Origin of the sequence: Rossellomorea sp. NPDC077527, assembly GCF_044542955.1 — a bacterium.
In the GTDB taxonomy this organism is placed as follows: Bacteria; Bacillota; Bacilli; order Bacillales; family Bacillaceae_B; genus Rossellomorea; species Rossellomorea aquimaris_E.
In genome coordinates this window covers 632952-863637 of sequence record NZ_JBITVL010000002.1, presented here as the reverse complement: position 1 = coordinate 863637, position 230686 = coordinate 632952, and the positions used below count along the sequence as shown (strand labels likewise).

Annotated in this window: 225 protein-coding genes, 2 pseudogenes, 1 riboswitch and 2 other annotated features (2 of these 230 only partly in view); of the genes and pseudogenes, 167 read left to right on the top strand and 60 right to left on the bottom strand. The window is 42.0% G+C overall.

The window, feature by feature from the left end; all coding sequences use genetic code 11:
• On the bottom strand, positions 1 to 330 hold the beginning of the coding sequence (gene cysK, locus ACIGG7_RS09575; RefSeq protein ID WP_224939531.1) for a cysteine synthase A. The gene continues 600 nt to the left of window position 1, outside the view; 330 of the gene's 930 nt are visible here — the first part of the coding sequence; its start codon is at positions 328 to 330; its stop codon lies beyond the left edge, outside the window.
• A gap of 341 nt (positions 331 to 671) precedes the next feature.
• Here cysK and thpR point away from each other — a divergent pair, with 341 nt between their 5' ends.
• The 4 genes from thpR (at position 672) to ACIGG7_RS09555 (ending at position 5549) form a co-directional block, all read left to right on the top strand.
• Positions 672 to 1223: an RNA 2',3'-cyclic phosphodiesterase gene (gene thpR, locus ACIGG7_RS09570; RefSeq protein WP_397549609.1), complete on the top strand. Its 552-nt coding sequence runs from the start codon at positions 672 to 674 to the stop codon at positions 1221 to 1223.
• Between the two features lie 24 nt (positions 1224 to 1247).
• Positions 1248 to 2201, top strand: a complete 954-nt coding sequence (locus tag ACIGG7_RS09565) for a nuclease-related domain-containing protein (protein ID WP_397549608.1) — start codon at positions 1248 to 1250, stop codon at positions 2199 to 2201.
• A 251-nt stretch (positions 2202 to 2452) separates the two neighbouring features.
• Positions 2453 to 4600 (top strand): type I pullulanase, encoded by a 2148-nt coding sequence (gene pulA / locus ACIGG7_RS09560; protein ID WP_397549607.1) that lies wholly within the window; start codon positions 2453 to 2455, stop codon positions 4598 to 4600.
• Positions 4601 to 4775: 175 nt separating this feature from the next.
• The gene (locus ACIGG7_RS09555; RefSeq protein ID WP_224939535.1) at positions 4776 to 5549 is read left to right on the top strand and encodes a phosphotransferase family protein; all 774 of its coding nucleotides are present in this window, start codon (positions 4776 to 4778) and stop codon (positions 5547 to 5549) included.
• A gap of 1 nt (position 5550) precedes the next feature.
• Here ACIGG7_RS09555 and ACIGG7_RS09550 read toward each other — a convergent pair whose 3' ends face one another.
• The gene (locus ACIGG7_RS09550; RefSeq protein ID WP_224939536.1) at positions 5551 to 5829 is read right to left on the bottom strand and encodes a YtzH-like family protein; all 279 of its coding nucleotides are present in this window, start codon (positions 5827 to 5829) and stop codon (positions 5551 to 5553) included.
• Positions 5830 to 6059: 230 nt separating this feature from the next.
• On the opposite strand from ACIGG7_RS09550, the gene trmB reads away from it, so the two are divergent.
• Together trmB and ACIGG7_RS09540 are read left to right on the top strand one after the other, a co-directional pair.
• Positions 6060 to 6704: a tRNA (guanosine(46)-N7)-methyltransferase TrmB gene (trmB, locus tag ACIGG7_RS09545; protein WP_397549606.1), complete on the top strand. Its 645-nt coding sequence runs from the start codon at positions 6060 to 6062 to the stop codon at positions 6702 to 6704.
• Between the two features lie 412 nt (positions 6705 to 7116).
• A complete protein-coding gene (locus tag ACIGG7_RS09540) occupies positions 7117 to 7959 on the top strand; it encodes a YtnP family quorum-quenching lactonase (RefSeq protein WP_397549605.1) in 843 nt (280 codons plus the stop codon).
• A gap of 38 nt (positions 7960 to 7997) precedes the next feature.
• On the opposite strand, the gene ACIGG7_RS09535 is transcribed toward ACIGG7_RS09540, so the two are convergent.
• On the bottom strand, positions 7998 to 8312 hold the full coding sequence (locus ACIGG7_RS09535; RefSeq protein ID WP_224939539.1) for a PepSY domain-containing protein: 315 nt from the start codon (positions 8310 to 8312) through the stop codon (positions 7998 to 8000).
• Positions 8313 to 8541: 229 nt separating this feature from the next.
• Between ACIGG7_RS09535 and ACIGG7_RS09530 the strand changes: the two genes are divergently transcribed.
• The 3 genes from ACIGG7_RS09530 (at position 8542) to ACIGG7_RS09520 (ending at position 10649) form a co-directional block, all read left to right on the top strand.
• Positions 8542 to 9615, top strand: coding sequence for a M42 family metallopeptidase (locus ACIGG7_RS09530; protein WP_224939540.1), 1074 nt, complete (start codon positions 8542 to 8544; stop codon positions 9613 to 9615).
• A 96-nt stretch (positions 9616 to 9711) separates the two neighbouring features.
• The gene (locus ACIGG7_RS09525) at positions 9712 to 10254 is read left to right on the top strand and encodes a DUF84 family protein (protein ID WP_397549604.1); all 543 of its coding nucleotides are present in this window, start codon (positions 9712 to 9714) and stop codon (positions 10252 to 10254) included.
• 98 nt (positions 10255 to 10352) lie between these two features.
• A complete protein-coding gene (locus tag ACIGG7_RS09520; protein WP_224939541.1) occupies positions 10353 to 10649 on the top strand; it encodes a hypothetical protein in 297 nt (98 codons plus the stop codon).
• A gap of 474 nt (positions 10650 to 11123) precedes the next feature.
• Here the strand turns inward: ACIGG7_RS09520 and ACIGG7_RS09515 are convergent, their stop codons facing one another.
• Positions 11124 to 12617: a peptide MFS transporter gene (locus tag ACIGG7_RS09515; RefSeq protein WP_224939542.1), complete on the bottom strand. Its 1494-nt coding sequence runs from the start codon at positions 12615 to 12617 to the stop codon at positions 11124 to 11126.
• Positions 12618 to 12832: 215 nt separating this feature from the next.
• Positions 12833 to 13279 (bottom strand): YtoQ family protein, encoded by a 447-nt coding sequence (locus ACIGG7_RS09510; protein ID WP_397549603.1) that lies wholly within the window; start codon positions 13277 to 13279, stop codon positions 12833 to 12835.
• Positions 13280 to 13449: 170 nt separating this feature from the next.
• Between ACIGG7_RS09510 and ACIGG7_RS09505 the strand changes: the two genes are divergently transcribed.
• From ACIGG7_RS09505 to murC, 9 genes are all read left to right on the top strand, one after another.
• A complete protein-coding gene (locus ACIGG7_RS09505) occupies positions 13450 to 13953 on the top strand; it encodes a hypothetical protein (RefSeq protein ID WP_224939544.1) in 504 nt (167 codons plus the stop codon).
• A 464-nt stretch (positions 13954 to 14417) separates the two neighbouring features.
• Positions 14418 to 15449, top strand: a complete 1032-nt coding sequence (locus tag ACIGG7_RS09500) for a PTS sugar transporter subunit IIC (RefSeq protein ID WP_224939545.1) — start codon at positions 14418 to 14420, stop codon at positions 15447 to 15449.
• 1 nt (position 15450) lies between these two features.
• The gene (locus ACIGG7_RS09495; RefSeq protein WP_224939546.1) at positions 15451 to 15768 is read left to right on the top strand and encodes a thioredoxin family protein; all 318 of its coding nucleotides are present in this window, start codon (positions 15451 to 15453) and stop codon (positions 15766 to 15768) included.
• A 225-nt stretch (positions 15769 to 15993) separates the two neighbouring features.
• The gene (locus ACIGG7_RS09490; protein WP_397549602.1) at positions 15994 to 16803 is read left to right on the top strand and encodes a DUF1444 domain-containing protein; all 810 of its coding nucleotides are present in this window, start codon (positions 15994 to 15996) and stop codon (positions 16801 to 16803) included.
• On the top strand, positions 16804 to 17409 hold the full coding sequence (gene ytpR, locus ACIGG7_RS09485; RefSeq protein ID WP_397549601.1) for a YtpR family tRNA-binding protein: 606 nt from the start codon (positions 16804 to 16806) through the stop codon (positions 17407 to 17409).
• Between the two features lie 257 nt (positions 17410 to 17666).
• Positions 17667 to 20504, top strand: coding sequence for a DNA translocase FtsK (locus ACIGG7_RS09480; protein ID WP_397549600.1), 2838 nt, complete (start codon positions 17667 to 17669; stop codon positions 20502 to 20504).
• 106 nt (positions 20505 to 20610) lie between these two features.
• Complete coding sequence (locus tag ACIGG7_RS09475) at positions 20611 to 21714, top strand: nicotinate phosphoribosyltransferase (protein WP_224939550.1); 1104 nt, start codon at positions 20611 to 20613, stop codon at positions 21712 to 21714.
• Between the two features lie 8 nt (positions 21715 to 21722).
• Positions 21723 to 22373, top strand: a complete 651-nt coding sequence (locus tag ACIGG7_RS09470; protein ID WP_397549599.1) for a hypothetical protein — start codon at positions 21723 to 21725, stop codon at positions 22371 to 22373.
• 160 nt (positions 22374 to 22533) lie between these two features.
• Positions 22534 to 23853 carry a UDP-N-acetylmuramate--L-alanine ligase gene (murC, locus tag ACIGG7_RS09465; protein WP_224939552.1) on the top strand — a complete coding sequence of 440 codons (1320 nt, stop codon included), beginning with the start codon at positions 22534 to 22536 and terminating at the stop codon, positions 23851 to 23853.
• Positions 23854 to 24140: 287 nt separating this feature from the next.
• Here the strand turns inward: murC and ACIGG7_RS09460 are convergent, their stop codons facing one another.
• Positions 24141 to 25256: an aminopeptidase gene (locus ACIGG7_RS09460; protein WP_397549598.1), complete on the bottom strand. Its 1116-nt coding sequence runs from the start codon at positions 25254 to 25256 to the stop codon at positions 24141 to 24143.
• A 202-nt stretch (positions 25257 to 25458) separates the two neighbouring features.
• On the opposite strand from ACIGG7_RS09460, the gene ACIGG7_RS09455 reads away from it, so the two are divergent.
• The 4 genes from ACIGG7_RS09455 (at position 25459) to ACIGG7_RS09440 (ending at position 27714) form a co-directional block, all read left to right on the top strand.
• On the top strand, positions 25459 to 25980 hold the full coding sequence (locus ACIGG7_RS09455; RefSeq protein ID WP_224939554.1) for a DUF948 domain-containing protein: 522 nt from the start codon (positions 25459 to 25461) through the stop codon (positions 25978 to 25980).
• A gap of 16 nt (positions 25981 to 25996) precedes the next feature.
• Entirely contained in the window at positions 25997 to 26479 is a 483-nt protein-coding gene (locus ACIGG7_RS09450) for a YtxH domain-containing protein (RefSeq protein ID WP_224939555.1), read from the top strand.
• 94 nt (positions 26480 to 26573) lie between these two features.
• Positions 26574 to 26888, top strand: coding sequence for a bacillithiol system redox-active protein YtxJ (gene ytxJ, locus ACIGG7_RS09445; protein ID WP_397549597.1), 315 nt, complete (start codon positions 26574 to 26576; stop codon positions 26886 to 26888).
• Positions 26889 to 27168: 280 nt separating this feature from the next.
• Positions 27169 to 27714: a YtxH domain-containing protein gene (locus ACIGG7_RS09440; protein WP_397549596.1), complete on the top strand. Its 546-nt coding sequence runs from the start codon at positions 27169 to 27171 to the stop codon at positions 27712 to 27714.
• Between the two features lie 39 nt (positions 27715 to 27753).
• Here the strand turns inward: ACIGG7_RS09440 and ACIGG7_RS09435 are convergent, their stop codons facing one another.
• A complete protein-coding gene (locus ACIGG7_RS09435; protein ID WP_397549595.1) occupies positions 27754 to 29910 on the bottom strand; it encodes a cell division FtsA domain-containing protein in 2157 nt (718 codons plus the stop codon).
• 204 nt (positions 29911 to 30114) lie between these two features.
• On the opposite strand from ACIGG7_RS09435, the gene ACIGG7_RS09430 reads away from it, so the two are divergent.
• The 4 genes from ACIGG7_RS09430 to motS all read left to right on the top strand — a co-directional run bounded on the left by ACIGG7_RS09430 (position 30115) and on the right by motS (position 34385).
• Positions 30115 to 31191: a bifunctional 3-deoxy-7-phosphoheptulonate synthase/chorismate mutase gene (locus tag ACIGG7_RS09430; protein WP_224939559.1), complete on the top strand. Its 1077-nt coding sequence runs from the start codon at positions 30115 to 30117 to the stop codon at positions 31189 to 31191.
• Between the two features lie 595 nt (positions 31192 to 31786).
• Positions 31787 to 32785: a catabolite control protein A gene (gene ccpA, locus ACIGG7_RS09425; protein WP_224939569.1), complete on the top strand. Its 999-nt coding sequence runs from the start codon at positions 31787 to 31789 to the stop codon at positions 32783 to 32785.
• 60 nt (positions 32786 to 32845) lie between these two features.
• Positions 32846 to 33661, top strand: coding sequence for a flagellar motor protein MotP (gene motP, locus ACIGG7_RS09420; protein ID WP_397549594.1), 816 nt, complete (start codon positions 32846 to 32848; stop codon positions 33659 to 33661).
• The gene (gene motS, locus ACIGG7_RS09415; protein ID WP_397549593.1) at positions 33651 to 34385 is read left to right on the top strand and encodes a flagellar motor protein MotS; all 735 of its coding nucleotides are present in this window, start codon (positions 33651 to 33653) and stop codon (positions 34383 to 34385) included. The genes motP and motS overlap by 11 nt, the downstream gene beginning before the upstream one ends.
• A gap of 43 nt (positions 34386 to 34428) precedes the next feature.
• Here motS and ACIGG7_RS09410 read toward each other — a convergent pair whose 3' ends face one another.
• From ACIGG7_RS09410 to ACIGG7_RS09395, 4 genes are all read right to left on the bottom strand, one after another.
• A complete protein-coding gene (locus ACIGG7_RS09410) occupies positions 34429 to 35535 on the bottom strand; it encodes a hypothetical protein (protein ID WP_397549592.1) in 1107 nt (368 codons plus the stop codon).
• A 404-nt stretch (positions 35536 to 35939) separates the two neighbouring features.
• Entirely contained in the window at positions 35940 to 37115 is a 1176-nt protein-coding gene (locus ACIGG7_RS09405; RefSeq protein ID WP_397549686.1) for an acetoin utilization protein AcuC, read from the bottom strand.
• Positions 37112 to 37759 (bottom strand): acetoin utilization AcuB family protein, encoded by a 648-nt coding sequence (locus ACIGG7_RS09400; protein ID WP_224939573.1) that lies wholly within the window; start codon positions 37757 to 37759, stop codon positions 37112 to 37114. The genes ACIGG7_RS09405 and ACIGG7_RS09400 overlap by 4 nt, the downstream gene beginning before the upstream one ends.
• A 30-nt stretch (positions 37760 to 37789) precedes the next feature.
• Positions 37790 to 38422 carry a GNAT family N-acetyltransferase gene (locus ACIGG7_RS09395; protein WP_224939574.1) on the bottom strand — a complete coding sequence of 211 codons (633 nt, stop codon included), beginning with the start codon at positions 38420 to 38422 and terminating at the stop codon, positions 37790 to 37792.
• A gap of 253 nt (positions 38423 to 38675) precedes the next feature.
• Between ACIGG7_RS09395 and acsA the strand changes: the two genes are divergently transcribed.
• Positions 38676 to 40394 carry an acetate--CoA ligase gene (gene acsA / locus ACIGG7_RS09390; RefSeq protein WP_397549591.1) on the top strand — a complete coding sequence of 573 codons (1719 nt, stop codon included), beginning with the start codon at positions 38676 to 38678 and terminating at the stop codon, positions 40392 to 40394.
• 271 nt (positions 40395 to 40665) lie between these two features.
• Here acsA and ACIGG7_RS09385 read toward each other — a convergent pair whose 3' ends face one another.
• Positions 40666 to 43611 (bottom strand): transglycosylase domain-containing protein, encoded by a 2946-nt coding sequence (locus tag ACIGG7_RS09385; RefSeq protein WP_397549590.1) that lies wholly within the window; start codon positions 43609 to 43611, stop codon positions 40666 to 40668.
• A gap of 178 nt (positions 43612 to 43789) precedes the next feature.
• Positions 43790 to 44000 (top strand) — a binding site (T-box leader).
• A gap of 54 nt (positions 44001 to 44054) precedes the next feature.
• On the opposite strand from ACIGG7_RS09385, the gene tyrS reads away from it, so the two are divergent.
• Positions 44055 to 45317 carry a tyrosine--tRNA ligase gene (tyrS, locus tag ACIGG7_RS09380; protein WP_397549589.1) on the top strand — a complete coding sequence of 421 codons (1263 nt, stop codon included), beginning with the start codon at positions 44055 to 44057 and terminating at the stop codon, positions 45315 to 45317.
• Positions 45318 to 45749: 432 nt separating this feature from the next.
• On the opposite strand, the gene rpsD is transcribed toward tyrS, so the two are convergent.
• Positions 45750 to 46352 carry a 30S ribosomal protein S4 gene (gene rpsD / locus ACIGG7_RS09375; RefSeq protein WP_397549588.1) on the bottom strand — a complete coding sequence of 201 codons (603 nt, stop codon included), beginning with the start codon at positions 46350 to 46352 and terminating at the stop codon, positions 45750 to 45752.
• 322 nt (positions 46353 to 46674) lie between these two features.
• On the opposite strand from rpsD, the gene ACIGG7_RS09370 reads away from it, so the two are divergent.
• From ACIGG7_RS09370 to megL, 3 genes are all read left to right on the top strand, one after another.
• The gene (locus tag ACIGG7_RS09370) at positions 46675 to 47277 is read left to right on the top strand and encodes a hypothetical protein (protein ID WP_224939578.1); all 603 of its coding nucleotides are present in this window, start codon (positions 46675 to 46677) and stop codon (positions 47275 to 47277) included.
• A 41-nt stretch (positions 47278 to 47318) separates the two neighbouring features.
• Positions 47319 to 49133: a sensor domain-containing diguanylate cyclase gene (locus tag ACIGG7_RS09365; RefSeq protein ID WP_397549587.1), complete on the top strand. Its 1815-nt coding sequence runs from the start codon at positions 47319 to 47321 to the stop codon at positions 49131 to 49133.
• Positions 49134 to 49462: 329 nt separating this feature from the next.
• Positions 49463 to 50644 (top strand): methionine gamma-lyase, encoded by a 1182-nt coding sequence (megL, locus tag ACIGG7_RS09360; RefSeq protein ID WP_224939580.1) that lies wholly within the window; start codon positions 49463 to 49465, stop codon positions 50642 to 50644.
• 79 nt (positions 50645 to 50723) lie between these two features.
• Here the strand turns inward: megL and ACIGG7_RS09355 are convergent, their stop codons facing one another.
• Positions 50724 to 51758, bottom strand: a complete 1035-nt coding sequence (locus ACIGG7_RS09355; RefSeq protein ID WP_397549586.1) for a metal ABC transporter substrate-binding protein — start codon at positions 51756 to 51758, stop codon at positions 50724 to 50726.
• 352 nt (positions 51759 to 52110) lie between these two features.
• On the opposite strand from ACIGG7_RS09355, the gene ACIGG7_RS09350 reads away from it, so the two are divergent.
• The 3 genes from ACIGG7_RS09350 to ACIGG7_RS09340 all read left to right on the top strand — a co-directional run bounded on the left by ACIGG7_RS09350 (position 52111) and on the right by ACIGG7_RS09340 (position 55390).
• Positions 52111 to 53292 (top strand): GTP-binding protein, encoded by a 1182-nt coding sequence (locus ACIGG7_RS09350; RefSeq protein ID WP_397549585.1) that lies wholly within the window; start codon positions 52111 to 52113, stop codon positions 53290 to 53292.
• Positions 53293 to 53463: 171 nt separating this feature from the next.
• Entirely contained in the window at positions 53464 to 54477 is a 1014-nt protein-coding gene (locus ACIGG7_RS09345) for a permease (protein ID WP_224939583.1), read from the top strand.
• Between the two features lie 13 nt (positions 54478 to 54490).
• Positions 54491 to 55390 carry a TIGR03943 family putative permease subunit gene (locus ACIGG7_RS09340; RefSeq protein WP_397549584.1) on the top strand — a complete coding sequence of 300 codons (900 nt, stop codon included), beginning with the start codon at positions 54491 to 54493 and terminating at the stop codon, positions 55388 to 55390.
• A 55-nt stretch (positions 55391 to 55445) separates the two neighbouring features.
• Here the strand turns inward: ACIGG7_RS09340 and ACIGG7_RS09335 are convergent, their stop codons facing one another.
• Positions 55446 to 56087, bottom strand: a complete 642-nt coding sequence (locus ACIGG7_RS09335; RefSeq protein WP_397549583.1) for a phosphatase PAP2 family protein — start codon at positions 56085 to 56087, stop codon at positions 55446 to 55448.
• Positions 56088 to 56290: 203 nt separating this feature from the next.
• Entirely contained in the window at positions 56291 to 56776 is a 486-nt protein-coding gene (locus ACIGG7_RS09330) for a GAF domain-containing protein (protein WP_224939586.1), read from the bottom strand.
• A gap of 284 nt (positions 56777 to 57060) precedes the next feature.
• Here ACIGG7_RS09330 and refZ point away from each other — a divergent pair, with 284 nt between their 5' ends.
• Complete coding sequence (gene refZ / locus ACIGG7_RS09325; RefSeq protein WP_224939587.1) at positions 57061 to 57714, top strand: forespore capture DNA-binding protein RefZ; 654 nt, start codon at positions 57061 to 57063, stop codon at positions 57712 to 57714.
• Positions 57715 to 57756: 42 nt separating this feature from the next.
• Here refZ and hisJ read toward each other — a convergent pair whose 3' ends face one another.
• A complete protein-coding gene (gene hisJ, locus ACIGG7_RS09320) occupies positions 57757 to 58551 on the bottom strand; it encodes a histidinol-phosphatase HisJ (protein WP_397549582.1) in 795 nt (264 codons plus the stop codon).
• Positions 58552 to 59138: 587 nt separating this feature from the next.
• Between hisJ and ezrA the strand changes: the two genes are divergently transcribed.
• Positions 59139 to 60833, top strand: coding sequence for a septation ring formation regulator EzrA (ezrA, locus tag ACIGG7_RS09315; protein WP_224939589.1), 1695 nt, complete (start codon positions 59139 to 59141; stop codon positions 60831 to 60833).
• A gap of 62 nt (positions 60834 to 60895) precedes the next feature.
• On the opposite strand, the gene brnQ is transcribed toward ezrA, so the two are convergent.
• Positions 60896 to 62236: a branched-chain amino acid transport system II carrier protein gene (gene brnQ / locus ACIGG7_RS09310; protein WP_397549581.1), complete on the bottom strand. Its 1341-nt coding sequence runs from the start codon at positions 62234 to 62236 to the stop codon at positions 60896 to 60898.
• 330 nt (positions 62237 to 62566) lie between these two features.
• Between brnQ and ACIGG7_RS09305 the strand changes: the two genes are divergently transcribed.
• From ACIGG7_RS09305 to rarD, 6 genes are all read left to right on the top strand, one after another.
• Positions 62567 to 63718 (top strand): cysteine desulfurase family protein, encoded by a 1152-nt coding sequence (locus tag ACIGG7_RS09305; RefSeq protein WP_397549580.1) that lies wholly within the window; start codon positions 62567 to 62569, stop codon positions 63716 to 63718.
• Positions 63715 to 64926, top strand: a complete 1212-nt coding sequence (gene thiI, locus ACIGG7_RS09300; protein WP_397549579.1) for a tRNA uracil 4-sulfurtransferase ThiI — start codon at positions 63715 to 63717, stop codon at positions 64924 to 64926. Before ACIGG7_RS09305 ends, thiI begins: the two co-directional genes overlap by 4 nt.
• An 86-nt stretch (positions 64927 to 65012) precedes the next feature.
• Positions 65013 to 65216 (top strand): alpha/beta-type small acid-soluble spore protein, encoded by a 204-nt coding sequence (locus ACIGG7_RS09295; protein WP_034765764.1) that lies wholly within the window; start codon positions 65013 to 65015, stop codon positions 65214 to 65216.
• A 423-nt stretch (positions 65217 to 65639) separates the two neighbouring features.
• Positions 65640 to 67223 carry an acyl-CoA synthetase MbcS gene (gene mbcS, locus ACIGG7_RS09290; protein WP_397549578.1) on the top strand — a complete coding sequence of 528 codons (1584 nt, stop codon included), beginning with the start codon at positions 65640 to 65642 and terminating at the stop codon, positions 67221 to 67223.
• A 114-nt stretch (positions 67224 to 67337) separates the two neighbouring features.
• Entirely contained in the window at positions 67338 to 68927 is a 1590-nt protein-coding gene (locus ACIGG7_RS09285; RefSeq protein WP_397549577.1) for an amidohydrolase, read from the top strand.
• 75 nt (positions 68928 to 69002) lie between these two features.
• Positions 69003 to 69917: an EamA family transporter RarD gene (gene rarD / locus ACIGG7_RS09280; protein WP_397549576.1), complete on the top strand. Its 915-nt coding sequence runs from the start codon at positions 69003 to 69005 to the stop codon at positions 69915 to 69917.
• A 237-nt stretch (positions 69918 to 70154) separates the two neighbouring features.
• Here the strand turns inward: rarD and ACIGG7_RS09275 are convergent, their stop codons facing one another.
• A complete protein-coding gene (locus tag ACIGG7_RS09275) occupies positions 70155 to 70955 on the bottom strand; it encodes an NAD kinase (protein ID WP_397549575.1) in 801 nt (266 codons plus the stop codon).
• 153 nt (positions 70956 to 71108) lie between these two features.
• Here ACIGG7_RS09275 and sppA point away from each other — a divergent pair, with 153 nt between their 5' ends.
• From sppA to ACIGG7_RS09235, 8 genes are all read left to right on the top strand, one after another.
• Positions 71109 to 72119, top strand: a complete 1011-nt coding sequence (gene sppA, locus ACIGG7_RS09270) for a signal peptide peptidase SppA (RefSeq protein ID WP_397549574.1) — start codon at positions 71109 to 71111, stop codon at positions 72117 to 72119.
• Between the two features lie 5 nt (positions 72120 to 72124).
• Positions 72125 to 72664 carry an RDD family protein gene (locus ACIGG7_RS09265; RefSeq protein ID WP_397549573.1) on the top strand — a complete coding sequence of 180 codons (540 nt, stop codon included), beginning with the start codon at positions 72125 to 72127 and terminating at the stop codon, positions 72662 to 72664.
• Positions 72665 to 72941: 277 nt separating this feature from the next.
• Positions 72942 to 73652, top strand: a complete 711-nt coding sequence (locus ACIGG7_RS09260) for a DUF2953 domain-containing protein (protein WP_224939598.1) — start codon at positions 72942 to 72944, stop codon at positions 73650 to 73652.
• Between the two features lie 15 nt (positions 73653 to 73667).
• Positions 73668 to 74153 (top strand): GerW family sporulation protein, encoded by a 486-nt coding sequence (gene ytfJ, locus ACIGG7_RS09255; RefSeq protein WP_397549572.1) that lies wholly within the window; start codon positions 73668 to 73670, stop codon positions 74151 to 74153.
• Between the two features lie 130 nt (positions 74154 to 74283).
• On the top strand, positions 74284 to 74784 hold the full coding sequence (tpx, locus tag ACIGG7_RS09250; RefSeq protein WP_148996118.1) for a thiol peroxidase: 501 nt from the start codon (positions 74284 to 74286) through the stop codon (positions 74782 to 74784).
• A gap of 132 nt (positions 74785 to 74916) precedes the next feature.
• Positions 74917 to 75900, top strand: coding sequence for a class I SAM-dependent methyltransferase (locus tag ACIGG7_RS09245; RefSeq protein ID WP_397549685.1), 984 nt, complete (start codon positions 74917 to 74919; stop codon positions 75898 to 75900).
• A 653-nt stretch (positions 75901 to 76553) separates the two neighbouring features.
• Positions 76554 to 77747: an acetate kinase gene (locus ACIGG7_RS09240; protein ID WP_224939600.1), complete on the top strand. Its 1194-nt coding sequence runs from the start codon at positions 76554 to 76556 to the stop codon at positions 77745 to 77747.
• A 434-nt stretch (positions 77748 to 78181) separates the two neighbouring features.
• Positions 78182 to 79021, top strand: coding sequence for an EcsC family protein (locus tag ACIGG7_RS09235; protein WP_224939601.1), 840 nt, complete (start codon positions 78182 to 78184; stop codon positions 79019 to 79021).
• Positions 79022 to 79048: 27 nt separating this feature from the next.
• On the opposite strand, the gene ACIGG7_RS09230 is transcribed toward ACIGG7_RS09235, so the two are convergent.
• Complete coding sequence (locus ACIGG7_RS09230) at positions 79049 to 79360, bottom strand: hypothetical protein (protein ID WP_397549571.1); 312 nt, start codon at positions 79358 to 79360, stop codon at positions 79049 to 79051.
• A 211-nt stretch (positions 79361 to 79571) separates the two neighbouring features.
• Here ACIGG7_RS09230 and ACIGG7_RS09225 point away from each other — a divergent pair, with 211 nt between their 5' ends.
• Positions 79572 to 80783, top strand: a complete 1212-nt coding sequence (locus tag ACIGG7_RS09225; protein WP_397549570.1) for an argininosuccinate synthase — start codon at positions 79572 to 79574, stop codon at positions 80781 to 80783.
• Complete coding sequence (argH, locus tag ACIGG7_RS09220; RefSeq protein WP_397549569.1) at positions 80780 to 82174, top strand: argininosuccinate lyase; 1395 nt, start codon at positions 80780 to 80782, stop codon at positions 82172 to 82174. The genes ACIGG7_RS09225 and argH overlap by 4 nt, the downstream gene beginning before the upstream one ends.
• A 201-nt stretch (positions 82175 to 82375) precedes the next feature.
• Here the strand turns inward: argH and ACIGG7_RS09215 are convergent, their stop codons facing one another.
• Positions 82376 to 82828 (bottom strand): universal stress protein, encoded by a 453-nt coding sequence (locus ACIGG7_RS09215; protein WP_219166502.1) that lies wholly within the window; start codon positions 82826 to 82828, stop codon positions 82376 to 82378.
• 109 nt (positions 82829 to 82937) lie between these two features.
• Here ACIGG7_RS09215 and ACIGG7_RS09210 point away from each other — a divergent pair, with 109 nt between their 5' ends.
• Positions 82938 to 83090, top strand: a complete 153-nt coding sequence (locus ACIGG7_RS09210) for a hypothetical protein (protein WP_224939605.1) — start codon at positions 82938 to 82940, stop codon at positions 83088 to 83090.
• Positions 83091 to 83154: 64 nt separating this feature from the next.
• On the opposite strand, the gene ACIGG7_RS09205 is transcribed toward ACIGG7_RS09210, so the two are convergent.
• Together ACIGG7_RS09205 and ACIGG7_RS09200 are read right to left on the bottom strand one after the other, a co-directional pair.
• Entirely contained in the window at positions 83155 to 83808 is a 654-nt protein-coding gene (locus ACIGG7_RS09205) for an SDR family NAD(P)-dependent oxidoreductase (RefSeq protein WP_397549568.1), read from the bottom strand.
• A 70-nt stretch (positions 83809 to 83878) separates the two neighbouring features.
• On the bottom strand, positions 83879 to 84310 hold the full coding sequence (locus tag ACIGG7_RS09200) for a MarR family winged helix-turn-helix transcriptional regulator (RefSeq protein WP_224939607.1): 432 nt from the start codon (positions 84308 to 84310) through the stop codon (positions 83879 to 83881).
• Positions 84311 to 84470: 160 nt separating this feature from the next.
• On the opposite strand from ACIGG7_RS09200, the gene ACIGG7_RS09195 reads away from it, so the two are divergent.
• The gene (locus ACIGG7_RS09195; RefSeq protein WP_397549567.1) at positions 84471 to 85436 is read left to right on the top strand and encodes a quinone oxidoreductase family protein; all 966 of its coding nucleotides are present in this window, start codon (positions 84471 to 84473) and stop codon (positions 85434 to 85436) included.
• A gap of 30 nt (positions 85437 to 85466) precedes the next feature.
• Here the strand turns inward: ACIGG7_RS09195 and ACIGG7_RS09190 are convergent, their stop codons facing one another.
• Positions 85467 to 86033 (bottom strand): TetR/AcrR family transcriptional regulator, encoded by a 567-nt coding sequence (locus ACIGG7_RS09190; protein ID WP_397549566.1) that lies wholly within the window; start codon positions 86031 to 86033, stop codon positions 85467 to 85469.
• A 158-nt stretch (positions 86034 to 86191) separates the two neighbouring features.
• Between ACIGG7_RS09190 and ACIGG7_RS09185 the strand changes: the two genes are divergently transcribed.
• The 6 genes from ACIGG7_RS09185 to ACIGG7_RS09160 all read left to right on the top strand — a co-directional run bounded on the left by ACIGG7_RS09185 (position 86192) and on the right by ACIGG7_RS09160 (position 93147).
• Positions 86192 to 88249: an efflux RND transporter permease subunit gene (locus tag ACIGG7_RS09185; RefSeq protein WP_397549565.1), complete on the top strand. Its 2058-nt coding sequence runs from the start codon at positions 86192 to 86194 to the stop codon at positions 88247 to 88249.
• 2 nt (positions 88250 to 88251) lie between these two features.
• The gene (locus ACIGG7_RS09180; protein WP_397549564.1) at positions 88252 to 90042 is read left to right on the top strand and encodes a YhgE/Pip domain-containing protein; all 1791 of its coding nucleotides are present in this window, start codon (positions 88252 to 88254) and stop codon (positions 90040 to 90042) included.
• 444 nt (positions 90043 to 90486) lie between these two features.
• Positions 90487 to 90813, top strand: coding sequence for a MazG nucleotide pyrophosphohydrolase domain-containing protein (locus ACIGG7_RS09175; RefSeq protein ID WP_397549563.1), 327 nt, complete (start codon positions 90487 to 90489; stop codon positions 90811 to 90813).
• A 217-nt stretch (positions 90814 to 91030) separates the two neighbouring features.
• The gene (locus ACIGG7_RS09170) at positions 91031 to 91528 is read left to right on the top strand and encodes a DinB family protein (protein ID WP_397549562.1); all 498 of its coding nucleotides are present in this window, start codon (positions 91031 to 91033) and stop codon (positions 91526 to 91528) included.
• 337 nt (positions 91529 to 91865) lie between these two features.
• A complete protein-coding gene (locus ACIGG7_RS09165) occupies positions 91866 to 92447 on the top strand; it encodes a DUF1062 domain-containing protein (protein ID WP_397549561.1) in 582 nt (193 codons plus the stop codon).
• A gap of 100 nt (positions 92448 to 92547) precedes the next feature.
• Positions 92548 to 93147 (top strand): GNAT family N-acetyltransferase, encoded by a 600-nt coding sequence (locus ACIGG7_RS09160; RefSeq protein ID WP_397549560.1) that lies wholly within the window; start codon positions 92548 to 92550, stop codon positions 93145 to 93147.
• Between the two features lie 111 nt (positions 93148 to 93258).
• Here ACIGG7_RS09160 and ACIGG7_RS09155 read toward each other — a convergent pair whose 3' ends face one another.
• A complete protein-coding gene (locus tag ACIGG7_RS09155) occupies positions 93259 to 93633 on the bottom strand; it encodes a MerR family transcriptional regulator (RefSeq protein ID WP_397549559.1) in 375 nt (124 codons plus the stop codon).
• A gap of 93 nt (positions 93634 to 93726) precedes the next feature.
• On the opposite strand from ACIGG7_RS09155, the gene ACIGG7_RS09150 reads away from it, so the two are divergent.
• Positions 93727 to 94488, top strand: coding sequence for an SDR family NAD(P)-dependent oxidoreductase (locus ACIGG7_RS09150; protein ID WP_397549558.1), 762 nt, complete (start codon positions 93727 to 93729; stop codon positions 94486 to 94488).
• A gap of 394 nt (positions 94489 to 94882) precedes the next feature.
• Here ACIGG7_RS09150 and ACIGG7_RS09145 read toward each other — a convergent pair whose 3' ends face one another.
• From ACIGG7_RS09145 to ACIGG7_RS09135, 3 genes are all read right to left on the bottom strand, one after another.
• On the bottom strand, positions 94883 to 95266 hold the full coding sequence (locus ACIGG7_RS09145) for a DUF1878 family protein (RefSeq protein WP_397549557.1): 384 nt from the start codon (positions 95264 to 95266) through the stop codon (positions 94883 to 94885).
• A 238-nt stretch (positions 95267 to 95504) separates the two neighbouring features.
• On the bottom strand, positions 95505 to 95801 hold the full coding sequence (locus tag ACIGG7_RS09140) for a hypothetical protein (protein ID WP_397549556.1): 297 nt from the start codon (positions 95799 to 95801) through the stop codon (positions 95505 to 95507).
• 201 nt (positions 95802 to 96002) lie between these two features.
• Positions 96003 to 96962, bottom strand: a complete 960-nt coding sequence (locus ACIGG7_RS09135) for an AraC family transcriptional regulator (RefSeq protein ID WP_397549555.1) — start codon at positions 96960 to 96962, stop codon at positions 96003 to 96005.
• Between the two features lie 233 nt (positions 96963 to 97195).
• On the opposite strand from ACIGG7_RS09135, the gene ACIGG7_RS09130 reads away from it, so the two are divergent.
• Both ACIGG7_RS09130 and ACIGG7_RS09125 read left to right on the top strand, forming a co-directional pair.
• The gene (locus ACIGG7_RS09130) at positions 97196 to 97594 is read left to right on the top strand and encodes a hypothetical protein (RefSeq protein WP_397549554.1); all 399 of its coding nucleotides are present in this window, start codon (positions 97196 to 97198) and stop codon (positions 97592 to 97594) included.
• A gap of 77 nt (positions 97595 to 97671) precedes the next feature.
• Positions 97672 to 98622 carry an SDR family oxidoreductase gene (locus tag ACIGG7_RS09125; RefSeq protein ID WP_397549553.1) on the top strand — a complete coding sequence of 317 codons (951 nt, stop codon included), beginning with the start codon at positions 97672 to 97674 and terminating at the stop codon, positions 98620 to 98622.
• A 432-nt stretch (positions 98623 to 99054) separates the two neighbouring features.
• Here ACIGG7_RS09125 and ACIGG7_RS09120 read toward each other — a convergent pair whose 3' ends face one another.
• Positions 99055 to 100353 (bottom strand): purine/pyrimidine permease, encoded by a 1299-nt coding sequence (locus tag ACIGG7_RS09120; RefSeq protein WP_397549552.1) that lies wholly within the window; start codon positions 100351 to 100353, stop codon positions 99055 to 99057.
• A gap of 431 nt (positions 100354 to 100784) precedes the next feature.
• Between ACIGG7_RS09120 and bioW the strand changes: the two genes are divergently transcribed.
• The 16 genes from bioW to ACIGG7_RS09040 all read left to right on the top strand — a co-directional run bounded on the left by bioW (position 100785) and on the right by ACIGG7_RS09040 (position 112489).
• Positions 100785 to 101555, top strand: a complete 771-nt coding sequence (gene bioW / locus ACIGG7_RS09115) for a 6-carboxyhexanoate--CoA ligase (protein WP_397549551.1) — start codon at positions 100785 to 100787, stop codon at positions 101553 to 101555.
• Positions 101556 to 101650: 95 nt separating this feature from the next.
• Positions 101651 to 102820: an 8-amino-7-oxononanoate synthase gene (gene bioF / locus ACIGG7_RS09110; protein ID WP_224939619.1), complete on the top strand. Its 1170-nt coding sequence runs from the start codon at positions 101651 to 101653 to the stop codon at positions 102818 to 102820.
• Between the two features lie 141 nt (positions 102821 to 102961).
• A complete protein-coding gene (locus ACIGG7_RS09105; protein ID WP_397549550.1) occupies positions 102962 to 104152 on the top strand; it encodes a cytochrome P450 in 1191 nt (396 codons plus the stop codon).
• Positions 104153 to 104346: 194 nt separating this feature from the next.
• Positions 104347 to 104757 (top strand): GNAT family N-acetyltransferase, encoded by a 411-nt coding sequence (locus ACIGG7_RS09100; RefSeq protein WP_397549549.1) that lies wholly within the window; start codon positions 104347 to 104349, stop codon positions 104755 to 104757.
• 165 nt (positions 104758 to 104922) lie between these two features.
• The gene (locus ACIGG7_RS09095; protein WP_397549548.1) at positions 104923 to 105591 is read left to right on the top strand and encodes a Type 1 glutamine amidotransferase-like domain-containing protein; all 669 of its coding nucleotides are present in this window, start codon (positions 104923 to 104925) and stop codon (positions 105589 to 105591) included.
• 225 nt (positions 105592 to 105816) lie between these two features.
• Positions 105817 to 106176, top strand: coding sequence for a YciI family protein (locus ACIGG7_RS09090; RefSeq protein ID WP_397549547.1), 360 nt, complete (start codon positions 105817 to 105819; stop codon positions 106174 to 106176).
• 148 nt (positions 106177 to 106324) lie between these two features.
• The gene (locus ACIGG7_RS09085; protein WP_397549546.1) at positions 106325 to 106663 is read left to right on the top strand and encodes a PadR family transcriptional regulator; all 339 of its coding nucleotides are present in this window, start codon (positions 106325 to 106327) and stop codon (positions 106661 to 106663) included.
• A gap of 1 nt (position 106664) precedes the next feature.
• Entirely contained in the window at positions 106665 to 107009 is a 345-nt protein-coding gene (locus ACIGG7_RS09080; RefSeq protein WP_397549545.1) for a DUF1048 domain-containing protein, read from the top strand.
• Between the two features lie 139 nt (positions 107010 to 107148).
• Positions 107149 to 107922: an ABC transporter ATP-binding protein gene (locus ACIGG7_RS09075; protein ID WP_397549544.1), complete on the top strand. Its 774-nt coding sequence runs from the start codon at positions 107149 to 107151 to the stop codon at positions 107920 to 107922.
• Positions 107912 to 108661 (top strand): ABC transporter permease, encoded by a 750-nt coding sequence (locus ACIGG7_RS09070; RefSeq protein ID WP_397549543.1) that lies wholly within the window; start codon positions 107912 to 107914, stop codon positions 108659 to 108661. The genes ACIGG7_RS09075 and ACIGG7_RS09070 overlap by 11 nt, the downstream gene beginning before the upstream one ends.
• Before the next feature lie 188 nt (positions 108662 to 108849).
• Positions 108850 to 109386: a DinB family protein gene (locus ACIGG7_RS09065; RefSeq protein ID WP_397549542.1), complete on the top strand. Its 537-nt coding sequence runs from the start codon at positions 108850 to 108852 to the stop codon at positions 109384 to 109386.
• A 53-nt stretch (positions 109387 to 109439) separates the two neighbouring features.
• A complete protein-coding gene (locus tag ACIGG7_RS09060) occupies positions 109440 to 109964 on the top strand; it encodes an RDD family protein (protein WP_397549541.1) in 525 nt (174 codons plus the stop codon).
• A gap of 173 nt (positions 109965 to 110137) precedes the next feature.
• On the top strand, positions 110138 to 110602 hold the full coding sequence (locus tag ACIGG7_RS09055) for a DUF3291 domain-containing protein (protein ID WP_397549540.1): 465 nt from the start codon (positions 110138 to 110140) through the stop codon (positions 110600 to 110602).
• 37 nt (positions 110603 to 110639) lie between these two features.
• On the top strand, positions 110640 to 110987 hold the full coding sequence (locus ACIGG7_RS09050) for a YciI family protein (protein WP_397549539.1): 348 nt from the start codon (positions 110640 to 110642) through the stop codon (positions 110985 to 110987).
• 35 nt (positions 110988 to 111022) lie between these two features.
• Positions 111023 to 111370, top strand: coding sequence for a VOC family protein (locus ACIGG7_RS09045; protein ID WP_224939632.1), 348 nt, complete (start codon positions 111023 to 111025; stop codon positions 111368 to 111370).
• 24 nt (positions 111371 to 111394) lie between these two features.
• Positions 111395 to 112489, top strand: a complete 1095-nt coding sequence (locus ACIGG7_RS09040) for a DUF3626 domain-containing protein (protein ID WP_397549538.1) — start codon at positions 111395 to 111397, stop codon at positions 112487 to 112489.
• Between the two features lie 655 nt (positions 112490 to 113144).
• Here the strand turns inward: ACIGG7_RS09040 and ACIGG7_RS09035 are convergent.
• The gene (locus tag ACIGG7_RS09035) at positions 113145 to 113297 is read right to left on the bottom strand and encodes a hypothetical protein (RefSeq protein ID WP_224939634.1); all 153 of its coding nucleotides are present in this window, start codon (positions 113295 to 113297) and stop codon (positions 113145 to 113147) included.
• Positions 113298 to 113615: 318 nt separating this feature from the next.
• Here ACIGG7_RS09035 and ACIGG7_RS09030 point away from each other — a divergent pair, with 318 nt between their 5' ends.
• The 6 genes from ACIGG7_RS09030 (at position 113616) to ACIGG7_RS09005 (ending at position 119874) form a co-directional block, all read left to right on the top strand.
• Positions 113616 to 113705, top strand: coding sequence for a putative holin-like toxin (locus ACIGG7_RS09030; protein WP_219927342.1), 90 nt, complete (start codon positions 113616 to 113618; stop codon positions 113703 to 113705).
• A gap of 279 nt (positions 113706 to 113984) precedes the next feature.
• Positions 113985 to 114240: a binding site (T-box leader), on the top strand.
• Between the two features lie 48 nt (positions 114241 to 114288).
• On the top strand, positions 114289 to 117381 hold the full coding sequence (ileS, locus tag ACIGG7_RS09025) for an isoleucine--tRNA ligase (protein WP_397549537.1): 3093 nt from the start codon (positions 114289 to 114291) through the stop codon (positions 117379 to 117381).
• 158 nt (positions 117382 to 117539) lie between these two features.
• A complete protein-coding gene (locus ACIGG7_RS09020; RefSeq protein ID WP_397549684.1) occupies positions 117540 to 118211 on the top strand; it encodes an HAD family hydrolase in 672 nt (223 codons plus the stop codon).
• 16 nt (positions 118212 to 118227) lie between these two features.
• Entirely contained in the window at positions 118228 to 118668 is a 441-nt protein-coding gene (locus tag ACIGG7_RS09015) for a GNAT family N-acetyltransferase (RefSeq protein ID WP_397549536.1), read from the top strand.
• A 19-nt stretch (positions 118669 to 118687) separates the two neighbouring features.
• Positions 118688 to 119365, top strand: coding sequence for a CPBP family intramembrane glutamic endopeptidase (locus tag ACIGG7_RS09010; RefSeq protein WP_397549535.1), 678 nt, complete (start codon positions 118688 to 118690; stop codon positions 119363 to 119365).
• A 44-nt stretch (positions 119366 to 119409) separates the two neighbouring features.
• Positions 119410 to 119874: a hypothetical protein gene (locus ACIGG7_RS09005; protein WP_397549534.1), complete on the top strand. Its 465-nt coding sequence runs from the start codon at positions 119410 to 119412 to the stop codon at positions 119872 to 119874.
• Between the two features lie 85 nt (positions 119875 to 119959).
• On the opposite strand, the gene ACIGG7_RS09000 is transcribed toward ACIGG7_RS09005, so the two are convergent.
• From ACIGG7_RS09000 to ACIGG7_RS08985, 4 genes are all read right to left on the bottom strand, one after another.
• Positions 119960 to 120400 (bottom strand): hypothetical protein, encoded by a 441-nt coding sequence (locus tag ACIGG7_RS09000; protein WP_397549533.1) that lies wholly within the window; start codon positions 120398 to 120400, stop codon positions 119960 to 119962.
• Position 120401: 1 nt separating this feature from the next.
• The gene (locus tag ACIGG7_RS08995) at positions 120402 to 120614 is read right to left on the bottom strand and encodes a helix-turn-helix transcriptional regulator (RefSeq protein WP_397549532.1); all 213 of its coding nucleotides are present in this window, start codon (positions 120612 to 120614) and stop codon (positions 120402 to 120404) included.
• A gap of 175 nt (positions 120615 to 120789) precedes the next feature.
• A complete protein-coding gene (locus ACIGG7_RS08990) occupies positions 120790 to 121143 on the bottom strand; it encodes a GIY-YIG nuclease family protein (RefSeq protein WP_397549531.1) in 354 nt (117 codons plus the stop codon).
• 23 nt (positions 121144 to 121166) lie between these two features.
• Entirely contained in the window at positions 121167 to 121913 is a 747-nt protein-coding gene (locus ACIGG7_RS08985; protein ID WP_397549530.1) for a DUF2087 domain-containing protein, read from the bottom strand.
• A gap of 256 nt (positions 121914 to 122169) precedes the next feature.
• Between ACIGG7_RS08985 and ACIGG7_RS08980 the strand changes: the two genes are divergently transcribed.
• The 11 genes from ACIGG7_RS08980 to ACIGG7_RS08930 all read left to right on the top strand — a co-directional run bounded on the left by ACIGG7_RS08980 (position 122170) and on the right by ACIGG7_RS08930 (position 133301).
• Positions 122170 to 123174: an ATP-binding cassette domain-containing protein gene (locus tag ACIGG7_RS08980; protein WP_397549529.1), complete on the top strand. Its 1005-nt coding sequence runs from the start codon at positions 122170 to 122172 to the stop codon at positions 123172 to 123174.
• Positions 123171 to 123977, top strand: a complete 807-nt coding sequence (locus tag ACIGG7_RS08975; protein WP_397549528.1) for an ABC transporter permease — start codon at positions 123171 to 123173, stop codon at positions 123975 to 123977. Before ACIGG7_RS08980 ends, ACIGG7_RS08975 begins: the two co-directional genes overlap by 4 nt.
• 112 nt (positions 123978 to 124089) lie before the next feature.
• Positions 124090 to 124770, top strand: coding sequence for a response regulator transcription factor (locus ACIGG7_RS08970; RefSeq protein ID WP_397549527.1), 681 nt, complete (start codon positions 124090 to 124092; stop codon positions 124768 to 124770).
• Positions 124767 to 125885, top strand: coding sequence for a sensor histidine kinase (locus ACIGG7_RS08965; RefSeq protein ID WP_397549526.1), 1119 nt, complete (start codon positions 124767 to 124769; stop codon positions 125883 to 125885). The genes ACIGG7_RS08970 and ACIGG7_RS08965 overlap by 4 nt, the downstream gene beginning before the upstream one ends.
• Positions 125872 to 126453: a GNAT family N-acetyltransferase gene (locus ACIGG7_RS08960; protein WP_397549525.1), complete on the top strand. Its 582-nt coding sequence runs from the start codon at positions 125872 to 125874 to the stop codon at positions 126451 to 126453. Before ACIGG7_RS08965 ends, ACIGG7_RS08960 begins: the two co-directional genes overlap by 14 nt.
• A 100-nt stretch (positions 126454 to 126553) precedes the next feature.
• Complete coding sequence (locus tag ACIGG7_RS08955) at positions 126554 to 127294, top strand: nucleotidyltransferase domain-containing protein (RefSeq protein ID WP_397549524.1); 741 nt, start codon at positions 126554 to 126556, stop codon at positions 127292 to 127294.
• Between the two features lie 673 nt (positions 127295 to 127967).
• A complete protein-coding gene (locus ACIGG7_RS08950) occupies positions 127968 to 129164 on the top strand; it encodes a sensor histidine kinase (RefSeq protein WP_397549523.1) in 1197 nt (398 codons plus the stop codon).
• Entirely contained in the window at positions 129165 to 129821 is a 657-nt protein-coding gene (locus ACIGG7_RS08945; protein WP_397549522.1) for a response regulator, read from the top strand.
• Between the two features lie 146 nt (positions 129822 to 129967).
• Positions 129968 to 130903, top strand: a complete 936-nt coding sequence (locus ACIGG7_RS08940; protein WP_397549521.1) for an ABC transporter ATP-binding protein — start codon at positions 129968 to 129970, stop codon at positions 130901 to 130903.
• A 12-nt stretch (positions 130904 to 130915) separates the two neighbouring features.
• Positions 130916 to 132130 (top strand): ABC transporter permease, encoded by a 1215-nt coding sequence (locus ACIGG7_RS08935; RefSeq protein WP_397549520.1) that lies wholly within the window; start codon positions 130916 to 130918, stop codon positions 132128 to 132130.
• A 13-nt stretch (positions 132131 to 132143) separates the two neighbouring features.
• Positions 132144 to 133301 carry an ABC transporter permease gene (locus ACIGG7_RS08930; RefSeq protein WP_397549519.1) on the top strand — a complete coding sequence of 386 codons (1158 nt, stop codon included), beginning with the start codon at positions 132144 to 132146 and terminating at the stop codon, positions 133299 to 133301.
• Between the two features lie 123 nt (positions 133302 to 133424).
• Here the strand turns inward: ACIGG7_RS08930 and ACIGG7_RS08925 are convergent, their stop codons facing one another.
• On the bottom strand, positions 133425 to 133661 hold the full coding sequence (locus ACIGG7_RS08925) for a hypothetical protein (protein WP_224939651.1): 237 nt from the start codon (positions 133659 to 133661) through the stop codon (positions 133425 to 133427).
• Positions 133662 to 133908: 247 nt separating this feature from the next.
• On the opposite strand from ACIGG7_RS08925, the gene ACIGG7_RS08920 reads away from it, so the two are divergent.
• On the top strand, positions 133909 to 134451 hold the full coding sequence (locus tag ACIGG7_RS08920; protein WP_397549518.1) for a hypothetical protein: 543 nt from the start codon (positions 133909 to 133911) through the stop codon (positions 134449 to 134451).
• A 98-nt stretch (positions 134452 to 134549) separates the two neighbouring features.
• Here the strand turns inward: ACIGG7_RS08920 and ACIGG7_RS08915 are convergent, their stop codons facing one another.
• Both ACIGG7_RS08915 and ACIGG7_RS08910 read right to left on the bottom strand, forming a co-directional pair.
• Positions 134550 to 134906, bottom strand: coding sequence for an SH3 domain-containing protein (locus ACIGG7_RS08915; protein WP_224939653.1), 357 nt, complete (start codon positions 134904 to 134906; stop codon positions 134550 to 134552).
• A gap of 35 nt (positions 134907 to 134941) precedes the next feature.
• Positions 134942 to 135721 carry a peptidoglycan DD-metalloendopeptidase family protein gene (locus tag ACIGG7_RS08910; RefSeq protein WP_397549517.1) on the bottom strand — a complete coding sequence of 260 codons (780 nt, stop codon included), beginning with the start codon at positions 135719 to 135721 and terminating at the stop codon, positions 134942 to 134944.
• 325 nt (positions 135722 to 136046) lie between these two features.
• On the opposite strand from ACIGG7_RS08910, the gene ACIGG7_RS08905 reads away from it, so the two are divergent.
• The 7 genes from ACIGG7_RS08905 (at position 136047) to ACIGG7_RS08875 (ending at position 141867) form a co-directional block, all read left to right on the top strand.
• Positions 136047 to 136658 (top strand): CPBP family intramembrane glutamic endopeptidase, encoded by a 612-nt coding sequence (locus ACIGG7_RS08905; RefSeq protein WP_397549516.1) that lies wholly within the window; start codon positions 136047 to 136049, stop codon positions 136656 to 136658.
• Positions 136659 to 136678: 20 nt separating this feature from the next.
• A complete protein-coding gene (locus ACIGG7_RS08900; protein ID WP_397549515.1) occupies positions 136679 to 137584 on the top strand; it encodes an alpha/beta hydrolase in 906 nt (301 codons plus the stop codon).
• An 18-nt stretch (positions 137585 to 137602) separates the two neighbouring features.
• A complete protein-coding gene (locus tag ACIGG7_RS08895) occupies positions 137603 to 137881 on the top strand; it encodes a hypothetical protein (protein ID WP_397549514.1) in 279 nt (92 codons plus the stop codon).
• A 140-nt stretch (positions 137882 to 138021) separates the two neighbouring features.
• Positions 138022 to 139950: a S9 family peptidase gene (locus ACIGG7_RS08890; protein WP_397549513.1), complete on the top strand. Its 1929-nt coding sequence runs from the start codon at positions 138022 to 138024 to the stop codon at positions 139948 to 139950.
• On the top strand, positions 139947 to 140771 hold the full coding sequence (locus ACIGG7_RS08885; protein WP_397549512.1) for a sugar nucleotide-binding protein: 825 nt from the start codon (positions 139947 to 139949) through the stop codon (positions 140769 to 140771). Before ACIGG7_RS08890 ends, ACIGG7_RS08885 begins: the two co-directional genes overlap by 4 nt.
• Before the next feature lie 25 nt (positions 140772 to 140796).
• Positions 140797 to 141591, top strand: a complete 795-nt coding sequence (locus tag ACIGG7_RS08880; RefSeq protein WP_397549511.1) for a GNAT family N-acetyltransferase — start codon at positions 140797 to 140799, stop codon at positions 141589 to 141591.
• A 72-nt stretch (positions 141592 to 141663) separates the two neighbouring features.
• Positions 141664 to 141867, top strand: a complete 204-nt coding sequence (locus tag ACIGG7_RS08875; protein WP_397549510.1) for a hypothetical protein — start codon at positions 141664 to 141666, stop codon at positions 141865 to 141867.
• Between the two features lie 208 nt (positions 141868 to 142075).
• Here ACIGG7_RS08875 and ACIGG7_RS08870 read toward each other — a convergent pair whose 3' ends face one another.
• Positions 142076 to 143002 (bottom strand): DMT family transporter, encoded by a 927-nt coding sequence (locus tag ACIGG7_RS08870; protein ID WP_397549509.1) that lies wholly within the window; start codon positions 143000 to 143002, stop codon positions 142076 to 142078.
• 211 nt (positions 143003 to 143213) lie between these two features.
• On the opposite strand from ACIGG7_RS08870, the gene ACIGG7_RS08865 reads away from it, so the two are divergent.
• Entirely contained in the window at positions 143214 to 143690 is a 477-nt protein-coding gene (locus ACIGG7_RS08865) for an Lrp/AsnC family transcriptional regulator (protein ID WP_397549508.1), read from the top strand.
• Between the two features lie 63 nt (positions 143691 to 143753).
• Entirely contained in the window at positions 143754 to 144044 is a 291-nt protein-coding gene (locus tag ACIGG7_RS08860) for a DUF3784 domain-containing protein (RefSeq protein ID WP_397549507.1), read from the top strand.
• 77 nt (positions 144045 to 144121) lie between these two features.
• Here ACIGG7_RS08860 and ACIGG7_RS08855 read toward each other — a convergent pair whose 3' ends face one another.
• Together ACIGG7_RS08855 and ACIGG7_RS08850 are read right to left on the bottom strand one after the other, a co-directional pair.
• Entirely contained in the window at positions 144122 to 144586 is a 465-nt protein-coding gene (locus ACIGG7_RS08855) for a phage tail protein (protein ID WP_397549506.1), read from the bottom strand.
• 22 nt (positions 144587 to 144608) lie between these two features.
• Positions 144609 to 145091: a GyrI-like domain-containing protein gene (locus tag ACIGG7_RS08850; RefSeq protein ID WP_397549505.1), complete on the bottom strand. Its 483-nt coding sequence runs from the start codon at positions 145089 to 145091 to the stop codon at positions 144609 to 144611.
• A 101-nt stretch (positions 145092 to 145192) separates the two neighbouring features.
• Here ACIGG7_RS08850 and ACIGG7_RS08845 point away from each other — a divergent pair, with 101 nt between their 5' ends.
• The 22 genes and pseudogenes from ACIGG7_RS08845 (at position 145193) to ACIGG7_RS08740 (ending at position 166803) form a co-directional block, all read left to right on the top strand.
• On the top strand, positions 145193 to 146155 hold the full coding sequence (locus tag ACIGG7_RS08845) for a helix-turn-helix transcriptional regulator (protein WP_397549504.1): 963 nt from the start codon (positions 145193 to 145195) through the stop codon (positions 146153 to 146155).
• Between the two features lie 410 nt (positions 146156 to 146565).
• Positions 146566 to 147483: a proline dehydrogenase family protein gene (locus ACIGG7_RS08840; RefSeq protein ID WP_224939676.1), complete on the top strand. Its 918-nt coding sequence runs from the start codon at positions 146566 to 146568 to the stop codon at positions 147481 to 147483.
• Between the two features lie 39 nt (positions 147484 to 147522).
• A complete protein-coding gene (gene pruA / locus ACIGG7_RS08835; RefSeq protein ID WP_397549503.1) occupies positions 147523 to 149154 on the top strand; it encodes an L-glutamate gamma-semialdehyde dehydrogenase in 1632 nt (543 codons plus the stop codon).
• 106 nt (positions 149155 to 149260) lie between these two features.
• Positions 149261 to 150532, top strand: coding sequence for a PucR family transcriptional regulator (locus ACIGG7_RS08830; protein ID WP_397549502.1), 1272 nt, complete (start codon positions 149261 to 149263; stop codon positions 150530 to 150532).
• Positions 150533 to 151167: 635 nt separating this feature from the next.
• Complete coding sequence (locus ACIGG7_RS08825) at positions 151168 to 151419, top strand: hypothetical protein (RefSeq protein WP_397549501.1); 252 nt, start codon at positions 151168 to 151170, stop codon at positions 151417 to 151419.
• Positions 151420 to 151684: 265 nt separating this feature from the next.
• Positions 151685 to 152197: an MgtC/SapB family protein gene (locus tag ACIGG7_RS08820; protein ID WP_397549683.1), complete on the top strand. Its 513-nt coding sequence runs from the start codon at positions 151685 to 151687 to the stop codon at positions 152195 to 152197.
• Between the two features lie 1012 nt (positions 152198 to 153209).
• The gene (locus ACIGG7_RS08815) at positions 153210 to 153431 is read left to right on the top strand and encodes a hypothetical protein (protein WP_397549500.1); all 222 of its coding nucleotides are present in this window, start codon (positions 153210 to 153212) and stop codon (positions 153429 to 153431) included.
• Positions 153432 to 153615: 184 nt separating this feature from the next.
• Entirely contained in the window at positions 153616 to 154203 is a 588-nt protein-coding gene (locus ACIGG7_RS08810) for a YdcF family protein (RefSeq protein ID WP_397549499.1), read from the top strand.
• A 321-nt stretch (positions 154204 to 154524) separates the two neighbouring features.
• The gene (locus tag ACIGG7_RS08805; RefSeq protein WP_397549682.1) at positions 154525 to 155241 is read left to right on the top strand and encodes an alpha/beta fold hydrolase; all 717 of its coding nucleotides are present in this window, start codon (positions 154525 to 154527) and stop codon (positions 155239 to 155241) included.
• A 205-nt stretch (positions 155242 to 155446) separates the two neighbouring features.
• Complete coding sequence (locus ACIGG7_RS08800; RefSeq protein WP_397549498.1) at positions 155447 to 156013, top strand: AAA family ATPase; 567 nt, start codon at positions 155447 to 155449, stop codon at positions 156011 to 156013.
• 262 nt (positions 156014 to 156275) lie between these two features.
• Positions 156276 to 156839, top strand: a complete 564-nt coding sequence (locus ACIGG7_RS08795) for a GNAT family N-acetyltransferase (protein WP_397549497.1) — start codon at positions 156276 to 156278, stop codon at positions 156837 to 156839.
• 126 nt (positions 156840 to 156965) lie between these two features.
• A riboswitch (SAM riboswitch) is annotated at positions 156966 to 157071 on the top strand.
• Positions 157072 to 157182: 111 nt separating this feature from the next.
• Positions 157183 to 158208 carry a methionine ABC transporter ATP-binding protein gene (locus tag ACIGG7_RS08790; RefSeq protein ID WP_397549496.1) on the top strand — a complete coding sequence of 342 codons (1026 nt, stop codon included), beginning with the start codon at positions 157183 to 157185 and terminating at the stop codon, positions 158206 to 158208.
• The gene (locus tag ACIGG7_RS08785) at positions 158198 to 158860 is read left to right on the top strand and encodes a methionine ABC transporter permease (RefSeq protein ID WP_397549495.1); all 663 of its coding nucleotides are present in this window, start codon (positions 158198 to 158200) and stop codon (positions 158858 to 158860) included. The genes ACIGG7_RS08790 and ACIGG7_RS08785 overlap by 11 nt, the downstream gene beginning before the upstream one ends.
• 11 nt (positions 158861 to 158871) lie before the next feature.
• Entirely contained in the window at positions 158872 to 159708 is an 837-nt protein-coding gene (locus ACIGG7_RS08780) for a MetQ/NlpA family ABC transporter substrate-binding protein (RefSeq protein WP_397549494.1), read from the top strand.
• Between the two features lie 12 nt (positions 159709 to 159720).
• A complete protein-coding gene (locus ACIGG7_RS08775) occupies positions 159721 to 160917 on the top strand; it encodes a M20 family metallopeptidase (RefSeq protein ID WP_397549493.1) in 1197 nt (398 codons plus the stop codon).
• A gap of 132 nt (positions 160918 to 161049) precedes the next feature.
• Positions 161050 to 161496 carry a hypothetical protein gene (locus ACIGG7_RS08770; protein WP_397549492.1) on the top strand — a complete coding sequence of 149 codons (447 nt, stop codon included), beginning with the start codon at positions 161050 to 161052 and terminating at the stop codon, positions 161494 to 161496.
• A 376-nt stretch (positions 161497 to 161872) separates the two neighbouring features.
• Positions 161873 to 162271: an Rrf2 family transcriptional regulator gene (locus tag ACIGG7_RS08765; protein ID WP_397549491.1), complete on the top strand. Its 399-nt coding sequence runs from the start codon at positions 161873 to 161875 to the stop codon at positions 162269 to 162271.
• Positions 162272 to 162439: 168 nt separating this feature from the next.
• Positions 162440 to 163340: pseudogene (locus tag ACIGG7_RS08760) on the top strand (NAD(P)/FAD-dependent oxidoreductase).
• 180 nt (positions 163341 to 163520) lie between these two features.
• Positions 163521 to 163715 (top strand): annotated as a pseudogene (locus tag ACIGG7_RS08755) (MFS transporter); the annotation flags it as partial.
• A gap of 443 nt (positions 163716 to 164158) precedes the next feature.
• Positions 164159 to 164752 (top strand): DJ-1/PfpI family protein, encoded by a 594-nt coding sequence (locus ACIGG7_RS08750; RefSeq protein WP_397549490.1) that lies wholly within the window; start codon positions 164159 to 164161, stop codon positions 164750 to 164752.
• A 381-nt stretch (positions 164753 to 165133) separates the two neighbouring features.
• On the top strand, positions 165134 to 166096 hold the full coding sequence (locus tag ACIGG7_RS08745; protein WP_397549489.1) for a helix-turn-helix transcriptional regulator: 963 nt from the start codon (positions 165134 to 165136) through the stop codon (positions 166094 to 166096).
• A 74-nt stretch (positions 166097 to 166170) separates the two neighbouring features.
• Positions 166171 to 166803 (top strand): type 1 glutamine amidotransferase family protein, encoded by a 633-nt coding sequence (locus ACIGG7_RS08740; RefSeq protein ID WP_397549488.1) that lies wholly within the window; start codon positions 166171 to 166173, stop codon positions 166801 to 166803.
• 374 nt (positions 166804 to 167177) lie between these two features.
• On the opposite strand, the gene ACIGG7_RS08735 is transcribed toward ACIGG7_RS08740, so the two are convergent.
• Positions 167178 to 167690 carry a DUF6143 family protein gene (locus ACIGG7_RS08735; protein ID WP_397549487.1) on the bottom strand — a complete coding sequence of 171 codons (513 nt, stop codon included), beginning with the start codon at positions 167688 to 167690 and terminating at the stop codon, positions 167178 to 167180.
• Between the two features lie 547 nt (positions 167691 to 168237).
• Here ACIGG7_RS08735 and ACIGG7_RS08730 point away from each other — a divergent pair.
• The 9 genes from ACIGG7_RS08730 (at position 168238) to ACIGG7_RS08690 (ending at position 176793) form a co-directional block, all read left to right on the top strand.
• Positions 168238 to 168822 (top strand): glycerol-3-phosphate responsive antiterminator, encoded by a 585-nt coding sequence (locus ACIGG7_RS08730; RefSeq protein WP_397549486.1) that lies wholly within the window; start codon positions 168238 to 168240, stop codon positions 168820 to 168822.
• Positions 168823 to 168836: 14 nt separating this feature from the next.
• The gene (locus ACIGG7_RS08725) at positions 168837 to 169958 is read left to right on the top strand and encodes an ABC transporter ATP-binding protein (RefSeq protein WP_397549681.1); all 1122 of its coding nucleotides are present in this window, start codon (positions 168837 to 168839) and stop codon (positions 169956 to 169958) included.
• Positions 169955 to 170881 (top strand): carbohydrate ABC transporter permease, encoded by a 927-nt coding sequence (locus ACIGG7_RS08720; RefSeq protein ID WP_397549485.1) that lies wholly within the window; start codon positions 169955 to 169957, stop codon positions 170879 to 170881. Before ACIGG7_RS08725 ends, ACIGG7_RS08720 begins: the two co-directional genes overlap by 4 nt.
• Positions 170878 to 171690: a carbohydrate ABC transporter permease gene (locus ACIGG7_RS08715; protein ID WP_397549484.1), complete on the top strand. Its 813-nt coding sequence runs from the start codon at positions 170878 to 170880 to the stop codon at positions 171688 to 171690. Before ACIGG7_RS08720 ends, ACIGG7_RS08715 begins: the two co-directional genes overlap by 4 nt.
• A 39-nt stretch (positions 171691 to 171729) precedes the next feature.
• Positions 171730 to 173079, top strand: a complete 1350-nt coding sequence (locus tag ACIGG7_RS08710) for an ABC transporter substrate-binding protein (protein WP_397549483.1) — start codon at positions 171730 to 171732, stop codon at positions 173077 to 173079.
• 109 nt (positions 173080 to 173188) lie between these two features.
• Positions 173189 to 173908 (top strand): glycerophosphodiester phosphodiesterase, encoded by a 720-nt coding sequence (locus ACIGG7_RS08705; RefSeq protein ID WP_397549482.1) that lies wholly within the window; start codon positions 173189 to 173191, stop codon positions 173906 to 173908.
• A gap of 168 nt (positions 173909 to 174076) precedes the next feature.
• Positions 174077 to 174643 (top strand): TetR/AcrR family transcriptional regulator, encoded by a 567-nt coding sequence (locus tag ACIGG7_RS08700; RefSeq protein WP_397549481.1) that lies wholly within the window; start codon positions 174077 to 174079, stop codon positions 174641 to 174643.
• 232 nt (positions 174644 to 174875) lie between these two features.
• The gene (locus tag ACIGG7_RS08695; protein ID WP_397549480.1) at positions 174876 to 176009 is read left to right on the top strand and encodes an NADH-dependent flavin oxidoreductase; all 1134 of its coding nucleotides are present in this window, start codon (positions 174876 to 174878) and stop codon (positions 176007 to 176009) included.
• A 46-nt stretch (positions 176010 to 176055) separates the two neighbouring features.
• The gene (locus ACIGG7_RS08690; RefSeq protein WP_397549479.1) at positions 176056 to 176793 is read left to right on the top strand and encodes an SDR family NAD(P)-dependent oxidoreductase; all 738 of its coding nucleotides are present in this window, start codon (positions 176056 to 176058) and stop codon (positions 176791 to 176793) included.
• An 813-nt stretch (positions 176794 to 177606) separates the two neighbouring features.
• On the opposite strand, the gene ACIGG7_RS08685 is transcribed toward ACIGG7_RS08690, so the two are convergent.
• The 4 genes from ACIGG7_RS08685 to ACIGG7_RS08670 all read right to left on the bottom strand — a co-directional run bounded on the left by ACIGG7_RS08685 (position 177607) and on the right by ACIGG7_RS08670 (position 180010).
• A complete protein-coding gene (locus ACIGG7_RS08685; RefSeq protein WP_397549478.1) occupies positions 177607 to 177927 on the bottom strand; it encodes a hypothetical protein in 321 nt (106 codons plus the stop codon).
• A 64-nt stretch (positions 177928 to 177991) separates the two neighbouring features.
• Positions 177992 to 178357, bottom strand: a complete 366-nt coding sequence (locus ACIGG7_RS08680; RefSeq protein ID WP_397549477.1) for a hypothetical protein — start codon at positions 178355 to 178357, stop codon at positions 177992 to 177994.
• A gap of 188 nt (positions 178358 to 178545) precedes the next feature.
• On the bottom strand, positions 178546 to 179055 hold the full coding sequence (locus ACIGG7_RS08675; RefSeq protein ID WP_397549476.1) for a GNAT family N-acetyltransferase: 510 nt from the start codon (positions 179053 to 179055) through the stop codon (positions 178546 to 178548).
• Positions 179056 to 179116: 61 nt separating this feature from the next.
• On the bottom strand, positions 179117 to 180010 hold the full coding sequence (locus ACIGG7_RS08670; RefSeq protein WP_397549475.1) for a hypothetical protein: 894 nt from the start codon (positions 180008 to 180010) through the stop codon (positions 179117 to 179119).
• 669 nt (positions 180011 to 180679) lie between these two features.
• Between ACIGG7_RS08670 and ACIGG7_RS08665 the strand changes: the two genes are divergently transcribed.
• The 13 genes from ACIGG7_RS08665 (at position 180680) to ACIGG7_RS08605 (ending at position 197067) form a co-directional block, all read left to right on the top strand.
• Positions 180680 to 181660: a LacI family DNA-binding transcriptional regulator gene (locus tag ACIGG7_RS08665; protein WP_397549680.1), complete on the top strand. Its 981-nt coding sequence runs from the start codon at positions 180680 to 180682 to the stop codon at positions 181658 to 181660.
• Between the two features lie 6 nt (positions 181661 to 181666).
• Positions 181667 to 182557, top strand: a complete 891-nt coding sequence (gene rbsK, locus ACIGG7_RS08660; RefSeq protein WP_397549474.1) for a ribokinase — start codon at positions 181667 to 181669, stop codon at positions 182555 to 182557.
• On the top strand, positions 182554 to 182940 hold the full coding sequence (rbsD, locus tag ACIGG7_RS08655) for a D-ribose pyranase (RefSeq protein WP_224939702.1): 387 nt from the start codon (positions 182554 to 182556) through the stop codon (positions 182938 to 182940). The genes rbsK and rbsD overlap by 4 nt, the downstream gene beginning before the upstream one ends.
• A gap of 18 nt (positions 182941 to 182958) precedes the next feature.
• Complete coding sequence (locus ACIGG7_RS08650; RefSeq protein ID WP_397549473.1) at positions 182959 to 184449, top strand: sugar ABC transporter ATP-binding protein; 1491 nt, start codon at positions 182959 to 182961, stop codon at positions 184447 to 184449.
• On the top strand, positions 184442 to 185395 hold the full coding sequence (rbsC, locus tag ACIGG7_RS08645; protein WP_034756545.1) for a ribose ABC transporter permease RbsC: 954 nt from the start codon (positions 184442 to 184444) through the stop codon (positions 185393 to 185395). The genes ACIGG7_RS08650 and rbsC overlap by 8 nt, the downstream gene beginning before the upstream one ends.
• Positions 185396 to 185405: 10 nt before the next feature.
• Positions 185406 to 186344: a ribose ABC transporter substrate-binding protein RbsB gene (rbsB, locus tag ACIGG7_RS08640; protein WP_397549472.1), complete on the top strand. Its 939-nt coding sequence runs from the start codon at positions 185406 to 185408 to the stop codon at positions 186342 to 186344.
• Positions 186345 to 186663: 319 nt separating this feature from the next.
• Positions 186664 to 187017 (top strand): hypothetical protein, encoded by a 354-nt coding sequence (locus tag ACIGG7_RS08635; RefSeq protein WP_397549471.1) that lies wholly within the window; start codon positions 186664 to 186666, stop codon positions 187015 to 187017.
• Positions 187018 to 187618: 601 nt separating this feature from the next.
• Positions 187619 to 188473: a malate synthase gene (locus tag ACIGG7_RS08630; RefSeq protein ID WP_397549470.1), complete on the top strand. Its 855-nt coding sequence runs from the start codon at positions 187619 to 187621 to the stop codon at positions 188471 to 188473.
• A 343-nt stretch (positions 188474 to 188816) separates the two neighbouring features.
• The gene (locus ACIGG7_RS08625; RefSeq protein WP_397549469.1) at positions 188817 to 189980 is read left to right on the top strand and encodes a hypothetical protein; all 1164 of its coding nucleotides are present in this window, start codon (positions 188817 to 188819) and stop codon (positions 189978 to 189980) included.
• Between the two features lie 5 nt (positions 189981 to 189985).
• Entirely contained in the window at positions 189986 to 192274 is a 2289-nt protein-coding gene (locus ACIGG7_RS08620) for an nSTAND3 domain-containing NTPase (RefSeq protein WP_397549468.1), read from the top strand.
• 217 nt (positions 192275 to 192491) lie between these two features.
• Positions 192492 to 194309 carry an ATP-dependent nuclease gene (locus tag ACIGG7_RS08615; protein ID WP_397549467.1) on the top strand — a complete coding sequence of 606 codons (1818 nt, stop codon included), beginning with the start codon at positions 192492 to 192494 and terminating at the stop codon, positions 194307 to 194309.
• 366 nt (positions 194310 to 194675) lie between these two features.
• A complete protein-coding gene (locus tag ACIGG7_RS08610; protein WP_397549466.1) occupies positions 194676 to 195638 on the top strand; it encodes a hypothetical protein in 963 nt (320 codons plus the stop codon).
• Between the two features lie 280 nt (positions 195639 to 195918).
• The gene (locus ACIGG7_RS08605) at positions 195919 to 197067 is read left to right on the top strand and encodes a hypothetical protein (protein ID WP_397549465.1); all 1149 of its coding nucleotides are present in this window, start codon (positions 195919 to 195921) and stop codon (positions 197065 to 197067) included.
• Positions 197068 to 197339: 272 nt separating this feature from the next.
• Here the strand turns inward: ACIGG7_RS08605 and ACIGG7_RS08600 are convergent, their stop codons facing one another.
• The gene (locus ACIGG7_RS08600; protein WP_397549464.1) at positions 197340 to 198668 is read right to left on the bottom strand and encodes a purine-cytosine permease family protein; all 1329 of its coding nucleotides are present in this window, start codon (positions 198666 to 198668) and stop codon (positions 197340 to 197342) included.
• Positions 198669 to 198909: 241 nt separating this feature from the next.
• Here ACIGG7_RS08600 and ald point away from each other — a divergent pair, with 241 nt between their 5' ends.
• The gene (gene ald, locus ACIGG7_RS08595) at positions 198910 to 200028 is read left to right on the top strand and encodes an alanine dehydrogenase (RefSeq protein ID WP_113969681.1); all 1119 of its coding nucleotides are present in this window, start codon (positions 198910 to 198912) and stop codon (positions 200026 to 200028) included.
• Between the two features lie 167 nt (positions 200029 to 200195).
• Complete coding sequence (locus ACIGG7_RS08590; RefSeq protein WP_397549463.1) at positions 200196 to 200876, top strand: metal-dependent hydrolase; 681 nt, start codon at positions 200196 to 200198, stop codon at positions 200874 to 200876.
• A 377-nt stretch (positions 200877 to 201253) separates the two neighbouring features.
• On the opposite strand, the gene ACIGG7_RS08585 is transcribed toward ACIGG7_RS08590, so the two are convergent.
• Positions 201254 to 202027, bottom strand: coding sequence for a nucleotidyltransferase domain-containing protein (locus ACIGG7_RS08585; protein ID WP_397549679.1), 774 nt, complete (start codon positions 202025 to 202027; stop codon positions 201254 to 201256).
• A gap of 355 nt (positions 202028 to 202382) precedes the next feature.
• Here ACIGG7_RS08585 and ACIGG7_RS08580 point away from each other — a divergent pair, with 355 nt between their 5' ends.
• Both ACIGG7_RS08580 and ACIGG7_RS08575 read left to right on the top strand, forming a co-directional pair.
• Entirely contained in the window at positions 202383 to 202631 is a 249-nt protein-coding gene (locus ACIGG7_RS08580; protein ID WP_397549462.1) for a hypothetical protein, read from the top strand.
• Positions 202632 to 202916: 285 nt separating this feature from the next.
• A complete protein-coding gene (locus ACIGG7_RS08575) occupies positions 202917 to 204224 on the top strand; it encodes a DRTGG domain-containing protein (RefSeq protein ID WP_397549461.1) in 1308 nt (435 codons plus the stop codon).
• 315 nt (positions 204225 to 204539) lie between these two features.
• Here the strand turns inward: ACIGG7_RS08575 and ACIGG7_RS08570 are convergent, their stop codons facing one another.
• The gene (locus ACIGG7_RS08570; protein WP_224939720.1) at positions 204540 to 204845 is read right to left on the bottom strand and encodes a YtpI family protein; all 306 of its coding nucleotides are present in this window, start codon (positions 204843 to 204845) and stop codon (positions 204540 to 204542) included.
• Positions 204846 to 204938: 93 nt separating this feature from the next.
• On the opposite strand from ACIGG7_RS08570, the gene ACIGG7_RS08565 reads away from it, so the two are divergent.
• The 11 genes from ACIGG7_RS08565 (at position 204939) to ACIGG7_RS08515 (ending at position 217608) form a co-directional block, all read left to right on the top strand.
• The gene (locus ACIGG7_RS08565; protein WP_397549460.1) at positions 204939 to 205886 is read left to right on the top strand and encodes a DHH family phosphoesterase; all 948 of its coding nucleotides are present in this window, start codon (positions 204939 to 204941) and stop codon (positions 205884 to 205886) included.
• A gap of 247 nt (positions 205887 to 206133) precedes the next feature.
• Positions 206134 to 206403 carry a heterocycloanthracin/sonorensin family bacteriocin gene (locus ACIGG7_RS08560; RefSeq protein ID WP_224939722.1) on the top strand — a complete coding sequence of 90 codons (270 nt, stop codon included), beginning with the start codon at positions 206134 to 206136 and terminating at the stop codon, positions 206401 to 206403.
• A 147-nt stretch (positions 206404 to 206550) separates the two neighbouring features.
• Positions 206551 to 208461, top strand: a complete 1911-nt coding sequence (locus ACIGG7_RS08555; RefSeq protein ID WP_397549459.1) for a putative thiazole-containing bacteriocin maturation protein — start codon at positions 206551 to 206553, stop codon at positions 208459 to 208461.
• Positions 208458 to 210401: a TOMM precursor leader peptide-binding protein gene (locus tag ACIGG7_RS08550; RefSeq protein WP_397549458.1), complete on the top strand. Its 1944-nt coding sequence runs from the start codon at positions 208458 to 208460 to the stop codon at positions 210399 to 210401. Before ACIGG7_RS08555 ends, ACIGG7_RS08550 begins: the two co-directional genes overlap by 4 nt.
• Positions 210402 to 210421: 20 nt before the next feature.
• Positions 210422 to 211999: a SagB family peptide dehydrogenase gene (locus ACIGG7_RS08545; RefSeq protein ID WP_397549457.1), complete on the top strand. Its 1578-nt coding sequence runs from the start codon at positions 210422 to 210424 to the stop codon at positions 211997 to 211999.
• Between the two features lie 199 nt (positions 212000 to 212198).
• A complete protein-coding gene (locus tag ACIGG7_RS08540; RefSeq protein ID WP_397549456.1) occupies positions 212199 to 213734 on the top strand; it encodes a multicopper oxidase family protein in 1536 nt (511 codons plus the stop codon).
• An 81-nt stretch (positions 213735 to 213815) separates the two neighbouring features.
• Positions 213816 to 214412 (top strand): class I SAM-dependent methyltransferase, encoded by a 597-nt coding sequence (locus ACIGG7_RS08535; RefSeq protein ID WP_397549455.1) that lies wholly within the window; start codon positions 213816 to 213818, stop codon positions 214410 to 214412.
• Positions 214413 to 214823: 411 nt separating this feature from the next.
• Entirely contained in the window at positions 214824 to 215033 is a 210-nt protein-coding gene (locus ACIGG7_RS08530) for a hypothetical protein (protein ID WP_224939728.1), read from the top strand.
• A gap of 421 nt (positions 215034 to 215454) precedes the next feature.
• Entirely contained in the window at positions 215455 to 216090 is a 636-nt protein-coding gene (locus ACIGG7_RS08525; RefSeq protein WP_397549454.1) for a hypothetical protein, read from the top strand.
• 290 nt (positions 216091 to 216380) lie between these two features.
• Positions 216381 to 216716: a darcynin family protein gene (locus ACIGG7_RS08520; protein ID WP_397549453.1), complete on the top strand. Its 336-nt coding sequence runs from the start codon at positions 216381 to 216383 to the stop codon at positions 216714 to 216716.
• A 406-nt stretch (positions 216717 to 217122) separates the two neighbouring features.
• Complete coding sequence (locus ACIGG7_RS08515) at positions 217123 to 217608, top strand: GyrI-like domain-containing protein (protein WP_397549452.1); 486 nt, start codon at positions 217123 to 217125, stop codon at positions 217606 to 217608.
• A 248-nt stretch (positions 217609 to 217856) separates the two neighbouring features.
• On the opposite strand, the gene ACIGG7_RS08510 is transcribed toward ACIGG7_RS08515, so the two are convergent.
• The 8 genes from ACIGG7_RS08510 to ACIGG7_RS08475 form a co-directional block, all read right to left on the bottom strand.
• Complete coding sequence (locus ACIGG7_RS08510) at positions 217857 to 218399, bottom strand: hypothetical protein (protein WP_397549451.1); 543 nt, start codon at positions 218397 to 218399, stop codon at positions 217857 to 217859.
• Positions 218400 to 218730: 331 nt separating this feature from the next.
• Positions 218731 to 219702 (bottom strand): sphingomyelin phosphodiesterase, encoded by a 972-nt coding sequence (gene sph / locus ACIGG7_RS08505; RefSeq protein WP_397549450.1) that lies wholly within the window; start codon positions 219700 to 219702, stop codon positions 218731 to 218733.
• A gap of 150 nt (positions 219703 to 219852) precedes the next feature.
• On the bottom strand, positions 219853 to 220344 hold the full coding sequence (locus ACIGG7_RS08500) for a DinB family protein (protein WP_397549449.1): 492 nt from the start codon (positions 220342 to 220344) through the stop codon (positions 219853 to 219855).
• Between the two features lie 82 nt (positions 220345 to 220426).
• Positions 220427 to 221299, bottom strand: coding sequence for an acetoacetate decarboxylase family protein (locus tag ACIGG7_RS08495; RefSeq protein ID WP_397549448.1), 873 nt, complete (start codon positions 221297 to 221299; stop codon positions 220427 to 220429).
• Positions 221300 to 221338: 39 nt separating this feature from the next.
• Positions 221339 to 222112, bottom strand: a complete 774-nt coding sequence (locus ACIGG7_RS08490) for an SDR family NAD(P)-dependent oxidoreductase (RefSeq protein ID WP_397549447.1) — start codon at positions 222110 to 222112, stop codon at positions 221339 to 221341.
• 367 nt (positions 222113 to 222479) lie between these two features.
• Entirely contained in the window at positions 222480 to 223553 is a 1074-nt protein-coding gene (locus ACIGG7_RS08485; protein ID WP_397549446.1) for a DUF418 domain-containing protein, read from the bottom strand.
• A 10-nt stretch (positions 223554 to 223563) separates the two neighbouring features.
• Complete coding sequence (locus ACIGG7_RS08480; RefSeq protein ID WP_397549445.1) at positions 223564 to 224130, bottom strand: TetR/AcrR family transcriptional regulator; 567 nt, start codon at positions 224128 to 224130, stop codon at positions 223564 to 223566.
• A gap of 196 nt (positions 224131 to 224326) precedes the next feature.
• The gene (locus ACIGG7_RS08475) at positions 224327 to 225181 is read right to left on the bottom strand and encodes an SDR family oxidoreductase (protein WP_397549444.1); all 855 of its coding nucleotides are present in this window, start codon (positions 225179 to 225181) and stop codon (positions 224327 to 224329) included.
• Between the two features lie 247 nt (positions 225182 to 225428).
• On the opposite strand from ACIGG7_RS08475, the gene ACIGG7_RS08470 reads away from it, so the two are divergent.
• Positions 225429 to 225806, top strand: a complete 378-nt coding sequence (locus tag ACIGG7_RS08470) for a MerR family transcriptional regulator (protein WP_397549443.1) — start codon at positions 225429 to 225431, stop codon at positions 225804 to 225806.
• Between the two features lie 112 nt (positions 225807 to 225918).
• On the opposite strand, the gene ACIGG7_RS08465 is transcribed toward ACIGG7_RS08470, so the two are convergent.
• Together ACIGG7_RS08465 and ACIGG7_RS08460 are read right to left on the bottom strand one after the other, a co-directional pair.
• Positions 225919 to 226779: an SDR family oxidoreductase gene (locus tag ACIGG7_RS08465; protein WP_397549442.1), complete on the bottom strand. Its 861-nt coding sequence runs from the start codon at positions 226777 to 226779 to the stop codon at positions 225919 to 225921.
• Positions 226780 to 226793: 14 nt separating this feature from the next.
• Positions 226794 to 227234, bottom strand: coding sequence for an Rrf2 family transcriptional regulator (locus ACIGG7_RS08460; protein WP_397549441.1), 441 nt, complete (start codon positions 227232 to 227234; stop codon positions 226794 to 226796).
• A 216-nt stretch (positions 227235 to 227450) separates the two neighbouring features.
• Between ACIGG7_RS08460 and ACIGG7_RS08455 the strand changes: the two genes are divergently transcribed.
• Positions 227451 to 228092: an NAD(P)-dependent oxidoreductase gene (locus ACIGG7_RS08455; RefSeq protein ID WP_397549440.1), complete on the top strand. Its 642-nt coding sequence runs from the start codon at positions 227451 to 227453 to the stop codon at positions 228090 to 228092.
• Between the two features lie 160 nt (positions 228093 to 228252).
• On the opposite strand, the gene ACIGG7_RS08450 is transcribed toward ACIGG7_RS08455, so the two are convergent.
• The gene (locus ACIGG7_RS08450; RefSeq protein ID WP_397549439.1) at positions 228253 to 229422 is read right to left on the bottom strand and encodes an MFS transporter; all 1170 of its coding nucleotides are present in this window, start codon (positions 229420 to 229422) and stop codon (positions 228253 to 228255) included.
• Between the two features lie 287 nt (positions 229423 to 229709).
• Positions 229710 to 230686, bottom strand: the 3' portion of a protein-coding gene (locus ACIGG7_RS08445; RefSeq protein ID WP_397549438.1) for a zinc-binding alcohol dehydrogenase family protein. It continues 52 nt past the right edge of the window; only the last 977 of its 1029 coding nucleotides appear in the window; its start codon lies beyond the right edge, outside the window — the gene reads right to left on this strand; its stop codon occupies positions 229710 to 229712.

Genomic DNA, 230686 nt, shown 5'->3' with positions numbered 1-230686 from the left:
TCCATACGCTTTCAAGAGGTTGATGCGTTCTTGTGTCATCGTATCAGGCATGACGAGGATGGCGCGATAGCCCCTTGCTGCCGCATTCATGGCAAGGCCAATCCCCGTGTTTCCACTTGTGGGTTCGATGATGGTTGAGCCTTCCTTCAGTAAGCCCTCTTTTTCAGCTTCCACAATCATCTGATAGGCCGCTCTGTCCTTTACACTTTTACTCGGATTGTAGAATTCCAATTTCACATATACATCCGCCCCATCAGCAGGGTTCAATCGATTTAATTTTACAAGGGGGGTGTCCCCGATGAGATCTGCGATATTTTGTACCACTTTCATGTTCATCTTCCTTTCAGAAAACATTCTCTTTCTATCGTACTAATTCAGATAAATCTTATCAAATAAATTAGCTTTGTATTTCATTTTTGTTGCAATTCTCTCTATTCATTCTCTCTCATGACACATTTTGCTAAAATGAAAGTAATATTAGTAGACTTTTGCATTCGTGGCTTTTGAAAAAGTGAGTAGTGGTTGATTTCCGCTTCAATCAACTTTCTGGGAATCGACTTATTACTATAGCAAAATTCGACTGTCTAAACGTTTGAAACCTAACATTTTCGCCAATCATGTGACAAACCAATTTATTTCTGGAGAAGCCTAGCAGAAAGGACTAATGTAGTATGTTAAAAAACCATTATTTCTTTGCACTTTCCCTGCCCCGGGAAACAAAACGGTATTTGGACAATTGCATGCAGCCTTTAAGGGATAGTGGTTCATTCAAAAAATGGGTCCATCCCGAGGATTATCATCTTACCCTTGCTTTTTTAGGGAGTGCAGAGAAGCTTCATCACGTCATCGAAAAAGTGGAGAGTTTGTCCTATTCTTCTTTTTCCCTGACCTTCGAAGGGTTTGGCACTTTTGGGAAGAGTGATTCCCCTAGAATTTTATGGATGGGTGTCAAGCATTCCGACATACTGCACGGGCTCCGGAACACTGTGTATGGTGCCTGTGAAAAGGCAGGCTTTCAATTGGATAAAAGGCCGTTTTCCCCGCACATCACAGTGGGGAGAAAATGGAATGAAGAATTCTCCTTTACAGAAGAGTGGCTGAATGGATTTCAGCCTGTTGACAGCCATACATTGATGGCTGCAGAAATCGTATTATACCGGACGCATATGGACCGGACACCTAAGTACGAAGCGATTCATACCATCCCCTTACAGACAAATTGACCGTCACGAAAGGACCGATTCAATATGGCACAGCTCATTAAGCTTCAAGATTACGTTTCACGATATGAAACGGATTTATATAGATATCCTTCCCAATTTGTCCGATTAAAAAAGCAGCAATGGGAAAAAATGAAACAACATTGGGAAAATGGGGAGATCCCCCCAGTACCACCAGTAAAGGAAGAGAGTGACGAAGAGAAGAATTCCATGAAGGAAAAACTCTTTTCACTGTTTAAGAAGAAAGATGCTGAAGAAGAGGAAGATCCCGTTCCTCAGCAGAGTGATGAAGAAATCCAGTTTGAGGTAGATGCAAATCAGGATATTCACTCGGAAGAAGAATTGAAGCTTTCCTTTTTGGATCTTGTATTTGATTTTCAACTGAGGTGGGCAAGCTCTACCATCACGGAAAAATCCTATGTGGACAACAGTTATCATTATGACGAACGTTTACGCTACCTTCTGCAACGCTTCCCGGATAATATTTTCGTGATGTACAACCCTGTCCTGAAAATAAAAAATGCACCTGTCGAATTAGAGACCATCTTAATCACGCCGACCGGCATTTGGTGTTTAACCTTCCTGGAGTTCGAGGAGGGGACGGCCTATATCGGATCGGGAGAGCGTTTCTGGGTGAAAAAATGGGGAGATATGGAATCGAAGGTGTTGAATCCTCTCATCGGCTTGAAGAGGATGGAGCGGATCGTCCATCAAATCATCAAATTTGCCGGAGTTGAACTGCCTATTTATCAAGCTGTCATCAGCAGGAACGGTTACATAGATTACCCGCAGTCCCCAGTAGGGATCCAGTTCTTGGATAAGAGGATCCATCAGGAATGGTTCCAGCAGCAGCGATCCAGTTCTTCCCCGATTAAGAGTGTCCAGCTGAAAGCGGCTCAGGCTATCATGGAGTATTGCCAAACGACTTCCTTCAAGAGGCTTCAGTGGGAAGAAACGGTATCGGATGAAAACCATGGGTAATCGACGGTTTTGATCAAACGGTTATGGGGTATAATCCATCAGAAACCCGTCTTGATTGGCCTAATATAAAAATACAAGCATATCTTAATGATAAAACACTTGATTTGATGAGAGACACAGAATCATGAAACGGCGGACCAAATGGGTATTTTTTGAATAATATAGGGTAAGTATAATGCTCCCGATATAAGAGCTGAAGTCCGGTTCTTTCCATCGAGTCGGAAAATGTTAAACAGAAGTGGGTGGCAGAAGTGTTAGTCATTAGCAGACAGTATGATGCATTTTTGGATACGTTCAATTCAATCACCATGATTCTCCCATATGATTATCATGAAGGGCATTCGAGTCACTTCACCCTGATCAAGGGGGACGAGAGGATTGCGCTTCATATTGAAGAGAAAATCCCCTTGAATGATGCCATGAAATATGTGACGACCATTCAAAGTGAGAAAATCATTTTAGGAAAATGCTATGAAATAGTTGATGAACATGATACAAGGACAGACCTTCAGATCGGGGCTGTAATACGGACAGAAGAGTTTGATCAACGGTACTATTACGATGGACATGACCTGGGCGTTACATACCAGGATGGGTGCACTGTTTTTAAGGTATGGTCACCGACGGCGACGGAGGTTAGATTAAAGCTTAAGTCCCCTGACGATGAAGAAATTCAGTATCCGTTTGAAAGAATGGAAAACGGTGTATGGGAATGTCGGGTAAATACGGATGTGGAAGGATATTTTTATAGTATCCTCCCGTGTATCAATCTGATATGGGATGAGCTGATTGATCCTTATGCAAAAGCGGTCTCATTGAATAGTGAATGGGGCGTCGTCATCAACCTTGATAATGCGCATGAAAAGAACAAGCCACTCCCCGCATTAACCTCTCCGACGGATGCTGTGATCTATGAATTGAATATCAGGGATTTTTCTGCCCAACAGGAAAGTGGTATGAAGTTCAGGGGCAAGTACCGCGCCTTTACGGAAAAGGGAACGACCACGCCGAATGGATTCTCAAGCGGAATTCAGTACTTGAAGGAACTGGGGGTCACCCATGTTGAGCTGCTTCCTGTCAATGACTTCGATGGTGTGACGGATAACCCCTCAGACACCAGTTATAATTGGGGATACAACCCGTTATTCTTCAATGCACCTGAAGGGAGTTACAGCTTAAAACCTGAAGACCCAAATGAACGGATCAGGGAATTAAAGACCGTGATTCAATGTCTTCACGATGAAAATATCAGAGTCATTCAGGATGTGGTTTACAACCACGTATTTATAAGAGAGGATTCCTCTTTTGAGAAGCTTGTGCCCGGCTATTTTTTCCGTCACGATGAAAATGGCTTACCGTCTAACGGGACGGGGGTAGGGAATGACTTTGCCTCTGAACGCCTTATGGCAAGGAAGTTTATCGTAGATTCGATTTTATATTGGATGAATGAATACGGTGTGGACGGCTTTCGATTTGATTTGATGGGAATCCTGGACGTCAAGACTATGACCGCGATCCGTGAAGAAGTGGATAAAGTGTTACCGGGTGCAATATTGATTGGAGAAGGGTGGGATTTGAATACGCCGCTGCCTCCACATCAAAAAGCCAATCTGCGCAATGCCCATCAGCTTCAAGGGATCGGTCAATTTAATGATTGGTTTAGGGACACCATCAAAGGAAGTACATTTAATCTATATGATAAAGGATTCGCACTCGGTCACGGGCATCTGGAACAGAAGGTGGAGCTCGTCCTTACGGGAAGCGTCGGAATGAGCAGTGGTGAACGGGGACTCTTTAAGGAGCCTGTTCAATCTGTCAACTATGTGGAGTCCCATGATAACCATACGCTGTGGGATAAAATGAAGGCATGTTTAAATGAAGATGAAGAAATCCTAAAAGCTCGGCACTCATTAGCGACCACGATGGTGCTGTTATCTCAAGGGATCCCGTTTCTTCATGCAGGGCAGGAATTTTTTAGAACGAAAAAGGGGATCGAGAACAGCTATAATTCCCCGGTAGAAATCAATCAGTTAGACTGGATCCGAAGAGAAAAATACGATAACGTGGTTCAATATGTCAAAGCCTTAATCCAGATCAGAAAAAGTCACGGGGCCTTCCGCTTCCAGAAGAGTGAGTTGATCCGGGAGCATGTAAAGGTGTCTCACAGCCAGGCAAACCTGATCGATGTTTTGTATCAAAATGTTCATCCATACGGCCCGTGGGATGAAATTCTGATGGTCTTTCATTCGGATACAAAGGCATGTGAGTATACCCTGCCGGAAGGAAATGACTGGATTTGCCTATCGGATGGCAATCGGGCGAGCGTCAGCGGTCTGTATGATTTAAATGAAGCTTCCATCACCCTTGAACCGGTCTCTTCCTATGTGTTTGTAAGATAACAGTTCATTCCAGTGCTTGACGAAAACGCAAGATGACGATAAAATCGTAACAGATGGCTATTGATTTGTATTGCCCAATAGCTGTCTTTTTTATTTTATATGACTCTTAAAATTTAGTGAAATGTAATGATACACATATACAAACATGACAAAGGACCAATAGAAGGTGAATATATTGGAACACTTATTTGACCAAGATTGGGAAATCGTCCCCGCAGGCGGTGCAACCGGAGAAGCGTTCTTTGCTCAGTATCAGGAGCAGAGGTTATTTCTGAAGCGCAATTCTTCCCCTTTTGTAGCTGTATTATCCGCAGAAGGAATTGTACCCAAGCTTGTTTGGACAAAGCGAATGGAAAACGGGGACGTCATCACAGCACAACACTGGTTAAATGGGAGAGAATTAAAGCCCGAAGAGATGAAGGATGAACGGGTGGCGAGGCTGTTGAACAAGATCCACTCCTCGAAACCTCTTTCCACGATGTTGGAACGGTTGGGGAAAGAACCGTTCCAACCGGAGCATATGCTGACGGAAGTGGAGACAGGACTTGAGTTCGATCTTCTTTCATTGCCTGTCATCAGGGAGGCGCTTTTGTTTCTTCAGAAGGAGCTTATGGAAGTTCAACAAGAAGAATATGTAGTCTGTCACGGGGACGTCAACCATAACAACTGGCTGCTGTCTGATTACAACCAGTTGTATTTGATCGACTGGGATGGAGCGATGATCGCAGATCCTGCCTTTGATGTAGGGTTATTGTTATACTGGTATATCCCCGAGGATCAATGGGAAAGCTGGCTGACTCAATACGGAGTCGAGCTGACCGATAACCTGAAGCTACGGATGAAATGGTACGTCGTGGCACAAACAATTTTATCCATCCAGTGGCATAAAGGGAAAGCCCGTTTCCACGAGATGAACCATTGGATTCAATATTTGCACAAGGTAATTTGAATCAAGAGTAGCTGTTCATATCATTGACCCATTGGGACAGATTATCTTTATTCGTCGTAATATGGTTCGTCAAGTCAGGCGATGAAATCCCGCTTTGACTGTACTGGTAGATTTCCTGTAAAACGGGTTTGACGTTTTCGTGGATATCGACATTGACCATCAACGACTTTACTAAGCGCTCAACCTGCTCACATTCAGAAACCGAACCACAGCAATCCGTCGAATGATTGCTTAATATATCAGATAATAACTGCATTTGATTCTGTGAATTTAAAGGCATGGAGTACACCCTTTCATTTTCAATTAATTTAATGGAACCACGTACTTTCAAACAGCCCGATCAAGATCAGAACCGAAAAAAGGAATTCACTACTAGTGTGTGAATTCCTTTTTCAATTATGCGCCCTTTTTGAGGGACGGACCTTAAGGAGCGCTTTGCTTTAATTGGCTCTTGCATAGGACCGAGAGTCATGGTATGTTTTTTTCGATAATAAAAAATGAGGTGTCTACATGCGTTTACGTCATAAACCATGGGCTTCTGAGAAAATCAGTGATCATCCACAGTACGTTGTGGCAGAACCCCAGGAGAAAAAAGGTCAATGGAATAAAGAGTTTGGCAACGATCACCCCCTTCATATCGAAGTTGGGACAGGAAAAGGTCAATTCGTCACGGAAATGGCAAGAGCCAACCCGGACGTTAATTATATTGGAATCGAGCTTTATGAAAGTGTCATCGTCACAGCACTTGATCGCCTGATCGAAGCTGAACTTCCGAACGTGAAGCTATTGAACGTTGATGCAAGAAAACTGACAGAGTACTTCGAATCAGGAGAAGTGGACAGAGTATATTTGAACTTCTCTGATCCATGGCCGAAAAACCGCCATGAAAAGCGCCGCCTGACCTATAAGGACTTCTTGTCCATGTATGAAGAGATTCTGATCAAAAACGGGGAAATCCACTTTAAGACAGATAATCAAGGGTTATTCGAGTACTCATTAAAGAGCTTCTCATGGTACGGCTTGCACTTGAACTTCTTAAGCCTAGATCTGCATAACACCGACTTCGAAGGCAATATCATGACCGAATATGAAGAGAAATTCTCAGCCAAAGGGCAGAGAATCTACAGAGTCGAAGCACAATATCAAAGTGAATAATTGATGGACCCGCAGCCCTGATGTATTTGGGGCTGTTTTTATTTATTTGAAATTGCCGATATGATGTCATGAGAGGAAATGCTTCACGTCCTGTAAAGCCTATTCAGAACAGTTCATTTTTTTGGATTTCGGAACGCCCCTTTTTAGGACACATTTATAACTTAAGCTTAGTCAGTTGATTGGAGCGGAAGGTGCTCGACTCCTGCGGGAAACGCTGGACAGTTGAGACCCCACAGGGCGAAGCCCGAGGAGGCTCACCGCCAGCCCCGCGGAAAGCGAGCACCTGGAGCGGAAATCAACCACCACTCGCTCCGTCATAACAAAACAGCCTTTATTATGGAGAAGACCTCTGCCTACAAGTTATCCATCTATTCTGATAAAATGAAGAGGTATGAACAAAGGAGGAATCAGGATGGAAACGTTAAACGTTGGAGATCTAACGATACACTGGCTGAATGGCGGTGTGACCCATATGGATGGGGGAGCTATGTTTGGAGTGGTTCCAAAACCCCTTTGGTCCAAAAAATATGCTGTGAACGAACTGAATCAGATTGAATTACGTACCGATCCCCTGTTCTTTCAGTGGGAAGGGAAGAATGTGCTGATTGAGTCTGGCATCGGCAAAGGCAAACTGAATGACAAACAAAAACGCAATTATGGTGTGCATGAAGAATCTGAAATTGAAGCATCGCTTGCTACTCTGGGCCTTTCGCCAAACGATATTGATGTGATTTTGATGACCCATATGCACTTCGATCATGCATGCGGGTTAACGAAATATGAGGGAGATGAACTGGTTTCGGCCTTTCCGAATGCCACCATCTATACCTCTCAGGTGGAGTGGGATGAAATGAGGAATCCCAATGTGCGCTCCCGTAATACATACTGGAAGGAAAACTGGGAAAGCATTCAATCGCAAGTGACTACGTATGAAGAAGAGATGGAGGTCCTTCCGGGGATCAAGATGGTCCACACTGGCGGTCATAGTGACGGTCATTCCATCATCCTTCTAGAGAACAATGGAGAGAAGTTCATCCATATGGCGGACATCATGCCGACTCATGCGCATAAAAACCCCCTTTGGGTACTCGCTTATGATGACTATCCGATGACATCCATCGGGGCAAAGGAAAAATGGATCACAGAAGCCATCGAAGGGGAGTATTGGTTCCTCTTCTATCATGATGCGGAGTATAGAGGGATCAAGTGGAATAGAGATGGGGAAATCGTGGATAAAGTAGTAAGGGAAAAATAAGAAAAGGATGGTCCCGTAGATCGGGATCATCCTTTTTATTAAGCTAAAGGGTACACATCTACGACTGTTCCGGTATAAGCATCGGCAATGAATTCATACTGCTCGAGCTCTCCGTCTTTTCGTCTTGAGATACCGCCTTTATATACTTTGGTATTCACGGAGTGCTTCTGATAGTCTTCAGGTTTCATCCCGATCCATGATCCATCGATGTTGCCTTCTTTTTTGAACGAGAGTTTGACGTCTTTTAATACTTTTTCCGCAGAAACGAGGCGTGAGTCATCCAGCTTTTCTTTAAGTAAGTATCCACCCGCTGCTCCGATTCCGAGTCCTAATATGAAAGATTTCCAGTTCATCTGTTATTCCCTCCACAGGCAATTTTTGCGTGAAAGCCGTCAGGATCCGTTCATCCGGTCCTGAAAACTTTCCGGCACTGATCGATAATTTATCATCCATAGGTACATTCTATCAAAGAAAACATCAAAAAGAGAACTGCTTTTATTCTCAATTGGTGGTAAGAGGTGCGAAAGTTCTGTAAAATAAGATTATACATAAAGTAGATTCTTTATAAAAGGGGCATTAGACATGAAACAAGATACGTTGGAATTATTTAAGACATTGACGGAATTGCCGGGGGCGCCCGGTAATGAACATGCCGTTCGTGCATTCATGAAAGAACAATTATCCCAATACTCGGATGAGATCGTACAGGATCGATTAGGCGGAGTATTCGGACTGAGAAAAGGCAGCGAACAGGATCCTGTTGTCATGGTTGCGGGGCACATGGACGAGGTAGGCTTCATGGTTACATCGATTACGGATAATGGAATGATCCGATTCCAGACACTTGGAGGCTGGTGGAGCCAGGTGCTGCTCGCTCAGCGGGTTCAGATCATCACGGATAACGGTCCGATAACAGGCGTGATCGGCAGTATCCCTCCTCACTTGCTAGGGGAAGAACAGCGAAGAAAACCGATGGATATGAAGAATATGCTCATCGATATCGGTGCGGATGACCGGGAAAATGCACGTGAGATCGGAATTAAACCGGGTCAGCAGATTGTGCCGATCTGCCCGTTCACTCCGATGGCCAATGAGAAGAAGATCCTTGCCAAAGCATGGGATAACCGTTACGGATGCGGATTGTCCATTGAATTATTAAAAGAGCTTCAGGGAGTGACCCTTCCGAATACCCTTTATTCCGGTGCGACGGTCCAGGAGGAAGTGGGATTAAGAGGTGCCCAGACGGCCGCCAACATGATTAATCCAGATATATTCTTTGCTTTGGATGCAAGTCCTGCAAATGATATGTCAGGTGATAAGAATGAATTTGGTCAGCTTGGAAAAGGGGCTCTCCTTCGCATTCTCGATCGTTCGATGGTGACCCACAGGGGCATAAGGGAATTTGTGTTGGATACAGCGGAAACAAACGATATTCCTTATCAGTACTTCGTATCGCAAGGAGGAACGGATGCCGGAAGAGTTCACATGTCCAATGAGGGGGTTCCGAGTGCAGTAGTGGGGATTTGTTCGAGATACATCCATACTCATGCCTCCATGATACATGTGGATGATTATGCTGCTGCCAAAGAGCTGATCGTCAAACTGGTGAAACAATGTGACCGCTCTACCATCGAGACCATCAAATCGAATAGCTGATCACATAAAAAAATAGAGAAAGGCTGTCTCATTCCAGTTCTGAGACAGCCTTTTTATAGACAGAAAAGGGAATCTCCCTGTGAGAAATGAGGGTGGATGATGTTGAAAATAGCAATAGGAACAACGAACCCGGCAAAGGTACAAGCCGTTCAAAAGGCCTTTCAGGAACAATACGGTGACGTTCAATTCGAGTGTCTCAAAACCGAGTCCTATGTAAGTGAACAGCCAAGGTCCGACCAGGAGACGATTGAAGGGGCCTTAAACCGTGCCAAAAATGTTCTTAAGGCCACGAATAGTGATGTGGGTATAGGACTTGAAGGAGGAGTAAGTGAATCCCTCTACGGGATGTTCGTCTGTAACTGGGGGGCACTTGTAGATCGGAATGGGACCGAAATCATCGGAGGAGGCGCCAGAATTTCTCTACCGAAAGAAATCAGCTTGGAGCTTAAGGCAGGAAAAGAACTTGGTCCACTGATGGATGAGTATACCCAAAGAACGGGAATCAGAAAGAAAGAAGGGGCCATCGGTGTGTTTACCAATGGTCTCTTGACGAGAGAGGAAATGTTTCATCACGTGGTCGATCTTCTGATAGGCCAGTGGCAATATAAACAAAATAATCATAGGAACAGTCGTCCCTAAGGGTACTTGGCCCATACCAAATCAACCGGTCCTTCATAGGATGAAGTATATCAGACTTTATATTATCTGATAAATTCTTTCGAAGGAGGTTAGAATTTATGGGATGCAATTATTGTAACGACCGAGTTGGCGGCCGTCGTGATGATCGCCGTGACGATCGTCGTGATCACCGATACTGTTGCGATTGGGATAAATTCCTGTTTGGTGACAGAAGAAGAGACAATGTCAGAGGGGCTGAAGACCGAAACAGAGGTTGCAGAGGCAGAAGAGATAACGTAATGGGTGCAGAAGACAACCGTAGACGATGCGGTTGCAATAGAAGAGATAATGTCGCTGGAGCGGAAGATAACCGCAGAAGAAGACATCGAAACTGCTTCTGTCATTTATTCTGGTAATTTGAGTAGAACTCCGTTTAAGCGGGGTTCTTTTTTTTGGCTGTTTTTGCATAAATTGTTGTTACTAATAACAGTTTGTGATTTGCCACCGCTCTATAGGAAATTGTAAGGTGATAGGAGTTGTTTTGCTTGCTGACAGCAATAGACTTATTTTTCTCAACAACTTCACTCTCAGTTACAATCGAGTACTTCATACTATAGAAATTGATTATTAAATGTCAGTGAATTTTTTTGCGGGTATTAAAAAATTATACTTAGACAGTTGATTGGAGCTCGACTCCTGCGGGAAACGCGTGAAAGTTGAGACCCCACAGGGCTTTAGCCCGAGGAGGCTCAACTCACGCCCCGCGGAAAGCGAGCACCTGGAGTGGAAATCAACCATTACTCGCTACATGAAGAATAATATTGTATACGGATAACCAATTATATTAAATAAAAAATCCCTCTGAAAAATTCAGAGGGATCGAACAATGATTATTTTACACCTTTCATCGCTCTTTGGATCATAGGTGAAATCAAGAATAGAATAACGGCTAATGCAATCGCCATTCCACCGATAGAACCAAAGTAAATTGTTTCATTTTCTGGCGTATAGAAGCGGACAAGCTGCGCGTTAAGAGCTTGTGCACCGGCAGATGCCAAGAACCAAAGACTCATGGTTTGAGCAGAGAATGCTTCTGGTGCAAGCTTCGTTGTTGCTGAAAGACCTACTGGTGATAAGCAAAGCTCACCAAGAACGACGATAAAGTAGCTTAGCACGAGCCATAAAGGATTTACCAGTGAACCTTCGCCACCAAGCTGAGCTGGTAACAAGATCACTAGGAAAGATAAACCGGCAAACAATAGACCGAATGAGAATTTCTTCGGAACGGATGGCTGACGGTCACCCAGTTTAACCCACATCCATGCAAACACTGGAGCTAAAATAATGATGAATAGCGGATTCAGTGATTGGAACCAAGCAGGAGAGATGGACATCCCCATGAAGTCAAGCTGTGTACGCTTGTCTGCATATGCTGCAAGGATAGTTGAACCTTGTTCTTGAATAGACCAGAACATGACGGCTGAAATAAATAATGGAATATAAGCAATGACTCTTGAACGTTCAGTTGCCGTTGTTTTTGGACTAAAGTACATCACAATAAAGTAGATGGTTGGAACGACGATACCGAAGATTCCGACGATATTGATGAATACGTCTAATGTAAAGATACCTGCTGGAATTGTAGTTCCTAAGATAATGGCTAAAGCTACTACGACTGCACCTACGATTAATCCATATTTCTTCTTCTCACGTGCTGAAAGCGGGTTTGGTACATACGTACCTGCAAGACCCAAATTGTTCTTCTTCGTTAGCATGAATACAACAAGACCTAAGAACATTCCGATTGCAGCTGCCGCGAATCCCCAGTGGAAACCTTTCGATTCCATAAGACTACCGACAATCAGTGGTGCAATAAAAGCACCTAAGTTGATACCCATATAGAAGATACTGAATGCAGCATCACGGCGGGTATCATTTTCACTGTACATTTCACCTACAACTGTAGAAACATTCGGTTTTAATAAACCTGTTCCGACAACAATCAATACCATTGAAACAAAGAACAGAGATAAGCTCCCTGGAAATGATAAAGCAATGTGACCAAACATGATGAATATTCCACCGTAGAAAACGGCTTTCGAAGTACCGAATACTCTATCAGCTAACCAACCCCCGATAACCCCGGACATATACACAAGTGAACCATAAATGGACATGATCGCTAAAGCTGTATTTTGCTCTAGACCCAGTCCACCTTTAGAAACCTCATAATACATGTAGAATACGAGGATGGCACGCATTCCATAGTAAGAAAAGCGCTCCCAAAACTCTGTGAAGAATAAAGTGAATAATCCCTTCGGATGTCCAAAGAATCCTTTTTGAGGGACACTATCCACAATTTTCTGTTTATTCATTGATGACATGTTACTACCTCCCTTATTCTTTTACTATAATATTTTAATATTTTCTTAAAGTCAAAAAAAGTTTGCAAATGGTTAATAATAACATAAAATGACTATACATTGCCAATATTATGTTATTTTTAAATAATGAAAATTCTTGGGTCTTTGGAGGTTGTACATTTACCCGTAAAAAAACCCCCTCAGCATTGATGCTGCAGGGGGTTTAGAGAATATGGTCATTCTGTTTCGAAAACGTAAGAAAGGGTCCTTAGTGCCTGGTCAATCGACGAAACTGTGACATTCGCCTTATTTGAAAGCTCTTTCAAAGGATGATGAAGTTTTTCGGGACGAATGAGGACCAGGGGCTTTTGTAATGCAAGAGCTGCGCTGGCATCCATTGCCGTATTCCATTGCTTGTATTCTTCTCCGAATAAAGCGACTACCACATCCGATTTTTTCATCAGCAGTTCTGTCCGGAAATTATTAATCTGTGAAGCAGCTTCATCACGGAATATCTTATTAGGCTGTTCACCATGAATTTCTTCCCCAATTGAATCGGAACGGTCATGATTTTCCATTGGACCGACAAAATTTAGAGGAAGTCTCAGTGCCTTCGCTTTTTCTTTTAATTCGTTTCTCCATGTGCTATGTATCTCTCCAGCTAAGTACACGGTAAATTCCATCCTGATCACCTTCCTGTTTTTAGTCATCTTATCATAAATACCCACTCGAAGATAATGTAACCACCTTTCCCATGAAAAAGGCATAATTTCTTATTGGAAGGGTTGTCAACTGGGACTTTGTGAGGGTATCATAATCATAGGTCCTAGGCATGAAGGGAGGAAACGTGAGGATGAAGACGAAAACATCGATCCTTTTCTTTATTCTTATGCTTATTTTAGCAGGATGCAGTACCACGATTGATCAAGAAAAAGAGGAGACAGCAAGCGCAGTGAAGGGTGCTTTGGATTCCAATGAATCAGCCGGTGAAGATGCTGGGAACATTAGCTTTTACCTGCCATTCGGTGCTGAAATAGAAAAAGAATCTCCTAATAATATCATTATTTCAAAAAGCTCTGATACGTTCATACTATTCACTAACCCTCAAGAGGATAAAGATAGTGAACTTCTATATAAAATGGCCATTAATGACAAAGAAACTCTCGTTAAACATGGGACTTTCAAAGAAGACGACCGCTTAGGATACTATGTCATTAAGGAATTACCTGATACAGAAGAATACGAACTTACTGTTGGAGTGGGCGGAACGAAAGTAACGACTCAGTCACAAGTAAAAGACTTGGCGGATAACGCAGAAATGATGATGAAAATGGCAGCTTCAGTTAAACACAAATAGATGATATTCAGACCGAATCTTCTCTGTTAAGGGAATCGGTCTTTTTTTATGCTCTTTTTTGGGGAAGAATGGTGGTAGGAGAGAAAACGTAGGGGGATCTTCCTGCCTAAAGAAAATTCGACATAGAGGATTAATTATTGGAAATCAGGTTGAATAAAATGAAAAAGCTGTAGAATAATTCTGAATCAAGTTGAATAATCTGGAATCCGGTTTAAAAATAGTTGAAATTGGATTAATTCCTATAGAAGAAACAAGCTCATCACAGTTTATCCTTCAAGTCAGACCCTCTTCAGGTAGACTGAATCGCGTGATGGAACCATTCGGACATCATACCCTGCCTAATCGGCCTCTACTATGATTTTTCATAATAAAGAATCAATTTCATCTAAAAGCAAAAATGATAGACAAAATAAACATGTGTCTTTACACTAGTAAAAGGAAAGCTGCATAGAGGAGTGAAGGACATGAAAGCTTATTTACAGAAGAAAGGCATTACGTTTTCTGCTAAAACGTATTTTATAGATGCATTAAGTTATATGGCATTGGGATTGTTCAGTTCGTTGATCATCGGATTGATCATCAAGACAATCGGAGAACAGATCCCTCTTCCCGCTGGGGTCAGTGAATTTTTCATTGAGATGGGGAGTCTCGCAATCAGCCTGATGGGGCCGGCGATCGGTGTAGCGATTGCCTTTGGTCTCGGAGCACCGCCGCTTGTCTTATTCGCTGCTGTCGTGACGGGAGCTGCAGGGGCAAGTCTTGGAGGACCCGCGGGTGCATACGTGGCAGCGGTTCTATCTACAGAAATTGGGAAGCTTGTTAGTAAGACAACGAAATTGGATATTATCGTGACACCATTTGTGACCATTCTAGCAGGATTTACGACAGCTAAATTGATTGGCCCGGGAATTGCTGACTTTATGAGCATGTTTGGTAGCTGGATCAGTTGGTCAACGGAGCAGAGACCGATCATCATGGGCATACTCGTTGCTGCCCTCATGGGTCTAGCGTTGACAGCGCCGATTTCGAGTGCGGCCATCGCCCTCATGCTTGATTTAAGCGGAGTTGCCGCCGGGGCTGCTACGATCGGTTGTGCGGCACAAATGGTGGGCTTCGCCGTCATCAGTTACCGGGAAAACAGGGTTGGCGGGCTGTTTGCCCAGGGAATCGGGACATCCATGCTGCAAGTTCCGAATATCGTCCGCAATCCTCTTATTCTCATTCCTCCTACCGTAGCAGGAATGATACTCGCTCCCATCGGTACAACCATCTGGCTGATGGAAAACAATGCAGCCGGAGCCGGAATGGGTACCAGCGGATTCGTCGGTCAGATCATGACATTCAAGACAATGGGATTCAGTTGGGATGTTGCCATGAAAATCCTTTTGTTGCATTTTGTTGGACCTGCATTCATTAGCCTGTTACTATCTGAATATATGCGTAAACTAGGTTGGATCAAACCAAACCAAATGACGATCGAAACAGGGGGCAAATAACATGCGTAAACTGGAATCAGTGGAAGAATTCCATCAATTGAAAGAAAGCGGAAAACATGTATTCATGTTTTCAGCAGACTGGTGTCCGGATTGCCGGATCATTGAACCGATCCTGCCGGAAATCGAAAATGAGTATTCAGAGTATACATTCCTATATGTAGATCGAGATCAATTCATCGACCTGTGCATCGAGCTGGATATCTTCGGGATCCCAAGCTTCCTCGCATACGGAGACGGCCGTGAACTCGGACGCTTCGTTAGCAAAGACCGGAAAACGAAAGAACAGATCGAGGAATTTATGAACACACTAGCTTCATAAAAAAAGCAAAAGGGATCACTTCATTTGAAGGTCCCTTTTCTTTTTACCCGAAAAAAACAGGTTCCTTTTGTAATCTCGCCATTTTGATGTAAAATGTTATAAGTGAATAATCAAATTTAGAAGCAATGAAGTCGGTTGCTTTCTATTATAAAGGGTACTTAATTTACAAAAAATGTTCTTTGTGAGAACAAGCAAAGAAAAAGAATGAACAAAGGAGGATCAAGTTTGGACATAAAAAAGCTAAAAGGCATACTCCAGGAACGATTAGAGAAACCGAATCGTACGTTTACATATGACCGTGATAAAGACTCATTAAGAATCGAAAACACGGAGACAAAAAAAGGCATCACCATTGCCCTTCCGCCGATTGTATCCAAATGGAAGGAAAACAACAAATCCATCATCGATGAAGTGGTGTATTACGTAGAAGAGGCGCTAAACGTCATGGGAACGGAATCCGATCTTGGCAGCAAACAGAAAAACGTGTTCCCTGTCATCCGTTCCACCTCGTTTGCCACTGAATCCAATGATGGCGTTGCACTCGTGACGGATGATCATACCGCGGAAACGCGCATTTACTATGCCGTGGATCTAGGGAAAACCTATCGTCTATTGGATGAAAACATGTTGAAGGCTGAAGGATGGACTCATGAGCAAATGAAAGAGACCGCCCTTTTCAATGTAAGAAGCCTGCCGACGACAATGAAAAAGGATGAAGTTGCAGGAAATATATTTTATTTTCTTAACAATAATGATGGATACGACGCAAGCCGCATCTTGAATGACTCCTTCTTGAAACAGATAAGGAAGGATGTTCAAGGAGAAATGACGGTATCCGTGCCCCATCAGGATGTACTGGTCATCGGTGATATCCGCAATGAAACGGGCTATGATGTACTTGCCCAGCTGACCATGAGCTTCTTTACGACAGGAAATGTTCCAATTACGGCACTATCCTTCGTATATGAAGAAGGGGAGCTTGAACCGATCTTCATACTGGCAAAAAATCGTAAAAAGGAAAGGGAGAACAAGTAAATGAACGTATTTTATAACTTAGAAGGCATTGGTGATACCCTGATCGTAACTCTGGATCCAGGGTTTGAAGGAGAAGTTCAACACGAAAGAAAAGAAGACGCAGTGCGTTTATTCGATGAAAAATCGGGGAAAACACTAGGCTATAACCTATTCCATGCATCAAAGTATATGAGTGTAAGCGAAGTGGGTCCTGTCGACATGAACGATGAGAAGCTTCAATTGATCAATGAAGCCATCAAGAAGAACGGTTTTGATGAGGTGCTGGAGGCAGATTTCACACCGAAATTCGTGGTAGGCTATGTGTCTGAAAAAGAAAAGCATCCAAATGCAGACAAATTGAACATTTGTACCGTCGATGTTGGCGGTGAAACCCTGCAAATCGTGTGTGGTGCCCCTAATGTTGACAAAGGACAAAAAGTAGTTGTCGCAAAGGTTGGCGCTGTTATGCCGAGCGGGATGGTCATCAAGGATGCAGAGCTTCGTGGAGTGGCATCTTCAGGTATGATCTGCTCAGCCAAAGAACTTGCTCTTCCCGATGCTCCTCAAGAAAAAGGCATCTTGGTTCTTGAAGATAAGTATCAAGTAGGACAACCATTTACTGCTTAAATATGTATACCTGGGTCCGGAGTGGGCCCGGGTATTTTTGTTTTGTATAGGAATTGAACATAACCTGGCCAAGGGAAATACCGGTCTTATTTAGCTCACCTCTCCCAAGGGGCCTGCGCTTTTCGTATTACAGTCTCTTTACACCTATGTTTGTTTCGACACAATCCCTTAACAATTCTCTTAATCTATCGAAATGACTCGAATTTTTCTCTTTAACTGATAAAATAAAAGTAAGTATGAAAGAAAGAGTGATGTTTGTGAGTTGGATTAAAAAAATATTTGGTAAATTATCAGATAATGACGAACAATTAGAAGAGTATTATGATGAAAATGACGACGATGTTCAGAGAATCGAACCGACGAAGCCTGAACGTAAACATATAGCTGGACCAAGCCATTCACGTGATGTAGAAGCAAGAATGACCTATCAATATCCTAAAGGGAATTTCCGGTTCCCGCTCATTTCCGATGGAGAGACCAGGGAACGTCCGCGAAGGGCAAGAAGAAATCAAGAAAAAGAAGAGAAACAGAATGAGCAGGAGCCGAAGCCGAAGAGTCAAAACCATTCTGTAGCTAAACGAAAGTGGAAAGAAGAAAGCCCTACTACTTCTGTAAAACCGAAGAAATCGCCGAAAGTGGAAAAAGGAAACAGCCGTCCGTTTACACCAACAGAAATTCCGTCACCCATCTATGGTTTTAAAAATAGACCAATCAAAAAAGAAGAAAATGTCGAATACGAGCTGAAGAAATTTTTACATAATGAAGAAGAAAGAAAAGAAGCAGTCATCGATCATAAAGCTCAAAGAATCGTGGAAAACTCCCTTTTGTCGGGAGAGGAAACCTCTTCACCTGTAGGAAAGAAAGAGGAGCCGACTTCGAATGGATTAAGAGGAGGTACATCAGACATTCCACCGGTTAAGTTTGAAAAAATACCAAAAAGCGTTGTAAAGGAAACAGACCATCACGATGAGGAGATAACGAACAGTGAAGTAACTTCTCCTATAACATCAGAGCGCATTTCACTCATAACGGAAGCGGCGGATGAAGAGCCTAATATATCTATTATCCATGATCAGTCCACTCCAGTTGGATCAGATGCTAATCTGGAAACAACAAATCCAGTCAAGGAAGAACCTGTCAGCGAAGAAAGTCCTTCTTTTGAGGAGGAAATCCCAGCTGAAGAATCCGTTGTAGAAGAAAATTCTACAGAAGAAGAGACGGAAGCGGTCGTACCTCCAGAACCAATTAAGGAAGAGGTGGAAGAGGTCGTACCTCCAGAACCAATTAAGGAAGAGACGGAAGAGGTCATACCTCCAGAACCGATTAAGGAAGAGGTGGAAGCGACCACACCTCTAGAACCAATTAAGGAAGAAGCGGAAGCAACCACTCCTAAAGAACCGATCAAGGAAGAACCACAAAGGCGTAAAAGGTCACATCTTCCTTTTAACGTATTAATGCTAAAGCAAGATAAGCGTCAGATGGATACTCGTAAGACACCCGGATCTCCTTCAATGGAGAAAAGGAAGACAATAAAAACGGAACAGAAACCTTCTGTTCAGGAACATACAGAAAAACCATCAGAGGCTCCGCGTCCACAAGAAGAGCAGCCTACTCAACAAAGTCAGGTTCAAGGGGAAGAAGCAGTCAAGAGCTATAGTGAGTTAAGTTCATCTACGAAAAGAGCCCGAGATTATGTTTTTCCAGAAATGGATTATTTGATGCCCCCTGTTTCGAAGGAAATGAGTGAAGAGTGGCTGGATTCTCAAAGACTATTACTTGACGAGACCCTTCATAACTTCAACGTCAGGGCCAAAGTGGTCAATGTGACGCAGGGTCCGTCTGTCACTAGATTCGAAGTTCAACCGGAACCAGGTGTGAAGGTCAATAAAATTACGAATCTGACAGATGACATCAAGTTGAGCCTCGCTGCAAAGGATATCCGCATGGAAGCTCCAATCCCGGGTAAGCATACGATCGGGATTGAGGTGCCGAACAGGGAGAGCCGCCCGGTCTGCATCAGTGAAGTCATTGCAAGTCCTCAGTTCCAGGAGCCGTCATCTCCATTGACAGCCGCCCTTGGACTGGATATTTCCGGCCAGCCTATCGTGACGGACTTGAGTAAAATGCCTCATGGTCTTATTGCAGGTGCTACCGGTTCCGGAAAAAGTGTATGTATCAACTCGATCCTTGTCAGTCTCTTGTACAAAGCATCACCGGATGAACTGAAGCTACTCCTCATCGATCCGAAGATGGTGGAGCTTGCACCGTATAATCGGATCCCTCACCTGGTGAGCCCAGTGATTACAGATGTGAAAGCTGCGACTGCAGCCCTTAAATGGGCAGTGGAGGAAATGGAAAGACGGTACGAACTATTCGCCCACACCGGTGTAAGGGATATTAAGCGTTTCAATGAGCTGGCCAAGCGGAATGGACAGTATAGCGATATGCTTCCATACCTGGTGATTGTCATCGATGAGCTGGCAGACTTAATGATGATGTCCCCAGCTGACGTGGAGGAAGCGATATGCCGGATCGCCCAGAAGGCACGTGCCTGCGGGATCCACTTGATCATTGCCACACAGCGTCCGTCCGTCGATGTCATTACAGGCTTGATCAAGGCGAATGTGCCGACAAGGGTCGCATTTTCCGTTTCTTCAAGCGTGGATTCTAGAACGATCATAGATGGCAGCGGTGCGGAAAGGCTGCTTGGGAAGGGAGACATGCTATTCCTTGAAAATGGATCATCCAAGCCGGTCCGCCTGCAGGGAACGTTCGTTTCCGATGATGAAATCGATGAGATCATCCGTCATGTAAGAGAGCAGAGAGAGCCGGATTATATCTTCCAACAGGATGAATTGATTAAGCAGGCACAGGTGACCGAGGAAGAGGACGAACTGTTTTTAGAAGCGTGTGAGTTTGTCGTCGACCAGGGTGGTGCTTCGGCTTCCAGTCTGCAGCGCCGTTTCCGAATCGGATATAACCGCGCGGCAAGATTGATGGAAATGATGGAGAGTAATGGAATTATTTCTGAGTCCAGAGGCAGTAAACCAAGGGATGTCCTCATTTCTGAAAGTGAATTGGAGACATTGGCATAGACTAGTACAAATATTTAATACATGGTATTCTGTTTATATCTGTCCTTGTTAGGACGAATAAGCAGAATACCTATTTTTGTAGGAAGAGCCATAAGGAGCTTTAAGAATGAAAGAAATAGAATTGAAACTTCAAGGAAAACTCAACAGGTTGACCAATCATACATTCAAGTTTGACGAAAGAATCAAGGATGGCTGGTTTTCAGCTGTCTATTTTTTGAAAACGAAGGAAATCGCCAAGAAGAAAAAGCCGGATGCATATGTCACTATGCAATTTTTTCAAAAGACTCACGCCGTGATATGCGGAACCGATGAAGTCATCGCCCTTCTGCATACATTCGCTGATAACCCGGAGAATCTTGAAATCCATTCCTTAAAGGATGGAGACCAGATCTCTCCGTTTGAAACGGTACTGACCATCAAGGGGCGATACCAGGACTTTGGTTATTTAGAAGGCATCATCGACGGCATCCTTGCCAGAAGAACATCCGTGGCGACGAGTGTTTACAATGTCATGAAAGCCGCTTCCCTTTCCGGGAAACAAAAGCCCGTCATCTTTATGGGTGACCGAGATGATCACTTCACGCAGCAGGCGGGAGACGGTTATGCAGCCTTCATCGGGGGATCCACAGCCCAGGCGACTCACGCCATGAACGAATGGTGGGGAAAGAAAGGGATGGGGACCATGCCACATGCCCTCATCCAATTATTCAACGGTGACATTGTCGAGGCAACGAAAGCGTACAAGGAAACATTTCCTGAAGACGAGCTTATCGCCCTTGTCGACTACAATAATGACGTCATTACTGACTCATTAAAGGTCGCGAGAGAGTTTGGATCGGAATTAAAAGGGGTAAGGGTAGATACATCAAGAATGATGATCGATAAATATTTCCTCAGGAATCAGCACGTGCTTGGAACCTTTGATCCACGCGGGGTCAATATGCAGTTGATCAATGCATTGAGAGACGCTTTGGACGAAGAAGGATACCATCACGTTAAGATTGTGGTATCAGGTGGTTTTAACGAAGACCGCATCCGTCAGTTTGAGGAAAATCAAGTTCCTGTCGATATGTACGGAGTGGGAAGCAGCCTTCTCAAGATCCACGTCGGGTTTACAGGTGACAATGTCGTCATTGATGGTTCTCCTGAAGCGAAGGCAGGAAGAAAGCTTCGTCCGAACCCCCGTCTGGAAAAAGTAGAATTCGAATAGGTGAGAACATGCAGGAAAGCACGTTAGATCTTGAGCGATTCAGACAAAAAAAACAGAAGATCGCAGAAGAACAGGTACAAGATCTCTACCGGAAAGCGTTTGAATACGCGCTCAAGGAAACAAATATAAGGGAAAAGGTGCGGGCGAAGATGATCTTCTCCAATCGTTTCCTTCACCAAGATCAGACTCGTTTAGCCGGAAGAGTGGAGAAATTATTTCAAGAATGGTTTTTGTTCGACTATAAGACCATCAAGGGACAAACTCTATTCTTTCAATTTCTTCAGTCATATCCGCTTCATGAATCAGCGAAACTACTCGGTGCCGTTGTATTGACGGCAGCCTGGGAACCCGTCACAGTGAAGGAAAAGGATGGAGTGATCCTCCGCTGTCAGCATCTCATCCATGGAGATGAGGTCTCTGTTAAAATCAACCCTGATTGTCTGGAAAAGGAAATCCATGAAGGACAGTCCTTTTTCGTGAGGAAAGTCCCTCTCGTCGTACATGAGTGGATCTTAGGTCCTGTTTTTCCTGTGCATTCCGAGGACATACGGGAAAAACTTAAAGATCACTACGGTCAAATGAATCAAGAAACTGGGGTATTATGGAGAACATTTTTGAAAGAAGAAGCCCCAAACTTTATTCTACCCAGTCTTTCATAGCTTGTGCATGGTCAGGCATTTTAAAAAATGATATAATGTTTCAAGTTGAAGAAAGTTCGCTTTCTTCTATACTCAGAATATCGAAAGCGAAAGACCGATGGCAAAATAAATATTGATTTCATATAATGCTTTTAGATAGACGATTGTTGGAGGTTCTATTATGACGATATATCATTTCGTAGGAATTAAGGGGTCGGGCATGAGTGCGTTAGCCCAAATACTCCACGATATGGACTACGAGGTCCAAGGATCTGACGTAGATAAGTATTTCTTTACACAGAAAGCCCTGGATGAATCAAATATAAAAATTCTCCCTTTCCAAAAAGAAAACATTGGAGGGGATATGCACGTGATCGCAGGGAATGCATTCCCTGATACCCATGAAGAAATCCAAGAAGCTGTGGAACAAGGACTGCCTGTGACCAGATATCATAAATTCCTTGGTGACTTCATGCAGAAATTCACAAGCGTAGCCGTGACGGGCGCACATGGAAAAACGTCCACGACCGGACTGTTGGCACATGTCATCAGTGGGGCAAAGCCCACTTCCTTCCTGATCGGGGATGGAACGGGTAAAGGAGAAGTCGATGCTCAATATTTTGTATTCGAAGCATGCGAATACCGCCGTCACTTCCTATCCTACTTCCCGGATTACGCCATCATGACGAACATCGATTTCGATCATCCCGACTATTTTGCCAACGTGGATGACGTCTTCTCTGCGTTCCAGGAGATGGCCATGCAGGTGAAAAAAGGAATCATTGCATGCGGAGATGACGAGCAGCTGCAAAAGATCCAGGCTCAGGTCCCAGTAGTATTCTACGGCTTCGCCGAGGAAAATGACTTCCAGGCGAGAAACGTATCAAGGGACAGTTCAGGTACTTCATTCGATGTGTTTGTCCGTAATGAGTTTTATGCTGCATTCAAAATCCCTACATTCGGCGACCATAACATCATGAATGCTCTGTCCGTCATTGCGATCTGTCACTATGAGGAACTCGATACAGCTGTCGTACAGGAACGTTTAAGCACATTTAAAGGAGTCAAACGCCGTTTCTCCGAAAAAGAAGTGGGCACGCAGATCCTGATTGATGACTACGCTCATCATCCGACTGAAATCAAGGCAACCGTTGACTCGGCCAGACAGAAATATCCTGAAAAAGAAATCATCGCGGTCTTCCAGCCGCACACATTTACACGTACGCAAACCTTCCTTTCTGAGTTTGCTGAAACATTGAGTCTTTCAGACAAAGTGTACCTTTGTGAAATCTTTGGTTCTGCCCGTGAAAACCATGGGAAACTTTCCATCCATGATCTAGAGAGCAAGATTGAAGGATGCGAAATCATCGATGAACAAGACACGACTGCCTTGCTCAAGCATGAAAATGCCGTCCTTATTTTCATGGGGGCAGGAGACATTCAGAAATTCCAGCAGGCGTATGAAGAGACGCTTGGGGCACAAGTGAAGGAAGAAAAATAAATGGAGAAACCGGTTCTTATGGGAACCGGTTTTTTTGTTTTTGTCTGATAGTGGGGAATTAACAGGAGAAGAAGGGTCGGGATTTAACAGGTAAAATTGGGTGAAAGTTCAGCAGGAGAACATGCGTCGAAATTCAGCAGGTGAAAATGCGTCGAAAATCAACAGTTGAAATCAGACAAAAATTCAACAGGAGAATTCCCAACAAAAATCACCTGTCAAAACCAAGAGATACAGAAACAAAACCACAAAAAAACCACCATCATTCATCATGACGGTGGCTCTCATTCTTACTTCAAATTCTCCGGATTCAACACTTCAAGTTCTTCCACGACAAATCTTCCGTCTTTACGGATCAGGACATCGTCGAAATAAATTTCGCCTCCACCGTACTCAGGACGCTGGATCATCACCATGTCCCAGTGGATGTTGGAGTGATTTCCATTATAGGCTTCTTCGTAACATTCACCAGGTGTGAAGTGGAAGCTGCCGTCGATCTTTTCGTCAAAAAGGATGTCCTGCATCGGGTGCTGAATGAACGGATTCACACCAATGGCGAATTCCCCTACATATCTTGCCCCTTCATCTGTATCAAAGATTTTGTTGATTCGATCGGTATCGTTTGCCGTAGCTTCCACAATCTTACCTTCTTTGAATGTCAACTTCACATTTTCGAAAGTGAATCCATTGTAAGGAGATGGTGTATTGTAGGAAATGACGCCATTTACGGAATCTTTCACTGGTGCGCTGTACACTTCGCCATCAGGAATGTTCAGACGTCCTGCACATTTCACGGCTGGGATGTCCTTGATGGAGAATGAAAGGTCCGTCCCTTCTCCTACAAGGCGGACTTTGTCTGTTTTATTCATGAGTTCAACGAGGTTATCCATGGCTTTGTCCATTTTGCTGTAGTCCAGGTTGCATACGTCGAAGTAGAAGTCTTCGAACCCTTCTGTGCTCATGTTTGCAAGCTGTGCCATAGATGTAGTCGGATAGCGGAGTACAACCCATTTTTTCTTAGGAACTCGAATTTCTCTATGTACTTTCTTCCCGATTGTATTGCCGTGGATCTTCATCTTTTCGTCAGGGACATCGGATTGTTCGCTGATGTTGTCACCTGCACGCAAACCGATGTATGCATCCATCTGCTCCATGACGTTCGCTTCGAAGCTTGCGATCATATCGTATTGCTCTTCCTGTGCTCCCATTAATAATGCACGGTCTACTGCGTGGTCTTTGATGGATACGAATGGATATCCCCCGACCTTATAAGCTTCTTTCACAAGTGCCGTCACTAGTTCGCGCTGCAAGCCGAAGTTTTCAATCAATACTTTTTCTCCCGGCTGTAATTGAACAGAATATTGAATTAAATTTTTAGCCAGTTTTTCAATGCGTGGATCTTTCATTCGATCTTCCCCCTTGTTTGTGGTCAGTATTATTGTACCCTAAAATGTTGTGGGATGAGAGAGCCGAAATGAGAAATGCTCCTCCAAGTGAATATTTTTTTATTTTTCATGCAGGAAAATTCCTAACGAAGGAGAAATACTAGTATAATGTTTAATTGTTCATCATAAGGGTAAAGAATTTTTATACATGGAGGTGTGGCATATGGAAATAATTCTTTATCTGAGCGTTGCTGTAATAGCCGTTGCATTTTTTATTTTAGTTTTGAGTGTCATGAAGACTTTGAAGTCACTCGGCTCAACCTTGGACAGTGTTTCTACGACATTGACCGGCCTTGAGAGCCAGCTTCAAGGAGTAACAAAGGAATCTACAGAACTACTACATAAAACAAATTTATTGGCTGAGGATATCCAGAAGAAATCCGAGGATCTAAACACGGTTGTTTATGCGGTAAGGGATGTAGGGCATTCCATCCAGAACCTTAATAACTCAGTGAAGAAGGTAAGCACATCCATTTCAACCGAACTGGAGCGTAACCAGGGTAAGATTTCACAAGTGGTTCAATGGGGTAATGCATTTATTGAGTTAAAGGACAAATGGAAACAAAAACAGGAAAAACAGCCAACACAACCTGATGTTGCTGAGGTAGCTGTTCCAAACCAAGCATCCAAGGAAGTTCGATCTCGAGAAAAATTAGTTAAAAGAGCAAGATCTTATAACAATTAGAGAGGGGAATTTTTACATGACTCAACAGTACAATCAAAACCAGAACCAAAATCAGGCAAACGACAGCAACAACATCAACTCAAAGGATTTCATGATCGGAACATTGATCGGGGGAATCGTAGGAGCTGCAACGGCCCTATTACTCGCTCCTAAATCCGGTAAAGACCTTCGCCACGATATCAATGAGCAGGCTGGCGTCCTGAAAGAAAAGACAGGTCAGTGGAAGGACACGGCTGTTGAGAAGAGCAATGAGTTTGCCGCAGTCGCGAAAGAAAAATCTTCTGCCCTTACAAAATCAGTACAAGAGCAATCCAATAATGTGGTTGGGAAGCTAAAAACATACCGTTCCAACAATAAAGAGCTGGAGGAAACAACAGATGAGCTGCAAGCTGTTCCTGTAGGTGAAACTTCACCTGTCGAAGAAACAGAAGACGTGAATCAAAAGCTCGAGGAAACGAAAAAGGCATTCGATGAAACTGAAAAATCATACAATCAGTAATGATTGATTCCAGGGACGGTGAAGTGATATGATTACTTCACCGTTTTTTTGTTGGGTAAAAATCAACTACAGTTTCAAGGAAAGGAAGATATAGATGAAAAAGATTGAAACCGTTCAGGAGTTTGAACAACTATCCGAAACCAATTCACGATTCTTCTTCATGAAACACAGCTTGACTTGTCCGGTAAGCTCCAGTGCTTTTAAAGAATACCAGTCATTTCTGAACAAGCATGAAGAGGAAGAAGGATATTATCTAGCCGTTCAAGAGTCGAGAGAATTGTCCCATCATATTGCTGAGAAATACGGCATCAGGCACGAATCTCCCCAAGCCTTCCTGTTTATCGATGGAAAACCAGGTTGGAACGCTTCCCATTGGAAGATTACCGAAAGTGAATTGGATAAGCTATAAGGAAATGGACTCTGATTTCATCAGGGTCTTTTTTTATTGTAAACAGAGTTGAGAAAGGGGAAGTGGTTAATTGTAGCAAGCGCTTTTTCACCCTGTCATCCAAAATTTGTTGAGAGGATGGGGAGGACTGCCTCGACTCTGTGAGAGGACATTTGTAAATCAAGGCATGTAAAACAACTGGATTTGATAATTTTTGGTAATTTCGTCCTCTACGTTTATTCCTCTTCCTACAGGGAAAGTAACTTGTAAGAATAAAAAACGATAAATGGAGGATCGATTCATGACACAACCTGTACCTTATGAAACCGGGACAAGAAATACGACGAAAGTGAAAAGTCAAAGAAATGGAAAGCTTGTGAAGGGGATGGTCGTGGGAGCCGTCGTTGGTGGAGCCATTGCCATGCTGGATAAAACCACGAGAAAGAACGTCACTTCCAGAACATCAGACATGAAGGATTCCACAATGGATATGATAGAGAAAGTGAAAGAGAATCCTTCAGGAGTCGTGAATGACTGGCAGGACCGCTTGAAATCAGCGACGGGTGTGTTGAAGGAAGCGATTAGCGACGCTCAGAGCCTGTATGAAAAGGTGAATGATGATGTGATAGATCAAGTGAATCAAATAAAGGATGATTCATCGGAAATGATTGCCACTACGAAAGAAGCGGCAGAAGAATTGAAGGACATTGGCGGCAAAGTGAAAGAGGCTGGGGAAGAAGTGACGGGGGAATCAGAGAACATGACAAGTTCTACCTCCACTGAAGAAGACAACACCATTCATCCGACGAACCGTACGAGCTCCATACCTGGACAAGTTGGATCATAATAAAAAAACTGGCGTAATCGCCAGTTTTTTTGGTTTCTATCATCGTGATCCTTGAGGCCAGAGGATTTCCAGTTGATCTCCCTGTTGAATGTCTTCATAAAAAGTCGTTTCCACGCCATTTTTCAAAAGAATGAAGTTTCCGTTCGAGTGAGAGGGCATGTTGATTTCCACTGCATTAAATAGATCCTGAAAAATAAATGAGCCCGTTTGCTGTTCTTCTATTTCAATTGAATCACCGGAGTATAAACGATCGTCCATTCCGAGCTTAGTGCCGTTCCGTGTGATTCGGCTGCTCTCTTTCGTAAGGAATACTTCTTCCCCGTTAAACGTGATCCTGATTGCCGTTTCCGTGGTGAGCTGCTTTTTGACGAGAAGATCCTTTACGGTAGGGGTGATAGCTGATTTGAATGATATGACGTCACCATCCTTGATCTTTGCCGAAAGTTTAGTCTCCATACCGTGTATGAACACCTTCCCGCTATAAACAGGGAAGAACGTCTCTACACCATTGATGGAAATGCGAAAAGGTTTGATACCCTCCAGCCAATCATGATAGCCGACATGGGTCAGCAGATCCATTAAGGTATCGATCCATTCGATTCGAATCACATCACGATCCTGGATGATCTCGTCCATTGATCCAGTCTGATTGTCTCTGAACACGAGGGGAGTAAACAGATGCGGTTTCCCGTCTAGGACAATATGTTTGGATGAAGAGGTATCAACCAGCTCGCCAATCGTAACCTTCGGCGAAGAACCGTCCACCCCTTTATGGACTGTGATCCGGTCATGGTTCTGGATCGTTTCATCTAGTTCACTCGGCATGCCGTTTTTCTCAATGAGTGGAGGCTGACCGTGACCGCCGGGCAATGTGATGTCCTGACCATTGACGGTTACAAAGAACGCCTTCCCCGGTGTTCCATGGTATTTGGTTAATTTTAGACCAGCTGCCAGGATGCAGTCGCCAACGGTCAGATCCTTTACTTCGAATAACCTTACAGGCTGGTCGTTCACATACGCTGTCACATATTGAACAGGTGCCTGCTTCGCTGCAATGGCGATTCCGATCGGTGTGACAAGCTCCGGACCTTTTTTTACGTCATCCGATAAGGTGACATTTTGAATCGCCTCCACGCCTCTGACAGCTGCACGATTGTGAGGCAGTTCAAGGAATGAAGCCAGTCGGCCGGGCAGTTCGGGCGTCAAGCTTCCTCCTCCTACGAGCATAACGGCCTGTGGGGGTTTTCCGTTGTTCAAACGAAGGATTTCCTTTGAAATCTCTCCGGAGAGCCGGTCCACAGCCGGTGAGATTTTCGCTATCACTTCTTGTGAAGGGAGGTTCGTTTCAAAGCCGAGAATATCGGTGACTGTAATCTCTTCAGAGGACTGAAGGGCCCTCTTTGCCTGTTCTGCCAGTGGGAAGTCCAGCAATAATTCATTGCTGATCGCTTCCGTTATTTCGTCTCCCGCAGTCGGGACCATCCCGTAAGCGATAACGGTCCCCATATTGGTGATGGCAATATCGGATGTTCCCGCACCAATATCCACGAGTGCAACGTTCAGGCGTCGCATGGACTCGGGAATAAGGACATTAATGGCTGCAATGGGCTCCAGTGTCAAGGCTTCCATCTCCAAATCGGCACGATTCAGTGCAGCGATCAGGGAATCGACAACCACACGCGGAAGGAAGGTAGCGATGATCTCGACGCTCGCTTCATCCCCTTGCTGATCGATGAGACTTCCGATCTCCTCTCCATCTAACCGGTAGAAGAGGACGGAATAACCAACACAGTAATAATGGTAGCCCTTCGCATCATGTTCATGTTCGGCAGCTAATGCCTGTGCCTGTTGAACGGCACTTAATTCCAGATGCAGGATATCATTTTTCTGAAGTAGGGGTTTACCCTTGATATTGGACGAGGCAAGAGCCGTTTCCGTTTTAAGGGCCCGTCCAGCTGCTGCGACGCACACTTTATGAAGGGGGCCGTGTTTTGTTTCCAATTGTTTCTTGATGGAGGAAATGACCTCCGCCACGGCGGGAACATCATGAATTTGTCCATCGAGCATGGCTCTCTTCTTATGTTCTTCTATCAATATATCTGAAACTTGAAATATTCCGTCTATTTCTTCTAAAATAATACCTACAACGGATCGGGTTCCGATGTCTAATGCAAAGATTTTTTGCTTTTTTTTCAATTCGTGTTCACCCACTTTAGCCTATTCTCATACTATACTAAATACTTTAGTGCTTAAAAGCGTCTAACTAATAAAGAATTTTGTCGTGACATTTTAGATCTGTTCTATTATAATAAGTTTCAATATCAAAAATGTATCATACTTTCTTAAAACTATAACAGTTTTTACGTATGAACAGGATAAAAAAAGAAAGGGTGCTGTATTGTGAGTAATCAAGAGCTCGATCAATTACGAAAACAAGTCGACGAGATGAACTTAAAACTATTAGAAACCATCAATGAACGTGCTAAACTCGTTCAGGAAATCGGGCGTGTCAAGGAGACTCAAGGAGTATACCGCTATGATCCTGTTCGTGAAAGAGGCATGCTTGATCTGATCAAGGAAAATAACGATGGTCCATTTGAACATTCGACCATTGAACATATCTTCAAAGAGATCTTCAAAGCCGGTCTTGAACTGCAAAAAGACGATCATCGTAAAGCATTGCTCGTTTCCCGTAAAAAGAAACCGGATGATACAATCGTCAATATTAACGGAGATGCGATTGGAGATGGAAAACCACACTTCATTTTCGGACCATGTGCCGTTGAATCTTACGAACAAGTGGCGGAAGTGGCGAAAGCCGTTAAAGCAAAAGGATTGAAATTGCTTCGAGGCGGAGCGTTCAAACCGAGAACATCACCATATGACTTCCAGGGCCTTGGAATTGAAGGCTTAAAAATTCTTAAAAAAGTGGCAGACGAATACGATTTGGCTGTAGTCAGTGAAATCGTAAACCCTGCTGATATCGAACCGGCATTAGAATACATCGACGTCATTCAAATCGGTGCAAGAAACATGCAGAACTTTGAACTGCTTAAAGCAGCGGGTTCCGTGAAAAAACCTGTATTGCTTAAGCGTGGTTTAGCGGCGACGATCGATGAATTCATCAATGCTGCCGAATATATCATCTCACAAGGAAACGGCGACATCATCCTATGTGAGCGTGGAATTCGTACGTATGAAAAAGCGACAAGAAATACACTGGATATTTCAGCGGTGCCAATCCTTAAGAAGGAAACGCATCTACCGGTATTCGTGGATGTTACGCACTCTACAGGACGCAGGGATCTATTGCTTCCAACGGCTAAAGCGGCAATTGCCGTCGGAGCTGATGGAGTCATGGCAGAAGTTCATCCTGATCCTGCCGTAGCGTTATCCGACTCTGCTCAACAAATGGATCTGGATCAATTCGATCATTTCTACCAGGAGTTGTTGAAGGGCAGAACGATAGAAGTATAATAGTTGAAAGGCTGAATCCTTTTTAGAGGGGATTCAGCTTTTTTTATGGTTAAAATGAAGTGCAGCCTATGCGGACTAGTACGGGTATCGGCGAAAATTTCATTTTAACGGCGAAATCTAGGAAATAACGGCGGAAATTTTATTTTAACGGCGAAATCCAGGATATAACGGCGAAAATTTCGTATTAACGGCGAAATCCAGAATATATCAGCGGAAATTTCGTTTTAACGGCGAAATTCAAGATATAACGGCGAAATTCCAATTTTATCAGCGAAATCCAAGATATATCAGCGAAAATCCAAATATAACGGCGAAACCCAGGCACCCCCCATACCCATACATTCAAAAATACCCCCACCCAACTCCCCACTAATATGCTATAATAATCTTTTTGCATAAATAAAAGCCCGCTCATTGCAGGAATATGAAGACTATCGTATGATTATCTACATAATTGCAGATAAATAACCTATATAAACACTAATGTGAACATAAATATGTGCATTTTTTAACAAACTATTGTAATCGCTTTTTTCTTTAGGTTTAATTGGTGTAGAATAAGGTAAATGAGTAGAAGAGTAAAGGAGTGTTAGCTATGAACGTGACAATATATGATGTAGCAAGAGAAGCCAATGTATCGATGGCGACGGTTTCCCGTGTTGTTAACGGAAATCCGAATGTAAAGCCGGCAACGAGAAAGAAGGTATTGGAGGTCATCGATCGCCTTGGATACCGTCCGAATGCAGTAGCAAGAGGGCTTGCGAGTAAGAAGACGACGACGGTTGGGGTTATCATCCCTGATATTTCGAACATTTTCTATGCTGAATTGGCACGCGGGATTGAAGATATCGCGACAATGTATAAATACAATATCATTTTAAGCAACTCGGATCAGAATGCCGAGAAGGAGCTTCATCTCTTGAATACGATGCTTGGAAAGCAAGTGGACGGCATCCTGTTCCTTGGGGGACACATTTCAGAAGAGCATGTTCAGGAGTTTGAACGTTCTCCGGTACCAATCGTATTGGCGGGTGCAGTGGAAGAAACGAACAAGATCCCTTCTGTGAATATCGATTACAAGGCAGCGTCCTTTGACGCAGTGACGGATCTGCTTGAGAAGGGTCACAAGCGCATCGGATTCGTAAGCGGTCCGTTCCACGATACGATCAATATGAAATTCAAGCTGGAAGGATACAGGGAAGCTCTTGCCAAGGCAGGCGTAGAATACAGCGATGACCTTGTCGTTGAAGGTGAATATACGTATGACTCAGGCCTGGAAGCATGGCAGAAGTTCTCTGAGCTTTCGGACAAGCCGACAGCCATTTTCGTCGGAAATGATGAAACGGCTCTTGGTGTCGTTCACGGTGCTCAGGATCAAAACGTTTCCATCCCGGAAGAAGTAGAGGTCATCAGCTTCGATAATACACGATTAGCGCTTATGGTAAGACCTCAACTGACTTCTGTCGTACAGCCTTTATACGATATCGGGGCAGTGGCCATGAGATTATTAACGAAATATATGAACAAAGAAACAGTCGACGAATCGACGGTTGTTCTTCCTCATCGACTTGAGCACCGCAACTCAACAAAATAAGAAGTTTGTCGATATAAAGGACAAAGACAAACAGAACTTAATTTTGTAGGGAGAGTCAAAATGAAAAAGCTTGATGTTCTTACACCAATCGGGGTTGTAGTAGGGTTTCTATTCGTTGCATTCGCCATCATATCGAATGCAGGAGTGACCGGCTTCAGTTCCTTCATCGATCTTCCGTCCATGCTTGTGGTCATCGGCGGATTGATTGCGGCCATGCTGGTCAGCTTTTCGATCAGGGAATTGAAGCAACTTGGTAAAGTAATGAGGGAATCCTTTCGTGATGTGGAGTACGATCTTCACGATCTGATCCGGACGTTTGTAACACTATCAGAAAAAGCAAGACGTGAAGGCCTTCTATCACTTGAGGCAGAAGTAGAAGCAGTCGAGGATCCTTTCATTCGGAAGGGAGTCCTGCTCGCCGTCGATGGAGTCGAGCAGGACGTCATCGTCGATATTATGAATGCTGAGATCATCGCGTTAGAAGAGCGGCATCGTAAAAATAAGAGTTTACTCGATAAGGCTGGAGAGTATGCGCCTGCCTGGGGGATGATCGGTACGTTGATCGGTCTCGTCTTAATGTTGAAGAATCTGAATGATCCTTCTTCATTAGGGCCGAATATGGCGATTGCCCTGCTGACGACACTGTATGGCTCGTTGCTTGCCAATCTTGTGTTCCTGCCCATGGCATCCAAGCTTGCGATGAAGACAGAGAAAGAAGTATTCATGAAGCAGATCGTCATTGAAGGGGTCATCGGGGTACAGTCCGGTCAAAATCCTAAAATATTGGAAGAAAAATTAAGTGTTTTCTTATCACAGGAAGAATTACAGTTGTACTCTCTCAAGAGAAATGAAGGGACATTAGAAGATGAAGCGTAGGAGAAGACCAGCATCAGAGCCTAAAGGAGCTCCAAAATGGATGGTTACGTTTTCTGATTTGATTACTCTTATTCTTGTATTCTTCATTCTATTATTCTCCATGTCTCAAATTGATATCGTGAAATTCAGGACCATCGCTGATTCGTTTCAGCAGAGGCAGATCCTTGAGTTTTATCCTTCTGTCATTCCTTTTGATGATCCGTCTGCAGAACCTGAAATGGAATCAGATGACTCACAACAGCAGGGAAGTGAGGATGATCAGGATTTAAACGCGCTACTTTCAAATATTCAAAGCTATTTGAAGGAAAATAAATTGAATGACGTTATTGTAGCAACCAGAACGGAACGTGGAGTCGTGCTTGTACTCCAGGAGCAGGCACTGTTTGACTCAGGTGAGGCAACGGTCCTTCCGGCTGCCTATCCGTTTTTAAATAAAGTGGGCGATTTATTAACAAGGATCCCGAATTTTGTAAAAGTGGAAGGACACACGGATAACCGTCCGATCGATACATACCGGTTCCCGTCAAACTGGGAGCTCTCGTCTGCAAGGGCCAGCAGTGTAATCCGATACTTAACGAAAACCGAGAACCTGGATCCAACGCGGTTCATTGCTGTCGGATATGGGGATACTCGTCCGATTGCACCGAATGATACAAGTGAAAATCTCCAAAAAAACAGGCGTGTCGAAATCATCATCACCGATCCTGAATTTGAGGAACAATAAAAAAAGCAAGGACTTCTCCGATGGAGGTCCTTGCTTTTTTACATTATTGATAGTTGATGACGGCTGGGCTTGGATCCATTTTCAGCACCTCTTCAGGTGTAAGGACAGGTACGTCTTTTTCATAGAAAATTTTGAATGCACCATACTGTGCCGGTTCATCACGAATGTATCTCCGGTAGAGGGCCTGCTTATCCGCAGCTGCTCCCCACCCGTCAAAGTTAATGGCGACTTCAACGTTTTCGGTCGGTTCGATCGCATCTTTATTGAACAAGACGGGGCCGGTGAATTGGTGAACGAGGACCAATTTATCCGGGAGGTTGTTCTTTTCGGCAAGGTCAGAGATATACTCGACTGCCTCCTGAATGTCCCGACCATCTACTTCACCGAGATCCTCTCCAGGCTTTTCTCCTTGTGCTACATGGAATTCCGTATCAATCGCCAGGTGGACGTTCGGGTGCTTAAGCCATTTCTCCACCATTTTCACCTGATTCATGACCGTATCCGTTCCAAGTTGAATATCAAGTAAAACGAGTGCATCATGCTTCTCGGCAAGCTTCACGTACGTTTCAATATTTTCCTCAGACGTCATCTGCACATAATCTCCATCTTTCCCCGGTGCACTCTGGGCCATGGTGGTAATCAATTCGATCGTCGGTACCGCAGGACGTTCAGGATCTAGGTCCGAATAGACCTGAGCTTGTTCTTTTAGCTTCTTTATGTATTCTTCAGGTTCCAGCTGGCCAAGGATCCCCATATGTTTTGATGCGGGTGTCCCGTAATAGGTAACCAGACGGTGATCTTTTAATGGGCCATCAGATAAATCTTCCATCTCGGTTGATAGAGTTTCACCAAAAGGCACCTTACGCTCTGGCTGTTCCTTTTGCCCCTCTTGAACTGGCTGAGTCTGGGACTCTTTAGTGAGAGTTTCCTTCAGTGATACAGCACCTTCTGTCGGTTCAAGGGGTTTATAAGGCTGTTCAGGCTCTTCAGGCTGTTGTTCTTTTTCAGGTGCCTTTTGTTTTTCCTTCTCCACGCTAGATTTCTGTTCTGAAGACGTTTCTTCTTTTTCTTTTTCCTTCGTCGCAGTTTGGGAGGAACAGGCTCCCAGCATGAGCGATACAGTTAATATTATCGGCAAATATTTTTTCATTGCCTCACACATCCTTTTTTCTTAGAAGATTATGGAGGAGTTTAACACATTTTCCTGTACAAGAAAGCTATGTAAACAAATTGATAGATTAATTTAATCAGAAAGTAAGTGCCAAGCCCCTGGTACATTATGGAGGGCTTGGCACTTATTCTATCATTCTTCCAATTTAACTGTACATGATGACGGCTTGCTCTTCAAGCTTAGAAGGTGAATGATCCAAAAGATGGTCAAATCTTCTTATGTTTGTCGTCCCAGGGCGAGCCCCTTCCGCTTTTCTGTTGTCCAGCTCCGGCGGCTAGCCCCTCGAGGTCATAAGTCAAACCAACCAAAAAGGCAAAAAGCGCCTTTCCGGTTGGTTCGCCTTATGCTTGTCGGACCTGACCAAGCCGCCTCCGCTTTTCTGTTTAACTAGTTGGTTTTTGTCTCATTTGCTGCCGAATGGAATAAAGGGCTTTTTCAACGGTCTGTTTATTCTTTTCAGTGATTTCATCTTTCCTCGGTATTGGCTTGTAGATGTCAGGGGCGTCCGTCCATTGTGTTGGTAAGGGGACTCCTGCTTTATTCTGCCAACGTTCAATCCATTTGTCAGGGAAGGAAGAGGTGTGGTCCATCCGGCCGGTCATTTCCAGCCATATCAGACTCCACGCTCTCGGCACGACCCGCCATATGTCATAGCCTCCGCCACCAACGGCAATCCATTTCCCGTCGCAATACTCATGTGCTAGTTCATGTGCGATGCGGGGGATTTCCCGGTAAATATCCATGGTGGCCGAAAGATGGGTAAGGGGATCATAATAGTGTGCATCTGCCCCGTTCTGGGTCAGGATGACGTCGGGCTTGAAGTATTCCATCACTTCCCGGAAAGACGTTTCATACGCATCGAGCCACGATTCATTTTCGGTGAAGGCATCGAGAGGGATATTGAATGAATACCCGTAGCCTTTTCCGTGACCGCGCTCATTAATGTTGCCTGTCCCGGGGAAGAGGTATCGCCCAGTCTCATGAATGGACAGGGTGCAGACAGTCGGATCGTCATAGAATGACCACTGAACCCCGTCTCCATGATGGGCATCGGTATCAACATACAGAACTCTTGCCCCGTATTTTTCCTGTAGATAGCGGATGGCTACGGAGCTGTCGTTATAAATACAGAAGCCCGATGCCTTTCCTTTGAAGCCGTGATGCAAACCGCCCCCGAGATGAAGGGCATGCTTTGCTTTACCGGTCATGACCTGATCTACTGCCGTCAACGTACCCCCAACTAAATAGGCACTCGCTTCATGCATGCCTTGAAACATCGGGGTATCCTCTGTTCCGATTCCGAATCCTTCAGCCTGGTCTTGAGAAAGCTGGCCTGAACTTGCTCTCCTGACAGCGTTTACATAGCTTGGATCATGATTAAGGAATAACTCTTCATCTGTAGCCATCCTCGGGGGGACGATCTCATCCGGTTGAAGGGCATTCACTTCTTTCAGCAAATCCATCGTCAACGTGATCCGGGTTTGATTGAAGGGATGCTCATCAGAGAACCGGTACCCGAGGAGCTCATCTGAATAGATAAAGACCGCATCCTTGGTCATGATGAGATTCCCGGCATGTTTGGCCATAACACGTCATATCCTTCTTTCTTAAGATCGCTGATCACGTTCATCGGATTCATTGTCCGTACCCGGAATACAAGGATTTTAAATGCTTCGTCCTTTTTATCCGGATAAACGAGGACGCTCTGGATATTGGAATTGTTCCGTCTGATGATTCCTGCCACTTCATAGAGGATGCCCGCCTTATGGGGGACCTTCACTTCGATTTGAGAGCCGGGCTGATGGGCGCCGGTCAATTGGATAAGCGTATACAGCAGGTCTGTTTCGGTAATGATCCCGACGAGTTTGTTCTCCTTCAGGATCGGAAGGCAGCTGATATGATGCTCATAAAAAAGAGCCGCGACCTCTTCGACGAAATCCAGTGGATGTCCCGTGATCACTTCCGTCTTCATGATGAATTTAAGAGGGTTTTGTAACTCGGATGTACTTGGCCCATCATGAAAAATGGAAGGCGTCCCGTCCTTCACATCACGGTCGCTCACGATTCCGACGACTTCCATATCGTCATTGGTGATCGGGATGTGCTTGATTTTTTTGTCCCGCATCAATTTGATGGCCGATTCAATCGTATCGTCGGCTTTCAATGTTTCGATTGTCGTTTTCATTATTTCTTCTACAATCACGTTCTCCACCCCTTCTAGAAAACTGTTACGTTAATACATGAAACGATTCATAAACCGCAGCTGGTCGAAGCGTTGAATGGAATCTGCATCCACCCTTTTTCCGATCCTCGCCATTAAACAATTTGCCGGATGGGAGCTGATTTCAGGGTCATCGGTTGCATAATATTCCAATCCGCCGGCGTTCATCATCTTCTCCATCACTTTCCGGTATTCCCATACGTTCAAACCGGTTCCTTTGAGGTCCCAGTGCCAGTAATATTCAGTTGTAATGACGATGAAGTCTTCCATATGATCATCCATCATGGATACCTTTAATAGATTCTTTCCGACGGCCGCCCCGCGGAATTTAGGAATGACTTCGATGGCACCAAGCTCGATCAGATTCTCCATTTTTCCCTGTGACCAACGTTCAAGGGGATCAGGATATAAATATGTAACATACCCGACGATCGTATGATTGTCCCTGGCAATCAGGATTCGCCCTTCTGGTAAACTAGCGATTTCTACAAGTGCTTTGTGCTGCTGGGCAGGAGGTCTGAAAGCGACCAGGTCCTCATGGAAATCAAGACGGGATAATTCTTCCGCCGAAATCGGACCTTCAATAATGATGTTTCCTTTTGACGTTTTTAATTCTGTTGCATTATAGGTTTTTTTCAATTTCATCTGGACACCACCTAAAGATATTCCTCCATTTCATTATACATGAAATTAAAAAAGAGAGAGCGCTTTCACGAAAAATTCAGACGTTTTGATGGGAGATGTTATTCTGGAATACCTATAGAAGACAGCATTCTAAAGGGGTTTTTAGCAAAAATCATCGAAATACACTACATGGCAGATTTTTTAAAAAATTGAGAAAATATCGGTTTTATACTATAATAAGATTGTAATTTCTTACATAAGGGGGATGCGGTATATGAAAGTGGAAGCGTTACCAGTGACAAAGGGAAACTATAATCTTGAAAACTATGAAAATACGTACGAATCATTCGATTGGAAAGACGTCGAGAAAGAATTTTCATGGGCGGAAACAGGTCGGGTCAATCTGGCACATGAAGCGATCGACCGACATGCAGTATCTTTCAGGAAAAATAAAGTCGCTCTTTATTACCGAGATGCAGAACGTGATGAAAAATATACGTACTCTGATATGAAGAAGATGTCGAATAAAGCTGGGAATGTATTAAAGCGATTCGGGGATGTTGAAAAAGGTGACCGTGTCTTCATCTTTATGCCGAGATCTCCTGAACTATATTTCTCCGTACTTGGGGCAATCAAACTGGGCGCTATCGTAGGTCCTTTATTTGAAGCTTTCATGGAAGGGGCCGTCCGGGATCGCCTGGAGGACAGTGAAGCAAAAGTACTGATCACCACTCCTGAACTGTTGAAGAGGGTACCCGTAAGTGAACTGCCGAATCTGAAGCATGTATTCCTAGTTGGCGAAGATATCGAGGAAGACGATGTTCATGTGGACTTTATGAGTAAATTTGCAGAAGCGAGCGATAAGCTTTCCGTCGAGTGGGTGGACCGGAACGATGGACTGATCCTTCACTATACATCAGGCTCGACAGGTAAGCCTAAAGGGGTCCTTCACGTTCATAACGCGATGATCCAACATTATCAAACGTCCAAATGGGTACTGGATCTTCAGGAAGAAGATGTGTACTGGTGTACGGCGGATCCAGGCTGGGTCACAGGGACTTCGTACGGTATTTTCGGTCCATGGCTGACAGGTGCCTCCAATGTCATCGTAGGGGGACGCTTCAAGCCCGAGAACTGGTATAAAACGATTGAAGACTATGGTGTGACGGTCTGGTACAGTGCACCGACTGCCTTTAGAATGCTGATGGGTGCAGGGGATGAAGTCGTAAAGCAATTCGACCTGAGCTCGCTTCGTCACATCCTGAGCGTAGGAGAACCGTTAAATCCGGAGGTCGTCCGTTGGGGGATGAAAGTCTTCAACCTTCGCATCCATGATACGTGGTGGATGACAGAAACAGGCGGACAGTTGATCTGTAACTATCCGAGCTTGGAGATCAAACCAGGCTCCATGGGGAAACCATTCCCTGGTATCAAAGCCGCGATCGTCGATGACCAAGGAAATGAAGTGGCTCCTTACAGAATGGGTAACCTGGCTATCAAAAAAGGCTGGCCATCGATGATGAACCAGATCTGGAATAACCCTCAGAAGTATGAATCATACTTTATGCCGGGCGACTGGTATGTGTCAGGGGATTCTGCTTACATGGATGAAGACGGATACTTCTGGTTCCAGGGCCGGATTGATGATGTCATCATGACGTCCGGAGAAAGGGTAGGTCCTTTCGAAGTGGAGAGTAAGCTCGTTGAACATCCGGCTGTCGCTGAAGCAGGTGTCATCGGGAAGCCTGATCCAGTCCGTGGTGAAGTGATCAAAGCATTCATCGCCCTTCGCGACGGATATGAAGTGACAGACGAACTCAAGGAAGAAATCCGCCAGTTTGTGAAAAAAGGGTTAGCAGCCCACGCGGCACCTAGGGAAATCGAATTCCGCGACAAACTGCCGAAAACACGAAGCGGAAAAATCATGCGCCGCGTCTTGAAGGCATGGGAGTTAGACCTGCCTACAGGTGATTTGAGTACGATGGAAGATTAATAGATGGACCCCTGCTCTTGATGAGTGGGGGTTTTTTTGTTGTGGGGAAGAGGGAGAGGAGGGAGTAGAGGTGGTCGGTTTATGTCGAATGGCAGATAAATCGGGAAATTGGCAGATAAAAATAAAAAATGGCAGATAACCTGAATTTTCGGCAGATATATCGTAAATATGGCAGATAAATCTCCCAAACGGCACGAATACCCCATCACCGCCTAATCACACAAACAAAAAAGAGGGAAACGTCATCACGTTTCCCTCTTTTCAACACGATTTAGTTCTGCGCTGGTGGTTCACCCGGTTCTGTCGGCGGTTCTGTTCCGCCATCGCCTCCTCCGCCGTCACCGCCGCCATCATCCTCTGGTGGTGGTGGCTCTGGTTTGTCCGGCTTGTCCGGTTTTGGCGGGGGATCAGTTGGTTTGTCCCCAGGCGGTTTCGGATCTGTACCCGGTTTTTCCGGTTTAGGATCCGGTTTCGGTGTTCCAATTTGTACCGTGTTGGAATGAGCGGACTCTTTGCCTGCTACATCGACTGCAACAACAAAGTATTCACCATTTCCAACGGATACAGCATAACTGGATCCGGACTTGACGCTTCCGACCTTACTGCCGGATGTGCTGTAAACGCGGTATCCGACGACATCGCCGCTTGCAGAAGCTGTCCAGGTTATTTTGTTACCGTTACCGCTTGCTTTGACGGTTCCTGGAGCAGCTCCGTCATCAGAAATCTTGTTTTCCGCGATAAGGACATTTTTAAATCGTTCATCCCCATCCGGAATCAGTTTATCCGGATCTCCAGGTACAGAACCAAAGATGTTTTTCACAAAGTCAGGGTTTAAGATGACTCCAGGCTGTGAAAACTCTTCAGGTGTATTTGGCAGAGCCAAGTATTTCTTTCCGTTCACCATCACGTATCGGCTCATGAGTAAGCTGTCATCCGTTTTGGTTGGGACATATTTTGCATTGAATAAATCACTCTTTACGAGTCCTGCCTGACTGCAAGCTTCTGATGGAAGCAGTCCAGAGATCGAACAGAAGGACCTTCTAACAACTCCTTCAGGTTGCTGGAATGATGCATCGGGATCGATGAGATCTGGAGCCAGGTCTCGAACATCATTCAGTAAATAAGACCATAAACGGATATTACGTAATCCGTAATGCCCGTATTGAGCTCTGGATGCAGCTGTATTCAAGGACGAAGGTGTGTCGTAACCGAACCAGGTCCCGAAGGTGATGCTCGGATTCGTTGCCACAAACCAGTGGTCTTTGTAATCCTGACTCGTTCCGGATTTACCGGCCCAGTCCGAACTGAAATTCAAGAATGTTTTAGCATATCGTCCGGTACCAAGGTTATGATCCAGTGTATCCCTCATCATATCAATGGTTAAGTAGGCGGTTTGCGGACTGAAGACATCCACCGGGTCTACCTTGTGCTCATAGACGACCGTGCCATCTTTATCGACGATTTTATCAATCATGAACGCATCGATGAATTTTCCACCATTTGCGAACGTCGTGTAGGCATTCACGTTTTCTTCGACGGTGACACCCGTCGTGGTTGCCCCGAGAGTAAGGGACAGGTTATTGTCATACCTGCTTGAAAGGGAAGTGAATCCCATTTTCAGTAGAAACTCTTTAAATGGATTCCGGTTATAAATATTCGCATACGTTCTTACGGCAGGAATATTCAAGGATTCTGCCAGGGCGAACCTTGCAGGGAAAAGTCCGCGCTCTCTGAACGAGTAGTTTTCCGGTTGCCAGCCATTGATGTTGACAGCAACATCAGGAATAGGTGAACCTGGTGAAATATAACCGTATTCCAATGCAGGCGCATACGCGAGCAAAGGTTTCATAGTAGATCCGTTTGATCGATGTGATTGTGTGGCATGGTTGATCTGTTCCAATTTGAAATCACGTCCGCCGATGAAGCTGATGATGCGGCCCGTTTTATTCTCAATCATCACGGCGCCAACTTGAACCGGCTGGGGCACTTCTACATCTTCACCTGTTTCAGGGTCTTTTTTCGTGATGGTTTTTGTAGGCCCGTACATATCATATGCGTCTTTGGTTTTCTGCATTTGATCATAAATCTTCTTGTTGATGGTCGAGTGAATTTCATACCCGCTTTGACGGACATTGCGGTCAGCCAAAGTATGGTACTTGTCTTCAAGCTCATCATTGTTCTCGAGATCCTGTTCAGAGTAACCATCTTTTTTGGCAAGAACATTTTTCATGATATCCACTGCCCGGCTTTCAAGTTCGGCAGTCAGCCATGGATATTGCTCCTGTGGTGATGGCTTCGGCTTTACAAAATCTTTTGAGATATCATACGCAACGGCATCATCATATTGCTTTTGCGTAATATATCCTTCACGGTGCATCCGGTAGAGGACCGTGTTTTTACGGTTCATCCCAGCTTCGAGGTTCTCTTTCACTTCTCCGTTATTCTTAAATGGTGTGTAAGAGAATGGAGCCTGTGGAAGACCGGCAATGAAAGCTGCCTGTGGCAGGGACAAATCCTTTGCTTCCACTCCGAAAATTCCTTTAGCAGCCGATTGAACGCCTGCGATGTTTTGACCGGAAGAATTTCTTCCCAGAGTCGCCACATTCAGATAGGCTTCCAGGATTTCATCTTTATCAAAAAATCTTTCCAATCGAAGAGCGAGAAGGATTTCTTTCGCCTTTCTCTCAAATGATACTTCATTCGTGAGGATTTGGTTTTTGATCAGCTGTTGAGTGAGTGTACTTCCGCCCGATTGGGTAGAGGAATTCGTGAATTCCTGTAGTACGGCACGCATGATCGCTTTCGGTACGACACCGTTATGTTCGTTGAAGTATTCATCTTCAGTGGCAATGACGGCATGTTGAAGATCTTCCGAAATATCTTCAAGCTTTACTTCTTCACGTTCCAGGTCTGTCCGAAGCTTCCCCAGATACACGTCATCAGAGAAGTAAAGACGTGAGGTTTCCTCATAGTTGTAGATGTCCTTTTTCATTTGGTCATAAGGACGGATCGGTTCTTCCTTGACGAGTGAAGCGAAATAACCCGCTCCGACTCCTCCTGCAAAGGCAAACCCCAATACAAAAATTACGACCACGATCAGTGACAGGTTCCAGAATACTCCATATGTAATTCTTGCTCGTTTTTGAAATCTAGTATTTGAAAAGAACCTGATTGCAGGGTCTATTTTTTCGAGAAATTTGTTCCATTTTTCCTTCATATATCATTCCCCCCAGAACATTCCCATTATAGCATAATAACAGGAAGACTGTCGTAAAAAGTCAAATAAAATGGACTTTTGTTTCGCGTTTAGTTGACTATTATTTTGGAATATGGTAAAAACCTAGTATAGTGAAATGAATGATAATCCGTCATAAATTCGGATTTCTGTACAAAACATAAACGCAATGAGAGGAATAAGTAGTCTGCCTTCCCTGTTATGAAGAGAGTCAGTGGTTGCTGTGAACTGACACAAATGGCCGATGAATTACATCCTGGAGCTTTTGCTGTGAACTTGATAGTAGCAGCAAACGGTGAAAGCCGTTATCTTGAATGAGTGAAGGATGTTATTCCTTAATTTGGGTGGTACCGCGCGACAGCGTCCCTGCATATATGCAGGGACTTTTTTGTTGTTTACTTGTTTATCTAAAGGAGGAAAAAGAGATGGATTTACTTAAAGACTTGGAATGGCGTGGGATCACGTATCAGCAAACAGATGCAGAAGGATTGAAGGATTTATTGAATAAAGAAAGCATTTCGATTTACTGCGGAATCGATCCGACAGCGGACAGCATGCACATCGGGCATCTGCTGCCATTCCTGACGCTTCGCCGCTTCCAGAATAAAGGGCACCGTCCTCTTGTGTTAGTTGGAGGGGCAACGGGCTTGATCGGAGACCCGAGCGGGAAAAATGAAGAGCGTAAACTGCAGACCGTGGAAGCAATCCAGGGGAATGTGGAAAGCATTAAAGGACAGCTCCAAAGCATCTTTGATTTCGAAGGGGAAAACGGTGCCGTCATGGTGAATAACTATGACTGGATCGGAGCGATGGATGTCGTGACATTCCTTCGTGATTTCGGTAAGCATGTGGGTGTTAATTACATGCTGGCGAAAGATACGATCTCATCCCGTTTGGAATCAGGAATTTCATTCACTGAATTTACGTATACGATTCTACAAGCAATGGACTTCAATCACTTATACGATCACTACAATTGTAAGCTTCAGATCGGTGGAAGCGACCAGTGGGGGAATATCACGACTGGTCTTGAACTGATCAGACGTACACATGAGGAAGAGACGAAGGCATTTGGCTTCACGATTCCACTGGTAACGAAAGCTGACGGAAGTAAATTCGGAAAAACGGAAAGCGGAGCAGTTTGGCTCGATCCGAAGAAGACGTCTCCGTACGAGTTCTATCAATTCTGGATCAATGCGGCCGACGCGGATGTGATGAAATACTTGAAGTACTTCACATTCCTTTCTCACGAAGAAATCGATGCGCTTGCTGCTTCCGTTGAAACAGAGCCTCATCTTCGAAAGGCACAAAAGACGCTTGCTGAAGAAATGACAAAGCAGATCCACGGGGAAGAAGCGCTTGATCAGGCGATCCGTATCACTCAAGCTTTATTCAGCGGAGAGATCAAGTCATTATCAGCTTCTGAAATAATGGAAGGATTCAAAGATGTCCCATCCTTTGAACAATCAAAAGGGGAAGAAATCGGATTGATCGATCTACTCGTCAATGCGAAAATCTCCCCATCGAAGCGTCAGGCACGTGAAGATGTAGGGAACGGTGCCATTTACATCAATGGAGAGCGTATAACTGATCTTCAGCATGTAATGGGTGAAGGTGATATGATCGAAGGACAATTTACGATCATCCGCCGCGGAAAGAAGAAATATTTCAGAGTTCAGTACGTATAATAGAAAATAAAATCTATCAGTGCGGTATCCGTTTCTCTTTTTGTGGAGCGGGTGCCGTACTTTTTTTGTGTGGGGAAAAGTCCGAATTGAAAATAAAAGTGTTAGATTTGAAAATAAAGTTGAGAAATTGAATTAAAAGTGTTGGATTTGAAAATATATGCTTCTCCTACCCTTAAAGTAAAAAGCTCTTCTGGCAAAGATTTTTCTTATTCATGTACAGACTATAGTTAGCTCTGTGATTTAGGTTATGCCGGAGGGTGATGAAAGTGTTGACAGAGCAAAATGGTTCAGAAATATCAATTAAGGGAGAGTAGTGGCCTGTTAACTTTAATTGTCAACCACTACTCGCTACATTCAGAAGTAACAATGTTATGAAAATAGCCATACAAAAAAACACTGCCCATAAAATGGACAGTGTCTCTTTCACAAAGATTAACGAGAGTAGAACTCAACGATAAGAGCTTCGTTAATTTCAGCTGGTAATTCAGAACGCTCAGGAACGCGTGTGAAAGTACCTTCTAATTTGTCAGCATCGAAAGTTAGGAATTCAGGAACAAAGCTGTTCACTTCCATCGCTTCTTTGATGATGTCAAGGTTACGTGATTTTTCACGAACTGAGATTGTTTGACCAGGAAGAACGCGGAATGAAGGGATGTCTACGCGAGATCCGTTCACTGTAATGTGACCGTGGTTAACAAGTTGACGTGCTTGACGACGAGTACGAGCAAGACCTAAACGATAAACAACGTTATCCAGGCGGCACTCAAGTAGCGCCATGAAGTTTTCACCGTGTTTACCTTGTAATTTGCCAGCTTGGTCAAATAGGTTACGGAATTGACGCTCAGTTACTCCGTACATGTGACGAAGTTTTTGCTTCTCTTGAAGTTGTAAACCGTACTCAGAGATTTTTTTACGTTGGTTAGGACCGTGTTGTCCTGGAGCGTAAGGACGCTTTTCTAATTCTTTACCCGTACCGCTTAGAGAGATTCCAAGACGACGAGATAATTTCCAGCTTGGGCCAGTATATCGAGCCATGAGAGACTCCTCCTTTATTGTTTTTATTTTGTTGTAAAATAAAAACACCTGTGAATAAACAATTATGTGCATTTTGTTTTCATGTACCTTCGCCCTAGCAGCAGAGGGTTACAAGATACACCTCAACGTAGAGGAACAAAATACGACCATAAAGGACTTCACTGAAGCTGCATTATTTTACACAAAGAATATTATATGACGCGATAGATTGGAAGTCAAGAGAGTATTTCAAATTTCCTTGAAGTCTAAAAACAAAATAGTCCATAAGTCATTTGTTGTGATATAATGAAAGAAGAAAATTATGTTAAATAGGTGAGCAGATTTGCAAGAATCAAAGAGAGAGAAACGTCTTCGATTTCTATTGATCGGTCTGTGTCTCCTGGTCGTTTTGGGAGGATTCCTATACTCCTCCAACTCATCAAAAAAAGTTGATGGGAAAACATCTTCCATTCAAGCCGAAGTCCTGTCCAAAGGCAGCGAAACAGAGAACCCTGTCATCGCGGTGGCGAAGATGGTCGAGGAGCAGCCGGTTCTTGTCATATACGAACTTGATCGAAATAACCAATTTTTCTTTAAGGTATTACATAGCGTATCGTTACAGAATACAGTGAAAACAATGAGCATTGCAAAGGAACATAATGGAATCTGGGTCCAGTTGGAAGAGAAGAACTGGGTGTTGTTTTCCGAATCTTTGGAGGTTTTGCAAGAAAGGGAGGATGGCCCATCATCCGTTACGACAAGTCGGCATCCTTTTAATATAGAAGAAGACGGATTCATCGGCATTCCCCGGGATGAAGGGGAATCACTCCGACTAAACCTATCAAATAGAAGCGGGAAACCGAATGATATTCATTCTTTATCAGTAGACGATTCAATATGGATGGTTGTCTTTCAAAAGGATCTGGTATTGGCCAGGAGCCAATGAAGTAAATCGTTTCACAAACCTTTCAGGTGTGGGTGAGAAATATGTACGTAATTCAACATGCTTTGCACGAATACAAGTCAAAGCTATTCGATTTAATATATGAAGAAATGTCGTCGGAGGTAGATCAGTCTGTTCAATTGCAGAAGTGGCTGACGGTTGTGAAGGACTGCCTCGGGATCGATCGGGCTTTTTTATATTTTTATTCAGGCTCGACTTATTTCCTGTATCATCCCGATCAGAATTCGGAGGCTCCCTTTACACTTGCTGAAGTGAAGGAGGAGTATATTCTCCGTCCCATTTCAATAGAAAAAAGGGACCGCTCATCCATTAAGTTCCACTTTACGAAAAAGGATGGAAGTCCACTGGCGATCCTTTTAGTGAAAAAAGAGGATACAGGCGAGTGGACAGATGAAAACTGGATGCATTCTTTTTGGAAAGTGAGCAATCAGTTTTTACAGCATATTGGGGGTATCCAGACCGTACTGGAAGACGAAAGGAGATATCGGGAACTATTCAAAGTGACGGAGATTTTCCATTCAACCAGGGATGTGCGCACGCTTCTCGTACAGATCATCGAGACGCTGAGAGAGGTATTCCCGGTAGATGAGTTCCACTTATTATTGTCGAATGACCGGTATGAGTTCGGGGAACTCCCTATTAAGAATTTCGACTTTGAGGAAGCAAACGAATCAGCCATGCAGGCATTTGTGAATGGAAGCATCGAATCAGGGGAAGAGGATGTCCTGTACGCACCTTTAAAAGGAAAGCAGGGGATTTATGGGGTCCTTGAAGTGAAGTCCGTGTCCCATGACACTTTTACAGATCATAAGATTGAGTTCATTCGCCTGCTTGCGTATACGGCGGGGAGTGCCCTGGAGAATGCCAAACTCTATGAACAGTCGAAAAGGCTCATCACCGATCTTCAACTCATCAATGAAACGTCCCATCAATTGAATCTGAATTTACGGTTGTCGGAAACCGTCATGTTCTTAAAGAAACAGATTAAACGTTCTTTTCAGGCATCCGCCATTGGATTTGTACTCCTGAAAAAAGGGGAGTACACCATTATGGACGAAAGCTCGTCTATCTTTTTTGAAGAAAAAGGCAGGAACTATATTTCGTACGTAAAGCAACGCATCGAAAAGGAAAGGGATGCCATCTTTTTAGGAGATGTCAGCGACCGATTCGAAAAGGCAGACTTCCCTTCGATCATGGCCGCTCCCATGATCCAAAATGAAGCCCTGATCGGATTCTGTGTGGTTCTGCATAAAGATCCTTATATGTTCTCTTTCGATATGTATAAGCTTCTGCAGTCGTTCATCCATCATTCGACCCTTGCCATCACCAATGCCACTCTTCGTGAAAAACTTGAGCATATGGTCATCACTGATCATATGACCAAATTATTCGCGCGGAACTATTTGGATGACACAATGGAAATCTCCATGAATCAGGATGAACTGGGTACATTACTACTGATTGATATAGATGATTTCAAATCAATCAATGACACGTATGGCCATCAAATTGGTGATGAAGTAATCATCGAAGTGGCAAACCTGATCAAAGGCATTGTCAGTCATCATGGCTTTGTTGCCAGATGGGGAGGGGAAGAATTGGCGGCCTATCTCCCTTCCATCGGACGTGAAGAGGGCCTTGAAATCGCCCGGCGCATCATAAAAGAAGCCCCTCTGAAAACCGATCCATCCGTCACCCTGTCATGCGGCTTATCCATTTGGAGAAAGAAGGATGACACATGTCCGAAGTCCGTGAAGGAACTAGTGAAAAAAGCGGACGAAGCGCTCTACCTTGCGAAGAATAACGGAAAGAACCAGGTAGTGAAAGATTGTGATTGAGATTATGCTAAATAAAGAATGAATCGGGAAGAGCCATATTTGGTTCTTCCTTTTTAATTAGCTCATCATGAAAATTGGTGTTTAAAAGCACCGAGACACAGTAAATGTAACTAACTGCATTGCTTTTTAGGTATAGGAATCGATCGCCGGTTGCGGAAATCAACCAACTCCTCGCTACATAAGTAGCAGTGTTGACAAATCAGTTTTAAATGAAAAACACCACATTTCCCTTTACCACTTTAATGTAACCGCTTTCTTTTTCTCCGTAGTTATCATATTCTAGAATAGTAGTTACTTAGACTTAAAGGGAATACTGGGAGGAATACTGAATGAAAGAAGAGAAACGTTTTGAAACACGGGTGATTCACGAGGGGTATCAATCGTCTCAACATTTTGATAGTTTAGCGCCCCCTTTATACCAAACTTCAACTTATACCTTTGCAAATGCGAAACAAGGGGAAAATCGATTTGCAGGTGAAGAAGAAGGATATATATATTCAAGACTGGGAAATCCGACGGTATCCATTTTGGAGGAAAGGATGGCTTCATTGGAAGGCGGGGAAGCTGCTCTTGCCTTTGGTTCCGGTATGGCGGCTGTCAGCGCGGTTCTGTTTTCGCTGACAAAATCAGGGGATCATATCCTATGTTCTCAAGGGGTGTATGGATGTACGTTCGGTCTTCTTGAGCTCCTTCAAGAGAAATTTGCCATAGGGCATGATTTCTCTTCCATGGATACAGAGGAAGAAATCCGGGGGAAAATAACGGAAAACACAAGCTGCATTTATGTGGAAACTCCGATCAACCCGACTATGCAGCTCATTGATCTTGAGCTCGTTGTGAAGGTTGCGAAGGAAAAGGGGATTCCAGTCGTAGTGGATAACACATTCTGTTCTCCGTATCTTCAACGTCCGCTTGAGCTAGGGTGTGACATTGTCATCCACAGCGCAACGAAATATATCGGTGGGCATGGGGATGTTGTTGCAGGTCTTGTCGTCGGCTCGCAGGAGAAAATGGCGGAAATCCGGATGACCACTCAAAAGGATATCGGTGGAATCATTTCTCCTTTCGATGCATGGTTATTGCTTAGAGGGTTAAAGACATTGGCCGTGCGCATGGACCGACACTGTGATAGCGCTGAGAAGATTGCCGATTTATTAGCGGGACATCCCGCGGTAGAAACGGTCATCTACCCTGGACATGCCAATCACCCTCAACATGGGGTCATGAAGAAACAAATGAAAAAACCGGGCGGGATGATTTCCTTTACGCTGAAAGGCTCAAAGGAAGAAGCGCAGAAGTTCATGGATGATCTTGACATGATCAAAATCGCTGTCAGTCTTGGCGATGCTGAAACATTGATCCAGCATCCCGCGACGATGACTCACGCCGTCGTGCCTGAAGAGTCTAGAAAGAGCATGGGAATCAATGATTCTCTTCTGAGGCTCTCCGTGGGACTTGAAGCACCTGAGGATATTTGGAATGATTTATCCCAGGCGTTGGATAAGGCGTAAGGCAAAGTGGAAGTAGCCTAAATTCTATAAATGAAACAAGCGCGTGCCACACACAGGCACGCGCTTGTTAACGTTCAAATCATTCATCATTCATTGCTTGATCGAGGGTCTTTAGGTTTTTCTTCATCAATGTCATGTAGTTTTCACCGTTTTTAATGTCCGATTCTGTTAATACAGAAAGGTTATGAATTTTTAATGGCTTTGCATTGATTTCTTTCTGGATGATCTCAGCAACCCGAGAAGTGACGTTTTGTTCAAAAATCACATAATGAATAGAATGCTCTTTGGCGGTTTCGATGATTTCCTTCAATTCTTTCTGGGAAGGCTCGTCGGTAGGAGAGAGTCCGGCAACAGCCAGTTGTTCAATTCCATAGGCGTCCTCCCAATACCCATATGCAGCATGGGAAACAAGGATCTCTGGATGGTCACTTTCTTGAGCCAATGATTTAAATTCAGCATCAATACTCTCTAAATCTTTTTTTAAATCGTTGAAATTCTGGTTAAATGCATCTTTATGTTCTGGTTGAAGATCAATCAGAGCGTCACGGATATTCTCGGCCAATCCAATGGCACGGTTTGGATCTAACCAGACGTGTGGATCATAATCCCCATGATGATGTTCCGCTTCATGACCGGTATCGTCCTCTTCGTCGTGTTCCTCTTCATGATCGGCATCGCTCTCTTCGTGATGTTCCTCTTCATGATCTCCTTCTTCAGAGTGATCATGAGAGCTTGCGATGACATCGACTCCCTTTGTCGCCTCTACCATGATTGTATCCTCGTTTTCTAGGGATTTAGTGATTTTTTCAGCATAAGACTCCATCCCAAGGCCGTTATAAATAAACAGATCTGATTCTGCGATGCTTATCATATCTTTAGAGGTTGGTTCAAAGGTATGGGCATCAGAACCAGGGGGAAGCAGGGACTCTACCTTTACGAGATCGCCTCCAATACGTTCGCAAAAATATTGAAGGGGATAGAGGGAAGTCATGATGCTTATTGACTCTTCAGCATCAGAATGACTGCCGTTATTCCCTGTGGTTTTAGCCTGATTACAGGCAGAAAGAAACATGGATAAAATTAGAACAAGTGAAATGAATAGGTATTTTTTCATCGTTAACTCCTTTTTAATGATTTCACACACTACTTTATCGTAATCATTCCGTTTTGTAAATAAGAATGATTACGATTTGTTTTGAAATTTTCATTGCACAACGATCATTCATGTGTTTAAATACATTTAGTACTTATAAAACGAAATCGTTACGTTTTGTGAAGGGTAGTAGTAATTTTTTTAAAAGGTTCATAGTTGTGGGGAGTATTCATGGATATTCAATCGTTACATAGCGAGTAGGGAATCGGTCCAGTCTCACGGAATATTTTGGGTGTAAGGAGAGTAGCCATAAGAATCATAGCCTGTTTAAATCGTAACGATTTTGATTTAAATATGGGAGGATTGTTAAAGCATGAAAGTACCAGTAACAGTATTAAGCGGTTATTTAGGGTCAGGAAAGACGACATTATTAAATCATATTTTACATAATCGGGAAAATCGGAGAATTGCGGTTATTGTGAATGATATGAGTGAGGTGAATATTGATGCAGCTCTTGTCAAGAGCGGGGGTTTTACCAGGACGGAGGAAAAATTGGTGGAGCTTCAAAATGGTTGTATCTGTTGCACGTTAAGAGAAGATTTAATGATAGAAGTAAAGCGGTTGGTCGATCAGGGGGATATCGATTATATCGTCATTGAGTCCACCGGGATTTCTGAACCGATCCCAGTTGCCCAAACCTTCACGTATTTGGATGAAGAAATGGATATTGATCTTACGAGTAAAACAAGACTGGATACGATGGTGACAGTCGTGGACGCCAATCGTTTCTGGCACGACTTTGCCAGTGGAGAAACCTTGCTGGATCGTAAGCAGGCAACAGATGAGGGAGATACAAGGGAAGTAGTGGATTTGCTTATAGATCAAATTGAGTTTGCCAATGTGGTGGTGTTAAATAAGATTGATTTAGTAGAAGAAGTGGATGTTATCGAATTAACAGCTATTCTTCAAAAGCTGAACCCTGACGCAAGGATCATTCATGCTACGCACTCCAATATACCATTACACCAAGTACTGGATACCAAATTGTTCGATTTTGAAAAAGCAAGTCAGGCAGCCGGTTGGATAAAAGAATTACAAGAAGAACACACTCCTGAAACCGAGGAGTATGGTATTTCTTCCTTTGTGTATCGTCGAAAGAAACCATTTCACCCCGAACGATTCATGAGATGGATGAAGGAATGGCCTGTTGATATCGTAAGGGCAAAAGGATTCTTTTGGCTACCAACCCGAAACGACATGACCGGTTTATTATCCCAGGCAGGACCATCGATTATCATCCAGGGAGCTGGGGAGTGGGTGGCTGCTTACCCTGAACAGGAAAGGAAAGAAATTTTGGCTGAAGAAATAGAATTAGCGGAAAAATGGGATCCGAAGTATGGCGATCGAATGAACGAAATCGTTTTTATCGGTCTAGAGATGAACAAAGAAGAAATAGAGAAGTCATTAGATCATTGTTTGTTAACGGAGAGGGAAATGGAAGAGGATTGGACTGCATTCAAAGATCCGATTCCTGCATTTATAGTAGAAGGTTAATTGAAATTCACCGTGCCATTATGTTGAAGTTGATCTTCAGTTACATAAAAATGTACGGATTTTATAAAAACATCAAAATATGAATCATAAAGTAAATCAAGAAAGAATAGAAGTAATGCAAGAGTTAAAACGGAATGATTACGTTTAGTGAGAGAGGAGGTTTTATGTTCTTTGAATAAATTAAAAAAGGTAGGACAGGACCTGACGGGTCTATTCCTTTTTACTCTGATCATCGGATTGTTTTTAGGCGGTGAATGGATTAAAGGATGGGTACCGGATGCTTTATTAGGAAGTTCTTTGGTTAATGTCATCACCATCTTCTTAAGCATCCTATTAGAGGCCATTCCGTTTATATTAATTGGAGTTTTTGCATCGGCACTGATACAAGTATTTGTTTCTGAGAGTTTATTGCAAAGGCTGGTTCCGAAGAGGTATCCGTACCTGGCCCTGTTCCCTGCGGTTTTAGTAGGTGCCCTGCTGCCGGTTTGTGAGTGTGCCATCGTACCAGTGGCCAGAAGGCTGATCAAGAAAGGGATGCCGACACACCTCGCCATCGTCATTATGGTGACGGCTCCGATTCTGAATCCGATCGTTCTGATTTCGACCTACTATGCGTTTCAACATAATCTTACCGTTGTCATTGGAAGAATGTTGATTGCGTTCGTCGTAGCGCTTATCATTGGGGCATTATTGTACAAGCTATTTGGCAGGCAGAATCCTCTTAAACAAAGTAGCCGCGATCATGAGCACCATCATCACGACCATGATCATGACCATTCAAGCAATAAATTAATGGAAACACTGGTTCATGCCAGTGATGAATTTTTTGATATGGGTAAATTCTTAATCATCGGTGCTTTATTGGCAGCCGTGTTTCAAACGTATATCGATCGTGAAGCCATTGTGGCATTAGGCTCCAACGATTGGGCAGGACCTGGGGTTATGATGGGGTTTGCATATGTTATGTCGCTATGCTCTGAAGCCGATGCATTCGTTGCTTCTTCATTTGGTAACCTGTTTTCAACTACGTCCCTCCTTGCGTTTCTTGTATACGGTCCGATGATCGATTTCAAAAATACTTTATTGATGCTTGCCTATTTTAAAAAGCGATTTGTCCTATTATTTATTGTAGTCGTCACTGTTACCGTTTATCTCAGTATATTGGTTACTCAATTTTGGTTATAGGGAGGGATAGTAAGTGAATTCATCCGTTCGATTTCATACGTATTTACGGGGAATTATATTACTTGGCTATGCATTACTGCTGCTTAAACTATTTTTAACCTTCAATCTTCAGTACTTCATAGCCCCGAAAATGAATGGATATATGTATTTTGCATTGGGAGTGTTTCTTTTATTGGGGGCCATTCAGGTCATTCGTGGAACGTCCTCGAATATGAAGAGTCATTCATGTGATTGTGAAGGACATGAGATGCCGAGAGGGGTCATGAAGTCTTTCATGATCTACACCCTGTTTGTTTTCCCTATCGTTCTTGGTTTCCTACTGCCTGATAATGTACTCGACAGTGCTGCAGCGGCGAAAAGAGGGGTAAAGATCGGAAATACGATGTTTTCTACGCCACCAGCGATTGGAAATCAATCCGAAAATAGCGAGGAGCCAAAGAAAGATTCCAAGCAAGGTTTGCAGCCAACGCTGGATTCATATGAAGACTTCCCGGTTGAGAAAGACTTTGATAAGCTCAAAGACATTGTCAGGAGTAAAGAGAAAATCATCGTGCGGGATGAACAGTATGTTCAAACGCTCAGTATAGTAGATGAAAAGCTCGATCAGTATGTTGGAAAAGAAGTGCAGCTGACAGGATTCATTTATAAAGATGAGGGCTTTGAGAAGAACCAGGCGGTCATTTCAAGATATGTTGTATCTTGCTGTGTAGCGGATGCATCTGTCTACGGTTTATTGGTTCAGGATCAGGACATGGCAGCATTGGAACCAGATACGTGGGTTAATGTAAGTGGAATCATTGATGCCGTGGATTTCAATGGTCGAACCATGCCGGTCATTACGAATCCGGTGTTTGAAAAAGTCGAACAGCCAGAGAATCCATATGTGGAAGAGTTTTATATCAAAATCGAATAGTCGATAAAAAACAGGAAGGTCCCGCGATAGAATGGGACCTTCCTGTTTTTGAATTTTATTCTTCTAGATAGGCTTGCTTTGATTTCTTCGCACTGACCCCATAAAGCTCAAACATCATACCGTAGATGAACACAGTCAAGAAAACCGAGCTGACCATGTCGAGAACGAAATGCTGTTTTACAAAAAGGGTCGACAGGATGATCAACGATCCCATGATCGGCACAAAGACAGAGTGGAATAGGTGTTTATCCCTAATGTTGAAATTGCCGAGAATGATGGCGAATGTCGTTAAGACATGGATGCTTGGAAACGCATTATATGGCTGATCATGACTGTAGATCATCCGGACGAGGTCGACAAATAAGCCGTCTCCCGTAAGTTCCGGGCGGGGGACCGTGGTTTGAAAATAAAAGTAGATCACAAAACAAATCAATTCACCGATGACAATGATGCCAAGTGTTTTAAGGAACGTCTGGACGTCTTTAAACCAAAAATAAAAAAGGTATCCTAAAATAAAGGCGTACCACAAAATATACGGCACAATGAACGCCGGTACGAACGGAATCCATTCGTCGAGTGTTGTAGACAGAATGACCGCTTCACGGGCATCCGTATTCAATAGTGTGTACAGATAGCCTAATGCCGGCATCACCAGCAGAAATAATAAATAGGGTAAGTCTTTTTTCTTTTCACTCATACTACACCTCTTTTTACCCGTACTCTATTCTGGATATTGTATGGGATAATCCAGTGTAAAGTTCTCATGTACGTTACTCTTTTCCCTATTATGGAAGGAGGAAAACGTGAACTTTTTAACAAGTCACCGAATTTCTTCCAGTAAAAAAAGACCCTGCCGGTAACGTTGTATCCCGGCGGGGTCTTTCTTAAAAAACATCTAAATTAAATATGTCTTAACAGCTCGTCCACAAAGATTTCTAAATATTTCTGATCTTCTTCATCAAATCTAGCTTTTTCAGGACTGTCGATATCCAGGACGCCGATCAGTTTCCCTTCCTTCACAAGAGGAATGACGATTTCCGACTGTGAGGCAGCGTCACATGCGATATGGCCAGGAAATTGATGGACATCCTCGATTCGAAGCGTCTTTTGCTCACCTGCAGAAGTACCGCATACTCCTCTTCCTAAAGGAATCCTTACACATGCAGGGAGTCCTTGGAAAGGCCCGAGTACCAGTTGATTGCTTTCTTCTTCATATAAATAAAATCCAACCCAGTTGATGCGATCCATAAATTGATTCAAAAGGGCGGAAGCATTGCTCAAATTCGCGATTTGATTTGGCTCACCTTCTAATAAAGCCTTCAATTGTTTTGTAACAAGTCCAAAGCCCTGTTCCTTTGTACCTTGATATTTTTCTGCTTGAAACACTATAAACTCCCCCAATTCTACAAAATGTGAGTTATTTCATGTCAAAATGTTTCCGCAAAGCCTCCGAGCAACAAATCCTGTCGAGAAATACTTAAAGGAAATCCATGCGAAAACACGAATTCTTTGTGTAAACAAATGATAATAGAAATATCTATTGAACCATTTTTAGCATAATTCTTCATAACCTTCAATGATTTCGTTTCTTTTTTCTGATGAAGTTTTTATATATTCACTCTCGCCACTGTTTTTTTCATTCGCCTATTATATTCGAAAGAAGGGGAAATATGAAAAAACTAGATACCTCCAAGTCGACGAAAGAGTCCATTTTTAAAGCGGCAGTGTACCTTTTTTATGATCATGGTTTTGATGGGACGTCCGTCAGGGATATTGCGAAGAGGGCGAACGTAAATCCAGCAACGATTTCCTATTATTTCAAGGGTAAGCAGGGGATATTGGAAGCGTGCTTCACCCATTTCTTCGAGCCGTATTTACGCTTTCTGCAGGAAGAGGTGGAAGCGTTGAATTATGTCAGTGCCGATCTCTGCCTGAAACGGGCGGTCTACAAAATACTGAAATTCCAAAGTGAAAATCACCAATTGGCACGTTTCATCTGGAGGGAAGTGTCTATCGATTCACAGGTTGTTCGTGAAATCATTTCTTCCTATTTAATGAAAGAAAGGCACTACATGAAACGTCTGTTTGAACAAGGAATGAAGGACCATGCATTGAAGAAACAGCCGGTGAGCTTTCTCGTGATCCAGCTTAAGTCGATGCTGACGATGCCGTTTCTTCACAGTCAGCAATTAAGGGAAGTGTGGCAGATGTTCCCGCAGGAATATTACTTTATCGATCAATATTATAAGAACATTGATCAATGGATTGATCTCCTCCTCGTATCTGAAGCGAAAGAGGTCATGAAGAAAGAGCTTATCATTTGAATGAAAAGAACTCTTCTCCGTTTGAAGAAGAGTTCTTTCACTTTATAAATCCATATCGGCTCTACCCTGATCAAGGCCGTTCGACGTGTGAGCATCAGAACCATAGACCGTTTTGATTCCCAACGCACGGGCTTTTTTCACGATTTCCAGTGGCGGATAGGACTCACCGCAATAAGGCTTTACAAATCCTGCCCCATTATAGTCTAGCTCAAGATCTCTATCGGCCACTTCCCGAAGGATGATCGACATTTCATCCGAGAACGAATGGGAAGCTGGGTATAGCTGCTGAAATTTCTTTACAAGGGTAGTGTGCCCGATTCTCTTAGGTTTAAATTCGCCTAAGTCGGCCCGAATGGATTTCAGTACCGTCTCATAATAACGTGAATAAATCGCATCAACCGACCCGTAATAACCAATCATCGAATGAAACACGTCTGGGCTGAAATCCAGGCAGTCCCACTTTCCTTCATGCTGTAAAAAATGGACAGAAAGAATGCTATCATCCATCCGAGCTCCGTAGGTTGCAAGAAATTCCTTTGTTTCATGTTCGAATCCTTCAATATAATCAACCTCAAGCCCCGAGCGGATGATGATCTTGTCTTTATATTTTTCCTTCAACATGTCCAGTGCATCGAAATAATCCGTAAGGCGGGTCAAATCCATTCCACTGTCCTGATCAGGCGTCGTATCCGAGAAACCTTCAGGCAGCGGAGCATGCTCCGTAAACGTTATGGCAGTATAACCAAGAGAAATCGCCCTCTCAACATACATCTCAAAAGAATCCGTACTTCCATGCGGACAAAAAGGCGTATGAACATGCCCGTCGACTTTTATCATGAGACTTCACTTCCTTTTGCTATAAATTTATTCTGTTAAAAGAAAAAGAACAGAGATTTAGTGAAGATGATAGGAAATAAACTCTCAAATCACGGTAAGAATTATTTCCTTATATTAAAGAGATTATAGATTCTAAAAAGGTTGATTGAAGCGGAAGGTGCTCGACTCCTGCGGGAAAATAGAAAAGCGGAAGGGCTTTGCACAGGGGCGACAAGCATAAGACGAGTCTGCCGGAAAGGCGTTTTTTCCTTTTTGGCAGACTTGGCTTATGACCTCGAGCCCCTAAGCCCTGCAGCTGGACATCTTGAAAGCAGGAGGAGGCTCACCGCCAGCCCCGCGGAAAGCGAGCACCTGCAGCGGAAATCAACCAGCACTTGCTAATAAAAAGGTGAACATTTGGCATCAAACAAAATAATCATGTCCATTTTCTTTTGAATTTGCTAAAATTGACGTTTTATCACTGAAAAATTAGAAATTAATAGTCAAAAAATGTCGTTAACATGGTATCATTATAACAATGACAAATTATTAATGAAACATTCACATTCATATAGATGTCTACTGAATAGTTGAACAGGGGGCTTAAGATGCAATACGTCATCGCTGGAATAATACTTATCTTAATCGTATTCCTTATCGGATTTATCTCTAGAAAGAAATATTACGCTGAAATTGATCGCTATGAAGCCTGGAAAATCGATATTATGAACAAACCGGTTTCAGACGAGCTTTCCAGAGTAAAGCAACTGAATATGACGGGTCAGACAGAAGAATTGTTTGACGGCTGGAGACAGGGATGGGATGAGATTGTTGCTGTGCAGCTTCCTGAGGTTGAAGAACTACTATTCGATGCAGAAGAGTACACCGATAAATTTCGATTTACTAAAACCAAAGAGGTCCTCGCCAAAATCGATCAGGTTCTGACCGAAACCGAAGAGAAGATTGAACAGATCCTGAAAGAACTGAATGAACTGGTCGGCAGTGAAGAAAAGAACCGTGAAGAAATTCAGGCTCTTCAGGAAGAATTCCGAAACAGCAAGAAGCAGCTCCTCGCGTATCGACATACATACGGTCAAACGGCTAAGCACATAGAAAATCTCCTCGATCAACTTTCTGAACAAATCAATGAATTCAATGATCTGACTGAACAGGGGAATTATCTTGATGCACGGGAAATCGTCCTTAGCCTTGCAGAGGAATTAAAAACAGTTTCCTACAAGATGGAGACAGTGCCGAAACTGATCACCGACTGTGAAAATGTCCTGCCTTCCGAACTGTCCGAGCTTGAGGCTGGATATATTGAAATGAAAGATCAGGGCTATATCCTTGACCATATTGAAGTGGACAAAGAAGTGGCATCCTTAAATGAAACGCTACAACAATTCAACAAGAATCTTGAAGAGCTTCAGGTAGAAGAAGTAGAAGCGGGCATACAGGAAATCAAAGTCAAGGTCGAGAACCTCTATGATTTACTGGAGAAAGAAGTTCATGCCAAGCATTTTGTAGAGCAATATAGAGACCAAACGACTGAAGGGCTGATCAAGGCCAAAGAAGATAATGATGACATTCAATCGGAAGTAAGCATCGTGAAACAAGGGTATCATCTTCATGATACAGACCTTAGTACGCCGAATGAGATCGATAAGAAAATCATTCAGCTTTCTAAGCGTCATGAAATGCTGATGCAAAAAGAAGAAACGAATGCTACCGCGTTTTCGAATCTGAGTGATGAATTGAAGGAAATCAGAAATGGACTCGAAGAGCTGAATCAGCAGCAGAGTGAATTCTCCGGCTATCTGCAGAATCTTCGGAAAGATGAATTAGCCACTAGGGAGAAAATTCAGGAACTCAAGAAGAAGGTTGCGGAAGCAAGCCGCATGCTCTCAAAGAGCAATGTACCTGGATTACCGGCTGATTACAAAGATCTTCTGGATGAGGTACACCGAAAGATCGAACAGGTGAATGCGAGCCTGACGGAAAAGCCTTTAAATATGAAGTTCGTACAGGAAACATTACTAGGGGCCGAAGATACCGTCGATCATTTCTATACGAAAACAGGAGACCTGATCGAGAATGTCCTCCTATCGGAGAAAATCATTCAATACGGCAATCGTTACCGCAGCAAATACAGCTCCGTACGTGAAGGGCTTCAGACGGCTGAAGAAGCATTCCGTCAATATGATTATCGAAAAGCACTGGAAGAAGCGGCCACAACCATCGAGAAAGTGGAGCCGGGCGCTTTGAAGAAGATCGAGAAAATGATGGATCTTGAGAGTGAATGATAAATAAAAGGACTGATGTAGTTTTATCTACATCAGTCCTTTTTTTCGTAAAGTGACGGAAATCAGCTTGCTTCGATTGTCCGTTTTGTTTGTCCTGCAAGTGCGGCAATGATGAATCCGATGATGGCCCCGATCATGGCCGGAACGATCCAACCGATTCCTTGTGTATAGAATGGCAGGAATTCTAGTGATTGACTGACAGCTGTCACATCGACGCCAGCCGTTTTGATGCCATCAATCAAACTGATCAGTCCAGTTGGAATCAAAGCACCCACATAAACGAGGGAGTAGCCGTTAAATCCATTGTGCATGAACGATAGAAGTATCAAGACGATGGCCAATGGATAAATGAAGATCAACACAGGTAAAGATACAGCAATCAACTGAGTCAATCCGATGTTGGCAATGATCATACTGAATGCAGAGATGATGATGACCAGTTTCGGATAAGATACTGGAAGGATCTTCGCGAAATACTGTGAACATGCAGAAACAAGTCCGACGGATGTCGTAATGCATGCAAACGTAATCGCCAGTCCAAGGATGATCGTACCCATCGATCCGAATAAATGGCTTGCTGCAGCGGAAAGAATCGCTCCACCGTTGGCTTGGGCACCGATGGAATCCGTGCTGCTTGCACCGATATAGCTTAAGGATAAATAAACAAGAGCAAGTCCGGCAGCCGCGATGAATCCAGCGATGATCGTGATGCGAGTCAAACTGGATTTACTTGTGATGCCGCGGTCTTTAATGGAGTTGATCACCACAATCCCGAACACAAGGGCTGCGATCGTATCCATCGTAAGGTATCCATCAATGAATCCCTTGAATAATGGACCATCCTGATACGCTTCGTGAGGTGCACCGAAATCCCCCATCGGACTGATGATACTTTTAACTACCAAGATGGTCAGGATCACAATCAGGGATGGTGTCAGGATCTTCCCGATTCGGTCCACGAGCTTAGATGGATTCATCGCAAGCCATGCCGTCAATCCAAAGAAGATGATCGTGTAAATCAGTAAAGGAGTGCCGTATTTCGCTGTTTCTTCCGGTAAGAAGGGAATGACCCCGATTTCATACGCCACAGTACCGGTACGTGGAATTCCAAAGAACGGCCCGATGGCCAAATACATAACAATGGTAAAAATAAGTCCGAAAAGCGGGTGTACCCGGTTGGCAAGGGTTTGGAGGTCACCTCCGGATTTCGCAATGGCGATGACGCCAAGTAAAGGAAGGCCTACTCCCGTTATAAGAAAGCCAAGAATCCCCGTCCATACATGTTCTCCTGCCTGTTGTCCCAGAAATGGTGGGAAAATCATATTCCCGGCACCTAGGAATAGAGCGAAGAGCATTAATCCGATCGTTAAGATCTGGCTAAATGATAGCGCTTTCTCGTTCATATATACCCCTCCGTTTGTAATCGTTATCATAAGCAAAAGATATCGTATCATAAGTGTATAGAAAAATGTCGAAATACTAAATAGTCTTGCAATTTAGTATATTTAAATAACTTCTGCTCTTATTTCCTTTTAGATTCTCGCAAAAATCCTGTCACTTTTCAATAATAATTTTTGGAAAATGAAAAATAATTTATTGTGAACCATTTGTTGGATTCTGTTTCTACTATAATTTATCCCTCAGCCGAAATGAATTTCATTTGGGATAGGGATGATTTATGGTAAGATTAGTGATTGAGTAAAGTCAGTGTCATGTAGAAGAAGGTGTATACGTTGATTTATTTTGATAATAGTGCGACAACCAAACCATATAAGGAAGTCCTGGACACGTTCCTAAAGGTAAACGAAAGCTATTATGCCAACCCATCTTCCATCCATTCATTCGGTGGCCGGGTGGAAAAGTTAATTCAACAATCAAGGGAGCAGGTCGCTTCTCTATTAGGTATAAAGGCAAAAGAAGTATTTTTCACCTCTGGAGGAACTGAATCAAATAATCTTGCAATAAAAGGAACGGCTCTCCAATACGGTCACAGAGGGAAACATATCATTACGACCAATATCGAGCATCCTTCCGTCATCAACGCGTTTAAGCAATTGGAAGCATTCGGGTATAGCGCGACGTATCTGGATGTGGATGACCAAGGCAAGGTCCGTCCCTCCGACGTGGAAAAAGCGATACAGGAAGATACGATCCTCGTTTCGGTCATGCAGGTCAATAATGAAATCGGAAGCGTGCAGCCCATCAGGGAAATTGCGAACATCCTTAAACAACATCCAAGGATCCTTTTTCATGTCGATGCTGTTCAGGCATGCGGGAAAGTCCCTCTTATTCTCGACGAAAAGCTTATCGATTTATGCAGCATTTCCGCTCATAAAATCCATGGTATCAAAGGGACCGGTATGCTATTTGTAAGGGAAGGGCTTGAGCTCTCGCCAATCCTTTCTGGTGGGGAGCAGGAAGGAAACCTTCGCAGTGGTACGGAAAACACAGGTGGAATCGTATCCTTTGCAAAGGCACTCAGGATGCATACAGAAGAAAGTAAACAGAAGTTGGTTATAATGGAAGAAAACCAACAATTTCTTAGGAGAGAGTTGGAGAAAATCGAGGGTGTGACGATTCATACACCAATAAATGATCACGCTCCACACATTTTGAATTTTTCAGTTCGGGATTTTAAAGGAGAAGTGCTGATCCATGCCATGGATCGTCATGAGGTGTATCTCTCGACAACAAGTGCCTGCTCATCAAAGCAAAGTAAACCGAGTCAGACGCTTTTATCCATGGGAGTACCGGACAGCCTTGCAAGCAATTCCATCCGGATCAGCCTGTCGTTCCATAATACAATAGAAGAATGCAGAGAATTTATTACATTACTCAAAAATGAAATAGATTTATTACAACACACAATGAGGAGATCAAGATGAAATATAATCGCATACTCGTAAGATATGGTGAAATTTCAACCAAAGGACGAAACCGTAAAATGTTCACGGCCAAGCTTCGTGAAAATATACTTCAAGCATTAAAGGATTTCCCGACGATTTCCGTTTCAGCGAGCAGGGATCGCCTTCATATCCAATTGGGAGACGAAAACGGGGAGGAGATCATTCCGAGACTCCAGAAGATCTTCGGAATCCAGTCATTCAGCCCTGTCGTGAAAGTCCCTCAGGACATAGAGGAAATCAAGAAATCGGGACTGGCCCTCGTCGAAAAGAGCTTTTCACCCGGAACAACCTTTAAAGTCTCTGCCCGTAGAGCCGATAAAAAGTTTGAACTGGATACCAATGAACTGAATTATGAGGTTGGATCCTACATTCTTCGCAACCTGGACGGACTCAAGGTGGACGTGAAGAATCCCGATATCCAGCTCAATGTAGAAGTACGAAAAGAAGGCGTCTATCTTTCCTCTGAAATTTACCAGGGATCCACCGGGATGCCAGTCGGTGCCAGCGGGAAAGCGATGCTTATGCTTTCTGGAGGAATCGACAGCCCCGTAGCAGGTTACCTTACGATGAAAAGGGGAGTGGAAATCGAAGCGGTCCATTTCCACAGCCCGCCATTTACAAGTGAACGGGCAAAACAAAAGGTCATCGATCTTTCGAAGAAGCTGTCTGCTTTTAGTGGAAAAGTGAAGCTGCACATCGTCCCGTTTACGAAGGTGCAACAAACGATCCATGATCAGGTCCCGGAAAATTACACCATGACGTCGACGAGACGAATGATGCTGCAGATCGCGGACGCCATTCGTGAGAAGAATGAAGGACGCGCGCTGATCACCGGCGAAAGCCTCGGTCAGGTGGCAAGTCAAACGCTTGAAAGCATGGAAGCAATCAACGCTGTCACCAATACACCCGTATTAAGACCGCTCATTGCCATGGACAAACTGGAAATCATCGATATCGCCCAAAGAATCGGTACCCATGACATTTCCATTCTTCCATACGAAGATTGCTGTACGATCTTCACACCGCCGGCTCCAAAAACGAGACCAAAAAAAGAAAAAGTGGAGTATTATGAAAGCTTCGTTGATTTCGAATCTCTACTTAAAGAAGCAGTAGACGGTACAGAAACGATCACAATCGACGGTTCAACGGGTTCAGAGTCAGAAAAAACCTTTAACGAATTACTCTAAAAATTTAGGATAATTTACCAACGATATTCCTTGTATGAAGCCATGTGTTTTTACACATTCTATATTCAACAAGGAGGTGAAAACACATGGCAAACAACAGTTCAAATCAATTAGTAGCTCCAGGAGCTCAACAAGCAATCGACCAAATGAAATACGAAATCGCTTCTGAATTCGGAGTACAACTTGGTCCAGATGCAACAGCACGCGCTAACGGTTCTGTAGGTGGTGAAATCACTAAACGTTTAGTTCAAATGGCTGAACAACAAATCGGTGGCGGATACTCTAAATAATTAAATACAATGGCTACAAAGGAGCGGGATTCCCGCTCCTTTTCTATTTTTTATACAAAATACTTTAAAGCAGCGAGTAGTGGTTGATTTCCGCTGCAGGTGCTCGCTTTCCGCGGGACGTGAGTTGATCCTCCTTGGACTAGCACCTTCCGCTCCAATCAACTTTCCAAGTGTATTCTTATACTCACTCCAATTACATCATTTTTAGAGATTGAAGTGATCTGTGTTAGCTACTTGTACTAATGCTTTTTCTTTATTGTTTTTTTAAAAAAGCTGAAAATAATTGCACCATACCCATATAGATATGCTCCCTTTGTCGAATAAACTCACATTTTGAAGGTAATCGAATATAACCAAACAATTTAAAAAATTTAAATTATTTTGTATAATAGAGAAGAATCGACAAACAAGGGGGAGTCAGAAGTGAAGAGGGAAGAATTGATTGCACCGGAAAAATACAATCTGGTAGAGGAAGTAGAGAAGTTTGCAAGCGATCAAGAGAAGCTTGCAATCAAATGGGAGAATGAAGAAGGAAATAAAGAAGACATTACATATGCGCAATTATTGAAAAATGTAAATAAAGTTGGAAACGTTTTCTTGGGGACGGGTCTTGAAAAGGGAGATGTCATCCTTGTCATGGTTCCACGTCTGATCGAGGCGTACGCCGTATATCTGGCCGCATTAAAATCCGGGCTCGTGGTGATTCCTAGCTCTGAAATGCTTCGTACGAAAGATCTGGAATACCGCATCGATCATGGAGACGTAAAGGGGATCGTAGCTTATTCGCCATTCGTAGAACAGTTCGAGAACGTAAGGGGTATGGAAAACCTGAAGAAGTTCGTAGTGGGTGAAAAACAGGAGGGCTGGATTGCAATTCGAGAAGAGATGAAATCCGCTTCTGACGAATTAGCCTTCGCTGATACAAAACGTGATGACATGGCGTTCCTTTCTTACACATCAGGAACGACGGGGAATCCCAAAGGAGTTGTACATACTCACGGATGGGCATACGCTCATTTAAGAACAGCAGCTCGTGAGTGGTTATGCATTGAAGAAGGTGACACAGTATGGGCGACGGCAGGTCCTGGCTGGCAGAAGTGGATCTGGAGTCCTTTCCTGTCTGTCCTTGGTTCAGGAGCTACCGGGCTTGTCTATCAAGGGAAGTTCGACCCTAATAAATACCTTCAGATGCTTCAGGATAATCAAGTCAATGTTCTGTGCTGCACCCCGACGGAGTATCGTCTGATGGCAAAAGTGGATAACCTGGGAACTTATAACCTTGATCACCTGCACAGCGCCGTTTCGGCAGGAGAGCCGTTAAACAGGGAAGTCATCGATGCATTCCAGCGACATTTCCAGATCGAAGTCCGTGATGGATACGGGCAAACCGAAAACACGCTCCTTGTTGGAATTATGAAGGGCATGGAACTGAAGCCGGGATCCATGGGGAAACCGACACCAGGAAACCGTGTTGAAATCATCAATGAGGAAGGCTATCCATGTGAAGTAGGTGAAGTAGGGGACATCGCGGTTCACGTAGAAACACCTGCCCTGTTCAAAAATTATTATAAAGATCCTGAACGCACGGCCATGCAGTTCAGGGGAGATTATTATATTACTGGAGACAAAGCTAAGAAGGATGAAGACGGCTACTTCTGGTTCGAAGGCCGCGGAGATGACATCATCATCAGCTCAGGTTACACGATCGGACCATTCGAAGTGGAAGATGCACTGGTCAAGCATCCATCCGTACAGGAATGTGCCGTTGTTGGAAGCCCTGATGAAGTAAGGGGATTGATCGTAAAGGCATTCGTCGTATTGCGCGAAGATGTGGATCAAGGAGATCCCGAACTGATCCCTTCCCTTCAAGAGCATGTGAAAAGCTTGACGGCACCTTATAAATATCCGCGTAAGATTGAATTTGTGAAGGAACTGCCGAAAACGACGTCCGGTAAGATTAGAAGGATCGAGCTGAGACAAAAGGAATTAAGTTCAGTGAAAAACTGATCACCGATAGGGAGCCTATAAGGCTCTCTATTTTTATGGTTTTTTTCATTTCAGAATTTTTCTATAATATGATACATTTGAGCAATAGACTTTTATGAAAGAAGGAAATGCATCATGGGTACTTTATGGAAAAACGGAACCATCTATACAATGCAGCAAGAAGGTCATCAAGTGGAAGCGGTCTATACGGAAAATGGCCATATCAAAGGATTAGGCACTTCTGATGAATTGGAGCAGAAGTTTACGATTGATACAGTGGTGGATCTAGATCAGAAAGTGATGTTCCCTGGATTTGTCGATAGTCACATGCATCTGATCGGTCACGGTGAAACGTTGATGAGGCTGGATCTTTCCAGTATGAACAGCAAGCGTGAAGTACTGGACGCTATTACGGAAAAAGCTGATGGACTGGAAAAGGGGAAATGGATCATTGGGGAAGGCTGGAATGAGAACCTGTGGAGTGATGCGGCCGTATTGACGAAACAGGAGATTGACGCAGTCGTCCCGAATCATCCGGTTCTATTGAAGCGGATCTGTCGCCATGCCATGGTCGTAAACTCGCTGGCACTGATGAATGCCGGAATCGATGAACACACTGCGAATCCTGCAGGGGGGCTAATCGAAAAACATGATGATGGAACGCTCAATGGATTATTAAAGGATAAGGCACAGGACCTGATGATCGATGCCCTGCCGCCCATCTCATCCGAGTATCTCGTCGAGGCCCTGACAAAAGGGATCGAAAGCTGCTGGGAACACGGATTGGTCGGTGGCCACACCGAGGATTTGAGTTACTACGGAAACTTCAAGAAAACGTATAATGCTTTTCTTGAAACCGTCAGCGATAAGAAGTTCAGGGCCCATCTCCTTGTCCATCATGCAGTGATTGAAGATTGGAAGGAAGATGGCCATCACTTCCTTGGAGGAAATGAATTCATTGAATTCGGTGCCATGAAAATTTTCGCAGACGGAGCTTTAGGTGGCAGAACGGCGCTCCTGAGCTATCCGTATGCCGATGATCCAAGTACGCACGGTGTCAGCATCCACACAAACGAAAGGCTTCTGGAACTTGTGAAAAAGGCAAGAAAGTACGAATTGCCGATCGCGGTCCATACAATCGGGGATCAAGCCTTTGAAAATGTTGTGGATGCAATACTAGAGGCGCCATCCGTTCATAATAGACGCGACCGTCTCATCCATGCCCAGATCCTTCGTAAAGAATTGATCGAGAAAATCAAAGGGCTGCCACTCATCCTTGATATCCAACCGAGATTTGTGGCGTCGGATTTCCCATGGGTGATCGACCGGTTAGGGAAAGAAAATATGAGGTTTAACTACGCATGGAAAACACTCCTGGAAGAAGGGATCCCATGCGCCGGCGGATCGGATGCACCAATCGAACCGATCAACCCGCTCTGGGGCATCCATGCAGCCGTCACCCGTACCAACCCGCTGGATCCTGATAAAACCGAGTATAGACCTGAGGAAAAGCTCACCATGTATGAAGCAATATCCCTTTTTACAAAAGGAAGCGCGTATGCCTGTCACCATGAAGACGATCGTGGAGAGATCAAGGAAGGCTACACGGCCGATTTTACCGTATTGGATATTAATCCATTCGAAGTGGAAGAAGATCAATTACTCGGCAAAGTCGTCGACATGACCATCGTGGACGAAACCATCGTATATAAAAAAAATAAATAATCGTTGCCCCCAAAACTATTCACCGATATAATGGAGATATTTCGGGAATAGAAATAGTTTTGGGGGTGTTTTTTTATGAAGCAAGATCAAGCCGGAATCCTGTATACGGCCTTTTCCTATTTTCTGTGGGGGATCCTGCCGATCTATTGGAAATGGCTGAATCATGTATCAGCAAATGAAATCCTCGCCAATCGCATCTTCTGGTCATTCTGGTTCATGCTCCTCTTCTTGTTCGTCAGCAAGCGTTGGAAGGACTTTACCAGCTATTTAAAAACATCACTGACGAAAAAGAAGCAGCTATTCGCCCTGCTGCTTGCTTCATTATTGATCAGTACGAACTGGTTCATCTATATATGGGCCGTGAATACAAACCAGATGGTCGAAGCAAGTCTAGGTTACTATATTAATCCTCTGGTCAGCGTCCTGTTGGGCGTATTCATCCTGAAAGAAAGCCTGTCCAAGGCTCAAATCGTTTCATTCGGATTAGCAGCTATCGGTGTTCTGATCCTGACGATTTCATACGGGGAATTCCCCTGGATTGCCATCGGACTCGCCTTCTCATTCGGACTATACGGCTTAGCCAAAAAGCTCATCCAGGTCGAATCATCCATCGGACTCACACTTGAAACGATGACCATCGCGCCGATCTCCTTGATCTACCTAGGCTACATGTACAACGAAGGAACCCTTTCCCTTTTCCATGTATCGGGAGGGACGGACCTCTTACTCATGGGAGCAGGGGCTGCAACGGCGATCCCATTATTGTTCTTTTCAAAAGGCGCACAGCAGATTCCTTTATATATGGTCGGCTTCTTACAATACATCGCACCGACGATCACCTTGATCCTCGGCATCTGGATGTATCACGAAGAGTTTTCGATGACCCATCTCGTTTCATTCATGTTTATCTGGCTGGCATTGACGATCTTTACCGTTTCGCGGGTGCAGTATGCAAGGAAGCGGAGGAGAGAGGCTAGGTTGTCGGCATAATGAAGAACGCTCCAGTTTTAGAACTGGAGCGCTTTTTTGGTGTGCGATTTAAATGGAGATGGTGGAAGTGGCACGAGTTTGGCGTTAAGTGGCACAACAAACGATTAAAGTACCGCAACACTCATTCAAAGTGCCGCAACAATAAGCCGAAGTGCCGCAAAACCCGTTCAAACTGCCGCAATCCAACCAAAATTCAGCACAAACTAACTCATTTGCAACCGCCACACCCCTCAAAACCTATAAAAACGACCGCTTCACTTTCTCCCAGAACGAATTATCCTTCAATTTCACCGTTTTAATAATCTTATCACTCAATTTGGCTTCGACTTTTTCCACATGCTGAATGCTTAATGCTTCATTGTCCATTCCCATTGCTGGATAATCGTTTCCGTCTTGGACGATCTTCAGAACCAGGCGGCGCTGACCGCTGACAATGAAGGAAGATCCAAGGGTACGATAACGGTTATTGTTCAGGGAAGCCATTTCGCTCACCTGAATGCAAGGGAGCATCGGATCGACGACGGCACCGTTGACGGATTTATTGTAAGCAGTGCTTCCCGTCGGGGTGGCGAAAATCATGCCGTCGCCTCTGAATGTTTCGAAATGTTTGTCGTCGATGAAGACGTCCATGACGAAGGTCTTGATGATACCGGAGCGGATGCTGAATTCATTCAGGCAGTGAAAGGATGTCTGATTATCGACGGTCACTTCGATGGTCGGATATTTGCGTACTTCGATCTGCTCGGTTGTCATGGCTTCGATCATCTTGGATATGTCATTAATATGGAAGTCACAGTACATACTCAAGGTGCCGCCTGTTGAAATGCCCGCATACAGGCAGTCTTGTCTGAAACCGGTTTGACGGACGGCCTGCAGGAAGGTTCCGTCGCCTCCGATACTGACAATGATATTAGCGGTTTTTGGGGATTCGACAATATTGAAATCATAACGCCTTGCCAATTCAAACAATTGATCGAGCTTTGTCTGCATTCCTTCTTGTTGCAGTGCATAGAAATAAATATTTCGACGGTTACTCATAGTATGTACCTCCCAGATAGATAAAAGATAATTTTTCCAATTTCCATCAAGTTTTGCTAGAATCTAACTTAGTGAATATTCTATCATGTTTACGCGTGAGAATGATATTCATATCCTTACATAAGATAGGGTAAACAAGGGAGGAATATACAGATGAATGCAAAAAGGTGGACGGCATTAGGAATCGCTGGTGGATTATTCTTTGTTTCAGTAATCGTCAACTTTGCGACCTCTGCTGTGACAGGTGATGTGAATCAAGCATTTGAAGACATGTTCGGAGGGACGGACACCCCTTTCTCTGAAAAAATCATCGATGAAGGAAATGCGAACAAACGGATCGCGGTCCTTGAAGTGGAAGGTGTCATCCAGGATACGGGCGGGGCAAGTTCCTTATTTGAAAGCCCGGGTTATAACCATGAGCTTTTTATGGATAAACTCGATGCCGTTGAAAAAGATAAATCCGTTAAAGGGATCATTTTGAAAGTGAATTCTCCAGGCGGCGGAGTGGTGGAAAGCGCACAAATCCACTCGAAGCTGGTCGAGATCATGGAAAAGACGAAGAAGCCGATCTATGTATCAATGGGCGGCACGGCAGCTTCCGGAGGCTATTACATATCGGCACCGTCTACAAAGATCTTCGCCAGCAAAGAAACGCTGACAGGTTCTCTTGGTGTGATCATGCATAGCATCAACTATTCAGAACTCGCAGAAAAATACGGAGTTGATTTTGTCACAATCAAAAGTGGACCGTATAAAGATATCATGAGTCCAACACGTAAGATGACCGATGAAGAACGTAAGATCATTCAATCCATGATCGACAATTCTTATGAAGGCTTCGTGGATGTCATTGCGAAAGGCCGTGATATGTCGGAAGCGGATGTCAAAAAGATCGCAGACGGACGTGTGTATGATGGGATCCAGGCGAAGGAAGTCAATTTGATTGATGAATTCGGTTATGTGGAAGACACGATTGAAGCGATGAAGAAAGATTATAAACTAAAAGATGCACAAGTATTTGAATACAGTGCAGGTGACCCTTTCTCTGAATTCTTCAGTATGGGTGCAAAGAAAATGATGGGTCAGGATATGGAAGCAGCGGCACTGATGAAGCTTCTTTCGCATCCGAATTCTCCACGATTGATGTATCTATACTCTGAATAAGGAAGGTGAATGAAGTGAGTGAAAGCTTTGAACAAAACGAAACACGGGAACATATCGAAGTCCAGTCGACTTCACCTGACTATTCAGGCATAATTCCGCGTGACGGTTATTACCTGGCAGGATTCTGGATCCGCTTCTGGGCCTATCTTGTGGATCTGATCGTCATCGGAAGCATAACGCGACTGATTGTGAATCCGATTTTTAAACTATTGGACATTTCCTTATCCGACGGCTCGATGTTTGCGCCGATCTCCATTTTGACGAGTATCGTGTTCTACGGGTATTTCGTTTTAATGACAAAATACTTCAGTCAGACGATTGGGAAAATGGTGTTTGGCATCCGGGTCATTCAGCTGAATGGCGCGAAACCCTCATGGGGAACCATCCTGTTCAGGGAACTGATCGGCCGGTTCATCTCCACGACCGTCTTTATTTTATACGTGGTCGTGGCGTTTACGAATAAGAAGCAAGGAATCCATGATTTGTTTGCGGATACCACTGTGGTTCAGGAAAAGAAGAAGCTGGAGTTTACTCCGGCTGTATGATGAAGAGAAGCAAACCTGCTGATGAGGCGGGTTTGTTTTTTTACCTTTATGTGGAAAAAGACGCAATTACGTGGTGGAATGACGCAATTAATGAAATAATGACGCAATCAAGGGACGAAATGACGCAATTAATCAAAAAATGACGCAATCACCACCCAAAATGACGCAATCACCCTCAGGACCCTGCCCCAAGAACCACTTTTCACTGCAAATTCCACCCCACCAAGTTTATTTTCCCCCACAAAGGCCATAATAAGAGGTTGAAGGGTGTGAATTTATGAGCTGGTGGATTTGGACGTTAATCATTATTGCGGCACTTATTATTTTTCTATTATTCATTCTTATTATCACGAAGCTGACCATCACGATTTCCTTATACCATGGAAATGACAATGATCATTTTAAGGTGAAGCTGAGGGCCTGGTTCGGTTTGATCAAATATACGATCGATATTCCGCTGGTGAAGCTTGATGATGATGGCCCGAATGTTGTCGTCGAACAAGAGACGAAGAAAGGGAACGAGAGCAATCCTTCCAAGGAAAAGGCATCCAAAAAGAAAATTACGCCCCATGATTTTATTGCGAGTTTAAATGATACGAAGGAAGTCGTTCTTCACGTCCAGTCCATGCACCGGATCATCAGGGGCTTTCTTAAGAAAGTCAAATTGGATCATGTCCATTGGAAGACTCTATTTGGCAGTGGGGATGCAGCATCGACAGGGGCGTTAACCGGGATGATCTGGGGAATGAAAGGGAGCATCATCGGAATCTTGAGCGGGTATATGCGCCTTCAATCCATGCCTGTCATAGAAGTCACGCCGACATTTCAGCATGCGGTGATTCAAACGCAATTTTCATGTATTATCCAGTTTCGCATAGGGAATGCTATCCTAGTAGGTTTAAAGATACTTCGGTACTGGAGAGGCGGCAGGGCCAGGTTTAAGACGAAGCCCCTTTCCACCATTTCTGGAGAAAAACATTCAGTTTAACTAGGAGGTCTTCACATGTCAGAACATCCGATTGAAGGTCTGATGACCACGGCAATGGAAAATTTAAAAGAAATGATCGACGTGAATACGATCATCGGTGATCCCGTTGAAACACCCGATGGAAGCGTCATCCTGACCGTTTCAAAGGTAGGATTTGGATTTGCTGCAGGTGGTAGTGAATTTATCATCGACGGTAAAAGTAAGGACGACAGCGGCAAAGGCGCAGATGGAGGCAATGGCGGAAGCAATCAATCTTCCCAGAAGCAGCAACCGTTTGGCGGAGGTAGCGGGGGCGGTGTCTCCATTACGCCGATCGCGTTCCTGATCGTCAGCTCGAAAGGAATCAAAATGCTTCATTTAGATGAAAGCACTCACTTGATTGATCGCCTGCTGGACCTGGCTCCAGGTGCCATTGAGAAGATTCAGGGCATGATGAAAAAGGACGACAACAAGCAGGATAACAACGGTCAACACAATCAAAATCATAAGCTGGATCTATAAAGGATAAGGAGCTTACTCGTCATGAGTGAGCTCATCTTTTTTTGTAGAAGTGACCCCTATGATTTGCTTTCCCCCTGACTTTTTCTGTACTATGAAAATGTACATACTATTTATAGAGGAGGAACAAATAATGGCAAATATCACGTTTAAGAACAACCCTGTCACTCTTTTAGGTAATGAGGTAAAAGTAGGAGACAAAGCACCCAACTTCACAGTATTAGCTAATGATCTCTCAGAAGTCACACTGAATGATTCCAAGGGCAAGGTACGTTTAATCAGTGTCGTTCCTTCCATCGATACAGGTGTTTGTGATGCACAGACACGTAAATTCAATGAAGAAGCAACGAAATTTGATAATGTAGAAGTATTGACGATTTCAGTGGACCTTCCATTCGCTCAAAAGCGCTGGTGCGGAGCGAACGGAATCGAAAATGTCCAAACGTTATCCGATCACCGCGACCTTTCATTCGGTGAAGCATTCGGCGTACACATCCAGGAGCTTCGTCTTCTTGCACGTGCTGTCTTCGTTGTAAACAGCAATGATGAAGTAACCTATGTGGAATATGTAAGTGAAGCAACGAACCACCCGGATTACGATGCTGCCGTTGAAGCAGTGAAAAACGCGAAATAATCCTGTCTAAACAGAATATTTCTCACGACATGCTGACCTGACTTTCCGATGGTCAGCATTGTTTTTTTACAAACACAAGGGACAACGGTACAATAGATGAATGAAATTGAGATAAAGGAATGAATGCCGATGATTAATTCGCCAGTCGAATCATTATTTGGAATAATAGATGAAACGGCTACCTTACTGCAAGAGGAACTGGCTTGCAGTTATTTAGAAGCCGTGGCCGAAACGGGGGAAAACCTGTTTCAGGGGGATGTCCTTCAGGAAGAAGTCAGTGAACTGACGAAGAAACGTCTTAACAAGAAATATGATGAAGTGAATCTTCCTCAACTTGAGAATGAAAATATCCGTAAAGCCTTTCAATTCGCGATTTTAAAAGGAATGAAAGAAAACGTACAGCCGAACCACCAAATGACGCCGGACTCACTTGGACTTTTCATCAGCTATCTCGTCAATAAATTCACGGCAGACATGAACAAGCTGACAGTTCTTGACCCTGCAATCGGAACCGGGAACCTGTTGACGACGGTCTTAAACCAAATGCCGGGAAAAGAAACCCAGTCCATTGGTGTGGAAATTGACGAAGTGCTCATCAAGCTCGCGTATGTGGGAGCGGATCTTCAGAAGCATCCACTGCAGCTCTTTAATCAGGACTCACTGGAACCGTTGTTCATCGATCCCGTCGACCTTGTCCTTTGCGACCTGCCGATCGGGTATTATCCGAATGACCTGCGTGCCCAGGACTATGAGCTGAAAGCGGGAGAAGGACATTCATACGCCCATCACCTGTTCATCGAGCAAAGCCTGAAGCATACGAAAGACGGAGGATACCTGTTCTTCATCGTGCCAAACGGATTATTTGAATCCCCGCACAGCGCACAGCTTCAAGGGTATTTGAAAGAGAAAGCTGACATCCAGGGCTTCCTGCAGCTGCCGCTTTCCCTGTTTAAAAATAAAAACTCGGCGAAGAGCATCCTGATCCTTCAGAAGAAAAAAGAAGGAATCAAGCCTCCTAAAGAGGTACTGCTTGCGCAACTACCAAGCCTTTCGAATCAGAGAGCCCTTCAGGACATCCTATCGAAGATCGATCAATGGTTGGTACAGAATAAATAAAGACTGCCTTTGGGCGGTCTTTTTTTGTTGGTGTTTTATTGGTGTGGTGTTGGGGGTATGCAGAAGATGAGGAGTTTATCGACCTCTTGTTTGGATTTATCAACCGTTATCTGGATTTATCGACCTTTTGAGAAATATATCAACCTTTTTTCATTTTATCAACCGTATTTTCAATATATCGACCGTTTTACGAAAAGCGACAAAATCTGCACCGATTCTTACACCACGACATGTCCAGCTCCGACGGCTAGTCCCTCGAGGTCATAAGCTAAATGGACCAAAAAGGCAAAGTACGCCTTTCTGGCCCATTCATCATATGCTTGTCGGGCCTGACCAAGCCGTCTCCGCCTTTCGAAGGTCCAGCTCCAGGGCTTAGAGGCTCGAGGTCATAAGTCAAGAACACCAAAAAGGCAAAAGGCCGCCTTTCCGGTGTTCTCGCCTTATGCTTGTCGCCTCTGGGCAAAGCCCTTCCGCTTTTCGTATTCAAACTTTTGCGAAAATATTTAATTTAACATGAAAACGATGTCATTTCAAGCTTTTTCTTGAAATAGGGTGGAGTCAGTGATTTAATGGGGAATTGAGAGATAAAAAACGATTCAATGAACAGAATAAAGTAAGAGTCGATAGATCGAATACAAAAGGAGCGATACAACGTGGCAAAAAAAGTGATTGCAATTAATGCTGGAAGCTCTTCCTTGAAGTTTCAGCTTTTTGATATGCCTGAAGAAACGGTCATTACTAAAGGTTTGATTGAACGTATCGGATTGAACGATGCGGTTTTCAATATTACAGTGAACGATGAAAAACGTGAAGAAGTAACGGATATCCCGAACCATGAAGTAGCCGTTAAAATGCTGCTTGAAAAGCTGACAGGCTTTGGCATCATCAAGTCACTTGATGAAATCGATGGAATCGGTCACCGTGTTGTTCACGGCGGAGAGGTTTTCAATGATTCCGTTCTGATCACAGACGAAGTCGTGACAAAAATCGAGGAGCTTTCTGACCTGGCTCCACTTCATAACCCGGCAAACTTAACAGGAATCAAAGCATTCCAAAACGTATTGCCGAATGTTCCTGCGGTTGCAGTGTTTGATACGGCGTTCCACCAATCTATGCCGGAAAGCTCATTCTTATACAGCCTTCCTTATGAGTACTATGAAGACTTCGGCATCCGTAAATATGGTTTCCACGGTACGTCCCATAAGTATGTATCTCAGCGTGCGGCTGAAATGCTTGGCCGTCCGGAAGAGCAAGTACGCCTGATTTCTTGTCACCTTGGAAATGGTGCAAGTATCGCTGCTATCGAAGGCGGTAAATCCATCGATACGTCCATGGGCTTCACCCCTTTAGCTGGGGTTGCCATGGGAACTCGTTCAGGTAATATTGACCCGGCTCTTATCCCGTTCATCATGGAGAAAACGGGATCAACAGCTGACGAAGTATTAAACATCCTGAATAAGAAGTCCGGTATGCTTGGTGTATCTGGATTCTCAAGTGACCTTCGTGACATCGAGCAGCAGGCTTCAGAAGGTAACGAGCGTGCGGAACTGGCTCTTGAAGTATTCGCCAACCGTATCCATAAATACATCGGTTCGTATGCATCTCGTATGTATGGTGTAGACGCGATTGTCTTCACAGCGGGTATCGGTGAAAACAGTACATTAATCCGTGAAAAAGTCCTTCAAGGCTTGGAATTCATGGGCGTATACTGGGATCCTGCTCGCAACAAAGTACGTGGAAAAGAAGCATTCGTCAACTACCCACATTCACCAGTTAAAGTTATGATCATTCCTACGAATGAAGAAGTCATGATTGCTCGTGATGTTGTGGAAAAAGGGAATATCTAATAAATGAAACGGGGCCGCCTTGGATGGTGGTCCCGTTTTTTTTAGTATAATTTAGTCAGTGGTTTTATACTAACTGAGATTTTTCGACAAAGAGCTTAAATAATTGATATCCGGCTTATATATTAGGATTCCGGCTCATATATTAAAATTCTGGCTTATAATTTTAAAAAGTGGCTTATAAATGATTAAAACTGGCTTATATAATAGTATTCACACGTCCGGTATAGGGTCAGGGGTATGGAATTGGGGTATATTAGTTTTGAAAAAAGCTCTTTTTATCAAAATCAGTCGAATGCAACGGATAAAAATAGATTTTATTACCTCACAATTATAATTTACAGACTATTCCCACCACTCACCCCACAATCAAAGAATTCTCCCACCCACATATGATATACTATACGTAATTCAAGGAATGTTAGGAGTGGGGAGAAGTGAACTGGTCAGAACGGGATAAGCAGGTATGGCAGTCGATCAAAGCGTGGAGAGATGAACTATATGAATATGAAGCGAATGATTTGGAGCATACATATGTGAAGTGGTTGGATTACGCGTTTGAATCGATTCCTGAAGATGTTCAGGAGCAATTTTTTCAGCGGCTGGATGGCTGGTTGTTTCACATGCACTCTCTGATTCAAGGTTCACAGATGCAAAATGATGCACGTGAGCGCATTCTGGTGACGGCGCGGGCCTTTAATCAGGACATTCAGACGGTGGAGGATTTGCATTATTTAACGATTGATCAGCTTCATTACATAGCGGAACAGCATGCGGGACGACACCGCATCTACTCCCTGCTTCAAGGAGGAGTGACGGGGACCGGCGGCTTGGTGGCACTTGGGTCGGATTTGCCGGCGATGCTCGTCATCAATCTCCGTTCGGTACAGCTTATCGCGATTACCTATGGATTTGATGTTCAGACACCGTTTGAAATGATGACGTCATTGAAGGTGTTTCATGCAGCGACCCTGCCGGCAAGACTTCGGGCCCTTGCGTGGGATGACCTGATGGAAGACTTGAACAAGAAGGATTCCAATTACTTCTACGATGGATCGGAACAGCTGACGGATTACACGTGGCTGGAAGGATCCATGAAGCAGGCGCTGAAAGCGATGGCGATTACCATGTTTAAAGGGAAGAAGTGGTCGGGTCTGCCTCTCGTCAGTATTGCTATTGGAGCGGGATCCAATTATCAGCTTTCGAGAAAGATCACTGATTTTGCGGAAAAGTATTATCAGTATCGCTATTTGCGTGATAAGAAAAATGAACAATAATAAAAAGGGAATGATGTGGTCATCACATCATTCCCTTTTTGTTTTTTCAGGATTGGTTCGGTACCAGAGCCATAAATCATTGATTTCCGAAGCCCGTTCAGAGATTTCGTTGTTGATTATACAGGAACGTTCAAAATCATCTTCCTGAGCCAACTCCTCCTGCAGGCGTTCGATCTCCACATCGATTTCCCCAATCCGGTCCGGAATCGTTCCCCGTACACGCTCCCACTCAAGGAGAATCACTTCCTGTTCCTCCGAAGAATACATCGTCCATTCCTTCAGCATAACGGGAAGGTGGATTCCAAGTCTTTGATCATATGAAAAAAATTCGTTCCTCATCTTTCTGGATGCTCCTTACGTTTCATTCTTCTTTCATCCTACAATAATTATGCCCGTAAGCCCAGTCCGAAGGGGATCTCACAATTTGTCCATAAAATAATTATACAAATTGATGAATAAGTATTGATGTATTTCTTGTAAACTGCTAATATAAATTCATCTTAAAGAATAAATATTCATTTATATAGAAAATCAACAGGAGGAGATACGGATGAGTAAAAAAGTGGTTTTAGCTTATTCAGGTGGTTTAGATACGTCAGTTGCGGTTCAATGGTTAAAGGAAAAAGGATATGAAGTCATTGCATGCTGCCTGGATGTGGGTGAAGGAAAGGACCTTGATTTTGTACAAGAAAAGGCATTGACGGTGGGAGCGTCCAAAAGTTATGTGATTGATGCGAAAGAAGAATTCGCGAATGATTACGCGCTTATCGCTCTCCAAAGTCATGCACTGTACGAAGGGAAATATCCACTGGTGTCCGCTCTATCAAGACCGTTGATTGCGAAAAAACTTGTGGAGGTTGCGGAACAGGAAAATGCAACGGCTGTGGCACATGGTTGTACGGGAAAAGGAAATGATCAGGTAAGATTCGAGGTGTCCATCGCGGCATTGAATCCATCTTTAGAAGTAATCGCCCCGGTACGTGAATGGAAATGGTCACGTGAAGAGGAAATTGAATATGCGAAAGAGAAGGGGATTCCAATCCCGATCAATCTGGATTCCCCATACAGCATCGACCAGAATCTTTGGGGCAGAAGCAATGAGTGCGGTGTCCTTGAGGATCCTTGGGCTGCACCACCGGAAGATGCTTATGATCTAACAGCGAGCATTGAAGAGTCACCGAATGAAGCGGATGTAGTTGAAATCACGTTCTCCAAAGGAGTGCCTGTGGAACTGAATCACGTTGCGTATCCTTTGGATGAGATCATTGCGAAGCTGAATGTGTTGGCTGGTAAGCACGGAGTTGGACGTATCGACCATGTGGAGAACCGCCTGGTTGGGATCAAGTCACGTGAAGTGTATGAATGCCCGGCTGCCATGACCCTATTGAAGGCACATAAAGAACTGGAAGATCTGACATTGGTGAAAGAGATTGCTCATTTCAAACCGGTGATCGAGAAAAAAATGACCGAATTAATCTATGAGGGACTATGGTTTTCTCCATTAAATAAAGCATTGAAGGCATTTCTGGATCAAACGCAAGTGTATGTGAATGGTGTTGTACGCGTGAAGTTATTCAAAGGCCATGCCATCGTGGAAGGAAGAAAATCACCGAACTCCTTATATGATGAAAACCTTGCAACGTATACAAAAGCGGATGAATTCGATCATGATGCTGCCGTTGGATTCATTCAACTATGGGGTCTTCCAACAAAGGTGTCTTCCATGGTCAATGCTGAAAAGAAAGAGAAAGTGACCCTATGAGCAAGCTATGGGGAGGACGTTTTACCAAAAAGCCTGAAGAGTGGGTGGATGAATTCAATGCATCCATCTCCTTCGATCAGGAGCTTGTGTTAGAAGATATTGAAGGCAGCGTCGCACATGTAAAAATGTTGAAGAAGTGCGGGATTCTGACGGTGAGTGAAGCCGATCAGATTCTCGATGGACTTCATGTGCTGTACGGTAAGGCTGAAAAGAATGAGCTTGAATTTTCCGTGGAGTATGAAGATATTCATCTGAATCTGGAGAAGCAGCTGATTGACTTGATTGGCGAAGTCGGCGGAAAGCTTCATACAGGTAGAAGCCGTAATGATCAGATTGCGACCGACATGCATTTATTTTTAAAAAGACGAGTGGAGGAAGCCGTTAAGCTCGTTGAAGATTTCCAGAAAGCCATCATCGTGCAGGCAGAAGAAAATGTGGAAACGATCATTCCGGGGTACACTCATCTTCAACGTGCCCAGCCGATTTCGTTTGCCCATCATCTCATGTGTTATTTCTGGATGCTGAACCGCGATAAGGAGAGATTGCAGGATTCCCTCAAGAGAATCGACATTTCTCCACTGGGTGCCGGTGCACTGGCGGGAACGACTTTCCCGATCGACCGTGAATATTCTGCCGATCTCCTTGGCTTCGGTTCGTACTATGAAAACAGTCTTGATGCCGTAAGTGACCGTGATTTCATCCTGGAATTCCTGAGCAACAGCTCGATCATGATGACTCATCTTTCACGCCTGGCGGAAGAGATGATCCTGTGGTCTACGGAAGAGTTTCGATTCATCGAGCTTGATGATAGTTTCACGACGGGAAGCAGCATCATGCCGCAGAAGAAGAACCCTGATATGGCGGAGCTTGTCAGAGGGAAGACGGGCAGGGTGAATGGGAATCTCATTTCCCTTCTTACTGTGTTAAAAGGTTTGCCGCTTGCCTACAACAAGGACATGCAGGAGGACAAGGAAGGGATGTTCGATACGGTGAAGACCGTGGTGGGATCCCTTAAGATCTTCACTGGCATGATTTCGACGATGAAGGTGAACAGTGAACAGATGAAGGAAGCGGTCGGGAATGATTTCTCCAATGCGACGGAGCTTGCTGACTACTTGGCAACGAAGGGGATTCCTTTTAGACAGGCTCATGAAATTGTTGGGAAGCTTGTGTTGTATTGTATTGAGAAGGGCTGTTATCTGAAGGATGTTTCTTTGGAGACGTATGGTGAGTTTTCTTCGTTGATTGAGGAGGATATTTATTCGATTTTGACTCCTTATTCGGCAGTTGAGAGAAGGAATTCGTATGGTGGTACTGGGTTTGAGCAGGTGAAGGTGCAGATTGAGAAGGGGAAAGCTCAACTGGGGTCTTTTGCAGAACAAACTGTGTAGAAAAGAGCGTGCTAGAAAACCGATGCCATTAGTGGGTGCTGGTTGATTTTCGCTTCAGGTGCTCGCTTTCCGAGGGGCTGGCGGGGAGTCGAGCACCTTACGCTTCAATCAACTTGAAAAGTTTTGATGTAAAGCATAAAAAAGAACGGTTAAGGGAGGTCATTCTCCTTCATCCGTTCTTTTTTTGTGGAAGTTAATAAATCAATCTTCCACTTCTTCCGTTCTGACAACCAGAACGTCGCAGTGTGCAGCTCTGGTGATGTGTTCTGATACGCTACCGATGAGGAAGCGTTCGACGGCGTTGAGGCCGGTGGCTCCGCAGATGACGAGGTCTGCTTTGACGTTTTTGGTTGCTTCTCTTGGGATGATCACTTTCGGGGAGCCGTACTCGACATAGGTTTTGACTTTGGTCAATCCGGCTTCGGTCGCTTCTTCTTTGTACTCGTTTAACAATTCTTCAGCATACTTGATGGCTCTTTCTCCTACGGTGCGGTCATAGGATTCGATGGCGGCGAAAGAGCGGGTGTCGATGACGTGGATCAGGGACAGAGTGGCGTCGTTCCGTTTGGCGATGGCAATCGCTTTTTTGAAGGCCCATTCTGCTTCCCTTGATCCATCTACAGCTACTAATATGTTGTGATATTTTAAACTCATTGTGATCCCCTCCTTACAGTTATCATACTATATTTTCCCACTTATATCTGTAGCTAATTTTCGAACAATAAAGGGGAATAGACTACTTATTTTTATAGGGGGCATCACCATGAAGAAGAGGGATCCGAAAGAACAGTTCACGTATGATGAGAATGCGAATCAGCAGGTAAGCCAGCAGATCATGGATTCGTATACGAGCGGTGTCATCGATACGGAAAATGGTCAGTACGGGACATATGAAAACGAAGAATACGATAAGTAGATAGTAGAAAAAGCCATCACTAGCACGGTACCGTGTCTGGTGATGGCTTTTTACATTGTTGACGTCACGCCTCTCTGTATACCACCTCAACATCGCCTTTATTCTCATGCATCATAAACAATGCTTCAGCTATCTTATCTCCTGAAAAATAGGTGTCTTCCTGAACATAACCGTTGATGGTCAGAGTCCCAACATATACGCCTTTTGAACTCAATTCCTGATGAAGGCTGTGAGCCAGGTTCCTGAGTCCTGCTTTCCCGACTGAAAGCGAGGCGACATCAGCATTTGGGTGCAGGGCTAAACCGCCACCCGTCAATAGAATCGATCCTGTTTCTTTCTTTATGAAAGGAAGGACTTCCTGAACAGCTGAAAGGGCTCCGGCTACGTTCACCTTAAAATCGTAGACGAAATCTTCCGTGCGGATAGTCGTTGGTTGACCCGGTCGGATGGATGCGGCATTGTACAGAAGAACCTCGATTTCATCACCGAATTCTGCCCTGACTGCAGAAAGGGCGTCCTTCAAGGATGATACAGACGAAACATCTCCTTGAAATCCTTTAGCGGTAATACCTTGAGCTGCCAACTCACTTTCAAGCTTTTGCAGGGATGAAAGTGTCCGTGAAATGAGTGCCACCTTGTATCCTTTTAACCCAAAATTCTTCGCTGCCTCATAGCTGATCCCTTTTCCGGCACCTATGATTACGATCGTTTTATTCATAAAGAATTCCTCCAATAATATATATTTGTATATACAAATGAATGGGTAAAAAAAGAGCGCCTACCTACGATCACTCTTTTTCAAGCTTCAAACTTGCTTCATGCAGCATCCGGCTTAAATCCAGGCTGAAATCCTTCCCAAGTGTTTGGGAATAATCATCGTACATCTCTTTAATGGAAACACGGAACTCCCGATACAATTCTTCTCCCTCATCGGTTAAAGAAATGAAGGATTGCTTGCCGGACATTTTCCGCAGGACGATATTTTTCTTTTCCAGTTTATCGATGAAACGTGTACTGGTGGAAGGGGCAATGGCCAGTTTCTGGCACAGTTCCTTCTGTGTGATCCCTGGTTTAAAGTGAATGACCATAATCATATAAAAATACGATGGAGCAAGTCCTCCGGCATCCAGGTATTTTTCCGCAAGCTTGGTGATGCTCCTGGCAAACCGGCTCGCCGTGAAGTATAAGCAGTGAATCAGAACGCTTTCTTCTTCGTTCATTGAATTAACACCCTTTCATTTGTATGTACAAACTATCACAGATTAGAGTGCCATGTCAACATAAGCGATGGTTATCATCTAACTTTCGATTTTACTATTATCCTCCCCTACCACTTTTACAGTAAAATGAAAGGTAGATATCGGAAGAGGGGGGCTATTCATGAAAGCAGTGATTCAAAATGAGTTTGGCGATTCTGGGGTACTCCAATTGGTGGATGTCGAGAGTCCGAAAATCGATGAAGATGAAGTGTTGATTCAAACGGCATATACCAGTGTGAATTATGCCGATATCAAATCAAGGAAAGGGAACAAAGGGAAGGGGAAATTCCCTTTCACACTTGGTCTTGATGTAGCGGGGACCATTGTTGAAGCAGGGAAATCCACTGGATTTGACGTCGGGGACCGTGTCATCGCTTTTCCTATAGGTGGTTCCTACTCTGAATATGTGAAAGCCAATAAACAGCTGACATATAAAATTCCTGAGAGCCTATCTTTTGAACAGTCGGCTGCCATGCCGACCGTATCGATTTTGTCCTATATTCTGTTACATGAAATTGGTCAGGTGAGAAAGAGTGATACAATCGTTGTCCATAGCGGAGCCGGGGGTGTCGGTTCTATGCTCATTCAATTAGCAAAGCTAGCCGGAGTCGAAACTATCATCGCAACAGTTGGAAACTTGAGCAAAGAAGACTATGTAAAGAGGCTGGGAGCAGATCATGTTTGTACATATGACGTGTTTGCAGATGAAGTGCTCCGACACACGAGTGGCCAAGGGGCACATGTCATTTTCGATTCCGTTGCAGGGGATGTCACCTCCCGTAGCCTGGAATGCCTCGGTCTGTATGGAACCCTCGTCCAATTCGGCAACAGCAGCGGCAGTGCGGGTCATTTTACAACAAGCGATGTACATTCCTCCTGCCGAAATGTTAAAGGCTTCAGTCTTGGGACGACGAGGAAACATCGCCCGGAAGTGTTGGCGCCGGCAGCTGAAAAGGTCATAGACTTATTTGCATCGGGTAAAGTCACGCTACCTATTGCGAAGATTTTTGATTTGAGTGAGGCAGCACAGGCTCACAATTTAATCGAGAGTCGTGAGTATGAGGGGAAAGTACTGATAAGAGTCTGAATGGGAGAGCCTGTCTTCAAACAGGCTCTTTTACTTTACACCTGACAGCCCCCGATTGATGAACCGGTGCAGAATCCCCGCCATTTCGCCAGGCGACTTATCCATCCCGTTTTCCAACCAGTTTTTAATCACATGAATACTTCCACTCACCATGAACATGTTGATGTAGTCATAGGTTTCCTGGTCGATTCTGTCATCGGTGTGCCAGTTTTTAAAAATGAATTCATGCGTGATTACCATGCCTTTTTTCAAAAAATACATATCCGTGTTCTCGCTGAGGAGCGTTTCGCAGATGCCTCGTTTTTCTGCAAGGTATTCAAATAGCTTCTCGGTCATCTGCAGGGCTTCTTCTTCTTTTGAAAAGTTGTATTGGCCGAGTGTTACGGTCAGGTCTTCGATGAATTCTTCTTCTATTTCTTCCAGTAGTTCGTACTGATTGGCATAATGGGCATAATAGGTGGATCGGTTGATGTCTGCTGTTTCACAGATTTCTTTGATGGTGATGCTTGAAATGGTTTTATCCTGTAAGAGCTTCAGCAGGCTGTCTTTTAAAACCATGCGAGTATATTTTTTTCTTCGGTCCATTTTCGAGTTCAAAGAACCACTTCCTTCCCAGGTTCCTTCGAGTTATCCAACACACGTGAAAGATGTGTTGAGTATTGAACATTCCTTACACAACTGTCCGTTGAATATCCAACACTGTGTTTATTATAATGATAAGGTGAAAAAGTGAAACAGACAAGAGAGGTTGAAGGATGATAAAGATTGCTTCTTGGATCATAAAGCATAAAAAAGCGGTATTGATTGCGTTTATTCTGGCGACAGTTCTGTCAACGGTGGCGCAGTTTTTTGTGAAGGTCAATTATAATATGGTCGATTATCTCCCGGGTGATGCCCAGTCGACACAGGCTTTGGACGTCATGGAAAGGGAGTTTACCGGGGCCGTTCCGGATACAAGGGTCATGGTGACGGATGTGTCCATACAGGAAGCACTCACCTATAAAGAGAAACTGGAAGCCATTGACGGGGTCACGGATGTGATGTGGCTTGATGATATGGTCGATCTGAAGACGCCTTTGGAAGTGGCGGATAAAGAAACGGTGGAGAATTACTATAAAGAAAGGAACGCCCTGTTTTCCATCAGTGTCCGGACCGGGGATGAGGTGCGAATCACTGATGAGATTTACGAGTTGATCGGTGAAGATGGTGCGATTGCAGGTGAGGCGGCCAATACGGCAAGTTCTCAGAAGATGGCAGGGAATGAATCGATGTATGCCGGAATGCTCCTTGTTCCCCTCATCATTCTAATCCTGGTCGTTTCGACAACTTCCTGGATCGAACCATTGTTTTTCCTGACAGCGATCGGGGTGTCAGTCCTTATCAATCTGGGGACGAATATCTTCCTCGGGGAAGTCTCCTTCGTCACCCAATCGGTGGCACCGATCCTGCAACTCGCGGTGTCACTGGATTATGCGGTATTCCTGCTTCACAGCTTCTCCGATTACCGGAAGGAGACGGACGATCCTGAAGAAGCAATGAAGCTTGCCATGAAGAAGTCGTTCCCGGCAATCACAGCAAGTGCGGCTACCACTTTCTTCGGATTCATCGCCCTTACATTCATGAAATTTCAAATCGGTTCGGATCTCGGGGTGAACCTCGTGAAGGGGATCGTGCTGAGCTTCATCAGTGTGATGGTATTCCTGCCTGCACTAACGCTTATTCTTTATAAATGGATGGATAAGACGAAACATAAGAGTTTTGTTCCGAGCTTCACTGGTATCGGGAACAAAGTACTGAAACTGAAGATTCCAAGCCTGATTTTCGTGTTGGTCATTCTGGTCCCGGCATTTCTGGGGCAAACGAATACGTCCTTCATTTACGGGACGGGGGAACAGCCCGAAAACACCCGTGTCGGAAGTGATTTCAAAAAGGTCGAGGAGGCGTTCGGGGAAACGACACCCATCGTCCTGCTGGTCCCTAAAGGGGATATGGCAAAGGAAGAGAAGCTCGTGGAGGACATCGAGTCCCTTGACTATGTGACGGGGGTCATGGCGTATGTCAACCAGGTGGGTGCAGAGATCCCACCTGAGTATCTCGACAAATCCATCACGGATGAATTTTATTCTGAAAACTACAGCCGTATCGTTATCAACACGAATCAAGGGACGGAGGGAGACGCTCCGTTTTCCATCGTTGAAAAAGTGGAGAAGGCGGCAAGTGATTATTACGGAGATGAAGCATTGGCACTGGGGGAAAGCGTGACACTGTATGATATAAAAAATACCGTAAACAAAGACAATATCGTCGTGAACGTGCTGACGGTCGTGACGATTGCCCTTGTGCTACTATTCAGCTTCCGCTCGATTTCGATTCCGATTGTGCTTCTGATCACGATTGAAGCGGCGGTATGGATCAATCTATCGATCCCATACTTCACCAATACATCGCTCGTGTTTGTCGGCTATTTGATTATCAGTACGGTGCAGCTGGCGGCGACGGTGGATTATGGCATCTTATTCACCGAGGCCTATACCCATTATCGTAAGGAAATGACTGCTAAAGCAGCCATGATACGGACCCTGGATGAAAAGACGTTCTCGATTTCGATCTCGGCAGCGATCCTATCAAGTGTCGGTTTCATCTTGTGGATCACGTCTTCCAATCCGATTGTGGGATCCATCGGCTTATTGATGGGGAGAGGGGCATTATTAGCCTTTATCATGGTTCTCCTTGTTCTGCCGGCACTGTTATTGGTATGCGATAGATGGATCAAGAAAACAACGATCAAAGCAAACTTTTATGAGGAGAAATGATGATGAGAAAAAAACCATTCACATATAGTGCACTCGCATTGATGCTGTTCTTGCCTTCATTTCTGGCTGTTCCGGCTCAGGCGGCAACAGAAGGAAAGGTGGCGTCGAAGGATGAAGTCGTTTACGCGACCCTTGATGCCGGTGGTGACTTGAACGACATTTATGTCGTGAATACGTTTGAAGTGACACATGGAGGAAAGATCCTGGATTACGGGGATTTCAGCAGCGTCAAGAATCTGACGGATTTGAAGAAGCTTGAGCAAGAGGGCCAGAAGGTAGAAATGGACGCTCCTGAAGGAAAGTTCACGTATCAAGGAAATATGAAGGAAGAGACCGAACTGCCGTGGGATGTGGCGGTTACCTATAGCTTGGATGGGAAGAAAATCGATCCGTCCCAGCTTGCAGGAAAAAGCGGGCACCTCGACATCAGCATTGATACCGCTGAAAATAAACATACGGGGTCTGTCTTCTATGATAATTATCTGCTACAGGTTTCCCTGAACCTGCCGAATACGTATGAAAACATCGAGGCAGCAGACGGAATGGTAGCTAGTGCCGGGAAGGATAAACAGATCACCTTTACGGTCATGCCGGGTAAAGAGAAAAAGATGAGCGTGGAAGCGGATGTGAAGGACTTTGAGTTCAAGGGAGTTCAAATCGCCGCTGTCCCGTCCACACTTCCCATTGATACGACGGGAACGGAAAATATGACCGATGACATGTCCGAACTATCCGATGCCATCGGAAAATTAAATACCGGGGTGGCCGATCTGAAAAGCGGGGTCTCCCAATTGAACAACGGAGCAGCCCAGTTGCGTAACGGTTCAGCACAGTATAAAAATGGCATCAATGAATTAAATGGTTCATCGTCTCAAATCGTCGGGGCCTCAAACTCCATCGGCGAAGCACTGCGAACCATCAATCAATCCTTGTCGGCGAATCCTGCTGACATGGATCTATCCGCACTGAATGAACTGCCGGACGGCCTCAACCAGCTGGCAGATGGCCTGACTCAAGCAGCAAGTGGATTAACCTCTTTGCAGGCAAATTACGCTCAAGCATACAGTGCACTGGACGGAGCGATGGCCGAAATACCAGCCAACAATCTGACAGAAGAAGAGATTGCCTCACTATACAAAAGCGGAGCCGATCCAAAGGTCGTGGATAAACTCGTGGCGTCCCATAAAGCGGCACAAAAAGTAAAAGGGACCTATGCAAACGTCAAGGAAGCCTTTGCTGCAGTCGGACCGACCTTGAATCAGGTGAGTGGTTCTGTGAACGAAATGAGCAGTCAACTGACTTCCATTTCGACTAATCTGTCTGCATCCTTGCAGAAAACGGATATGAGCGGACTTGCGAAGCTACAAAAAGGGCTGGGCGAACTTTCCGCCAACTATGTTGAGTTCCATTCTGGATTGGTCAAGTACACAGAAGGCGTAGGTCAGTTATCCTCTTCATATGGAAAACTTCATGCGGGAATGGCTGAATTCGCAGGAGGAACCAATCAACTGGAAGGAGGCGTCGCAGACCTTCACGACGGAACAAGCAAGTTGCATCAGGAAACGAAAAATCTTCCTGACAAGATGCAGGAAGAAATCAATAAGATGATGTCCGAATACGACAAATCCGATTTCAAACCAGTATCCTTCGTTTCGTCCAAAAACGAAAAAGTCTCATCTGTGCAATTCGTCATCAAGACGGAAAGCATCGAAAAGGAAGAAAAGAAAGAGAAGAAAGCAGAGCCAAAGAAGGAAAAAGGATTTTGGGAATTATTGATGGACTTGTTTAAGTGATTGAATATTGGACTCAGGAGGGTTAATCTCTCTTGGGTCTTTTTTATGGATGAAATGAGAATTGCTCAAAATGAAGTTTTTTGAAATAATAGGTGTTAGTAATTGGGAAATTTTTCTTTGGTAGGAGCGCTTTTATGTTCAAATCTAATTTCACGAAATCAGGTTTATATATTCACACGATTTTGACTATCCTATCGCTTACGGTGTTCATCTTTTTCCTTCTTCAAGGTCCTGGTGGAGAATATACGGGCCAAATGTTTATGGGTATTGTCGTCATATCGATTTGCATGATCGTAAATTTCGGAATGATGAGATATAAACAAGGTAGAAAAATGATTAGTATCTTATATTTCGGGAGCGCATTGATTCCGATTATATGTTTAATTACCTTAATCAAACTTTTATGAGAATCAGAGTTAATAATAGTAAAAGAGAGGATTCCATATGAAACAACTGACATTCCAGGAGTTACAGAGCTACCTGGCACTAAAATATAAAGAAGGACGCTCGTCATCTGCTTTATTTATGAAACTGGTAGAAGAAATGGGTGAGGTAGCAGAAGTACTGAACCAATTAGAAGGTCGAAAAGCAAATGAAGGGAATACGTCATTAGAAAAAGAGTTAGTGGATGTGATCCACTACGCAGTGGCCATTGCGAGCATTAATGGGATTGATTTAACAAATGCCATTTTTAATAAGGATAAACAAGCTGCAATGAAATATCATCAATCTCCTAATTTAGAAGAGTTTTTAGCAGGGGAAAATGAATAACATCATCATAAAAAGAACGGGGAAAGACTCAAGGAAATGGTTGGCATGACCTCTTATTTCGCTATTATTATTTGTGGTTTTACTACTTTTTAAAGGAAAGTGTGAGTTGCCATGATGAAGGAATAAAAGCAGGATGAGCCGAATAAATCATAGTGATCATGATTTTGCTTTATTGTATGGCTCGAAGATGACACTAAACAGTGAGGAGATTGATTGTATGCAAGTTGTAAGCAAAATATATGTAGAACAACTCGACATGCATTTCCATGAGAATGAGTGGTTTGCATCATTGGATCAGGCGCTTGATGGAGTCAACGCAGCTGAGGCAGCATGGACAAGTTCGGGATTCAGCAATTCAATTTGGCAGATTGTCAACCACTTGATATTTTGGAATGAGGACGTAATCCATCGAATGAATGGCACAGAGAATCCGCATAAGGCAGAAGACAATGAAGAAACCTTTGGAAATCCGGGTGATCCAGAAGACGAAATGGGTTGGGCTCAGACAGTGAAACGCCTTAATGAAGTCATGAATCATTTAAAAACAGTCATTGCGGACCTTGATGATGAAAAGTTAAAAGCTCCCTATGCAGCTAACAGATCCTCTTTAGAGCGGTTACTCAGCAATATCATGATGCACGATACGTATCATATCGGTCAAATTGTTCTGTTGCGTAAGTTGCAGTCGTCTTGGGGTGGCGTTGACTGGTCCTAATGCACCATCAATACTCTTAAAAAAATTATTATAACAGTAATAGTGATTGGAAATATGATGGTATACTAATGATGCAGGAGAAATTTGGAAGGTGGAATTGGTTTTGCCAACATACTTGTAATGGTTGAAGCAACTCAATAGTACATTTCTTTTTTGAACATCATTGTTCAGTGACGGGAGAGGTGTGCCTATTTTTAACCATTACAGGGAACGCAGGATAGTCAGTTGTTTTTCATTCCAGCGGAATACCTTTATGGTATTCCGCTTTTTTAGTGGGAAATCGTTCTCCATTCAACCGTTTTTTGCGTTCCTCTGAATGAATAGGAGGAACTGGTGTATGAGTGTAAACAATCAATTCACGTATGAGATCATTGCTCAGGAAACACCTATTGTAAAACGAAATTGTAGTAAGTGTAAAACGAACACAGAATACTATTGCAGTGAAAAATTCAGAGTAAATGCGAATCAAAAAGTAATGGATATTTGGCTTATTTATAACTGTACGCATTGTGAGGGAACTTGGAATTACCCCATTCTATCCAGAGTCAATATTAATAAAATTGATTCTGTGCTCATTCAAAAGTTTATGAATAATGATATAGAGACCATTTGGAACTATGCTTTTCAAATCAACAAATTAAGAAAGTTATGTAATGATGTCATGACAGATATACGATACGAGTTAAAGAAAGAAATGCTTGATTCACAATCTAACGAGGTTACGTTTAGACTTTCCTATAAATATGATTTTGGTCTTAGAATAGATAAACTGATTGCAGAAATCTTAGGTATATCAAGGTCAAAAGTAAACAAACTGTCTCAGGATGGAACGATCTTACTAAATCCAAACATGAAGATGAAGAGCAATGTTATAGATGATCTGCACATTACAGTCAAACGTGATGCTTTGACATCATAATCTAGTTTCATTGCAAGGCTATTTTCTAAGGGTGTCCGGGCTAATCTTCAGCTGGACACCTTTCTTATTATTAAAAGGGTTTTTTATGTAAGATGAAGAAATGAATAGTAGGTTGAAGGCAGGTGAGAAAATGATTCATTACCTAGGAACTCCAATACTAGAAACAGATCGATTAGTTTTAAGAAAGGTTGAACTTTCAGATGCACAAAGTGTATTTGACCATTGGCTTTGTGATGATCGTGTAATGGATAATCTGATTAAAGGTGCACACAAGTCTGTGTCGGAAACCATTGAGAGGGTAAAAGAAATCGTAAGTCAGTATGATTCAGAAGAGTTCTGTTACTGGGGTATCGAACTAAAAACAAGTGGTGAATTGATTGGAGCGATTGATCTCTTCCAATTTGATAGCCTCACTGAGAATTGTGAAGTAGGTTATTCAATCGGTTATTACTGGGGGAACAAGGGGTACGGAACAGAGGCATTGAGAGCTGTCATTGATTTTGCTTTTAGACATATGAACATTCACAAAATATCAGCAGCACATAATATTGACAATCCAGCCTCTGGAAAGATTATGCGTAAAAATGGAATGGAGCAAGAAGGCACGATTAAGCATATGATCCGCAATGCTAAGAATCATTATAAGGATTGTGCTGTGTATGGGCTTCTTCAGGAAGATTATTTTAAAGTGATGAAATAATTTTTTTATCATTCAATTAGAGTTCGGCAGGTATGTGAATAGAACGTATTTCGTAGAGATATGGAAGGAAGACAACTCCGGGACTGGATTTCCCGGAGCTGTTTTCCTTCCTTAATGGTGCTGATGTTTTTCTTTCAAGATATATGTTTTATAATTGTCGATTTTTGTTTCCAGCATTTCATTGGTGGCGTGCAGTGTTTCGAGCTGCTGCTGAATGTTCTTCTGATGATTTTCCAGTATGGCCAATCGCTCTACTGCTGTACGGTCTCCTGCTTGAAACAGCTTGGTATATTGTTTAATATCGGAAATAGGCATTTGTGTCTCGCGTAATTTAATGACAAATTTCAACCATAAAACATGGTCTTCATGATAACTTCGTATCCCATTGGACTGTCTATCAGGAACGATGATGCCTTCTTTTTCATAATAGCGCAGAGTATGTGGGCTTACGTCCAATAGTTCAGCAGCTTCACTGATACTGTACATAACTAAAACCTCCTGAATAAATGCTTGACTTAGAGTTCACTCTAAGAGTTACGATACCATTGTACCAAAAAAATCTGAATGGAGGAATCGTAAATGAAGTACACAGTTATTACTGGAGCAAGTTCGGGAATTGGATATGAAGCGGCACTGTCCTTTGCCGAAAGAGGGAAACACCTGATTATTGCAGCGAGAAGAGAAGATAAATTAAGAGAATTAAAAGAGGAAATTCAAACGAAGAATCCTGATGTAGAGGTAATCGTCAAAACAGCAGATTTATCTTCTTCTGAGAATGTACACCGTTTTTATGAGAGCTTAAAAGAGTATCAATTAGAAACGTTTATTAATAACGCAGGGTTCGGAAATTTTGATCCAATCGGAGAACAAAACCTTGAAAAAATTGAGGAAATGCTTCGCTTGAACATCCAGGCATTGACCATTCTATCAACATTGTTTGTCAGGGAATATGGTCAAGTAGAAGGAACACAATTAATCAACGTATCATCAGGCGGAGGCTATGCGATTGTAGCAGAGGCTGTTACGTATTGTGCAACGAAATTCTACGTCAGCGCCTTTACTGAAGGCCTTGCCCAGGAATTAGCTTCAAAAGGAATGCCGATGAAGGCGAAAGTGCTTGCACCAGCTGCAACCGAAACGGAATTTGCTCAAAGAGCTTTCGATGTTGAAGAATTCCAATATGGCAGCACGGTTCCCCAATATCATACGGCAAAAGAAATGGCTCATTTTATGCTTAACCTTTATGACAGCGATAAAGTCGTAGGGATCGTAAATCCTGAAAAATATGAATTCCAGCTTATTGATCCGATCTATCCTTATGTGACGCGAACAAGCAAATAGTGAAAGATGAAGGCTACCTTCACAGGTAAGTATCACAAGTAGGCAAGCTCCGCCTTTGCTAAAGGCTTACACGTTCGGTTGAGAGGGAGAAACCAATAATTTCAAGAATGTGCGGTACAATTTGCATAGCATTTTGTATCGCTTTTTTTATTGATAAAACAATCATTTTGTCAATCTTATACTTGAATTTGCAGGGCTATATAAATTTATGTAGCATTGGAGGTTATAACAAATTATTTTGAATTATGAACTGCCACTTATATTCTATTTAAGGGCCATATTATTGAACAAGCAAATAGAGAAAATGGCAATGGGAACCATGGTTGAGAACTCGAACGTTAACCAACTAAGTTCAAACAACAAAAGGGCGTGAAGAAACGCCCTTTTGTCTTTACTATTTATTAGAATCATTTAATAAATAATCACACAATTCTATACAAATATGCTGTCTTTTTAATGCTTTTAATAAATGAACAGGATCTAAATCTAAATTAGCCTTATTTAATGCATTTTGGAAAGTATCTAGTGTAACGGAAAAATCTTTTTCTAATAATGCTAAAATAGATTTTTCATGTTTATCACTAATTGTATTATTAACTCTTTTCTCTTCCAAAGTTTGAAGTAAACCTACTATTATTTTTGTGTCTTTTTCACTTAAATCATGGTTAATAATCATGTGAAAAAAGCTATATTGTTCTGGTTCTTCATCCATAGAAATTGTGAGCAATAAACGTTGATGATATTTTAGCTTATTGATTTGTTCTACTATTTCATTCATGTAAATATCCCCCTATTTTATAACAACCATACAAATAGCCCATACTATAAACCTGGCAGCAGTTGACGGGAAACTTAAATCGAAAATCATAAAATTTACTAATCGAGCTTCGAAAGAATCAGAAAAATGATCTAAATCATCTCCTATTTCATAAGAGCGTTTTTTTTTATAAATCAGCATTCTTTTTAGAAAGAAGGCCTACTATCTTACTTAAACCAGATCCACCATATTTAGGTCATTAATTTAGGATAAATTCAAAGAATAGTATCCCAAAGAAAATACCTAAAACAAATAAAGCAAAGTATAGTAATTTTATTATCAATCTTTGATTATTAAAAACTATACCAACATAACGATAAAACCAATAAATAATTGGTAGTAGGAAGAGCAAACAAAAGAATGATTCTTTTGAAAAACTTAATTGAAAATCTATATTTATTTCATTACTAAAAAAGAATAGCCCGCCTACTACAAAACCACTTGTATAACCACTAAAAAATAAATGAGTTAACGTTTTCTCTCTTTTTATTTCCATGCTCTACTCCATCCATCTCTTTTTCCATCCTACCCAACTATACCAAATTAAAATCCCAATAACCGAGATAGTAAAAACAGATTTCAACAGAACTTTAACAGCAATTTTTGCGCTATGTATCCTTGTAAATCCATATTTATTAACTAAGTGATAATGATACAAAGAACAGGAATCTATGAGTGTACATAGATTCCTGTTTTATTAATCAATCATGTTAGTTGGTAATTGTGCTGATTGCTGAAATTGTTCAAAGTAATTTTCGTTACGTCGCATCATTTCTGGAGATAGTTGATTGGAAGAACTCCACTGTTTAGGGGATTGTCCATACATTCGCTTGAATTCCCGACTGAATTGTGATGAACTAACATACCCAACTTCAAATGCGGCTTCGTTTACCTTCATGCCAGTTGCTATTTTCATGGCAGCGCTGTTAAGACGCATAGACTTTGCAAACTGGATTGGTGACATAGTTGTTGCCTGTTTGAATTTTCGATGGAAAACGGCTCTACTCATACCAACCTGTTCAGCCATATCTTCTATGGTGACTGTTTTATCAAGATTTGAAGATAAATATACAATTGACCTTGAGATTTCGTTGCCTATACCAAAAGCACGCATGGCAGATTCCCCTGCTTCTCCTTTCAAAACAGAGTAGTATACTTCTCGGAGCCTACTTTCTCCAAGGATTGCTGTATCTAAGGGGTTGTCTCCTAACTGAAGTAGTCGAAGCAATGCTTCTGTAAAATTATCATCCCAACTTGAAAGCGCCATTCCAGGTGGGATCTGACTACTTTTTGGCCTTTTTAGTGCACCCGATGTGTTTTGCATTTCAATAGCTAATTCTGTCATTACTTTGGTATCAAGAGAAATATAGACACCAAGTAGTGGATTTTCAGGTGAAGCTTCAGGAGTACCTGCTTCTACAGGCATTGTCATGGTACAACACATGTATTTGCTATTGTCATACATAAAAGACTTACCATCCAAAACGGCTTCTTTCGTTCCATTTAGAATAGCTACAACTGTAGGTTTATATATAGCGGGAGCGCAACGCATAGAGTCGCTGACTCTATATAGGTGTACACCTTTAATGCCTGTTTCCATCATCCCATCTTCGGTTATTCTGGACTGAATTATTTGTTTTATTCTTTGTTTACTCATACATGCAGTTTATCACGGGTATATGCATATTACAATGTCGGTGATACAAATAGGCAAGTTTTCGAGACAAATACACCTCGTTACTAGTGTAGTGGAGAGTTATAATGATTTCAGTCAGAAGATTTCACTAAACCGGAAGTTAGCTGGATAAAGAGTCATTCATAAATCAATCGTTATAGACTAGTCGTAGAAATGGATATTACTCTTGACTATGAAGCCCAGGAGGTATGGAAATGAAAAATTCATTCGACAGTAAGTTACCTAAAACAATAACATATTGGACTGAAGGCGAAATCTTTTTTATCAAAAGTACGAATTTCTTTGTCACCGTTGAGGAAGGACACGGAATGGCAGAATTACTTATTTTCGCTATGAAAGATCCATCAACAAAAGTTATTGTATTGGATAATAGAGAAGCAAAAGGTGCATGGACAAAAGAGATCACTCAGATATGGGAAACGGATAGTAGGTATACAGAGGTGATGAATAATAAGAAAATAGCAACATTAACAAATGGTGCTATTACAACGATGCAAATCAATAGGCTTTCTAAGGAACATGGAGCATTAGATTCGTCCAGAGCATTTAATTCAGAGTTCAATGATGAAATAAAAGCCTTTGTTTTATCATAAGTGAAGATAAAGTTATAGAAACAAAGACAATCATTACCCGTTAATGTGAGTAAGAAGAGATTAAAGGAGATAAAAAAATGGCAGATACACAATTTGGAAAAAATGGATGGACACCGGATCGAATAGGTTCACTGAAAGGAAAAACATACCTCATCACTGGTGCAACCAGTGGCACAGGATTTGAAGCATCAAAGATACTTGCATCCAAAGGTGCGAAGGTAGTGATGTTAAACCGTAGCCCTAAAAAATCAGTGGATGTCATTGCAAGGATAAAACAAGAGCTTGGCAGTAACGTAGATGTATCCTTCATCCGTATGGATTTGGGAGATCAATCTTCTGTAAAAGCAGCTGTAGCAGAGGTTCTTGAGAAAGTGGAACGTATCGATGCACTTATGTGTAACGGTGCCATCGCTCAAGTACCAACCCAACAATTCACCGTTGATGGGCATGAAAGCATGCTTGGTGTCAATCACTACGGTCATTTTACACTGCAAGCCTTACTTTTCCCATTGATTGATAAATCCAAAGGACGCATCGTGACTGTGGGCAGTATGGGTTATGATATGGGCATCAAAACAATCCAATTTGATGATATGAACTGGAATCATAATTATCACCAAAATAATACTTACAGTCAAAGTAAGTTGGCGCAGATCATGACTGTTTATGAGTTGCAAAATAGATTAAAAAAAGCAGGCAACCATCACGTAAAGGTTTACGCCTGTCATCCGGGTTCTTCTTCAACATCATTGATTAAAACCAGCGGTAATTTAGTCACTAGAATCATGTTTGGCTTGATGAAATTGTCTCCAATGGTGCAATCAGCAGAAAAAGGTGCCTATCCTGAAGTAATGTGTGCCACAGAACCAAATCTAGATGAACGTGGTTTTTATGGTCCTACAGGAATAGCAAACTGGGTTGGTCCTGTTGGTGATTGCGGCATCAAACCACATGCTTTAGATAAGCAAGTGGCGAAAAGACTATGGGAAGCATCAGAAAAAGCAACTGGTGTGAACTGGGCGCTATAATAGGCATTACCTTGCTAAATATGTTTTGAAATAATAGGTATGAAGTTAAAGGCTGGATAACGAGGTATAAACTATACTTATTCAAGAAATGGGCGCTCTTCACGCAACAGAAGAGTGCCTTTCTTCAGATTAAGGATTGGTGATACTTGACCAAAACTTATTGCAAGTTTCCCCACTACGAGGTTGGTGATATCAACTTTGGACTGATATCTACTATTAATTCTCATAAATATTGATATTATAATTAACTGTTTTAAAAATAATAATAAGAGTACTGCCGGTCAATCAACTTAATCATTTTTTCGACCGGCAGTTTTACACTAACACAATAATGAATGCTAATTTTATTGTAGTGAGGTGGGATATATTTGTAAGCGGTTATTAAAAATATAGACTAACTTCTTTAATGTAGCTGAATGTGTAGCCACTCTTTTATTGGCTTTCCACATTTGTCTTCCACAATTGTTCCATTATGACGACAAGTCCTGTTCCAACAAGTAGCCCATTACTCACCACATTCTGAACGATAGCTGGCATATTTGAGAACACTTCAGAAGGGAGGAACATCGCTCCCATACCAAATAAGTAAGCGACGCCAATGATCGTCAGTTTTCTAGAATCTAATGGTTCCAGTGTGAAACTATTAATTCCAATGGCAACCAATTGCACAAAGGAAGCCATTAATGCTGCATTGGCAACTGGAGATGGAATGCTTGAAATTAGTTTCATCACGGGAGGGAAAAATGCAATCCCCAATAACAAGATAGTTGCGTAAACGAATGGCATCTTACGCTTTTGCCCGGTTAATGCGATGAAGCCAGATGAAGTAGCTGATGGAACATTTGCGACAGAAGCAAAACCACCAGCGATAACGTGGTTAATACCCGAGAACATTGTTCCCCTATTCACTTGATTGCTGCGATTTTGGGGGCTTTCACCCAGAGTCTGTCTCACCGCCTCAATGGAGGCAACAATATTTGATATTGAAATGAGAGCAATGATAAAAGCTAATGGTATAATACCTAGATTAAAGTGCGGGGGACCGAATCCAAACAAATCAGGTGTTGAAAAGAAAGAGACCGTCGCTTGTTCTTCCTGGACACCAACCACAATTCTAAAGATCAACCATCCGATAATGATTCCGATAAATACGGCATAACTGCTCAACCATCCTCTAGCAAAAGTGGATAAACCAAGGACAATAAAAAACGTAAGAAAAGCAATGGTCGCTTGAGCTCCTTGAATTGTACTAGAGCTTTCTTGTAACCCGAGCATTCCTTTTAGGAGAGTACCACTTAATTGAACTGTCAGGAGTAGGAAGAACGATCCGGTTACTAACGGTGTGAAAACCGGAAGAATCTTTTGTGTGACCTTGAAAATGCCGAAAAGAATCAGGAAAAAACCTGAAAGGATCATAGTCATCTCTAATGTCTGTAATGTACTTTTATAAGTGCCTCCGGCTTGAACGCTTGTTACGGCCATAACGGTAAAAACGCTGACCCAAATGCCCGCAGGTACTTCCATTATGGGGAGTCGGTGTCCGAACAATGCTTGTAATAATGAAGCGATCCCTACAGTGAAAAAGGTACGCTGCATGAGACCTGAGATTTCAATGAAATTCAATTCATAAATCGATCCAATGACGATAGGTAATGCAACCGCACTTGCAAGCAGAAACACAAACCATTGGAAGGTTTCCAATATGTTGGTTGCTAAACTAGGCTTATTCAATTTAAACTCTCCTTTATTATCTATGCAATTAATTGTAACAGTCTATCATATCGCACAATCCATTGGTATTGATAAGGCAGGGAAGGAAATGAAAATAGAAATAATATTTAGAGGCTTGAATGTTTATGGAACTTGGAATCATTTTTTCACAACGTGAAGGGTGTACCACTCACCGCTTTTCTACTATTTTGTTATAATTCCTCAAAGTGTTTCCTCCTATTTAAATACTCACTGAAAAATTATCCCGCTTTTAAAAAATATCCCCGAGAATTTTTATATGTTAACTTAATTTAAATTTAAGTTAACATTTTAATGAATTTATTGTAAACTAAGTTTTGTATTTGGTTTACAATGGGTAAACCAAATTCACTTTATGACAGCCATATACATTAAATTTTACCCAGCAATAACTAAGTTCAGGAGAGAGACGTATGGATCAGAACAAAATATATAGTGTAAGGATGCGAGCTTCAGAAGAGGAATCGCATGAAAATGGAGGGAAGCATATTTCTGGTGGTGAACTTCTCTCTTCTTATCAGGATTTACCGATATCAGTAAACACATTGCTGGAAAAGGCATTACATCACCCAAGAGGAAAACCGGATTTTTTTCAAATTCAATGTGAAGTGGTCAATCAACCTATCAAACGAGTAAATCCTTTGACAGTCCAAACAAATGAAGTAAGTACAGTTAAAGAAGGACAAGAGTTAGCTAGGTTTCTTCTTGAGAAAACGGGTGTCCCTAAAGACATTATTGAACAAGCCTATAAGCAAATCCCAGAATATGCGGTTAGGGGAGCCATCCTCATTGATATTCATACGGGGGAACGAATAGATGGGAGAATAGATAAAGGTGTTCGAGTCTCTCGAATGGATTGGCAAAGGGAGAATTTTGAAAAATGGGCTATGTCAAAAGCTGTTTCTGCTAGCCCGAGGTTAAAGGAAGCGCTGACCCTTGCTACTAAAGTGTGTGATCACCCATTTACCATTGCAGAATTATGCTGGTCCGATGACCCAAATTACATGACAGGATATGTAGCTAGTAAAAACATAGGTTATCAACGTATAACGCAACTTAAACACTATGGTGATGAGAGAGGGTGCCGTATCTTTTTTGTTGATACGCTATCTACTATCAATAAATATGTGTCTTATTTAGAAGAGCAACCAATCTTCGTTCAATGGGAGGAAGATCATGATTGAAAACCGCAAAATGTATTTATGGTATGTCCGTGGGCACAGAAATATCGAATTAGATGCTGCAATCAAAACGCAACGTGAGAAATTGGTTATGTGTAATGAGCATTAATCAATGGTTAAATCAAAGGATAGAAAAGACCAAACAGGCTGGTTTATATCGAGAGTTAAGGACAATGAGCACTGCACCCCAGCCCAAAATGGTAGTCAATGGTACACAACAGATTGTATTTTCATCCAATAACTATTTAGGCTTAGCGAATGATCCAATGGTAATGGAAAAGGCATTAAAAGTGTTACAGGAATTTGGAATGGGAAGCAGCGGATCTAGATTAACAACTGGGAATACGGAATGGCATGAAAAGCTGGAGCAAAGGATTGCCAGTTTTAAGAGGATGGATGCTGCTCTTTTATTCTCAAGTGGCTATTTAGCAAACATTGGTGTTCTTTCAGCCTTGCCGGAAAAAGGGGATGTGTTGTTAAGCGACCAACTGAACCATGCAAGTATCATCGATGGCTGCCGGCTATCAAAAGCTGAAACGGTCATTTACAAGCATTCTGACATGAGTAATCTAGAGGAAAAATTAAAAGAAACACAAACGTATACTCGTAGATTCATTGTCACAGATGGTGTTTTTAGTATGGACGGAACGATTGCTCCATTAGATGAAATTATGAAACTATCTGAACGGTATGATGCTTATGTCATTGTAGATGATGCACATGCTACAGGTGTTTTGGGCGAAAGAGGCAGAGGAACAAGTGAACTTTTTGGAGTTTCTCCGGATGTAGTCATAGGAACTTTAAGTAAAGCAGTAGGAGTTGAAGGTGGTTTTGTAACGGGTTCTAACGTTTTGATCGATTTCTTGATCAATCATACTAGAACGTTTATATTTCAAACGTCTCTCCCCCCGGTAAGTTGTGGAGCTGCCTACACCGCATTCGATATCATTGAGAAAGGTCAGAAATTAAGGGAAAAATTACATAGACAAATAGACGTAATAAAAAGCTCACTGGAATCAATGGGATTCACAGTATATGGACAGGATACACCGATTATCCCTGTGATTATTGGTGATGCAGAAAAGTCGGTTATGTTTTCAAAAAAGCTTCAGGAAAACGGTATCTATGCACCTGCGATTCGACCTCCGACTGTTCCTGAAGGAGAGAGTCGCATCCGACTAACGGTTACTGCTACTCATAATGATTCAGAAATTCAGCATTTGCTTGCAGCGTTTGAAGAGATTGGAAGAGAGCTGGATATCATCTAATGACGTCGAATATAGCTGCAGGTTATAACAGATGCGGTAAAACGCATCTTTTTTTAGTTTAAGGATTAATGTAAGAAAAAGCGAAGGCTTTCACCATTACGTTTTTCTAATTCAATACAAAAGAAGTTTAGGAGGCAGCACATGATGAACCAAAGTACGGACCGATTTACATTTGAAATGACAGAAAACCCGTATTCTTTTTATGAGGAAATACGTTCCATTTCTCCGGTTTATAAAGGGAGTTTTTGGAAATATCCTGGATGGTTCGTAACTGGATATCAAGAAGCGTTAACCATCCTTAAAGATCATCGTTTTCAAACTCGAATTCCACTTCCTGAGACAACGAAAAAGTATGAAGCCTTAAAAGATATCCAAAATCGTATGATGCTTTTTAGAAACCCACCTGATCATGGAAGATTACGTAAGCTTGTCAGCCACAAGTTTACTCCTGCTAAAATTGAAAAGTGTCGTCCGTTTATAGAAAAAATAGCAATCGATTTATGGAATAGCCTAAAGAATAAGAGGAAAATAGATGTGATTTCCGATTTCGCCTATCCTTTTGCCAGTCTTGTTATTGCAAAAATTATAGGGATTCCAGATGAAGATAAAGATATCTTTCGTGGATGGGCATTGAATTTGATTCAATCAATCGACTTTACACGGTCAAGACGATCCATTGTCGACGGAAACCTTACAACATTGGAGATGCTAACATTTTTTAAAGATCTCATTATAAAAAGGAGCCATTCTCCTCAGGATGATCTGATTAGCGAATTATTACATCAAGAAGATAAGAAGCTAACGGAAGAAGAATTATTAGCAACTGCCGTGTTACTTTTGATTGCTGGACATGAAACGACCGTCAATTTAATAAGCAATTCTCTCTATTGTTTATTAAAAAATCCAAAAGAGTACCATAAATTGATTGAAAATCCATCCCTTATTGAATCAGCAATCGAGGAATGTTTACGATATGAAAGCCCTACTCAAATGATCGCCAGGATCGCATCAGAGGATGTTGAACTGAACAACGTGCAGATTCGAAAAGGTGATCATGTCTACGTCCTCATTGGAGCGGCTAATCGAGATCCTAAACAATTTTCGAACGGAGATGACTTTGAAATTACAAGAAATCCAAACCCTCACCTTGCATTTGGATCAGGTATTCATTTCTGTTTAGGTTCTGCGTTAGCGAGGTTAGAGGCTCAAATTGCGATACAAACGCTTATACAAAACGAAGGAAAGATCGAACTAGAATCCAAAGAGGTCGAATGGAGAAATCTAGTCGGCTTTAGAGCAATGAAAGAAATGTATGTACATTTAAATCATTAATGAAAATATATAAACCTATCAAAAGGGGTACTACCACCTTACTTCTATCGAGTCCGTCCAGATTATTTACTGGGCAATGCGGTGATGTAGTTTTGTCTCATTCTTATATCCTGAAAGGAGATAGACAAAGAAATTTAATATTTCCTTAAAGGCTAGTATAGTTAAGGTGTATTCCATTATAGGGGGCAAATACATTGGACTTTGAAATCGTAGAGCGTCTTAACAGTGAACAAGTCGAAGAATTACATTTAATGTATCAAACCGAATGGTGGACGAAGGAGCGGACAATTTCTGACATTCAAAGTATGCTTGAGAATTCAGACATTGTTATGGGATTTGTTGGAGCAAAAGATAAAGAATTAGTCGCTTTTGCACGTATACTTACTGATTACGTTTATAAAGCCATTATTTTTGATGTCATTGTTCATCCTTCCTGTCGTGGAAAACACGTTGGTGAGAAATTGATGAACCAACTCATTAAACACCCCTCTCTACATAAAATAAAACATTTCGAACTTTACTGCAGACCAGAAATGATACCTTTCTACGAAAAATGGGGCTTTACAAATAATCTGGGTGAACTTCAATTTATGAGACGTGGATGATTTTATTGATCGTTAAAGGGGGCGTTAATGCAAGAAGGATTAACGCCCTTTTTTGTTGAATTCTTTATTGAACCACCTGGGTAGGCTAACGTAATGAATGAGTAAAATTAAAGAATTGCTTTCTTAGAGATACAGAGACTTTTGCCCAAATAAGGAGATGAATTCATGAAATTATTACTCACATCTGCAGGTGTCAATAACAAAAGCATACACGAAGCACTCGTTACCATGTTGGACAAGCCGATCGCTGATTCCACCGCCCTGTGCATCCCCACCGCCATGTACGGACACCCATGGGTCGGTCCCGGCGTCAAAACATGGGAGTTCATCAGCGGGAATTCCGAGAATCCAATGGTTGACCTGGGATGGAAGTCTGTCGGAGTGCTGGAACTTACAGCACTGCCAAGCATCGACAGAGAGCGCTGGGTGCCGCTGGTCAAGGAGACGGATGTCCTGCTGGTATCGGGCGGCGACGCTCTCTATTTGGCTCATTGGATGCGACAATCCGGTCTGGCCGAGCTCTTGCCAACACTGAACGCAGTCTATGTGGGAATGAGCGCGGGGAGTATGGTGATGGCCCCTAATATCGGGGAAGACTTCGTTGGCTGGACTCCGCCGACCGGCGGGGATGAAGCGTTGGGAATGGTTGATTTTTCAATATTTCCCCATCTGGACCATGAGATGCTTCCGGAAAACACGATGGCTGATGCCGAGCGATGGGCCACAGGGTTGAACGGACCTGCGTATGGTATTGATGATGAGACCGCCATTAAAGTGATGGATGGAGAGGTCGAAGTGGTTTCTGAGGGGAATTGGAGACTGTTTTCGTCCTGATATTGCTCCTCCGCGAAATTCAATGTGATGTAAAGATGATTGTATTGGTTTCTTTTAAGTTAACAGGGCAATAGCTGATGATCAGTAATTGGTCAGCTACTGCCCTTCAATTATTATTCAGTCAAAGCATCCAAGAAATATTAGGTAATTTTGTTGAATTTATACAATGTATCAATTAAACTTAATTTGTGAAATATTTCACAAATTGGAAAGGGGATGAACTGAATGAGGTTTCTAGTTTTATTAAAACCAGCAGTAAATTGGAGAGAAGATGTACACTTCCATAACCAACCTTTTATGCCAGAGCACGCTGTATATATCCAAGAACATTATAATAAAGATGAAGTTGTTCTTGCTGGACCTTTTGAGGATTTAACAGGAGGGGCTATTGTTGTTGATTTTGAAGGGAAGGATGAAGTAATAAACTTTATAGAGAATGACCCCACTGTAATGAATGGGATTTTCACTTATGAGGTTAAGAGATGGGGCGAGGGAATGAGTAAGTTTGAAGATAAGAACCCTAATTTCGGACAAGACTATTTAGATTTAAAACATAAAAGACAAAAAGAGTTAGGAATTATCTAATACCTCTATACCAGGCAATAACTGAAGTTGGGATATTCCGTCTTCAGCTTTTATAAAATGGGTTGACAAAAATCACTACTTCGTCATACTATATACTAGTAATCGGTAATACTGAGTAGAGTGGAATATTAATACAGGGGGTGAATGTTTGGAAAACTTTACAGAAATGCTGAAAGGGGTTCTTGAAGGGTGTGTGCTTGAAATCATCAGCCGCGGTGAAACGTATGGCTATGAAATCACGCAGCAGCTGAGAGAACTTGGTTTCACGGATGTGGTGGAAGGCACAGTCTATACCATTACCATGCGCCTTGAGAAAAACAATCTGGTGAATATTGAAAAGAAGAAAAGCACTGTAGGGCCGCCGAGAAAATTTTATACCCTTAATGAAGCCGGGCAAGAGAAGCTCAAGATTTTCTGGGGGAAATGGGAATTCCTTTCAAGCAAGATGAACGAACTCAAAACGAAAGAAATCATAAGGAGAGGATAATATGAAATTTATTGAAAAGATTACTGGCAGTTTTGCCGACAAGCGTGAAAGGCGTGCGATGGAAGCCCGTGCGAAGACATTGCCAAGTGAGTACCTCAATGCCTACAAAGCGATCCAGAAATATATGTGGACAGCCGGAGGTCTAACTGACTGGAAAGACACGAGCCGAGTTTTTAATGGCATTTTGGATCTGTTCGAAGAAGGGGCAGCGGAAGGCAAGGAAGTCACTGATCTCACTGGAGAGGACGTAGCCGCTTTCTGTGATGAACTAGTGAAAGACTCGGAAAAGTGGAGTGACAAGCACCGGGCGAAGTTGAATGATACGATCGGTCGTGGAAAAAAGTGAATGTAATCGGTTATGCCGACTGAATGGCGGGTGAAAAATGCAGAACCAAGACTATTCAGTTGTTTTTTTACCATAGTAGTAAGTGATACTGATTACCTGTATCACTAAGTAGCTATTGAAATTGAAGGAGGAAAAATACATGAGTCACGCAGCGATTTCAGTAAAAGGATTGAAAAAATCGTTCAAAGACAAGGAAGTATTAAAGGGTGTAGATTTTGAAGTGCAGCGTGGAGAAATATTCGCGCTTCTAGGTTCCAATGGGGCGGGTAAAACAACGATTGTTAATATTCTATCGACGCTGTTGAAGGCGGATAGCGGTAATGGGAGTGTGTGCAGCTTTGATGTACAGCATCAACCGGATCAGGTTCGCCGGAGCATCAGTCTGACAGGTCAGTTTGCTGCTATAGACGGCATCCAGACAGGAAGGGAAAATCTGATCATGATTGCCAAGTTGCGGGGAGTGCCCAATCCTTCCCGAATCGCAGACGATCTTTTAACAAGATTCAGGTTGACCGAGGCGGCCAACCGGCGTGCAGATACGTATTCCGGCGGAATGAAACGCCGGCTGGATATCGCTATGAGCCTGATTGGCGCGCCTCCGGTCATCTTTCTCGATGAGCCGACGACAGGGCTTGACCCGGAAGCCCGAATGGAAGTCTGGGAAACCGTCAAGGAGCTTGCTGGTGGCGGAACGACTATCTTACTGACGACCCAGTACCTGGAGGAAGCGGAACAGCTGGCGGACCGGATCGCCATCCTTCATGGAGGGAAAATCATTACGACGGGAACCCTTGTTGAACTGAAGGAAATGTTCCCGCCTGCGAAAGTAGAGTATATCGAGAAGCAACCGACGCTAGAGGAAATCTTCCTCGCAATCATTGGCAAAAAAGGAGGAAATGAACATGAACAGTAACACAGGAGTTTTATTTGGCCGATTGATGCGCGGTATTTTACGGAGTCCTGATACGATTATCACGGTTGCCGTTACTCCGATTATGATGCTGTTGTTATTTGTCTATGTATTTGGCGGTGCCATCGAGACAGGGAGGGACAGCTATGTGAATTACTTGTTACCCGGAATTCTTCTGATTACGATTGCGTCAGGTGTCGCTTATACATCGCATCGGCTCTTTACGGATGCGAAGAGCGGACTGATGGCGCGTTTTATGACGATGCCCATTAAACGATCCTCAATATTATGGGCCCACGTATTGACTTCCCTTGTTTCCAATTTGCTTGCTGTAATGGTGGTTATTCTCGTTGCGCTGTTGATGGGATTTCGTACGGGTGCGGATATCTTGGAGTGGCTTGCGGTAGCAGGAGTACTAGTACTGTTTACGCTTGCCTTGACATGGCTCGCGGTTATTCCCGGATTGACGGCAGACTCGATGGAAGGTGCCACGGCATACTCCTATCCACTGATCTTCCTGCCATTTATAAGCTCCGCCTTTGTTCCCACGGAAACGATGCCAACCGTTGTCCGGGTGTTCGCAGAGAACCAGCCCGTGACGTCCATCGTGAATACGATTCGTGCCCTTTTGTATGGTGGAACTGTCGGAAGCGATATTTGGACGTCGCTTGCCTGGTGCGTTGGTATCATGTTTATTTCATACTTCATCGCCAGCAAAGTATTTAAACGCCAGGTAGGCTAATGCAACAAAATAATCATTTACCGTTGCGTGCAATGAAGCAGCTTTCAGGTGAAATAAGAGTCTGTTGATAAATAATAGTAATTAATGGATAATAAAAACTGAATGTTCAGATTAATTCCGTTTTATTAACAGATGACTATAAAGACTCACGATGTAAGCTATATTCTTAACGAGAGGTGAAAAAGCACATGAAACTGGGACTGATGGATACGATTCGCATGGAATTTGATTTTTGCTGGGATAAAGAGACATGGTTTTTACCACTGGAACCGGCACTTGAAGGTTTAAGTTCCATAGATGCAAGCTGGCAGCCTCCTGGGGGAGGTAATACCATTTGGCAAACAGTGAACCACCTCAATGTATATAACGCACTCCTTATCAGGCAAATAAATGATGCAACGACCGGGAAAACGGTATCGAATATGAACGCTTCATTTGGTGATATTGGTGGACCAGTAGATCCTAAATGGACATCAATCTTTGAGAAGGATACGTTTGGAGATAGTGGGGACCCGTCAGATTCAGAAAAATGGAAAGCAGTCCTGGCAGAAACACATCTGATATGTGAAAATGTGCGAAATTCATTAACACATGTGGATGAGAGTCACATTCAAGAGGAGCTTGTTGGGATTTTGACTCGTCAAGTTTTGCACAACGCTTACCATATAGGGCAAATTGTACTCGTACGCAAACAACAGGGATCCTGGCCAAAGGAGCGGGATTAAGTTGGTCTTGAAAGGACTGCTTAATAGAAACAGAGAAGAAGGAGGGTGGTCGTTTGGATTATATCTGGAGCTTCATCATTTTGGTGATCATGGGATATTTTCTTCGTCTTCAGATTCGATCGGAGTATGAGTTGGAATCTATAAGGACGTTTCATCATCATGATGATCCTTTTATTAGGGCTGGTCTGACAAGAAAGTTGCTGTCGAGTGGAATCGATTTGATTCCACTGTTTTGTTTTTATTTCATACTCGATCAACTGGGGATTTCTCCACTAGTAAAGCTACTATCTACTTTGTGCTTCGTTATAACCTACTATATTTTATTCATCAGGATTATCACGCAAACCCTTGGTCATAAGCTCTTGAAAATAAAAGTGATTCCACTGAAAAAAGATCAAAACCTTACAATGAAACAAATTCTAAAGAGAATTATTTTTCATATTGTGTTATTTCCTCTAATGATTTTTCAAATACCTTTTCTCAGGAGTCAAAAGAAACCGTTCTTGGCAGACAAATGTTCAAATACGGAATTAGTACAAGTTACAAGCGGTTTAGGAGAAAAGTGGATCAATCGTTGAAACGAACTATTATTCTCTCATAGGAAATAGTCAAGGTGAAAATGTGAATGTTTCATAGTATTTTGCACTAAATGGAGGAAGAATCTTGATGAAAATGGAATACCTTTAATATGGTATTTGACTTAAGTCCACATGAATATATCTGAATAAAGACTCTAATTGGAGGAATGTGAATGGCATTCGTTTCAATTTATACTGTTGGAAGGTTAAATCAGCCTTATGATCACCCGACATCTCGTGAGTTTTATGAAATGGGATATAAAGTCATGCGTCAGGCATATTTATCAGGAAATCTTATAGAAGAGTTTTTATCAGATGGAATCACACTGACTGAAGAATCGGAGAGTAAAGGTTACCCAGTCCTGACACTAACAGTATGGAAAAACCTAGATTCATTATATCGTTTTACTTATTCGGGGAAACACAGCCAGGCATTGAGAAATAGAAACAAATGGATGGAGCCTGATCATGGGAAACATTTCTCATATGTAGCCTGGTGGACAGAAAAGGTGAAGGATGTTTCATGGGATGAAGCCTTTAAGAGATACAATCATTATCTTGACCATGAATCCACTCCCTTTGCGTTTGACTTAAAGCAAGCGTTTGATGAGAATGGGAATCCGTATATTCTGAAGTAGAGTTTTAATGGACAATAAAGAAGTTGGAGGTATGTGTATGTTATTTATGATGATTGTCAAAGCTTCCAAAAACTCGGAAGCCGAAAATCTTCCAAGCCCTGAGCTCATGGAAGAGATGACAAAGTACAATGAGGAATTAGTGAATGCAGGCGTACGGGTGATGGCGAAAGGACTGCATCCAAGTTCAAATGGACTTCGCGTTTCCTTTCCTGAACCGGGAGGTAAGCCTATAGTAACGGAAGGTCCATTTGAGGTGAAAGACTTAGTTGCAGGATTTTTCCTGATCGATGTGAAGTCGAGGGAAGACGCCATCGAGTGGGCCATGCGGGTACCGGATCCCCAAGGAAACGGGGAAGGACAGGTTGAACTGCGTCAAGTATTTTAGGAATATAATCAATCAATAAAGGGAGCGAGATACGGATGATAAAAGGATTCGGAGGAATCTTCTGGAGAACCAAAAACCTGGAAGAGGTAAAGAAATGGTACAGCGAAGTATTGAAGATCGAAATGGGAGATTGGAATGGAACCATGATTAAACCCGATTCAGAAAACGAAACGATCTTTTCTTTCTTCACGGAAGAGGACCCTTACTTCCCGACAGAACAGCAGGTTATGCTAAATTTCCAAGTACATAATCTTAACGAAACGATTGAGCATCTGAATCAAATCGGTGTACCTCTTGCAAAGGAAAAAGAGGTGAGTGAATTTGGTCAGTTTATTTGGATTAAAGATCCAGAGGGCAGATTGATTGAATTGTGGGAGAAATAATGGGGTAAGGAGAATGGATTCTTTATGGAACTGACATCTTCTCAGCGTCAGGCGTTGGATTATTTTACTGCCTGTGCAGTTAAATTTAAAAAGGATTCTAGGGCAACCATCCAACACGTCCTGAACATGTCAAATATTTCGTTTGAAGTGTTCGAACAAGCAGTTCATCAAATTAAAACTAACGCGCAAATCGGACTTCACTTCCATCCCGATCGACCAACTCCCACGATGAAGAACGTTGCAGAATCCCTGCTTGAACTCGGGGAATATAAGAGTCAGTTTGAAACGTTCATATCAAATGGGAAGGTGTCTCCCCATTCAGGTGGCGAACGAGATCAGTGGGAGGAAAGCCTCTTTGGCGGAGCTTATCAAACAGAGGGTATATTGATGAGCGAGCGGCCGAAGTACGGGGCATTGAACCTGATGGCACATCCTGATGGGCCCTCTCCCCGGTTCGGCTCTTGTTATTTTTTGTTATCGCCAAAGGTCTCATCCCGCTCTACCTTTACATACCTGGACTCTCATCAAAATCCTTTCGAGAAGGGAACGTATAAGGAATTTGATATGATATTGTCTGCGCTGTTGGAAGAAATGTTTTTAAGGGATTTTGCACTTGGGGAGAAGAATATGACTCCAACGAAGTTCGTTCATCATGTATTGAACCATCTTGAGCACGGTAGGAAAGAGATCGTGGCCAGTCGAAACCTGAATCATTATATAGAATCTCAGATTCACGGGACGATCTCTCTGAAAGAAGATGTAGAAGTACTGGTTGCAGATCCATCCTTCAAGGACACCATGGTCGGCAAAACCCTGGAGCAAATGTGCCTGAAATATGCCATCGACCTTCAATGGCATATGGGCTTCATCCTTCATGTGGATGACGTTCCATCTGACTTCAGAGGTCCAACCATGCCTTCATTGGCAAAGCGGATTTCTTTAAAAAATAAGATAGATGCTTACACCATTGGGCTCGCGGTCCAGGATCTGAAACAGCATCCACATGCCTGGAATGATAGGGGAACTTTCGAAGACGTACTGCAGGAATTTAAGCTGCTATGGCATGTGCTCGTGAAGTACGGAAGACCGGTGGGAATTGATAGAGGTGGTTTTGCGTGAAAGAAAAATATGTGACTGTATTGGCTTTTAGTTTGATTGTTATCTGTTTTTTATTCAATAATTACTCGTTTCATCATGCAAAGCGGTCTTGTATTGAAAAAGAAAAGACTCCGATGGTTGAGAAGTCTTTTTTGGATTTTAAATGGAGTGTATCGTGTAAATAGAACAGGTCTGGCCCTCGCTATGCGGGTCAGACCTGTTTAAGTATCTGCTAATAAAGCTATTCACTACTATTTCTTTCGTGCCCATTTCCTCAATTAGTTTCCACAGGCAATGTGCATCTCGAGGTGAAGGGGCTATATGCAAAGATTATTCGACAAGAAGCTCATAAAATCGGATTGCAGCTCATATTTTTAAAATCCGGCTCATAAATCAAAATTCCGGCTCATATCTTGTCCAAACCGGCTCATAAGTAAGGAAACAGAGGATGATATCCATCGTGGGAGAAGCTGTTATAGGCCTGAATATCATAAATGGGGATCTACCAACGCAAAGATATACCCAAAAATTCAAATCCCGTCCGATTTCGGACGGGTTTGAAAGAGTAGTAAATTCAGATGAGGGGAAATACTTGTATCAGCACCATTAAACAGGGTGCACTGAGATGGATCATCTCCGTAAGTATCGCTTTCTTATGCTATTTATAGTGTCATGTTTACTTTGCTCTTACCATTGTAATATCTTCCACTTTCGCCAATACACATTTCTTATCTTCCGAACTCAATTCCACATATTCAGAATCATAGATCCAAAATATGGTGAACAACTCATCTTCATATTCTACAATATCGCCGAGATTATATTTCATTTTCTCTCCTTGAGGGAGATCGATCCATTCTCAGTGAACGGTGTATATTTTACCATTACTTTGGAACTAAAAATGTTCACTCTTTCATACTGAGAGGCTTTTCAGGTTGAAAATTATGATGAAATCGCAGGTGTACGCTGAAATTCACCAATAATTATTCTTCTGAGAATGTATGAACTGTACCCTGTCAAATTTTCAGACTGGTCCATTCGGAATGGAGCAAACACACGTTTGTCTGTGATATAATGGAAGTACACAACATAATACGGAAGATGGGGTAGCGGCTCACACTCCCAAGTGAAGGGAGGTGATACGCTAATGATTGCTGTAGGAGATGTATTACAAATTATGATTGCCTTTGGAACATTGATTGTAGCAATTGTCGCGGTTACACAAAAAAAGAAGTAATCATCGTCCCCACCGCTCATGAGGATCATTGATGATTACTTCGATTTCGATTGACTCTGAGTGAGCCGCTGCACTTTCGATGCAGTTTATGTTGTGGAGGAGTCCTGATTGCCGTCAGGGCTCCTTTTTTATTGTACTTAACTACCTTTATTATATACATAACTCCATTCGTTAGTAAAGAATAGTGAATAAATGGATCATTTCCTGCCCAAAATAAAATAAAGTATTGACAAATTTATCCTGTGTCGTATAGATTATTTATAACATATATTGAATCACTTACATTCCATGACGAGAACGAGTAGGTATGTAGTCTGTTCTACAGAGAGTTGACGATTTGGTGGAAGTCAACGTTCAGATCATATTGAATATCCTCTCCGAGAAGCAAAGCTGAAGATACTTTAAGCTTTGACGGGTTTCCGCCGTTACAAGGAACGCGTATGATTGTACGTTGCATGAGAGCTGTCAGCTGAACCGAATAATGGTTTAAGGACAGAATCAGGGTGGTATCGCGGGTTACAAACTCGTCCCTAACATTGGTTAGGGGCGGGTTTTTTTATTTTATCAAAGAAGGTGTGATGACATGGAAAAGGTAAATGTAAGCGAAAAGTCGGTTGAAAGAGAGCAGCGGATCCAGGATTTCTGGAATTCGAATCATATTTTTGAAAAGTCAGTGGCTAACCGTGAAGGAGAAAAGACCTTCGTCTTCTACGAAGGCCCCCCGACAGCCAACGGCCTTCCACATGCCGGACACGTTCTGGGTCGTGTGATCAAAGATTTCGTCGCCAGGTATCAGACGATGCGAGGGTATCAGGTCAAGCGTAAAGCAGGTTGGGACACACATGGCCTGCCAGTGGAACTTGGCGTTGAAAAGAAAATCGGCGTATCAGGTAAACAGGAAATCGAGGAATACGGCGTAGAGAAATTCATTGATGAATGTAAAAAAAGTGTGTTCGATTATGAGAGACAGTGGCGTACTTTCACCGAGGCAATTGGATACTGGGTGGATATGGATGATCCTTATGTGACCCTCCAAAATGATTATATCGAAAGTGTCTGGCATATCCTTTCGAAGATCCATGAGAAAGGATTGCTCTATCAAGGACATCGGGTCGTCCCATACTGCCCAAGCTGCCAAACGTCCCTCAGCTCACATGAGGTGGCGCAAGGGTATAAGGATGTAAAAGATCTTTCTGCGACGGCTAAATTCAAAGTGAAAGGAAAAGAGCATGAATACTTTCTCGGCTGGACGACGACACCGTGGACGCTTCCATCCAATGTAGCCCTTGCTGTCCATGAAGATGTGGATTACGTGAAAGCGAGGCGTGAGGAAGAGACGTATATCCTGGCGAAGAACCTTGTGAAAGACGTGCTGGGAGACGACTTTGAAGTGGTAAGTGAACACAAAGGGCATGATTTTGTAGGGGTTTCGTACCAACCTCCTTTCGATAATCTTACCCTTGAACGTGGGCATGAAGTGATTTCGGCAGGGTTTGTAACGGACGACAGCGGAACCGGGATTGTTCATTTGGCTCCTGCTCACGGAGAAGATGATTACAATGCCATCAAAGAAAGCGGTTTGGATTTCGTCAATATCGTCGATGAGAAAGGCTGTTACACCAGTGATTTTAAACCTCTTGAAGGGGAATTCACCAAGGACAGCGACGTGAAGATCATCAAGATGCTGGCAGACAGCAACCTTCTTTTTTCAAAAGAAAAGTATGAACACAGCTATCCGCACTGCTGGCGCTGTGACTCACCGCTCATCTATTATGCGATGGAAGGATGGTTCATCAAGACAACGGCAATGAAAGATACGATCATCAAGAACAACCAATCCGTCGAATGGTATCCGGATCACATGAAAGAAGGCCGCTTCGGGAAGTTCCTCGAAAATATGGTCGATTGGAACCTGGGGAGGAACCGTTATTGGGGAACTCCGCTGAACGTTTGGGTTTGTGGTGGATGTGACCATCAGTTCGTTCCGGGAAGCGTTGCCGAGCTGAAAGAATATGCAATAAGTGGCTGGAGTGACAATCTTGAGCTCCATAAACCGTATGTCGACGAAGTGATCGTGGAATGTCCATCCTGTTCCCATGAGATGAAGAGAACGAAAGAAGTGATCGATGTATGGTTTGACAGCGGTTCGATGCCGTTTGCCCAGTATCATTATCCATTTGAAAACGAAGAGTTATTTCAGCAACAATTCCCTGCAGATGTGATCGCAGAAGGGGTGGACCAGACGAGGGGCTGGTTCTACAGTCTGTTGACGGTTTCGTCACTCTTCACCGGGAAAGCGCCTTATAAGCGTGTCTTATCACTCGGGCATATTCTCGATGAAGACGGTCGTAAAATGTCTAAAAGCAAAGGAAATGTCATGAACCCAATGGAGCTCGTTGAGAAGTTCGGTGCTGATGCTCTCAGATGGGCATTACTTGCAGATAGCGCACCTTGGAATAATAAGCGCTTCTCAGAAAACGTCGTCAGCCAGGCAAAATCGAAGCTGGTCGACACCTTGAATAATGTACATTCCTTTTACACCCTGTATGCGGTGATCGATGGTTTCGATCCTAAAAAACATGAAGCCGGTACTCCTTCCCTGCTTGATCAGTGGATGGTATCTCGATTGAATTCGGTGACCACAAATGTAACGGAGCATTTAGATGGGTATGACTTTACTGCAGGAGCAAGAGAATTATCCATCCTGGTCGATCAGGTGAGTAATTGGTATATCCGCCGGTCACGTGAGCGGTTCTGGAGCGAAGGACTGAATGAAGATAAACTGGCAGCGTACCACACTTTACATCGAGTATTAGTCAGTGTAAGCAGATTGTTGGCACCGTTCACGCCGTTCATTGCAGAAGATATCCATATGAACTTGACGGGTGAAAGTGTGCATCTTGCTGATTTTCCTCATGCAAACCAGGATGACATCAACGGAGAGCTGGAAGCGGATATGGATCGTGTTTTACAAGTAGTCGAGCTTGCCCGGTCCGCTCGGAATACGACAAATATCAAAACGAAGCAGCCATTATCCAGGCTTACGGTGGTGGGAGCAAAAGCTGATACAGGATCTCTTCAGAAGTATGAATACATCATAAAAGATGAAATCAATGTAAAGAACGTTCAATTGCAGGACCAAGCAGGGGATTCCGTACAGTATGAACTGAAGCTGAACTTCCCGACAGCCGGTCCGAAACTCGGAAATCTGGTAGGAGTGGCACAGAAAGAACTTCAATCTTTATCCTCTGAAGAAGCAAAAAAGGTAGTGGAACAAGGATATTTTGACTTTGAATCTCCGACGGGGGAAGACGTTACGGTGGAAAAAGCTGATCTCATCGTTCATCAAAAAACACATCAAGGATTGGAGATGGTTTCAAATTCCCAGTTCAGCGTCTTCCTCGATACAACCATCACAGAGGATCTGCGGAAAGAAGGAAAAGCACGGGAGCTCATCCGTGCCGTTCAGCAATACAGAAAAGAACTGAACCTGCCAGTGGAACAGCGTGTTGACCTTGTGTTGAATGTGGATGATTCAATGAAAGAAGTCGTGACACAATTTAAGGATTTACTGCAAAGCAGTCTTCTAATAAAAAGCATGACGTTTGAGAAGAGGGAAGATATGAAGGTAATCGACATGGATGGAGTGACGATTGGGATATATGTAGGAGTGTAAGTAGAATGAAGGGCTTATCCAAGACGGGGTAAGCCCTTTTTAAGATGAAATTTGTCTTGAGTATGATGAATGATTTTGAAATAATTGGTAGTAGGTTAAAAGACTCACAGAATACAGAAACATGAAAGGGTGAAAATGATTTGAGCGAATACAAAGCCATGATCTTTGATTTGGATGATACCTTACTCGATCGGAATCAGGCAGTAGATGACATGTTCCTCTTTACGCTAGAGAACTGTTATGGGAATGTTGAAGAGGACGTGAAGAAGGAGATGCTGCGGAAGTTCAAAGAGTACGATAAGAGGTCTTATGGGATCAGTGACAAAACAACGGTTTTTGAAGCCCTTTTTGATGAATTTCCCCCCATCAATCGATTGCCGCAACATGAGATCCAATCCTTCTGGAATGAGCATTTCCCTCAATGTTTTTCGATCAACGAGCATACCATCAAGATTGTGAAGGCAATTAAAGAGCACATGAAAGTTGCCATCATTACAAACGGGACCACTCAGAGGCAAAAAGCGAAAATCAGAAACACTCGTTTACATGAGTGTTTTGAGATCATCATGATTTCTGAGGAAGCTGGATACACTAAACCAGATAAACGCATATTTGACTTGACGTTAGATAAGCTCCAAGTGCAGTCGGAAGAGGCTTTATTTGTCGGGGATGATCTGGAAAAGGATATTCGCGGGAGCCAGGGTGCGAATCTATTGGGTATATGGTTCAATCCGGACGGGATCCAAAATGAAACAGACATAAAACCATATGATGAGATTTCTTCGTTGGATGGATTATTGACCTATCTTACTCCTGAAGTCTTATCTTGATTTAGGAGGAATAAGCTTGAGTATTGACTACTATCAGTTTTCAGTATTACCGGAAGACGCTGTTCTAAATGGAATCGCAGCACTACATCAGTATATCTTTGGCACGTCGTACGATTTTAACAACAAACTGGCAAGTAAGCCCCGACTGATCATTCATATTGCGATGGACAATTCCAAAGTGATTGGATATAAAATCGGGTATGAACTGGATGAGCATACCTTCTACAGCTGGTTAGGCGGAGTGGATCCAGACTATCGCAAACACGGCATTGCCTCTGAGTTAATGAGAAGGCAACATCATGATTTGAAGGAAAGTGGATATGCTGTAGTGCAAACGAAGACAATGAATCGATGGCGCAGTATGCTGATCTTGAATATAAAAAACGGATTTGATGTCATCGATACGTATACGGACGAGAAAGGCTTACATAAAATCATTCTGGAAAAAAAGTTATAACAGAGCGGGGGAAGGTTCCATGCTAAATAGCTTGTCAACCAATGAGGCAATCGCTGTGAAGGGAACCACTTCAACTATTAAGTTGAAAACTCTATGTATCTATCTGATTCTATTGGCAGTTCCTGGTTATTTCATCAATAAACTTCCGATTCAGGGTGTCAACTATGAAGGATTGAAAGGACTCATTTGGTTTGTCTATTTTATGATCGTTACGCTGTGTTTCAGGGATATAAGGGCTTTTATCGCTCCGCTCCTAAACGTCAAAGCCTTCAAAAAGACTGGCACCTATGGATGGATTCTCCTTACCTTTATGCTCCCTTATACCTTGTTACACCTTTGTCTTTATTTCGAAGTGTTACTGGACAAATATTATATGTTTTATTTTAAAAATCATATGTTCCCTGCCAGCAGTTGGAGGCAGACGGTGGATGTGGCGATCCTTACTCCGATAACAGAAGAAATGGTGTTCAGGGGCATGTTGCTGACGATCCTATTGAGGTTTGTGAAGTCCTACTGGGCAATCGGTATTACATCGATCCTGTTCGCACTCATTCATTTTTCGGATCTGTGGATGTTTCCGCTAATGGGAGGTTTCCTTTTGACGATGACAGCATATAAGACAAAATCGATACTGCCGGCGATGGTCGCTCATTCACTGTGGAATGTATATATGGCGCAGTTGTTTCTTTATTTTTAGGGGGAATGGAGATACCAAAATCCTAAAGATAGGAGAACAAATCTATGAAAAAAATCAGTTTTATATTAGGTGTGATCATCCTGATTGTCATCCTGGCAAATTTACATACGATACTAGAGCAAGTCAAATGGTATTCATTAGAAGATAATAAAAAAGTGGCAACCGAAACAAAGGTAGTTACGTTCCCTGAACTTTTCGATCTCTTACATCGACAACGAGAATTGGCCGCAGAATTGGAGGATACCGTCACCTATTCATTGATAGGCGATGAAATTAGAAAAGGTGCTGATGATGCTTCTGATTACGAAAGGTTTTTGATGCACAATGATTCCATCACAAAAATTAAAGTGAGGCTGCCGATCACAACCTACCAAGACGATGATAAAACCCTTGAATTTATATCAGGAAAAGGAGAAGTGATAGGAATATTCGAGGACGGGCGGTGGAAAGGGTTTGACGGCTCTTGGGAGGATTTAATGAAAAAGGATCATTCGAATGGTCATGAATAAAGCGAATGAATAGATAAACGGGCGAAATAAATTAAGACAGCACAGAGATGATCATCTCTGTGCTGTCTTAAATGACGAAATGAGATTAATATTTCTTACTATAAAGATATTTCAATAATACCTTGAGAAATAAAATGAAAAATAAAGTCACAATCAACGTAAGGAAAATGGTGTGATTGTAATATCCTGAAACGATGGTGGCAATGGCGATGCTGCCAGCCATGATGGTGAAGCTCATCGATTCTGATTTTGCTTCAATCATTTTCTTTCTTTCGTCGTTCATTTCAATATATAGTTGTTTTAGTTTTTGAGTATTCTTTAAAGAAGCACGTAATTTTTTACTTTTTAATAGGAAAATAATCTGTAACCCAATAAATACCCCAATCTGGACCCCGTGAGTGAAATCATCTTTTACCCATATTTGTACATCTAATGTTGTGGGAATCAGGATCACTAGAAAGGATATCGCACTAATGAGATGATATAGTTTTATTTTCGTATGGATCCCTCTTTGAAATTCTTCCATCTTATAACTCCTCCTTTTCAGTTTCGGAAAAATCAAATACATCTTCAATGGTTAAATTGAAAAATCTCGAAATCTTGTAAGCTAAAACTAATGAAGCCGTATACTTTTCATTCTCTAATGACGTAATGGTCTGTCTTGAGACGCCGACTGATAATGCCAGCTCTTCTTGGGTGATCTTATGTTTTTTCCTTAATTCTTGGATCCTGGTTTTCATATGCCCTCCGATGTAAAGTCTGCTTTACACTTTTAGTATAGTTAACTTTACATTTTACGTCAAGCTAACTTTGCATATTTTCAGAAATTTCTTTATTGAACGGTAAAATGTTCTTTAACAAATAAAAATAAGCAGTCCAATTATGTTCGGACTGCTTAAGAAAGATCCTGTCTTTCTATTTTTGGTGGTTATACCCCCGTTCCCCATACGGCTGTACTTTCTCCAACCACTTTTCTTCCAACTCAGCCAGTGCTTCCTTTTCAGTAACAAAAGGATCATCATTCTTTTTCAATTTTTCCAGCAGCTCAAAGGTAAATGCCTCTTTACCGAACTGCTTCCATTCGGTTTGTAATGCTTTGCTGGTAGTGAATCCGTTGTTTTCAAGCATGAACTTGATGCCGTTCAGGGTCCTTAGGTTTTTCGTGCTTCCGATATAGATTTTATTGTTTTGTCCATTTTTGATTTGAAAAATCCCTGCTTCAACCGGTGTTTCTTTATACTGCTGTTTTAATTCTCTTTTTCGATCCATGGTTTTCTCCTCCTGTTTATCATTCATTTTTTTACCCAATACTTGCTTCCGTCCGGTTTACGGTCCAAAAAGCCGTATTCAATAAGGTATCGTCTGATAAGGACATAATCGTTATACATGCTCTTTAATAGTTGATTTAATTCTTTTTCGTCGTAATGGTCATTTTCTTTTAGTTGTTTTGATATTTCACGAAGGATGACCAATCTCTGTTTTTCCTTTGGAGGAAATTTCGTCAATATCCCGTCAGAGAAGTATTTCTTCAGTATTTTATCCTGTTCGTCCTGAGTGATATTGTATCGTTCATCAACCATGGTGGCGGTTTGATGAACAGGGACAAACGTCGGTGCATTTTCATCTTTTTCTTTCAGTAATTCCATCATGGTCAGGAAGGTCTTGGCCTGACGCTCCTTTTCTTTTAGGGCAAAACGGTGATGACGGATCGTGGAGGCACTGCCGATATCCAATTCTTCTTGAACCTCTTTGTCATTTTTCCCTTGATAAAATAAGCTCAACAATCGCTTTTGATGATCCGTAAGGCCAGTAAGCTTTTTATCCATTCCAATTAAATAGTCAAATACGGATATGTGCGTTTGTTCAATATGAACACGTATAAATTTTTCAGCTAGATAAAATTTATCTTCGTAAGGGTATACCATCCCTTTTTCGATGCTCTCTCCGCACATGAGACAGACAAATGAATCCTTTTCTTCAAGAAACCCTCTTTTCATTTCTTCTAAAGAGGCACTCCAAAACTGGTTGGAAAGCTCCATTCATAAACACTTCCTATTCTCTTAACTAATGTATTAAACGTTTTTTTATATTGTTGGTTAATTTATAAACATAATATTATTTTGTTTGTTAAATGTCAATGGGTACTCGTGCATTCTTCATTCCTGCCAAGTTCATATTCAGTTCATATAAATGATTTATACTTTCGATTAGTTGAGAAAAGCTCATGGATATCTTTGTGTCAGGTTTCATGCAAAGAATCAATCAAAGGGAGCGTAAACGAGGAGGATAACAAAGATGAAAGATGTATCGATAGGAAACAAGGAGTGGGCCTTGGAAGCAAAAGGGCTGGTTAAATCCTTTGGTGACAACCGGGCAGTGGATGGTGTGGATCTTTATGTGAAGCCTGGGACGATTTATGGGGTACTCGGACCGAATGGTGCAGGTAAGACGACCACCATCCGGATGATTGCGACACTTCTTAAGGCAGACGCCGGGACAGCACGCATATTCGGTCACGATGTTGAGAAGGAGCCGCAGATTGTAAGACAGTTGATTGGAGTGACGGGACAATATGCATCCGTGGATGAGTCCTTGAGTGCGACAGAGAATCTAATGATTTTCTCCCGATTATTAGGGTTGAGCAGGGGTGAGGCAAAGCGGAAATCGGCGGAATTATTGGAGGAGTTCGGATTATCGGAAGCGGCGAAGCGGCCATTGAAGCATTTCTCAGGGGGAATGCGACGCCGCCTGGACCTTGCGGCTAGCTTGATTGCCCGCCCGCCTCTCATCTTTCTCGATGAACCTACTACGGGTCTCGATCCGCGCACCCGAAATCAGATGTGGGACACGATCCGGAAGCTCGTGAAATCGGGTTCAACGGTTTTATTGACCACACAGTATCTTCAAGAAGCGGATGAATTGGCGGACCGGATTGCCGTCATCGATCATGGAAAAGTAGTGGCGGAAGGGACGGTCGATGAACTGAAAGGATCGATCGGCACCTCATCCTTACATGTCAGCATTCAGGATGAACAGAAGATCGCAGGTGCACGCCAGTTAGTGGAAAAGATCCTTAATGTCCGGTCGGCGGTATCAGCAGAAGGGGGCAAGATCACCGCGCCACTGGGGAATATCAACCTGGTGACAGATCTCCTGATTGCCTTGAGAGAGACTGGTATCGAGCTTGCTGAGATGAGTGTTCAGAAACCTTCTCTCGACGAAGTCTTCCTGACCATTACCGCTGACAAGAAAGATATGACGCCCAATCAGTGGGAAAAGAAAAGGGAGGCATTAGGATGAAGCAATCTGTTATGAGCGATGCAAATTTAAGCAACCGTACAAGTTTAAAGCAAACAGTGAAAAATTCATTAAACATGGCGTTTCGAGGATTATTGAAGATACGTCGTACACCAGAGCAGTTGTTTGATGTGACACTGCAGCCAATTATCTTCACCCTCATGTTTACGTATATGTTTGGCGGGGCGATTTCTGGGGATGTGCAGAGCTATTTACCTGTCATCATCCCGGGAATTCTCGTCCAGACGGTCATCACGACTTCTATTGTGACAGGCGTCCAACTGAGGGAAGATATGGATAAAGGCGTCTTTGACCGGTTTAAGTCATTGCCGATTGCCCGCATCGCTCCACTTGCCGGTGCACTGCTGGCCGATACGATCCGGTATACGATTGCAACCGTCCTGACCTTCACGATGGGGTATATCATGGGGTATCGACCTGAAGCGGGTATTGGATTTGTGATACTTGCAGGACTTCTGGTCATTGCCTGTTCATGGGCGATCAGCTGGATCTTTGCCTTCTTTGGAGTCATTTCGAGAACCGCATCCAGTGTTCAGGGGATCTCCATGCTTGTCCTGTTCCCGCTCACATTTCTCTCGAATGCATTCGTGCCTGCGGAAACACTGCCGAATTGGCTACAGTGGTTTGTCAAATTCAATCCGATTTCTCATCTCGTTACAGCAGTCAGGGAATTGACAAACACAGGGACCGTCGGCTGGGACCTTACCATTTCCCTTCTTGGCGCTGCCTTGATTGTAGCCGTCTTTGCTCCCATTACAGTAAAGGCCTATATGAAGCGAACATGAAAATATAGTAAGATGTGAGTATCGAACCAGATTCGGACAAATACAAGTCAGCCCCCCCCTTTATGGGGATGGTTGTTCAGAAATATCATCTTGTGAAAAAGGAATGAGTAATGTGGCCAAAATATTGATCGTAGATGATGACTCGCATATCCGGGAATTAGTCCGTGTCCTGCTTTCAAAAGAAGGGATCCTCATCGAAGAGGCTGGAGATGGAGAAGAAGCGCTTACTATCCTTGGCTCAACGAAAATGGATCTGATCATCCTCGATATTATGATGCCGAATATGGATGGCTGGACGTTCTGTAAAGAAGTCAGAACCTATTATTCCGAGACCATCCCTATCTTGATGCTGACGGCTAAAGGGGAAACCGTCCAGAAAGTGAAGGGATTTGACCTGGGGACAGACGATTATATGGTTAAACCGTTCGCGCCGGCTGAACTGACAGCCCGGGTCAAAGCCCTACTCAAACGATCACAGGTTTCCATTGCGAATCGGATAGAATTAGACGGAGTGGTGATTGATCGAGAATCGTATAAAGTGTGGATCAAAGACCAGGATATCACGTTGCCTCTTAAAGAGTTTGAACTGTTATTCAAGCTTGCCCTCAATCAGGGAAAGACTTTTTCAAGAGAGCAGTTGATTGAAGATATTTGGGGATACGATTATGAAGGGGATGAACGGACTGTTGATGTTCACATCAAGCGTCTTCGTCAGCGATTTACTGGGGTGCACTGTCCGTTTAAAATCACCACGATCCGTGGACTTGGATACCGCTTGGAGGTTCACGAATGAGGCTGCCGGAATACGTGAAACGGATACTCGGAATGTTGGCTGTTATGTCGGCCTTGACTGTGATGTGGTCCCTTTCCTATTGGATCACAGAGACCCTTTATGACACCATTCATGCCCGTCCTCATGAATTTGCGAGACTGCTCATCAACTCCATTCTCGGCTTCTTCCTTTTTGGATGCAGTATGTTCTTGATTACACAAATCAAGTGGGTGAAAAATCGGCAGGATCGATTCCTGCATCCGATGATTCAAGCGATGAAGATGATGGCGGAAGGAAACTTCAATATTGATCTTTCGTATTACCGAAATCAATTTAATGATCGTGGGGATCATCCATATTACAAAATCATCGACAGCATTACCCATATGGCCGAACGACTGGGTGAGATGGAAGAAATGCGCCAGGAATTCATTTCAAATGTCTCCCATGAAATTCAATCCCCCCTTACATCGATCAGCGGCTTTGCCCACGCATTGAAGAACGACAGCCTCGACCCAAAGGAACGAGAACGGTATCTTCATATTATCGAAATGGAAAGCATCAGATTGTCCAAATTGAGTGATAATCTCTTAAAACTGACGTCCCTTGAATCAGACCATTTCACTCTTGACCTGGAAGAGTACCGACTGGACCATCAGCTTCGCCGGATCATTCTGGCCAATGAACCACAATGGACCGAGAAAAGGATCAACATGGATATCGACCTTGAAAATGTCACCGTCTATGCAGATGAGGACCTGATGGATCAGGTATGGACGAATCTCATCCATAACAGCATTAAATTCACTCCGGATCAAGGGACCATCACCATTCAGGCATTTGCACAGGCGGGTGACAAAGTCATGGTCACCATCAAGGATACGGGAATCGGGATGGACCATGACAGCCGGATGCACATCTTTGAGAGATTTTACAAAGCTGACGAATCCAGAAACAGGCATCTGGGAGGAAGCGGGCTCGGCCTTTCCATCGTGAAGAAAATCATTGATTTGCACGGAGGAGAGATCCAGGTTGAAAGCGAATTGGGTAAAGGCACGACCATGATTGTATCTTGGGATACAAACCTATTCACTTTAAATGAAGGTGGAGAGGGCGAAAAGGATGAGCAACGTTAAAAAAATAACATGTGAAAATATTACTGAAGACATCATTGAAGAATATGAAGAGAAGGGGTTTGAACTGGTCTTTCAAGAATACGTGATGGAACACACTCTAACTGAAATTCCTCAGATAGAATCCTCTTTCCCTGTGATTTTCAAGAGTTGGTCACCATCGTTGAAAGAACGATTTTATGAAGTATACCTGGCATCCTTCAAGGAACGACCGGGATTTCCCGGATGGACCAAAGAGAAATGGGTGGAGTGGGTATCCTCTGGTGCAGATTTTCTACCAGAGCGGTCCTATTTAGCAACTGTCAATAACGAGTCGGTAGGGTTCATTACCGCCGATAAAGAAACCGACAAGATCGGGTACATCATTCAAGTGGGTGTGATTCCGGAGTGGCGGGGAAAGGGAATTGCTGCGATCTTGACCTGCAAATGCCTGGAGGCTTTCCGTTGTGATGACATGACATCTGCCACTCTTCATGTGAATCAAAATAATCCCGGAGCCATAAAGCTATATGAACGGTTAGGATTTAAGACTGTTCGAAAAAGGGGCACATTTGAAAGACGAGAGAGATGATGGTAAAGCGTATCCATATGAAAAGGATACGCTGATTTTTTAAAAAAAAGGATAGTAATGAAGATAAAGAGAATGTTTAAAGCAAAAGGAGGTCCTACTGATGAAAGAACATATCATAGAGGTCATTAAACAAATCGAAATCGATCACGACGTGAAAATTTTATTTGCCTGCGAATCTGGGAGCAGGGCATGGGGCTTTCCCTCTAAGGACAGCGACTATGACGTCCGGTTCATTTATATCCATAAACCTAATTGGTATTTATCCATCGATCAGAAGAGGGATGTGATCGAAATTCCGGCCAGGGATACTGTCTCTATTCCCACCGACCCGTTGTTGGACATGAGCGGGTGGGAGCTGACAAAGGCACTGAGATTATTTCGGAAATCAAATCCGTCTATTCTCGAGTGGCTTACATCAACGATCGTATATGCTCAACCCTATTCTGTTGTCGAGCAACTAAAGGAACTGGAACAGAAGCTATTTTCACCCGTCTCCAGTCTGTACCACTATTTAAATATGGCGAAGAGCAACTTTCGCGATCATGAAGAAGGCGGGATTAAGAAATATTTAAATGTGCTTCGTCCCTTGCTGGCTGCCCAATGGATTGGGAAATATCATGCGAGCCCGCCGATTGAATTTCAGGAGCTGGTAGAAGACCTGCTGCCGGCGGGTGAGGTGAAAGATGCGGTCGCAACGTTGTTGAAACGGAAGATAATGGGGGAGGGACTGAACGTTGAGCCATGGCCGTATGAGATGGATGAATATGTATCTGAAAAAATCCAGCATTTAGAAACGTATGTGAAGTCGCTTAAGGTCGTTCTGACCCGACAGAGGAGCTAGACAAATTGTTCAGGAATGCGTTGAGAGAAGTTTGGCATGAAGAGTGGACGGATTTTGTTGGAGGTAATAAATGATTGACGTACGAGTAAGGACTGTTTGTTGAAAAATTAATGAAATTAAGGTTGAAACAGATCTATATTCCTTGGTGAGCCAAGAATTTCAAACTGGTTATGGGCAGGGGGCTCTTTTTTAACGTCTTTTTTATTGAAGCGAGGAAGAGACAGCGATTAATTGCGTCATTTCCGGGCATGATTGCGTCATTTTTTAATTAATTGCGTCGTTTTCCCGATAATTGCGTCATTTTCCATTTATAACCATTTTTCACTAATACCCCATAGCTACAATGTCACCTTACCCTCTTGCCCCTCCACCTATTAAGCCAATACATAAGAAAAAATCCCAACGTAATTCCACCACTCAAGCTCAGAATGAAAGTCACCTCATAATGTCCAATCAAGGATAAGACCACATACACAATGATTCCAACAATAAATGGAAAGTACCAGCGATTCATAAAAACACCCCCTTATTAGACTAAAGATTTTATACTCAAAATGTTGTATTTCAAACGCTGCATTCTATCACCAATACCCAAGTTCATCCTTATCAAACCAGCAAACTAAGCTTATAATGGAAATATATTCTTACTCATATTCCAGAAAGAGGTGATTCCATGAAACTCACTTTCTTAAGCATTCTCCGCTTGGTCATGCTCACCATGATCAGTTACATCTATTATTCTTCTGTAGAAGCACCTACAAATGCACAAATGATCTATGTAATCATAGGGATAACCGGGTTCATCCTAAATCATTTTTTGCTTTTATACATACGGAAACATACATATTATCCACTTCCACTTGCCTTTGATTTCATCTTAATTACAGGATTCGTCTTTTTTTATCCAGCGTCGTCCCTTTACCTGATCCTGTTCGGGGTAAGTACAGTGACGCTGTTCTTATTTACTGAAAACAGACGGATACTTTGGGCATTCTCTATAGCCTTTTTCATCATTTGGGCAGGTTCTATGTACTATATTTATAAAGTTACTGGCACCTTTTCCCTCATGGAAAACCTCATTAACTTTAGCTTAATCGTGTTTGAGGCAGTCGTCGGTCGCCTTATCTATAGACTTTTTCATGCACGTGCAAAAATTGAAACCCAGTACGGCGAACTGCAGGAAACCCATACAGCGCTAACCTCCGCTCATGAGCAATTACATCACTACTCAAAACAGGTGGAGGAGTTGACCCTCATCCGTGAACGAAACCGGATTTCCGGGGAAATCCATGATACGGTCGGTCACAAGATGACCGCACTCCTCGTTCAGCTTCAGGTAGCGAAGGAGCTGATGGAATCCCGCCCTGATATGAGCAAACAGAAGATCCAGCTCTGTGAAGATTTGGCGAGGGAGTCCCTTCAGGAAATACGCCTGTCGGTAAGGACCTTGAAAGATCACGATCAGCCGAAATCCTTTGTCACGACGATAAGAAAGATGCTGGAGGATTATCAGAAGATGACCGGACTTGTATCCGGCTTCACCGTCAAAGGGGACGTCATGGCGATACCGATCTCCGTACAACTAGACCTGACCCGCGTCATACAGGAATCGATCACCAATGCCGTCCGGCACGGACAGGCGAAAGAATGCAGCGTCATCCTCGAAGTCTCGGAATCTATCGTAGAAATCAGTATTAAGGATGACGGAAAAGGTTCAGGGGAAATCCATCCCGGATTTGGCTTGAAGCATATGAGGGACAGGATCCATGAACATGGAGGGAACACCGTATTTGAAAGCACGAAAGAAGGGTTCCTTGTGAAAGCAGCGGTACCGCTGATAGAGATGAAATGGCAGATGGGGGGATCATAAATGGTCAGAATTTTAATCGTTGATGATCAGGAATTAATGAGGGACGGACTTGCGACGATATTAGATCTAAGAAAAGAAATCGATGTGACTGGGGTCGCGTCTAATGGGAAGGAAGCTTTTGAGAAAGCGGGAGAACTCCGTCCGGATATCGTCCTGATGGACATACGAATGCCAATCGCGAGCGGAGTGGAAGGGACGAAGCTCATCACAACCACCTATCCGGACATCAAGGTGCTCATGCTCACCACCTTCAATGACAGTGAGCTCATTTTTGAAGCGTTAGAAGAAGGAGCGAGCGGATACTTACTGAAAGATATGCCGACGGATGCCATCGTTCAGGCGATCATGACGGTTCAATCAGGTGGCATGGTGCTCCCGAAAGAACTAACAGGGGATATCGTGAGGGAAATGAGAAGGAAGCAGTCCACAGAACAAATCAACACAGTACCGGAAATTGTGAAGGAACTGACGGAACGGGAGCTGGAGGTACTGAATAAACTCGGTCTCGGACTGAACAACAAGGAGATTGCGGGGGAACTGTATATTTCAGAAGGCACGGTAAAGAATCATGTCTCCAACCTTATCAGCAAGCTTCAGCTGAGGGACCGGACCCAGGCGGCCATCTTTGCCGTCCGATATCACATTACGGATTATTGAACCATGACTTTCAGCATAGTACTCCTATGAAATACAGCTATCAAAGCTGTATTTTTTTATGTTCTATTTCTATCGCTGGAGGGATTTGGAAAGAGGAGATCCCCGCTATACTTTAAGTATAGTCAAAGAAAAAAGGGTGTGGAGATATGTTAGAGGTGAAAGATCTGAAGAAAAGCTATGGGAAAAAAGAGGTCGTGAAGAACGTTTCCTTTACGATCGAAAAGGGCGAGTCGTTCGGACTGCTTGGACCGAATGGAGCAGGAAAATCAACGACGATTTCGATGATTTGTGGACTTGTGCCGTACGATCAGGGGGAAGTACTGGTGGCGAGTCAATCGGTGAAACAATTTCCTGTGCTGATTAAAAAGAAAGTCGGAGTAGTCCCTCAGGAAATCGCCCTCTACCCAACCATGTCCGCGAGGGATAATCTGCTGTTCTGGGGAAAAATGTACGGTCTGACCGGAGCACAGGCAAAGAAGCGAGTGGAGGAAGTACTCGACATCGTAGGATTGAAGGATCGGGGAAAGGACCGCATTGAAACCTTCTCAGGCGGGATGAAGCGGAGAATCAATATCGGTGCTGCCTTAATGCATGAACCGGAGCTGTTGATCATGGATGAACCGACGGTGGGAATCGATCCACAGTCTCGAAATCATATCTTAGAGACAGTCAAAGCATTGAATGAAAAAGGTATGACTATCATCTACACGAGTCATTACATGGAGGAAGTCGAGTTCCTATGTAACCGCGTCGGCATCATCGATCACGGAGAAGTAATCGCCCTTGGGACGAAGGCGGAATTGTGCAGCCGACTCACGGGAAGCAGCTTCATCCAAATGAAGGTCGAAAGTTTATCGGATGACGCGATGAAAGCTCTGAAAAATAATGTGGAAAACGGGCAAGTGACTTTTCAACAAGATACCGGAATCATCGAGGTGTTTACGCCGAACCCGCAGGAAGCCATGGCATCCATCATCACGACTGCCGTCCATGCGGGATTGAAGATCGAATCCGTTGAAATCAAAGAATCAAATCTTGAGACGCTTTTCCTGCAGCTGACAGGACGAACGTTACGGGATTAGGAGGAGAAAGAAATGAGCCTGTTCACCATAGCATGGAAAGATATCAAAATCCGTCTCAAAGATCGCAAGTCCTTTATCACACTATTACTCATGCCGATTATCCTGACAGCCATCCTCGGTTCTGCCTTAAGCGGGGTGTTCAGTGAAAATGGATCGCTTCCCGAACTGACTGCAGGTGTCGTTGTGACGTCACAAGATGAACTGACAGACCAATTTCTTCATGACACTCTCCAGGGAAAAGAATTGAAGGAAAGCATCACCTTAAAGAAGTTTAAAACAGAAGCAGACTTACGTAACGCCATCGAGGAGGGGAAGGTGGATGCTGGCCTTGTATTTCCAGACCGTTGGGGAGAGGGACTGTTAAAAGGGGAAAATCAACCGATTAAAATGTTCAAAGATCCTGGCAAAGACCTTCCATTCTCCATCCTTTCCACCATCGCCGAATCCTTTACCAATCGGGTGACCACCGTATCGGCTGCAACAAGGACAGTAGGGGAAGAACTGACGTCGTCTGTACCAGTTTCCAATCAGAATATCGATCTTTCCGGTACCATGAAGGATCTTTCAGAAAAACTTACAGCGATTGCAGATAGTGAGGCAAACGGGGTCGTCTCTGAAAAAGATGGCAAGGAGCCCCTTTCCGGCATGCAGTATTATGCAGCCGCCATGGGAGCCATGTTCATTCTGTTCAACACCACCATGGGTGCTAAAACGATCATTCAGGAGCGGAATACTGACACATTGGCAAGGTTGATGATCAGTCCTATCCGTCATTCATCCATCATAGGAGGGAAGTTCCTCGGAACTCTTTCGTTCACTATCCTTCAGTTCACGGTGTTTGTTATCGCCACCCACTTTTTATTCGGAGTGAACTGGGGCAGTAATGTAGCGCAGCTCGTTCTGATGGGCCTCGCTTACTCTTTTTCGGTTTCGGGTCTAGCAATGATGCTTGCCGGTTTTATGACTGAAGAAAAGACGGTCGACTCCATCGGGGGAATTGGCGTTCAGGTTCTCGCTCTCCTCGGAGGTTCCATGATCCCCCTAGCTTCGTTTCCAGAAACCTTACAGAAAGTTGCGGGCATCGCTCCAAATAAATGGGCACTTGGCGGCATGCTTGACATCATGAAGGGAACCTCGTGGGATGCGCTTATTCTGCCTGTCACCGTACTCATACTGAGCGGCATAGCTGCACTGTGGATCGGTTCACTGAAATTAAAGCTTAGATAAGGAGAGAAATAGAATGAGGAAAATCATCAGCATAGCCCGCTTTGAAATCAAACGACTCTTTCAAAAACGCCGGACACTTCTGCTTCTTTTCGGAATGCCCCTATTATTCACCTTCATCTTCGGCGGGGCCGTAACGGGAAATGGGGAATATAAACCGGAGATTTCGGTGGTCGATGAGGACCAGACCGGTTTATCTCAGGAATTGATCAATGAAATGAAAGCAACCGACACTTTCACATTTAAAGTGGAAAATGGAAAGTCCGTTGCAGAGAAATTCGATCATCAGGAAATCACAGGATATATACGAGTGGAACAAGGACTTGAAGAGACATTGCTAAACCAGGAAACACCTGAAGTCGTCTTTGTGTCCTCTCCATCCTTCGAAGGGGCAGCACTTGTCGAGCAACTCATCAATGACAGCCTCGTAAAGCTGAAGATCAGTACAACGGCCGCCGGATTTTATCAAGATGCTACGGGAGAGAATCCTGCTGCCATCCAGGAGAAAATCTCAGATGAATTGAAAACTTTACCAGCAGCCGTTGAAACCGTCTCGGTTACCAAGAATGAAGACCTCCAAACGATGAACAATCTGACAGCACGCTCTGCCGGTTTCACGATCATGTTCGTGATGATTGCCATGCTATCCAGTACCGGAATCCTTCTCGAAGCACGACAAAACGGTGTCTGGTACCGGATGATGTCGACACCTGCCACCAAGGTCGAACTATTATGTGGATACATGCTGGCCTTTTTCCTTATCGGCTGGATCCAGTTCGGGATCCTGATGACGCTGTCTCAGAAGATCTTTCACATCGAATGGGGGAACACGTTCGCCAACATGATTCTCGTTTCAAGCCTGCTTCTCTGCACCATTGGACTCGGCCTCTTCATCGCCGGTTTCGTCAAAACGTCAGAACAACAATCGGTCTTCGGGAACCTGATCATCATCTCCACCTGCATGCTTGCCGGCGTTTACTGGCCGGTCGAAATTATGCCGGAAGCGATTCAGAACGTTGCGAAGTTCCTTCCGCAGTATTGGGGAATGGAGGGGTTTGCTGAGTTGACGGTAAGAGGCGGCGGGATTTCTGATATCGCTGCACCGGTTGGGGTCCTGCTTGGGTTTGCGGTTGTATTTTTACTGGTTGGATTGAGAAGGGTAAGGTTTGAATAGAAGGTAAGAGGATATCTGAATGTTCTGTCCTAGGAGAGCAGTTTAGTAGATATAATATAAGACCACTTCTCGGAATAGAGAAGTGGTCTTATTCTTTATGAATTATAGAATATTCCTAATCCATCATCCATGATCATGGTTTGGTTCTGGCTGACAATATACAATGGCTTCGATGGTTTTGGAGTTCACCACTAAATATTCAGGAGCGGTCGTTGGGGTGAATATGGCGACACTTTCTGTTGAATTGAATGATATGAAATTCCTGATTTCGACTAAACTTCCGTTAATGATGATACGGTTCATTAAGGTTCCGGGGGTTGTGTTTAACAATAATTTTTCGATTGACGTTAACTCAGACATTTGATTTCATCACCTCTCTATTTGTCATTTCAAGTCTCTAGTATTTATATGCTATAAAATGTTTTTTTGATTAGATGAATCAACTATTCGTATCGAAAAATGTTCCGATTAGAGCAATAATCAGCAAAATGCTAGGACAATAGCTGAAACATAATGAATTCTATCAAATACTATATAGTATGGGGATATACGGTAAGAAAGGGGATATTCATATTCTCAAAGCTAAAAGGAAGAAAGGAGGAATTTGATGATGGATAAAAAATGCAGTAAACGACATTGTGAGCATATTTGTTCGGCATTCAGGGCTATAGCTGAAGACTCCCAGAGTGTAGCTGGATTCACAGGACAGAAGCTGGAGTTTCCGAAAGTGGTCTTTGATTTAAACAATGAATATGATCGAGAGAATTCTGTATTTATCCCAAAACATGGTGGAGTGTATGTAATTACGGCCTCTACATTATTTTTCCCTGGAGAGGATGTTGCTCCTCAGGACTTCGTCGTCAACCTAACAATCAATGTAAATGATGAGGTGGCTCTGGCAGGACAAAACATTCTTCCTAAAGGTTTGTTTTCTTTTGATGGTTTAGGGACGACGGTAACTGGAATCCTTCAGTTGAAGAAGTGTGACAAAGTAGAGGTGTCAGCTAATCCGAACATAAATGGAGAGGTATACCCGAGTCCATTTTTTACACATTTTGAAGCAGCCAGAGTGTCGTCACCTCGACATTCTCCTCACTCCTCCGCCCAGCATACCTCACTCAATTCGTTCCAATTTCCAAGCAGAAGATAGTACAATAGACATCGCTTTATCCAACTTATATTAAATGAGCCCCTGTAACTCCTAAAAGTTCAGGGGCTCCTATGACTTAACTTTTGGTTAATGGGAAACTAGTCGCACTTGATTCCCACCGGACCATCTGACCCGGTGTACACATAGGTGTCTGATACATAGCCGATATTCATGACGCCTCGTGAGTCTCTCCATTCGATTTGATCCCATATATTACTCGTTCCGTATTTTCCTGTCACGGTCGTTCCATATTTATAACAATAGTATGGAACCCTCGAACCGCTTGGAATGGAAAGCATGACAGGATAGTTTGTTCCCGGTCCGCTTCTCATATTGATGGGAGCGCCGCTGTTGGTGGAGATCGTATAATACTGGACGGCAAGGGCGTTTGTAGAAAAAAGCAGAAAAGAAGCGATGGCGATCGTTAGGATCGCTTTGATTTTTAGATGTTTCATCGTGATACCTCTCTTTCTTTTAAACTAGTAGAATTCTACTCGGAACAGGTTGGGGCTACTTGTCCATCTGACCCTGTATAGACATAGGTGTCGGATATGTAACCATCTCCAATATAATTCCATAAATTACTTGTCCCGTATTTACCTGTTACTGTTTCACCGCGTTTTTGACAGGAGATTGTGACGGTCGCTCCATCTGATACTGAACCTACGACATTATAATTTGTACCTGGACCTGATCGGATATTTAGAGGAGCGCCAGAATCAGTATGGACCGTTCCCTTTACGCCTTCAGAAGTGCATGAATTTTTACTCGTATAGTTCTTCGATCCATAATAGGTGATTTGTGAACCGTTAAATTTAATTTTTTGTGGGGAACCATTATACAGTTGTTCAAAATGGAGATGAGCCCCAGTAACATTTCCTGTCGCACCGACTGTTCCGATCTTTTGACCTTGAGAAACCTTTTGTCCACTAGAAATGCTGAATGAATTCAAATGAGCATATAATGTGGTCCAGCCGCCACCATGGTCAATCACGATATATTTTCCATAGCTTGAACTTCCCAGATCTTTGACCTTCACAACCGTACCTGAGGAAGAAGCAACGACAGTATCCCCTTGATCATTAGACCGATTGAAGTCTACCGCATTCAATGGACTGTGATTGGTCCTAGTCTGGCCTTCCCACACTTGTCCACAAGGAAAAGGCATTTGAAAGGTAGGTGTAGTTGCAGACGCTTTACCCGTACTGAAAAATCCTGTTCCCCCAAAAAGCATTGCGACAAGAACTAACTTGAAATAACGTGATTTCATTTCTACCATCCTCCTAAACTATTTTGACTCTCCATGCCATGTAAAACGAAACAATTCTCTCCTATCCCCTCCTCAATTTCAATATGCTAACATAAAAGTAAATAATTTCTATCTGTTATTCCTGAAGTTATAGAAGATAGGACTTTGTTCCATTCCTACTAAGGGTACAAAGACTTTGAACAGAATATGGATACTAAGCTAGAAGGGGAATATAAAAAGGGATAATAGGAAGGAAGTATTTAATTACTAAAAATTTCCTATTATGATAAACTTATCATTAAACACGGTTTGAAATTTAAGAGAGGGAATCAGGGAGGAACTGCTGGTGTTTAAAAAAACATTCATGTTTTTAACTATATTCCTAATCGCTTTTTTATTGGAAAGTACTAAATTACCAGATTATTTTTATTTTATCCAAGGTATTCCGAGAGCATTAATGTTTAAGTTGGAAAACCGACTCTTGGTCCTAATCTTTTTTATGATCCTGATACTTATCTATAGGAAAAAATACGAAAAGGTATTCAGTCTCGATATATTGAAAGATAAAAAGATGTATGTTTGGATCACGGTCACCCTGGTCTGTGTGACTTTCTTAAAGCAGACTTCAATAGGCTTTGAAGATACGTTTGGACTAATAAGATTGCCTCAGCTCTCCACACTTCATTTGTTTTTTCTTTTACTCAATGTTTGCCTCATCGTTCCAATCCAAGAAGAAATTCTGTATAGAGGACTTTTGATCCTGGTTCCCTCAAATCGATTAAGGGTTGTCATGCTTATTATTTCTTCAATTACTTTTGCACTACTACACACGGATCCTTTACAAATCATCTGGTTAGGGGTGGGGTTAGGAGTTCTTGCAATCAGATTTAATAATATTTGGGTACCAATCATAGCCCACTCACTTTGGAATTTGCTCGTTACATATATCAATTTATAAAAATGATAAGAGGTGCCATTATGAAGGAAATATTTCTATCAATCGATAACTACCGTGTAAGAGGTCATGTGTGGGGTGAAGATCATTCGCCGACCATTGTTTGTCTACACGGATTAGGAAATACAAGTTTGAGTTTCATAGAACTGGGTGAGAAATTAAAAGATGAATATAGGGTTATTTCAATTGATCTCCCGGGTCATGGAAAAAGTGATAAGTTTGCAACCGAAGTAGAATATGAAATGGTGAATATGACAACTTGGTTGTATCGCATTCTCGAGAAAATGAATGTAGGGAAATTTTCTTTTCTGGCACATTCATACGGAGCAGATATAGCCCTTCATTTTATGAAAGAGTATGAATCATCTGTAATGAAGACATTGTTACTCGATGGAGGCTACACAACGAAGGATCATTTTTATCAAATTGTAGACGATTTAGCATCTAAGCCAGGATGGAAATGGCCTAACATTAACAGTGTAGAAAAGGAGATCCAATACACTGCAGAATCCTTTCACTCTTTTGAATATCCGAGCTATGAAGCCTTTTACAATGAAGAAGCCAAATCATACATCGATTGGAATGAATATAAAAAATTGGCTTCAAAGGACTATGTTAAAGAAGTGGATGGGAAAGTAAAGCTAATCGTTGACTCTGATGTTGCCGCTTCAGTTATTAAGTCCATGGCTCATTCACCTATTAACAAGATATATAGCCAATTAGGGGATAAAATATTGTTACTGGTGGCTACATTACCCCAAGAGTTTACTATTATCAATGACACATTACTTGAAGCTGTGAAGAGGTCTTCTCAGATGGAAATTAGAAAGGTGGAAGACGCTTCTCATATGTTGCACTGGGATCAAACTGAAGTGGTTGTGAAGGAAATGAGAGAATTTTTTGTAGAGGATACCTTCATTAAAATTTGATTCAGGGAGTGGATGTTAGTGACAAGTACTTTTGTTAAATCTTGTACCATTTCGATTTCCATTTGCTTAGCTTTCATGATTTTGATTTTTAGCAGTGTGACGGGGTATGCACTTATAACAGCTCAAACAATTGGTGTTCTTGATCTCTACATTGCACATTTTAACGATGATGGTATGTTCATTCGTATTTCAACAGACATTTGGTACGTTATGGCTATTGCGGTAACCTTCCTGATGGTTTTAAATTACATCATTCTTCAAATTAGAAAAGGGAGAAATGGTATTAACAAATTATAAGTTGATTTATTTTGCAGGAGGCTGCCTCATTCTATAGTCCATCTATCTATTAAGCTAACGGGAGCATTGATCTATGCAGGGATTGATGCTCTTTTTGTTGAAGTTATTGTCAATACCAATAAAGACTAAGGAGTTTAGGAATGAATAGTCTTAAAGAAAAGTACCTAAGTATAGAAGAACTTATCTCACTACCCACCTTATCAGGCACAACCATAAGCGAAGACGGCCAAAACATAGCCTTCGTCAAAAACACAGCTGACTGGCAAGACAATACATATCGAAATCACATTTGGATCTATGAAAAAAGGAAGAATCAATGTTCCTTAATCGGTGAAGGGACAGCCCCATCATGGTCTCCGGATTCCAGACAAGTCGCTTATCTTCGTTCAGTTGATAAGAAAAATCAGATCTTTGTTCGTTCATTGGACGGCACTTGCAGTATTCAAATAACGAATGAAAATGAAGGAGTCAGTCACTTCAAATGGCAACCTTCCAGCAAAGGTTTTTATTACATTGCGCAGTCAAAGGAATCGGTAGAAATCAACAAACGCAGGGAGTCCTATGGAGATTTCCATCACGTAGGCAAAGAATACCGGAATCACTGTTTGTATTACATTGAAATCAACGATTCCATCCAAAAAGCGCAACCACTAACGGCCGGTCAGGAATTTCATATACTTGAATTTGATATTTCAAACGATGGAAAAAAGGTTGTATTACTGACTGCACCAAGCCCGAATGCGGAAGATATTTTTAATAGAGATCTATACATGCTCGATGTTGAAACGGACGAGCTGCAAAAATTAAATATCGATAAGCTGTTAGGAGGGAGCGTCTGCATTTCTCCCGACGGCAGTCAAATCTGTTACACAGCCAGCATAAGGGAAAAAGAGTATTATAAAACCCATATACAAGACAACACACTAGAAATCTATGATCTGAAAACTGGAGAGTTCATTCAACCTCTATCAGATTTTGATAGTACCGTTACACCCATCCGATGGACTTCTAAAGGGATTTTCATGAAGTGGCAAGACAAAACGAATTATCGCATCGGGTTACTACTTGAAAATGGCACCGTGGAAATGCTAAGCGGAAATGAAGATGGCTTTGTACATGATGCATCCATAACGAGGGATGGAATTCATCTAGCATATTGTAAAGCCAAACCAAATGAAACCTTTGAAATCTATGTGGAAGATCAAAAGGTAACAGATGAAAATAACGCCTTCAAAGGCAAGTGTAAAAGTAACAGGGAAGTCATCTCATGGAAAAGCAGTGATGACCTTGAAATAGAAGGAGTTTTAACGACCCCGGCAGACTTTGATCCACATAAGAAATACCCTTTAATAGTACTCATCCATGGCGGTCCAGGGTGGGCATCCTTTCCCGTCCATTCAGGCTGCTTCAACGAAAAATATCCTGTGGAGCAGTTTATAGAAAAAGGCTTTATCGTCCTAGAACCAAACTACAGAGGAAGCTCAGGATATGGCAATGACTTTTTAAAAGCAAACCACAGAAACTTTGGACTCGGTGACTACCAGGATGTGATATACGGAGTGGATGCACTCGTTGACAGGGGAATGGCAGATAAGGAACGGGTAGGGATCATGGGATGGAGTCAGGGAGGATTTATTTCAGCCTTCTGTTCAATCTATAGTGATCGTTTTAAAGCGGCTTCAGTCGGCGGCGCAATAACGAATTGGAGAAGTCATTATGTGAATACCGATATACCCTATTTTATTAGAATGCATCTAGGAGATACTCCATGGAATGATCCAGAGGTATATGCAAAAACTTCGCCCATGAACTATATTCAATCAGCCTGTACTCCAACCTTGATACAGCATGGAGAAATGGATGCAAGAGTCCCAATTTCTAATGCATATGAGTTATATCAAGGGTTGAAGGATATGGAAGTGGATACAGAGTTCATCATCTTAAGAGGAATGGCCTATAGTCCTAACCAACCAGGGATGAATGTGGCAATTATGAAGCAGAATGTGATGTGGTTTTCACATTATATTCTGGGAGAAAGCATGAACGACAACTGGAGGGATTCGATATGAAAAGACTGCTCATCTTCGGCGCAAGTGGATTAGTAGGGAAAGCGTTAATGGAAGAGTGCAAAGATTCCTATGATATATATGGAACGTATGCAACCAGACCGGTAGATCTTCCCGAAGAAAAACAATTTCAATTAGACATCAGCGATAGAGGAAAGATGAAAGAATTGATCCTATCCATTAGACCCGATGTCATCATCTCATGCCTAAGAGGTGATTTCGAGCAACAGCTTATATTCCACAGGGAGCTTGCACTGGAAATCGAAAATGCTGATAGCACACTTTATTTCTTTTCCACGGCCAACGTGTTTGATGGGGATTTTACAAAGCACCATTCGGAAGAAGACACTCCTAGCGCTTCATCTCCTTATGGACAGTTCAAAGTGGAATGTGAAATTATGTTGCAGGAAATGTTAGAGGAACGTGCCGTTATGATCCGTATTCCACAAATATGGGGAAAGAAGTCTCCAAGGCTGGACCAAATTAAAAGTGGGATTGAGAAGGGCTCCATCGAAGTATTCAGCAATCTGGAGTGTAATCATCTCACTGAAGAATGGCTGGCCAAACAGCTGAAATACATCATCCTTCATAAACTGAAGGGAGTATTTCACCTGGGTGCCGTCGATATGATGACACAGGTTTCCTTTATTGAAGAATTGGTCGACAGTCTTACGGATAAAGAAATAAAATTTCAGGAAAGTTTGCTTCAAGATACTTACGATACATTTTATTTTGGATTGAAGAGCATTCGAAATGATCTTCCGGAGAGTTTGTTGAAGACGAATAGAGAAATGATTGCTGATTTAGTTAGTATAGATGATTAAAAATAATAGGAGTGGATTCAATAAAATGACGTTCGATTTAAAAGTGGAAGTTGATAGAATTAACGAAATAGAGTTGGCTTTAACGAGATTCAACTCTGAAAGAGCCCTTTCCAGTGTGGATAAAAACCTACAAACCAAACAAGTGGGCGACTGTACATTGCTAATCGACCCTGCATCACCAGGTTCCATCTATTACAATCGTATAAAGGGATTCGGAAAGAATGATCTGGATAAAACAGATGAAATTCTAGAAATATACGCTTCCGAACAACTCACTCCTTGTTTCGATATGAGGCCTGATCAATTGAACATGGAAGTCGCTCAAGCTTTAACAGGCAAGGGATTCTATTGCGCTGAACAATTGGTATTCTTGGAGATGCAGCCTCAGGTTAGAGAATATGAGAGTGGGGATATTAATCTTGTAAAAGTAACCGGGGACAATGTAAGGAAGTTTCTCCATCTTATCGCAGAATCAACTGGAATGACATCAGACGAAGAGATAATGGAACGGAAAGCAACGTATTTCGTTCGTCCGGATTTTCATAATTACATAGCTTATATTGGTGAAGATACAATCGGAATGGGCTCACTTTTTATCCGGGGAGAGGAAGGGTATCTGGCAAATGATTTTACATTCCCTTCGCACAGAGGAAAGGGAGCTCAAAAGGCGTTGATTCACCATCGAATTCAAACGGCAAAGGAAATGGGATTAACAAAGTTGTATACAGATGTAGAGTTCGGAACGGCAAGTCATCAGAATATGCTTAAAGCAGGATTTCAAACGGTTTTTCAGAATTCGTTTTGGGTGAAAGTGGAATAGGTAGCAACAGTTGATCAGACTCCATTGAATAAAATGGTTTTAACCGAATGATTCAAGTAAGGAGATATTTAAATGAGGGAGATATTCTCAGATTATGGAATAGTTATTCATGAGAAAGATGGTAAATATTTTTTTACGACTGACAGTGGTGGATCTGTATCTCGTGATATTACGTTTGAACTTTCAAAAGAGGATGCACAAAAAGCTCAGATTAGTGAAGAAGAAGCATACTGGGTGATAATAAAATATCAAAAGCTTGGTAAATTTAATTTTTAATATTTCTATGTATATTTATATAGGGGTTTAATAAATGAATGTTGAAATACTTTTCTAAATGGGGAAATCAAAAAGGGAATGAACTGACGCCATTTGTACGTATTAAATAATTTGTTTTTAGAATATTCCACTACCAATTCGAAACCCGCTGAAATTCACTTATTCGGTATGAAAAAAAGCAGTGCCATTTAGTCGGCACTGCTTCTTTCTATGAAGTCTTTACAGTTTTACTTGAAATCATGCTGGAAGGAACCTCTTGAAAGATGCGAGGCTTCGTCTTCAATAGCGAAAACAACACACATCCTGCCAAAACAATCACACTCCCAAGAGCCTGTAACCCATTCATCTTCTCTCCCAAAAAGACAAACGCCAACAAAGCAGTGAAGACAGGATTAAAGTTCAAGAATAATCCCGATGTACTCGGCCCCAGCTTATTCACCCCGACATTCCAAAGCACCATGCAAACAACCGTGGATATCACACCCGTATACAGGATTGACTGCACGAATGAAGCATCGACATTGGTCACACGGAAATCATGAAGATTAAAAGGAAGCAGGATAAGAAGTCCGAATACCCCTGAATAAAGAATCGACATCATCGGTGTGACGCTCTTCATCGCCCATTTACTGCAAACGGAATAGAATCCCCACATCACAACCGCAGCCAGCATATACAGATCCCCGTCATTAAACTGGAGGGAATAGACCATCTCCATGTTTCCTTTGGACAGGACAAGCAACACGCCAAAGAGTGATATGAACATAGAAGACAGCTGAAAGGCGTTCATCTTTTCCTTCAGAAATATAAAGGAAATTCCGGCGATCGAAAACATATTTAACGTGGAAATCAGTCCTACATTGGTGGCAGAGGTTCTTTCCAATGCCAAGAATTGAAGTGCCTGAAAGAGGGCCACCCCTGTCAGCCCCATTAAGCATAATGGCAGAATCGATCGCACCGGTGGAACGAGCTTCTTTTCTTTCCACCAGACAATCGGAAACAGGCAGACGATGGCGATCGCCCATCTCAATATCGTCAACGTTCCCGGGGAAGCATGCTCTACAAGCGTTTTCCCCACGATGAAATTACCTCCCCAGAGAAAACTGGTCAGTAACAATAGATAATAATATTTCACGTCATTTAGCCCCTTTTCGAAGAGCCACTGTGCACAATGACATTTACTATAAGAATAATTTTAACATTTTCTTAAGTTTACAAAAGAACTTATTGTATAATGGGTATTAATCGAAATAATTAAAAGTATTATAGAATATTAGATTATAAAAATTCATTTATACATAGTTTTACCGTTGGTTTTTGGAACAATTGAAAAGGGTGGTTGAATCATGGAATCGATTGTAAGCAGAGTATTGGACCAAATGGATCTTCAGCTGTTGGATTTGCTGCAAAAAGACGGGCAGCTAAGCAATCTTGAACTATCAAAGCGGGTCAATTTATCCGCACCGGCCGTACACGCTCGAATCAAGCGGTTGGAAACGGAAGGGTATATCAAGAAGCAGGTAGCCATTCTAAATCATGAAAAGCTTGGATTTGATTTACTATGCTTCGTGTTTATGAGTACGAATGAACACCGGACGGAGAAGTTGGAAGCAGTGGAGGAGACATTGGAATCAATGGAAGAGGTTCTGGAATGTCATTGTTTGACCGGGGAATATGATTATCTTCTTAAAGTGGCCTGTAAGGATCGCAAGGGACTGGAGCTCTTTATTAGAAGGTTGAATGAGATGGGGATTACGAAGATTCAGACGAGTTTGGCGTTGAGGGAGATTAAGGATTCTACGGTGTTGCCGATATTGGGGTAATTGATTTGGTTTAATGAAACGGTGTCACCCCAATGATATTCCTACTTATAAGGATGTGAACGAATGATTGTTGCTCAAGTGATATTGGCTTCATTAGGATTATTCATAATCATTTTAGGTTTATTGGTGTGGAAAAAAAGATGCTATAAAATTGTTGCTGGATACGTGGAAGGCAGCATTAAGAATGAAGAGGCATTTGGGAAAGTAAATGGAATCTTTATTATGATCATGGGGATCACCACCATACTCTTTAGTTTCTTTATTGAGAGGCTAAATGTTTGGGTGTTCAATGTTTCGCTGATTGTCCTTGTTAGTGCACAAATTGCAGTAAATAGTAGAATGGCTAGAAGATGATCATGGTTCTTCGAATAATGAGAAGTGGGGACTCACGCTTTGCGCTACCGTCCCCATTGACACACCATATATTTATTCTAATACTCTCCCTTAATAACAAAATAAGATCCCCGAATGGTGCCAGCCAGTTTAGACTTCTGCCTCGCAAATTTGAACTTTTCCTCGACCTCTTTCGGTACATCCATTCCTTCTGAGAGTTTAAATCCAACCGCACGTTTCTTTGGATCATCAACGGTATACATCACATTGACTGCAAGACCATCTTCATAAAAGACGTAGGTGAATTGGATGTTTTCCACTTGAAAGCGCGATGTTTCTAATGGCTTGGCAGCAATATCGATATCACGTTCTTCTTTTAAGATTCGGTTTACATAATCGAGTGTCTCCTGACTTTCGCTGGCCGGTACAACGGTAAACTCATACTTGTATTTGTTCATAAAATAGCGGGCTTCATGTGCACGTAACCCGGCCAGTGCTTCTGCTACAGGCGATGATTCTAAACCAATCGTAGACACATTTTTAAAATCCACCGTATAAGACATGTTCAGTTCTCCTTGTTCCATTTTATTTCATCACGACAGGAATCCACATTTCTCCATACACCATTCCGTTTCGCTGCCCCATCTCAACCACTGTATTCGGCCCTCCAACATAGGCAAAGTCCTTTGCTTCCGGCAGGACACGTCCGAATGCAATGCCGGAAACCGTGTGATCCAATTCTTCTGCCGTATTTCCTTCTCCTTTTACAATCAAATAAGGTCCTTTGAGAAATTGTATGGCTTTGGCTTCATCTGGTGCAGCCGATGCTTCTGCCATGACTCCACCATGATGCATCATCTTCCCATTTATGGCTTCATTCACGGCAAAAATGTAGTCATTCGAAGCGATGGATTTTAACGTGTCAAGTGTTCCATCATGACTGATTTCTTTCCAAAAATCTGATTTTTCCTTGTTTAAGCCGGCCATGTCCGTGTAATGGCTCTTCAATTCAGTTCCCACACCCACAACGGTAAAGGAGTCTTTTTCTTCTAACATATAATTTGTCATGTTCAAAACCTGCCTTTTCATTCATTTGTTGTCTTCAACACTTGATATGTATATACTAACGTTAAATTGTGTCAAAAAGTGATACTGTTTAGGAGGTCCCCATGAAAAAAGTTGAACGGATTAACGTGATCATGCGTTATATCAATAATCGTGCCCACTTTACGATTTCTGAAATCATGCGGGAGTTTGACATTTCACGGTCGACGGCGATGAGGGATATCAGGGAAATTGAGTCCATGGGGATGCCGCTTGTCTCTGAAGTAGGAAGAGATGGTGGCTATTTTGTCATGCACAACTCTGTCCTACCCGAGGTCCGTTTTACGGATAATGAGGTCAAAGCCCTTTTTATCGCGTTTATGGCGACAAGAAATCTTCAGCTTCCCTATTTAAAAAGCCGCCAGTCCTTGACAGAAAAACTCCTCAGTCTCATTTCAGAACATCAACAAGATACCCTCGTTCTGTTAAATCAGATCTTGCTTTTTGAAGGGACCAATCCTCATAACCCTGACATTCTTGACCTTTCAGACCTTCCCCATCCCATGTTGGATAAGCTGATTCAAACCTTGCTATTGGATCGATATCTATCGGTGACCATCGAAGAAGAAAAGGGGAAACAAACATATCCCATTTATCTCTTGCAGCTTTATCGGGAAAAAAGTCATTGGCATATTGAAGGGTTTCATTTGGATAATGAAAGGAAACAGATCTTGTCAGTCGATCAGCTCACCGATGTAGAGCCCTACCCGAATAAAAAAAGGACTAGTGAACAAGAGATCCTGGACAAACTGAAAAAACAGGAAGACGTCATCAACCTAGTCATCGAACTCGGACCGGGAGCGATTGCTCAGTTCAAAAAATACCATCCTAAAAAAGTGTCGATATCTTATACGAATCCATATCATAGTACAGCTGTCCTAAAGACTTTTATCAATGTGAATAAGCCTGAAGAAGTAAAAGAAATGACCAATTGGCTCATGTTCCTGGGAGAAGATATTAAGATAAGGCAAATTCCAGAAAAAGTCTTGGATGTTATGAAAGGGAGAATAGGTTTATTGTGGCCATAAGTGATCTGATGGTAACCATTCTAGTGGTGTGTGTTTGTCAGATTTTGTAGAATGGCAGATAAATAGAAAATATGGCAGATAAAATGAGATAACGGCAGATAAAAGAAAAATATGGCACGTAAATCGTCAAAATGGCAGATAAACCATAAATTTGGCAGATAACCACTGCCCTCGAACTGAACGTTAACAAAACAACGAGCGTATTCTCGAAACTCGTTGTTTTTTTCCATTCATTCCGCATCCAACACATCCCTTTTGTGCTTCCACCATAACTCAACCCACATATATTTGTGTCCTGAGCACGTTGTTTCCCAGCCACTTTTCCAGCTATAATTTTCTTAAGATTTACATTTCTTCGTTTAACCACTCCAGTCTTGAGGTAACAGTCACTATAAGGAGGTGTTGTAATCATGGAAGCAATCAGTAAGCGTTTTTTCTTGTTTCTTTCTCACAATAAGGCGTTGGATAAGATGGCCAAACGGTGGGGGTCAAGATTTGGGGCTAATAAGCTTGTAGGGGGAGAAACCTTTGCGCAGGCGATTCCATTGATTACGCAGTTGAACGAAGAGGGATTCCAGGTTACAGTCGATCATCTTGGAGAGTTCGTCGATTCCACAGAGGTGGTGCGGGAGAATGTCCAACGATGTATCGAGAGTATCAGTGCCATTGCCTATCATGGGCTGGAGACTGAGATCTCTGTGAAGCTGACTTCCCTGGGATTGGATATCAGTCAAGATCTTGTCATGGAAAGTATGGAGTTGATTCTGGAGAAGGCGAAAGAAAGCGGAATCACGGTCACTCTCGATATGGAGGATTCCTCGAGGTGCCATGCCATCCTTGACGTTTACAAGAAGCTCTGTCTAAAGTACGACAATGTGGGGACGGTAATCCAATCTTATCTCTATGTTTCAGAGAAGGATGTGGATGATCTCAATGAGTGTTCCCCTTATTTGAGGCTTGTGAAGGGTGCATATAATGAATCGGGTAAAGTGGCGTTCCAGGAGAAGAAGAAGGTGGATGACAATCTAAAACATCTCATCAAGAAACAGCTCTTGAACGGCCATTATACAGCGATCGCAAGCCATGATGAAGCGATCATCGATTTCACCATCGGATTAGTGAAAGAACACAATATTCCGAATGACCGCTTCGAGTTCCAAATGCTTTACGGAATGCGGAACCAACTGCAATCCGAATTGTTAGAAAAAGGATATACCGTCCGCATTTACCTGCCATATGGCGAGGACTGGTTCGGGTATTTCATGCGAAGGCTGGCAGAACGGCCGGCAAACATCGCATTCGCATTAAAAGGTATCTTTAGCAAGTAACATCCAGACAGAATGAAATCAGAAAGGAACGTGAATAGAATGAGTAACGGAGTTTACAACATCCCAAAACCTACAAATGAGCCTGGTAATACATATGCCCCAGGTACGAAAGAAAGAGAAACGTTAAAAGCTGAATTAGAACGTCAAGCTGGTATCGAGGTTGAGATCCCGGTCATCATCAATGGCGAGAAGATCAAGACAGATACAGTGAAGCAAGTGGTAATGCCACATGATCATAAACATGTATTGGCTAACTTCTCACAAGCTGGAGAAAAAGAGCTTCGCGATGCAGTAGAAGCGGCAATGGCTGCGAAAGAATCATGGTCTAATATGCCTTGGCAGCACAGAGCATCCATCTTCTTGAAAGCAGCTGATTTGATCTCTGGTCCATACCGTGACGTCATCAATGCTGCTACGATGTTAGGTCAATCCAAAACAGCCTACCAAACAGAAATCGATGCGGCACAAGAATTAGCTGATTTCTTACGCTTTGGCGTTGATTATGCGAACCAAATCTATCAAATGCAACCGGACAGCATGAAAAATATCTGGAATCGTTTAGAATACCGCGCATTAGACGGTTTCGTACTAGCGATCTCTCCATTTAACTTTACAGCGATCGGTGGTAACCTGCCATCAGCTCCTGCGATCATGGGGAACGTAGTGGTATGGAAACCGGCAACAACGGCTATCCTATCAAACTACTACTTCATGCGTATCTTGGAAGAAGCTGGCCTGCCTAAAGGCGTTATCAACTTCGTTCCATCCCGTGGTTCACAAGTATCAGAAGTTGTCTTAACAGACCCACGCATGTCCGGATTCCACTTCACTGGATCCACAAGCGTGTTCCAAACGATTTGGAAAACAGTAGGGGAAAATATCACAAACTACAAATCATATCCTCGACTAGTTGGGGAAACAGGCGGTAAAGACTTTGTCTTCGCTCACGAAACAGCACAAGCAGACAAAGTAGTCGCGGCACTTGTTCGTGGTGCATTCGAATACCAAGGTCAAAAATGTTCAGCAGCTTCACGTGCCTACATCCCAGCGAGCATGTGGGAAGAAGTGAAAAATGGTGTCGTAGAAGAAACGGCGAAGCTTAAAGTAGGGGATGTCAGAGACTTCAGGAACTTCATGGGTGCGGTTATCGATAAACCTGCCTTTGATTCCATCACAAGCTACATCGATTATGCGGCTGATTCTGAAGAAGCTGAAATCATTGCCGGCGGTACGTATGATGATTCTGTAGGATACTTCGTTCAACCGACTGTCATCGTTACAACGAATCCAAACTTCAAAACGATGACTGAAGAAATTTTCGGACCGGTATTAACGATTTATGTATATGAAAATGAGCAATTAGAAGAAACACTGACTTCAGTGGATACAGCTTCTATGTATGCATTAACGGGTGCGATCTTTGCACAAGATCGTGAAGCGATCATGCACTTAGAACGACGTCTTTCAGGTGCAGCTGGTAACTTCTACATCAACGATAAACCAACGGGTGCGGTAATCAACCAACAACCATTCGGTGGTTCACGCGGTTCAGGTACAAACGATAAAGCAGGTTCTATCTTCAACATGATTCGCTGGACCAGTCCTCGTATCATCAAAGAAAACTTTGCGCCAACAACAGACATTGTTTATCCATTCATGGATGAAGAATAAATCGAACACGAAAAGCTCTCCCGACACGGGGGAGCTTTTCATTTTTTATTGGGGGATTTAACGCTATAATAGGAATCACAAACACTCGTGGAAAGGTAAGATTCCTATGGAAGCCATTGATATCATCCTCCAAACAGAAGACATTCATAAAGCGACGGAATTGATCAGCTCAAAACTGGGCAATCCCGTCATCATAGAAAACAAAAATTTCGAACTGATCTCTTACAGTTCCTCTTCTAATAAGTTCGATCAAACACAGCTAAAGACGATCCTCACGAAAAAATGTCCGGTCTTCATCATCGATCGACTGAAAAAAGAGGGCATCGTTCACCAGCTTGAGAAACATACGGATCCGATCCGGGTGCAGGCGATGGAAGAGTTAGGATTTCACCAGCGCGTCGTCATTGCCGCAAAATACCTTGGCAACACAATGGGATACATCTGGATTCAGGAATCCAACCGCCTTCTCGAAAATGAAGAGCTCGCTTTTCTTGAAGAAATTTCCTCACACCTTGGAAACCTGATCAATGATATGTACGCAAAGGTCAATATCAAAAAGGACAGAAAAGAAGAAGTACTGTGGCATCTCCTGCAGCACGAGTATGGAAGTGAAAGCCAACTCCGCCATGATGCATCCCTTGTGAAGCTAACCCTGCCGGAACGGTTCACAGTAGCGGTGTACTCGATCGCATCGTCGGATTATAAACCAATGCTTGACCAACTGGAGAAGCTCGTCCAGGAATCCAGCTTCAACACAAAGGTTTATTCACTACGGACGGAATACCAGGTGATCCTCGTTCTTTACGGCAAAGCAGACACACCGTCTTCTTCCCTGGAATTAGCGAGAGATCTCGTCGAAAAGGTGAAAGAACAAACAGGGGAAGAAGAATTCTACAACTTCCTTATCGGGATCGGGAAAGAATACACGACTTTATATCAAATGAGAAAGAGCTTCTTGGAAGCATCAGAGGTTATTGAAACGGCTAACTTCATCAGTCCGCGTCCAGAATCGATGCCTCGGGAATTTGCTCAATTGGGCATTTACAGGTACTTGCCGACGCTCTATGAGAAAAACACGTCAAAGGATTATTACAGTGAGGATTTGTTGGTATTGATCAAGAATGATGTGAAGAAACAGACAGATCTTCTGAAGACCCTTGAAGTTTATCTGGCGAATGATGGGAAAGGGAAACAGACGGCGAATGAACTGTTTATTCATCCAAATACGTTGAATTATCGGATTAAAAAAATACAGGAACTGACTACGATTGATTTTAATGATTTTAATATGAAGGTGTACTTGTATACGGAGTTGTTGCTGTTGAATAATGTAGAAGCTTATTATCAGCGGTATAAGGATGCTTTGAAAGGGATTTGATCGTGGAACTAAATTGTGCCACTCAAACTTTTATAAATAGCCCCTATCCCGAGTGAATATGAGTTACCGTTCAGAGAGAATAAACGACAAAAAGCAGTCTAAATCATAAATGATTTAGACTGCTTTATTTGTTCTTGTGAAAAAGGTTGTATTGGTTTGATTGTAAATAGTGGAAAAATAATTTGATAAATTCACCCTTTAAGTGTAAAATTACACTAAAGGAGGAGTGAGATTATGGAGTTTTTCTCACTTTTGATGTTTCAAATATTTATAATGCTGATATTAGTTATGGTTTTCGGGTTGATTTTCCACAAGTTTTATAGGCGATTAAAAATGACGTATCCTTTACTGGTTAGTGTGCTTGCAGCAATTACATTTAGGCTCATTTTTAATGTTGAAAATATGTTGTCTGCAATCGCGTTTTCATCAAACATTTTGTTTTCGATTCTCGTGTATCTTCTTGCTATTAATCAGCATAAAAAAATTAAGTAACTTTCCAACATTAGTTGAAGATCCAATAATTAATTTGGCTATTGTCTATTTTCAATAAGCGGTCAAATAAATGCCCTAATTTAATTTAGAGTTGCCGGATTTCTTCTAATAAACAAGTTAATAGGCATTGGTAGGAGGGTAAAATGAGAAAGTATCTAGGTTGGGCACCGATCGGAATGATAGGAGTTACTTTTATTCTGCTTTTACCTTTGAAAGGTAAAGTAAGTTGGTATGTAGATACAACCGTGCTAATTACTGGAATAGTATTAGCGTTGGTGACGGCCTTGTTAATCAAAAATGGAAAACCAAAGGCAATCTTAATCTCAGTATTTGGTATTCTTGTTGGAGGATTTCTTATGCTTATATGGGGTTTTATAATGGAGGGAGGACTGTAAGGGCTATTTCCAATATAAGGTATTTTAATGGAATAAGAAGTAAATTTACTGTATATTTAGAATGTTCGGATGTTATATTGAAATAAGATGTGAATTCGTGTATAATAGAAAAAAATATTTGGATTTAAGCTTGGTAGGAAAAGTGGAAGAGATCACCTATGAAGCGATATGTATGATTTTTTCCCCTGTTAGAGGAGAAAGGATGCATTCGTTTTGTGGCGAGATCTCTTTTTCATTTAAGGAGGATGGAGTCATGGCGTATTACATGGATGGATTAACGGATTTCTTCTGGCAGCATGATATTTATTTCCGGATTGTGGTGAGTGCGATATTAGGCTTCATCATCGGATGGGACCGGTCATCAAAGAATAAGCCAGCCGGTTTAAAAACCTATACGTACGTGGCAGTGGCCTGTACCTTGATCACCATTGTCTCGATTGAAGGTGCCGAAATGCTCAGTCAACCGGACAGTGGGAAAATGATGGATCCCTTCCGACTAGCCGCTCAAATTGTATCGGGGCTCGGTTTCTTAGGGGCAGGGGTAATACTGAAGGACGGTCTGCGCGTGAAAGGACTTACTTCCGCCGCGATGATCTTTTACGTCGGGGGAGTCGGAATCGGGGTTGGAGCGGGATTTTACGGCATTGTGATCTTTGCGACCCTGGTCACGTTCCTCATGACGAGGATCGGAAACTTCTTTGAAGGAAGGGAAATCACGATCGTGCGATTGCCGAAGATAAGAAAGAAAAAAGAGGAAGAGAAGAAGGCAGGGAGGTAAAACAAGCGGACCTTAGCTCCTAAGGAAAGAGGGTTCCGTTTTCTAGTGCAGGTTATCTAAATGACAACAAAGCTGACCTATGAATTGGCATAGGTCAGTTTTTTTATATATCAATTTGTCCAATTAAAGGCCATTTTATTGAACAATACTACGATTCAATTTTGGAATCCTGCTGAAGAATAACGGTAATTAATTTAATGAGTAAAGTATTACCTTTAAATGAATCTTTTAAAATGGGATGAATTTGCATTCGAGGGTAGTAAAGTTTTAGAAAAAATTCCATATGTTTAATTAGACTAAACGTTTTCAGAAAGGAGTTATTCAGTATTGCAACGTATAAAATTTATGATTAAACATTTTCTAAGTGAGCCATTGTGGTTTAAAATTTTGATTATTACCACTTTACTTTCTTCAATTATTTTTAGTAGTTCATTTTTTTCGTATAATGATTATTTACAAAGCATTTCTAAATTAGCTGCTGCTATCTTTTTTTGTGCTTATGGAATAAAAATGAGAAGAAATCTTCGAATTTCTGTTATCTTTTTTATATTAACAGCAATATGTGTTTATTTATCCATTCTGTCTATAACTTAGATTGATGTTTTTAATTCTTTTGAATTAAGACTGCAATATATTAATTCGGGCGCGATAATTTATTATCGTGTTTTTTTGCTGACATAAAATCATTGTATGAATGAATATTTTTTGAAATAATTGGTATTAATATTATGGGTTGTTTAGTTGAATAGTCGAACAGAATTTATAATAAATAAAGAAATTAAGCACAGGAGAATGATAGCCGACGAACGAGAGTAGGTTTAAAGATACAGGTGAATATCTTTCAGACTTCCTTGGTTATGTTCTTGTTGAATGTCCGCGTTGTAAAAAGTGTGCGAAAACTATTGGTCATCCACTAACCACAGAACCAAAGTTGGTTTGTGAAAAGTGTGGGTTAGCGAAGAGTTTAGTTTCTCTATCTTATGGGAATTTTACAGGGATTGGTGGACTGAATTTGTGGTTAACAACAAATTGTTGTGGTGATACCCTTTGGGCATATAATAAAGAACATCTGATTTTTTTAGAAAGTTACGTAGGTGCGTTAGTTAGAGAGCGTGTGCCTAATATAAATCAAAGTGTTGCGAGCAGACTTCCAGGATGGATAAAGAGTGTTAAAAACAGGGATGCTGTTTTAAAGTGCATTGAAAAACTTTGGCGGCAATTGGAAAATGAATAATTCTCTTTCTTGTTGAGATATCAGGAGTAATAACTGAAGATCAATTAATTGAACAGGCTATATCCATTCTTCCATTATCGGGCAGTTTAATTCAACAAATGATTGTTATTAAATCCGATGTGCACCCAATACAAAGTATATGATCTGTCGATTGATTGAGAGAATGTCAGAGGAGATATGTTAAATGATAGGCTTGTATATTTTAGGCTTAATTTTTATGTGCCTTATGGTGGGGGTTATATTTATTCGTAAGCATTTTAACAAAGCGGGTTATAATCATGGGCAAAAAAGAGATGCTATGATTGTACTTGGTTATCCCGCAAAAAAGGATGGAAGAATGACTCCAATTTTGCGAGAGCGAATCAATAAAGCAAAAGACCTCTATCACACTGGAATTGCTGAAGTAGTTATTTGTTCGGGAGCATCTGTCGCAAATAACCATGTTGAGGCAGAAATCATGGCAAGAGCCTTAGTGGAATTAGGCGTGGATGGTAGCAAAATCATACGAGAAACAAAAGCGAGGGGCACTTATGAAAATTTGGTGAAATCACGAGAAATCATGCACGAGAGAGGGCTGAACAAAGCGGTTATCGTCACCTCACCTTGGCATTTGCGAAAAGCTAGTTCATATGCGTTTCGGCTAGGAATTGACCATACCTTGGAAAAGTCTAAAGTGCCAAAAGAATTCGTCATAGGATTAGGAATCATTTATGTTTACATATACATACAGATGTTCATCATTTATTTGCGTTTTTATAAGGGAAGACAATGAAACTTACTCCATTAAGAAGTGTGAAAATGTCTCTGTTCTAGTAAGAAAAGGTTTAGTCAGAATTTATTCAACTAACTGGGGCTTATCTTGTAAATGATAAGCTCCTTTTTGCATGGGGGAAACAATGATGGCTTAGTTCCATTACAGGTTGATATAGAAGCAGATATAGGAACGTATATTGAACCAAACGTGTGGTTAGAACATCAGTTAAAATAATGAAAATAGTCTTTCTTAAAAGGGGGCAATAACTATAAATCAGTTAAATGATCTGTTATTGCCCTTCTTCAATTATACGGTAGATTTATGGAATAATATGTTAATATTAAATTAGATGATTCAGAGGGGGAGATTGTAATAAAGAGGGTATATTTTTTACATGGATTTATGGGTACTGGAGAAACTCATTTCTCTAACCAAGTTTCTAGTTTAGGTGATGGTTATGAAGCGATCCTAATTGATTTACCAGGACACGGGAACTCACCAGTCGAGGCTTCTGATAACTATTTTGAAGATGCTCTAAAATACGTCATTTCTCAAATGAAACAAGAAGGAGAAGTATTTCTGGTTGGCTTGTCTTTAGGAGCATCTTTAGCTATACATATTGCCCTGAGAGAGCCAGAGTTAGTAAAAGGTATAGTGCTCACTGGTTATTCGCCGTATATTCCTGAAGAGTTAATTAGTGTTATGGAGAAACAATATGAATTCTTCTTAAATATTGAGGAAAACGATAAAGAGACAGCAGAGTACTTTATGTCCCTGCACGGAGATAAATGGCATAAGACCTTAAAAAAGGTTTTGTATCAGATGACTTATAAGTATCCAAGTGCTACCCCTGAAGAAATAAAGAGTATAAGAGTTCCAATGTTAATACTTAATGGGAGTAATGAAATGCACGAAGTAGAGGCAGCGGCTTATATGAAGAAACTGAATAATGATATTAGAGTTGGATTAGTTCCTGATACAGGACATACAGTAAATATTGAAGAGCCAGCAATATATAACAAGATACTTACAACATTTTTAGAAGCTAATCTATAACACTAATTCATTAAAATCCTTATTCCTTTATTGGGGCAATAACAGAAGGTCAGTTACTCAGATCAAGGTCGTTGCCCTAATAAATTATCGGGCACAATAATGGAAGATTCGAAACCTTAATTGGGATTTTTTCTAATTAAGGGTGCACTCCACTCAAAGCGATTCAATATTAAAAATCTCAATCTCTATGAAAAAGGGGGTAAGTATGAAAAGGTTAGTTATAATAACAGTAGGTAAAACCCATAGTGGAAAAACTACATTTGCAAAAGCTTTAGAAAGCAAGTTAAATAATTCTTTTATAATGGACCAAGATAATAACGCTGAATTTTTAAATACATATTATAAGAATCTATTACCAAAACAAGGACCTAACATTCTAAAGCATTCTGTATCACAGGTGATTGTTGATTATGCTAAAGAACACACGGACTTTCATATTATTGCTAGTAGTGCAAACCTTACTAGAAAAGGGAGAAAGTATTTACTAGAAAAAGTATATGATAAAAATGCGTTTGTAAGTATCTTGGTTCATTTTGATATTCCTGATGAAGTTCTTTATGAAAGAGTAATTAAAAGTAAACGAAGTACCAATATACTTAGGGGAGCTTATTCTAACTTTAAGGAAGTACTCTATAGTCAACAGAGCGGTTCTATGAATAAAGATGTTGTGGACCCTGAAGAAGGGGAAGCAGATTATTTATTTGTAATTAGAGATAATAAGGATGTTGATTCTGTAATTAAAGAAATCGTTCATATTGCTAACTGTTTTTGATTCAAATTCATCCTAATATTAAGCTAAAAGGAAAGCCTTAAGAAAACCTGAAACTATTTAGTGCAGGTTAGCAGGTAATGAATTGGTTCATCTTAAAGTTCCCATTCCTAAGAACCTAATATAAGTACATTGATCCCTTGAAGGATTAATGTACTTTTTTGTTGAATTACATTAACAGAAATCTAAACTGGGGTGAAATATAAAAAAGGGAGAACGTTTTTTCATTAAATCTTACTTTAAAGTTTTAGAGAGGGGAAACGAGATGGATCCTATTTTAATAGATGTTCCGTTACAAATCGAAACAGATAGACTCATTCTTCGAGCACCGCAACAAGCTGGGGACGGGAAGGTAGTACACCAAGCGATTAAGGATTCAATTAATGAGCTGAAGAAATGGTTGGTTTTATTTCAGTCCATTCCTACTGTTGAAGAAACAGAAATTCTCCTGAGGAACGCCCATATCGATTTTTTGAAAAGAGAATGCCTTCGCTATCTTATCTTTCATAAGGATACGAATGATTTTATTGGAACGGCTAGCCTTCACAGAATGAATTGGAAGATTTCAAAATGTGAGATTGGATATTGGATTAACTCGCCATTTAGTGGCAATGGATATATGACAGAAGCTGTAGGTGAGTTAACGAACCTTGGCTTTCAGAAATTCAAGTTTAGAAGAATTGAAATAAGATGTGAATCAGCAAACAATAAAAGTCGTTCGGTCGCAGCAAAACTAGGTTTTGAATTGGAAGGAACCTTACGGAATGATGATTTATCCGCAGATGGCAGCAAGATAACTGACACTTGTATTTATTCAATCATTAAGTAAACATTATTGAAAATAAATCAAAAAGGATTTTAATATTCAAAAACAGGATTGACAATCCAACTAGAATCCTTTACCATTACCCTAATGCAAAAACACATCATAACTTTAATTTAATAAAGCGATATCTTCTTATCCAGAGAGGTGGAGGGACTGGCCCTGTGATACCTCGGCAACGGGTTCTTAATGAATACCGTGCCAATTCCATCAAGTCATATGACTTGAAAGATGAGAAGAGCGGGACATATACATATTTTTGTGCCTCTCTTCTTATGAAGGGGGGCACTTTTTATTTGAGCCAGGACAGGATTCAAGAAGAATACATAGCGAAAGGAGCAAGTCCTGTATGATCAGAGTTCAGAATGTTACGAAAGTTTTTGAGACGAAGGATGGACCGTTCACCGCATTGAAGGATGTTTCCTTTGAAGTGAAGAAGGGAGAGATTTACGGCGTGATCGGATTCAGTGGAGCGGGAAAAAGCACGCTTGTCCGATGTCTCAATTTTTTAGAGAAACCATCATCGGGTGATATTTTCATAGAAGGGCGCAGCCTGAAAGATCAGTCGGCCATCGATTTGAGGAAAGAGCGGCACCGTATCGGGATGATCTTTCAGCACTTTAATCTGTTTCAATCCCGGACGGTGGCAGGGAATATCGCCTATCCTCTGAAACTGGCAAAATGGCCGAAAGAAAAAATCAGCGAGAGAGTAAAGGAGTTGCTCGCGTTTGTCGGACTCGAAGATAAAGCGAAGCATTATCCCGATGAACTGTCAGGAGGGCAGAAGCAGAGGGTAGGGATAGCAAGAGCACTGGCGACATCGCCTTCGATTCTGCTCTGCGATGAAGCGACATCCGCCCTTGATCCTCAGACGACGGAATCGATTCTGAACTTATTAAAGAGAATCAACGCGGAGTATGGGATTACGATTGTGATGATCACCCACGAAATGGGGGTCATCCGGGAAATCTGTGACAAGGTCGCGGTGATGGAAAATGGAGAAATCGTGGAAGAGGGAAGCGTCTTCGATATCTTCTCCAACCCGCAGACCTCGACAACGAGAAACTTTGTGAAGAGCGTCATGAATGATCAGCTGCCGGCATCGGTTCTAGACAAATTGAATGACAGCAAAGAAGGGCGCATCTGCCGCCTCATTTTCAAAGGTGATTCAACGGGCGCGCCGATTCTTTCTGAAACGGCCAAGACATTCAATGCCCATATCAATGTATTATTCGGCCAGATCACGGAACTCCAGGGCAAGCCGTTCGGGAATCTCATCGTACAGATCATCGGCAGCCAGAACGAAACGGAAGAAATCTTGGATTATTGGAAGAACAGATTATTCGTAAGCGAGGTGGAGAAGCGTGCAAGTTAACTGGGAATTATTCTGGCCAAGAATTATTGAAGCGACATGGGATACCGTGGCGATGGTGTCATTCTCCCTTCTATTTGCCACGTTGATCGGGCTTCCCCTCGGCATCATCGTCGTGGTGACGAGGAAGGGGCACTTACTTGAACATAAAGCCGTCTTTTCCGTATTGAGCAGCATCATCAACGTGTTTCGTTCGATTCCGTTCATCATCTTGATGGTGGCCATCATCCCTTTTACAAGATTGGTAGTGGGGACGTCGATCGGAACGGGGGCGGCTGTCGTACCGCTGGTCGTATTTGCCGCACCGTATATTGCAAGACTGGTAGAGAGTTCGCTCCTTGAAGTGGAACCGGGTGTCATTGAAGCGGCGGAGTCCATGGGGGCCGGGCCGTGGCAGATCATCTTCGGGATCCTCATCCCGGAAGCACTGAGTACACTGGTCCTGAATATCACGATTGCGACCATCGGCCTTGTCGGTGCATCGGCCATGGCCGGGGCAGTCGGTGGCGGTGGCCTTGGAGATCTGGCCATCGCATACGGATATCAGCGATTTGAAACATCCGTCATGATCGTGACCGTTATCATTTTAATCGTGATGGTGCAGGGACTGCAGACGGCAGGGAATACATTATCAAAAATCATCAGGAGACGTTAGGAGAGAGGAATATGAAAAAATCAATCAGTCTAGCAGGTATCGCCATCCTATTAATCACCATTATCTTGAGCGGTTGCTCGGGAAACAGTGCATCCGGTTCAGGTGAAAAAGAAGTGGTTAAAGTCGGTGTGAATGGATCTGGGGTGCCGATTTGGGAGTATATGAAAGAGAAAGCAGCAAAGGAAGGGATTGACATCGAGATTGTGGAGTTTGCCGATTACGTGAGACCGAACCAGGCGCTGGCCGATGGGGATATCGACCTGAACGCCTTCCAGACGATTTCGTATTTTGATTCTTTCGTGGAAGAACATAATCTGGATCTTGTACCGATCGGCTCGACGATCATCGCGCCGATGGGCATCTATTCGGAAAAATATAAATCGGTAGAAGACTTACCGAAAGGCAGTAAAGTAGCCGTTCCTCAAGAGGCGACGAACCTTGGTCGTGCCCTTCTCCTACTAGAGGAAGCAGGTTTGATACAACTGAAAGAAGGATTTGATCAGTCACAGGGTCTTGAAGCCATCAAAGAAAATCCGAAAAACCTTGAATTTACACCGGTCGTCGCTGCCCAGACACCGAGGGTACTGCCGGATGTTGCGGCATCAATTATCAATAATGGTGTGGCGGTTGAGGCAGGGATGGTCCCGGTTGACGACAGCATTTATATCGAAGGGGCGGAATCCAAGCCGTTCATCAATATCATCGCAGCCCAGAAAAAAGATAAAGACAATAAAACCTATAAAAAGATTGTGGAGCTCTACCAGCAAGATGATGTAGCGGAACATATCAAGAAATCATACAAAGATTCCCTGATCCCGACATTCGTGCCGGTCAGTGAATTGCATTAGGAGGGAAAAGAGATGAGTCAACCAGCAGTGATGGCCGATCGTAAACAAAACATTCTCTCTGCAGTCGATCAATTGGCGGTGAAACTCGTGTCGACCAGCCATCAGATCCACGACAAACCTGAAATCGGAAATGAAGAGTTCTTTGCTTCAGAAACCTTGACCACCCTCCTTGCAGCAAACGGGTTCTCCATTGAACGAGGAGTGGCGGGGCATGAAACTTCCTTTGTGGCACGCAAACATTCAGGGAAAGAAGGTCCGGTCATCGGCTACCTCGCTGAATATGACGCCCTGCCTGGACTCGGTCATGCTTGCGGTCACAATATCATCGGGACGGCAAGCTGCGGGGCGGCCATCGCCCTGTCGTCCGTACTCGATGAAACAGGTGGGGAAGTGGTGGTGTTCGGAACTCCTGCCGAGGAAGGTGGACCCAACGGAAGTGCGAAGGGCAGTTTTGTAAAGGCAGGCTTGTTCGAAGGAGTGGATGCCTGTATGATGGTTCATCCGTTCAACCGAACAACGCAGACAGGGAAAACTCTTGCCGTGGACCCGCTTGATTTCGAATTTAAAGGAAGGTCAGCCCATGCGGCAGCCTCCCCTGAAGACGGCATTAATGCCCTCGACGGTGTGATCCAGCTGTTCAACGGCATTAACGCCCTTCGTCAGCACGTGACCGATGATGTACGGATCCACGGCATCATCACCCACGGCGGGGACGCGCCAAACATCGTCCCTGACTATGCCAAAGCCCGCTTCTATATACGGGCTGCAACCAGGGAAGCATGCAATGAAGTCACGAAGAAAGTAAAAGCGATCGCTGAGGGATCGGCAATTGCCACCGGGACGAAACTGAATGTCATCAAAATCCAAAATGAAGTCGATCACTTTCAGCTCAACCGCCGTTTCGATCAAGTATTCCAGCGCTCCATCGAGTCATTAGGGGAATACTTTGACGATACGGAACGAAAGGGACTCGGCTCCTCCGACGCCGGAAACGTCAGCCGGGTGGTACCGACTATCCATCCCTATATCAAAATCGGCCCAGAATCCCTCGTCGTCCACACGAACGAATTCAGGGAAGCGGCGAAATCCACCGAGGGTGACCGTGCCCTTGTGATCGGGGCAAAAGCACTTGCGCTGACGGGGTATGAACTGTTGACGGATAAGGGGCTTTTGGAGGGAATATGGAATGAATTTGGTTCAAGTAAATAAGGGAGAAAAGACAGCCAAATCAGGGCTGTCTTTTTTTTGTGCTGGAGAATGTTCCAATGTTTAACAAAAACACGAAAAGGATAATGAATAAATGAGAGATTGTATCGTAGAAACGAAAGAAAGGAGAACGACATGAAAAAATTACTGATAGCAGGCAATCTTCTTTTCGCACTCTCGATACTGGGAGCGTGCGGTTCAGAAGAGGCCGAACCCGAAGATAATACCTCAGGCGATACGGCAGAAATGAGCGACCAGCAGGATACCCAGGAAATGGACGAGCCGGCAGCCGAACTCCTCGACAGTGAAAAGCTGCAGGAACGGGTCCAGAAGGGAATGGATCTCGATTCCTATTCTGCTGAACTGACAGCAATGGAGGAAAAAGGTGAAACCACCCTCGTCAAAAAATACAACTTAACCGGAAATAAAGAAATAAAAGCCCAAATTCTCCAAACATCAGACGGATTTGTCGCAGTTGAAACGGATGGACTGGAAGTGGCAGACGTTTCAAACTTTAAAACCATGAAAGAAGTTGAGGATCATCTGAACGAGAAGGATATGGAAGAAGATATGAGTGGATAAACGTTCCACACCTTTTAAGAGTATTCCATAGTGAAATCCGAACTAATTTACCTTATGGGAGTTAAATTAGTTCGGATTTTTTATCGTTTATAGAAAGAAGTAAAGCACGAGCTCTTTCTTTAAGAAGGGGGTATTTTATTGCCTTCATTATAATATAAACTCTAACATGTTCCTTGCTTAGTTTTAGGGAGTTCTTCCATTATAGGCAAGATTGTTGTGGAACTTTTTCATTACAAATTAAGATTTATACTAAAATATTGGGTGGAAATGGTGAAGATTTATTGGCATACATTTTTATTTAGGATGCAGCGTTCTTGACAAATAAATCCATTTAAGGATATTGTGGATATAATAAATCTATAATAGAGGTGTTATCATGAAATTTTCAAAAGCGACTAATTATGCTTTACACACCATGCTTTCTCTCGTTACTGCTTCTTCAGTTGAGCCTATAGGTGTCCAGAAACTGGCAGAATCCCAAGGTGTTTCAACAACTTATCTGTCCAAAATTTTAACAAAGCTCGTAAAAGCAGGATTGATTGAATCAATTTCCGGAGCTCATGGAGGTTATCGATTATCTCGTCAAAAAGCGGATATTACATTTTTAGACATCATTTACGCCATAGAAGGTACAGCCTCCTTATTTGAATGTGATTTTATTCATGGAGAAGAATGCTTAATTCAAACTGAAATGAAAAAAGCAGAAGAGAAGATGAAGCAACATTTAAAAGAAATTAACTTAGTTGACATAGCTCAAAAGCAAAAGGGAATTTAACATTCATAAGAGATATCTCTTATATATTTTAGAAGGGGAGAATGATGAATTTTTCTACACTTTTAAGAGCAACACCAAACTATATACCATTAATTTTTTAAAAATAGAAATCTTATGTTCAATTACAGATATAATATATCTATATTATCTATTTAGGTGGTGTGGTTGATGATTTATGAATGTGCGATTATTGGAGGAGGCCCTTCAGGGTTGAATGCCGCCCTTGTACTGGGGAGAGCAAGACGAAGTGTAGCTTTGATTGATAATAATCAGCCTAGAAATGCTGTGACACATGCCTCTCACGGTTTCATTACAAGAGACGGTATAACACCGTCCGAATTCCGTCGTATTGCTTATAGAGAAGTGTTGAATTACCCTTCTGTCAATCATCTACAAACTGAAATTGTTTCAGTCAATAAAACAGCTATGGGATATGAAGTAGTTGATATTTCAGGAAATCGTATACTCACAAAAAAATTAATTGTGGCAACAGGGGTAAAAGAGATTTTTCCTCACATCGAGGGCTTTTATTCGTTATATGGAAAAAGTTTGTTTAATTGTCCTTATTGTGATGGATGGGAAATGCAGGATCAGCCGATTTTCGTTGTTTCCGAAAATCCATCTATCTTCCATACGGCGAAACTTCTCTTCAATTGGAGTAAAGATTTGGTTGTTTGTACAAATGGTCTTACACTTTTATCGGAAGTGCAAAAAAAGCAACTGCAATCAAAGGGGATTAAGGTGGTAGAGAAACCCATTCTAGCCTTTATCGGCCAAAACGGTAGATTGGAACATATTCGCTTTACAGATGGAACTCACACTGCGAGAGTTGGGGGCTTTGTTATGCCACAATTTGTTCAAAGCGCACCGTTCAGAGACCAGTTGGGGTATGAAATGACAAAGTCGGGTGGGATCAAAACAGATGAATCAGGAAGAACCTCAATACCTGGTTTGTATTCTGCTGGAGATGCTTCCTATGTAAAACCATCCCAAGTGGTTTTTGCAGCAGCTGATGGGAGCTATTGCTATGACCGTTAATATGGATTTAACAGAAGAAGAGTTTGAATGACATCAAAACCTTTTAAAGATTGTTTTAGTCTATGTATTTCCTTAGTTGGTATCTCATTATTTTGTTCTTTCTGAGATTGTATATTGAAAAACTCATTTCCTTGGACTTCTAGCTATAGAACATTATCGATAGGATGAAAAGTTAGTTCTATACAAATACATTGAGAAAAAGGAGGGAAAAATGAATCGTTTTACAATATATTTGCTAGCTTTAGGAGCCTTTGGAGTGTGAACATCAGAATTTGTTGTTTCTGGAATATTAGAGTTGAATTCAGGGGATTTAGGCGTATCAATCTCAATGACTGGGCAATTGGTCACGATATATGCTTTATCCCATGCAATAGGTGCGCTAGTGCTTGTTATGCTGACTGCACAGTATTACTTGCGTTATTAATTGCATCTATTTCGTCTGGATCGACAAAAGGAGAAAAGAAAATTTTTGTGAATAGTTGAGTAATAATAACCTTTTCTTGTTCACAATGAGTGTGAGAGTTAAATAAGTACGAACCAGTTTCAACAGCCTTTGATCTTCAACAATCGGGCGCGTTTATCGCGCCCGATTCTTGTATAATAGAAGGAAATATTGGAATTCGGTGAAGTGCTACAGCTGTACATAATAAACGGATTCCATTACATAAAATAATAGCAAAATCAATTAATATTTAATTATCATTATTAATCAGGTAATCGAGCCTTGCAAATTTGATCATCTGACCCATAATAGGAAAAATCGATTATTTAGCAATAGACAAGTCTTCTTTTTAATCATTCTATATTACTCTATCACTTTACAAATATTTCTTTTAGGAGGTTTAAAACATGCAACAGCGTACAGTGGGTATTTTACTATTTAACGATGTAGAAGTTCTAGATTTTGCAGGACCATTTGAAGTATTTTCTGTAGCGACTTTACCTAATTCAAATGAAAATCCGTTTATTGTTAAAACAATATCTGAAAATGGAGACCTAGTTACTGCAAGGAATGGTTTGAGAGTTTTTCCTGATTTTAGTTTCGCTAACCATCCTTCATTAGATATCGTGATTATTCCTGGAGGGTATGGTGCTGAACAGATTGAAATAAACAATCCAAGTATCATTGAATGGATTAAAGCCCAGCAATCAAGAACAGAGTTTCTGACTTCAGTCTGTACTGGTGCGCTGCTTCTTGCAAAAGCAGGAATTCTTGATGGAAGAAAAGCGACAACGCATTGGATGGATATTGATAGATTAAAACATGAATTTCCTCAAGTATCAGTACAGCGTGATGTTAAATTTGTCGATGAAGGATCAATTATAACATCTGGAGGAATATCAGCAGGAATTAATATGTCGTTTCACCTAATATCTCGACTTCACGGAGAAGATGTAGCTGTAGAGACCGCAAAACGAATGGAGTATGATATTAGGTTGTAACTTTCCATTAACGAATGAAATAAGAATGATGCTTCTGATTTACTTGATTTAGTAGATAGGAATACAAAGGAGTCACTTTTAAACGATTTCGCTTTGAGTGGAGCATTCTTTGAGTATTTACTTGATTGTAAAGAGGAATAATACAAGTCTCTTTTCGTAAGTTAGGAACGGCTCCGTTTCTACCTTCTCTTTTCAACTAATCTCAATCTACCTTAAATCCAAAAAGTAGAAAAGAGTAAGAACACCCCAGGTTTGTTTGGGTATTCCATCATAGTCAATTTAATCTGGCATAGAGGATTGCTCAATAGACTAATATTTGAAATAATTGGTATTGAAACAGGGCTACTAATTATATATAGAGGGAAATAGAGGTGGAATGATATGCCTAAAGTTGACAATATGCTAGCCATTCTATGGATGCTTCGTTCAGGTGAAAAAATGACGGCACAACAAATTTCAGAAAAGCTCGAGTTGAATATAAGGACGGTGTATCGGTATATTGATACGATTTCAACAAGTGGCGTACCGATCATTTCAGAACCAGGACATAACGGTGGATACTCTTTATTGAACCATTTTATTGAGGCTCCTCTTTTTTTTGATTTTGAGGAGCAAACGTCACTATTTCACGCGGCTGTTTTTGCAGAAGAAGCCGGATATTATGGAGGGGAAGCACTCGATAGGGCCATTTCAAAACTAAGTCACCACTCCAATCAAGAGCAGGAAACAAAGATCAACCAACATGTAACGAGCCTTGAAGTCATAAGTCGATTACGTTCACCCTCGATGGAACCTTTTTTGAAGGAGTTGGAGCAGGCCGTAGCTGACGGGTACTCAGTCAAAATCCTTTACCATAAAAGTGGCGAAAAGCAGTTAAATGATCGATTGGTCGATCCGTACAGAATGGTCTATTGGAATCATAAGTGGTATGTGATTGGGTATTGTCATCTTAGAAATGACATCCGTAGTTTTAGAGTAGATCGTATGGAAAGTCTATTGCTAACCGAAAATACGTTTAACCGGCCGAAGAATTTTTCAGCACGTGACTACTTTATCAAAAGCCTTCTTCCAACTATGGAAGATAAGGAAGGGATTATGTCTTTGGTTCTAAATGGGGATAAAAGTGCATTGGAAGATATTTGCCAACATTGGTTTTTAGGGCATTATTTACAAGAACGAACGTCAAATCAAGCCGTTTTTCTTCTTGAAAAAGAAATCATACATACATATGTACCTTATTTACTTTTACCGTACAATACATCGATTAAAGTGATTGAGCCAATAAGTCTTAAGAAAAGACTTATTGAAGTTCTGTCGAAATTAATACAATTTCATGAAATTTAATGACTTCCCTGACGCTGACTGTCAGGGAAGTTTTATTATAATAGCTCTATCAATGGTGATTGGAGTGTGATTGGATGGAAACAAAAAAAGCTTTTCTATATGTATTTGATACAATGTCGGACTGGGAATATGGATATTTAATGGCTGAGCTAAACTCAAGAAGATATTTCAAAAAAGATGCAGCACCTGTAAAAGTCATGACAGTAGGGGTTACTAAAGAAATGATTACGACGATGGGAGGACTGAGCGTAAAGCCGTATATTTCTCTAGATGAATGTACTCTTAAGAGTAAAGATCTTTTAATCTTACCAGGAGGGACTACTTGGAATGAAGACATTCATCAACCGATTTTAGAAAGAATTGGCCAAGCTTTAAGGATTGGTACGATTGTTGCTGCCATTTGTGGTGCAACAGAGGGCCTTGCGAATATGGGATACTTAGATACTAGAAGGCATACAAGTAATAACTTAGAATATACTAAAATGGTATCTCCTAACTATAAAGGAGAAGCGTTCTATGAGTCGGGACCTGTGGTATCTGATACGAATTTAGTTACTGCATCAGGAATAGCTCCTCTGGAATTTGCCATGGAGGTACTGAAGAAAATAGATGTATTTACACCAGATGCCTTACATTCATGGTATAACCTAAATAAGACTCATAAACCTGAATACTTCTTCGAGTTAATGAATTCAATAAATAAATGAAGTTAGTGAAAAGCTCAATTTCTCTATTTAGATTTGTAGAGAAGTTGGGTTTTTAATTTGGAATTTCCTTATCGATGTAAATCCGCATTTTCCTGAAGCTCCCTCTATTGGCAAGTTGCATTTGCAGAAGTTTGGGAATTTGATGAAGTCAATATGTTAGTTATTAATGATCAAAAATAATTTTTATGAATGGATTCATTGTGAAACTTTACACTTAAAGTAATGGGGCCGATTTATTCAATTAGAATAGCTCCCCTATACTTCATTAAGAATTGGAAAAATTAGTTTATTTTTTCATTTATTATTCAAACTAAGGTTAATGTTATCTCAACCCATGACAGAACGAGTTAACTAAAAATACACTTTTCCAAAAATTAAAAGATTCCTTCACTCTCAAACCATTCGAACTCAATCTGAGATGTAGCAGGTGCGCGACTGCATAAAAAGAACATTGCGTTCGTTCCAGGCTCTATAATTAATCGGCCATCAACTCTAAAACCCAGCTCTGTTCTTTGAGGACTTAGCGCTCTGGTACCGACAATCCTTCCTCCTGAAAATGAGCCTGATACATTAGGGTTGAAAAGGATTTGTCCTACAGGTTTATTATGGGAGGCCAGTTTCAGAACACTTACGTCTGATGATAAAGTTGGCGTTCCAGGAGGGTCAGCATTTACAACTAAATCTGCCGTCACTAGTGTAGTAGAAAAGTTTGTCAAAGCAAAAAAGGAGACATATAAATTCACATTAGAGTGCACCGGATTTACAAGCTGAGCCCATGCATTTTTACTAGCACTCGTTTTTAATTCCCCAGAAGTTCCAGCAAACAACCTTCCTTTACTACTTTGATAGGCTGGGTTTATTATGTCTACTTTTGGCTTTATTTCCATGTGAAGTTAGCCTCCTTATAAGTCTACTATTAAAATATATATACTTTAGAAGAGTCATTATGCTTTTATACCAAGTAAAAGTTTAGAGGGATGGCTAATAGGATCAAAAAATTTATGCCCCACCGTCATCATAGGCAAAACATCGTTTCAAAAAGGACGAACCTCCTGGCTTAAAAAAGCAGAGGTCCGTCCCTCTTTTTAGGTATAAACGCCTAAAAAGGTTATCTGAACAAGAGAAAATAGACGGAGAAAAAAGTGAGTATGAAAATCTTAACAAAGTCCATCGTATCTTTACGATATAAAACATACGATTCACATTGGCTTAACGTTCAGACCTTAATATGACAGTTAGAGAAGGACAAGTGAATAGCACCTGGTTGTGAGAAGGAGAAACCATAAAAAGAAATAGGCGTATTGCTGTGTGAGTAACCCCTATGTTTTTTTATGGTTTTTTTGTTCGTCACAACCTGACTCTGAGAGACCGGGCGGGTGTGAATCGATCACTTGTATTCTCTGTAACACATTCTAGGTAAGGACGTGAATACGTATGAACCTTCAGGAAGAATTTATTCGAAGACTGGAGCATGACCGGTTGATCGCATCCATTAAAGATCCGAAAAGCCTGGATCAATTCTTAGAGTCGAACATCCAATGTGCGTTCCTGTTGGCAGGGAATATCAGTGTGATTAAGCGCTATGTGGATTTATTGAAGAAACATAATCGCTTCGTCTTTTTACATATCGAGAAGATACCTGGTATCAGCTATGACCGAGAAGGGTTGAAGTTTATTGCGAACTACGTTCAGCCTACAGGGATTGTCACAACGAAGAGTAGCCTAATTCAACTGGCGAAAAAGGAAGGATTGTTAACCATACAGCGTCTCTTTCTTGTTGATACGGATGCGGTGAAAAATGGGTTGAAATCCGTGAATGAGATCCAGCCCCATGCACTTGAATTAATGCCTGCTCTCATTCCTGAAATGATCGTCAAGGTGAAACGAAGGACGAATCTTCCTATCATTACTGGTGGCTTGATTCGTCATCAGAAACACATTGATGCTGCTCTCGAAAGTGGGGCCATGGCAGTATCGACTGGAAAACCGCCATTATGGCAGGTTCAATCCAAAAACTAAAGGAGGGCGACATGATGAAGCGTGTTGAATTGAAGAATGTATCCAAAACGTACGACGGGAAAGCCAATGTGATTGAAAACATAGATGTAGACATCAAGCCTGGAGAGTTCTTCGTATTGGTAGGGCCATCAGGATGTGGAAAGAGTACGATGCTTCGGATGATTGCAGGTCTTGAAGGGATTTCAGAAGGAGACCTCTACATAGGGGAAGAGAACGTTACGAACCATATTCCGAGTAAACGGAATTTATCGATGGTGTTTCAAAACTATGCGTTGTACCCGCATTTAACGGTGGAACAAAACATCGTCTTTGGCCTTCATACGAAAAAAATCCCGAAAAAAGAACAAAAGGCACGGTGCATGGAAACGGCAGATATGCTTGGATTGTCCGATTTTTTAGGGAGAAAGCCAAGGGAGCTGTCGGGTGGACAGCGCCAGCGTGTCGCTTTGGCAAGAGCCATTGTGACTCAGGCACCGATCTGCTTGATGGACGAGCCCCTATCGAATCTGGACGCGAAGCTCAGGGCGAAGATGAGATCTGAAATCCGCCAGATTCAACGGAAGTTGGGCATTACAATGATTTACGTCACGCATGATCAGACGGAAGCGATGACGATGGCTGATCGGATGATGATCTTACATAACGGAGAAGTACAGCAAATCGGTCATCCACTCGATATATATAATCGTCCGGCGAATACCTTTGTTGCCTCGTTCATCGGTTCACCTCCTATGAACTTACTGGATGCGGAAGTAGTGGAGCAATCGCTTCGATTAGCAGATAATCGTTTCCTTCCATTAAGTCAGGGAGTGGCCAAGCATTTTTCAGCTCTTACACATGTCACAGTGGGCATTCGTCCGGAGCATATCCAACTCGCAAAAGAAGGCGAGATGAGTTTTTATGCCGATGTGGTGAATGTAGAAGTTCTGGGAACAGAAACCCTCATTACGTGTGAAGTCGGAGGAAAGCAATGGATCGCCAAGTGGAACGGCCAATGGAAGGTGGACATCGGTGAGAAGATCCCAATCTCGATCCATGAAGAGCATCTGTTTCTTTTCAACTCCGAAAATGGAGAGTGTATCTACCATTCTTCTCAAGAAGAGGAGACACCATCACTAAAGGAGGGGGTATTATGAACGGGACTATAGCTTCGATAAACAAGGCGAGAACGTCAGCTCCTTCCAAAAGGTCCGTCCCTAATGTCGTCTCAGGATTACTCTATCTCTTACCGTCAATCATCCTATTTGGGGTATTCCTTTTCTATCCCATGCTTCGAACATTGTATCTGAGTTTTTTCCTGACCGACGGGCAAGGAACACCTATCACATTTGTGGGCTTTGAAAACTTCACGTATTTACTGCAGTCCACAAGCTTTCAACAAAGTATCAAAGCGACCGTGCTGTTTGTTCTTTACACTGTTCCAATCGGTGTCATCCTGGCACTGTTTCTGGCTGTGATCTCCAATGAGAAATTGAAGGGGATCGGTGTGTTTCGAACGCTGTTTTCGTCCACTATGGGAATGAGTGTGGCGGCTTCCTCGGTCATTTGGATGTTTATGTATAACCCATCGATAGGGATATTGAGTAAGCTCGTCAGTTCTTTGGGAGGACCGGAAATTCAATGGCTTCTTGATCCGAAATATTCCCTGTTATCCGTAGCCATCACGACCATTTGGATGAACACAGGATTTGCCTTTCTGATTCTGTTGGGCGGTTTGCAGAACATCGATGAACATCTCTATGAAAATGCAGATATAGCAGGAGTGAGCTACTGGTATAAGCTTCGGAAGATTACGATACCGATGCTTTCCCCGACGTTGTTTTTCATTATTACGGTGTCATTGATTAATAGTTTTCAAACCTTTGGGCAGATTGACATCTTGACCAAGGGGGGACCGATTGAATCGACGAATGTGATCGTGTATTCCATCTATAAAGATGCCTTTGTCAATTACAGCATCGGATCGGCGAGCGCCCAGGCCACCATTCTATTTTTCTGTATTCTGCTCGTGACCGTCCTGCAATTTAAGCTGGGAGAACGGAAGGTGCATTATCAATGACCGCTATGAAAAAAACGATTTTATATACCATTTTGCTTTTATCCGCGGCGTTCATGATGTTCCCGATCTTCTACGCCGTCATGATCAGCTTCATGCAGGGCGGGGAAGTGCTAAGAGGGGACCTGATTCCGAGCAGCATCACTCTTGAAAACTATCAAAAAGCCTTTGACCGGATGCCTCTCCTGCAGTATTTATGGAACAGCTTTTACGTATCCGGAGTTGTGATGATCGGGCAGTTGATCATTTCGAGTCTCGCCGCCTTTGCGTTTGTCTTCATCCCGTTTAAGGGTAGGGAGCTTATCTTCTTTCTGTTTATTTCAACGATGATGATCCCGTGGGAAGCGACCATGGTCCCGAACTTTTTAACAATTCAAAAGCTGGGCTGGCTGAATACCTATTCTGGATTGACCATCCCGTTTTTCGCCCTGGCCTTCGGAACCTTCTTATTGAGGCAGCAGTTCAAAACGATCCCTAAGGAACTGTATGAAGCTTCGGAGGTTGCTGGCATCAGTCGATTCCGCTTCTTCTGGAATGTGGTGCTGCCAGTTTCCAAGTCAAGCCTGGTCACCCTCGGGATCTATAGCTTCTTATCCATTTGGAACATGTATCTGTGGCCTTTGCTTGTCACGAACAATGAAAGCGTCCGGACGGTTCAAATCGGCTTGAAGCAGCTTCAATCTCAAGAAATTTCAACCGATTGGGGGGTGGTGATGTCAGCAGTTGTCGTTGTGATTCTTCCGACGCTCATCCTATTATTCCTTGGTCAGAAACAGCTGCAGAAAGGTTTGACGCAAGGCGCTTTGAAGTAAGTATTAACTTTTTAAAAATAGAAACCTTAGGAGGAAATAATGATGCTAAGAAAAGGATTTATCCTATTATCCGCGCTAGTTCTACTGTTACTGGGGGCATGTTCAAACTCCAGCACCTCAGGGGAAGCGGGAGCAGAAACGAAAGACGGTAAGCAAAAAGTGGTCTTCTGGCACAGTATGAGTGGAGATCTTGAAACAGTGTTAAAGGATGTTGTGGCCGATTTCAATGCGTCACAGGATGACATTGAAGTCACGCCCGTTTTCCAAGGTACATATGAAGAATCATTAACGAAATTCAACACGGTTGCGGGTACAGAGGATGCACCTGCGATCATGCAAACCTTTGAAGTCGGAACGAAGCACATGATTGACAGTGGAAAAGTGCAGCCGGTTCAGAAGTTCATCGATGAAGATAACTATGATACATCTCAATGGGATAAGAATATTTCCAATTACTATTCTGTGGATGGGGAACAATACTCCATGCCATTCAACTCTTCCACACCTGTCCTGATTTACAACAAGGATGCCTTTAAAGAAGCAGGATTAAACGTGGATCAAGCACCTATGACGTACAGTGAGTTAATGGATGCAGCCAAGAAACTGACAAAATTAAAAGATGGAAAGACGAGTCAATACGGATTCTCAATCTTGAACTATGGCTGGTTCTTCGAAGAAATGCTCGCTGCACAGGGTGGTCACTATGTAAATAAAGAAAATGGCCGCGAAGGAAATGCGACCAAAGCGACATTCAATGATGAAAAGGGTCTGAAAGTGTTCAATTTGATCAATGATATGTATAAAGAAGGCACGTTCTACAATGTAGGGCAAAACTGGGATGATATCCGTGCAGCCTTCCAATCAGGAAAAGTAGCCATGTACTTAGACAGCTCAGCAGGTGTTAAAACGATTATTGATAATGCCGACTTTGAAGTAGGCGTATCGTATCTGCCGATTCCAGATGATGCGGACCGTCAAGGTGTCGTCATCGGGGGAGCGTCTGTCTGGATGTCGAGTGGCATTGATGAAGCAAAACAGAAAGCGGCATGGGAGTTCATGAAGTACCTGACGTCACCTGAGGTTCAAGCGGAATGGCATGTGAAAACAGGATATTTCGCCATCAACCCTGCAGCCTATGATCAAGATATCGTAAAAGAAGAGTGGGAAAAGTACCCTCAACTAAAAGTAACCGTTGATCAATTACGTGAAACAAAAGCAAGTACGGCCACTCAAGGTGCGCTGATCTCGGTCTTCCCAGAATCCAGACAAAAGGTCGTAACGGGCATGGAAAATCTGTATCAAGGAATGGATCCACAGAAGGCACTGGATCAGGCAGCGAAAGAAACGGACCGTGCATTGGAAGTTGCCAACAAAAAGCAGGGGAACTAGTATAACCTGTTTGGAATACGTATACTAATAGTACAACGATGGAAGCCCTTGAAGGTAATGCTTCAAGGGCGTTTCTATTCTAACAACGAGAAGAAAAGAGGAAAAGAGAATGAAACTATTTGCTCATCGTGGAGTGAGTGGAGAGGCTCCTGAAAACACACTGGCTGCATTTAAAGCAGCAGCCGAATCGGGAGCACATGGCATCGAACTGGATGTACAACTGTCAAAAGACGGCCAAATAGTCGTCATTCATGACGAAACCATCGACCGCACCACAAATGGAACAGGCTATGTGAAGGATATGACGTGGGAACAGCTCAGAACTTATGACGCCGGAAGTTGGTTTCATCCCTCTTTTAAAGGAGAGTCCATCCCTTCACTAGAAGAGGTCCTGGATGTGGTGACAGCCCATCATGACTCGATGATCATCAATATTGAATTGAAAAACGATCAAATCGACTATCCACAGTTGGAAGAAAAGGTCCTGGATTTGCTCGACGAAAAAGGGATGAAAGAGCAGACGATTATTTCTTCTTTCAATCCTGAGAGTCTGAGGAGGGTCAGACAGCTTGATCCTGATATTGAAATTGGTTTCCTTTTTGAAGGGATTCCAGCAAACATTTTGGATCGGATCAAACCCTTACAGGTTAATGCTCTTCACTGTGATGCGTCTTTTGCTCAATCGCCAACGGGGAGAATCGTGATGGAGATGGGAATGCCTCTGCGCGTATTTACGATTAATACAATGGAAGAATTTCAGTTAGTGAAAAAGGCGGGTGTTGAGGTTGTGATGACTGATTATCCGGGGTTGTTTTTGGATTATCTATAGGGGCTATGGGATTTGTCTAAAGGATCCCGTTTTGAGGTGCTCGAGCACAAAACATAAGTTCTTATGACACTCAAATTGACACCCAAGGAAAAAGGGTATGTCTACAAGACATCCCCCCCTAGCTAACTTGACATTAATCGAACGTTCCTTTATTATTCCGATATGAGAATGAAAGATGAAAATAAAAAAGAAAATATTTTTAACGCAGCCATTGAATTGATTAATGAAAAAGGTCTTTCAGAGACCTCCATGTCCAAAATCGCCAAAAGAGCCAACATATCTGCTTCCACGATATACGTTTATTTTGAAAATAAGGAGGATTTATTAAATAAACTATATTTAGATGTGAAAAAGAAAATTAGTTTAGATATTTTCAACAATTTTGATGAGTCTATTTCAATGTACTCGGCATTTGAAACGTCCTTACTAAAATTTATTCAATTCACTTTGACCCATAAGGATTACTTCTTGTTTATAGAACAATTTCAAAATTCGCCCATTTTAAACAAAATTTCACGTGCTGAGAGTATAGAAATATTTGACCCTATCTATAGTTTATTTGATAAAGGAAAAGAACAGAAGGTATTTAAACAGGTAAATACCAATCTATTAGTTAAATTCACATTTAATCCAGCTATGCAGGTTGTCAAAGAGCATTTCATTGGCGTAACAGAAATCACGGATGATATTATTAATGAAGTTTTAAAAATGAGTTGGGATGCTGTAAAGGCTTAATGCAGTTATAGATCTCATCTCAGTTTTTTTGTTTGACGATAAACGAACGTTCGTTTATTATACTTGTTAAAACGAATAGAAAAACACCTTTTATGGAATTGAATAATTTTTAGCCCTAAAATAAACGAACGTTCGTTTATTATTTTTAAAGGAGGTGATGCTGCTACGATAAGACTCGAACGTAAAATCAACACATAAAAAATTAAATTACATCAAAGAAAGAGGTAATAAAATGAACACAAAATATGCTAACTTATTTGATTCTTTTACATTTAGAAATGGTGTCACAGTTAAAAATAGAGTAGTCATGTCGCCGATGACAACTTGGGCAAGTAATGATGATTACACCCTTTCAGACGCAGAAGAAAAATATTATAGAAGAAGAGTGAATGATGTGGGGCTTGTTATCACTGGGTGTACCCATGTACAACCAAACGGCATTGGCTTCACACACGAATTTGCAGGTTACGATGATACGTTTCTTCAAAGCCTTCGCAAATTGGCGGATGCTGCTAAAAGTGGCGGAGCACCAGCTATTCTGCAGGTTTTCCATGCGGGTAATAAGGCTCTGCCTCATTTAATTCCAGATGGAAAAGCCGTCAGCGCCAGCGCAGTGCAAACGGAAGACAGTCTGTTTGCTCCTGCATTAATGCCAAGAGAGCTTACTCAAGATGAAATCATCGAAGTCATCCATGCTTTTGGAGAAACAACAAGACGAGCGATTGAAGCTGGATTTGATGGTGTTGAAATTCATGGAGCACATGGTTTCTTAATTCAAAACTTCTTCTCCCCTTTCACCAATAGACGTGAAGACCAGTGGGGAGGCTCATTGGAAAATCGCATGCACTTCCCATTAGCCATCCTTGCGGAAATGAAAAAGGTAATTGATAAACATGCATCCAAACCATTTATCTTGGGATATAGAATCTCATTAGAAGAACCAGGTGAGGGTGCATTAAGAATTAAAGATAGCTATCAATTAATTGACCGCCTCATAGAGGAAGGAATTGATTATGTACATGCTTCTTTACCGAATGCCCTATCGTCAAAACCTATAGACAGTCAAGATGATCAAACATATCTTGAACTCGTTGCTGAACATATAAACGAAAGAGTTCCGTTTCTCGCAGCTGGATCAATGAGAACTCCAGAAGACGTTTCAACTGCATTGGATAAAGGATTAACACTAGGAGCGATTGGGCAGGCCCTTGTTATGGATCCTGAATGGTTGGAAAAGGTCGAGAATGGAAATGAATCCGAAATTGTGCAAACTCTAAAAAAATCAACCATTAGTCAAATTGACATACCAGAAAAACTTTGGACACTTATACAATCTATGGGACCATGGTTTCCTATCGAAGATTAATCTCCCTGAAATCAACTAAATCAAAACACTCTAAGGAGGAATAACCTTGAAATATACAGTTATTACTGGAGCAAGTTCAGGTATTGGATATGAAACTGCGTTGGCATTTGCAAAAGAGGGTAAAAACCTTATCATTACAGCTAGAAGGCAAGCAGAACTGGAAAAATTAAAGAAAGAAGTACAAGAAATTGATTCAACCCTTGATGTAGTCATTAATGTAACAGATTTATCAATATTGGAAAATGTTTATTCTTTCTATGAGTCTTTAAAAGACTACGAACTAGAGACGTTTGTTAACAATGCTGGATTTGGAAATTTTGATCCCGTGGGATCTCAACGTTTAGAGAAGATAGAAAAATTGCTTCAATTAAACGTCGAGGCACTTACAATCTTATCTTCACTATTTGTACGTGATTACGCTGAAAAAGAAGGTACCCAAATAATCAATATTTCATCTGTAGGTGGATACACTATTTTCCCGGATGCTGTAACTTACTGCTCATCCAAGTATTATGTGAGTGCCTTTACAGAAGGTCTCTCCCAAGAATTAAAGACCTTGAATGCTAAAATGCAGGCAAAGGTATTAGCCCCTGCATCAACCCAAACCGAATTTTCTAAACGAGCAAGAGAGGTCAACGAATACGTGTATAAAGGAGATTTCCATACCGCTAAAGAAATGGCTTCCTTCCTACTGGAACTTTATCATAGCGATAAAACTGTGGGCATTGTCGATCTCTCTTCGTATGAGTTTGAACTAAGAGACCCTATTTTTAATCACCTATAAAATCATTATACACATTGATCCGATTTGAAAGGAGCATTCGCTCCTTTCTTTTGATTACAGGTTGAATGAATCATTCTTTAAAGCCCCATTTTTAGAAGCAAGATAATAATGCATAATTAAGGTTCCCTGGTAGGACAACTTGAAGAACTTGTTCGAATGGTTCCCGGAACTGACCGCATGATGGCTATTAAAGGGGGTGGCCCGATGATAGTCGTTGGCTTCTTTGACGAGATTGGTGACCTTTCAAACGATAGAGATCTACGAAAATTTATCAAATTAGCAGAACTCAATTTAATGATGAAACATAATGGGCAGAGCACGATCATCAAACGTAGGCGTTGAAGATTATTTACTGTTTTATATAACCCTCGGTTCAGTGAAGAGCTAATGAGCTGGGAATCAGACCCCGTTTTTAGAAGGGATTTCAACAAACATTCTGAATCGAATCAAGCCCTTACAGGTTAACGCCATCCACTGTTATGGGTCATTTGCTCAATCACCAAAGGGTCATGTGATGGACATGGGAATACCTCTGCGTGTATTTACGATTAATACAATGAAAGAATTTAAGTTAGTGAAAAAGCGGGTGTTGAGGTGGCATGACGGATTATCCAGGGTTGTTTTTGGATTTTCTGTAGAGACCTAAAGGGGACCGAATTGAGGTGCTCGTGCAAGAGAATCGTGTCACTCTTATTGACACTTAAACTGGCAGGAATAAAGAGATTCGTCGATTGACGAGTCTCTTTATTTGGAATATAAATTATTTGCGACAAAACCTTGTTCAATTAAAGTTCCCGTTCTTAATAAGAATTATTAGTTTTCAATTGCTTTTATATCAAATCTTAGATGGTTTAAATCCCATATATCCTTATCAGTGTTTGTTTCAACTATCACCAAAAGTCTATCACCAACTTGATAATCCGCCATATTATCAACTGGGATTTCATAGGAAAGTCCTTGTTTTCTACCTTCTGGTGCATCGTATTCCTTTATATCTAACATACCTTCATTATTAAGCTTTTTCTCAACAGTTCCTGTAAATCTAAAACTCTCATACCATTTAACAGTTCCGAAGTTACAAGAAGACAATAAAATTATTGTAAAGCACATAATCAATACCTTAATTTGAACCAAGTTAATATCCTCCAGCTTATCTTTATATTCAACTATCCTGCCCGATAATGGAATAACTTAAATTCTAATCAATTCTTTTAAACTCGATGTACGGCATATCATCTTCCTTTGCCTTTTCCCTTGAACGATACAACACTAAAACTTCTTTTTCATACTCGTTTTCTGCACTGAAATTTTCTTCATAATACTCACCTATATAAATTGCACGATACTTATTACCCTCTTTGTCTATAACGTCTACCAACCCAGAAGAAAAGTGGTCTTTTAACCCAGAAAAACTATCAGCAACAGACAGTCTGGCAGCTTCTTCACCCACATCTGCTATCTTGACCTCAGTGTATCGCATTGTTTTATTGTCCATCTCTTCTCTGCTTAGTAGAGTGAACTCTGGAACAGCTTCATCCTGTGATATTTCTAACTTCTCAAACACTATTGAATCCCTAGAATCATCAAAACATCCGACAAGAAGCAAGGCAACCATTATTATATAAAAACAATACTTGATAATATCGCCCCCCTGAATTAGATGAAAAACCAAATGAATTAAGTTTCCCGTTAATTGAAGAATGGTAATATCCAATGCCCTTTAGGTATTGCCCCCGGAGAGAGTAAAACCATTTATAAAATACGAGAATAGTAAGCTACATCGGCAACTCTGCCGTGTAAGTGTGATTCAGGCAACACCGCCACCAAAGTAAATCCGAGTTTCTCAATTAACTTTTTTGACGGTATATTTTTATCATCTATAGTAGCAAATAGGCGTTTAAGGTGTAATGTGCTTTTACTATGCTCAATGACCGCGGAAACCGCTTCATATGCAAAACCGCCTCCCCAATGCTCCCTCATGAAGCGATAACCAATTCCGCCAAGATAACCTTCTGCTATTTCCGGGATCATGACATCACCGATGAATTCATCCGTATTCTTTAAGGCGACCGTCCATTTTGTTTCAGTGCGATTCCTCACCATTTCTAACATGGAGTGTTCATCACGAGGGGGATTGAGCCCTAGAAATTCTCTTACTTCATCATTGTTCATCATTTTCATCATATTGGGAATGTCTTTTTCTGCTCTCGGACGTAAGATCAATCGTTCTGTTTGAATTTTTGGTGCTTCTTTTTTTTCCATGATGTTTTCCAGCCTTTCGTCCATTTTATAATTAATCGATCAATGTGAACGGTATTGAACTTTATCGTTTGTTAGTATAATAATCATCGCCATAAACCTGCTCCATCTCTGGCTTTCTAAGCTCCTGAAGTACCAGCATGATTTCTTCTGTGAAATTTGGCTCTTTCCATAAGGTGACAGCATTCATTTCACTGTATCTTTCAATAAGATACTCTATAACTTTATAGCCTATATAATAACCAAGTCGGGTATGCCCGAATCTTTTCCCGCCATTAATTGAAAACCATTCTTGGAATATTTCTTGATATGATATTTTGTTAAAATCATTTATAAAAGAATGAATGATTTCTTGAGCATTAGTTTCAGCAAACCTTAGCCATCTATCTCCCGTTGAATTATAAGAAAAATAAACAGATTCATCAGCCTCTGTAATCTGTTTTGAAAAATAAGTCGCACTGCCTTCTTGGAGCAACCAAGTAAAAGGATGGAACCATTGCAGCCTAGACCAGTCCATACCTGCGTTATCTGTCAAAATATTATGAAGGGCATGTCCAAATTCATGGGCAATAATCACCTTTAAATACTTGTCTTCAGCCGAAAGTTTCTCTAAACAAAATGTAATCTCCGGTATAATTTGACGATGTGTAAAAGCATTAGAACCATAACATCCAACAATGACATGCACATCCTTCTGAAACTCTACCTTATATTCTTCCTTGTAACTTGAGACAACTTGACAAATCGAAGTCACTATTTTATTATTACACTCTTGAATCTCTGACATGTTCAGGGGATATTGATTAATTGCATATTTTTTCTTTTCTTCTGGATTTTTACAATGAAATAAGAAGTATTCTTTAAAATGGGTAGAAAACTCATTGTGGTATCGTTGCAGAAATTGCTCTGTTGGTTCATAGTTCTCAATAAAATATGAAACTGTATCATGAATTTTCATTTTACTCCTCCTTAAGGAAAAGGTCTCTACTTCAAAGCTATATCGTATAGATAGTTAACTACATCACCCATTCGCCAAGCAATAAAAGCCAAACTAATGGCAATGACTACTAAACAACCAACCTTAATCAGTTCTAACTTATCATTCTCCAATAGTGCTCTCCCCTTAAATTTAGTTTCTAACACCGTTAACCTACATGATAATTGAAGAGGGTACTGCCGGATCATTTAGCTGGTTTAAATTATTAGCCACTTTCCTTTTTTACCAAATGTTTCTTATCAAGCGAAAAATGATTTTTGGTATAAACAATAAGATGTTGAAAACCACTTCAGATATAAACTCTATTAGGGTATCTTTAAAAAATTCTTTTCTGTTTTGTTTTTTATTTTTCATTTTCTAGCTCCCCAATAATCTATAGCTTACTCCCGCTACCTGACCTTTTATGGAATAATTGATATCATAATTATATCCTTATTTTACCACGTGGTATGGTGCAGATCCTCAGTTTATGAAATGTTTTTTTGACGGACAGGTAATGGACACTCATTTCTTATCAAAACATCTTTCCTATAAAAAAGAACGAAACTATTGCAAACGATTACAACAATATGTTACTTTATGTGTAACCGGTTACATAATAACCAACCAAACGAACAGGAAGTGACGCACGTGGCAACAATCAAGGATGTGGCGAGTGAAGCGGGGGTGTCGGTGGCGACAGTCTCCCGGGTGCTCAATGATAACGGCTATGTAGGAGCCGAGACGAGGAAGAAAGTGATGGGGGCGATCGAGAAGCTGAATTACAGCCCGAACGAGGTGGCACGATCTCTCTATAAACGGGAGTCGAGACTGATCGGACTGCTGCTTCCAGATATCACGAACCCATACTTCCCGCAGCTGGCGAGAGGGGTCGAGGATGAAGTGAGCGAGGCCGGGTTCAGGCTCCTCCTAGGTAACAGCGACGAGAACATCCAGAAGGAACTGGATTATATCCAGACCTTCGTTCAGAACAATGTCGTCGGAATGATTTCTGCGACCAATCATGTGGAGCATGATCAGCTGTATAGTGAATTGAACCTCCCGCTCGTCCTCCTTGATCGGACCACGGACAACTATCCGGCTGTCTATGCGGACGGCCGCAAAGGAGGGCGACTCGCGGCAAAGACCTTAGTTGAAAAAGGGGCGAAGCGGATCACCGTCATGAAGGGACCGGCACACGTCAAGCCGGCACAGGACCGATTCCGGGGAGCCGTCGAGTACTTAAGCGGGACGGACGTCGATTTCACGGTGATGTCCACGACGTCGTTCTCCTTTGAAGACGCAAAGGGCTGGGCAGAGGAACTGTTCGCCACTTATTCAGATACGGACGGGGTCATCGCAAGCAATGATATCGTCGGGATCGCTATTCTCCATGAGGCCTTGAGGCTTGGGAAGAAGATACCTGAAGACGTACAGATCATCGGCTACGATGACATCCCTCAGAGCAGCCTTTCCTATCCGGCGCTCTCCACGATCCGGCAGCCGGCTTACGAAATGGGCAGGCAGGCCGCGGCACTTCTGATTAAACTGATAAAAAAAGAGAAAGACATCGATACAACGGTTCAGCTTCCGGTTGAACTCATACAGCGAAACACAACACGAAAGGGATGAAGGAAGATGAAAAAAGCGAAGATTGCCGTAATCGGCAGTTCATCCATGGATCTAGTGGTCACATCAGCGAAACGCCCTGGCGCAGGGGAAACGGTACTGGGAGACAGCTTTGACACGGTTCCCGGCGGAAAAGGAGCCAACCAGGCCGTTGCAGCAGCAAGGCTTGGGGCTGAGGTGTACATGATCGGATGCGTAGGCGACGATCCATACGGACAAGAGATTTTAGAAAACTTCAAGAGCAACGGTGTCCATACCGAGTATGTGGAACCGGTTACAGGTCAGAAATCCGGAACCGCTCATATCATCCTTGCTGAAGGAGACAACAGCATTGTCGTCGTCAAAGGGGCCAATGATCTTGTGACACCTGAATACGTTGAGAAAGCAGCAGATTTCCTCAAAACATGTGATCTCATCATGATCCAGCAGGAAATCCCGGAGGAAACCGTCGAGTACGTGGCAGACCTGTGCAACCAGATTGAAGTACCACTGCTTCTGAACCCGGCACCTGCACGGAAGATCTCAGAGAAAGTCATCGTTGGTGCCAGCTATCTGACACCAAATGAACATGAAGCAGATGTCCTTTTTAACGGAATGAAACCGTCAGAAGCACTCAAACAATATCCTGACAAAGTCATTATCACCGAAGGAGCAGCCGGAGTCCGCTACCATGATGGAACAAAGGAAATCATGGTTCCTTCCTTTAAAGTCGAAGTCGTCGATACGACAGGAGCCGGCGATACCTTCAATGCTGCATTCGGAACAGCCGTTGCTGAAGGACAGTCAATGGAAGAAAGCCTCCGATTCGCAAACCGGGCCGCATCGCTTTCCGTTACCGGATTCGGGGCACAGGGCGGCATGCCGACAAGAGACGAAGTGGAAAGGAAGCTGGCAGAATGAAACGACATGGCATCTTGAACAGTCACATCGCAAAAATACTAGCCGATCTCGGCCACACGGATACGATCGTCGTGGCCGATGCCGGTCTCCCGATTCCGTCAGATGTCGTGAAAATCGACCTGGCATTGAAACCGGGAGAGCCGTCCTTCCTTGACGTGGTCCAACTGTTAAAGGAAGAAATGGTTGTTGAAACCGTCACGCTAGCTGAAGAAGTCGAAACTAATAAAGGGGTTAAAGAACAAATGACCTCATGGTTCGATGGGATCCAGTATGTATCCCATGAAGACTTCAAGAAAGAAACCCATAAAGCGAAGGCCGTCATCCGCACGGGGGAAGTCACTCCGTACGCGAATTGCATCCTTCACGCGGGAGTCATTTTTTAAAACAAAGGGGGTAGTAGCATGCAGATCAGCATGAAGAATATCCATAAAGCATTTGGGACGAACAAGGTCCTTGAAGGTGTCGACATCGAGATCGGGGACGGCGAGGTCCATGCCCTGATGGGGGAAAATGGTGCAGGAAAGTCGACCCTGATGAACATCCTGACCGGTCTTCACAAGAAGGACCAGGGAACGATCACCATCGACGGTAAGGACATGACGTTCGATAATCCGAAGCAGGCCGAGGAATTCGGTGTTGCCTTCATCCATCAGGAGCTGAACGTCTGGCCGGAGATGACCGTCCTTGAGAATCTTTTCATCAATAAAGAACCGGTTACACAATTCGGTCTCATCAATACGAGAAAAATGAAAGCGGTTGCGAATGAACAGTTTAAAAAGCTGAACATTTCCATCCCTCTCACAAAAGAAGCAGGACAGTGCTCGGTCGGGCAGCAGCAAATGATCGAAATCGCCAAAGCCCTCATGACGGATGCAAAAGTCATCATCATGGACGAGCCGACAGCGGCCTTGACGGACCGGGAAATCGAGACGCTCTTCACGGTCATTCGTTCACTAAAGAAAGCCGGCGTGTCGATTGTGTACATCTCCCACCGGATGGAAGAGATCTTCACGATTTGTGACACCATCACGGTCATGCGGGACGGGCGCACGGTGGATACTACGCCGATCCCCGAGACGAACTTCGATGAGGTCGTGAAGAAAATGGTCGGACGTGAATTGACCGACCGATTTCCAAAACGCCAACCAAAGCCAGGTGAAACGATGCTTGAAGTCAGGAACCTGACGAAGAAGGGACTCTTTGAAAAAGTAAGCTTCGAAGTACGTTCAGGCGAAATTGTCGGCGTGTCAGGTTTGATGGGGGCAGGCCGAACGGAAATCATGCGCACCATCTTCGGACTCGACGGACGATATGAAGGCGAGATCCTCGTGAACGGGAAACCGGTCACCATTAAAACACCCGATCAAGCGGTGAAACTCGGTCTTGGATTTATCACCGAGGATCGGAAGGATGAAGGACTCGTCCTCGACTTTTCCCTGAAGGATAATATCGCTCTTCCAAGCCTCTACAGCTTCACGAAGAATGGCTTGATCAATGATAAAAGCGAACAGGACTTTGTGGAAATGCTCATCAAACGGCTGACGATCAAGACTGAATCAGCACGAACCCACGCAAAGAACCTTTCGGGTGGGAACCAGCAGAAGGTGGTCATCGCCAAATGGATCGGCATCGGTCCGAAAGTGCTTATCCTCGACGAACCGACCAGGGGAGTCGATGTCGGAGCAAAACGGGAAATCTATCAACTGATGAACGAGCTCACCGACCGCGGTGTCGCGATCGTAATGGTCTCATCTGAGCTGCCGGAAGTACTCGGAATGAGCGACCGCATCCTCGTCGTCCATGAAGGGACCATCGCAGGAGAGCTATCAAAGGAAGACGCCACCCAGGAAAAAATCATGACATTGGCGACAGGAGGTCACGCACATGAATAACGCACTTAAAACGAATCACGTCGGCAATCTGATGCAAAAGCTCGGTCCACTTCTCGGACTGTTTGTGCTGATTGCGACCGTATCCATCATCAACCCTAGTTTTCTAGAACCCTTGAATTTATTGAATCTATTACGACAGGTCGCCATCAACGCCCTGATTGCCTACGGGATGACCTTCGTCATTTTGACCGGAGGAATTGACTTATCCGTCGGCTCGATCCTCGCCTTATCCAGTGCCCTCATGGCAGGGATGATGGTATCGGGAATCGACCCGATCCTTGCCATCCTGATCGGCTGTATTCTTGGAGCCGTGATGGGAATGGTCAACGGACTACTCATCACTAAAGGTAAAATGGCACCGTTCATCGCGACACTCGCAACCATGACGATGTTCCGTGGTTTAACGCTTGTATACACAGACGGAAACCCGATCACAGGACTTGGCGACAGCTATGCGTTTCAACTGTTCGGAAGAGGATACTTCCTTGGCATTCCAGTACCTGCCGTCACGATGATCCTGACGTTCGCGATCCTGTGGGTGATCCTGCACAAAACCCCGTTCGGCCGAAAAACGTATGCCATCGGTGGGAATGAAAAAGCAGCCCTGATCTCAGGAATCAAAGTACCACGCATCAAAGTGATGATCTACTCCCTGGCCGGCTTACTGGCAGCACTCGCAGGAGCGATCCTCACGTCACGCCTGAATTCAGCCCAGCCGACAGCGGGTACATCCTATGAACTCGATGCCATCGCCGCCGTCGTCCTAGGCGGGACAAGCCTGTCAGGCGGACGCGGTCTGATCGTCGGAACACTGATTGGTGCACTCATCATCGGAACGTTAAACAACGGTCTGAACCTGCTCGGCGTCTCATCCTTCTTCCAAATGGTCGTAAAGGGTGTTGTCATCATCATCGCCGTTCTCATCGACCGAAAGAAAGCAGCGTAGGAGGGATACTATGAAAAAAGCATGGTTACTACTAATCAGTTTGTCACTCCTATTCCTGGGCGCCTGCTCCCTGCAGCCGCCGGAATGGGCGAAGCCAAATAAAAGCTCGAACCCGGAAGACATCAAAATCGGACTATCGGTTTCAACCCTAAATAATCCATTCTTCGTCTCCATGAAAAACGGGGTAGAAGAGGAAGCGAAGAAACAAGGCATGGAAGTCGTCGTCGTTGATGCCCAGAACGATGCTGCCAAGCAGATCAATGACGTAGAAGACCTCATCCAGCAGGGCGTCAACGTCTTACTCATCAACCCGACGGACTCAGCGGCCATCTCCACTGCCGTACAATCCGCCAACAGCCTGGGTATTCCCGTTGTCACCCTTGACCGCTCAGCGGAAAAAGGAGACGTCGCCACACTCGTCAGCTCGGATAACGAAAAGGGTGGCGAAATGGCAGGAGAATACCTCGTCGAACAACTTGGTGAAGGAGCAAAAGTTGCAGAACTGGAAGGTGTCCCTGGAGCATCCGCCACACGTGAGCGGGGAGCCGGGTTCCACAACATCGCGGATGAAAAGCTGGATGTCGTGGCTAAGCAGACGGCAAACTTTGATCGTACCGAAGGATTGAATACGATGGAAAACCTGATCCAGGGGAATCCAGATATTAAAGCGGTGTTCGCTCATAACGATGAAATGGCATTGGGAGCATTGCAGGCAATCCAGAGCTCTGGGCGTGATGTATTAGTCGTTGGATTTGATGGAAATGAAGATGCGATGACTAGCATTCGGAATGGTAACCTGTCTGCGACTGTTGCTCAGCAGCCTGAGAAGATTGGTTCGTTGGCCGTTCAAGCTGGGGCTGATGTATTGTCAGGGAAGAAGGTAGACAAGAAGATTCCGGTTCCGTTGAAGTTGGTGACGGAGGAGAATATAGAAGACTCTTCAGAATAAATTGTGGTGGTAAACCTCATTCGTGCATTTGTGCGAATGAGGTTTTTTCTTTTGTTGGTAAAAGTAGTGGAGAAAAGAATTCAGCTTTTCTTGCTTGCGTTTGCTCCAAATGAGTTGGGGTCGCCCTGTTTTTCAGATGATTAAGCCAAAAGCATCTTTAAGATAACAAACCTGCTCTTCATTTTCTCCTTCAAAGGTATTTACCTTCCTCAGCTTTCATAACAACATATTTAATTAAGAATATTCACCTAAGGGTATCCTTTCCCAGCCCATCTCCCTATATAAAAGTTGAATACAGATTGAATCAGGAGTGAATCAAATGAGTAGATGGAGAAATTTAAATAAATGGATATCTGATTTGAGTACATTTTATTACCTGTATCTGTGGATTCTGTTGAATGCCATGTATGAGGGCGGAGTTCAGTTAGGGTGTGTGGTGCTCGGTGAAAGGCCGTATATTCGGTCCATTGGGAAGATTCGAGAGGACCTATTTTTAAAAGTGAGAATGAGGCCTTTTTGTAAGAGGTTGGAGTCGGAGAAGTATGAGTATGGGGGTGTCTATACGTTTAAGTCGATGAATGATTTGGCTTGTGGGGATTATGTCTATTGGATAAAGATATTTGTAAAAAAGGGATGTTATGGTTCTGGGATTGACCAGCTTGTTAAAAGCTGATTCCGGAAGGTCTTCGTGCGGTGAAAAGCATGTGAATCGGGTACGGAGAGAACCTGCAAACAGACTTAAGAACTTAGAGAAAGAATAGATTTTAGAGAACAACAACATCAACACCACTGCCATTAGAGACACTTAGGATGTAGATAGGGGGAGGCGCTGATTGGACATTTCATTGGCAGGATGGATCATGATATTTGAGTAGTTCAAAGGGAGGGCTCTGGTTCGAGCACTTGGATGAGTGTAAAGAATTCAAATCTATATATCAATGGGTGATAAGGTCATTAGTTTGAAAGTGGGATTTTCCAGATTAATTAAGAAAAGTCGAATGGGATCCGTCACCATTTAACCGGAGAAAAACCAAAAACGTACGGTTGTACCGATCATCAAGATTTGAACAAAATTACATTTTACCTCGCATTAAAATAGGTTGTCAATACTAAATTTGTATTTTTATCAAAAAAATGGTATGATTATTATCTGGTGATTTTTTACATTGGGCGATTAGATATCTATCTTATTTATTCCGAAGGGAAATTCAAACAGTTTTTGTGAGCTTTTTAGGCAATAGTACCTGAGTGTTTATACAAGGAGGACTAATATATTGAATTTAATCAATAAGAAAGTTACACATGAGCGGTTTGGAATGGGAAGCATCGTGAATCATAGTGATACGGTGGTTGAAATCCATTTCGCCTCGGAAAATAAAAAATTTGTTTACCCGGATGCATTTGGACAGCATTTGAAACTACATGATAAAAGTGCTGCCAATTCACTTGAAAAAATTTTACACGAGCAGGAAATGGAACTCAAAGAGGAAGAAATGCAGAAGCAAGAGGAAAAGGCACGGCAAAGAAGAAACCAGGAGCTTCGAGTGGATCATGAAAAACTCATGAAAAATCACAAACTTCATCCCGAATCGCAGATGGTTTACAAGTGCGATACAGAAGAACAGAGTAGCTCCTTTTCAGATTGGACGGTTTCCTCTGGTGAAATAAACAGTGGTAAAAATAAGGGTAAGCCAAACAAGCCCAGTCGCTTACACCAAAACAGTGCGGTCCTGCTGACAGCGGTCGATTCCGGCATGCCTGAAAAAGACAGACGCATCTTAGGTGTCTATATGGTGAAAGATCATTTCATCGGTAAACTTTGTGAAGATGGAAATATTCCTGCCCATTCCCATTACAGACTCCAACTGACAGACGATGAATCGAAACAGATGCCTTTCTGGAAGTACTATGTCAATGAAAAATCCCCTCAACAAACGACATGGAACTCAGGCAAGTACCGATATTTTGATAATTCCTGGATGGCTCAGATTTTGCGCGACATCGTTTCATTGAAAAGTAGCACGGAGGAACAAGAGCTGGCACAACAATTTCTGGACCACTTCTCTAAGATGAATCAAATAGTAGAGCAGGAGTTAAAAGAACCAAATGGAGCATTATTGCGTGCTTAGATAACAATAGGGGAACTGGCACATATAAGGTGAGAAAGAATGTTGGGTTCACTGCGAATAGTGCTAAAAAGGGACAAGGCGGACGCCTTGTCTCTTTTAGTGGTTTTTGGTGATATTGGGGTCAGAGCCTCGGTGCGGTGAAGCGTTAATGAGCTGGGGGTCTGACCCCGATTTAGGATCACTTCTCTTTACTGAATTTGTACACTTTAAGTAAAAAATGAGCAGTAGATTGTACATTTTCCCCTGCTTACCTGCTATAGTGAAAAATCATTAATATCTATATATAACCAAAATTTATGTTAAAATATGGTTGAGTTGAAAATGAAAAAAAGTTGGAGGAACTATGGAGGATTTGGAATTATTATACAAAAGAGAAAACGGGGATTATTTAAGATATGACTCAAGTGTAATTAACAAGTATATTTATATGGAGAATATTTCAAGTAAGTTGAGGGTTTTTAAAATAGTAACATTGGTTATTGCATTTTTAATAATACTTACTAAAGGGATGTTTGACATTACTAGTATTGAACAGACTAGATATCCAAAAGAGACCATATGTTTATTGTTAGTTGTGGCTGTAATAATAAACTATAACATAAGTTATTATATTCATAGGTTTGCATATGGATATGTAAGTAAAAGTAAAAGATATATTTTTATTTACGGTAAATTAAAACCCCTAAATAAAATTTTATTTATAATAATTCCAGATTTTTTATTTGCTCTTGAATATAAAATGTACATTAGAAAGTCACATTCAATCTGTGCATTAGAGAATTGTCATAACCTCTGTTCTAGAGATTCAAATGGAGAGGGTATTTGTTTAAGCAGTTGGGACTCTATTAAAGTTGACACCAAATATTTTGTTTTATTTTCAAATTGGTTAAATGTAATTGTAGCGTCAATAACTATCATTATCACCTTGATATTCATAGGGATTAACAATTGGTTAGTGTTATTAATGTTTTTTGTTTTATCATTCCGGGTCTTTTCGCGCTTTGTAGAAATAGTAATTGCTTTCTATAAAGATGTAGTTGTAGTAGAAGATAAGCTATTTAATACAAATGATGGAAACAACCCTATTTACATTCATAGATGGAAGAACACTCTTACGTTAAAATCAGGTAGAATCTCATTAGCAATTCATTCATTATTAGAGGTATTAATGTTATTTAGTGCAGTTTACTATTATATATATATATTTAACATTTTGAATAGCGAAGGGGAAATTTTGAATTTGGTCGGTGGAGAAGATATTGGGATAAAATATATTCATTTTGTTTTATATAGTATACCGGTAACTGGTCTTAATGTGTCTTATGGAAATTTACCTAATATTATTTGGAATACAACACATATTATTCAACTCTTATTGAGCTTAATTTTGATCATACTTTCTTTATCTTCCTACATTGGAATGGATAATAAAATCAGTCAACGAGATAAAGATTTATATTTGGAAGTTAAAAAAAGAAGCTTATATAATGCAAGTTGGGGTGAATAGATAGGATGAGCAAATATAACCTTCACCAATTAGGTTGGAAGGCATTTGAAGGATTGTCAGGGAATATAATGCAGGAAATTATGGGGAATACATACGCTCTTTTTTCTGAGGGGAGAGATGGGGGAAGAGATGGATATTTTGAAGGAACTGGTAATCTGAATATCTTGAAGGACAACTTGTCAGGTAAGTTTGTTTTTCAGTGTAAGCATACTTCTATCCCCTCTAAAAAACTTACCTATTCATTAGTGAAAAAAGAATTACCCAAGTTAGAAAAATTAGTTGAACACCATGACGTGGAGCATTATGTGATATTTACTAATTACAAATTATCAGCGAATAATGATTTAGAAATAAAATCAAGATTTACAAAAATTAAAGGGTTAAAATCTTGTATCATATTGGGTGATGAATGGTTTGAGTCTGTCCTAGACGCTAATAAAACATTGAGGAGACTTGTTCCTAGACTTTATGGAATAGGGGACTTATCAGAAATTTTAGATGATAGAATTTATAAGCAATCACTTGACGTACTGGATGAACTAAAAGGTAATGTCAGTACCTTTGTAAGTACGGAAGCTTACCAGGAAGCAGTCAGAGCGATTAGCAAAAAGAGATTTGTTTTATTACTAGGTCCTCCTGCAGTAGGGAAGTCAGCTATAGCTACTAATCTTTGTATGACTTCAATCGTGGAAGAAGAATCTATTGAAACACTAATTTTGGAGGATTCTGAGGGGTTTAAAAGACATTATAATCCAGACAACCCAAGAAAAGTATTTTGGTTTGACGACGTATTTGGCGCAACTAATTTAGATGAGAATCTATTACAAGGATGGATAAAATCATTTAATAAATTGAAGTCAGCTATAAAAAAAGGTTCAACAATAATTTTCACAAGTAGGGATTACATTTTTAATGAAGCAATAAGAAAAATACAAAAGAATAAATTCCCTTTATTGTTTGATTCACAAGTGAAGATAGATGTAAGTAACTTAAAGCAAAATGAAAAAAATCAAATATTATATAATCACATAAAAGATGGAGATTTAGCACTTAATAAAAAAACACTTTTAAAACCTTTTTTGAAAAAATTAGCAATTAGTGAAAACTTTTCACCAGAACTTGCGAGGAGACTGGGAAGTTCATACTTTCATGAAAATTTATCAATTAATGAAAAAGATTTAAATGATTTTTTCTCTAGTCCTTCCCATTTTTTTGAGGAAATAGTAAAAGTACTTGATGATGACAAAAAAGCAGCATTAATTCTTATTTTGTTAAATGGAAATAAACTCCCTTCCCCAGTAAATCAAAGATTCTTAAAGGATTATTTAATGGATTCTTTCGATACTTCCTTACCAAGAATTAGAAGCTCTTTGGAAGTACTTAAAGACAGTTTAGTAAAATTAAATACATTAACTAATGAACTTTACTGGTCATTTTATCATCCGAGTATGATAGATTCTCTTCAGAATTTACTCTCTAAAGAGGTTGAAATGTTAGAACTTTTTATACACGGTTCAAAGATAAATGTGTTAATTAGAGACTCTTCATGCTTAGAAGAAAATCGACATAAGATTTATATCCCGAGAACTCTTTGGGAAGTGGTTTGTGAGAGAATAATTGAAAGTTTTAATTCTGTAGAGATGTTTGATAGAGAATTTATAGTTAGATATATATATAGCGAAACTCCTGATGAATTTATTGAGTATTTCGTTAATAATTTTGGTGGTCACTTAAAAAAGCTAATCACACCGCAGTATATGCAGTTTTCTTACACATCTATTTTTAAATTATCTAAGAGACTAGAAGTACTTGGTCTTCTTGACGAGGGTTTAAAGACTTATGTAAAGGAGGCAATATATAGAATTATTCTCAATAGTTATGATATGTCTTTCTTAGATAATGAGGTTGTTTTATATTTACTGAAAGAAGAAGGAGTTTCAAGTATTCTGGATGAACTTAAACAAAACGGTCCAGAGCATGCTTATGAGGAGTTTGAATGGATTTTAGATAATATTGAAAAAGAAGAAGATCCAGATGAATATATGAATAACTGGAGTAACTCAGTTCATAGGCTTATAGATGAACTTGAAAGCAGGAATTTGATAGACAACTCACAAAAAAATAGTTATTTAGCAATACTAGAAAAAGCAAGTGAAGAAATACAATATTACTTTGAAACTCAAAGGGACTATGAAGGAGGTTGGCATGATGTTAATTACTTTTCTCCTTCAAGTCATGAAGTGTCTGCCAACATAGAAAAAGAAGAAGATATTTTCTCCGACGTAGATAAGTAATTATATTTAGATGTGAGGATTGCACTGAAATACATAATAAGTTATTAAAGTAGTTTTTCAATTCTTATAGATTTCTTAAACTGTTTTAATTCATTGCTGTAAAGTTTCCAAGAATCTAAAGAATTCTATTGACTTTTTTATTGGAGGTTATAAATCTTGTTTTTTATACTTTTATATTAGTTATAAACATATACTATTGTTTTGAAGGGAGAACGTAATGAAAATTATAAAGGCAAGGATTACCAACTTTAGAGGGATCAAAGATACAATTGAGATTACTTTTAATGATTTTAATACTATAATCGGTAAAAACGATGCTGGTAAGTCAACTATTCTAAAGGCCCTAAACTTATTTTTAAATAATGGCACTTTTAATAGAGATAATTTAAATATCAATGCAGATAGTCCTAAAGTTATTATCGAATTGTTCTTTCAAATTACAACAGATAGTGGTCCAATTCTTTTAAGTGATGGAACTTATATCAACTTATCTGAGATTGAGAGTGAGCCGAGTATTGTTAGAGTTAAGAAGGAATGGGATGCCTCCAAAGCAAGAATACCTTGCGAAACATATATCTTTATTAAGAAATATGAGGAATATGACTTCTTGCTTTTATCAAAAGAGCAAGTGATAGAGTTTTGTGATGGATTAAATCTTCAGATATCAGACTTGAACTATGAAGATATTAGAGAGAAACTAAATCAAAAACGAGATGAATTAAATATTCATTATGACTATACATATGAGAAGTTAGCATCAACTGGTAATAGCAAATCAAAATTACTACATGATAGTTTAAAATTAAGACTACCCAGATTTGAATATTTCCCTGCAGATTCCTCTCTTTCTGAATCAGATAATGCCATTCAAAATTTTTTTAAAAGGTTAGCACAAGATACAATTGAAGATGAATTAAACCTATTGGAAATTGAAAAGCCAATAAAAAATAAATTAGAATCTGTTTTTAACAATATAACAGAGAAAATTAATAGTGTTGTACCTGAAGAAGATAGAGTTGCTCCTCAAATTAAATTTGACTGGACTAAATTGGTTCAAACATCTTTTCAAAGTGGAACAGATGACGTTGGGATTCCTCTTAGTTCTAGAGGGGATGGTTTTAGAAGAATAACAATGATGTCATATTTTGAATACCTTGCTGAGCAAGCTACCTTCGAGAGGCAGAATATTATTTTTGGATTTGAAGAACCAGAAACATTCTTACACCCCTCTGCACAAGAAAATTTGTTCAATAAATTAAAAAGTATGTGCGAGAATGATTACCAAATTATGGTTACCAGTCATTCTCCCATTATTGTTTCTAATTCTGACAAATCTGATCTCATACATATTATTAGAGAGAATAGGGAATATAAAGTGAATTTAAATTTGGAGGATGTAAAGGGGATTGCTCAAGATTTGGGCATAACATTTGATAATCAATTTATCAATTTGTTTAATAAGGCAGAACTTCTATTTTTAGTAGAAGGCATTGATGACGTTAATGCTTTTTATCACATTTGTAATAAATATAAAGATAATGGATTAATTGAGAAGACATTTGAGGAAATGGGAATAATTCCTGTTCCTGTAGGTGGTTGTGACAGTATCAAACATTGGGTAACTCTAGACTTACTTAAAACATTAAATAAGCCTTATTATATTTTTTTAGACAGTGATAAGGTTTCGGCAGAAGCAGTATCTCCAAATAAGGTAAAGTTGATTGAATTTGGTTTCACAGAAGAAGAAGAATTTTTAGTTACTAAAAAGAGAGAATTAGAAAATTATATACCTCCTTATGCTTTAAAAAGACTAGTTCCTAATAGTAATCTTGAATATGACGATTGGGCAGATGTGAAATTATTATGTAAAACAAGTAGTTTTGCTGGCCAGTTAGGTGGAAAAAAAGTAGCTCAACGACACTTTATCTCATTAACTTTTGAAGAGTTAAGGAGTGCTTTTTTTAATGGAGAGGAAGATGAATTTTTAAAACTTTATGGTTTGGTAAGAAATAAAATGTTAATTAATGCGAGATAGATTCTTAAATTTAGGGGCATACTCTTGTCACGATGAAGTACCAATTTAACAGGGACTAATCCCGATTTTGTGGAAGTTACTAAAGTGGGGTATGAAATCAACTCTAAGAGAAGAGGAAATAGACAAAAAGACAAGCGGAACTGCTTGTTTTTTTAATGCTTGACCAGAAACGGAGCCCTTTTCGTGTATTTGTAACAAGGGTAGGTGGAGCCGATTTCAACGTTATTAATTAGTAGTGAAAGGTATAGGTTTGTAAATGATTAAAAATTTATCCTATCATGGGTATTATTGTATGTAAAGGAAATTATACGTAGAATGTAAATGAGTTATCTTATATGATATTTTGAATTCTATGGAGGAGAGCAAGTGAGAGATTATCAGGCAAGAGGATATATATTTGAATCAGTTATATGGGAACTTATTGAGAATTTTGGTTATATTGGAGTTGAACCTACAACTCTAAGAGGAAGAGGCGCTTTTCATCAAATTGATGCTTACGGTTTCTTAAGGATCCCTACCCCTTTTATTTATCCTATAAGATTATTATGTGAGGCGAAATGTTACAGTAAACCAATCCAATTAGAACACGTTAGGAATTATGTTGGAGTAATAAAGGATATATCAGAAAATTATATTATTGGAGATTTGGGTGAAAGAAATATTCCAAATAGATATACAGACATGGGTTGTTATTTTAGTGCAAGTGGCTTTACTTTACCAGCTCAAAATTATGCTTGGGCTCATAATATTTTTATTATTTCATTTAGGGATATACCATTACTTGATTCTATTATTAATAATATTAAGAGGTATGTAAGTAGTTTCTCTACAAAAGAATTAAATAATAAAACAAAAAATGAGATTGTGAATGGTTTCTGGGAGAAATTTCATGAAAACTCTAATGATGTTAATAGGGAATATGAAAGTTCTTCTATAGCAATCGGTGTCTTAGATGGAGTTTATCCAATTGCTATAGTAGGCAACAATAATTGGATTGAAGAATTAGATAAGAGTCTACCATTGGGAGAAGAAGAAATTGTAGCAAGTAAAACATTACGTCATTCAACTGAAATTGATACATATTTTGAATTGAAATTATCTTACGGCAAATTATCTTTTACTCTTCCAAATATTATTTCCAATAAGCTAATTCAAAGGATTGATAAGAGTACAGCTGGCCAAGAGATTTTTTATATTGACATACCTTTCATAAGTAAAAGAAATAATAAAGATCTAAGGCGCATTTTTAAATTAATTGTAAACCTAGATAAAAAAGGAGAATATATGAATTTAATTGAAAGTATAAACACTCAAGTAGCGGAGATATAAAATATGTACTTATTGTTTAATAAGTAACAATGAAGAAAAAGTCTATGAGTATATTTAAATACTAGCAAGAAGTCTTCCTAAAATGGTTATCTTGGAAGAAAATCCTAAATGTAGTTCAAAACCTAGAGGAGAAGAGCGTAACGAAATTTGTAATAAATCTGCTCTATTAGATAATAAAAAAGGAAACTTATACTTTAAAAGAATAATTAGGGGCCAGACCCACTACATGGTAAAAGCATTATTGTATTAGGGGCTCTATTTTTTTTACGGAGGTATAGACATGATTAAATTGTATGTTGATAACTCAACTGAAGAATTTTTATTGGCTGTACACAAAAATATCAATGAATTTTTTGATTTCTATATTACTATTCAAGAAGACTACGAGGCTGATTTTCGTTACGAAGGGATTTTTCCTGACTTTTTATTTAGGACCAATAAATCAAAGTGTAACAATGTAGTAAAAGAGCTACATGAATTTTCAATGGATAGGTACATACATACTTTATCTCCTCTGCATGAATACGCACTATTCCATATAATTAAGTATTGTGAAGATATCCATAATGATTATGAAGAAGATAAAGAGGAAGGAGAAGATTCATTATTTAAAATAATAGAGGAAGAAAATTTTAAAGACGATGATGAATATTCGAATGAAAATGGAGGATATACAATTTTTAATTTTCATAGATTCGAATTTTATTATCAAAACCTTTTTCAAGATTTTGATTTTCTTGATGTAGACTTTTACTATGATAAATTCAAATCATCTCCTCTCTTTTTTTGTAAAAATATTAATGTGAACTTAGATGATTATATTGAACTCATGCCATTTGATATTAGAGAAGAATACCTAAGGATAAAACGATTAAGTAAGATTATAGATGTTGATGAACAATGCAATCAAAATAATAAAGAATATACAGAATCCCTAGTAAAAAGATTGAAAGGTATTATTCCAGGTAAAAAGGATGCAAAAAAATTCGAAATATTAATGGAAGAGATACTATCATATGTTTTTTTAGATTATCTTACAGAGCCACGTGTCCAGGTGAAAACTTTCGATAATAGAGAAATTATTGATATGACCTTCTATAACTCTGCTACCAAAGGTTTTTGGCATGATGTGAAAATTAAACATCATAGTAATGTAATTATCATTGAATTTAAAAATAAAGACCTTCTAGGAAACCAAGACATTTTTCAAATATCAGCAAGACTAAATGATGATATTGGTAGATTTGGTATTTTGGTTACAAGAAAGATAACAGAACTAGATAAAGAAAGGATTTATAGAAGGCTTAATCAAAGTAATAACGTAATAATATTACTCTCTGACGAGGACATTATTCAAATGTTAAGAATGGATGTAGATGCAACTGACTATATAAAAAATCTGTATAGAATGTTTCTGGAAGAAGCTTAACAGAACTTATACTGGTCTTATTCAATAGTGTAAAATGCACTTAACGATTAATGTAACATTTGATAGCACCATGATGTTGTTAAAAAAATATTGGAATTCTGATAAGTTCAGTTTTAAAAAAATATTGGTGTCAGGCCTTTGTACCATAGGATATTAATATATTGGGGACTAACCACGTTTCAATATTGTTTGGTTTGTTAGTAGAGGTAGTCGAAAAATGAGATATTAAGAAGAAAAGAGTGAACCTAAATTGCAGGTCCACTCTTATATCTTTAACCAAGTTTCTGGATAGGATGCTGTTCTTCGGCCCCATTCCTTATTTTAGTAAGAACATATATAATAGAGGTCATGATAAAACAACTAAACCCCGGCGAAAACGAATCAGGTATAACCAAATAAAACATCATCCCAACCCCCAACACAACCAACGCCTCCCGATTAAAATTCGACTCCCCACTCGCCAGCCTCACAAGCGCACTCTCAGAAATCCTCCCTCTCCTAATCACCAAATAATCAGCCACCACAATCGCCGATATCGGAATGATCAAGATCCCCAGATAAGAAATATACTCCTGCGCATTATAAACCAGCTGAGGAAACGAACTTAAAATAATTCCAGCGACACTGAACAACAATGCACTCTGAATCCGCGACAGGGACGGCAGTGCGTTAAGCAAACTGTATCCCCCTGTATACGCATTACTTAGATTAATAGAAATCATCGACACCATCGCACAAGCCGTGATCACTAATAGAAGCAGGCTGGAGTCGGTCAGTTGACCCGCTGCCACGAATGGATTCAAATCCTTGAACAAGCTTGCACTCAATCCCCCAAGCAGTGCGGTAATCATGAATCCGACGACGTTTCCTCCGTACAGTCCCCAGAATCCGTGGCGGTCACTTTTACTGTAGCGGGTGATGTCGGAGGATGCGCTGACGCCTGAGATGTATTGGACGAAGACGAGGCTTGAGTAGAATAGGAACGTTCCGATGGAGAAGGGTTCCTGGCCTTGGCTTAGGGTTGTGAGGGAATCGGCACCTTTTGTCAGGAACAGGTAGAGGATGATTCCCTGGCCGATCACGAGGATCGGGATGAATAGTTTGGTCGCTTTTTTGACGGCTTCGAAGCCGATGAGGGCTAGAAGGGTCATGATGATGGCGAGTCCGATGGCGACCGGGACGAACGGTATGGTGTAGGGTGTTACTTTTTCCACCATGGAGATGATGACGAAGGTTCCTCCGATGGTTTGGACGCTGAACCAGTAGAGGGACGTCAGGGACCGGATGGGGGATGCGATGAGCATCGACAGCCGGGTTCCGATGATGGATCTCAATACGTATTGAGCGGGCAGGCCGTAGCGGGAGCCCGGTAGAGATAAGAATGATACGAATAGGAAGGCGACGCTTGCTCCGAGTACGGTGGCTGTGAACGCTGCCTGGAAGGATAGTCCGCCTTCAAGGACGGCGAGTGCCGGGATGAGGAAGTTTCCTGCGTTCACGGAGAAGGCGAGCTGTATGATAAAGTATTCGATCCAAGTGGTTGATTTTAATTCGGGTGGGACCTGTTCGAGTCCGAGCCGTTCGATCATGGGTTGTTTCATAAAATGGTCTCCTTTGGATATACTAGGATGCATGGTTTCTATTTTAAAGAATTTTTGAAAAAAAGCGAAGAAATAATCATTTATTTTTTTAAAGAAAAATAGAGATATTTCCTTATTTATTTGTTAGAATGTAAGTGCTTACAGGGTGAGTAATTGCCCTTCGCTATTATATATGAATAGTGTTATATTTAGAAAGTGAATGCTCCAAGGAGCAATAGTGCATTTAGGAGGTTGGCTAAGTATGCGTATTGGTGTACCAACGGAAATTAAAAACAACGAAAATCGTGTGGCCATGACGCCGGCTGGTGTTGTGAACCTTGTTCAATTCGGACATGAGGTTTACATCGAAGCTGGAGCGGGAATGGGTTCAGGATTTACAGATGAAGATTACAAAGCAGCAGGTGGACACATCGTTGATTCTGCAGCGGAAGCATGGTCCATGGATATGGTCATGAAGGTAAAAGAGCCACTTCCAAGTGAGTACTCTTATTTCCGCGAGGGGCTTATCTTATTTACATATTTACATCTTGCTCCAGAGCCGGAATTAACGAAAGCGTTAATCGATAATAAAGTGATCGGAATCGCGTACGAAACGGTTGAACTGAATCGTGCCCTTCCATTACTGACTCCGATGAGTGAAGTGGCTGGACGTATGGCGACTCAAATCGGTGCCCAGTTCTTAGAGAAGATCCACGGTGGAAAAGGTGTATTACTTTCAGGTGTCCCTGGGGTCCGCCGCAGTAAAGTAACAATCATCGGTGGAGGAGTTGCCGGTACGAACGCAGCGAAAATGGCTGTCGGTCTTGGTGCCAACGTAACGATCCTTGACCTTAACCCGGATCGCCTTCGTCAGCTGGATGATATCTTCGGAAGCGACGTAACAACGCTTATGTCTAACCCGTTAAATATCGAACAAGCTGTCAAAGAAGCAGACCTAGTGATTGGTGCTGTACTGATTCCAGGAGCGAAAGCACCTAAATTAGTAACAGAAGACATGATCAAAGCAATGACACCTGGTTCAGTTGTTGTGGATATCGCCATCGACCAAGGCGGAATCTTCGAAACAACAGACCGTATCACAACGCATGACGATCCAACATACGTGAAGCACGGTGTTGTACACTATGCCGTTGCCAACATGCCTGGTGCCGTACCACGTACGTCTACCATCGCATTAACAAACGTAACCGTACCTTACGCGGTTCAAATCGCAAACAAAGGCTACAAAAAAGCGTGCTTAGACAACGAAGCATTATTAAAAGGTATTAACACATTGAATGGTTATGTGACGTACCAGGCTGTTGCAGAAGCACATGATGTAGACTACTCAGATACTAGAACACAATTAGAGCAACAATAACACCAGGAAGCCGACTGCATGAGAATGTTCAGTCGGCTTTTTGTGTGCCGAATTCTTCATCTTTGATCAAACACACTTTTAACTTTATGAATTTCGGGTATAACATAAAAGTAGCGAACGAAAGAAAGAAAATAAAAATAGATACGTTCATTTGGAGGAGAGAGATTATGAAGATTTCATATCACGGACATTCAGTAGTGAAAATCGAAACAAACGGCAAAACGATTCTAATCGATCCATTCATTAACGGAAACGAACTGACGGATTTGAAAGTGGATGAAGAGAAGCCAGATGTGATCATCCTTACCCACGGTCACAACGATCACGTAGGTGACACCGTCGAGCTCGCAAAGAAAAATGATTCATTGGTTATCGCCAATCATGAACTTGCAACTTACTTAAGCTGGCAACTTGTAAGAACCCATCCGATGCATGTCGGAGGAGCCTGTGAATTCGACTTTGGTAAAGTGAAACTGACACAAGCATTCCACGGATCAGGTCTCATCACAGACGGAAATGAAATTATCTACATGGGTATGCCAGCAGGCGTTTTGTTGATGATTGAAGGGAAGACGATCTTCCATGCAGGGGATACAGGGTTATTCTCTGATATGAAGCTAATCGGGGAGCGTCATCCGATTGACCTTGCCTTTCTTCCAATCGGAGATAATTTCACGATGGGACCTGAGGATGCGGCAACGGCAGCAAGTTTCTTAAAAGCGAAGAAAGTTGTGCCGGTTCACTATGATACATTCCCGCCGATTAAGCAGGATCCGCAGAAATTTATTGAGATGCTTGAGGATTCTGAGGGGCAGGTTATGAAGGCTGGAGATGTGATTGAATATTAGAGAAGATTTAAGTAGTTCAAATCATGTGGAGAAGACTTAAAGTGCATTCCACATTGCACGAAAGTTAACCATTTTTTCATACACTCAAAAAGCTTGGGGTACCCCCAAGCTTTTTGTTATGAAAGATGTTTTTCTTATTCAATTAAAGCCCCCGTTACTTGAATAACGCTTTGTAATAATATAGTTATTAATCAGCAACCCAAAACTTGTCCTTTTTCATACACTTTATCAATGGATAGAAAATTATTGGATATCAAAAATAATGTTTATGCCAGTTTTTTATTCTCTAGTATATGTTCATCGTGACCATTGATATGTTTATTAGTACATATGCAACGCTAATTATCTGCGAAAAAGCGAGTATTCACGAGAAAAACTTATATTTCTGAAGGAGTAGTTCTGGAAGCTGCCAATCCAGTTAAAACCTTCCCAATATAACTATATACTTCTTCTGCAATCCCCAGAAACTCTTCAACATCTACATTACTATCCAAGTAACACGCATACAAATAGTCAACTAAAGCTGAATCAATAGTGCAATAATCTGATATGGCACTCTTCATCTTAGTAATGTCATCTTCCCAAACCCCTGTATCTGCTAAAACCAAAGAGTATAATGCACGAATTAATCTCTTTGAGTAACCTTTGGTATATCTAGATTTCAGTGTGTCATCATTGGCGTTAGATAAAAACCCGCGAACGCGTTCCACTGCCTCTTGAGTGTCTGAATTCAAGTCTAATATGAACTCAGGTGAAATAAGAATAGGCGGTACTTCTTCGCCAATATCAGTACCGTGTATACAAACACAGATTATCTTGACCCAAAATCCCCATTCATTAGGCTTACTTCTTACATCATCCAGCGAACAAATAACCGTATCAACCTTCGTTACGAATCGATATTTTTGTAATATCTGGTCCTTCAGATATGATACTCTATCATAATCTATATCTTCTGGACTTTCGCATACTATTGTAAAATCTGCATCAGACGTAAATGGCTTAGCAGTACCTTTAGGAATTGAGCCACACATATAAATACTGTGAATCTTCCCACTGAACTCTGAAAGCAAGCTAGCTGTATACTCCTCTACAAAAGTCTTGTACTCACTCTGAATATTGACCTTCTTTATAACCTTCTCCAAAACCATATCTGGTTTCCTTTTATCTTCTAAAATCATTTTATCTCCCCCTGTTTAAAAGTATATTATTTTATAAATTTTTTCTTATTGGTTTTTCTCTATCCTGCCCGTTAATTGAAGAACAGAATTCGATTAATCTATAAGTTTATTTTACCACATAATGTTAAAAATTCTTGAGACAACAAATAGATTACCAATTTGATTAAATTTGCTAAAAGGTATGCTCATTCACATCCCATTTACCATGCTCCTCCACAAAATAGAACTACTTAGATGCAAACGCATCGCCTTTTTCGTATGTTTGCACAACATCCTCAACCAACTCGCATATACATGATACAAGCCTAGAAAGGAGGAAGTCTGTTTGAAACAACGATACATTCTATGTTTATTAATTACAGGGGCCCTCATCTACTACGGAGCCCCCCGCATGTCCATATTCTCAGAAGGCCTAGAAGGAATCTTCGCCATCAGCTGGCTTATCCTTGCCACCTTCGTCATAGCCGGCAACCTAGCAGCCCTGCTCTACACACCAAAAGGAACGGGTAAAGGTAGCAACAAAAAGTTAAAATCCAAGCCGGTGCGCAAAGTGAAATCACGGTCGTTTGGATGAACATAACGGAGAGAGTGGTGTTTATTGAGGGTAACACCTTCAAACCCCATAAGTTGATTGAAGCGGAAGGGGCTCGACTCCTGCGGGAAATGTGTGGAAGTTGAGACCCCGCGGAAAGCGAGCCCCTGCAGCGAAAATCAACCAGCACTCGCTCCGCAAAAAGTTGCAAAATGCACTCAACAATCAGGGCTTTCCCTCTCGAAAGCCCTGATTAAATTGAAACACCACGCTTTTCACATTATAATAAACATATAAAGTAGGACGTTACAAAGAAGGGTGAAAAGCTTGGCTACAAAACACGAACAAATACTAGAGTACATAGATACCTTGCCTGTCGGAGAAAAGATCTCCGTCCGCCAAATCGCAAAAGCACTGACCGTCAGCGAAGGAACGGCATACCGGGCGATCAAGGATGCCGAAACGAAAGGCTACGTCAGCACCATTGAACGCGTCGGAACGATCCGCATCGAACAAAAGAAGAAAGAAAATATCGAAAAGCTCACCTACGCAGAAGTGGTTAACATCATCGATGGACAAGTACTGGGTGGACGATCCGGCCTGCATAAGATGCTCAACAAGTTTGTCATTGGAGCCATGAAGCTTGAAGCCATGATGAGATACACGGAAGCAGGAAACCTCTTGATTATCGGGAACCGGAACCAGGCACAGGAACATGCGTTACGTGCTGGAGCAGCCGTCCTGATCACAGGGGGATTTGATGCAGACGAAGACGTCAAGAAACTGGCCGATGAACTCGAACTCCCGATCATCTCCACTTCCTATGACACCTTTACTGTCGCCACCATGATCAACCGTGCGATTTACGATCAGCTCATCAAGAAAGAGATCGTGTTAGTGGAAGACATTTTAACCAAAGTGGATGACACGATTTATCTGCATCTGGATGACACGTTGGAAGAATGGTACGAAAAGAATCAGTACACGTTCCATAGCCGTTTCCCAGTCGTGGACCGAAACTTAAAAGTTCATGGTATGGTGACCTCGAAGGACGTAATGGGGCAGGAAAAGTATGCAGGCATTGATAAGATCATGACGAAACAGCCGATCACTGTCAGCCCGAATACAAGCGTCGCATCCGCCGCACATATCATGATTTGGGAAGGGATCGAGTTACTTCCTGTCGTCAATGAACAGAACAAGCTGCAGGGAATCATCAGCCGTCAGGATGTATTGAAGGCTCTGCAAATGATCCAACGTCAGCCACAGGTCGGGGAAACGATCGATGACCTCATTTCAAATGCAGTCGAAAAGAAAGACAACAAGGAAATCTACCAATTTGCCGTCACTCCGCAGATGACAACGGGAATCGGAACGCTATCCTATGGTGTCTTCACCACACTCATGACCGAAGCTGCCAACCGTGCACTCAAGCCGTACAAAAAAGGCGACCTCGTCATCGAAAACATGACCATCTACTTCATCAAACCCGTCCAGATGGAAAGCACACTCGAAATCCATCCGAAAGTGCTCGACGTCGGAAGAAAGTTTGGTAAGGTGGATGTAGAGGTATATAGTGAAGGCGTGCTAATGGGGAAATCGCTGATGATTTGTCAGTTGATTGACCGGCATTAGGCTGGGATTGAGCTTGCGTATTCGCTAAATCTCGACAAACGGCTCATAAACCGGGGAAAGTGGCTCATAAATTCTTAAACCGGCTCATATATCTCAGATCCGGCTCATAAATCCTGAAACTAGCTCATAAACAACGAAAACCGGCTCATTTAAACGAGTCGGAGGGTCCAGCTCCCACGTTTTCCATGGTAGGTTTACCATCACCAGACGATTTTTCAGTCTTTATGGTACAAAACCATCTTATCCACGACTAAAAATGAATCAAACCGAACAAAAAAAGACCGGATATTCATCCAGTCCTTCGTTCTTGCTTCATTATTGGTTATCCAGTTCCTTCGCTTCTCTCTGAGCATAAGGAAGAACATGCTTGTACATTTTATATCCGGCCCAGCAGCTTCCAAGTCCAAGCAGGATGAAAAGCCCGCCGATGACATACGTCAGCGTACCAGGGAATAAATAAAGCTGATTGATCCCAAACAGGGCAACGAACAGCCCAAGGGCAATGCTTGCTTTAGCAGATAACCATTTCTTTTCCATCGGTCGTCGTGTTCTCACTTGTCTTATTTTATAAAAGACATAGAACGTAAACGTAACGACAATTAGTAATGCGAGAAAATACATAGTTTTGTCCTCCATCGTTGACATCTCTCGCTACTATTTTACAGATAACGGGGCAGAATGCCAAATATAAATTCCACTACAAAGGAGATTCCCATGAAAGAACAAATCCTGAACCTCATCAAACAATATGAAACGATCATTGTACATAGACATGTCCGCCCGGATCCGGACGCATACGGCTCCCAAGGAGGACTTGTGGAAATCCTGAAAGCTTCATTTCCAGAAAAGAACATCTACGCCGTTGGGAAAGAAGAAGAAACCCTTCATTACTTAAATCGTCTCGACGTCATCGAAGACTCTGTCTTTGAAGGTGCCCTGATCATCGTCTGTGATACGGCTAACGAAGAACGAATCTGTGACCGCCGCTACAAACTTGGGGACAAGCTTGTGAAAATTGATCACCATCCAAACGAAGATGCTTACGGGGATCACCTGTGGATTGATACAACCGCAAGCTCCGTCAGTGAAATGATCTATGAATTTTACCAGTTTGGGAAAGACAAAGGATTGACCCTGCCTGACTCAGGAGCAAGACTATTATTTGCCGGAATTGTCGGCGATACGGGAAGATTCCTATATCCAAGTACGACTCAGAACACATTTGACATCGCCGGTGAACTGATCCGCTACGATTTCGACCGGAATGAGTTATTCAATAAAATGTATGAAGTCGATTCCAACGTCACGAAGCTAAACGGCTATGTGCTGCAGAATTTCGAGATGGATCAGGATGGCTGCGGCATGATGGTCATGACGAAAGATATTCTAGAGGAACATGCCGTCGTACCATCAGAAGCGTCCCTTCTTGTTAGTACGTTAGGGAATGTCAAAGGCATGAAAGCATGGGTCTTCTTTATTGAAGAACATGATCAGATCCGGGTCCGCCTCCGCTCGAAAGGCCCTGTCATCAACACCATCGCTAAAAAGTACAACGGTGGAGGTCATCCACTGGCGGCAGGTGCATCGATTTATTCTTGGGAAGAGAAAGAAGCGGTGATGAAGGATTTAAGAGAAGTGTGCAGAAATCATCGAGACCTATAAAGAGCCGGCGGATGCCGGCTCTTTTGGTTAAATCATTCAGTTTACAAATCAGCTCCAGTCCAATGACTGGAGTATTTTTGTTTTCTCTTTTTACCATTTCCCCGAGAAATAGGCTTATGCATCAGTAACAACACCCAGTAAAATGACATAAATTGTTGTGGATGATCCACTTCTTTGAAATGTAAAATAACAACCTTTGATTTGTCCATAGAGCCATAGGGTACTTTGTTTGGGAGGTTAGAAGGAAATGAATAATTTTCATAATGAACTTCAAGGTCTAAATATAGGTGATTTCCAGGCAACACAGCCCGTGTCCTGGGATCAGAACATGTACGATCCGAATGACGAACGGCTATTCCTTGGATTTGGAGGCTGTTTCGGGTTTGGTTTCGCTTGCTTCTTTAGCTGCTTTGGCTGTGGTGGATGCGGTGGATGCTTCCGTTGCGGAGGCTGCGGGAGATGCGGCGGATGTGGAAGGTGTGGCGGCTGCGGTGGATGTGGGCGTTGCGGACGTTAATCAGCTTTTAGAAAATCGCTTTCGAATGGACCCCTGTATGAATCGATACAGGGGTCTTGATTTTATACATAAGGGACAAATTGAAACTCATACGATGGTAATGACAGCCAAATTCTAGTGAGATTAGCGGGGGTTAGGAGGATCACAATGGAGAAATTAAACCCTTCGATGCGTTTAAAAGTAAAGCGGGATACGTTTTATCTCCCTGAACCAGACAGAGGTGTGTATTTCAGGAATAACCTATGCTCTTTCCGTATGGAGGGAAGCGGGATTGATCAATGGGTGGAGAAGCTCTTGCCAATGTTCAATGGGGAGTATTCCCTTGCTTATTTAACGAACGGACTGCCTGAACCTTATCGTAACAGGGTGATGGACATAGCCGAGGTCCTGTTTAAGAATGGATTTGTCCGTGACATAAGCAATGACCGGCCACATCAGCTCCCGGAACACGTTATGAAGAAATTCGCCTCCCAAATCGAATTTGTCGATAGTTTGGCAGACTCGGGAGCTACTAGATTTGAAACCTACCGTGGAGCCAATGTCCTGGCGGTGGGATCTGGTCCGGTTCTGTCTTCATTGGTTTCTTCTATCATTGAATCAGGATTGAAAAAACTGCAGGTGCTCATAACCGATGAGGAGCCGACGAACAGACGCCGGCTCATGGAGCATGTCGATCATGCCCGTAAGACAGATCCTGAAATAGAGCTAATGGAAGTTCGATTCAGTGATGGCGGGTGGCGGGAAACTCTGAAGCCATTCGATTCCATATTATATGTCACGCAAAAAGAAAACCATGAAGAACTGGACCTCCTTCACGTCATATGCAGGACGGACAAGAAGCTTTTTCTTCCCGCGATTTGCAGCAAAGGGAAAGGCATCGCCGGACCCATCATCCATCCTGATTCGGAAGCTGGGTGGGAGTCTGCATGGAGGCGTATCCACAATGAGGCATTGGGTAAAGAAGGTCACCATCCTGCTCAATCGGAAATCCCTGGAGCGATGCTTGCGAACATGATTGTCTTCGAATTGTTCAAAGAGATCACAGGGGTGGCAAAACCAGATCAGCGAAATCGGCTCTTTCTGCTGGACACCGAAACCCTCGAAGGAAGCTGGCACTCCTTTTTACCACACCCGTTGGAATCAGGGCGGTTAGAAACAAAAGCTGTACACAATCTGGAGACACGGCTTCAAGAGCTGTCAGAAAGAATGGATCCTGAAAAGATGCTGTATTTCTTCAGTCTCCTGACGTCTAAAGAGACTGGGGTTTTTCATATATGGGAGGAGGGGGATGCGAAGCAACTCCCGTTGGCTCAATGCAGAGTCCAACCCGTCGATGGACTTTCAGAAGGTCCCGCAGATCTGCTGGATGAAATGGTCTGCAATGGCTTGACCCATGCAGACGCTCGTCGCGAAGCAGGGTTAAGGGGAATAGAGGCATACGCTTCAAGATTGGGAAGTCTGATGGTTCCCGAGCAGAAGGGGGAATGGATGGCTACCTGCACTGGGGCGACGTTTACAGAATGCGTAGGTCGGGGACTCCATCAGTGTCTGACGGATGTGCTGCGGAGAAGAGAGTATGTTCAAAGAAGTACCGTTTCCCGTCTTCTTATAGATACTATTGAAGATGAAACTTGCCGGTTTTATTTAAACGCCTTAACCACCATGAGAGGAGTGCCGGAAATCGGAGTAGGTGAGTACGTAACGGGATTTCCTGTCGTCTACGTTCGTGGAAAGAACGGCTGGTATGGGAATACCGGATACACCCTCACCATGGCGCTGCGAAACTCTCTACAGCAGGCTCTCTTTCATGCCCAAAATAATAGAGATGCATTTGACGCAAACCCGGTTGCTGTGGAAGTGGAGGAAAGGGCTGCAGAGGGAATCACCATCCCATCCATTGAAGACAAAATCCAGCCTGAAGATTTGAAGGAAGCCATCCACACCTTAAAACGAAATCACAAGCAGGTTGTCGTGTATGAACTGGATATGGAGCCCATTTTTAAACAGGAGCTCGCAGGTGTGTTCGGTGTGCTGCTGCGAGAGGAGGAAGGGCAATGAGTTCTTTCGTAGTGATTGTGGGAGAAGGGATGCTTGCGGACCGAGTTGGTGCTCAATTGTCAGTCAGGTATCCCGTTTTCAGGCAAAAGAGTATTGATGAGAGCATCCCCTCCAATACTGATTTGGTACTTACACTGGATGATACATGGAATCCGGCTGTCCATCAGAAAGCAGAAGAGGTGATGAGGGGGGCGTCGATTCCTTGGCTTAGGGGCTTTGTATCGTTTGGAGAGGGAATCATCGGACCACTTGTTCGATCCACTACACCAGGATGCTCACAATGTGCCGATATGAGACGACTCCTTGGAGGGAAGGAACGGCATGAGATGCGGGATGTACAGCGGAAGCTCTCTGAAGTAGGAGGGATGACGACAGACCCGTGGGCTTCGAATTCAGGGTTATGGCACATGACGAACATCCTCATATCAGAAGCTGTCAGGATTCTTGAGGAAGATCGTGCCTATTCAGAAGGACGCGTTTGCTTCACCGACTTGAAAACGTTGAACAGCTCCTGGCACTCATTCGTTCCCGACTCACTGTGCAGTGTTTGCAGCGGGATTCCTAACGATTCGTCGGAATTAGCACATGTGTCATTGAACCCCAGCCCGAAAATCCATGCAGACAGTTTCCGCTGTACACCACTGGATGAGCTGAAAAAGGTGCTGATCAACGACTATCTGGATAACCGGACCGGACTCTTCAACAGTAAGATGTATGACCTGGTGACGCCTTTCGCCGATGCGAGCGTTAATATGCCGATGTTCTCCGGGGATGAGGGGACGGCAGGAAGGACACAAGTCTACTCAGACAGCGAGCTGACCGCCATCCTTGAAGGATTGGAGCGCCACTGCGGATTGGAGCCCCGGGGCAAACGGACCGTCATCCGTGACAGTTACCGGAACCTGGAGGAACATGCACTCGATCCCCTAAAAGTAGGCGTGCACACCGATGAACAGTACGCCATGCCTGGTTTCCCTTTTGAAAAGTTTGACCCTGACAGGGAGATGGACTGGGTGTGGGGGTATTCTCTAATCGAAGAACGGCCGATTCTCGTACCGGAGCTTCTAGCTTATTACAGTCTAGGCTGCGGATCATCGGGCTTTGTTTATGAAACGTCCAACGGCTGTGCCCTTGGCGGAAGCAGAGAGGAAGCAATCTTCTACGGCATCATGGAGGTCGTTGAACGCGACTCATTCCTTATGACCTGGTATGCAGAACTGGGTCTGCCTCGTCTCGATCCCCTTACGTCAGAAGACGAAGAGCTGCAGTTAATGATTGAACGGATGCGGACTGTGGCAGGGTACGATCTTTATTTGTATAACTCCACCATGGAGCACGGAATCCCAAGCGTCTTTGCCATGGCTAAAAACAGGAAGGAGAATGGATTGAATCTGATCCTCGCGGCAGGTGCTCATCTGGATCCCGTAAGAGCGGCAAAAAGCGCGATCCAGGAGCTTGCCGGGATGATGCTGAATCTCGATGAGAAATTGGAGAAGAACAGGGTGAACTTTGAAAAGATGCTGTACGATGATTCCCTCGTAAGGCAGATGGATGATCATGGCATGCTGTATGGACTCCCCCAGGCGGAAGAACGTTTCGCTTTTTTGCAGGATGACAACCGCTCTTTACGAAGTTTCCAGGAGCTCATTTGGAGAACGGAACACACCGATCTGACGGATGACCTGAAGGAAATTCTTGAAAGATTCCGAAGACGGAACCTTGATGTGATTGTAGTGGACCAAACCGCACCGGAACTTGAAAAGAACAAACTGCACTGCGTAAAAGTCCTGATCCCCGGCATGCTTCCCATGACATTCGGGCATCATCTTACCCGTCTGACCGGCCTTGACAGGGTCCTCAACGTCCCGGAGGAACTGGGATATAAGGACCGGCCGTTGACATTTGATGAACTGAATCAGAAACCGCATCCGTTTCCTTAAGGACGAGGGAGGTGAGGAAGATGAGCCTGAACGAATTTCTGCACCATCTGCAATTTGATATCAATCGCGCTAACCAGCCTAACTGGGAAGTGGACTGGGAGGATGCGCCCCTTCCCTATAAGCTGTACCGGGGATTGCCGGCGATCCCATTGTCTACAGAAGTACCTCTGTCAATCCAGAGCGGACAGCCGCTCTTACAACCCGATGTAGAAAGAATCGGTCATTTTCTTTGGTACACCTACGGAATCACCGGTGTAAGCCAGTCAATGTATCCTGAGGATTCCGAGGAATTTGATTCGCTCCCCATCCACTCCTATCGGCGGTTCGTTCCATCCGGAGGGGCGCTGTATCCGAATGAACTCTATCTCTATTTAAAGCTCGATGATTTGCCAGATGGAATCTATCATTATGATGCCGCCCATCATCGCCTCGTCCTACTCAGGGAAGGAAACGTCGATTCATATGTGGAGCGGGCACTCGGTAATCGCTGCGACATCTCGACGTGTTTTGCCACGGTCTTTGTGTCGGTGAGATTCTGGAAGAACTTCTTTAAGTACAACAACTTCTCCTATCGGCTGCAGGGACTGGATACGGGCGTCCTGATGGGGCATCTCTTGGAAACGGCCAAAGAGTTCGGATTTCAGTCAGGGGTGTATGGTCAATTTCTCGATTCAGCAATCAACCTGTCGCTCGGATTGACCGAGGAAGAGGAAAGCGTCTATGCGGTGATTCCGCTTTCGGTCGCTGCAACGAACTGGTCAGGAACAGGCAAAGTGAGGGAACGTGAATTCACCACTGATGAATTATGCCGGGAGATGCCGGCACTTTCTGTAGAACACTACGAAAGGTCTGAAAAGCTTAGGGAATTTCCAATGCTTTTAAGAGTGAATGAAGCTTCTCACATGCATACAACCGGTGTTTTTCGCACATTTGGGAAGTCATCGGTTCTGAAAAGCGGAGAAAATGAAATCCTTCTGCCGGAAATGGAGTCCCTTCCGTATGATTTCGTGGATGCCTGCAAAAATCGCCATTCACCGGAAATGGATTTTGTTATGGGGAAGGTCAGTCAGCAACAGCTGTCAGCCCTATTGAAACGTGCAACCCATTCATTTTCCCATAGAAGTGGCGTAAACGACATTATTAACGGGGAAAAATCCCATGTTTCTATCTACAGCTGTTTGTATAATGTTGAGGGCATCCCGAACGGCGCCTATGTCTATGACAGTGCCCGCCATTCCTTGCGGCAAATCGGCACCGGGGATTATCGTCTCCAGCTGCAATCAGGTCTGTCACTGGATAACGTCAATCTGCTTCAGGTGCCGCTATGCCTTCACATCATCGGAAACAAAAGTCACTTTCAGGAAACATATGGGTACAGAGGCTACAGAATGATGCAAATGGAAGCGGGAATGCTCGTACAACCTCTGTTATTGGCGTCTTCGGCTGTAGGATTCGGAGGGCATCCCCTTCTTGGATTTGATACAAAACTGACAGATGGAATTTATAAACTGGATTCTGAGAGTCTAACCACCTTAATCCAGATCCCGATTGGACCTTTTCGGGAAAAGGCATGGATGAGGGGAAGTTTGATGAGTTAAAAAGGTGACAAGGAACCTGTCTACGTGGAGCTTCATGAAAGATTTACGAGAAGTGTGCAGGGATCATCAATAAGTCTTGGAAGAGCCGGCGGATGCTGGCTTTTTTTATTGATTCAAGTTTCTAGGGCGGGGATAACGAATAGATCTTAAGAATAGGATGTATTAACAATCCCATTATTCTCCCAGAGGAGGGGTGTTCATGCTTGAAAAATTTGTAGATCCACTACCGATGATGAAAGAAATTCAACCGACGGCGTTTCTGCATAATAATCAACCTTATTATGAAGTGAACATGATCCAGACCATGAAACAACTTCATCGGGACTTGCCCCCGACAAAGATTTGGGGCTACAACGGTGAATATCCGGGTCCGACATTTCGTGTGTGGAGAAATCAACCCATTCATGTTTTGTGGAAAAATGAACTTCCTCGAAAGCATTTTCTCCCCATCGATACAACGATACACGGTGCTGAACGTGATAAACCGGAAGTACGAACAGTGGTCCATCTTCATGGAGGGGTGACACCTGACTCAAGTGATGGATATCCTGAGGCGTGGTTTACGAAGGGGTTCAAAGAGGTTGGCTCACACTTCACCAATAGGTTGTATACCTATCCTAACCAACAAAGTGCGACGACTCTTTGGTATCACGATCACGCCATGGGCATTACCCGCTTAAACATTTATGCCGGATTAACGGGGGTGTATATCATCCATGATGATGAAGAGCAACGTTTTGATCTTCCAAAACCTCCATATGAGATTCCTTTGCTCATTCAAGATCGTTCCTTTCATCGTGATGGCAGCCTCCTTTACCCATCCCAACCAGAGGTGCCTGTACCTGGTGTCGATCCTTCCGTTCTCCCGGATTTTTTTGGTGAAACCATTTTAGTAAACGGGAAAGTGTGGCCTAATCTTGAAGTGGAGCCGAGAAGGTATCGCTTTAGAATACTGAACGGCTCGAATGCACGATTCTATCGATTATCTCTCTCAAATGGTTTACCTTTTGTTCAAATCGGCACAGATCAAGGACTGTTGGCAGCGCCTGTGGAAGTATCAAGTCTCCTTCTGGCACCGGCTGAGAGAGCGGATGTATTGGTCGATTTTCATTCATCCAATGGTGAGACCATCACACTCTTGAATGATGCCGAGTCCCCATACCCTCAAGGCAGCAAGCCAGACCCTGCGACGACAGGATCAGTGATGCAAATACGTGTCACTTCCCAGTTATCATGTCCTGATACCAGCCGCGTTCCCGCCCGGTTAACCCATATTCCTAAATTGGAAGAAAGCCATAGTAATAGGACAAGAACGTTACGATTAACGACCAGACCAGATTCCTATGGACGCTCTATCCATCTATTAGATGACCGACTATGGGAGGATCCGATTTCTGAGCATCCTCGTCTGTGGAGTGTGGAAATTTGGAGTTTTGTCAATCTGACAAGAGCAACCCACCCGATTCATCTACATTTGGTTCGATTTCAAGTTCTTGATCGGCAACCTTTTGATGTAGAGAAGTATGAGAAAGATGGGAAAATCGTGCCTACGGGACCACGTCGTCCCCCTGAGCCAAATGAGTCGGGATGGAAAGATACCGTTCAGGCAAATCCTAATGAAATTATTCGTATTATTGTTCCCTTTGGACCATATACGGGGCTGTATGTCTGGCATTGTCATATCATTGAGCATGAGGATTATGAAATGATGCGTCCTTATCGAGTTATTCCGTAATAGAACTCGAGCAAGCAGATACTCTTATATACTGCCATTTGATATAATATCGCCTAAGAAGCCTAAACAGGAGTGTGAACGATGGAACCAAACGTCTTTGAAGAAATGGCAAAACGTTATGATACAGAAGAGCGGATGGAGCTGGCCCAAGTCGTCGTAAACGAAGTCAAAAAAGAACTGCAGGACAGCACTTCCAAAACGCTCATTGATTATGGAAGCGGTACAGGACTTGTTAGTTTAGCACTGACTGATATGGTCAAATCCGTTCTGCTGGTTGATTCATCCGAGCAGATGTTAGAAGTGGCTAAAGCAAAAATCATGCAAAGAGGCATCCTCAACGCAGATGTTCTTTATTCCGATTTTACTCAGGGAACTCCGAATATGAAAGCTGACATCGTACTCATGTCACTCGTCCTTCTTCACATTCCGGATACGGTGCAGATTTTACAAGAGTTGTCCAACATTCTTCATGACGGAGGCAAGCTGATCATTGTCGACTTTGATAAGAACGAAAATATCAGTCATCCGAAGGTTCATAACGGCTTTGTTCATGAAGAGCTGAAAGATCAATTATCCGAAGCGGGATTTAGAGCCACTGAAATTAGAACATTTCATCATGGACATCAAATCTTTATGAAAAAGGATGCTTCGATGTTTATAGCGAGTAGTAGTAAGTGAATCAGCATGACGAGTGTGGACATGTCCATACTCGTTTTTTTGTGCTCTGATAAATCAAAAAAGAGCGTAGTTCAAGGTTATTATGCATGAACGCCGCCTCCACTCTTTTGATCCAAATTTAAGATGTGAGAAAAATACTCAGACGTTCGTTTCTTATGATCGTGCTTTCCATATGACCTTCTCTGAGATGTATTTATTAGCTACTTAAAAAATGGTGCGTACACAAAAGAGGGTTTTGAAACACTCTTAATAGAAACACTTTTTAAAAACAATAGAATTAGAAAATAAAAGCTTTAGTTTATGCGTTAAATCGAGCAATTTATAAAATAATAGGTTGATGTACAAGCAAAGTCCTTAATCACAAAATATATTGGTAGGTATAGATTAACATTTTTAGAAAGGAGTTTTTTTATGCACCATACTTGTGATGAACTAGCTAAAATTCTTCAATGTCAAAAAAACAGAACAGTGGCTTTGCTGCTTGGAAGTGGAGATATTCAAAATCTTGTTGTTAAAAAAGTTGAAAATGGAGTAGTTTCTGGTAAAGATTTAAACAATCCGCAGGCAGTCTATTATGTAGCGATTGATAAAATCGAGCGTATTATCACATATCCAGAGTAAGTTGAACCTCTTGAGGAGAATACTAGAACTTCTCAATGCAATGGAAGTGGTATCCTATTCCAATCCGCATGGATTTCTATTGAACTAGACAGATATTTTCCAAGATCTGCAATTTGCCACAAAAGGAGCCTAAGCTACTAATAAGTGACCCCGGTATTGTACCGGGGCAATTATATATAATCCCCATTGATAACACAGGTGTTTATATTCTTCTACTCAAATATTATTTAATTTAACCAAATTTCCTTATGAAGTGAATCTTAAGCACAGTTGATTTTTTTGAGGCATGTACATGGTAGGGAATCTGCTCAAACTGTATTGATAGTATCATAATGCTTTCATTCTGCATAAACTATGTTGAAAGGTATATGTTTCATTTACCTTTCTATCTTAAATGATTTTACTAAAGGAGATATAAGATATGGGAAAAAAGAAATGCAAACCTAAACTTCGCTTAAGTTTTGAATACAACAATAATGAATTTACGGGATATCATCAATTTAATATAGCTGATGAAGAAAACTATTTTTCTGTAATTGATCAGAAGTCCGTTGAGGGGCTGGTACGTATAGAAATGGATGATTTTCTTGGATTTCCAAGGGATTGTAAAAAAGGTGGGGGATGTCTATCAGCATCATCTATTGAATTTGAAGATTTTAAATTTAACCTGTTAAAAAATAGTGGAATTGCTACATTGGAAGTAAGAGAGATTACCACAGCCAATGTCCAACCAACCGATAATGGAATGATATATACACTAAGAGGAACGGGGGTCTTTGCTGATTTAGGGGTATCTAGTAATTGGACTTTAGTCGGAGGGGCTCAACGATTATTAGAGGGGGCGATACCTGGACCCCATTTAATGATTATTCCAGCGTTTGAGATGAAGACATTGGAGGCAGACGCAGCATTCTCTTTACGCCTTGATAATGATGTGTTGTTGACAGAGGGTACGTCTGAAAAACAAATTATCAGAACTCCTGTATTATCTGAGTCAGCAGCAACGGTTGCTACTTCCAATGACAGGATTGGTATTCTTCGTGCCGAATCTATATAGAAATTCAATATCTACTGCGACTGACTCAAGACTTCGTTAACATTCGAGAGCGTAATTCTAAAGAAAGTGTTAAATAATGACAATGCCCACAACTTGTTACGTGTAACAAGTGATATAAGCTCCTTACATCAATAGATGTATGGGGTTTTTTTATTTTTATATAATATAACGAGCAACCATAATAGGCAGTTTTGATTTTCATATTTATAAAGGTCGATTTATTGGAGGAAATATATTCCTTATAGTAAACTATTAATAATAGGGAAAAATAGGAGTGGAGATGAGTAAGAATGAATTATGTCTTTATTGTTTTAGTTGAATTTTATCCTTCATGGCTTGCTATGACCCGTGAAGAAAGAGGGAAATTGGCGGACGAATTGAAAGAAGTGATCTTAAAATATCCTGAAGTACACGTTAGATTCTTCGACGCAGAAGCATTTCCCGGAAAAGAGTACACAGATTTTCTGATTTGTGAAACGAATAATGTTCAAAAGTATCATTATATGTGGGAAGAATTAAGAGACCATTCTGTATATACAGAAGGGCATATGAAGATTAAAGACGTTATTATGGGAAGTGAAGAGGCCTATAAAAAGTTCGAGGAAGAGTCGATTACTAATCAATAAGCAGTTTCCAAAAATGATTTAGGAATAGTTGGTTTGTGAAACCTATTCAAAAGTCCTCTGATTTTCCTCAATGCCCTGATGTGATAACCAATTTGCGAAAAATCCATAATGCTTATCGCTCATTTTGCCACAAAAAAGGTTCTAGCCGTAAAAAGCTAGATCCTTTTTTTGTTAGTTCACACCTCTATTATCCACATGATCATCAAAATATATATTAAAAATCTCTGTTAATATTTGCTAAAACAGAACGTACGTTCTATAATATAAGAGTAAATAATGAGAGGGTGTGGGTTCTAATACCATCTTAGGAAATTGATTAATTTCCTAAGTATAAATCTGCGGTGTTCAAGAAAGCTGCTATCTGGCCCCCTTTTAATTAAATCTATTATTATGGAGGAGAATTTCTATGTCTGATAAAACTACCAAAGGTAAAGTTTTAGAAAGAGAAGGTTCCATTTTTTTAGGTAACTCTATAAGAACAACAAATAAAGATGAAATGAATGGAGAAGGTGGTATTCCACAACTGTGGGACGATTTTTACCAAAATAAAGTTCTAGATACCATCCCTAACAAAAAAGACTCAAAAATTTTAGCGGTCTATACAGATTATGAAACAGATGAGAATGGTGTCTATACATTCGCATTAGGAACAGAAGTTGATCATAATGAAACACTTAATGGATTAGAAATGATAGAAATTCCTGAGGGTAAATACATTGTCTTTACAACTAAAAGAGGGCCTATTCCTGATGTAATTGTAGAGACGTGGCAAGAAATATGGAAGTGGTCTGAGGAATATGAGAGAGCATATCAAACTGATTTTGAATTATATGATGAAAGAGCGAAAGACCCAAACAATAGTCAGGTTGATATTTATATATCAGTTAAATAATCGCAATCCACTTTGTATTAAGTATTAGTTAAGTAAAAAAGGTTACGTTTAGTCTTGCTGGAGTTCATACAGGATATGTACCGATACCATAAGAGAAAACAGAAGAACACTCTTCAACATAAGAGTGTTCTTCATAAAAAGTGTTTAAGTGTCTACTAAATCTTTTGCAAATGAGGACAAGGATGTCACAAAATCAACTGTTCATGTGATAGGAAGTTTATATAAACTCATTATTTAAGCAGTTTTGGTTATTTATCGTCAGTTTGTTCACTACAACTTGTTGAATATAAAATTTGTACTCTGCAAAGAGTGTCGACCATGACCTCTTGAAATACTTGGGAAGCAACTCCAGTGAATGTATTACATAAATTAGAAACGTCATCAGCATAGAACTGAATAACATCAGCTGCAAAAATAGGATAGACAGCATTCAAACCCCCAGGAAATGGACGCTGCACCACTACTTCTTGAAAATAGGTGTTGCCTTCCAACGCAACATTTACAAGGTGGGCGACTTCAAAAGCATCTAATCGACAAGGTACGGGAGAAACAATTTCTTGATTATAAATAACTACGACAGTTAACGTAACATTTCCAAAATTTTGTGATGGGGTAAGAAGTGTAGCCAGAGCCTGTGCTTTGTCGTAATCGTCCACCGTAACCAATGCAAGGTATTGGTCTTGGACTGGAATTAATGGTCCCACCGTCACGAGTGGATCAGCCCCTATTGAGTATTTAAGTTGATTAAAATAAATAATCCATGGTGGTGAAAGTTCAGGTGCGTTTGGCACTTTGAATCCCTCCTAACATAATAGTATGATAAAAAAAATTTCTTAATCTATTATATGAATTAATAGATTGTTGGATTGGACAATTATATTAGTTGAGACGAAAATAAAAAATCACCTTTCCATCAAGTTGAATTGCCTATCACCCACATAGATAAACACTCTTTATTAGAAAAGAGTGTTTTTAAAAAAATCTATAAGAGGGGAGGTTAAAGCGTTAGGCTTATAAACTATAGAATCAAACACAATATAATGAATATAAAAATGCCCTGAGCCGATTTTTTTGTTCGACTCAGGGCATATGAAAACGACTCATTTTAATTCATAGCTGAAATCAAGGTGTAGAAGATCCGCTTACTGGATAATGGTCAGAGTAATCCGTATACGAATACGTTTTCCCTAAAGAAGTCACTGTCCATTCAGGCGATTTGACATTCAGGGCATTCACAAACCAAGAGCTCGGTTGTTTATGACTCTTTTCAACAAAGATATAATCTAAATATTGTGGCTGAAGGTTTGGATAGTTATAACCTGCGATTCCATTGGTAACAGGGTCCCAAGTGGAGGTGAAACCGGTATAGTCACTCGGCTCCATTACATTGAGATTTGTTAGCATGGAAGAATATTCTGCAGTGTCCTTTATCACATTCATATCTCCAGCAATATAAACCACTTCATCTGCTGGGATGTTTTTCTTTGTAATGAACTCTTTCATTTCTATCATTTGGGACTTTCTGACAGATGCATCCTTGCCAACCGAACAGCGTTCATCTTCGGATTGCATATGAGTACCAACTACATGGTAGAAGTGCCCATTTTTATTGATTTTCACATAAACAAATCCTTTATTTGAAAACCAATCAGCGCCGCACCCTTCACTGTAAACATATTGAACCTTTTCAACGATTGGCCATTTACTGATGATGGCCACTCCGCCATCTTCAGGGGTCAGGTTTGAATAAGATCCCAGGGTTTTATCCCAGTTATTTTTACTCCGTCCAAGGACAGGGGTTTGATACGGATATTGCGTTGATAATCCATTTAACAGCTTGTTAGAAGCCTCGTTATCAAAGATCTCATTGAGTATGACTACATCCTGATTTTTTATGTAATCTGCTCTTGAAATAAGCTCCGCACGTTGCACTTGACCCCAATTTGGATAAAGGTTCTGTGAAAGCATATACACATTATGTGTCAAAAGCTTAAAATCATTTGGATAGTCTGTCTCTTCTGCTGCCACATTCGTGCTAAACATTAATGATACCATTAAAGCTGCCAAAACCAGTACGTTCATCTTTTTGCTCATTTTTAACTCCTCCAACCTTTAGAATTCCCTATAATCATAATGGAAACGCTTTAAAAAGAGGCTGGATTTACAGATGTTTAACACAATTTTACATAAATCCGTATAAAGCCTATAGGAAGACTACCTACCATGACGGTCTTCTTTTTTAGATTAAATAGGATAGCCTCCTGATGGTGGGGGCCAAGCACCAAACATTCTGCGTATGAACACAATTTGCCCTAAGTGATAGGTATTATGAGAAGCTATATTACGTAAAATGTGTATCTTGGTTTCATTTGGTCTAACCTTAAGTGGTTCATCAAGATTTCCGTTTTTCGCTAATTGAACAGCGAGATCTACTCCTTGTAAAAAAGTTTGAATCAACTTCACCCATTCATCTTGACTAGGGGCATTTGTGGTCGTTGGCCAGCTTTCACTTGGATGAGAAGGTAGCTTTGGAACTTCTCCCTGAGCCACTTTCAATAAGAAATCCTGCCAATAATTCATATGACTCAGCAGTTGATAGATCGTGTGAGGTTGCCCTTCGATCTCTTTACCAGCCAACTCCCGCCCAATATCAGGTAAAGCATTATGAATGGGTAAGTGTCCTCTTTCCCCTATAAGCGATTGCACTAACGCAGATGATATAGCATCTTCTAACATGATTACTCCTCCTTCATTTAACGATTCTTTCTTTTTTGAACGCTCTTGATCAAAATCTAATGATGAAACACTTTCTCGTTTCTCACACTATAAAAGAGGAATACTCCTTATTAGGTAAATGAAAGCAACTATTCATGTTATTCGAGTACCTAACTTGAAGAGGCTCTTCTTCGATTTGGAGTTTTTTTAACCTTTCAGCAGAAGAACTATTTCCTATTTTGATGGCAGAGGTTTTATTTTCTTTCGTAAATAATTTCCTTAGATTTTTTTGAATAACAAAATCACCTTGAAAGTTCGTTTGACTTTGAATCATTTTATGATCTAAAACGGAGTAAAGATTTGATTTCACATCAAACGTTTTAGGTGAACCAGAAGTTGGAACATTTAATGTTACATAAGGAATGCCGTCTTCCTTAATCGTCGTAATGGACTGGCCATTTTCTTCGTAAATATCAATTTCTTGGACGACTTTTGGAAGCCCCCAAATTTTATGACCTCTTATCGTGTTTTCTTTGGATGTCACGGGCATTGAGAATACGTAATAACCAAAGTTCTTGAATAGCTTTTCTAGAAGCAAAGGTAAGATCATTGGATTACTACTAGGTTTAACCAGTACAGGGATACTCATCGCTACTTCATTATAAGGTGGAATTCCTAACACTTCCCTATAAACATAACTGGAGAACACAATGAGTGAACGGCCGTTTGGCATTTTTATCGGATGTATATCCGGATGCGGCATTAATTTTTTCGCTTCCTTATAACTACATAGGAAAATGGAAATTGTACAGGCAACATTTCGATAGAACGTTGGGAACAAATAGTCTTTTTTTATGTTTTCATCTAACTGTAAAGGTGTTTCCATTGGTGCCAATGGGAATCGTTGAAAGAAAGAGTCGTTAAATCGGTGTTGGTTATCTAACAGTTCTTCATCATACGTCATAGTTGGTTTCATTTTATTCTCCTTCTTTCCATTTTCGTTTCCTCATGTATCCTACTTCATACTTTTTAAAGATACTTTTGCCGAGAGTTGGGCAACCATCTTCCTAGGAAATAATCTAGGGGATTGAGCCAGGAAATAGTTTTTCTTACCGTCAATGGCATAACTCTTTCCCTGATCAATTCCTTTTAACGCTGTTTGCACAACTTGTTTAGCTGTTCTCGTAACACTTGGAGTAGGATCTACTGCTGACTGAAAGAAGTTTGTATCAGTCGGCCCCGGGCAAATGGCAAAAAAGGTAATACCTTTCGAACGATATTCTTCTGCTAAGGATTCCGTAAAGGACAAAACAAATGATTTTGTTGCAGAATATACGGCCATGTAAGGTACTGGTTGAAATGAAACGATAGAAGCTACATTAATAATAGTGCCATCTCCTTTCTTCACCATCGTGGGAAGAAATTCATGTGTCAGATCGACAATCGTTTGTACATTCACGGTTACTTGCTTATGATCCATTTCTTTAGGGTTACCCAAAAATTCACCTGATGTTCCAAAGCCAGCATTGTTTACTAAATAATCAATTTCTAAGCCTTTCTCTTTCAACTTCTCACTAATATCTCTGGCTGCATATTCAACACTTAAATCGGCTGTGACGACTGTTGCCTCCACTTTATATTTATGAATAATCTCTTCAGCTAATTGATCAAGTGCCTCTTTATTTCTTGCAACCAATACCACATTCATCCCTTTTTTGGCTAATTGGTACGAGAATTCTTTCCCTATTCCTGAAGATGCTCCAGTAATTAATGCCGTTTTTTTCATCATTGTTCCCCTTTCTTTTTCAAAATGTAACTTCTCCGTAATTTGATTAACAGTTAATAGGAGTAAGATAATATTTTACCGGGCAGAATCACTAACTATTTTTCATAAAAGGATACATTCACGAAAGCAAGTGATCGCTTTTTCTTACAATCCAATCATCCAATAAAATATTTAGGTTTATATGTTTAAGTGTTTAAACGTATAATAATTAAATCCGAGCATATTGTCAATTAATTAGAGTTATCCTTGTTTCTTAATTATTCAATACGGTCAGGTCATACAGACTTTGTCTTATATAAATATAAAAATTATTAAATTGGTACATGGAGATAAATAGTTCAATAGTTTTATTGAAAAGAGAGTACCGGCATTATCCACTTACTTTTCTCATTAATGACTCAACAGGCCCCCTCTTGAAGGTTTTTCTCCACCAAGTCGATGCAACTGTAGAAAATAGACAGAAAATCAACGCAATAGTAACAGCGAAAGGCAAGGTGTTCTCTGCCAGTCCTCCAAACATAAAGAAAACAGCCAGGACGAGAAAATGTCCAATATAGAGGGTGAGGGCAAGCTGGCCCGTGTATACAAATGCTTGAATGACAGCTGTTTCTCTCCATTTTTCAGAAATAATAATACATAGAAGGATTACAATGATTGCAGTGCTTGTGCTGGAAATCATGTAAAGCAGGGTGGGGGGCATCGGTTTCGTGTCGAATAAATAATATGCAATCTCAAGACCCATGGCCGGTTCAGAGAGTTTGATGAGAGTATAGGAAGCAGCTTCTGTTATGACAAACGTGAAGAGTGAAACAGATATCATTTTTTTCCGGATCGAATGATTTTGAACATTGATCCTTCCCACCCACATCCCAAACAACAGGAAGGCAGACCAGGGGAAAATGGGATGGTATCCGTTATAGAAGAGGTTACTGATGAATCCTTTCCAAGACCAAAACAACTCGTAGTGCTGAAAAGTCGCATCCCAACCAAACTCATAGTTCAAGAGAAGCTGGCCGATCTGTGAGGTCAGAACAATTCCGACAGTGGCGATGATTATTTGTCTGGAGGAAGCCACAATGAAAAAGGAACCAATGAACATATAAAAGGCATAATAATGAAGGATGTCCGCGCTCCATTGCATGAGAAATAGAATCATCCCCAGAACGAATAAAAACAATGAACGTCTCCATATCGTCTTCCGATATTCCTTAGAGGGAGTACCACTCATCCGTGCTTTCTTAGTCATCAAAGATATACCGATTCCTGCAAGGATCACGAAAATGGCCGATGCACGGCCTTCAAGTAAACCGGTGATGGTCTTTAACCATTCAGGGCCATTTCCTTCTGCATTCATTGATATCTTATAATTGACGATCACCATTCCTAGTATGGCTAAGGCACGAGCCATATCGAAGCCAATGATTCGTTTTGCTGATTTCTCCATTCCAATCACCTCATTGAAAGATACTTTTTACAGAGAAAGCCCAAATCGCCGTCGGATCAAAGGAATACTCTTCGTTTGAATATTTGTCTAATCCGTCTACGATGATGGTCAAAAATTCCGCCTTTGTTTGAATCTCATGCTCCGAAAGTAATTCATAATCACGTGCTAATTGTAAGAGAGTCACGAAACCATTCAGGAATTCATCTAAAACCTTCTTTAGTGCCTGAGCGTAATAAGAATTCCGAGTGCTCAACACGTAATACTCGTTCATAATCTTGTTGTAATAGGGATCCTGGAGCTGTTTGTTCATCATGCTCACACCATCGTCTGTGAGCTTGGTCATGAAGTTCTCTTTCGTGTATTCCTGATGATTGAAAAAGTTGGTGAAGTTTATTTCTTCAATGATGTAATCAAATAGTGTTTGAATAAGCTTTTCCTTTGAGCTGAAATAATAATAAATGGCGGGCTTTGTGATTCCTAATTCTTTCGCAATAAAAGACATGCTCGTTTGATCAAAGCCTTTCTCAGCAAATAGTCGATAGGAAGTATTGAGAATGTTTGTGTATTTTTCTGACATGAAGAACGTCCTTTCTTTATTTACTTACCGGTAGGTAAATGGTAACTTGATAGGTAATTATTGTCAATAATTTCTCGGGAACATTTCTTCAATAAGTTGCTGTTCTTGAAAATATCCTAAAAATGAAAAAGCCAGGGAAATATCAATTTTGATATCTCCCTGGCTTTTATCCATCATGTTTTACCTATCGAGACGATTACTTCCCTAACATACTCGACACGACAAAATTCGTTTGAAGCAATCCTGTTGGGTCTGCTTGTGTTTTATATTTAGTAAACTCGGAAGACCATTCAGACGTTCTGATTCTAAGTGGCAGCTGTTCTGCTTTCAGTTGCTCTACGACGACATTGGCGATTTCCTCTGGAGTTTGAAAAATACCATCGACGCGATCCGTTCTTTGACCCATATAATCATTCAATACTTGTTCATAATCATCCTTTTGGAAACCGCCCGACTTTTCGATATCGGAAAGGATGGTGTTGGCAAACTCAGATGTGATACCACCCGGTTCTACCACCATGAATTCAACGCCAAAGTAAGGTGTCACATACGTGGCCAGGCTTTCATAGTACCCCTCAATCGCGAATTTAGAAGCACAGTAAATTTCATTCAACGGCTGTCCAACCAGTCCTCCTACGGAAGAAATTGAGACAATCCGTCCTTGTTGTCTTTCTCTCATATACGGCAGTACTGCTTTCGTACACCGGATCGGGCCGAAGGTATTAATATCAAATACATTCTGGTATTCTTCCTCCGTGCTTTGTTCTGTAGTCTTAATGAAACCAACACCTGCGTTATTGATGAAAAGGTCGATTTGTCCTTCTTTTTCAATGATCGTCTGTACGGCACGGTCGATTGACTCTTGAGATTGAACATCTAGTTGTAAAAGTTCAATATTTAATCCGGACTCCTGTAACTCAGTGATCGGAGCTCCTTTTTCCAGATTTCTCATCGTCGCATATACTTTCCAACCATCTTTCGCTAAAGCTTCACTTAGTCCAAGTCCTAAACCCGTTGACGTTCCGGTTACTACTGCGATTTTGTTTTCCATTATGAATCATCCTTTTCTGTTATTTTTCTCGTATATAAATCATTTCCTATGAAATATCTCTACATTTTTTACAGTAAACGTTTGCTTTTGTAAGTAAGTTCAACTGATTCCACCTTTATATCATTCACCTTTTATGCTTGATAGAATCCCCCCAATCAAAAATAAAATCAAGTTGATAATCCAAACTATAAATGGTAAAGTGCACTTTAACGCAAGTGCTAATGTTTGGATTTTTTGGAGGGATGGCATGTATACGATGAAGCAAGTGACACAACAGACGGGGTTAACCGCTCCGACGCTCAGATATTATGAAAAAGAGAACCTTCTTCCTCCTGTAGAGAGGGATGAAAATGGATTAAGAATCTATAGCGATTTAAATGTTAAATCCATTTTATTTATTAAAGCCTTAAGGGCCACTGCGATGCCCATCAGGGAAATTAAGAAATATGTCCAACTATATGAAGGGGGAGAGGAAACCCTTCAATTACGAAAAAATATATTAGAGGAACACAAGATGAGAGTGGAAGAGAATCTTAGGGATCAGGCAAATAATTTAGAAAAAATTAAAGAGAAGTTAGAAATGTATGATCAATATGTAAGATCCAGAGGGGACTGTGAAAATTAAGAAAGGGGAATGGGATTCTTTATCTTGATGGGAGAAATCCGGTTAATAACACAGATAGAAAAAGCCTGGAGAAAAGCTGCTTGAACAGTATTCTCCAGGCTTATTTTATTTATTAGAGCTTTTTGTAATGATCGGTGATAAAGCTCTTTATATCTTCTGGATATTCCCCGGTGAGAAGATGGACATCATCTGTTATTTCATCCATTAAGTTCATTTCTGCGGCAACATATAAAGAGGCGAGAACCTTTCCGAACCCTACAGGCTCGTCGTATGTTTTGGCAAATTCCTCAGCCGACATTGGATCATAGGTAATGGGTGAGCTACTTACTTCACTCAGAATGTCTGCCAGTCCAATCATGGAGTATGCTTTTCTTCCTGTTAAGGTGAATCGGCCTCCGTAAAGGTCCGGTTTCATGGCAAGTTGAATGACGGCTTTGGCAATGTCTTTTCTTGAAATGAATGAGATTCTCCCATCCCCAACTGGATACAATAAGCGTTTTCGTTCCACTAATTCAGGGAGGTAAGGGGGAAGGGGATCAAGGTACATGGCATTACGAACGAGTGTGTAATCCAGGTCACTTGATGCAAGCCTTCTTGCAGCATAGCCAAAAAAAGGACTCATTTTAAAAGGATTATTCTCTTGGTCTGCCATGAAACCAACAAAAATAAACTGTTTGACCTTAGCATCTTCCGCAGCCTGAATCGCGTTTTCGAATTCCTCAATCCTGACTGTATTAGGAAAAGAAATACTTGGAATATAAAGAAGGACGTCTGTATCTTTAAATGCTTCAACCATGGAATGATAGTCAGTATAATCTGCTTTTCTGACGTCTACTCCTTGATCGGCATACTGTGATGCCTTTTCAGGACTTCTGACAGATAGCACAATTTGATCAGGAGTGAACTCTTTCAACGCTTCTTCTGTGATTTTTGTACCCAATTGACCTGTGGCTGCAGTAATATTTATGTTCATTGTTCATCCTCCTTTTATGATTCAGCTATTTGCTCTTTTTCCAAAATATCTTTTACTACATCTTCAATCGTTACATTTCCAAGAGCTTTTTCTAATGCCGTTTGAGCAATGGTGAATAACGGTCCAATGCTGCTTTGGATGTTCCTTCCCACAGGACAATGAGGGTTTGGATCTTTGTGTACGGCAAATAGTTCTTTGTCCTGTTCTACATGAACGGCTTTATATACATCAAATAGGGTGATGGCTGAAATGGGTTTTGCTAATTGTGCGCCAGCAATACCTGGACGGACGTTCACCAATCCGGCATTTTTTAGCATACCCATAATTTTTCTGATGACAACTGGATTGGTGTTCACGCTCCCCGCAAGAAATTCAGACGTACTTACCCCGTCTTTGTTTATTTCGATAAGTGATAATATATGAATTCCTACAGAGAATCGACTGCTTATAGACATCGAGGATTCACTACCTTTCTTGATATCCGTACCTTTTCCTTAAGAAATAGATGTACGTAATGTAACTATTATTATTACATGTATTAATCCTAGTTACAACTGTCCTGATTTTTTTAAAGAAACACAAACCTATTTGTTGACAAATCATCAAGTTGTAACTAATAATGTTACATGTAACTAAAATAGTTACAAACATTGATGTCGGAGGGAAACAATATGAATATTGGAATCATCGGGGCAAGCGGTAAGGCAGGAAGTCTTATATTACAAGAAGCATTGGAACGGGGGCATGAAGTCACAGCGATTGTTCGACATGCTGCTAAAGTGAAAAATGAACACGTCACTATTTTAGAAAAAAATATATTTGAGTTAAAAGCAGGGGATATAAAAAAGTTTGATGTTGTAGTAAATGCGTTTAACGCTGCACCTGGAGAAGAGCATGAACATGTAGAAGCGGGTAGGGTGCTCATTGAAGCGCTGAAAGACACTCCTCAAACAAGGTTAGTTGTAGTGGGTGGGGCCGGCAGTTTATTCGTTGATGAAGCCGAAACCGTTCGTGTATTGGAAACACCGGATTTTCCGGCTGAGTTTTTGCCAACCGCTTCAAATATGGGGAAAAACCTAGAAGAATTAATAACCGCAGAAGGGATCCGATGGACGTACATCAGCCCTGCAGCGTACTTCAATCCAGAAGGAAAACGTACGGGTACCTATCAAAAAGGAAAGAATCAATTACTTTTAAATTCAAAAGGGGAAAGTTATATCAGCTATGCAGATTATGCTATCGCTGTAGTAGATGAAATAGAGAACGTGGATCATCTTAATGAACGTTTTTCAGTAGTTGGAGAAGTAGAATAGTCTATGTGGGAAATATGAGGAAGAAAAAACCGACCTTTATCTAGGTCGGTTTTTGGCTATGGAGATGCTTTTTGGCAGTGAAAAGGTAGTAAGCAAAGCTAAATAGGGAAAAGTCCAAGGAATTAGGCATTAGCCCCTTCCCTTCTTAGCTTTACATGATTCATGACGATGAATCAACGATTGATGTTGATTCTAGCTCTTCTTGAAATAATGTTTTATCTTCAAAAACACTGGTAATCTTGGTCAATATCATCCCTAATGCCAGCAACCCTGAAGACACAAACGTCATGTGTGAGTATGAAAAGCCTATACTCAGTAACAATGACCCGAGTGTAGCCCCGATAAAACTGGCTAGATTGAAAACAGAAGCTGCCAATGTACCTGATAGTAATGGTGCTTCTCTAGCAGCCATAACAATCTTGGCATTGAAGATGGGAGTGATACCGAATGTCCCGGCTCCTAATAAAAAGCACATGACCAATGCTGAAATGAAAAATTGAAGCAGTGTCGTAAATAACAAAAGGACAATGGATAGGGAACCTAGTGCGAAGAATAACCCTTGGGTTAAACTGTTCGATTTGATTTTACCGCTCAAGATGTTCCCAATGACTCCACCTAAACCAAAGAAAAATAATCCAATGCTGACGCCTGTTATACCAAAGTTTGAAACTTTCCGTAGCATAGGCTCAATAAACGCATAAGTGGAAAAAACTCCTGAAAATCCGAATAGGATCACACTGCTGATCATCAGGACGTCTTTATTCCTCAAGATCTTTAGCTCTTTTCTAATAAGAGGGGTGTCACTAGGTTTGGTATCGGGCAAATAAAGGGCGATTCCAATCACATTCACCAGTCCAAGAATCGTGATGATCCAAAAGACCAGTCTCCAGTCTAGCATACCTCCAATTAAAGAGCCGAATGGAACACCGATCATGACGGCGATGGATAATCCTGTTTGCACTAAGGCCATTGAACGGGACCCTCTTTGCGGATCAGATAGATTGAACGCAATCATCATGCTTAGCCCAAAGTAGGGGGCATGCATGGAGGAAGCCAGTATTCTTGAAATGATGAGTACATCAAAGCTTCTCGCAGTGGCAGCAATGATATGACTGAGGACAAATACGAGCATGAACACGAACATGAGCGGCTTTGGCGGATATTTTAATGTAACAATCCTGAGTATCGGTCCAAATAATGCCACTCCAATAGCGTAAATGCTTAGCGGCAGTCCAGCATGAGAAACACTGATATGGAATTCCTCAGTGAATTGGCTGATTAAACCGGTTACTACATTCCCAGTCATGCCGAGAGCAAATGTCCCTAGCATAAATACGGCAAGAATTTTGTTATTTGAATGTGAGAAAGTGATCGCCTCCTACTCTTTCATATTTTGTTTCTTTCAAATTCTAACATATACCAATTTTGCTACGAAAGCGTTGACTGCTCTGTTGTGAGTTGTTAAATGGTGGAAGTTGCCGTTGATGCATAAGATTCAATTTCATACGTTCAGCACCATAAATGAGGGTTGGTGTGCTGATGAAATTACTTGATCTACTTTTACCTTTATTTCTCTATTAAAGGAAATAGAGCCCCTGCAGAAGCGGGGCTCTAAGCTCATTCAAATTTCTCTAACACAATCTTTCCAATAGATGAACCGGATTCAAGCATTCGATGGGCCTCTTTCAAGTTTTCAGCATTGATGGGTGATAGTTGTTTGTTTAGCGTTGTCTGAATGACCTTGTCGTCGATTAAGTCGGCAACTTCGTTTAACAGCTGGTGTTGCTTGATCATGTCTTCTGTTTGAAACATCGGGCGTGTAAACATAAGCTCCCAGACAAACGTTGCGCTTTTCGATTGCAACAGAGTAATGTTTACAGGTTCATTTGTTTCTACGATGGAACAGATCTTGCCTTGTGGCGAAATTACTTCCGCCATCCCGGCCCAATGTTTGCCTGTCGCATTTAGACAGAAGATATAGTCAACGGATGGAATCCCTAAATCTTTTAATTGGGGAGCGAATTCATGATAATGATTGATCGTATGGTCAGCGCCGAATTCCTTAGCCCATTTGACCGTTTCGGGTCTTGAAGCCGTTCCAATTACCGTCAATCCTGCTCTTTTAGCCAGTTGAGTAGCGATCGATCCTACTCCGCCGGCAGCACCTATAATCAAAATGGATTTTCCTTCGTTTTGGCCCGGCTCAGGATGGATGTTCAAGCGATCAAATAAGGCTTCATATGCTGTGATCGTTGTAAGTGGCAGTGCAGCGGATTGAGCGAACGATAGAGACTTCGGTTTCTTACCGACAATGCGCTCATCAATGAGATGAAACTCACTGTTTCCTCCTTGACGGGTAATATCTCCAGCATAGTACACTTCATCTCCAGGCTTGAAGATTGTACAATCGGGACCGGTTGCTTCTACGACACCTGACACGTCCCATCCGAGAATTTTGGGTTCATCATGTTCTTCTCCGTTTGACATGCGGATTTTGTAATCCACTGGATTCACCCCGATTGCCTCTACACGTACTAGTAAATCGCGATTGGAAGGGCGGGGTTTTTCTATCTCTAGGTCCACTAGGCTTTCTT

Excerpts from the sequence above, each read along its gene's own strand:
- ACIGG7_RS09355 (WP_397549586.1), bottom strand. The coding sequence starts at position 51,758 with ATGAAAAAATACCTATTCATTTCACTTGTTCTAATTTTATCCATGTTT.
- ACIGG7_RS08955 (WP_397549524.1), top strand. The coding sequence starts at position 126,554 with ATGAAAGAACATATCATAGAGGTCATTAAACAAATCGAAATCGATCAC.
- pruA (WP_397549503.1), top strand. The coding sequence starts at position 147,523 with ATGAGTAACGGAGTTTACAACATCCCAAAACCTACAAATGAGCCTGGT.
- ACIGG7_RS09035 (WP_224939634.1), bottom strand. The coding sequence starts at position 113,297 with ATGAAATATAATCTCGGCGATATTGTAGAATATGAAGATGAGTTGTTC.
- ytfJ (WP_397549572.1), top strand. The coding sequence starts at position 73,668 with ATGTCAGAACATCCGATTGAAGGTCTGATGACCACGGCAATGGAAAAT.
- ACIGG7_RS09395 (WP_224939574.1), bottom strand. The coding sequence starts at position 38,422 with ATGAAATTGAAAAAAACCTATAATGCAACAGAATTAAAAACGTCAAAA.
- ACIGG7_RS09410 (WP_397549592.1), bottom strand. The coding sequence starts at position 35,535 with ATGAAAAAATATTTGCCGATAATATTAACTGTATCGCTCATGCTGGGA.
- ACIGG7_RS08945 (WP_397549522.1), top strand. The coding sequence starts at position 129,165 with ATGGTCAGAATTTTAATCGTTGATGATCAGGAATTAATGAGGGACGGA.
- ACIGG7_RS08600 (WP_397549464.1), bottom strand. The coding sequence starts at position 198,668 with ATGAAACAACCCATGATCGAACGGCTCGGACTCGAACAGGTCCCACCC.
- ACIGG7_RS08490 (WP_397549447.1), bottom strand. The coding sequence starts at position 222,112 with ATGATGAAAAAAACGGCATTAATTACTGGAGCATCTTCAGGAATAGGG.
- brnQ (WP_397549581.1), bottom strand. The coding sequence starts at position 62,236 with ATGAACGAGAAAGCGCTATCATTTAGCCAGATCTTAACGATCGGATTA.
- ACIGG7_RS09050 (WP_397549539.1), top strand. The coding sequence starts at position 110,640 with ATGTTATTTATGATGATTGTCAAAGCTTCCAAAAACTCGGAAGCCGAA.
- rbsC (WP_034756545.1), top strand. The coding sequence starts at position 184,442 with ATGAATAACGCACTTAAAACGAATCACGTCGGCAATCTGATGCAAAAG.
- ACIGG7_RS08790 (WP_397549496.1), top strand. The coding sequence starts at position 157,183 with ATGATCAGAGTTCAGAATGTTACGAAAGTTTTTGAGACGAAGGATGGA.
- ACIGG7_RS08520 (WP_397549453.1), top strand. The coding sequence starts at position 216,381 with ATGAATTATGTCTTTATTGTTTTAGTTGAATTTTATCCTTCATGGCTT.
- hisJ (WP_397549582.1), bottom strand. The coding sequence starts at position 58,551 with ATGATAAAAGTCGACGGGCATGTTCATACGCCTTTTTGTCCGCATGGA.
- ACIGG7_RS08590 (WP_397549463.1), top strand. The coding sequence starts at position 200,196 with ATGAAGATTTCATATCACGGACATTCAGTAGTGAAAATCGAAACAAAC.
- rbsD (WP_224939702.1), top strand. The coding sequence starts at position 182,554 with ATGAAACGACATGGCATCTTGAACAGTCACATCGCAAAAATACTAGCC.
- thiI (WP_397549579.1), top strand. The coding sequence starts at position 63,715 with ATGAAATATAATCGCATACTCGTAAGATATGGTGAAATTTCAACCAAA.
- ACIGG7_RS08530 (WP_224939728.1), top strand. The coding sequence starts at position 214,824 with ATGCACCATACTTGTGATGAACTAGCTAAAATTCTTCAATGTCAAAAA.
- ACIGG7_RS09030 (WP_219927342.1), top strand. The coding sequence starts at position 113,616 with ATGATTGCTGTAGGAGATGTATTACAAATTATGATTGCCTTTGGAACA.
- ACIGG7_RS08695 (WP_397549480.1), top strand. The coding sequence starts at position 174,876 with ATGAACACAAAATATGCTAACTTATTTGATTCTTTTACATTTAGAAAT.
- ezrA (WP_224939589.1), top strand. The coding sequence starts at position 59,139 with ATGCAATACGTCATCGCTGGAATAATACTTATCTTAATCGTATTCCTT.
- ACIGG7_RS08740 (WP_397549488.1), top strand. The coding sequence starts at position 166,171 with ATGGAAACAAAAAAAGCTTTTCTATATGTATTTGATACAATGTCGGAC.
- ACIGG7_RS08925 (WP_224939651.1), bottom strand. The coding sequence starts at position 133,661 with ATGTCTGAGTTAACGTCAATCGAAAAATTATTGTTAAACACAACCCCC.
- rpsD (WP_397549588.1), bottom strand. The coding sequence starts at position 46,352 with ATGGCTCGATATACTGGCCCAAGCTGGAAATTATCTCGTCGTCTTGGA.
- ACIGG7_RS09000 (WP_397549533.1), bottom strand. The coding sequence starts at position 120,400 with ATGGAAGAATTTCAAAGAGGGATCCATACGAAAATAAAACTATATCAT.
- ACIGG7_RS08780 (WP_397549494.1), top strand. The coding sequence starts at position 158,872 with ATGAAAAAATCAATCAGTCTAGCAGGTATCGCCATCCTATTAATCACC.
- ileS (WP_397549537.1), top strand. The coding sequence starts at position 114,289 with ATGGAAAAGGTAAATGTAAGCGAAAAGTCGGTTGAAAGAGAGCAGCGG.
- ACIGG7_RS09215 (WP_219166502.1), bottom strand. The coding sequence starts at position 82,828 with ATGAGTTTAAAATATCACAACATATTAGTAGCTGTAGATGGATCAAGG.
- ACIGG7_RS09145 (WP_397549557.1), bottom strand. The coding sequence starts at position 95,266 with ATGAATGAAATAGTAGAACAAATCAATAAGCTAAAATATCATCAACGT.
- ACIGG7_RS09160 (WP_397549560.1), top strand. The coding sequence starts at position 92,548 with ATGAATAGTAGGTTGAAGGCAGGTGAGAAAATGATTCATTACCTAGGA.
- ACIGG7_RS08710 (WP_397549483.1), top strand. The coding sequence starts at position 171,730 with ATGATGCTAAGAAAAGGATTTATCCTATTATCCGCGCTAGTTCTACTG.
- ACIGG7_RS09550 (WP_224939536.1), bottom strand. The coding sequence starts at position 5,829 with ATGCCTTTAAATTCACAGAATCAAATGCAGTTATTATCTGATATATTA.
- ACIGG7_RS08560 (WP_224939722.1), top strand. The coding sequence starts at position 206,134 with ATGAATAATTTTCATAATGAACTTCAAGGTCTAAATATAGGTGATTTC.
- ACIGG7_RS08770 (WP_397549492.1), top strand. The coding sequence starts at position 161,050 with ATGAAAAAATTACTGATAGCAGGCAATCTTCTTTTCGCACTCTCGATA.
- ACIGG7_RS09285 (WP_397549577.1), top strand. The coding sequence starts at position 67,338 with ATGGGTACTTTATGGAAAAACGGAACCATCTATACAATGCAGCAAGAA.
- ACIGG7_RS08585 (WP_397549679.1), bottom strand. The coding sequence starts at position 202,027 with ATGGTTTTGGAGAAGGTTATAAAGAAGGTCAATATTCAGAGTGAGTAC.
- ACIGG7_RS08650 (WP_397549473.1), top strand. The coding sequence starts at position 182,959 with ATGCAGATCAGCATGAAGAATATCCATAAAGCATTTGGGACGAACAAG.
- ACIGG7_RS09455 (WP_224939554.1), top strand. The coding sequence starts at position 25,459 with ATGGAAATAATTCTTTATCTGAGCGTTGCTGTAATAGCCGTTGCATTT.
- ACIGG7_RS09540 (WP_397549605.1), top strand. The coding sequence starts at position 7,117 with ATGGAAACGTTAAACGTTGGAGATCTAACGATACACTGGCTGAATGGC.
- megL (WP_224939580.1), top strand. The coding sequence starts at position 49,463 with ATGAAAGAAGAGAAACGTTTTGAAACACGGGTGATTCACGAGGGGTAT.
- ACIGG7_RS08850 (WP_397549505.1), bottom strand. The coding sequence starts at position 145,091 with ATGACAAATTATATGTTAGAAGAAAAAGACTCCTTTACCGTTGTGGGT.
- ACIGG7_RS08990 (WP_397549531.1), bottom strand. The coding sequence starts at position 121,143 with ATGGATCGAAAAAGAGAATTAAAACAGCAGTATAAAGAAACACCGGTT.
- ACIGG7_RS09020 (WP_397549684.1), top strand. The coding sequence starts at position 117,540 with ATGATCTTTGATTTGGATGATACCTTACTCGATCGGAATCAGGCAGTA.
- ACIGG7_RS08860 (WP_397549507.1), top strand. The coding sequence starts at position 143,754 with ATGATTGTTGCTCAAGTGATATTGGCTTCATTAGGATTATTCATAATC.
- ACIGG7_RS09045 (WP_224939632.1), top strand. The coding sequence starts at position 111,023 with ATGATAAAAGGATTCGGAGGAATCTTCTGGAGAACCAAAAACCTGGAA.
- ACIGG7_RS09210 (WP_224939605.1), top strand. The coding sequence starts at position 82,938 with ATGAAGAAGAGGGATCCGAAAGAACAGTTCACGTATGATGAGAATGCG.
- ACIGG7_RS09065 (WP_397549542.1), top strand. The coding sequence starts at position 108,850 with ATGAAACTGGGACTGATGGATACGATTCGCATGGAATTTGATTTTTGC.
- ald (WP_113969681.1), top strand. The coding sequence starts at position 198,910 with ATGCGTATTGGTGTACCAACGGAAATTAAAAACAACGAAAATCGTGTG.
- ACIGG7_RS09440 (WP_397549596.1), top strand. The coding sequence starts at position 27,169 with ATGACACAACCTGTACCTTATGAAACCGGGACAAGAAATACGACGAAA.
- ACIGG7_RS09105 (WP_397549550.1), top strand. The coding sequence starts at position 102,962 with ATGATGAACCAAAGTACGGACCGATTTACATTTGAAATGACAGAAAAC.
- ACIGG7_RS08455 (WP_397549440.1), top strand. The coding sequence starts at position 227,451 with ATGAATATTGGAATCATCGGGGCAAGCGGTAAGGCAGGAAGTCTTATA.
- ACIGG7_RS08935 (WP_397549520.1), top strand. The coding sequence starts at position 130,916 with ATGAGCCTGTTCACCATAGCATGGAAAGATATCAAAATCCGTCTCAAA.
- motP (WP_397549594.1), top strand. The coding sequence starts at position 32,846 with ATGAAAAAGCTTGATGTTCTTACACCAATCGGGGTTGTAGTAGGGTTT.
- ACIGG7_RS09040 (WP_397549538.1), top strand. The coding sequence starts at position 111,395 with ATGGAACTGACATCTTCTCAGCGTCAGGCGTTGGATTATTTTACTGCC.
- ACIGG7_RS09095 (WP_397549548.1), top strand. The coding sequence starts at position 104,923 with ATGAAATTATTACTCACATCTGCAGGTGTCAATAACAAAAGCATACAC.
- ACIGG7_RS09350 (WP_397549585.1), top strand. The coding sequence starts at position 52,111 with ATGAAAGTACCAGTAACAGTATTAAGCGGTTATTTAGGGTCAGGAAAG.
- ACIGG7_RS08715 (WP_397549484.1), top strand. The coding sequence starts at position 170,878 with ATGACCGCTATGAAAAAAACGATTTTATATACCATTTTGCTTTTATCC.
- refZ (WP_224939587.1), top strand. The coding sequence starts at position 57,061 with ATGAAAAAACTAGATACCTCCAAGTCGACGAAAGAGTCCATTTTTAAA.
- ACIGG7_RS08705 (WP_397549482.1), top strand. The coding sequence starts at position 173,189 with ATGAAACTATTTGCTCATCGTGGAGTGAGTGGAGAGGCTCCTGAAAAC.
- ACIGG7_RS09295 (WP_034765764.1), top strand. The coding sequence starts at position 65,013 with ATGGCAAACAACAGTTCAAATCAATTAGTAGCTCCAGGAGCTCAACAA.
- ACIGG7_RS08515 (WP_397549452.1), top strand. The coding sequence starts at position 217,123 with ATGTCTGATAAAACTACCAAAGGTAAAGTTTTAGAAAGAGAAGGTTCC.
- ACIGG7_RS08720 (WP_397549485.1), top strand. The coding sequence starts at position 169,955 with ATGAACGGGACTATAGCTTCGATAAACAAGGCGAGAACGTCAGCTCCT.
- ACIGG7_RS09515 (WP_224939542.1), bottom strand. The coding sequence starts at position 12,617 with ATGTCATCAATGAATAAACAGAAAATTGTGGATAGTGTCCCTCAAAAA.
- ACIGG7_RS08940 (WP_397549521.1), top strand. The coding sequence starts at position 129,968 with ATGTTAGAGGTGAAAGATCTGAAGAAAAGCTATGGGAAAAAAGAGGTC.
- ACIGG7_RS09090 (WP_397549547.1), top strand. The coding sequence starts at position 105,817 with ATGAGGTTTCTAGTTTTATTAAAACCAGCAGTAAATTGGAGAGAAGAT.
- ACIGG7_RS08890 (WP_397549513.1), top strand. The coding sequence starts at position 138,022 with ATGAATAGTCTTAAAGAAAAGTACCTAAGTATAGAAGAACTTATCTCA.
- ACIGG7_RS08975 (WP_397549528.1), top strand. The coding sequence starts at position 123,171 with ATGAAGCAATCTGTTATGAGCGATGCAAATTTAAGCAACCGTACAAGT.
- ACIGG7_RS09530 (WP_224939540.1), top strand. The coding sequence starts at position 8,542 with ATGAAACAAGATACGTTGGAATTATTTAAGACATTGACGGAATTGCCG.
- ACIGG7_RS09075 (WP_397549544.1), top strand. The coding sequence starts at position 107,149 with ATGAGTCACGCAGCGATTTCAGTAAAAGGATTGAAAAAATCGTTCAAA.
- bioF (WP_224939619.1), top strand. The coding sequence starts at position 101,651 with ATGAGCATTAATCAATGGTTAAATCAAAGGATAGAAAAGACCAAACAG.
- ACIGG7_RS09510 (WP_397549603.1), bottom strand. The coding sequence starts at position 13,279 with ATGGAATTTACCGTGTACTTAGCTGGAGAGATACATAGCACATGGAGA.
- ACIGG7_RS08495 (WP_397549448.1), bottom strand. The coding sequence starts at position 221,299 with ATGAAACCAACTATGACGTATGATGAAGAACTGTTAGATAACCAACAC.
- ytpR (WP_397549601.1), top strand. The coding sequence starts at position 16,804 with ATGAACGTATTTTATAACTTAGAAGGCATTGGTGATACCCTGATCGTA.
- ACIGG7_RS08620 (WP_397549468.1), top strand. The coding sequence starts at position 189,986 with ATGAGCAAATATAACCTTCACCAATTAGGTTGGAAGGCATTTGAAGGA.
- trmB (WP_397549606.1), top strand. The coding sequence starts at position 6,060 with ATGCGTTTACGTCATAAACCATGGGCTTCTGAGAAAATCAGTGATCAT.
- ACIGG7_RS09275 (WP_397549575.1), bottom strand. The coding sequence starts at position 70,955 with ATGAGTAACCGTCGAAATATTTATTTCTATGCACTGCAACAAGAAGGA.
- ACIGG7_RS09005 (WP_397549534.1), top strand. The coding sequence starts at position 119,410 with ATGAAAAAAATCAGTTTTATATTAGGTGTGATCATCCTGATTGTCATC.
- ACIGG7_RS09230 (WP_397549571.1), bottom strand. The coding sequence starts at position 79,360 with ATGAGGAACGAATTTTTTTCATATGATCAAAGACTTGGAATCCACCTT.
- ACIGG7_RS08725 (WP_397549681.1), top strand. The coding sequence starts at position 168,837 with ATGAAGCGTGTTGAATTGAAGAATGTATCCAAAACGTACGACGGGAAA.
- ACIGG7_RS08485 (WP_397549446.1), bottom strand. The coding sequence starts at position 223,553 with ATGGAGAAATCAGCAAAACGAATCATTGGCTTCGATATGGCTCGTGCC.
- ACIGG7_RS08845 (WP_397549504.1), top strand. The coding sequence starts at position 145,193 with ATGAAAAAAGTTGAACGGATTAACGTGATCATGCGTTATATCAATAAT.
- ACIGG7_RS09155 (WP_397549559.1), bottom strand. The coding sequence starts at position 93,633 with ATGTACAGTATCAGTGAAGCTGCTGAACTATTGGACGTAAGCCCACAT.
- ACIGG7_RS09140 (WP_397549556.1), bottom strand. The coding sequence starts at position 95,801 with ATGGAAATAAAAAGAGAGAAAACGTTAACTCATTTATTTTTTAGTGGT.
- ACIGG7_RS08470 (WP_397549443.1), top strand. The coding sequence starts at position 225,429 with ATGTATACGATGAAGCAAGTGACACAACAGACGGGGTTAACCGCTCCG.
- ACIGG7_RS08480 (WP_397549445.1), bottom strand. The coding sequence starts at position 224,130 with ATGTCAGAAAAATACACAAACATTCTCAATACTTCCTATCGACTATTT.
- ACIGG7_RS08545 (WP_397549457.1), top strand. The coding sequence starts at position 210,422 with ATGAGCCTGAACGAATTTCTGCACCATCTGCAATTTGATATCAATCGC.
- ACIGG7_RS08965 (WP_397549526.1), top strand. The coding sequence starts at position 124,767 with ATGAGGCTGCCGGAATACGTGAAACGGATACTCGGAATGTTGGCTGTT.
- ACIGG7_RS09150 (WP_397549558.1), top strand. The coding sequence starts at position 93,727 with ATGAAGTACACAGTTATTACTGGAGCAAGTTCGGGAATTGGATATGAA.
- rarD (WP_397549576.1), top strand. The coding sequence starts at position 69,003 with ATGAAGCAAGATCAAGCCGGAATCCTGTATACGGCCTTTTCCTATTTT.
- ACIGG7_RS09495 (WP_224939546.1), top strand. The coding sequence starts at position 15,451 with ATGCGTAAACTGGAATCAGTGGAAGAATTCCATCAATTGAAAGAAAGC.
- ACIGG7_RS09385 (WP_397549590.1), bottom strand. The coding sequence starts at position 43,611 with ATGAAGGAAAAATGGAACAAATTTCTCGAAAAAATAGACCCTGCAATC.
- ACIGG7_RS08550 (WP_397549458.1), top strand. The coding sequence starts at position 208,458 with ATGAGTTCTTTCGTAGTGATTGTGGGAGAAGGGATGCTTGCGGACCGA.
- ACIGG7_RS09080 (WP_397549545.1), top strand. The coding sequence starts at position 106,665 with ATGAAATTTATTGAAAAGATTACTGGCAGTTTTGCCGACAAGCGTGAA.
- ACIGG7_RS09130 (WP_397549554.1), top strand. The coding sequence starts at position 97,196 with ATGAAAAATTCATTCGACAGTAAGTTACCTAAAACAATAACATATTGG.
- ACIGG7_RS09055 (WP_397549540.1), top strand. The coding sequence starts at position 110,138 with ATGGCATTCGTTTCAATTTATACTGTTGGAAGGTTAAATCAGCCTTAT.
- ACIGG7_RS09535 (WP_224939539.1), bottom strand. The coding sequence starts at position 8,312 with ATGAACTGGAAATCTTTCATATTAGGACTCGGAATCGGAGCAGCGGGT.
- ACIGG7_RS08735 (WP_397549487.1), bottom strand. The coding sequence starts at position 167,690 with ATGGAAATAAAGCCAAAAGTAGACATAATAAACCCAGCCTATCAAAGT.
- ACIGG7_RS09565 (WP_397549608.1), top strand. The coding sequence starts at position 1,248 with ATGGCACAGCTCATTAAGCTTCAAGATTACGTTTCACGATATGAAACG.
- ACIGG7_RS08675 (WP_397549476.1), bottom strand. The coding sequence starts at position 179,055 with ATGGAAAAAAAAGAAGCACCAAAAATTCAAACAGAACGATTGATCTTA.
- ACIGG7_RS08765 (WP_397549491.1), top strand. The coding sequence starts at position 161,873 with ATGAAATTTTCAAAAGCGACTAATTATGCTTTACACACCATGCTTTCT.
- ACIGG7_RS08820 (WP_397549683.1), top strand. The coding sequence starts at position 151,685 with ATGGATGGATTAACGGATTTCTTCTGGCAGCATGATATTTATTTCCGG.
- ACIGG7_RS08635 (WP_397549471.1), top strand. The coding sequence starts at position 186,664 with ATGAGTAGATGGAGAAATTTAAATAAATGGATATCTGATTTGAGTACA.
- ACIGG7_RS09180 (WP_397549564.1), top strand. The coding sequence starts at position 88,252 with ATGAGAAAAAAACCATTCACATATAGTGCACTCGCATTGATGCTGTTC.
- ACIGG7_RS08865 (WP_397549508.1), top strand. The coding sequence starts at position 143,214 with ATGGAATCGATTGTAAGCAGAGTATTGGACCAAATGGATCTTCAGCTG.
- ACIGG7_RS08555 (WP_397549459.1), top strand. The coding sequence starts at position 206,551 with ATGGAGAAATTAAACCCTTCGATGCGTTTAAAAGTAAAGCGGGATACG.
- ACIGG7_RS08915 (WP_224939653.1), bottom strand. The coding sequence starts at position 134,906 with ATGAAACATCTAAAAATCAAAGCGATCCTAACGATCGCCATCGCTTCT.
- ACIGG7_RS08810 (WP_397549499.1), top strand. The coding sequence starts at position 153,616 with ATGATAGGCTTGTATATTTTAGGCTTAATTTTTATGTGCCTTATGGTG.
- ACIGG7_RS09170 (WP_397549562.1), top strand. The coding sequence starts at position 91,031 with ATGCAAGTTGTAAGCAAAATATATGTAGAACAACTCGACATGCATTTC.
- motS (WP_397549593.1), top strand. The coding sequence starts at position 33,651 with ATGAAGCGTAGGAGAAGACCAGCATCAGAGCCTAAAGGAGCTCCAAAA.
- ACIGG7_RS09125 (WP_397549553.1), top strand. The coding sequence starts at position 97,672 with ATGGCAGATACACAATTTGGAAAAAATGGATGGACACCGGATCGAATA.
- sppA (WP_397549574.1), top strand. The coding sequence starts at position 71,109 with ATGAATGCAAAAAGGTGGACGGCATTAGGAATCGCTGGTGGATTATTC.
- ACIGG7_RS08795 (WP_397549497.1), top strand. The coding sequence starts at position 156,276 with ATGGATCCTATTTTAATAGATGTTCCGTTACAAATCGAAACAGATAGA.
- ACIGG7_RS08750 (WP_397549490.1), top strand. The coding sequence starts at position 164,159 with ATGCAACAGCGTACAGTGGGTATTTTACTATTTAACGATGTAGAAGTT.
- ytxJ (WP_397549597.1), top strand. The coding sequence starts at position 26,574 with ATGAAAAAGATTGAAACCGTTCAGGAGTTTGAACAACTATCCGAAACC.
- ACIGG7_RS08465 (WP_397549442.1), bottom strand. The coding sequence starts at position 226,779 with ATGAACATAAATATTACTGCAGCCACAGGTCAATTGGGTACAAAAATC.
- ACIGG7_RS09165 (WP_397549561.1), top strand. The coding sequence starts at position 91,866 with ATGAGTGTAAACAATCAATTCACGTATGAGATCATTGCTCAGGAAACA.
- ACIGG7_RS09470 (WP_397549599.1), top strand. The coding sequence starts at position 21,723 with ATGCAGGAAAGCACGTTAGATCTTGAGCGATTCAGACAAAAAAAACAG.
- ACIGG7_RS08730 (WP_397549486.1), top strand. The coding sequence starts at position 168,238 with ATGAACCTTCAGGAAGAATTTATTCGAAGACTGGAGCATGACCGGTTG.
- ACIGG7_RS09475 (WP_224939550.1), top strand. The coding sequence starts at position 20,611 with ATGAAAGAAATAGAATTGAAACTTCAAGGAAAACTCAACAGGTTGACC.
- murC (WP_224939552.1), top strand. The coding sequence starts at position 22,534 with ATGACGATATATCATTTCGTAGGAATTAAGGGGTCGGGCATGAGTGCG.
- acsA (WP_397549591.1), top strand. The coding sequence starts at position 38,676 with ATGAAAGTGGAAGCGTTACCAGTGACAAAGGGAAACTATAATCTTGAA.
- ACIGG7_RS08745 (WP_397549489.1), top strand. The coding sequence starts at position 165,134 with ATGCCTAAAGTTGACAATATGCTAGCCATTCTATGGATGCTTCGTTCA.
- ACIGG7_RS08900 (WP_397549515.1), top strand. The coding sequence starts at position 136,679 with ATGAAGGAAATATTTCTATCAATCGATAACTACCGTGTAAGAGGTCAT.
- ACIGG7_RS09010 (WP_397549535.1), top strand. The coding sequence starts at position 118,688 with ATGCTAAATAGCTTGTCAACCAATGAGGCAATCGCTGTGAAGGGAACC.
- ACIGG7_RS08985 (WP_397549530.1), bottom strand. The coding sequence starts at position 121,913 with ATGGAGCTTTCCAACCAGTTTTGGAGTGCCTCTTTAGAAGAAATGAAA.
- ACIGG7_RS08500 (WP_397549449.1), bottom strand. The coding sequence starts at position 220,344 with ATGTTAGAAGATGCTATATCATCTGCGTTAGTGCAATCGCTTATAGGG.
- ACIGG7_RS08830 (WP_397549502.1), top strand. The coding sequence starts at position 149,261 with ATGGAAGCCATTGATATCATCCTCCAAACAGAAGACATTCATAAAGCG.
- ACIGG7_RS09460 (WP_397549598.1), bottom strand. The coding sequence starts at position 25,256 with ATGAAAGATCCACGCATTGAAAAACTGGCTAAAAATTTAATTCAATAT.
- ACIGG7_RS08460 (WP_397549441.1), bottom strand. The coding sequence starts at position 227,234 with ATGTCTATAAGCAGTCGATTCTCTGTAGGAATTCATATATTATCACTT.
- ACIGG7_RS08450 (WP_397549439.1), bottom strand. The coding sequence starts at position 229,422 with ATGCTAGGGACATTTGCTCTCGGCATGACTGGGAATGTAGTAACCGGT.
- ACIGG7_RS09525 (WP_397549604.1), top strand. The coding sequence starts at position 9,712 with ATGATGTTGAAAATAGCAATAGGAACAACGAACCCGGCAAAGGTACAA.
- ACIGG7_RS09195 (WP_397549567.1), top strand. The coding sequence starts at position 84,471 with ATGAAAGCAGTGATTCAAAATGAGTTTGGCGATTCTGGGGTACTCCAA.
- ACIGG7_RS08875 (WP_397549510.1), top strand. The coding sequence starts at position 141,664 with ATGAGGGAGATATTCTCAGATTATGGAATAGTTATTCATGAGAAAGAT.
- ACIGG7_RS09260 (WP_224939598.1), top strand. The coding sequence starts at position 72,942 with ATGAGCTGGTGGATTTGGACGTTAATCATTATTGCGGCACTTATTATT.
- ACIGG7_RS09335 (WP_397549583.1), bottom strand. The coding sequence starts at position 56,087 with ATGAGTGAAAAGAAAAAAGACTTACCCTATTTATTATTTCTGCTGGTG.
- ACIGG7_RS09365 (WP_397549587.1), top strand. The coding sequence starts at position 47,319 with ATGTACGTAATTCAACATGCTTTGCACGAATACAAGTCAAAGCTATTC.
- ACIGG7_RS09135 (WP_397549555.1), bottom strand. The coding sequence starts at position 96,962 with ATGAGTAAACAAAGAATAAAACAAATAATTCAGTCCAGAATAACCGAA.
- ACIGG7_RS08535 (WP_397549455.1), top strand. The coding sequence starts at position 213,816 with ATGGAACCAAACGTCTTTGAAGAAATGGCAAAACGTTATGATACAGAA.
- ACIGG7_RS08800 (WP_397549498.1), top strand. The coding sequence starts at position 155,447 with ATGAAAAGGTTAGTTATAATAACAGTAGGTAAAACCCATAGTGGAAAA.
- ACIGG7_RS08775 (WP_397549493.1), top strand. The coding sequence starts at position 159,721 with ATGAGTCAACCAGCAGTGATGGCCGATCGTAAACAAAACATTCTCTCT.
- ACIGG7_RS08670 (WP_397549475.1), bottom strand. The coding sequence starts at position 180,010 with ATGAAAATTCATGATACAGTTTCATATTTTATTGAGAACTATGAACCA.
- bioW (WP_397549551.1), top strand. The coding sequence starts at position 100,785 with ATGGATCAGAACAAAATATATAGTGTAAGGATGCGAGCTTCAGAAGAG.
- ACIGG7_RS09450 (WP_224939555.1), top strand. The coding sequence starts at position 25,997 with ATGACTCAACAGTACAATCAAAACCAGAACCAAAATCAGGCAAACGAC.
- ACIGG7_RS09200 (WP_224939607.1), bottom strand. The coding sequence starts at position 84,310 with ATGAACGAAGAAGAAAGCGTTCTGATTCACTGCTTATACTTCACGGCG.
- tpx (WP_148996118.1), top strand. The coding sequence starts at position 74,284 with ATGGCAAATATCACGTTTAAGAACAACCCTGTCACTCTTTTAGGTAAT.
- ACIGG7_RS08840 (WP_224939676.1), top strand. The coding sequence starts at position 146,566 with ATGGAAGCAATCAGTAAGCGTTTTTTCTTGTTTCTTTCTCACAATAAG.
- ACIGG7_RS08950 (WP_397549523.1), top strand. The coding sequence starts at position 127,968 with ATGAAACTCACTTTCTTAAGCATTCTCCGCTTGGTCATGCTCACCATG.
- ACIGG7_RS08980 (WP_397549529.1), top strand. The coding sequence starts at position 122,170 with ATGAAAGATGTATCGATAGGAAACAAGGAGTGGGCCTTGGAAGCAAAA.
- ACIGG7_RS08880 (WP_397549511.1), top strand. The coding sequence starts at position 140,797 with ATGACGTTCGATTTAAAAGTGGAAGTTGATAGAATTAACGAAATAGAG.
- rbsB (WP_397549472.1), top strand. The coding sequence starts at position 185,406 with ATGAAAAAAGCATGGTTACTACTAATCAGTTTGTCACTCCTATTCCTG.
- ACIGG7_RS08605 (WP_397549465.1), top strand. The coding sequence starts at position 195,919 with ATGATTAAATTGTATGTTGATAACTCAACTGAAGAATTTTTATTGGCT.
- ACIGG7_RS08885 (WP_397549512.1), top strand. The coding sequence starts at position 139,947 with ATGAAAAGACTGCTCATCTTCGGCGCAAGTGGATTAGTAGGGAAAGCG.
- ACIGG7_RS08525 (WP_397549454.1), top strand. The coding sequence starts at position 215,455 with ATGGGAAAAAAGAAATGCAAACCTAAACTTCGCTTAAGTTTTGAATAC.
- ACIGG7_RS08910 (WP_397549517.1), bottom strand. The coding sequence starts at position 135,721 with ATGAAATCACGTTATTTCAAGTTAGTTCTTGTCGCAATGCTTTTTGGG.
- ACIGG7_RS08825 (WP_397549501.1), top strand. The coding sequence starts at position 151,168 with ATGAGAAAGTATCTAGGTTGGGCACCGATCGGAATGATAGGAGTTACT.
- ACIGG7_RS09505 (WP_224939544.1), top strand. The coding sequence starts at position 13,450 with ATGAAGACGAAAACATCGATCCTTTTCTTTATTCTTATGCTTATTTTA.
- ACIGG7_RS08565 (WP_397549460.1), top strand. The coding sequence starts at position 204,939 with ATGAAAGAACAAATCCTGAACCTCATCAAACAATATGAAACGATCATT.
- ACIGG7_RS08995 (WP_397549532.1), bottom strand. The coding sequence starts at position 120,614 with ATGAAAACCAGGATCCAAGAATTAAGGAAAAAACATAAGATCACCCAA.
- rbsK (WP_397549474.1), top strand. The coding sequence starts at position 181,667 with ATGAAAAAAGCGAAGATTGCCGTAATCGGCAGTTCATCCATGGATCTA.
- ACIGG7_RS09205 (WP_397549568.1), bottom strand. The coding sequence starts at position 83,808 with ATGAATAAAACGATCGTAATCATAGGTGCCGGAAAAGGGATCAGCTAT.
- ACIGG7_RS08855 (WP_397549506.1), bottom strand. The coding sequence starts at position 144,586 with ATGTCTTATACGGTGGATTTTAAAAATGTGTCTACGATTGGTTTAGAA.
- ACIGG7_RS08700 (WP_397549481.1), top strand. The coding sequence starts at position 174,077 with ATGAAAGATGAAAATAAAAAAGAAAATATTTTTAACGCAGCCATTGAA.
- tyrS (WP_397549589.1), top strand. The coding sequence starts at position 44,055 with ATGGATTTACTTAAAGACTTGGAATGGCGTGGGATCACGTATCAGCAA.
- ACIGG7_RS08930 (WP_397549519.1), top strand. The coding sequence starts at position 132,144 with ATGAGGAAAATCATCAGCATAGCCCGCTTTGAAATCAAACGACTCTTT.
- ACIGG7_RS09225 (WP_397549570.1), top strand. The coding sequence starts at position 79,572 with ATGAGTAAAAAAGTGGTTTTAGCTTATTCAGGTGGTTTAGATACGTCA.
- sph (WP_397549450.1), bottom strand. The coding sequence starts at position 219,702 with ATGAGCAAAAAGATGAACGTACTGGTTTTGGCAGCTTTAATGGTATCA.
- ACIGG7_RS08625 (WP_397549469.1), top strand. The coding sequence starts at position 188,817 with ATGGAGGATTTGGAATTATTATACAAAAGAGAAAACGGGGATTATTTA.
- ACIGG7_RS09520 (WP_224939541.1), top strand. The coding sequence starts at position 10,353 with ATGGGATGCAATTATTGTAACGACCGAGTTGGCGGCCGTCGTGATGAT.
- ACIGG7_RS09175 (WP_397549563.1), top strand. The coding sequence starts at position 90,487 with ATGAAACAACTGACATTCCAGGAGTTACAGAGCTACCTGGCACTAAAA.
- ACIGG7_RS09185 (WP_397549565.1), top strand. The coding sequence starts at position 86,192 with ATGATAAAGATTGCTTCTTGGATCATAAAGCATAAAAAAGCGGTATTG.
- ACIGG7_RS08920 (WP_397549518.1), top strand. The coding sequence starts at position 133,909 with ATGATGGATAAAAAATGCAGTAAACGACATTGTGAGCATATTTGTTCG.
- ACIGG7_RS09070 (WP_397549543.1), top strand. The coding sequence starts at position 107,912 with ATGAACAGTAACACAGGAGTTTTATTTGGCCGATTGATGCGCGGTATT.
- ACIGG7_RS08540 (WP_397549456.1), top strand. The coding sequence starts at position 212,199 with ATGCTTGAAAAATTTGTAGATCCACTACCGATGATGAAAGAAATTCAA.
- ACIGG7_RS09405 (WP_397549686.1), bottom strand. The coding sequence starts at position 37,115 with ATGACCAAGGATGCGGTCTTTATCTATTCAGATGAGCTCCTCGGGTAC.
- ACIGG7_RS09500 (WP_224939545.1), top strand. The coding sequence starts at position 14,418 with ATGAAAGCTTATTTACAGAAGAAAGGCATTACGTTTTCTGCTAAAACG.
- thpR (WP_397549609.1), top strand. The coding sequence starts at position 672 with ATGTTAAAAAACCATTATTTCTTTGCACTTTCCCTGCCCCGGGAAACA.
- ACIGG7_RS08960 (WP_397549525.1), top strand. The coding sequence starts at position 125,872 with ATGAGCAACGTTAAAAAAATAACATGTGAAAATATTACTGAAGACATC.
- ACIGG7_RS08475 (WP_397549444.1), bottom strand. The coding sequence starts at position 225,181 with ATGGAAAACAAAATCGCAGTAGTAACCGGAACGTCAACGGGTTTAGGA.
- argH (WP_397549569.1), top strand. The coding sequence starts at position 80,780 with ATGAGCAAGCTATGGGGAGGACGTTTTACCAAAAAGCCTGAAGAGTGG.
- ACIGG7_RS08615 (WP_397549467.1), top strand. The coding sequence starts at position 192,492 with ATGAAAATTATAAAGGCAAGGATTACCAACTTTAGAGGGATCAAAGAT.
- ccpA (WP_224939569.1), top strand. The coding sequence starts at position 31,787 with ATGAACGTGACAATATATGATGTAGCAAGAGAAGCCAATGTATCGATG.
- ACIGG7_RS08570 (WP_224939720.1), bottom strand. The coding sequence starts at position 204,845 with ATGTATTTTCTCGCATTACTAATTGTCGTTACGTTTACGTTCTATGTC.